We start from the raw sequence: 226,910 nt of genomic DNA, 5'->3' as shown, positions 1-226,910 counted from the left end.
GACAGCGGCTGCGTCGATCCGCAGGCACTGGAGGCCATGCTGGATGAGCGGGTGCGCCTGATCGCACTGACCTGGCTGCCCGCCAACGGCGGCCTGATCAATCCCGCCGCCGCCATCGGCAGCGTCGCGCGCCGCCACGGCATCCCGTATTTCGTGGATGCGGCACAGGCGGTCGGCCAGTTGCCCGTGGACGTCGCGCAGATCGGCTGCGATGTGTTGAGCGGGGCCGGACGCAAGGCGTTGCGCGGCCCGCGCGGCACAGGCCTGCTGTACGTGCGGCGCGACTTCCTGGACCAGCTCACGCCCGCCTTCGTCGACACCCATTCCGCCCCCCTGGGCGCCGACGGCGAGCCGGTGCTGCGCCAGGACGCCGCGCGCCTGGAATCGGCGGAAGCCTCGCTGGCGCTGCGCTGCGGCCTGGCCAACGCCTTGCAGGAAGCCCTGGACATCGGCCTGCCAGCCATCCGCGCGCGCATCGCCGCCACGGCCCAGGCCCTGCGGACCGAACTGGCGGCCATCCCCGGCATCACGGTGCTGGACCAGGGCCGCGAACGCTCGGGCCTGGTGTCCTTCAACTTCGCCGATCAGGACGCCGTATCCGTGCAACGCGCCATGGCGGCACAGGGCATCACCATCGGCAGCAACGGCGTGCCCTATACCCCGCTGGACATGCAGGCGCGTGGCCTGGCGCAGATCGCGCGGGCCTCGGTCAGCTATCTGACCAGCGACGCGGAAATCGACCGCCTGCTGGAAGGGCTGCGCGCCCTGGCCCGCTAGGGCTTGCCCGGCCCTGGGCCAAGTTCAAGCCGCCGCGCGCCGCGCGAAGGGCGTCCACTTGGTGAAGACCAGCAGGTTGCCCAGCATTACCAGCGCCAGGCCCAGCAGGGCCGGCGCCGTCCACTGATAGCCTTCGGCGAAAGTAGACACGCTCAAGGCCACCACCGGAAACAGCACCGTGCAGTAGGCGGCCCGCGCCGGACCCATGCGGCCCACCAACGTCAGATAGGCGGTAAAACCGATCACGGAGCCCGGGATGGCCAGATAGAGCAGGGCGCCGACGTAGGAAGCCGAGGTATCGAATTCGAACGGCAGGCCCGCCGCCAGACAACCCGCCAGCAGGATGGCTGCGCCATAAAGCATGCTGTAGGCGTTGCCGGTCAAGGGCCGGATGCCGGCGCGCTGTTGCAGCGACGACAGCATGTTGCCCGTCGAAAAGCAGAACGTACCCAGCAGTGCAAAGCCCAGGCCCAGCAGGGTTTCATGGCTGGCCTCCTGCCCCGCCAGTTCGGGCCAGAACAGCAGCACCAGGCCGGAAAAGCCCAGCGCGCCGGCCACCATCACGCGCGGCGCGACGCGGGTGCCGAACCACAGGCGGGCATTCAGCGCATTCCATAGCGTCGCCGCCGAAAACACCACCGACACCAGGCCGCTGGGAATCCACTGGGTTGCCGTGTAGAAGCACAGGAAGTTCAGGCAGAACAGGCACAGCCCCTGGCCCACGCACAGCCAGTGGCCGCGCCGGTCCATTTTCTGCAGCTTGCGGGTCAGCGCCAGGACCGCCAACAGAACCAGGCCCGCCAGCGCGAAGCGGTAGAAGATCGAGACGGGAATCGCCACCACGCCTAATTGCAGCTTGATGGCGATCCAGGTTGTGCCCCAGATGACGACTGTGAGGAAATACAGGAAGAGGTTCACGATGCGATGCTGAAACAGGGACGCGGTAAGGCGGTCCGCAAGACCGCCGGGGAATCCAGTTTGCGCCTCCCTGGCCCGCAAGAATTGCCGGTTCTTGCGGTTTTCTTCCCCGCGCGCACGCGCCGCGCGCGAGATCGCAGTAGCATTCCACTCATATGGCTACCGTCGCCTCGGCCCCGGCCGATTTCTCCGTCTTCCGCACCCTGGCGGGCTCCACCGCGACGTTGGGACGCGCCGCCGCGCTGGGCGAGGGCATCGCCATCTCGCAATGGTCACGCAGCGCCCACGAAACCATGGGCTACGACAGTCCGGGCCATCACACCCTGTCACTCTATCTGCGCGGCGGCGACAAGTCGTTCCGCCTGGGCCAGGACAGGCGACATGGCGGCGCCGGCAAGTTCTGCGTGCTGCCCTCGGAGCACTACTCGCGCTGGAGCATGAACGACAGCGTGCAATTCCTGCATCTGTACATCGCTCCGGAACGCCTGGCCCGCGAAGCCGTCATGCGGTTGGACTGCGAGCCCCGCACGCTGGAACTGCGCGACCGCACCTACATCCACGACGACTCGCTGATCGACGTCTGCCGGCAGTTGCTGGACACCGACTGGAACCAGCCCGCCGACCGGCTGGCGGCCAGCAGCGCGGCCGAAACAGTCCTGCACCATCTGCTGAACCAGGGCGTGGCGCGCAAGCCCGCGGCAACGCTGCGCGGCGGCCTCGCGCCCGCCGTGCGCCGGCGCATCATGGACTATGTTGACGCGCACCTGGCCGAGCCGCTGACGCTGGACGAACTCGCAGGCGTGGCGGCGCTATCCACCTACCACTTCGCCCGCATGTTCCACACCTCTTTCGGCGAGCCGCCGCATGCCTGGGTACGGGCGCGGAGGCTGGCGCATGCGCGCAAGCTGCTCGCAGCCGGCAAGGGCGACCTGGCCGGCATCGCCCAGGCCAGCGGCTTCGGCAACGCCAGCCACTTGGCGCGGGTCTTCCGCGACGCCGTCGGCGTCACGCCCGGACAGTACCGCAGCGCCCGCGCCAGGCACTGACGCGTGGGGCTGTGGCCCCGTTTCCTGTCCCGCCCGGTCTACAATGGTCCACCGCCCCCAGGGCCTGACCGTACCGCCGCCCGACGCGATGCCGTCTACGACCTCTCGCGATTCCATCCCCCCGGCTGAACCCCTCGGCGCCGGCCCCGTGCGCGCGCACTGGCTGGCGGAGCTGATACGTCTGCGCGAAGCGCATTGGGGGCCGCTGGAAGACGCAGCCGCAGTGCGCCGCGTACGCCAGCAGGACGCCGATCTGCCCGCGCGCATCCTGGCTCGCGCCGCGTTGCTGGCGCAGCGCGAGAATCTCATCCCCCTGATCGACACATGGCGCCGCAGCGCGCTCGCCATGTTGGCCGCGTTGTTCCTGCTGGCCGCCATTTCCGGCGCAGGCGCCGCGCTGGGCGCCCTGGGTGACGGCTCGCGGCCAGTCAACGTGCTGTGGGCGCTGGGCGCCTTGCTGGGCCTGCATGCGCTCACCTTCCTGCTGTGGCTGGGCAGCTTCCTGCTGCGGGCGTCCTCCGTCACGGGACTGGGGCGTCTCTGGCTCTGGGCCACGCGCAAGCTGGCCCGCGGCCCCGACAGCGCGCTGGTACCGCAGGCTTTTCTCAACCTGCTGGCCCGCGCGGGCGCCTTGCGCTGGCTCTTCGGCAGTGTCAGCCACCTGCTGTGGCTGACGGCCCTGTGCGCAGCGCTGGCGGTGCTGCTGGCCGTGCTTTCCACCGCCAGCTACCGCTTCATCTGGGCCACCACCTTGCTGGCGCCCGACACATTCGTCGGGCTGACACAGGCTTTGGGCTGGCTGCCGTCCCTGCTGGGCTTTCCGCTGCCGGACGCATCCATGATCCGCGCCAGCGACGGCGCCCAGGCCCTGCCCGCCGAGGCGCAGGCGCAGTGGTCGCTGTGGCTGATCGGCGTGCTGGTGGTCTACGGCATCCTGCCCCGTCTGTTGGCCGGCGCCCTGTGCGTGGCGGGATCGCTGCGCGCCTTGCGCCGCCTGCGCATCGATCCCTCGCTGCCCGGATTCTCCGCCTTGCGCGATCGCCTGGAGCCGCCCGCCCTGTCCACTGGCATAGACCGCCCGGTCGATCCCCTGCACGAACCGCGCGTCGGCGCGCCGCCGCTCGCGGGCCTGGGCGGCCAGCCGGTGCTGCTGGGGCTCGAACTGCCGCCGGACCTGGCCTGGCCACCCGCCGATATGCCCGCGGGCGTCCAGCAGGCCGGCAATCTGGATACCCGCGAAGAGCGCAACCGCGTGCTGGATGCGCTCGCCGGCCAGGCCGCCACGCGCATGCTGATCGCCTGCGATGCGCGCCAGACGCCGGACCGCGGAACGCTGTCGCTGATCGCCGAACTGGCCGCGCACGCGGAACAGACGCGTGTATGGCTGGTCACGCCGCGCGCGGACGCCGAGGCTCCCGCCACCCGCGCCCCGCTATGGCGCGAACGCCTGCTGGCGCTGGGCCTGCCCGCCGATGCCGTGCTGCAAGCGCCGCTGGCCCCGCTCGCCTGGCTGGAGTCCGGCCATGGCTGAAGACCTCATCAAGATTGCGCTGGTCGGCCATACCAACACCGGCAAGACCTCGTTGCTGCGCACGCTGACGCGCGACACCACCTTCGGTGAAGTCGCCGACAGCCCTGGCACCACGCGCCACGTCGAAGGCGCGCGCCTGCGGCTGGAAGGGCGGGCCGTGCTGGAATGGTTCGACACACCGGGCATGGAAGACAGCATCTCGCTGCTGGAGTACCTGGAAAAACTCGACAGCCCGCAAGAACGCCTGGACGGGCCGGCGCGCATCCGCCGCTTCCTCGACACGCCCGAGGCGCATGGCCGCTACGAGCAGGAGGCCCGCGTGCTGGCCAAGATGCTGGATTGCGACGCGGCGCTGTACGTCATCGACGCGCGCGATCCGGTGCTGGGCAAGCACCGCGACGAACTCGCCATCCTGGCCGCCTGCGGCCGGCCTCTGCTGCCTGTGCTGAACTTCGTCAACGCGCCCGCGCATCGCGCCGACGAATGGCGCGCCGCCATGGCCCGGTTGGGCCTGCACGCGGTCGTCGAGTTCGACACCGTCGCGCCGCCGCTGGATGGCGAACAACAGCTCTACGCCAAGCTCGGCGTGCTGCTGGACCGCCACGCCGCCGCGCTGGCCCGGCTGTCCGCCAATCTTGCCGAGCAGCGCCGCGCGCGCCGTGGCGCCGCCTACGAACTGCTGGCCGACCTGCTGGTCGACGTGGCGGCCTTGCACGTCTCCAGCGCCAGCGACGACGCGGCGCTCGCGGCCGCCTCGGGCGCGCTGCGCGACCAGGTGCGCCAGCGCGAGCAGACCTGCGTCAACGCATTGCTGGCGCTCTACAACTTCCGCGCGACGGACTTCACCGATGATGCGCTGCCCCTGCAGGGCGAGCGCTGGGGCATGGACCTGTTCCATCCCCTGGCCCTGAAGGACATGGGCGTGCAGGTGGGCATGGGCGCCGCCGCGGGCGCCATGGCCGGCGCGGCGGTGGACCTGTTCAGCGCCGGTTTGAGCCTGGGCACCGGCATGCTGATCGGCGCGGCCGCCGGCGGCCTGTGGCAAGGCGTGGAAAAGCTGGGCAAGCGCGTGGCGGGCAAGCTGCGCGGCTGGCGCGAAATCAGCGTCGACGACGCGGTGCTGCGTCTTTTGGCCCTGCGCCAGCGCCAACTGATCGAAGCGCTGGAGCGCCGCGGCCATGCCGCGCGCGAGCCATTGAGACTAGACCATCCGGACGACGATGCCTGGCGCAAAGGGCCCCTGCCCGAAGCGTTGAAAGAGGCCCGCAGCCGGCCCGAATGGTCGGCCCTGGGCGAGCACTACGAAGACAGCGACCGCCGCAAGCGCGTGGTGCGCGAATTGGCGAAAACCCTTGCCGACGCGCCCCCGCCCGGCGCCTGAGCGCAGAGCCGCCAGCCTTGCCGCACGCACCATTCCACGCCGCCGGCAAGCAAGTACTAACCCCAATCCAAACCGATTGACGCTTAAACGAATGCGTCGATAAGATTCGTCCTACATCGATGCGGGTCCGTCCCCGTCATGATAATCACAAGGGGTTGGGTCTATCGTGAAGTCGAAGTCCTACGCAGTGATTCCCGGCAGCGCCATCACCGGCGCACGCGCAGCTCGCGCTGCGTCCCGCCAGACCCCAATCCGTCTTTCGTCGTAAGCAGCAACGCCATGCCCCGGATCCCCATGGGGCCGGGGCCCTGTCACTTCTGTCGCGCTATCCGCGCACCACACGGAGCATGAGGGCTATGCGTACTTTTCCCCACCTGAAGCAAGCTGCGCTCGCCGCTGCCATCGCCGCATCGCTGGCTTTCAGCGCCGGCGCGGCCGCCAAGACCTTTCACTGGTCCTATCAAGGCGATGCGACGTCCATGGATCCGATGGCCCTGAACGAAACGTTCACGCTGGGCTTCCAGGGCAACATCTACGAAACGCTTGCCGGCTACGACGGCAACCTGAAACTGACTCCGCTGCTGGCGGAAAGCTGGGAGAACCCCGAACCCACGAAGTGGGTGTTCAAGCTGCGCAAGGGCGTGAAATTCCACGATGGTTCGCCGTTCACGGCGGACGACGTCATCTTCTCCTGGAAGCGCAGCCTGACCCCGGGCTCCGACATGAAGGGCTACGGCGCCAAGGCCTCCGACATCAAGAAGATTGACGACTACACCATCGAAGTCACCACGCCCACGCCCAACCCCATCCTGCCGCGCGAATGGGTGTTCCTGTACATCATGAGCAAGTCGTGGTCGGAAAAGAACAAGACCACCGAAGCCACCAACGTCAAGGGCGACAACCAGGGCAACTATGCCAACCTGAATGCCAACGGCACCGGCCCCTTCATGCTGGCCTCGCGCCAGCCCGACGTGAAGACCGTGCTCAAGCGATACGACGGCTACTGGAACAAGAACATCAAGACCAACGTCGACGAAGTCATCTTCCAGCCCATCACGCAGGAAGCGACGCGCGTGGCCGCGCTGATCTCCGGCGAAATGGACCTGGTGCAGCCTGTACCGGTGCAGGACTGGAAGCGCCTCGAAGACGCCAAGGGCGTCAAGCCGCTGACCGCGCCGGAAGCGCGCGCCATCTTCATCGGCATGGACCAGGACCGCGACGAACTGCTGTTCTCGGACGTGAAGGGCAAGAATCCCTTCAAGGATCCCAAGGTGCGCGAAGCCGTGGTGCTGGCCGTGGACACCAAGGCCATCAACGAGAAGATCATGCGCGGCGCTGCCAAGCCGCTGGGCTCGCTCATCGCCACCGCCATCAATGGCTATGACGATTCCTTCGGCGCGCCGTACAAGCCGGATCCCGAGCGCGCCAAGAAGCTGCTGGCCGAAGCCGGCTATCCCAAGGGCTTCACGGTCACCATGGACTGCCCGAACGACCGCTACGTCAACGACGAAAAGGTCTGCCAGGCCGTGGCCGGCATGCTGGCGCGCGTGGGCATCAAGATCAACCTGCTGGCGCAGACCAAGTCGAAGTACTTCGGCAAGATCCTGCTGCAGGCCGGCAACCAGACCAGCATGTACATGCTGGGCTGGACGCCCAGCTCCACCGACGCGCACAACACGCTGCTGAACCTGGCCTCGTGCCGCAATGCCAAGACGGCGGCGGGCCAGTTCAACCTGGGCGGGTACTGCAACAAGAAGGTCGACGAGCTCACCGACAAGATCGGCGTCGAAACCGACCAAGCCAAGCGCAACGCCATGATCAAGGAAGCCTTCGAGATCGTGCGCAACGACTATGGCTACCTGCCGCTGCACCAGCAGCCCATGTCCTGGGGCGTGAAGGACAACATCCAGGTCATCCAGCGCGCCGACGACGTGCTCGACCTGCGCGACGTCGTCCTGCCGTAAACCGGCGACGCGAGCCCCGGGCGGCACCTGCCGCCCGGGCGCGCCCGGCCCAGCCCCGGTTCCCGCTACCCGAGGGAAACGCGGCCCGGCGTCATCTGAATCCGAGGGCTCCCGATAATGCTTTCCTTTGTTGCGCAACGGCTTATCCAGTCGGTGCTGGTGATGTTGACGGTGGCGCTGATCGCGTTCTCCATGTTCCGCTATGTGGGCGATCCGATAGCCAGCATGGTGGGCCAGGACACCACCCCTGAACAACGCGCGGAACTGCGCAAACAGCTGGGCCTGGACGACCCCTTCGTGGTGCAGTACGCGCACTTCGTGGCCAACGCCGTGCGCGGCGACTTCGGCATATCGTACCGGCACCGCCGACCCGTCAGCGAACTGCTCGAAGAGCGCATGCCGGCCACGCTGGAACTGTCCTTCGTGTCTGCCGTGATGGCGCTGGCCCTGGGCATACCCATGGGCATCTATACCGCGCTCAAGCGCCACGGCGTGCTGTCCAAGGCCTTCATGGCGATCTCGCTGGCCGGCATCTCGCTGCCCACCTTCCTCATCGGCATTCTGCTCATCCTGTTCTTCGGCGTGCAGCTGCGATGGCTGCCCAGCTTCGGGCGCGGCGACGTGGTCAGCCTGGGATGGTGGACCACGGGCTTTCTGACCAAATCAGGCTGGCTGGCGCTGATCATGCCGGCCATCACGCTGGCGCTGTTCCAGATGACGCTGATCATGCGGCTGGTGCGCGCCGAAATGCTGGAAGTGCTGCGCGCCGACTTCATCAAATTCGCGCGCGCCCGCGGCCTGCCGGAACGGCTGATCAATTTCCGCCATGCGTTGAAGAACACCATGGTGCCAGTCATCACGATCACCGGGCTGCAACTGGGTTCCATCATCGCCTTCGCCATCATCACGGAAACCGTGTTCCAGTGGCCCGGCATGGGCCTGCTGTTCATCCAGGCCATCAGCATGGTGGACATCCCCGTCATGGCGGCCTATCTGGTGCTGATCGCCTTCATGTTCGTGCTCATCAACCTGGTCGTGGACCTGCTGTACTTCGCCGTGGACCCGCGTCTGCGCGTGCAGAGCAAGTAAAGGACTCATCATGATTGCTCGCATCGCTCCCTTCTTCGCCCGTGCGGCCGACAGCGACCTCTGGCACAGCTTCAAGCGTTCGCCCGGCGCCATCATCGCCGCGATCGTCACGCTGGCCATCCTGCTGGGCGCGCTGTTCGCGCCCGTCGTCGCGCCGCACAACCCCTTTGACCTGGCATCCTTGAGCATCATGGACGCCAACACGCCGCCGGCCTGGGAAGAGGGCGGCAGCCCAGACTTCCTGCTGGGCACCGACGACCAGGGCCGCGACATCCTGTCGGCGGTTCTGTATGGCTCGCGCGTGTCGCTGCTGGTGGGTTTCGCGTCCGTGCTGTTCTCGATGGTGCTGGGCGTGAGCCTGGGCCTCATCAGCGGCTATGCAGGCGGACGCGTGGACAGCTTCATCATGCGCATCGCCGACGTGCAGCTGTCGTTTCCAGCCATTCTGGTGGCGCTGCTGATCGACGGCGTGGCGCGCGGCCTGCTGCCGCGCGACATGCACGACCAGCTCGCGCTGTATGTGCTGATCTTCGCCATCGGCATCTCCGGCTGGGTGCAGTACGCCCGCACCGTGCGCGGCTCCACACTGGTGGAACGCAACAAGGAATACGTGCAGGCGGCCCGCCTCATCGGCATCGGACCCATCACCATCCTGCGCCGGCACATCCTTCCCAACGTAATGGGACCGGTACTGGTCATCGCCACCATCCACCTGGCCATCGCCATCATCACCGAAGCCACGCTCTCGTTCCTGGGCGTGGGCGTACCGCCCACGGCGCCGTCGCTGGGCACGTTGATACGTATCGGCAACAGCTACCTGTTCTCGGGCATGTGGTGGATCTCCATCTTCCCCGGCATCGCGCTGGTGGCGCTGGTGCTGTCGGTCAACCTGCTGGGCGACTGGCTGCGCGACGCGCTCAACCCCAAGCTGCGCTGAGGACGCCATGGCCCTGTTGAACATCGAAGATATCCGCATCGAATTTCCCAGCCGCCGCGGCACGCTGGTGGCCGTGGACGGCGTCTCGCTGTCCCTGGAAAAAGGCGAGATCCTGGGCGTGGTGGGCGAATCCGGCGCCGGCAAGTCCACCATCGGCAATGCCGTGATCGGCCTGCTGGAGGCGCCTGGCCGCCTGGCGGGCGGCGCCGTGCTGCTGAACGGCGAACGCATCGACACGCTGACTCCGGCGCAGCAGCGCAAAGTGCGCGGCCGCCGCATCGGCATGATCTTCCAGGATCCGCTGACCTCGCTGGATCCGCTGCAGACGGTGGAAAGCCAGCTGGTCGAAACCATGCAGGTGCACCTGAACCTGTCCCAGGCCGAGGCCCAGAAACGCGCCGTGCAGCTACTGACGCAGGTCGGCATCGACAAGCCGGAACTCCGCGTCAAACAATACCCGCACCAGTTCTCGGGCGGCATGCGGCAACGCGTGGTGATCGCGCTGGCGCTGTGCTGCGAGCCCGAAGTCATCATCGCCGACGAACCCACCACCGCGCTCGACGTGTCGATCCAGGCGCAGATCCTGGAACTGCTCAAGAAGCTGTGCCGCGAAGAGCAGGTGGGCATGATCATCATCACGCACGACATGGGCGTGATCGCGGACGTGACGGATCGCGTGGCGGTTCTTTACCACGGCAAGCTGGTCGAACAAGGCCCCACCTCCAAGATTCTGGGCGACCCCGACCACCCCTACACGCGCAGCCTGATCTCGGCCGTGCCGCGTCCCGACATCAAGCTGCGGCGCTTCCCGCTGGTGACCTACATCGAGGACGTGAAAAAGCCGGCGCAGCCGCTGGACCTGGCCACCCACTGGCTGGGCCAGCGCCGCGACTTCGGCGCGCGCACCGGCGGTCCGCTGGTGCAAGTCAACGACCTGAGCATGCGCTTCGTGTTGAAGAGCGCGCTGCTCAAGCGCAACCAGCGCACACTGGACGCCGTCAAACGCGTCAATTTCTCCATTGGCGAAGGCGAGGTCTTCGGCCTGGTGGGCGAGTCCGGTTCCGGCAAGTCCACCGTGGCGCGGCTGATCTCCGGCCTCTACACGCCGAGCGAAGGCTCGGTCAATTTCGGCGGCACGGACCTGACCGCGCTCAAGGGCGAGAAGCAGCTGAACCCGTTCCGGCGGCAGATTCAGATGATCTTCCAGGATCCGTTCTCCTCGCTCAATCCGCGCATGCGGGTGCTGGACATCGTGGCCGAGCCGATCCGCTTCCACAAGCTGGCGGCCAGCGAAGCAGAGACGCGCCGCATCGTGGCCGACCTGCTGGACGTGGTGGGCCTGGGCGATCGCGCCGCCGAACGCTTTCCGCACGAATTCTCGGGCGGCCAACGCCAGCGCATCTGCATCGCGCGGGCGCTGGCCACGCGCCCCCGCTTCCTTATCTGCGACGAACCGACCTCGGCGCTGGACGTGTCCATCCAGGCGCAGATCCTGAACCTGCTGAAAGACCTGCAAGAGGAACTCGGGCTGACCATGCTGTTCATCAGCCACGACCTGCCGGTGATCCGCCAGATGTGCGACCGCGTGGGCGTGATGCGCTATGGCGAACTGCTGGAAGTGGCCAACACCGAAGACCTCTTCGAACGTCCGCAGCATCCCTACAGCCAACACTTGCTTGGCCTCATGCCCCGCCTGCAATCCATGTCCCGCGAGGGCCTGGAAGTGGCGGAGTAACGCCAGGCGCAACCCGGAGCGAGACATGACGGCGACACGACAGACCCTGTTTACAGGCGGCCAGGTTTTCGACGGCAAGGGCAAACTGCTGCCCAACCACGGCGTGCTGGTCGAAGGCCGGCACGTGGTGCGCGTGGCGCCGGCCGGAGAGTTTTCCGGCTACGCCGGCGCGACCGTGCGCACGGACGGCATGACGCTGATGCCCAGCCTGGCCGACTGTCACGTCCATCTGGTCTACACCGGCGGCGCCGATCCCAACGCGCAACTGAGCAAGCAAGGCCCTGCGCAGATCACGTTGACGGCGCTGGAGAACGCACAGGCCAGCCTGCGCGGCGGCGTCACCGCGCTGCGCGATTGCGGCGGCAAGGACTACCTGGAATTCGGCGTGCGCGACGCCATCGCGCGCGGCGTGTTTCCCGGCCCCACGATCAGGGCCTCGGGCCGCATCATCTGCATGACGGGCGGCCACGGCAACCGCATCGGCCGCGTGGCCGACGGCTGCGAGGACGTGATCAAGGCCGTGCGCGAACAGGTCCACGCCGGCTGCGACCTGGTGAAGATCATGGCCACGGGCGGCGTCATGACGCCCGGCGTCAGCCCCATGGACGCGCACTACAGCTTCGACGAAATGAAGGCCGGCGTGCACGAAGCCAAGCGCTTTCGTAAAAGCACCGCCAGTCATGCGCAAGGCACGCTGGGCATCCTGAACGCAGTGCGCGCCGGCATCGATTCCATCGAGCACGGCATCTTCATGGACGACGAATGCCTGCGCGAGATGCTGGACGCCCAGACCTATCTGGTGCCCACCATCGCCGCGGTGCGCAACATCATCGCCAACGCCGACAACGGCATCCCCGCCTACGCGGTCGAGAAGGCGCGCGCGGTGGAGCAACGCCACCGCGAATCGTTCCAGATGTATTACAAGGCGGGCGGGCGCATTGCGCTGGGCACCGACGCCGGCACCCCGTTCAACCTGCACGGCGAGAACGCCATGGAATTGGCCTACATGGTCGAGTTCGGCATGACCCCCGTGGACGCGCTCATCGCCGGCACCTCGCGCGGACACGACCTGATGGGCATGGACCAGCACGGCGCCATCGCCGAGGGCAACGTGGCCGATCTGCTGCTGGTGCAGGGCGATCCCACCGAAGACATCATGAAGGCGGCCGACAAGCGCTTCCACGTTGCGGTACTGCGCAACGGCGAAGTGGCCGCCGGCGCCTTGCCCCTCTGAAACGCGACGGTTCCCAGCCCGCAATGAAAAAGGCCGCCGCGCCCTGGGCGCGGCGGCCTTTGTACAGCTCGAGTCGAGTGGTGCGCCAGCTTAGCGGGCGCCGCCCATCGCGCCGCTCATGACCATCATCAGGAACTGCTCCACCGGCATCTTCTTGCCGTTGAAATCGACCTGGCCGTCGGCGTAGTTCAGGTACGTCACGATGTTGTTGTTTTCGACCTTGGCCATGCCCATGGCGGTAGCCATGGTGCCAACCATTTCAGCCTGGCCCTTGGCGGTCTGCTGAGCCTGCTCGGCCGGCACGCCGCGCACCTGGGGCTCGATGGCCATCAGGTCGCTCAGGTTGCCCTTGGACAGCACCAGCTTGGCATTGAGCTTGCGGATCGTCTGCTTCAGCGTATCGGCGAACTCACCGTCCAGCGATGCCGGCTTGGCCATGTCCAGGTCCAGGTTGAAGGTCGACGTGCCGTTGGCGGTACGCACTTCCAGCGGCGACACTGCCAGCGTCGGGTTGCCAGCCAGCAGCAGCTCGACGTTGGTCTTGAGGACCTGCTTTTCTTCATCCGTGAACTGGGGCGACTGCTCTTCGCCCTTGCTCTGCATCATGCGGCGCGAAGCGGCTTCATAGACGTCGTTCAGCGCCTTGAACGCCTTCGAATCCAGCTTCTGCGCGTCCAGCACCAGCTTCAGGCCGGCCATGTCCTTTTCCTGCACGTTGATCATGCCGAAATCCATGGCCATCTTCACGCCCATGAGCGAGTTGGCTTCGGTCATGTCGACGGTAATCGCGGTGTCCTTGAGCTGGACCGGCGGCTTTTCCTTGGACGTGATGGTCCAGTTCTTGAGCGCGACCTTCTGGCTGCCCACGTACATGTCGTTCGAAGCCGGCGTCATGTCGCTGGTCAGGGTCAGGCCGGTCATGGCCATGCTGACGATGTCGCTTTCTTCGGACTCGCCCGCCAGCGTCAGGCTGTCGGCCTTCAGCGCGACCGTGCCGTGCTTGCTGCCGGTGGCGTAGGTCACGTCGCCCCTCATGCCCGAGAACTTCAGGCTGTTGGCGTCCTTGGCGAACTCGACGGGAGCCATGTCGAAGTTGCCGCTGATGTTCTTGGCGTAGCTGACGCTATAGGCGCCGGACAGGGGCACCGCGCCCTTGGCGGCGGCGAACCATTCCTTGACCAGGGGCGTCTCTTCCAGCTGGAAGCGGCTGGCCACCATGGCGGGCGCAAACGAGCCCGACTTCAGGTTGGACAGCGGGAAGGGGCCGTGGTCCAGGTGCTCGAGGAACACGAGTTCGTGGTCGACGGCCGGCTTGCCGTCGGCGGCCGGCTCGGTGAACTTGACGCGGTAGCGCTCGGTGGACGAAAACACGCCGCGGTCGAAGGAGACCAGCTCAACCACAGGGGTCACACCCCATTTTTCGCCGACCTTCTTCAGTTCAAGGTTGGCCTGCTCGATCGATTGCTTGACGAAAGCCTCGGCCTTCTGGCCCGTATACCAAGCCGTGCCGGTCCATACTGCGCCCAGCGCGACGACTACGCCCACAATTGCCGATTTTTTCATTGCGATCCTTTATTCTTCAAATGGATGAAAGCGGACGGATTATAGGGATTGCAGCCTAGGGAAAACACTTATTTCGTGCAAAGGCGCTGCAATGTGTTGCTTATTGATACAGAACCAGCCTTCCCGGGCGGTGCTGCAGCGCCACATCAGCTACAATCCTTCGGTGCGTTTTGCCAATCTGCGCACGTCCGCTAGGCCCTTCGCTGCCAAGCTTCGCCCGTCAGGGCGCTTCCCTTTTCTCCTTTATTCGTCCGCCTGGATTGGAGTCTCTCAACTTGAGCGACGGGCTGCCGCTGGAGTTGTTTTGACTACCTCTTCCCCTTTTGCCGACCTCGGGCTGGCTGATTCCCTGTTGCGCGCCATTGCCGAAACCGGCTACACCGCGCCCACTCCCATTCAGGCCCAGGCAATTCCCCAGGTCCTCAAGGGTGGCGACCTGCTCGCCGCCGCACAGACCGGCACCGGCAAGACCGCCGGCTTCACGCTGCCCATCCTGCACCTGCTGATGCAGAAAAAGCCCGAGCAGCGCAAGCCCGGCCGCCCGCGCTGCCTGATCCTGACCCCGACGCGTGAGTTGACCGCGCAGGTCGAGGAATCGGTGCAGACCTATGGCAAGTACACGCCGCTGTCCTCCATGGTGATGTTCGGCGGCGTCAACATCAACCCCCAGATCTCCGCGCTGAGAAAGCCGCTGGACATCCTGGTCGCCACCCCCGGCCGCCTGCTGGACCACTGCGGCCAGAAGACCGTGGACCTGTCCGGCGTCGAGATCCTGGTGCTGGACGAAGCCGACCGCATGCTGGACATGGGCTTCATCCGCGATATCCGCAAGGTCCTGGCGCTGCTGCCCAAGCAGCGCCAGAACCTGCTGTTCTCGGCCACCTTCTCCGACGAGATCCGCACCCTGGCGCGCGGCGTGCTGAACAACCCGGGCGAAGTCTCGGTCACCCCGCGCAACACCGCCACCGAACTGGTCACCCAGACGGTGCACATGGTGGAACAGCACCACAAGCGCGACCTCATCAGCCACATCATCCGCGAAAGCGGCTGGCACCAGGTGCTGGTGTTCACCCGCACCAAGCACGGCGCCAACCGCCTGGCCGAAAAGCTGGTCAAGGACGGCCTGACCGCCGCCGCCATCCACGGCAACAAGAGCCAGTCGGCCCGCACCCGCGCGCTGGCCGGCTTCAAGGACAGCACCGTGACGGTGCTGGTGGCGACCGACATCGCCGCCCGCGGCCTGGACATCGACCAACTGCCCCAGGTGGTGAACTTCGAACTGCCCAATGTGCCTGAAGACTACGTGCACCGCATCGGCCGTACCGGCCGCGCCGGCGCCACCGGCGCCGCGGTCTCGCTGGTCGACAACAGCGAAATCAAGCTGTTGAAGGACATCGAGCGCCTGATCAAGAAGACCATCGAGCGCAAGCCCGTGGAAGGCTGGACGCCGCCGGCCACGACCGCGGCGGCCTACGACCGCCAGGAGCGCGACGAAGACAACCGCAGCCCGCGCGGCGGCGGCGGCCGTAATGGCGGCCGCAGCGGCAATGGCAATGGCAATGGCAATGGCAATGGCGGCCGTTCGCGCCAGGGACAAGGCCAGGGCCAGCCCCGCGCCGCGACCGGCAACCGCGCCCCCGCGCCGGCCCGTGCCGGCGGCGAAGGCCGCGCCAGCCATGGCCCGCGCGACGGCAAGCCCGCCGACCGTCCGGCCCACGCCGGCCGCAACGAAGGCCGTCCGCAGCAGAACCATCGCCGTCCGGAGGGCTCCGGCCGCCCGGCAGGCAATGGCGGTTCCGGACGCCCCTCGGGCGCGCCGCGCGCCGCGTTGCTGAGCAAGTAATATCACCGCAACCGCTACCCACGGACCCGCGCCATGCCCTTATCTACCTGGTTGACGTTCTTCCTGGCCTCCTGGGCCATTTCGTTCTCGCCTGGCGCGGGCGCGATCTCGGCGATGTCCTCCGGCCTGAAGTACGGCTTTGCGCGCGGCTACTGGAACACGGCAGGCCTGATCATGGGCATCCTGTTCCAGTTCGTGGTGGTGGCCGTGGGGCTGGGCGCGGTGCTGGCCACCTCCGAGGTGGCCTTCAACGTGGTCAAGTATCTGGGCGTGGCCTACCTGATCTACCTGGGCGTGCGCCAGATCCGCACGGATGCGGCGCCCGTCACGGTGGATTCCGGCGATCCCAAGCGCGCCACGATCCGGGAACTGGTGCTGCGCGGCTTCCTGATCAACACCATGAACCCCAAGGGCACGGTGTTCCTGCTGGCCGTGGTGCCGCAGTTCGTGGATACCGCGCTGCCGCTGACGCAGCAGTATGCGGCGATCGCCGCCACGCTGGCGTTCACCGACCTGGTGGCCATGGGCGTGTACACGCTGCTGGCCGCGCGCGTGCTGCGCCTGCTGCGCAGCGCCAAGCATATCCGCTGGATGAACCGGACCTTCGGTTCGCTCTTCATCCTGGCCGGCGTGTTCCTGGCTTCGTTCCGCCGCCATTCCTGAACCCCATGCGCGGGGCATGCGCTGGCGACGGCGCATGCCCCGCGCGTTTTTCATGCCCGATACCGGACCGCGCCGGGCCCAAAAGCGGCGCCAAGTAAAATCCTTCCGATCATGAACATCCCTCACGAAGTAGCGCGGCGCCGTACGTTCGCCATCATTTCCCACCCCGACGCGGGCAAGACGACACTGACCGAAAAGCTGTTGCTGTTCGCAGGCGCGATCCAGATCGCCGGCAGCGTCAAGGCGCGCAAGGCTTCGCGCCATGCATCGTCCGACTGGATGGAAATCGAGAAGCAGCGCGGCATTTCCGTGGCGTCCTCGGTGATGCAGATGGAATACCGCGATTGCGTCATCAACCTGCTCGACACCCCGGGCCACGCGGACTTCTCCGAAGACACGTACCGGGTGCTGACGGCCGTGGACGCCGCACTCATGGTGATCGACGCCGCCAACGGCGTGGAGCCGCAAACCATCCGCCTCTTGCAGGTCTGCCGCGCGCGCAACACGCCCATCATTACGTTCATCAACAAGATGGACCGCGAAGTGCGCGAACCTTTGGAACTGCTGTCCGAAATCGAAGGCCACCTGGGCATGGACGCGGTGCCGTTCTCCTGGCCGGTCGGCATGGGCAAGGCCTTCGGCGGCGTATTCGACATCCGCCAGGACCGCATGCGCGTGTTCCGCCCCGGCCAGGAACGCCGATCGGACAAGGACGACTTCATCGAAGGCCTGAGCAATCCCGAAATCGCCCGGCGCTTTGGCTCGGCGTTCGAGCAGGCCAGCGGCGAGATCGAACTCATCAACGAAGCCGCGCCCGCCTTCGACCGCGAACAATTCCTGGCCGGCAAGCAGACGCCTGTGTTCTTCGGCTCCGCCATCAACAACTTCGGCGTGCAGGAAGTGCTGGACGCGCTGGTCGAACAGGCGCCTCCCCCGGGCCCGCGCGAGTCCATGCAGCGCCTGGTGCAGCCCGTGGAGCCCAAGTTCACCGGCGTGGTGTTCAAGGTGCAGGCCAACATGGATCCGGCCCACCGCGACCGCGTCGCGTTCGTGCGCGTAAGCTCCGGCCGCTTCGAACGCGGCATGCGCCTGAAGGTCGCGCGCACCAACAAGGAAATGCGCCCCAACAACGTGGTGTCCTTCCTGTCGCAGCGCCGCGAGCTGCTGGACGAGGCCTATGCCGGCGACGTGATCGGCATTCCCAACCACGGCGTGCTGCAGTTGGGCGACGTGCTGACCGAAGGAGAGACGCTGCAGTTCACCGGGCTGCCGTTCTTCGCCCCCGAGCTGTTCCAGGCCGTGGAAGTGAAGGATCCGCTGCGCACCAAGCAGTTGCGCACCGGTCTCACCCAATTGGGCGAGGAAGGGGCCATCCAGGTGTTCCGTCCCGAGGCTGCCGGCGGCTCGCTGCTGCTGGGCGCGGTCGGACAACTGCAGTTCGAAGTGGTCGCCCATCGCCTGAAGACCGAGTACGGCGTGGACGCGCGGATGCTGCCTTCCCGCTACACAATGGCACGTTGGATTACGTCTGAAAACCCCAAGGCGCTGCGCAAGTTCATGGATGCCAATGCCGCCCATATCGCCTATGATGTTGTGGATGCGGCGGCGTTTTTGATCGGTTCTCCCGCGCAATTGCGCGTGGCCGAGGAACTGTATCCCGATGTGAAATTCCATGCCATGCGCGAGCACGGCGGCAAGGTTTTCGGAGACAAAGCGTAGACCCGTTCGGGTTCCGCACGGCAGATGAGGGTAGCAATGTCTTGGCGTTTCTTATTCGCAACGCTCCTGATCGCGCTTGGCGCGTCGGCCTGGGGCGGTATTCAACTGGGTGATTGGCTGGTGGCGCATGCGCCGGTGGCCGCGCCCGCTCCTGGCCAGGATGCCGCGGCATCCCAGCAGCCCGTACTGGATGCCAACGGCCGTCCTTACGTGGCCCAGCCTCCGCAGCCGCGCATCGACGGTACCTTGGGCGTGCCCGACAAGCCCGCCGACCGCGAATGGCAGGTCAACACCGTTTCGCTGTTCGACAGCGTCAGCGACCCTGCGGTGAAGATCTCGCGCGAACGCATCAGCCCGGACCAGGCCCGCGAAATCGCGGCAGCTTCGCAAGTGCCGCTGCCTTCGGGCACTTCGGACGTCAGCACCCTGGATCTGCAGGCTCCCGGCACGTCCACCGCCATCAACGGCGGCCAGGTCCAGGCAGGCGGCTACGGCACTCCGCAGATGGTGCAGGCGCCCCCGCCGCCCCCGAACACCGCGCAGGCGCCCGGCGCCCTGGGCTGGCAGGACGCGCTCAAGCGCGAACTCGCGCATTGCGCCACGCAAGGCTTCTTCGAACGCCCCTCGTGTTCTTGGGCCGCGCGCAACAAGTACTGCGGACCCAACCGCGCCTGGGGCACCATGGCCGAGTGCCCGGCTCGCCCGAACTGAAATATCGGCGCGCGGCATGCGCCGCATGACACCGACAAAAAAATGGCGCCCCGCAGGGCGCCATTTTTATGACCGGAACATTACTCCGGCACGGACATCTGGCTTTGCAGATAATTCTGGATGCCGACCTTGTCGATCAGGTCGATCTGCGTTTCCAGGTAGTCGATGTGCTCTTCGGTGTCGTCCAGGATGTCCTGGAACAGATCGCGCGAGACATAGTCGCGCACCGATTCGCAATGCGCGATCGCTTCCTTCACGGTCGCCTGCGCGCCTTGCTCCAGCTTCAGGTCACAGGCCAGCAATTCCGGCACGTCTTCGCCGATCAGCAGCTTATGCAGGTCCTGCAGGTTGGGCAGGCCGTCCAGCATGAAGATGCGCGCGATCAGGCGATCCGCATGCTTCATTTCGCCGATGGACTCTTCGTACTCGTGCTTGCCCAGCTTGTCGAAGCCCCAATGGTTCAGCATGCGGGCATGCAGGAAATATTGGTTGATGGCCGTCAGTTCGTTGGTCAGTTGCTTGTTCAGAAACTGGATGACGGTTTTGTCGCCTTTCATGATGGACTCCTTGCAGTCAGGCGCGACGCAGATGCATCGCGACAAAGGAGCGCACGATGCCGCGCGTACGCAACCCCGGCAGACTACCACCTGGCGCGGGGCCGCGCCTAGCCTTGCGCTGCATTTGGTAAACCGCTTTAGGAGCGCTACAAGAAAGCGACACGCCAATGAGAATGAGTATGCGTGCGTGATGCCTTGCATGCCGGCATCAGCAACGATGCGGCCTGACGGCGCGCGATGCCGCCGAATCCGCCGCGCGATCCACGCGATCGCTGGCAACGATGCGTCCCTCGACCGCGTGAAACGCGCCGGCTCGTGGCCGGCGGCATTTCGTTGCGGATCGGCAACCCCGGCTGGGGCGGCGCGTTACTCGGCGCGCCGCGTGGCCAGCCAGATGCCCAACGCGATCGGGACGATGCCCAGCAGATCCAGCCACGATACGTGCTCGCCCAGCACCAGCCACCCGAACAGCAGGCCCAGCGGCGGCATCAGGAAGTGCAGCGCGCTTGCCGCAGTAGCGCTGGCGCGGCCGAGAATCATGAACCACAGGTAGTAGCCGCCCATCGACACCGCGACAATCATGTAGGCCATGCTCCAGAACAGGCTGGCCGTCATGCGCGCATCGCCGATGTTCTCGTGCATCAACGCGAAGGGCAGCAAGGCTACGGCGCCGGCCAGGGACTGTATGCCCGTGGACGTCCACAGGCCGGAGGACGGCTTCAAACGCTTGTAGAGCAGCGTGCCGGCCACCAGCGCCACCAGGCCGCCCGTCACCAACAGCGTGCCATGCAGGTCCTCCTGCATGCCCGACAAGCGTGAACGCAGCACCAGGGCCACGCCCGCCAATCCCAGGCACAGGCCCAGCAGTTTGCGCCATCCCAGCCGTTCGCCCAGCACCGGGCCGGCCAGCACGCCGATGAGCAGCGGGTTGGTGCTGATCAGCACCGCGGTAAACGCCGACGACACCGTCGTCATGCCCGACCAGCTCAGGCCGAGGTACAGCGCGTTGTTCAGCACCCCCAACAGGATCAGCGCGGCCAGATCGCGCGCGCTTGGCATCTTCCAGCGGCCGCTCGCCGCCGCCAGGCCCAGCATCAAGGCTCCCGCGATCACGAAACGGATGGTCAGCAAGGTCAGCGGCGGACAGTCCCGCACGGCGATCTTGGCCGCAGCGAACGCCGAGCTCCACAGAAAGCAAAAAGCTGCGATGGGCGCCCAGCTGATGCCCGGCGAGGCTTGAGCTGGAATGGCGGCGGCGGAAAGGGTCGAGGTGGCCTTCATGATGAGTCCGGAAGGTGGCGCTAAGCCGCAGTGGCGGCGGATGGACGAATTCTGCGCGGCCGCCCATCCATTGACAAACTCTTTATTCGGATCGAAAGTATTTAAAAAATGAATGCATGGAGCCGGCGATGCCTGACCTCGATCTTTTGCACAGCTTCGTGTCCGTCGTGGATGCCGGCGGCTTCACGGCGGCGGGCGAACGCGTACACCGCAGCCAATCCACGGTCAGCCAGCAGATCCGCAAGCTGGAGGAATCCCTGGAATGCGCGCTCTTCATCCGCGAAGGCCGCCAAGTCTTGCTGACCGAGGACGGCGAGCGTCTCCTGGGCTATGCCCGGCGGATGCTGGCCTTGTCGACCGAGGTCCGTGAAGCCGTCAGCGGGCGCAAGCGCGTGGACGTGATCCGGCTGGGCATCCCGGACGACTTCGCGGCTGACGCGCTGACCATTCTGGTGTCGGAATTTGCGCGGACCCGCCCAGGCGTGCGGCTATCGGTCCGCTGCGACCTGACTTCCGCGCTCACGCGCGCACTGGAGCGGGGCGACCTGGACGTGGCGCTGCTCAAACGCGAGCCCGGCGCGGGTGCCGCGTTGGCCGCCTGGCCCGAACACTTGCATTGGATCGGTGCACCCGGAATGGAACTCGCGTCCGCCGAGCCGGTGCCGCTGGTCGCGTTTCCGCAAGGCTGCATCTACCGCAATCGCGCCATCCATGCCCTGGAAGCTTCGGGCCGGCACTGGCGCATCGCCTACGAAAGCCCGAATCTGATGGGCCTGCAAGCGGCGTTGACAGGAGGGTTGGGCGTGGCGCTGCTGGAGCGGCGTTGCCTCTTGCCGGACCATCGAATCATCGACGCAGGGCTGCCGTCCGTGCCGTCGACCGAATTGGCGTTATGCCTGGCCGATACGCTGCGCGAACCTGCGCGCCAACTGGCGATGACTATCCGGGAATTTTGCGAGAAAGAAGCAACGCGGCCCGCTGCGTGACGGCAGCGAGCCGGAAAGAGACGACCGTCCTCAGGCGATGGCGACCAGGGGAATCGGAAAGCTGCTGTTGGCAGCAGGCGCGCCCGACTCGACCATAGCGGCCGGAGGATTGACCGGAACGGCTATGGAACGCACGTCGCATACGCTGGAACAGCGTCCGCCCGGCAGGTATTCGGTCGCGGTAGCCGCGCAGCAGCCGCAGCACGTGGCCACGCCCAGCTCGAATTGCAGGTCGGAAAGCGTCGTCGCGCCCGCGTCCACGCTGGCGCGGACTTGGCGTTCGGTGATGGCATTACATACGCAAATGTACATGAGAATAATTATCGAAAATTATTCCGCTACTGACAAGCCCCGCGTGCAAATAAATTTGCAACCAAAGTGTCACGCAAGTCTTTGAAATTAGGGACGAATTTTCATAACCCCGTCCCTCATTTCATGGCCCCGCTCAGCGGGCTGCCGCCTGCGCCTTGCGCAACGCCGCCGGGGCTATCCGCAGCGCTTCGCGGTACTTTGCCACCGTCCTTCGGGCGATGACTATCCCCTGATCGGCCAGCTTTTGCATGATCTGGCTGTCGGACAAAGGCTTGGCCCGGTTCTCTTCGGCCACCATCTGGCGGATGAAAGTCTGCACTGCCGTGGCCGAGGTGGCATCCCCGCCGTCCGTCGAAACCCCCGTGCCGAAGAAGCGCTTGAGTTCCAGCGTACCAAACGGAGTGAGCATGTACTTCTGTGTTGTGGCCCGTGAAATGGTGGATTCATGCAAACCGAGCTCGCCGGCGATGTCCTTCAGGATGAGCGGCCGCATGGCGGCCGGCCCCTGGCTGAAGAAGGCCGTCTGGTGCTGCACGATGGCCTGGGCCACCCGCAGGATGGTGTCGAAGCGCTGTTCCACGTTGCGGATCATCCAACGGGCCTGCTGCAGCTGCGATTGCAGGCCCGCATGCGCGGATTCCTTCTGGTTGCCCAGCATCTGGGCGTACAGCCCGTTGATCTGCAGCTTGGGCACGGCGGCGCTGTTGAGGGTGACCTGCCAGCCGCCGCGCGTCTTGCGTACGATGACGTCCGGCACCGCGTAATCGGCCGCGGGCACGGTCCAGGCACGCCCCGGGCGGGGCTCCAGGCGCAGGATCAGGGCATGGGCGGAGCGGAACGTGGCTTCGTCGCAGCCCACGGCCGCGCACAGGCGCGCGGCGTTGCCCGTCGCCAGCAAGGCCAGGTGCTGCGCGCAGATCTGGCGCGCGCAAGCCAGGACCGCGGCATTCGCGGCTTCAGGCAGTCGATCCAGATCCGGGTTGCGTAGCTGCAACAGCAGGCATTCCGCCATGTCGCGCGCGCCTATGCCGGGCGGATCGAAAGACTGCAAAAGCGACAAGGCCGCCTTCAGCTCGTCGATGTCCGGTTCCAGTTCGGGCGGCAACCAGTCCAGGATTTCCTCCAGCGGTGATCCCAGGTAGCCGTTTTCGTCCAGCTCGTCGATCAGAAGACCGGCGAGCGCGGCGTCGCGCGGCGCGGCGCGCGTCAACATCAGTTGGCCCAGCAGGTGCTCGCGCAGCGTATCCGGCCGAGCGGCCTCGGGCCGGCTGGAGTCTTCGTCGGGGTAGACCCCGCCCGAACCCGGCATTTCATCCACCGGCGATTCGCGTTCGGCGGCGGGCTCGTCATCCTGCACCGAGGACTCGCGGTCGGACTCGGCCGGCGCCTCGGCCAACGGCGCTTCGTCCTGCCGCTCCAAGAGCGGGTTCTCCGCCAGCACTTGCGAAATCTCGGCTTCGAGGTCGAGCGTGGACAGCTGCAACAATCGGATCGATTGCTGCAGTTGTGGCGTCAGCGTCAAATGCTGACCTGGTCGCAGTTCTAAAATTGGACGGGTCATAGGTACAATATTTTGCATGATGAATCTGACTTCGCCCGCAAGCGTCCGCCAGGACTGCCGCCTCATTGGCCAGACCCTGCTCAAACTGGCGCTTCCCCGACTCGTAATGCGTGCGATCGTCATCGCCGTCGCTGTGGTCATCTGGTATCTCGCCGCCAACTGGATACTGAATTTCGGCCGCACCGTGAACTACGAGTTCCTGCATTCCCTGGGGCAGCCGACCGTGGACATGGTGCAGAAGGTCAACCCCTACATCTGGTGGGTGGTGGCCGGCATCTGGACCCTGATCGTGTTCTTCACGCTGCGCGCCTGGCTGTCCGCCAGCCTGGCTTCCGGCAGCGCCACCCCGGTCGAAACCAGCGTGCTGGCCGACCTGGCGCCCAACCTGACCGAAGAAACGCTGGGCGTGCTGCGCTGGACCTGGGGCGATCGCCAGGAGCCCTTCACGGTGGGCGATCTGCGCCGCTCCCTGTCTGAAATCCGCCACAACCGCGCCGGCAAGATCGCCATGGTCGCGGAACAGGCCCGCATCCTGGAGCCGTCCGACCGCCAGCCGCGCGATCCGCGCGACGAGGTCCGCCGCGAAGCACGCAGCGAACGCTACGTGGAACCGCGCATCGGCCCGGCCCGGTAAGCCCGTCCGTCCTTTCTCCATTGCCATAGCAGGCCGCCGACAGGCGGCCTGTTTTTTTGCTTCAGCCGTACGCCTGGCCTGGCAACCCCATAGCGTGCCTCCCGCCCCCCGTCCAACCTCGTTTTGCCGAATATTCTTCAGCAAAATGCGTTGCCACCGGCATATATTTCGCCCCAACACAAAAGAGTGTTCAGTTGCGCATTCGGCAAAAATGTGTTTGACTAGCAACCTATGGCCGCTCACCGCACCCCCTTCGCGATTGCCACCGGACGCTACGACGCTCCGGTTGCCGGCCTGCGCGCTCGTTTCTCCTCCTACGCGCTATCGCTATACCTACCGATCGGTTGCCGGGCCTAGTGTCCCCGTGGTAGCTCGGCAACCACGCTTGCCACACGCGATTTCCCCCTTTTATCTCTGAATCCTGCCGGTCAATCACGGCAAATCCTGGCGCAAGACCGCAATCCGGTCGCGCAGCCGCCTAGGGAAGCATTCCCGGGATTCAAAAGAAACCGATCGAGGTGTAGTAATGATGCTTGCCAACCCCGCCACCAAATACGTCCCCTTCGCGCCCTTTACCCGCGACTTTTCCGAACGCACCTGGCCCAGCCGCCGCATCACCAAGGCGCCGATCTGGATGAGCACGGACCTGCGTGACGGCAACCAGGCCCTGATCGAGCCGATGAGCGTCGAGCGCAAGCTCCGCTTCTTCGAACAGCTGGTGAAGATCGGCTTCAAGGAAATCGAAGTGGGCTTCCCGTCCGCTTCGCAGACCGACTTCGATTTCGTGCGCAAGCTCATCGACGAAAAGCGCATTCCTGACGACGTCACCATCATCGTGCTGACCCAGTCGCGCGAAGACCTGATCAGCCGCACGGTGGAATCCGCCGCCGGCGCCAAGCAAGCCATCGTCCACCTGTACAACGCCTGCGCCCCGGCGTTCCGCAAGGTCGTGTTCAACATGAGCAAGGACGAAATCAAGAACATTGCCACCACCGGCACGCGCCTGGTGAAGCAGTACATGGCGCAGCACCCGGAAACGCAATGGCGCTACCAGTACTCGCCCGAAGTCTTCAGCACCACCGAACCCGAGTTCGCGCTGGAAGTCTCCAACGCCGTGGCCGACGTATGGCAGCCCACGCCCGAGTGCAAGATGGTGCTGAACCTGCCCGCCACCATCGAGGCCACCAGCCCCAATCTGTACGCCGACCAGATCGAATGGATGCACAAGAACCTGGCGCGCCGCGACAGCATCGTGCTCAGCGTGCACCCGCACAATGACCGCGGCACCGCCGTGGCCGCCGCCGAATTCGCCGTGATGGCCGGCGCCGACCGCATCGAAGGCTGCCTCTTCGGCAGCGGCGAGCGCACCGGCAACGTCGACCTCGTCACCCTGGCCTTGAACCTCTACACGCAGGGCGTGCATCCGGGCCTGGACTTCTCGGACATCGACGAAGTGCGCCGCTGCGCCGAGTACTGCAACCAGTTGCCCGTTCACCCGCGCCACCCGTACGCGGGCGACCTGGTCTTCACCGCGTTCTCGGGCTCGCACCAGGATGCCATCAAGAAGGGCTTTGCCCAGCAACAGGCCGACGCCGTCTGGGAAGTGCCTTACTTGCCGATCGACCCGGCCGACCTCGGCCGCAGCTACGACGCCGTCATCCGCGTGAACAGCCAGTCGGGCAAGGGCGGCGTGTCGTACCTGCTGGAACAGGAACACGGCCTGGTGTTGCCGCGCCGCCTGCAGATCGAATTCAGCCGCGCCATCCAGCGCGTCACCGACGAAACCGGCCGCGAAGTCACGGCCGACGACGTGCACACCATCTTCAACCGCGAATACCTCGAGCAGAAGTCGCCGTGGAAGCTGGTGCGCCACCGCATCGACGGCAATCCGTCGGCCGGCGAAGGCCAGCACTTCAGCATCGAAGCTGAATTGGAATACAACGGCGAACGCCGCATCGTGACGGGCAAGGGCGACGGCGCCATCTCGGCCTTCGTAGCCGCGCTGGACGTGCCCGTGCGCATCATGGACTACCACGAGCACGCCATCGGCACCGGCACCGACACGCGCGCCGCGTCCTATGTCGAACTGCGCGTCGGCGAATCCAGCACGGGCTTTGGCGTGGGCATCGACCGCGACATCGTGACGGCTTCCTTCCAGGCCGTGCTGAGCGCCGTCAACCGCCACATCAATGCCGGCGCCGTGACCGCAACCGAGCAAGAAACCGCCGAAACCGCGTGATCCGCAATCCGGCGTAAAAAAAGCCAGCCTTATCGGGCTGGCTTTTTCTTTGGACGCGCGCCGCGCTTATCCGCGTGGCCAGATGTCGGCCGCGCCGATATCTGGCGCGGTGGCCGCAAGGAGCCGCTGATGGACCCAAGCGGCGATTGCCAGCGTGCGGTGGTCGCTATAGCGCGCGCCGACCAGCTGCAACCCGACGGGCAAGCCTTGCGGGCCGGTGGCGAAGGGCAGGCTGAGGGAAGGATGGCCGAATACCGTCCACGCGCGCGAGAACTGCGGATCGCCCGTGCCCAGGTCCGCGAACGGCGCCTCGCCGCTGGCGCTGGGCGCAAGCAGCACGTCGTATTTGTCGAACCACGTGTCCACGCGCGCGCGCGACTCGGCGACGCGCATCAGGTTCTTCTGGTGTTCTTCAGCGGTGATGCGCGAGCCCGCTTCCAGGATGGCCTGGATCTTGGGACTGAGCTGCGCCGCATGCTCCAGGCGCTCGTAGGCCAGCGCCTGCGAAGCTTCAAACGCCATGATGTCCGCATGCAGCTGCACCAGAACGCAATGCTCGGGCGGCAGCGGCAATTCTTCGACCACGGCGCCGGCGCGCGACAGGATGGCCGCGGCCTGCGCGTAGGCTTCCTTGGTTTCGGGCAGCGCATGCCGCCATTGCAGGCTGCGGTACATGCCGATACGCGGCTTGCCGTCATAGGCCAGATCAAGCATGCGCGGATCGCGCATCAGGACGGAAGCAAACAATGCCACGTCCGGCACCGAACGCGCGAAACCGCCGATGGTGTCCAGGGACTCCGCCAGGCTTTTGACGCCCGCGCGGGAAATGCTGCCAAAGGTGGGTTTGAAGCCCACGATGCCGCAATAGGAAGCAGGGCGGATGATGGAAGCCGCGGTCTGCGTACCCAATGCGAAGGGCACCATGTCGTCGGCCACCGCCGCGGCCGAACCGCTGGACGAACCGCCGGGCGAGTAGGCTTCGTTGCGAGGATTGCGCGTGGGGCCTGCCAAATAGGTGGCGAATTCAGTCGTCACGGTCTTGCCGACGACGATCGCGCCCGCGCCCCGGCACAGCGCCACCGAGGCCGCGTCCAGGCCCGGATGGTGGCGTTCATAGATGGGCGAGCCATAGCGCGTGGGCAGGTCGACAGTGTCGAACAGGTCCTTCACGCCCATGGGCAGGCCATGCAGCACCCCGCGCAGCGCGCCGCGGTCCAATTCCTGCGCGCGATCCAGCGCGGCCTGCTTTTGCAGCGCGGTCCAGGCGTGGATGGTGCTTTCGCGTTGCTCGATGCGCGCAAAGCATGCGCGCACCAATTGCTCTGCGGTCAATTCGCGCCGTTGCAGCTTGCGCGCGGCTTCCAGCGCGCCAAGTCTGTTCAAGGCAGTAGACATGGTCCTTTCCTCTTTACCGGTACCGCGCGTGTCGCACGGCAGCTAAATACGCACCCGGTCCCCTTTGACCGAGGATCCGCCTTTATGCGCGGCATATTGCCGCGCAGTTCGGATGGACCGACTCCAGCCATTGTGCGCGCTGCGTCAATTGGGATAAACACCGAAAAAGCCGCTTTTTCCCGGGGAAATCGCATGCCGCGCCATGGCAATTTATTGTTGCGTCGGCATCAGCATAGCGCAAACCCGTGCAATACAAAGGTCATATTTGTCGAGTAATATGAAATCGTTTTCACGAATCTCGGCAGCACTCCCGCCATGGCCTCGCGCTCGTCGCCCCGCTTTTCCATCATTGAAGTGGCCCGCAAGGCCGGGGTCTCCCCGGCAACGGTTTCGCGCGCGTTCAACCAGCCCGAGATCGTTCATCCCGACACGCTCGCACATATCCGCAACGTCGCCAAGCGCGCGGGCTTCCGGCCCAATCGCGTGGGCCGCAGCCTGCGTTCAGGCAGCACGCGCACCATCGGCCTGATACTGCCCACGCTGTCCAATCCCGTGTTCGCCGAGTGCTTCGAAGGCGCGGAACGGCGCGCGCGGGAATCGGGCTACAGCGTCATGCTGACCGCCACAGGCTACGATCCTGCGGTGGAATCCGCCGCGGTCCAGGGCCTGATGGACCATCAGGTCGACGGCCTGATCCTGACGGTCGCCGACGCCGCCAAAAGCGCCACGCTGGATGACCTGGACCATGCCGGCATACCCTACGTGCTGGTCTACAACGAGTCCGGTGCCCATCCCTTCGCGTCGGTCGACAATCGCGCCGCCGCCAGCGACATGGTGGCCCACCTGGCCGCGCTGGGCCATCGCCGCATCGCGCTGGTCACGGGCCCGCTGACTGCATCGGACCGCGCCCGCCGCCGGCTGACGGGCGCGCGCGCCTGCGCCAAGCGCCTGGGCCTGGACGACATCCAGCACATCTCCATGAGTTCGCACACGGGCAGCGACCTGGATGCCCTGAAGGCTGCGCTGCGCGGCAAGCAGGCGCCCACCGCCTTGTTCTGTTCCAACGACCTGCTGGCCACGGCCGTCATCGCGGACCTGGTGGGCCTGGGGCTGTCCGTGCCCGCCGATATCTCGGTGTGCGGCTTCGACGGCATGCGCTTTGGCGCCTTGCTGACGCCGCCCCTGACCACCGTAGCCCAGCCCAGCGACGGCATTGGCGAGACGGCCTGCTCGAACCTGCTGGCGCAGATCCAGGGCCAACCGCCGCATTCGGACCGCCTGCCGCACTGCATCGTCGTAGGCGGCACCGCCGCGCCGGTGCGCCGCTGAGGTCTTTTCCTACAACACTATTCTTCGGTACATGCGTCATGCTCATCGCACAAATCACCGACCTGCACATGCGCACCCCGGGCGACAAGGCCTACGGCATCATCGATCCGGCGGCGTTCCTGGCGCCCGCGGTGCGCGCGCTCAATGCCCTGACCCCGCGCCCCGACTGCGTCCTTATCACGGGCGATCTGACTGACCTGGGCCGCCCGCACGAATACCAAGTTCTGCGCGACCACTTGCAGGCGCTGGAGATTCCGTATTTCCTGCTGCCCGGCAACCACGACGACCGCGCCCAGCTGCGCGCGGCCTTCCCCGACCACGGCTATCTGCAAGGCGAAAGCCCGTTCATCCAATACACCATCGAGACCTATCCGTTGCGCATGCTGGCGCTGGACACGGTGGTGCCCATGAAGAGCCATGGCGAACTCTGCCAGGACCGCCTGGACTGGCTGGCCGCGCGCCTGGCCGAACAGCCCGAGCGGCCCACGTTGGTTCTGATGCACCATCCGCCTTTCCTGACGGGCATCGAACATATGGACGCCATTGGCCTGCTGGCTGGCGCGCCCGAGCTCGAACGCATCGTGGCGCGCTTTCCCAACGTGGAGCGCGTGCTTTGCGGCCACCTGCACCGCACGATCTTCCAGCGCTTCGGCGGCACCATCGCGTCCACCTGTCCAGGCACCGCGCATCAGCTTGCGCTGGAACTGGGGCCGCGGCCGACGCTGCAATACATCATGGAACCGCCGGGTTATCAGTTGCATTGGTGGCAAGGCAAGAACCTGGTCACGCACCACGCGGTCATTGGGGAATACCCCGGCCCGTACCCCTTTGCCTGAGGCCCTAGACTACGAAAGTTTGTCCTGCCATACATCCGTCATGTTTGCGCTGCACAATGAAAAGGTTTTCATAACAGGCAACAATGCGGATCTAACTATTAGATCTTCGAGACAGCATGTCATCCATCGTTCTGGATAACCTCACCAAACAATATGGCAACGCCGCCGCGATCCATGGGGTGAGCTTCACGGTTCCCGCCGGCAGCTTCACGGTCCTGCTTGGCCCGTCCGGCTGCGGCAAATCCACCACCTTGCGCATGATTGCCGGGCTGGACACGCCGACCTCTGGCACCATCCACATCGGCGACCGCGACGTCACCCAGCTGCCGCCTGCCAAGCGCCGCATCTCGATGGTGTTCCAGTCGTACGCCCTGTTTCCGCACCTGTCGGTGCGCGAGAACATCCTGTTCGGTCTCAAGGTGCGCAAGGAGCCCGCGCGCGACTACGACCGCCGCCTGCAACGCGTGGCTGGCCTCTTGGGCCTGAACCATCTGCTGGACCGCAAGCCCTCGCAATTGTCGGGCGGCCAGCAGCAGCGCGTGGCGCTGGGCCGCGCCGTGATCTCCGAAGCGCCGGTGTGCCTGATGGACGAACCGCTGTCCAACCTGGACGCGCAGCTGCGCCATGAAATGCGCCGCGAGATCCGCGCCTTGCAGCAAGACCTGGGCATCACCATGGTCTACGTGACGCACGACCAGACCGAAGCCATGAGCATGGCCGATCAGGTAGTGCTGCTGCGCGGCGGCAAGATTGAACAGCACGACACGCCCGACGGCCTGTATGCGCGGCCCGCCACCGAATTCGCCGCGCGCTTCATCGGCACGCCGCCCATGAACCTGATCGGCCTGAGCTCCGCGCAGGGCGCCACCATCATCGCCGGCACGCAGGGCCGCGCCATCGCCGGCGCCCCCGCGGGCGCCGTGAAGCTGGGCGTGCGTCCCGAACACATCCGCATCGACGCCAACGGCGTTCCCGCCACCGTGGAAAGCGTGGAGTACTTCGGCGCGGACTCCATCGTGGTCTGCCGCGTGGGCGACACCAGCGGCGTGGCCGTGCGCGTGGGCGGTCACTTGCGCGCCGGCACGGGCGAAACACTGGGCCTGTCCTGGCAGGACGGCCAGCAGCACTTCTTTGCCGCCGATTCGGCGGTCATCAACTCCGCTGGCCGCTAGGGCCCGTACACAGGAAAGGAAACCAACATGCGTCGCATCGTACTGAAAACCCTGGCCGCCAGCCTGGCCGCCGCCTGCCTGTCGCTGCCTGCGCAGGCGCAGAACAAGCCCGTCGAGGTGGAGTTCTATTACCCCGTCGCGGTCGGCGGCCCGATCACCAAGATCGTCGACGACATGGTGGCGGATTTCCAGAAGGAGAATCCCGACATCAAGATCAAGCCGATCTACGCCGGCTCCTACCAGGACTCCATCGCCAAGGCGCTGACCGCGCTCAAGGGCGGCACGCCGCCGCAGCTGGCGGTGCTGCTGTCCACCGACATGTTCACGCTGATCGACGAGGACGCCATCGTCCCGATCGACAGCCTGGCCAAGAGCGACGCCGACAAGAAGTGGCTAGGCGGCTTCTATGACGCCTTCATGCAGAACAGCCGCACCGGCGGCCATACCTGGGGCGTGCCGTTCCAGCGTTCGACCATCGTCATGTACTACAACAAGGACCTGTTCAAGGCCGCGGGGCTGGATCCCGAGCGCGCGCCGGCGACCTGGGCCGAACTGGTCGAATACGGCAAGAAGCTGACCAAGCAGGACGCCTCCGGCAATACCACGCAGTGGGGCATCGAGATCCCCTCGGGCGGCGCCTTCGCCTACTGGCTGTTCCAGGCGCTGACCACGCCCAACGGCGCGATCCTGATGAACGAGGCCGGCAACGAGGTCTACCTGGACAAGCCCGCGGTGGTGGAAGCCGCGCAGTTCTGGCGCGACCTCTCGGCCAAGCACAAGATCATGCCGACCGGCACCATCGACTGGGGCACCACGCCCAAGGACTTCCTGGAAAAGAAGGCCGCCATGGTCTGGACCACGACAGGCAACCTGACCAACATCCGCAAGAACGCGGACTTCCCGTTCGGCGTGGCCATGATGCCGCAGCAAAAGCGCGGCGGCAGCCCGACCGGCGGCGGCAACTTCTATATCTTCAAGAGCGGCACGCCGGCGCAGCAGCAGGCCGCGCTGAAGTTCGCGCAATGGGTCACCACGCCCGAGCGCGCCGCCGACTGGAGCATCGCCACGGGCTACGTGGCCGTAACCCCGGCCGCCTGGCAGACCGAAAAGATGAAGAAGTACGCGCAGGAAGTGCCGGCCGCCGCGGTCGCGCGCGACCAGCTGGAAGTCAGCGTGGCGGAGTTCTCCACGCATGAAAACCAGCGCGTCACCAAGACCCTGAACGACGCCCTGCAGGCGGCCCTGACCGGTTCCAAGACGCCGCAACAGGCCCTGACCGACGCGCAACGCGAGGCCGACCGCATACTGCGTCCCTACAAGTAAAGCCGACAAGCACGATGAGCCGCTCTTTAAACGCGCTTTATGGCTGGCTGCTGTTGCTGCCAGCCATCGTGCTGCTCGCCGCCTTCATGCACTACCCGGCGGTGGCGACGCTATGGCACAGCTTTTTCTCCACCCCCAAGGGCGCGCGCCCCGCGCGCTTCGTGGGGCTGGACAATTACGCCGTCATGCTCGACGACCCGGTGTTCTGGCAGTCGCTGTGGAACAACCTGTGGTTCGCGCTGGGCACCATCCCCACGTCCATCGGCATCGCGCTGATCATGGCGCTATGGGTCAACCGCAACCTGAGCGGTCGCGGTTTCCTGCGCATGGCCTACTTCACGCCCACGGTGCTGCCCATGGTCGCGGTGGCCAACATCTGGCTGTTCTTCTACACGCCGCAGTACGGGCTGATCGCCCAGGTGATGCAGCTGTTCGGCTCGCCAGGCCCCAACTGGCTGGGCAACCGCGAGACCGCGCTGCCCGCGCTGATGCTGGTGACGGTCTGGAAGGAGTCCGGCTTCTTCATGATCTTCTACCTGGCCGCCCTGCAGACAGTATCGCCGTCGCTGCGCGAGGCCGCGATGCTGGAAGGCGCGTCGCGCTGGCAGTACTTCCGCCGCATCCTGTGGCCGCTGCTGATGCCCACCACCCTCTTCGTGCTGATCAATGCCCTGATCAACGCGTTCCGGCTGGTGGACCACGTGGTGGTCATGACGCGCGGTGGACCGGATAACGCCAGCACGCTGCTGCTGTACTACATCTACCAGGTGGGTTTCAGTTTCTGGGACACGGCTTACGCCGCCACGCTGACCGTCGTGTTGCTGGTGGTGCTGGCGCTGACTGCGCTGGTCAAGTTCCGCTGGCTGGACCGCAGGACGCACTATCAATGAAAGACAAGCTCGATACCCTGGGCGCCTGGGCGCTCGGCCTGCTGTGGATCCTGCCCCTGGCCTATGCCATGTGGGCGGCGTTCCATCCGCCCGCCTACGCAACCCGCTTCGACCTGTTCGCCCCGCTGACACTGGACAACTTCGTGCGCGCCTGGCACGCGGCGCCGTTCCCGCGTTACTTCCTCAACACCTTCCTGCTGGTCACCATGGTGCTGGCGGCGCAACTGGTGCTGTCGACGCTGGCCGGCTACGCCTTCGCGCGCTTCGAGTTCCGCGGCCGTGATTTCGTCTTCATGCTGGTGCTGCTGCAGCTGATGATCATGCCGGACGTGCTGCTGGTGGAAAACTACCGCTCCATGAGCCAGCTGGGCATCCGCGACACGGTGTTCGCCATCGGCCTGCCTTACTTTGCATCCGCCTTCGGCATCTTCCTGCTGCGCCAGACCTTCAAGACGGTGCCTCGGGAACTGGAAGAAGCCGCGCGCATGGAAGGCGCCAACGCGCTTCAGGTGCTTTGGAAGGTTTATGTGCCGCTGGCCAAGCCGATCTACGTGGCCTACGGGCTGGTATCGGTCAGCCACCACTGGAACAACTTCCTGTGGCCGCTGATCATCACCAACTCGGTCGAATCGCGGCCGCTAACGGTGGGTCTGCAGGTGTTCTCGTCCACCGACCAGGGCATCGACTGGTCGGTCATCACGGCCGCAACGCTGATGTCGGCGGCGCCGCTCCTGATCGCCTTCCTGCTGTTCCAACGGCAGTTCGTGCAATCTTTCATGCGGGCTGGCATCCGCTAGTCCCGCCTGCGGGACCGGCTCAAATGAAAACTGCCCCTACGGGGGCAGTTTTGCTTGGAGATGAGGCCGGGTCGCTCAGTAACCTACCGTCAGCCCCGGCAAATCCACCGTGATGCGCGGGCGTTCCAGCGCCAGCGCCAGGTGCTCCGCGAACTCGCGAGCCTCTTTTTCGTCGGTGGACAGGGTGTCGTAGCCCAGCGCGTCGGCCACGCCCAGCACCTTGTCCAGCAGCAGGACCTTGCCGCTGGGACGCAGCGGTTCGCAACCCAGCGTTTCCCAGGCGCTGTCGAACCAGTCGCGCGCATCGCTCTGGCGCTGCGGCGAGGGCTCGACGCTGGCCGAGAGGTCAAGCGAACGGCGGGAGTCGAAAACGATGGTGATGTCGCTGCGCATGTCAGGGTTCCTTGGGGTGGCGTCAGGCGAGTAGGGTAGGCAAAAAACGCCGGGCAGATTGTCCGCCCGGCGACATTGGGCTCGCCGGCTTACCAGCCGCGCGACACCTCCCAGGTGACTTCGGCGTTTGCCGCCAAGGACTGGCGCATCATGTCCAGCAGGGGAAAGGCGCGTTCCTTCAGGCCCACCATGCGGGCCATGGGCGAGGCCGGGGCCTTGTCCTCGTCTTCTTCCTCGGAGCCGTCATGGGCGCTCTGGTATTCGTCGATCGCGCGCTCGATGCCGCTGATGGCCGGCCCCAGCTGCTCGACGGTGAAAACGCCGCGCTCCGGGATCTTGTCCTTGAAGGACTTGCCGGCCGCCAGCAGCAGCGCGCCGGCATGGTCGGTCAGCATCAGAACCTCGGCCACGACCTTGGAATGAAAGGTGATCAGCATATTCCAGTCTCCCACATTGATTACTTACATACACTACCGCAACACCAGGGGGCTGCCAACTGGCCCGGGGCAGCAGGCCCGATGGACCGGCCCCATCCGTCCCCCCGGACCTGCCGCCGCCGCGTCCGCGCCCCTGGCGCAGGCCGGTCCGATGGCCAAATCAAGCTATGATTCAGGAGATTCCCGTGACAGCGGGACCTGACGCGGCCATGAATCCGGCGCGCGCGGTCCGCCCGGCTACGCCGCCCCTGTCCGCTCCGCCCGACAGGTCCGGCCTGTGCGGGCGCGTCCGTCACTAACTCAGAACTTCTCCAGACGCCCATGCTCCTCGAGCAACAAAAACAGCTTATCTCCCTGATCCAGGCCGCCGTCGCGCAAAGCCTGCCCGACGCCGTGGCAAATGTGCTGCTGGAGCGCCCCAAGGTCGCCGCCCACGGCGACGTCGCCACCAACGTGGCCATGCAGCTGGCCAAGCCGGCCCGCCGCAACCCGCGCGAACTGGCCCAGGCCATCGTCGACGCCCTGATGGCGCAACCCGGCGCCGCCAGCCTGATCGAGTCCGCTGAAATCGCCGGCCCCGGCTTCATCAACCTGCGCATCACCGCCGCCGCACGCCAGGCCGTCATCGCCGCCGTGGCCGAGCAGGGCGCCGCCTTCGGCCGCGCGCCGCGCAACGGCGAGAAGATCCTGGTCGAATTCGTGTCGGCCAACCCCACCGGCCCGCTGCACGTGGGCCATGCCCGCCAGGCCGCGCTGGGCGACGCCATCTGCCGCCTGTATGACGCCATCGGCTGGGACGTCACCCGCGAGTTCTATTACAACGACGCCGGCAACCAGATCCAGAACCTGGCCATCAGCGTGCAGGCCCGCGCCCGCGGCCTGACGACCGATTCCCCCGAGTGGCCCGCCGACGGCTACAAGGGCGACTACATCGCCGACATCGCGCGCGACTTCCAGGCCGGCGCGACCGTCCACTCCGATGGCGTGGACGTCACCGCCACGGGCAACGTCGACAACCTGGACGACATCCGCGTCTTCGCCGTGGCCTATCTGCGCCGCGAACAGGACCTGGACCTGCAGGCCTTCGGCCTGGCATTCGACAATTACTACCTGGAAAGCTCGCTCTACACCTCCGGCCGCGTCGAAGCGACCGTCAAGGCGCTGATCGCCGGCGGCCACACCTACGAGGAAGGCGGCGCACTTTGGCTGCGCACCACCGAACTGGGCACGGGTGACGACAAAGACCGCGTCATGCGCAAAAGCGAAGGCGGCTACACCTATTTCGTGCCGGACGTGGCCTACCACAAGGCCAAATGGGAGCGGGGCTTCCATCGCGCCGTAAACATCCAGGGCAGCGACCACCACGGCACCGTGGCGCGCGTGCGCGCCGGCCTGCAGGCGCTGGAAGAGGGCATTCCCAAGGAGTACCCGGCCTACGTGCTGCACAAGATGGTCAAGGTCATGCGCGGCGGCGAAGAGGTCAAGATCTCCAAGCGCGCCGGCAGCTACGTGACCATGCGCGACCTGATCGACTGGGTGGGCCGCGACGCGGTGCGCTACTTCCTGATCCAGCGCCGCGCCGACACGGAATTCGTGTTCGACGTGGACCTGGCACTGTCCAAGAGCGACGAGAACCCCGTTTATTACATCCAGTACGCGCACGCCCGCATCTGCTCGGTCATCAACAACGCCGCCATGCCGGCCGCCGACGTGGCCCAGGCCGACGCGGCGCTGCTGACCGCGCCGACCGAATTCGCGCTGATGCAGCGCCTGGCCGAATTCCCCAACGTGGTGGCGCTGGCGGCGCAGGAACTGTCGCCGCACCACATCGCCTTCTGGCTGCGCGACTGCGCCTCGGATTTCCACACCTGGTACAACGCCGAGCGCGTGCTGGTCGACGACACGGCCCTGAAGCTGGCCCGCCTGCGCCTAGCCTCGACCACGCGCCAGGTGCTGGCCAACGGGCTGGAGCTGATGGGCGTATCGGCGCCCGAGCGGATGTAACATCGGTTCATGGCAACCAAGCGCAAAACCACCCGCCGTTCCTCCGGCGAAAGCGGCAGCACCCTGTACGGCGCGCTGGCCGGCTTGCTCATCGGCCTGATCGTGGCCGCCGTCGTCGCCTTCTACGTCACCAAGGCGCCAGTGCCCTTCGTCGACCGGGCCAGCCGCCAGGGCGACAACGGCAAGCTGCCGGACCCGCGCCAGGCGCCGGACCCCAACGCCGGCCTGTACGGCCGCGACGGCGGCGCCGGCACCCCTTCCACCGGCCCGACCGCCACGGCGCCCGCGCCGCTGCCTGGGGCCGGCACGGGCCAGGCCAGCGGACCCGCCGCCTCCAAGGGCGATGACACCCCCGCCAAGCTGGACGACCTGGGCGCGCTGATCGCCACCCTGCCTACGTCCAAGGCGCCCGCCGCGGCTTCGGCCGCGCCGTCCGCCGCCCCCAGCCAGGCGCCCACGCCTATCTCCAAGGCCGCCCCCGCCGCTGCGCCCGCGCCGGCTCCCAAGCCGGCCGCCACCGCCTCCGCGGCCAACGGCACGTATTACCTGCAGGCTGGCGCCTTCCGGGGCGAGAACGACGCGGAGTCCCTCAAGGCCCGCATCATCCTGCTGGGCCTGCCGGTGGCGGTGCAAAAGGCCGAAGTGAACGGCAAGCCCATCAACCGGGTCAGGGTGGGGCCCTTTGCCCGCCTGGACGACATGAACCGGGCGCGCGGCCGCCTGGGCGAGAACAAGATCGAAACCGCGGTGGTGCGCCAGTAATGTGGGCCGCCGCGCACGCAAGCATTGAACTTATCCGGCCCCGGGCCTGTCTGTAACTTTTTACTCAGGAACCTCTCATCCATGCTGTCCCCCAAGATAATCCGCATCCTGGCCGCGGCCGCGCTGACCGCCACGGCATTCTTCAGCCCGGCAAGCCACGCGCAAGGTACGCAGCAGTCCATCGCCATCAATCCGCCGCTGCCGTCGGACACCCCGGGCAAGATCGAGGTCCTGGAATTCTTCGCCTACACCTGCCCGCACTGCGCCGCCATGGAGCCCATGGTTGAAGACTGGGCCAAGACCGCGCCGCCGGACGTGGTGCTCAAGCAGGTTCCGATCGCGTTCAACGCCGGCATGAAGCCGTTGCAGCAGCTCTATTACACGCTGCTCGCCCTGGACCGCCCGGATCTGCACCCCAAGGTCTTTGCCGCCATCCACGGCGAGCACAAGCGCCTGTTCGACAAGAAGGCGATGGGCGAATGGATCGCCACGCAGGGCGTGGACCGCGAGAAGTTCGACTCGGTCTTCGATTCGTTCAGCGTGCAGACGCAGGTGCAGCGCGCCACCCAGCTGGCCGACGCCTACCGCATCGACGGCACTCCGTCGTTCGCCGTCGGCGGCAAGTTCATGACCTCGCCGGTCATGGCGGGCAACAGCTACGAAGGCGCGCTGAAGGAAGTGACCCGCTTGATCCCGCTGGCGCGCAACTGATACTTTCCAGCCGGAATCCCGAACGCCCCGAGCCTGCCGGCCGGGGCGTTTTTCTTTGCGGTTCCCGCCCGAGCCCGCGCTACACTTTCCGCACAACAAATCGCCGCAACAGCGGCACACAATGGGTGGAAGACAAATGAAGCAGCGATTCCCGCGCAAACGCGCGATGCTGGGCCTGTGCCTGGCGCTGGCCGCCGGCCTGGCGCAAGCCAACGAAACCGACGGCGTGAAGATCGGCGTACTCACGGACATGGCGGGCGTCACCGCCGACGCCACCGGCCGCGGCTCGGTCGAAGCCGCCCGCCTGGCCATCGAGGAAATGGGCGGCACCCTGCTGGGCAAGCCGATTTCGCTGGTCTCGGGCGACCACCAGCACCGGCCCGACATCGGCAGCGGCATGGCGCGCAAGTGGTACGACACCGACGGCGTGGACGTGATCGTGGACGTGCCCAACTCGTCGGTCGCGCTGGCGGTGCAGGGCATCGCGCGCGACAAGAAGAAACTGGTGCTGTTCTCCAGTCCTGGCACCACCGCGCTGACCCAGGCGCAGTGCTCGCCCTACGGCGTGCAATGGACCTACACCACCTACGCGTTGTCGCGCGGCACCGCGACCGCCGTGGTCAACGAGGGCAACAAGCGCTGGTTCATCCTGGCGTCCGACTACGCCTTTGGCAAGCAGCTGGCGGCCGACACCGAGGCCGTGGTCAAGGCCAACGGCGGCGAGGTCGTCGGCACCGTCTACCACCCGCTGAACGCGTCGGACTTCGCATCCTTCCTGTTGCAGGCGCAGGCCTCCAAGGCGCAGATCATCGCCATCGCCAACGCGGGCGGCGACACCATCTCGGCCATCAAGCAGGCCGCGGAATTCGGCATCGGCGGCGCGCAGCAGCTGGCGGCCATGCTGCTGCTGATCACCGACGTGCACAGCCTGGGCCTGCAAGCCGCGCAGAAAACCTACCTGACCGTGCCGTCCTACTGGGACATGAACGACGGCACGCGCGCCTTCGCCAAGAAGTTCGAGGCCCGCGTGGGGCGTCCGCCCACCTTCCTGCAGGCAGGCGTCTACGGCTCGGTGCGCCATTACCTGCAAGCCGTGAAGGCGGCAGGCACGGTGGACGCCGATGCCGTCATGGCAAAGATGAAATCGCTGCCCATCGACGACCCGTTCAGCCTGAACGCGCGCATCCGCGAAGACGGCCTGGTGGTGCGCGACATGATGCTGGCACAGGTCAAGACGCCGGCGCAGTCCAAGGCGCCCTGGGACTACTACAACATCGTGCGCAACATTCCTGGCGCGGCGCTGGCCTGGCCCTTGTCGGAAAGCCAATGTCCTCTGGTCAAGCCATGACGCAAGCGCCGCCCGAGGCAGTGGCCCTGGCCGACTTCGGCAGCTTCTACGCGGGCGGGCGGCAGGTGCGTATCGACGGCCTGCCGCCGCGCGAGATCGCCTTCACGCAGAGCGCATCGCTGGCGTATGACCCCAACGGCCTGTATCACTTCGAGCAGGCCTACGTGCAGTACTTCATCCCGGCGCGCCTGGCGCATCCGCTGCCCATCGTGCTGCTGCATGGCGGCGGCATGACGGGCGCGATGTGGGAGCAGACGCCCGACGGCAGGCCCGGCTGGATGCAGCACTTTCTGCGGCAGGGACATGCGGTGTACGTCGTGGACAACGTCGAGCGTGGCCGCGCAGGCTGGGCCCCGTTCACGCAGGTCTGGCCCGAGCCGCCCATCATCCGCAATGCCGAGGAAAGCTGGACGCTGTTCCGCTTTGGCCGCGCCGAAGACTACGCGGCGCGACGCGCGTTCGAAGGGCAGCGCTTTCCGGTCGCCGCGTTCGACGAATTCATCCGCCACGCGGTACCGCGCTGGCTGGGCAATAACGATGCGGCCCTACGGGGATTCTGCGCGGTGCTCGACCGCGTCGGACCGTGCCTGGTGATGGCGCACAGCCACGGCGGCGAAGTCGCCTACCGCGCGTTGCATGCGCGGCCGGACCTGGTGCGCGGCGTCATCGGCATCGAACCCTCGGGCTACTCGTCCGAGGTGACGGCCCAAGCCGTGGCGGACAAGCCCTTTCTGTTCGTCTATGGCGACTACCTGGACGCGACGCCGCTATGGGAAAAGCTGTGCGCCACCGGCCAGGCCTATGCCGATGAGCTGGCGCGCCAAGGCGCCCGCGTACAAACCTGGCGCCTGGCCGACATGGGCATTGCCGGCAATTCGCACATGCCCATGATGGACGACAACAGCGACGACATCGCCGCGCGCATCGGCGCGTGGATACGTAGCGCGGCCGCCTGAGGCCGCCGCGCCTTGCGTCGTTCAGCCCTGGACGGCCGCGGCTTTTTCCAGCGCCTGGGTCAGGTCGGCAATGATGTCGTCCGGCGATTCCAGGCCGATATGCAGCCGCACCAGGGCGTTGTCGCCTTCGCCCCAGTAGCGGTGCTTGGCCAGGTCCTTGCCCGACACCAGCTGCACCAGGCTTTCGTAGCCGCCCCAGGAAAAGCCGATGCCGAAAAGCGTCAGTGAATCCACGAACACGCGCGCCGCCGCCGGCGACAGGCGCAGCTCGACGGACAGCATGCCATTGGAGCCAGTGCAATCGCGCTGCCACAGGGCGTGGCCGGGATCCTGCGGCCAGGCCGGGTGGAACAGGCGCACGGTCTCGGGACGGCTCTTGAAGAACTCGCACACCTGCAAGGCATGGCGCGCATGCTGGGCCATGCGGATGGGCATGGTGCGCACCCCGCGCAAGGCCAGCCAGGCGTCGTCAGCGCTGATCGAATAGCCCATGGCGTACTGCGTGCGGTTGAGCTTGCGGGCTATCTGTTCGTCATTGGTGACGACGGCGCCCAGCATCAGGTCCGAATGCCCGCCCACGTACTTGGTGCCGGCGATGACAGACACCTGCGCGCCCAGCGTCAGCGGACGGTAGATGTAGCCCGAACCCCAGGTGTTGTCGGTGGCCAGCACCAGCCCGTGGCTCTGCGCGAAAGCGGCCATGGCGCCCATGTCCAGCATCTCGAACAACAGCGAGCCCGGCGACTCCACGTACAGCAGCTTGGTGTTGGGACGCACCAGCGCTTCGAGATCCTCGCCAGCCGCGAAGTAGGTGATCTCGATGTTCATGCGCTTGAGCACCGCGTCGTCGAGTTCGCGCATCGGACCATAGACGCAGTCCGAGATCAGTGCGTGGTCGCCGGCCGAGCACAGGGCCATCATGACCATGGTCATCGCCGACAGGCCCGAGGACGCCAGGTAGCAATGCGTACCGCCTTCGAGCTGGGTGAAGACTTCTTCCAGCGCCGCATGCGTGTCCATGCCCATGCGCCCGTAGGTGGAGGCGCGGCCGCCTGCCGCCTTGTCGCGCTGGGCCTTTTCAAGCGCAGCGAGGTTCTCGAAGCGCACCGTGCTGGCCCGCATCGGCGGCAGGGGCACCGGCGCCGTGCCGGTTTCAGGGTTGAACGGGGCGGTGCCTGCGTGCTGCAGAAGCGTATCGATGTGTTTGGTGGGCATCTTCAGTGGACTGCTTGCGTATGGACAGGGGCGGAATAAAAGCGATCAGGATGAACCATATCAGGCCAGGCGCAGCCTGTCCCTATTCGCCGATCCAGGTAACGGTTTCGGATTGCGGGGCGCGGCTGGTGCGATAGCTGTTGGCGGGGTGCGCCGTGTCGGCATAACCGAAGGAAATGCCGCAGACCACGCGGCGGCCCGCGGCGATGCCGAGTTCCTCGCGCAGCACTTCCGGGTACATGGCCAGGGATGCCTGGGCGACGGTCGCCACGCCATTGGCCTGGGCCGCCAGCAGGAAATTGGCCACATAGCCGCCGCAATCCATCGCGCCGTATTCGCCCAGCGCCTCGTCGGTGGTGATGATGGCCACGTGCGGCGCGTCGAACAGCTGGAAATTGCGCATTTCCTGGCGGCGGTATGCCTCGCGGTCGCCGCGCGCCACGCCGACCGCGCCATACAGCTGGAAGCCTGATTCGCGCCGACGGGCCAGGTACTCGCCCTGATACTCGCGCGGAAACGGAAAATCCGGCGTAAAGCCAGACTGCTCCGCGCGGCGTTGCAGCGCGTCGCGCAGGCGTTCCGTACCCGCGCCTTCGGTGATCGTCACCTGCCAGGGCTGGCAGTTGCACCAGGACGCGGCGCGCTGCGCCAGATCCAGGATGCGCTCGATGGTGCCGCGCCCGACCGGTTCGGGCAGGAAGGCGCGGCAGCTGTGGCGCGCATGCAGCCACGCCTCGAGCGCGGCATCGGGGCGTGCGTCGGCGGCCTGCAAGGGCTGCGGGGAATGCGGCATGGCGGATGGTGGCATGGCGGCTGTCTCTCCTGATCGGGTCGCACACGCCCCGCCAGGGACGCATGCGGCATGCATGATGGGCACGTCTTTCCCTTTATGATGCCACTTCCGGCCTTCCGAAGCCGGTCGAACCGTTCCAGGCGACCCCCATGCTGCCCATCGACACCCTGATCGCATTCTTCGGCATTGCCGTCCTGCTGGCCCTGACTCCAGGGCCGGACAACCTGTTCGTGCTGATGCAATCCGCCATCTGGGGACGCAAGGCCGGCATGTTCGTGGTGCTGGGGCTGTGCACGGGGCTGCTGGGGCATACGGCCGCCGTGGCCGTTGGGCTGGCGGCCGTGTTCGCGGCCTCGCCCATGGCCTTCACCGTGCTGAAGCTTGCGGGCGCCGCCTACCTGGCCTATCTGGCATGGCAGATCCTGCGCGCGCCGGTCGAACCCGAGGACGGCAAGCGCCCCGAACCCATGAAGCCCGGTGCGCTGTATCGCCGCGGCATCGTGATGAACCTGACCAATCCCAAGGTCCTGCTGTTCTTCTTCGCCTTCCTGCCGCAGTTCACCTCACCGGCGCTGGGCCGCGTGGGCTTGCAGACCATGCAGCTGGGCGCGGTGTTCATGGTGTCCACGCTGCTGGTGTTCGGCGCCATCGCGTTCTTCTCGGGCGCGTTCGGGGAACTGCTGCAGCGTTCGGTGACGGCCAAGCGCTGGTTGAACCGGATCGCCGCGCTGGTGTTTGTCGGGTTGGCCGTGCGGCTGGCGACCGCCTCGCGTTGAAGAGGCGGCGAAAACCCTTCCCGACCCACCTGCGCTGCGCGCGCCCTGTGTATTTCCCATATGTACATGCGGAATTTGCAGTTTGCGGACCGGCGCCCACAGTCCAAGATTGCCGCACCGCCCCAACACAGGCCTAGGCATGGACGCCGATAGCCACCTCTTGCGGCGCAAGGAGAGTGGCCATGAAGCAAAACAAACATTTGTACTGGAAACCCGCTGCCCAAGCGCTGGCGGCGGTTGCCACACGGGTCGGATTGCTTGCCGCCGCGCTGGCTATCCTGCCCTTGTCCGCGCGCGCCCAGACCGACTATCCAACCAGGCCCTTGCATCTGATCGTGCCTTACCAGGTCGGCGGGCAGGTCGATACCATCGCACGCTCGGTTGCCGAAGGCCTGTGCAAGCGGCTCGGCCAGCCCGTGCTCGTGGAGAACAAGCCTGGCGCAAGCGGCATCATCGCGACCAATTACGTCGCCAAATCGGCCCCGGACGGCTACACCTTGCTGTTGACGCTGGCCTCCCCGATCACCGCCAACCTGGTGCTCTTCAAGAAGCTGCCCTACGATCCGCGCACCGAGTTGCGGCCGGTCTCCGATATCGCCAAGGGTACGGGAGTGATCGTGATCAACAGTGCGTTACCCGTCAGGAACATCGATGAGCTGATCGCGTATGCAAGAAAGGAACCAGGCGCGCTCCGAATGGGATCGTGGGGACCAGGCTCCACACCGCACCTCATTCAGCACTACATGAACAAGACCTACGGCATCAACATCCTGAACGTACCCTACAAGGGCGAGCTGCCGATCATGACGGCGTTGCTTGGCGGCCAGATCGACGTTGCCCTGGCCTCCGTGTTCACGCTCAAGCAGCCCCTTGCCACCGGCAAGATACGGGCCCTGGCCGTGCTCGGCAGCAAGCGAATCAGCAGCCTGCCGGACGTCCCAAGCATGGCCGAGTCGGGCTACCACGATGACGCTTACCGGGCCATTGCACCGACGACGCTGCTGGCCCCGGCCCAAACGCCCGCACACGTCGTCGAGCAGCTGAGTCGCGAGGTCAGCGCTACGGTGCAGAGCCCCGAGGTCCGCGACAGGCTGCTCGCGATGGACCTGGAACCGATCGGGAACCTGCCCGACGAAGCCCTGGCCGAGTACCAGACCTATCTTCCGATCATCCTCAAGCTGAACGCCGACACGGGCGTAACGCTGGACTGAGACGGCGCTCAGGCAGCCGAAAACCGCATGATGCCGTCCGCGCCCAGCGCGCGCTTGAGCTTGCCTTCGAAATACAGCGCATGCAGGTGCGCCAGCGCTTCGCCCATGGCGAAGGTCAGCTGGTGCAGGTCGAGCTTGCGCTTGAACAGCACCGGCACGATGTCGGTGGTCGATTGCGGCTGGACCGCACAGGCTTCCAGCACTTCCGCCAGGCGGTCGCGGTGGTGTTCGTGCTGTTGCGCGATGCGCTCGTGCAGACCCTTGAAAGGCCGGCCGTGCGAAGGCAGCACCAGCGTGTCTTCGGGTAGGTCGGCGTAGCCATCCAGCGAACGCAGATACAGCGGCAGGGGATTGGCGTCGGGCTCGTAGTCGAACACGCTGACGTTGGTGGAAATGCGCGGCAGCACCATGTCGCCGGAGATCAGCACGCGCAGGTCGGCGGAATACAGCGACGCGTGTTCAGGCGCGTGGCCATAGCCCACGATGACGCGCCAGTCGCGCCCGCCGATGCGCACCGCGTCGCCATGCAGGATGCGGGTGTAGCGCGCGGGCACGGCCGGCACCAGGTTGGGGTAGTAATTGGCGCGCTGGCGGATCTGCTCCTGCGCGTCGAGGTCAGTCAGGCCATGGCGCGCGAAGTGGTCCACCGCCGATTGGCCGCCCGGGCCGCCGCCGGCTTCGCCGCGGCGCGACGACCACAGCGAGGCCACCATGAAGTCCGTCATCGTCATCCACAGGGGCGCATTCCAGCGTTCGCACAACCAGTGCGCCAGGCCGATGTGGTCGGGATGCATGTGGGTGACGATCACGCGCAGCACCGGCAGGCCTTCGAGTTCGGTCTCGAATACTCGTTCCCACAGCGTCTTCACTTCATCGCGGGTAATGCCGCAGTCGACGATGGTCCAGCCGTCGCGGCCGTCGATGTTGTCGCGCAGCAGCCAGAGGTTGATATGATCCAGCGCGAACGGCAGAGGCATCCTGATCCACTTGACCCCATCCGCCACCACGTGCGAACGGCCGGCTTCGGGCTGGAAATCGGCCCAGGGGTACTGCAGTTTCTGTTCGTTCGGATTCATTGCCTCTCCTCCACGCTTGACGATTGGGTCAAGTCATCATAATTTACGTTTACGTAAACTGCCACACGCCGCATGTCCCCGTCAACCTGGACCATCTCTGAACTCTCGCGCGAGTTCGACGTCACGCCCCGCACGATCCGCTTCTATGAAGACCAGGGGATCGTCAGCCCGGCGCGCGAAGGACGCAACCGCATCTTCGGGCCGCGCGACCGCACGCGCCTGAAGCTGGCCCTGCGCGGCAAGCGCCTGGGCCTGCAATTGTCCGAGATCCTGACCTTGATCGACATGTACGACGGGCCGGGCGACACCGCGGTCCAGCTGCGCCAGTACCTGAGCGTGCTGGAACAGCACCGCTCCACGCTGGAACAGCAACGCCGCGACATCGAGGATACCCTGCGCGAGATCGCGCAGCAGGAACAGCAATGCCGCGAGCTGCTCGCGCAAAAGCCCTAGCGGGACGCGCATGGGCGCCCTGCAAACCCTCGCGCTGTTCATCCTGACGGCGCTGGCCGAGATCGTCGGCTGCTATCTGCCTTATCTTTGGCTGCGCAAAGGCCATTCCATCTGGCTGCTTGCGCCGGCGGCCGCCAGCCTGGCGCTGTTCGCCTGGCTGCTGACGCTGCACCCCACGGCTTCGGGCCGCGTCTACGCGGCATATGGCGGCGTCTATATCGGCATGGCGCTGCTGTGGCTGTGGGCCGTGGACGGCGTGCGGCCCAGCATGAGCGACTGGCTGGGCGTGGGGCTGTGCCTGGCCGGAATGATGGTGATCATGTTCGGGCCGCGCAGCGCGTAGGCTGCGGCAAGCCTCTCGAAGCGTCCGCGGTCTTGGGCCGGCTCAAAAAAAAAGCGCGCCTAACCCCCAGGGGTCGCGCGCTTTTTTGCCAGGCAGAGCTTATTCGGCCTTGATGTTGCCTTCCTTGATGACTCGCGCGTTGTTCGCGAATTCCGCCTGCACCTGCTTGGCGAAGGCCTCGCCCGTGGCGGTGCCCGGTTGCAGGTAGGACTTGGCCAGCAGTTCCTGGAATTCGGCGCTGGCCACCGCCTTGGCCAAGGCGGCCTGCAGCGGCTGCGCGACGGCCGGCGGCAGATTGGCCGGCGCGAACACGCCGAAGTTGGAGTAGTACTGCGCCTGCGGCATCTTCAGTTCCGCCATGGTGGGCACGTCCGGCCAGGCGGCCAGGCGCTCGGGCGCCATCACGGCCAGCGGCTTGAGCGCACCGCTGGCAACGTGCGGCAGCACCACGTCGCTATTGACCACCAGCAGCTCGACCACGCCGCCCAAACCGTCGGTCAGCGCCTGGCTGTTGCCGCGGTAAGGCACGTGCAGCATCTTGGTGCCGGTCTGCGCCGTGACGGCCGACATGCCGATGTGGGCCACGGTGCCCTGGCCCGGCGTGCCGTAGCGCACGCCGTCGGGATGCGACTTGGCGTAGTCGATCAAGCCGGCGAAGTCCTTCACCGGCAGCGCCTTGGTGGCGACGATGGCGACGGGCGCTACCGCCACGCTGGCCACGGGCGTCAGGTCCTTCATCGGGTCATAGTTGGTCTTGGCCAGATGCGGGAAGATCGTCAGCGGGCTGGTGGAGGCCAGCAGCAGCGTGGTGCCGTCCGGCTGTGCGCGTGCCACGAAGTCGGTGCCGACGGAGGCGCCCGCACCCGGCTTGTTCTCGACGATGACGGTTACGTTGCTTTCCTTGCGCAGGACGTCGCCCAGGCGGCGTCCGATCGCATCGGCGCTGCCGCCGGCGGTGTAGGGCACGACCAGCGTCACGGGCTTGGCCGGCCAGTTTTGCGCCATGGCGCCGCTGGCCATGATTGCCAAGGCCGCCCCCGCGGCCTTGATCAGCAATGTCTTCTTTTTCATATCGTCCTGGTAATGTTGCGTGGCACTGCGTCAGATAAAACGAAAGGCGTGAAGCACATCAGGCCAGATAGCGTTGCGCCAGGCGTACCCAGTACGACGCGCCAGCCGGAATCAGGGAGTCATTGAAGTCGTAGCTGGCGTTGTGCAGCATGCAGGGACCCAGGCCGTGGCCGGCCATGCGGTGCTCGCCGTCGCCGTTGCCCAGGAACACGTAGCAGCCGGGCTTTTCCTGCAGCAGGAAGGCGAAATCTTCCGAGGCCATGGCCGGCTCGATCACCATTGCCTTGTCCTCGCCCACGACCTCGCGCATGACTTCCATGCAGAACTCGGTTTCAGCCACGGTGTTCACCAGCGCCGGATAGCGGCGTTCGAAGAACACGTCGGCCTCGCAGCCGTGCGCGGCGGCGATGTTGCCGGCGATCTCGTTCATGCGGCGTTCAATCAGGTCGACCACCGCGGTGCTGTAAGCGCGTACCGAGCCACCCAGCCAGGCGCTGTTGGGAATGACGTTGATCACGCTGCCGCCGGCCTGCACCTGGGTGATCGACAGCACGGCGGCGTCCAGCGGACGCTTGCTGCGCGTGAGGATGGTCTGCAACGACTGGCCGATGGCGAACAGCGCCGGCACCGGATCGCTGCAGTCCTGCGGCGCGGCCGCATGGCCGCCCTTGCCGCGCACGGTGATCTTGAAACCGTTGGCGGCCGCCATCATCGGACCGGAACAAGCGCCGATGGATCCGGCGGGCAGCCCCGGCCAGTTGTGCAGGCCGAACACGGCTTCGCAGGGGAAGCGCTCGAACAGGCCGTCCTGGATCATGGCCCGGCCGCCCGCGCCGCCTTCCTCGGCCGGCTGGAAACACAGGTACACGGTGCCGTCGAAGCCGCCTTCGGCCTGCAGATGGCGCGCGGCGGCCAGCAGCATGGCGGTGTGGCCGTCATGGCCGCAGCCGTGCATCTTGCCGTCGTGGCGCGAGCGGTGCTCGAACTGGTTCTCTTCCTGCATGGGCAGCGCGTCCATGTCGGCGCGCAACATGATGGCGCGATCCGACGTGCCGCGCTTGATCACGCCGACCACGCCGGTCTTGGCGATGCCGGTGTGGGTCTCGATGCCCCAGCCGCGCAGCGTGTCCGCCACCACCTTAGCCGTGCGGTGCTCTTCGTAGCAAAGCTCCGGATGCATGTGGATGTCGCGCCGCAGCGCCACAATTTCGTCCAGGTTGGATAGTTCGAGCACGGCAGACTCCATCGCAATGATTCAGGATTCAAGGATCGGCTGGCATCTTACTCAGCGCAACTCCCTGGGCAGGGCTGAATTACCTAGGGATAACCCGACTCCAATTTACGTTTACGTAAACGTAATATTTGCGGTGCATCATTGCGCGGCGATGGCCGATCGGCGCATCATGAGCCACGCGCGGCAAGCTGGCGCCGGACACGGGCGCCCACAAAATAGTAAGTACCTACTATCACGGAGACAGCGATGAACCTTCCCGGCCTGAACTTCGACCTGAGCGAAGATCTGGACATGCTGCGCGACGCGGTGCGTAATTTCGCACTGGCCGAGATCGCGCCGCGCGCCGCAGAAGTCGACCGCAGCGACCAGTTCCCCATGGACCTCTGGCGCAAATTCGGCGAACTCGGCGTGCTGGGCATGACGGCCGACGAGGAATATGGCGGCGCCAACATGGGCTATCTGGCCCATATGGTCGTGATGGAGGAAATCTCCCGCGCCAGCGCCTCCATCGGCCTGTCCTACGGCGCGCACTCCAATCTGTGCGTGAACCAGATCAACCGCAACGGCACCGCCGCCCAGAAAGCCAGGTACCTGCCCAAGCTGATTTCTGGCGAACACGTGGGCGCCCTGGCCATGAGCGAGCCGGGCGCCGGTTCCGACGTGGTCAGCATGAAGCTGCGCGCCGACAAGAAGGGCGACCGCTACGTGCTGAACGGCACCAAGATGTGGATCACCAACGGCCCGGACGCCGACACCCTGGTGGTCTACGCCAAGACCGATCCCGAGGCGCACCAGCGCGGCATTACCGCCTTCCTGGTGGAAAAGGGCTTCAAGGGCTTTTCCGTGGCGCAAAAGCTGGACAAGCTGGGCATGCGCGGCAGCCATACCGGCGAACTGGTGTTCCAGGACTGCGAAATCCCGGAAGAGAACGTGCTGGGCCAGGTCAACGGCGGCGTCAAGGTGCTGATGAGCGGCCTGGACTATGAACGCGCGGTGCTGTCTGGCGGCCCGGTGGGCATCATGCAGGCCGTGATGGACGTGGTCGTCCCCTATATCCATGACCGCAAGCAGTTCGGCCAGGCCATCGGCGAATTCCAGCTGATCCAGGGCAAGGTCGCGGACCTGTACACCACGCTGCAGGCCAGCCGCGCCTTCTGCTACCAGGTCGGCAAGAACCTGGACCGCCTGGGCGCCGAGCACGTGCGCCAGGTGCGCAAGGACTGCGCCGCGCTGATCCTGTACACCGCCGAAAAAGCCACCTGGATGGCGGGCGAGGGCGTGCAGATCCTGGGCGGCAACGGCTACATCAACGAATACCCGGTGGGCCGCCTGTGGCGCGATGCCAAGCTGTACGAAATCGGGGCCGGCACCAGCGAAATCCGCCGCATGCTGATCGGCCGCGAACTGTTCAACGAAACCGCCTGAGCGACGCCGCCATGATCCGCATGTCCGACGTCCAGCACATCGAGCAGGCGCCCGCTCCGGGCCCCTCGCCGCTGGACGTCGCACGGCTGATCCTGGCGGGCTTCGACCGCCATTACGCGCTGTTCCGCTACAGCGCCCAGCGCGCCAAGGCGCTGTTCGAATCCGGCGACTGGCACGGCATCCAGCGCCTGTCGCGCGAGCGCATCGAGTACTACGACATGCGGGTGCGCGAATGCGCCACCCAACTGGAAGGCGTGCTGCGCGGCCGCCCCGAAGGCGCGGTGGGCGCCAACGGTAGCGCAGCACCCAACCTGAGCGACGAGCAGACCGCGTTCTGGCAGCAGATCAAACAGGAATTCGTGGGCCTGCTGGGCGACCACCGCCAGCCCGAATGCGCCGAGACGTTTTTCAACTCGGTGTCCTGCCGCATCCTGCACCGCGATTATTTCCACAACGCCTTCCTGTTCGTCCGCCCGGCCATCGCCACCGACTACCTGGACAGCAGCATCCCCTCGTACCGGGTGTATTACCCCACCACCGACGGGCTGGAAAAAAGCCTGATCCGCATGGTGGCGGACTTCGGGCTGGCGCTGCCCTTCGAAGACCTGCCCCGCGACACCCGGCTGCTGGCGCGCGCCGCGGTCAAGCAGTTGCGCGCGATACTGCCGCGCCACGTCGGCCGCCGCATCGCCAGCGACTGCCAGATCCACGCGCTGGGCTCGCTGTTCTTCCGCAACAAGGGCGCCTACATCGTCGGCCGCTTGATCAACCAGGGCACGGTGTATCCCTTTGCGGTGGCGCTGATGCGCAACCCGGCGGGCCAGGTCGTGCTGGACGCGCTGCTGCTGGGCGCCGACGACCTGAGCACGCTGTTCAGCTTCACTCGCGCCTATTTCCTGGTGGACATGGAAACGCCGGCCGCGGTGGTGAATTTCCTGTCCAGCCTGCTGCCACGCAAGCCCAAGGCCGAGCTCTACACCATGATCGGCCTGCAGAAGCAGGGCAAGACGCTGTTCTACCGCGACTTCCTGCACCACCTGGCCCATTCGCGCGACGCCTTCGACATCGCCCCCGGCATCAAGGGCATGGTGATGTGCGTGTTCACGCTGCCGTCCTATCCCTACGTGTTCAAGCTCATCAAGGACCGCATCGACAAGGACGGCATGGACCATGCCACCGTGCGCCGCAAGTACCAGATGGTGAAGCTGCACGATCGCGTCGGCCGCATGGCCGACACCTGGGAATACTCACAGGTGGCGCTGCCGCGCGCGCGCTTTGCACCCGCGCTGCTGGAAGAATTGCGCCGGCTGGTGCCCAGCCTGATAGAGGAAACCGGCGACACGGTGGTCATCCGCCATGTCTACATCGAACGGCGCATGACCCCGCTGAACATCTACCTGCGCCAGGCGTCGGATGCGCTGCTGGACCCGGCCGTGCGCGAATACGGGGACGCCATCCGCCAACTGGCGGCGGCCAATATTTTCCCCGGGGACATGCTTTACAAGAACTTCGGCGTCACGCGCCTGGGCCGGGTCGTTTTCTACGATTACGACGAAATCCAGCGCATGACAGAAATGAATTTCCGGCGCATTCCGCCCGCCCCCAACGAAGAGGCGGAGCTGGCGTCCGAACCCTGGTATGCCATCGGCCCGAATGATGTCTTTCCCGAAGAATTCGGACGCTTTCTGCTAGGCGACCCGCGCGTGCGCGGCGCCTTCATGCGTCACCATTCCGACCTGCTGGAACCGGAGTGGTGGCAGGCCTGCCGCGCCCATGTGGCGCAGGGCCGGATTGAAGAATTTTTCCCTTACGATACGGACAGACGCCTGCGTCCGGAACGCCCTACGGGCGAACCCGCGGCCTCGTAACCCCAGAGCTGTCCCGACCCTCACAGGAGCTAGCCATGTCAGATCCCATCGTCATCGTTTCCGTCGCCCGCACGCCCATGGGCGGCATGCTGGGCGCCTTGTCCGGCCTGGCCGCGCACGAGCTGGGCTCGATCGCCATCAAGGCCGCCGTCGAACGCGCCGGCATCAAGCCCGAGCAAGTCGAAGAAGTCATCATGGGCAACGTGCTGCAGGCCGGCCAGGGCCAGGCCCCGGCGCGCCAGGCAGCGCTGGGTGCCGGCCTGCCGCTGGGCGTGGCTTGCACCACCATCCACAAGGTCTGCGGTTCGGGCCTGAAGGCCGCCATGTTCGGCCATGATCTGCTGGCCGCGGGCAGCGCCAACATCGTCGTCGCCGGCGGCCAGGAAAGCATGAGCAACGCGCCCTACCTGCTGCTCAAGGGCCGCCAGGGCTACCGCTACGGCCACAACACCGTGTATGACCACATGGCGCTGGACGGCCTGGAAGACGCCTACGACAAGGGCAAGGCCATGGGCGTGTTCGCCGAGGACTGCGCCGCCAAGTATTCCTTCACCCGCGAACAGCAGGACGCGTTCTCGCTGGAATCGCTGCGCCGCGCCCGCGCCGCGTCGGAAGACGGCAGCTTCAAGTGGGAAATCGCCCCCGTGACCGTGGCCGGCCGCAAGGGCGACACCGTGATCGACACCGACGAAGCCCCCACCAAGGCCATGCCGGAAAAGATCCCCACGCTCAAGCCCGCCTTCAAGAAGGACGGCACCGTCACCGCCGCCAACTCCTCGTCGATCTCCGACGGCGCCGCCGCCATGGTGCTGATGCGTGCCTCCACCGCGGAAAAGCTGGGCGTCAAGCCCCTGGCCCGCATCGTCGCCCACAGCCAGCACTCGCAAGAGCCGAACTGGTTCACCACCGCCCCCGTGGGCGCGCTGAAGAACCTGTTCGCCAAGACCGGCTGGAAGGCCGAGGACGTGGACCTCTACGAAATCAACGAAGCCTTCGCGGTGGTCACCATGGCTGCCATGGCCGACTTCAAGCTGCCGCATGACAAGGTCAACGTCCACGGCGGCGCCACCGCCCTGGGCCACCCGATCGGCGCGTCCGGCGCCCGCCTGATGGCCACCCTGGTCGGCGCGCTGCGCAAGACCGGCGGCAAGCGCGGCGTAGCCACGCTGTGCATCGGCGGCGGCGAAGCCGTCGCCATGGCGATCGAGATGGTCTGACGCAACGCCGGGAGGCTTCGGCCTCCCGGCTTTCGATGGATTCCGCTGCGCCTTTCTTGCATGGCGTCGTAGCGCGACGGGTCGGTCGCGCGCCGTACAGGAAAGGCGCAACGAAATCCCTCTTCGGTGCCCCTAACCGACAAGAATGCCCGGCCCACCGGGCAGCGAGACAAACCGCTCCACGAGCGCCTTCAAATTTCCAACAAGCAGGACGGGTGGAACCCCATGCCCATCATCGAATCCCGCATCAATCCGCGGTCGCAGGACTACACCGACAATGCGCAGGCCATGCAGGCGCAGCTGGACGATCTGAATCAGCAATTGGCCCATACCGCGCTGGGCGGCAGCGAAGCCGCTCGCGCCAAGCACGTGGCGCGCGGCAAGCTGCTGCCGCGCGACCGCGTCGAGCACCTGATCGATCCGGGCACGCCGTTCCTGGAACTGTCGCCGATGGCGGCGCACGGCATGTACGGCGGTGAAGCCCCCGGCGCCGGCGTCATCACCGGCATCGGCCGCGTGGCCGGCACGGAATGCGTGATCGTCTGCAACGACGCCACGGTCAAGGGCGGCACCTACTACCCGATGACGGTCAAGAAGCATCTGCGCGCGCAGGAAATCGCCGCGCAGAACCATCTGCCCTGCGTCTACCTGGTGGATTCGGGCGGCGCCAACCTGCCGCAGCAGGACGAGGTCTTCCCCGACCGCGAACACTTCGGCCGCATCTTCTACAACCAGGCGCAGATGTCCGCGCAGGGCATTTCGCAGATCGCCGTGGTGATGGGCTCCTGCACCGCCGGCGGCGCCTACGTGCCCGCCATGAGCGACGAGTCCATCATCGTCAAGAATCAGGGCACCATCTTCCTGGGGGGCCCGCCGCTGGTGAAGGCCGCCACCGGCGAAGAAGTCAGCGCCGAAGACCTGGGCGGCGGCGACGTGCACACACGCCTGTCCGGCGTGGTCGACCACCTGGCCGCCAACGACATGCATGCGCTGCAACTGGCGCGCAACGCCGTCGCGCGCCTGAACCGCAAGAAGCCGCAGCCGCTGGCCACCATACCCGTGCGCGAGCCGCGTTACGACCCCAGCGAACTCAACGGCATCATTCCCGCCGACACGCGCAAGCCCTATGACGTGCGCGAGGTCATCGCGCGCATCGTGGACGGCTCCGAGTTCGACGAATTCAAGGCGCGCTTCGGCCCCACGCTGGTCACCGGCTTCGCCCACATCCACGGTATGCCCGTGGGCATCGTGGCCAACAACGGCATCCTGTTCTCGGAGTCCGCGCAGAAGGGCGCGCACTTCATCGAACTGTGCGCGCAGCGCAAGATCCCGCTGGTGTTCCTGCAGAACATCACCGGCTTCATGGTCGGCCGCAAGTACGAAAACGAAGGCATCGCCCGCCACGGCGCCAAGATGGTGACGGCGGTGGCCACCGCCAACGTGCCCAAGTTCACCGTGCTGATCGGCGGTTCGTTCGGCGCTGGCAACTACGGCATGTGCGGCCGCGCCTATTCGCCGCGCATGCTGTTCATGTGGCCCAACGCCCGCATCTCGGTCATGGGCGGCGAACAGGCCGCGAGCGTCTTGGCCACGGTCAAGCGCGACGGCATCGAGGCCCGCGGCGGTCAGTGGTCGGCCGATGAGGAAACCGCCTTCAAGGCGCCGATCCGCGAACAGTACGAACGCGAAGGCCATCCCTACTACGCCACCGCGCGGCTGTGGGACGACGGCATCATCGCCCCGGCCGACACGCGCCGCGTGCTGGGCCTGGCCTTGTCGGCGGCCTTGAACGCGCCCATCGAGGACACCAAGTTCGGCGTGTTCCGCATGTAGGACGGCATGGCCGCCCCCATTGCAGCCCAAGAATAATTTCAGCCTGGATGACATCCATGTTCGACACTTTGCTGATTGCCAACCGCGGTGAAATCGCCTGCCGCGTGGCCGCCACCGCCCGCCGCATGGGCATCCGCACCGTCGCGGTGTATTCCGACGCCGACGCCAACGCCCGCCACGTCGCCGCCTGCGACCAGGCCGTGTACATCGGCGGCTCGGAGCCGCGCGCCAGCTACCTGCGCGCCGACGCCATCCTGCAAGCCGCGCGCGATACCGGCGCGGGCGCCATCCACCCCGGCTACGGCTTCCTCTCCGAGAACGAAGCCTTTGCCGAAGCCGCCGAAAAAGCCGGCATCGCCTTTGTCGGCCCGCCGGCCTCCGCCATCGCCGCCATGGGCAGCAAGTCCGCCGCCAAGTCGTTGATGGAAAAGGCCGGCGTGCCGCTGGTGCCTGGCTACCACGGCGACAACCAGGACCCGCAATTCCTCAAGACCCAGGCCGACGCCATCGGCTACCCCGTGCTGATCAAGGCCAGCGCCGGCGGCGGCGGCAAGGGCATGCGCGTGGTCGAATCGTCGGGCGCGTTCCTCGACGCCCTGGCCTCCTGCCAGCGCGAGGCCGCCTCCAGCTTCGGCGACGACCGCGTGCTGATCGAACGCTATCTGCAGAAGCCGCGCCACATCGAAATCCAGGTGTTCGCCGACACGCATGGCAACTGCGTCTACCTGTTCGAGCGCGATTGCTCGGTTCAGCGCCGCCACCAGAAGGTGATCGAGGAAGCGCCCGCGCCCGGCATGACCGAAGAGCGCCGCCGCGCCATGGGCGAAGCCGCCGTGGCCGCCGCGCGCGCCGTGGGCTACGTGGGTGCGGGCACGGTGGAGTTCATCGCCGAACCCGACGGCCGGTTCTACTTCATGGAAATGAACACGCGCCTGCAGGTCGAGCACCCGGTCACCGAAATGATCACGGGCCACGACCTGGTCGAATGGCAACTGCGCGTGGCCGCCGGCCAGCCGCTGCCCGCGCGCCAGGAAGACCTGCGCATCCAGGGCCACGCCATCGAGGCCCGCATCTACGCCGAGAATCCGGAAAAGGGCTTCCTGCCATCCATCGGCACGCTGGCCTACCTGGGGCTGCCGGCGCACACCGCGTTCGCCAACGGCGACATCCGGGTCGACGGCGGCGTGCGCATGGGCGACACCATCACGCCGTTCTACGACCCCATGATCGCCAAGCTGATCGTGCACGGCGCCGACCGCGACCAGGCCCGCGCCCGCATGCTGCAGGCCCTGGCCCAGACGCAGGCCGTGGGCGTGCAGACCAACGTGGCCTTCCTGTCGCGCCTGATGCAGGACAGCGCCTTCGCCGCCGCGGCCCTGGACACCGGCCTGATCGAACGCCAGCGCGCCACGCTGCTGCCCGAACCCCAAGCCGCCAGTCCCGCCACGCTGGCGCTGGCCTGCGCCGCCGTGCTGGTGCGCCAGGGCCTGGCGCAGCCGGGCGCCGCCGGCGGCAAGCAGCCTGCTGATCCCTGGGACTCGCGCGATGGCTGGCGCCTGGGCGGCCGCTACCAGCGCCAGCTGCAATGGGTGGACAACGGCGAGACCCGCCACGTCACCGTCGCCCGCCAGGGTGGCGCCTGGACCCTGGACAGCGGCTCGGGCCCGCAAGCCTTCCTGTGGCGCGCCCACGCCAGCGCCAACCCCAATCTGGCCTATGGCCTGCGCATCACGCTGGACGGCCATGAAAGCGCCGGCACCGTCGTGCTGCACGCCGAAAAAGCCCACGTCTTCGGCGAAGGCGGCATGCACGTGCTGGACCTGTACGATCCCCTGGCGCATTCGCAGGACACCCAGGGCGAACACGGCGGCGGCCTTACGGCTCCCATGCCCGGCAAGATCATCTCGATCTCGGTCAAGGCTGGCGACACCGTGGAAAAGGGCCAGCCGCTGCTGGTGATGGAAGCCATGAAGATGGAGCACACCATTTCCGCGCCCGCCGACGGCAAGGTCTCGGAAGTGTTCTACGGCGTGGGCGATCAGGTGGCGGAAGGAGCCGAGCTGGTCGCCATCGGCGAGTAGCCAGGCGCGCAGTAACAAAATCGTCATCCTCCGCGCCGCCCGCGGGTGCATCATGGGCGCTCCTGCTTATCCACGGGAGTACCCATGATGAGTGCCAAGTCACCCGAATCGGCGGCGCCCCGCCTGTTTCCGACCCTGCGCTGCCGCGACGCAGATGCGATGATCCGCTGGCTGACCGGCGTGCTGGGGTTCACCGAGCACGCCGTCTACCGCGACGACGGCGCCGTGCAACATGCGGAATTGGCCTATGGCAGTTCCATGCTGATGCTGGGCCCGGACCGCGACGACGCCCACGGCAAGCTGGTGGGCGACCTGCAAGGACGCCGCACCGACGCGCTGTATCTGGCCGTGGACGATCCCGACGCCTTGCATACGCAGGTCCAGGCCTCGGGCGCCACCATCGAAACCCCACCGTACGACACGGCCTACGGCAGCCGCGAGTTCGCCTGCCGCGATCCGGAAGGCAATTTGTGGAGCTTTGGGACGTATTGGCCCAAGGCGTGACGGCGGGCCCGGCCGGGGACACATGAGCCGCTCTTAGTTTCCCGTCAGCGACTTGTCCCTAGAATGCGGGGTCCGGCGCCCGTCGCGCGCCCATCGCGCCATCCTCCATGCCTGCCCCCGACTCTCCCAGTCCGCTTCAACGCCCCGCCTTCCTGCATTACCTGTTCGCGCGCATCGGCGCGTCGCTGGCCTTTCAGATCGTTTCGGTCGCGGTGGGTTGGCAGATCTATGCGCTGAGCGGCAGCGCGCTGGACCTGGGGCTGATCGGCCTGGCGCAGTTCCTGCCCATGGCAGTCCTGACCCTGGTGGTGGGCCATGTGGCCGACCGCTATGACCGCCGCAAGATCGTGGCGGTGTGCATGGCGCTGGAAGCGCTGGCCACGCTGGTGCTGGCGATCGCGGCCCTGCATGGCGTGGGCGGCAAGACGCTGATCTACGCCACCATCATCATCATGAGTTCGGCCCGCGCCTTTGAAGCGCCGACCCTGGCCACGTTGATCCCAGCCGTGGTGCCGCGCGAATGGTTGCCGCGCGCGACCGCGCTGGCGTCCTCCGGCGGCCAGATCGCGCAGATCGCGGGTCCTGCGCTGGGCGGCGTCGGCTACGGGCTGGGGGCAGGGTGGATCTATTGCGTGGCGGCGGCCCTGTACCTGTCGGCCTTCGCGTCCATCGCCACGCTCGTCATCGAACGCGCGCCGCCGCGCAAGGAACCGACCACCTGGCGCACGCTGTTCGCCGGCATCACCTTCATCTTCCAGCGTCGCCTGCTGCTGGGCACCTTGTCGCTGGACCTGTTCGCCGTGCTGCTGGGCGGGGCCACGGCCTTGCTACCCATCTTCGCCAAGGACATCCTCAACGCCGGTCCCTGGGCGCTGGGCGCGCTGCGCGCCGCCCCCGCCTGCGGCGCCGCGCTGATGTCATTGACGCTGGCGCGCCTGAGCCTGGGCGAGCACGTGGGCCGGCTGCTGTTCGGCGCGTTGATCCTGTTCGGACTGGCTACCACGGTATTCGGCCTGTCGACCTCGATCCCGTTGTCGATCGGCGCGCTGGTGGTGCTGGGCGCGGCGGACGCGGTCAGCGTGGTGGTGCGTTCGTCCCTGGTGCAGCTGAATACGCCCGACCATATGCTGGGCCGCGTGAGCGCGGTGAACACGCTATTCATCGGCGCCTCGAACCAGCTGGGCGAATTCGAATCCGGCGTCATGGCCGCCGCGTTCGGCGCGGTGCCGGCGGTGGTGATCGGCGGGGTCGGCACCATCGCCGTGGCGGGGTTGTGGATGCGGTGGTTTCCGGAGCTGAGGAAGCTCAGGAGCTTGCACGCGCCCTGATGCGGTGCGCGCCGTGAACAGCGCGTCGAAACCCTCGGCAAGCTCCGCGTAGAGATCTCGCTGCTTCATATCATCCGCCTCCATCGAGTACGTTTCCCATGGCAAGGCGGTCATTCTGCCGGCGGCGCCCTGCACGGTCGTGCTTTCAAGCTTTTCAGAATTGCCCCGCCTATTCCTCGCCGCGTCGCTCCCCGGCAGCAGCGTTTGATAATCTTGATATAATAAGAATCATTATCATTTGATCAAGCCATGCCTACGCGCCCAGGTCACAGAACCCGGCGCCGGACATCGACAGGGGCATCATGGGGGAGCGGTTCTTCGGCGTGATCGCCGAGGCGTACAAGGCGTGGAACGCGGAGCTGGTCGGTTTCCTGAACCGCCAGCTCAAGCGTTCGCCCGAGGCCGCCCAGGACCTGGCGCAGGAGACCTTCGCCAAATGGCTGGCGGCGCATGACGGCGCCACGCCGCCGGAGAAGCCGCGCGCCTATCTGTACGAGATCGCCCGCAACCTGCTGCGCGACCATTGGCGCCGCGAGAGCGTGCGCGATGAACATGTGGTGGCCAGCCTGGACGACCAGGGTTTCGAGCCCACGGCAGTCGGCCTGGCCGCCCCCGCCGGCCTGCAGCCCGAGGCGCGCGCCGACGCCAGCCAGCGCCTGCGCCTGCTGCAGGCCGCCATCGACGAGATGCCGCCGCGCCAGCGCGAGGCCTTTCTGCTTTATCGGTATGATGAGCTGCGTTGCGAGGACATCGCCGACCACATGGGCATCAGCGTGCGAGCGGTCGAGAAGCACCTGCAACTGGCGCTGGCGCACTGCAAGCGCCGTGTCCACGGCGAAACGCCATGACCCGATCCCTACCTTTGTCCGCTGTCGAAGAGGCCGCGAGCGCATGGTTCATGCGCCGCCGGGAACGCGCGTCCGACGCCAGCGCCGAACAGTCCTTCCAGTCCTGGCTGCAAGCCTCGCCCGAACATCGGCGGGAGTACGAGCGGCTCGAGCTGGTGTGGGAGGACATGGCGGCGCTGCCGCGCCCGGACTCCGCCCGGGTGCACTCGCAGCCGGCCAACCACACGCAGAATCCGTCGCGCAGACGGCCGCAGTCCCCGCCCCGCGCGTGGTCAGCGCCGACGCGGCGCCCCGCCTTCCTGCGCTGGGGCGGTGCGTTGGCCGCGATGCTGCTGATCGCGGCCGCCGCCTACCAGTACGTGCCCATCAGCTACGAATCCGTGGCCAACGCGTCCACCCAGACCCGCAACCTGGACCTGCCCGACGGCACCCGGCTGCATGCCAACGTCGGCACCCGCGTGACCGTGCGCTACACGATGGCCGAACGCCATATCCGCGTCGAGGGCGGCGAGGTCTACATCGATGCCGCCCCCGACCGCCGGCCGCTGATCGTGGCCGCGGGCGACGCGGAACTGCGCGACATCGGCACCGAGTTCAACGTGCTGCTGCTGCCCGACGTGCTGCAGGTCGGTGTGCGCAGCGGCGAAGTCAGACTGAACGCCCAAGGCGCCAACGCCCCCGCCGCGCAGACGCTTCAGGCCGGCGACACGGTGCTGCTGTCGCGAGCCGACGCGCGCCTGTTGCGCCGCCAGCAGGTGCCCGCCAGCGAGATCGGCGCCTGGCAGGGCGGCGTGGCGGTGATGCACGACGCCACCTTGCAGCAGCTGGCCGGCTACCTGGCCCTGTACCGCGACACGCCGCTGCGCTTCGCCGACGAGCGCGCCCGGGGCTTGCGCCTGTCCGGCACGCTGGATCTGCGCCAGCCGGACGCCGTCCTGGACATGCTGCCCGGCCTGTTGCCGGTGACGGTAAGCCGGCGTCCGGACGGCACCGCGGTGATCGGCAGCCGCTGAAGACAAGAATTAAGAATTATTTTTAATTAGACAGGTTCGGGTTTTGGCGGCTGGCGCGTCTTCCCCAGTTGAAGATCCACTTCCAGACTGGGGAAAGTCCATGGCGCAACGCCATTTTCATCGTCGGCTGAGCGCCGGCCGTTACGCGCTGCTGTGCGCGCTGTCCATGAGCGCCGCGCTGGCGGTCCAGGCGCTGGCGCCATCCGCGGCCCATGCGCAAAGCGCCGTCGCGCAAAGCTTCGACCTGCCCGCCGGCAGCCTGGCCGACGCGCTGGTGGCGTTGGGCCGGCAGGCGCAGCTGCAGGTGCTGTTCAGCCCCGACGTGGTGGCCGGCCTGAGCGCCCCCGCCGTATCCGGCTCCATGACGCCGCAGGTCGCGTTGAACCGCCTGCTGGCGCGCAGCGGCCTGGTGGCCGTGCAGAGCGGCTCGGGCTTCGTGGTGCGGCGGCCGGCCGACGCATCCACCGGCGATGCCACCACCCTGGCGCCCGTGACGGTCACCGGCCGCGACCTCACCGTCACCGAAGGCACGGGGTCCTACACCGCCCCCGCCGTCACCATCGGCAAGAACGCGCAAAGCCTGCGCGAGATCCCGCAATCGGTCTCGGTGGTGACACGCCAGCTGCTGGACGACCAGAACCTGACCACGCTGGACGACGCCATGCGCACCGTCACCGGCATCACGGTGGAAGCGGGCAGCATCGGCGGCAACCATGGCAACTTCTACTCACGCGGCTATGCGCTGGACACGATCCAGGTCGACGGCGTGAACACGCCGGCCAGCACCGGCAACGACCTGTCCTCGGGCTTCGGACTGGCCATCTACGACCACATCGAAGTGCTGCGCGGACCTTCGGGCCTGTACCAGGGCGCGGGTGATCCCGGCGGTACCGTGAACCTGGTGCGCAAGCGCGCGCAGAAGGAATTCGCCTTCAGCGGCCAGGTCATGACGGGCTCCTGGGACCGCTATTACACCGAGGCCGACATCACCGGCCCCTTGGACAGCGATGGGCGCCTGCGCGGCCGCCTGGTGGCGTCCTATGACGACCGCAAATCCTTCGTCGACGGCGTGTACACCGAGAAGCCGCTGTTCTACGGCACCCTGAGCTTCGACCTGACGCCCGACACCGTCCTGACCGCCGGCGCCACCTACCAGCAATACAAGGGCCGCCCGTTCTTCGGCCTGCCCGGCTACACCGACGGCCGCTTGCTGGACGTGCGCCGTTCCACCAACCTGGACCCCAGCTGGAACCACATCACCGAGGAAGTCACCGAGTACTTCGCCGACGTGGACCACCGCCTGGCCAATGGCGGACGCATCAAGGTCAGCGGCATCTACCGCGAACAGGACGAGCCCAGCCGCGAGTTCGGCTGGTCCGACTGCGCAGTGGACCCGATCACCGGCGACACCTGCCTCGTCAGCTGGAAGTACCGCAGCAACTGGAAGACCTATGGCCTGGACGCCTTCGTCGCCACGCCCTTTGAAGCCTTCGGCCGCCAGCACGAGCTGACCGTGGGCGCCGACTACCGCAACGTCCACAAGAACTTCCGCTACGGCGGCGGCGACAACGCCGACACCAACCTTTACCACCCCAACAACAACATCCCCAAGCCGGACTACCAGTTCACCAACGGCAACGACAGCAAGACCGATCAGTACGGCCTGTATGCGCGCACCAATCTGCGCGTGACCGACGCGGCCACCATCATCGCTGGCGGCCGCTTCACCTGGTGGGAAAACCGCACGCAGAACCGCAACGCCTACTTCAACCAGTTCACCAACACCAGCGACAAGATCAACGGCAAGTTCACGCCCTATCTGGGCCTGGTGGTGGACCTGAACGAGCAGTTGTCGGCCTACGCCAGCTACACCAGCATCTTCACGCCGCAGACCGTCACCGACGTCAACGGCCAGCTGCTGGACCCGCGCACCGGCAAGCAGTTCGAGATCGGCCTGAAGGGCGAATTCCTGGACAAGCGCCTGAACGGCCACGCCGCGCTGTTCCGCATGGAAGACGAGAACCGCTCGATGACGGACCCGAATAATCCGCTGTTCTCCATGGCTGCGGGCAAGATGCGCAGCCAGGGCTTCGAGGCAGAAATCAGCGGCAGCCCGGCGCCCGGCTGGGACATCACCGCCGGCTATGCCTACACCACCACCAAGACCCTGAAGGGCACGGAAGAACAGAAGTCGCAGCAGTACGCCTTCATCACGCCGCGCCACACCTTCAACCTGTGGACCAAGTACACCTTCGCCACCGGCACGCTGGAAGGCCTGTCGCTGGGCGCGGGCGTGCGCAGCGTCAGCAGCATGTACCGCCTGAACGGCCCGGTGAAGTTCGAGCAGCGTCCGTACACCACCGTGTCCGCGCAAGCCGGCTACCGCTTCAACAAGCACCTGGAAGGCACGCTGACGGTGAACAACCTGTTCGACAAGGTCTATTACCAGCGCGTGTGGGCCGCCTACGGTTCGAACTACTACGGCGAGCCGCGCAGCGTGATGCTGAACCTGCGGGCGACGTACTGAGGGAAAACGCCGCGCGAAACCCATCCCCGTCCCGTAACGGGCGATGGGTTTCACGCATTGCAGGACAGTTCTGTCCGCCACGTCTTTCTTGCGCCACACCCATCCTACGATCCCCGAGCAAAACGCCGATTCCGTGGCAGACTAGCCAGGGGCGCTCCATGCATTGCAGTCCGACACAATTGGCAAATTGTTGTCCGACGCGGATTGCAACGGGCGATTAGGATGGCGCCGCACAGACAGAGACAGGCGATCACAAGGCTTTCCCGCCTGAGGCCGACAAGAAGATGTCCGACACATGAAAACCATTCAGAAAATCCCCCCCCCTGGCCGTTTGCTCCGCACCGCCATGGCCGGCCTGCTGGCGTCCACCCTGGCCGCGCTGTTCAGCCCCGCCGCAACCGCCGCTGAATCCGCCGGCGCCGCGGCGCTGCCGCCCACCGCCCAGGCCGCCGCCATTGCACCGCCCGATGTGCCCACGGTGATGTATTCCATCTACCAGATCGACGGCAAGGGCGCCGATTCCTACGAAGTCGCCAACGGCAGCATCGCCACCTTCTGGTTCGGCCATGCCTTCGAACTGGGCGGCACGCGCTACTACACCGGCTTCACCTGGGACACGCGCGAACGCTACGGCAAGCCGGGCGAAGACGAGGTCGGGCCCGGCACTCAGGTCAACTTGGCCGAAGCCACGTACACGTTGACCGGCGCCACGCCCGACCGTCCCTGGAAGTTCCGCGGCATGAAGCACTCGGTCGGCGAGTTCGGCGCCTACGAAAAACCGGAAGACGTCGACACCCGCCGCAAGCCGGTGGAGTACCGCACGCCCGCCGGCAAGCTGCTGCTGGCCGTGCCCACCGAAGGCTTCGACAACGGCATCAGCTTCAGCGGCTACGCGCTGCTGGTCTTCAATCCGGCGGGTCCGGACGAAGGCGCGGGCTGGACCTATGTAGGCAGCATCAATACCGGCGAAGACAATAGCGCGGCCTGCGCCGAAGGCGACGTCATGCCTTGCGTGGCCAGCTCGGGCGAACTGGTCTTCTCCGCGCATGGCGGCAGCGACATGCCGCGCGTGACCGTCAAGCGCAGCGGCACGGAAATCGCCGGCCCGGACAAGACCCGCCAACTGGGCGCGGGCGATGCCGTCGTCTACGCCTACGACACAGCCAGCAAGAAGTACGCGGAGAAGTAAGGCCGGCATTGCTGCCAGCCGGGCGCGCAAGCCGGCTTCCCAACGGCTGCGCTGCCCGCGCGGCTTGTGCTGCTATGTGAGATTCAATCCGCCATCGGACAGCAGGATCTCGCCGGTCAGATAATCCGACGCGGCCAGCATGGCGACCGCCTGCGCGATATCCTCCGGACTGGCCGCCCGGCGCATCGGCGCCTTGTCGCGCCACAAGGCTTGCGCCTGCGTCCAATCGGCCGTCATCGGCGTGTCCACCAGGCCCGGCGCAACCGCATTCACGCGGATATGCGGCGCCAGTGAAAGCGCGAGCAAGCGCGTCACATGGTTGAGCGCCGCCTTGGTCGCCGCATAGGGAATGGAAGCGCCTTTGGGCCGGATACCCGCGTGCGAACTCACGTTGATCACGCAAGCCGGCCGGCCATGCGCCGCCGCCGCTTGCAACGCGGCCTGCGCTTCGGCCACCAGGCGAAACGGCGCCACCACGTTGACCTCATGCAATGCATGCCAGATGTCCGGCGTGGCCGCGGCCAGGTCCGCATGGGGAATGACTTGGCTGATTCCAGCGTTGTTGACCAGCACGTCCAGCCGCCCCCATGCCGCGACGGCTTCCCGGACCAGCCGGACCCGGTCGGCATCGTTCGCCAGATCCGCCTGCACGTAGACAGCATCGCCCAGCTCGCGCGCCAAGGCATGGCCGGCTTCAGCCGAACGGCGTGAATGCACGACCACCGCATAACCGTCCCGCGACAGGCGGCGGGCAATGGCCTCGCCTATGCCGGAGGTAGAGCCCGTGACCAGCGCGACGGGACGCGTAGATTGCAAATGGGACATCGAGGAATCTCTTGCTCTGGAATGCGCCGCATGTGGCGATGGGTCTACAACTTAACACCGTGATGAAAATCGCAACCTGAGAGACAAGGCCTAGGCTGCCGCGCCGCCGTCCTCGCGCGACGCGTCCAGTTCTTCGGACACCCACTCGCAGAACGCGCGCGTCAGCGGATCGTCCTCGCTGTCCCGATGCACCAGCAACGCCCATTTCGGACCGCGCACGGTTTGCTCCGTCAACGCGGCCAACGAGCCGTCGCGGCGCGAGCGGTCGGCCAGCAAGCTGCTGACCAGCGCCATGCCCAGGCCCTCGCGCGCCGCATCCAGCAACAGGCCTGGGTCGGAAAAATTCATGCCCTGGCCGCGCTGGCCCACGTCGGCGCCGCCTTGCGTTTCCCAATGGCTCCAATCCATCTCGCGTTCGCCATGCAGCGTGGCGCGCGTCTCGGCCGCCAACAGGCGAGGGTGGCAGGCTGGATACATGCGGTCCTCGACCAGCACGCGGAACGCGCAATCGGCCTGTGGGCCCAGGTCGTCGCGCAGCGCGATGTCTATGGTCTGCTTGCCCATGTCCGGCGCGGCATCGCTGGTGTACAGCCACAGGTCCGCCTCGGGATGCAGGGTGCGGAAGGCTTCCAGCCTGGGCAGCAGCCAGTGCCGCGAAAACGCCGGACTGGTGTTCACGATCAGCTGATTCGGCTTGCGGTACTGGTCCAGCCTGCGGATGCCGGCTGCCAACTGCTGCAGCATGGCCTGCGTCGTGCCCAGCAGATCCCAGCCCGCATCCGTCAGCGACACGGCGCGCCCCTGGCGGAAAAACAGCGGCTGGCCCAGATAGTCCTCCAGGCTGCGCACCTGCTGGCTGATCGCCGACTGCGTCAGATGCAGCTCGTCAGCCGCTTTATGGAAGCTGCCCAGGCGGGCGGCCGCCTCGAAGCCGCGCAGCACGTTCAGGGGAGGCCATTGCTTGAGCATATCAATAAGCCCTGCTAATCAGAATTCCACTAAATATATCGCTAGTCCGCGCGGCCAGGCGGGAAATACACTGCAATTCAAGAGGTGCGCACCTTTGACTCAAACATAACCATTTTTTATCGATCTTCCAGAATCCCAGGAGCCCGACGTGCCCACCCGCCGCCAACTCATCCAACACACCGCCACGCTCATGGGCGTCCAGGCCGCCGCCTCGCTGGGCCTGGGTCTGCTCGCCCCCGGCGCACGGGCGGCGCCAGCGCCCCGGTGGCACATGCCCGACGAAGGCGCGCCCCAGGCCCGCGCCTTCATCGCCTTCGGCGCCCAGGACGCTATCTGGGAAGACTTCACCGCCGACGTCCAGGCCGCGCTCGGCCGCATCGCCCGCGCCATCGCCGCCCACCAGCCCGTCACCGTGTTCTGCCGCGCCCGCGAACGCAGCCTGGCCGAACGCCATTGCGGCGCCGACAACGTCAGCTTCGTCGAAACCCGCCTGGACGACATCTGGATGCGCGACATCGGCGCCAACTTCGTGCTCGACGGGCGGGGCGCGGCCACCGGCGTGGACTTCAACTTCAACGGCTGGGGCAACAAGCAGCGCCACACCGCCGACGCCAAGATCGCCGCTGAAGCCACCGAGGTCACCGACACCGAATACCTGCAAAGCGAACTGGTCGGCGAAGGCGGCGGCATCGAAGTCGACGGCCGCGGCACCGGCATCATGACCGAAAGCAGCTGGATCAATTCCAACCGCAACCCCGGCTGGAGCAAGGCCGAAGTCGAAGAGGAACTAAAGCGCTGCCTGGGCCTGCGCAAGATCATCTGGCTGCCCGGCATCAAGGGTAAGGACATCACCGATGCCCACGTCGACTTCTACGCCCGCTTCGCCCGGCCCGGCGTCGTCGTCGCCAACCTCGACATGGACCCCGAGTCCTACGACTACGCGCTGACCCGCAAGCACTTGGAGATCCTCCGGCGCGCAACGGATGCCGACGGCAAGCCGCTGGAAATCCACACCGTGAGCCCGCCGCTCAAGCCCCGGCGCAGCAAGTTCCTGCGCGACAACCCCGACTTCGCGGCGGGCTACATCAACTACTTCGTCATCAACGGCGCCGTCATCGCACCGGAATTCGGCGATATGGAAGCGGACGCGAAGGCGCGCGATCTGATGGCGCGTCTGTATCCGGGGCGCAAGGTGGTGCAGCTGGATATCGACGCCATCGCGTCAGGCGGCGGCGGAATTCATTGCGTGACGAATCAGTTGCCGATGGCGTAATGCCCGGGCTCGCGCGAGGGATCGCGCGGCGCCAGAACCTCCACCCGCTTTCCATGCGCAGTTATGCCATGGCCGCCGTGGTAGAGTCGTTCGTCCTTCCTGTCGCACCCCATCACCGCGCCAAGCGTCACATCATTGCGGGCCGCCCAGGCAGCAGGCCGACCCGCAAGGCGCGCATGGCAAACCCTTTGCGGAGCGGAGCATGAACACCCAGACCCTGGCCATCATTCCGGCGCGTACCGCCTTGCTGGTCATGCACTACCAGACCGACATCATGGAACTGTTCCCGTCGGTCGCCCCCGCCTTGCTCGGCAACACGCGGCAACTGTGCGACGCCGCGCGGCGCGCCGGCGTCAGCGTCTATTTCGCCAAGATCCATTTCAGCCCTGGCTATCCTGAAGTCAGCCCCTTGAACAAGAACGGGCAGGGCATCAAGCAACTGGGCCGCTTCGTCCACGACCGCATCTCGCCGGAACTCGACCGCCGCGAAGACGAGCCCATCATCATCGCCCACCGCGCCAGCGTGTTCTTTGGCACCGACCTGCAAGTGCGGCTTTCCGCGCAGAGCATAGACACGCTGATCATGGCCGGCGTCGCGTCCACCGGCGTGATGCTGTCATCGATTGCGCATGCCAGCGACGCGGACTACCGCCTGCTGACGGTCAAGGACTGCTGCTACGACCCGGACCCGATCGTGCATGAGCATTTGTTTGCGACGGCGTTTGAATCGCGCACCACCGTGCTGTCGCTGGACGATGCCTTGTCCTTGCTGGGCTAGCGGACTGCTGGAAGAATACCTGCCTCCATGACCCCGACGGGTTCCCCCTCGCTGCCCATCATGTCTTTCCAAACGATTCCTGCAGAACCTTACGCACCGCGCCGCATGGCGTTCATCGAACAATGGCGCGAAGACGGCCTGGCCATCAAGGCCTACGCGATACAACGCAATCCCGATCCAGCCGTTGCGCTGCTGTCCGCTGAAGTAGCCGCAGCCGCGCGCAAGACCGCAATGGCCGCGTTGCGAGACGCCGCCAGCGATCCGCGCGCCACGGGCTTGGGCTTCTGCATCGTGCACGTGGGCGAAGAAGCGGTCTGGCTGCTGGCTGACTGGTGGATATCCGGCGGCATCCTGTGCCAACAGATGTACTCCGCGCCGCTGGATCGGCCCGAACAGTTTCAACCCGTGCAGGGACCGTTCATTGCCTGCGTGTGGGAGCTGGAAGTGACCGCGCATGAGCGCGGCGCGTGGATGAGGCATGCGCTGCGAGAGACGCCGGATATCAACGCGTATTTGGCGGACGTGCTGCCTGCGGGCAGCTATTGAGACTGCCTCAAGCAGCGCGGCGCTTACTTCCTGAGATAGGACTTCTTTCCGCTATCGGTGTAGCAGAACGTTCCGCCCCGCGGCCCGGTGCAGTATTGGCCATCACGGCAGCTGCATGCGCCATTCGAGCCGGAAGCCGAGGGCTTGGAAACAAGTGGCTGTGCGCTGGAATCCGGACTTGAGCACACGCGCTTGGATGCGCTGATCGAACCGTCGCGGCACAAAAACTGTTCTCCGACGCAACGCTCCACGCCACCCTTCTTTCCTGAGCAGGGATAGTTCGCCGCATGGGCCGTCGCGGCAAACAGCAAGGCCGCCAACAACAGACCAAGACGCATCGTCATTTCCATTGCAAGTAGGCAAGAACAGCGGCGGGAGCGGACTGCGATCAGCCCGTGCAACGGCCTTCGGCCGCCAGGTTCACTTCGGACTTGGAGATCACCCGCTGACCTTCCTCTTCCGTTACCTGCTCCACGCCGGCGCCACCCACAAATACGCCCATTTTGATGAATTGGCGCACGAAGTAATTCTTGCCCGCTTCCATCATCACCATCAGGTCGTTCGGCGAAAACTCCGATTCGGTGGAGACTTTGTGCTGCTCGTTGCCGGCCACCTGCGTGTAGAAGAACACGCGGTCGGCGGTTTCACCCAGGCACTTGCCGTTGACGTACACGTCCTTCTTCAGCGCTTTGCCCACGAAGCTATCCCGGTAGACATACAGGCCGGACTTTCCTTCGTCCGGCGCCGGGAATGATTTGGCCTGCTTATTTTGTTCCGCTGGCGCCATCGGCACATTGGCGCATCCCGCGACCGTCATCACGCAAGCGGCAGCGGCCGCCAACTTCAACATCTTTTTATTCATGTGATTCATCTTCTTCAGCTTAGTTATCTGCCGCTTCCTGCCCTCCGCAGGGGAACGGGTAAATGTATCCAAGAGATTCTAATAATGTCACATGAATACCAAATAAGCTATCTGACAGTAGGAAATGCTGCTGTTCCGGGATTAGAAATGGCAGACTACGACTCCCCGGCGACATCGCAGCCAGACATCTCCTCGTCCATGAACAAAACCGAAGGCGCTACCTTCCTGATGGCGTATGACAAGGGCAACTCGCACTTCAGCGATCTGCACTTCCACGACTGCACTTTCAACAACGGCGCCCTTTCCATGGTCAAGACCCCACAGCGCATGTCGCGCGTGCAGAACGTGCGCGTTTCCAAATGCCGCGCGGTCAACTCGATGATCCAGCCCTGCATGTTTGAAGACGTGCTGATCGAGGACTTGTCCACCAACCCCATCCTGCTGGTGTGGGCCTCGTTCTTTCGCCGGGTCAAACTGGCGGGCAAGATCGGCAAGCTCAATCTAAACCTGACGCCCACCGCGTTCTGCAAGGACGAGCGCATCCTCGATCAGTTCGCAACCGCGCGCGCCGCCTTCTACGCCGAGACGGATTGGGCCTTGGATATCAGCGAAGCCAAGCTATTGGGCCTGCGCTGCGAAGGCGTGCCGCTGCACCTGATCCGGCGCGATCCGCAGACGCAGGTCATCGTGGACAAGCAGGGGAATTATCCGGGGCACGAGGCGCTGGGAGCGGATTTCGTCCAAGCGTTCCCGGGCATCGCCAGCACGCTGCATGGCTTTGATAGCTCGCCCATCCAGTCCATGCTGCTGACCGCCTCGCTGGCCGCGCCCAAGGCGCGACGGGAGGAGGAAAAGGGCGCGATCGCGGAACTCAGGACCTTGGGGTTCGTGGAAGAAAGTTCGGCGTAGTTCTGCGCGCAAGCTCGCCGGTCAGGGCACTACCGAAAATACGGCGCAAGCCAGAACCACGCCGCAAGACTTATCCCCAGCCATAGCGCCACGATCATCACCGCGCCCGCCGCACTACGCGGCTTCTTGCCCTGCGACTGCATCCAGGCGTCCGCCTGAACCCTGCATTCCTGCAGCACGTCGGCCGGCAACAGCTTGATGACCAGCCAGATCAGGCCGGGCAACAGCAGCACATCGTCGACGTAACCCAACACGGGGATGAAGTCGGGGATCAGGTCGATGGGGCTGAGCGCATAGGCCACAACGAATACACCGAGCGCCTTGGCGTACCAGGGCGTGCGGGCGTGCTTGCCGGCAAACCATAGCGTCAGGCCGTCGCGCTTGATGCGCTTGGCCCAGGCTTTCAGGCGGTCGCTGAGGTTCATGCGGAAAGCGGGTGCTCGCACCCAATAGCCGTGAATGGGCGTAGTCTGCCACACCTTTTCCGCTAATACGGCGCGCTGCTTCAGGGCTTGCGGTCGATGACAATCCGATCGCCATTCCGGCTGCACGTCAAGGTATCCCGATACGCCGCGCACAGCTTGTCCACCAGCGCGGACCAGCAGGCGCCGCTGACTGGCTGAGAAATCATCACGGTCTCGGATCCCCCTTTCAGCAGGATATCGGCGCTGGAGTTCCGGCGTAACCCTTCGGCGATGGAACCGAGTGTGCGAGGCGCCCCTGAGAATTCTTCCGCGTTGGCGGGGAACCTGTTGTTCAACTGCCAGTAAAGCCCTCCCACCAAGGCGATGGAGAGAAGTATCAAGAACACGCCGGCAGGCCCTTTCAAACCATATTTGTCGATGGTCGTTTCCACCTCATGCTTGGTGTTTGGCGTAGGGGAGGGTCTGGGTCGAAGCAACAAGTAGATCCCCAGCACGAACAAGATCAGGGCCACCACGACGGCAACAAGCAGCACGGCCCAATCCAATCCGGGAAGTTCTCGCATGCAGGTGAGATCCATGGCCGATCACCTCTTCGCATCAGAGAAGAAAAGCACCAGCAATTGCGACGCTTGCTTGTAGTCCATCAGCACATAGCCTCGCCCGATCTCAAACTGAAAGCCTTCCGTCCACGTCACCGAAAGCGGCGGCCTTTTTCCTTGGAATACTTCCGCTATGACGTTGCTGTATTTCCTGGAGAAAACAACGATCTCGTTGTCGATCTGTTTGACGGGCAACTCCGCGATGACGACGGCCTGTCGAAACAAGCTGCCTCGCGCCAGGACCGGCAGGGCGCTCTCGATAAAGCCGCTCTCGCTCAAGGCCGACGTGTCTCCCGACTGCGCAAACGCCAGATAGCGGGGGAAGATCTGCGCCGCGGATTGCAGTTGCGCTTGGTACGCGTCCTGTCCAAGGATGGAAGTAAGAACCGCCGGATTGGCCCCGATACCCGAGAAACCGTATTCGCACTTGCGTCCGCCGGCGTAACGCTGGACGGTGCAGGTCCCGTTGACGCTATAGGCCTCGTATTGCCCGGATGAGAAGCGGCATTCGCAGTATTTCGCTGGCGCCAGCGGCGTTGGAACCGGGGCGCTCTGCCCAGTGCCTTGTGCTTGAGCAGTGGCGCCCAGCGCCATGAACAAGGCCCCGGTGGCGGCCAAAGCGTGCTGGATGAATCGAGAGTGTGGCATGGGTACACCTCGCTTTATTCAACCACCTGAACGGGATAGTGAAGCTTGCCGCACATTTAATAACGATCCCGCGCGGTCTGAACGAGGATTAATCCATCAGGAGAGATCCAAAAGGGGCTCTGCCGGTGGAGCGGGTGACGCTGAAGTCTCCATCCCCTTTGGCTTTCCAGAACCCATCATGCCATAATTGATAACGATTCCCATTTATTCACAGCACAAGCCGTGGACTCAACGCGTGACACCTGCTTTTCCACCATCTACAAGAGCGACCATCCCTGGCTGGAGCGCCGCCTCCAGAACGGCCTGCGCAATCGCGAGGATGCCGAGGATGTCGCAGGCGAAACCTTCACCCAGTTGCTCTGCCTTCCTGCGCTGGAGCAATTGAATGAACCCCGCGCGATGCTCATCACCATCGCGCGGCGCATCACATGGCGGCTGTGGCGCCGGCGTGAACTCGAACAAGCGTGGCTGGAGATGCTGCGCCTGCAGCCCGAACCCCTGGAGCCCTCGGCCGAAGAGCGGGTACAGACCCTGCAGTCCTTGCAGGCGCTCGACACGGCGCTGGACGGTCTTTCTTCCAAGGCCAGGATGGCTTTTCTCTACAGCCAGCTCGACGGCATGACGCATGTGGAAATCGCCGCGCGGCTGAAGGTTTCTCCCACCATGGTCCGCAAATACATCGTCCAGGCCCTGCGCCGTTGCTGCGAGGTGTTTGGCGTATGACGCCCTTGGACATGCGCAGCCGCGAGGCGGCCATCGAATGGCAGGTCTGTCTGTCCAGCGGCCAGGCCAGCGATGCCGACCGCAAGGCCTTCGACCGGTGGCTGGCCGAAAGCCCGAGCCACGGCGCAGCCTGGCAGCGGCTGAACGCGGCGTTGGACGGCACGCTGCATCGCCTGCGGCCCGGACTGCTTGCCGACGGCAACCCGCTGCGGCGTTCGCTGGTCGGGCCGCAACTCGCGCAGCGCCGCAGGCTGGGCAAGCTCGTCCTGGCGGGCGGGACCGTGCTGCTCGGCGCCGGCGTCGCGGACCGCTATGTGCCGCTGCGGCATGTGACGGCAGGCTATGTGACCCGCACCGGTGAACGCCGGCGCGTGGCCTTGCCTGATGGCAACATAATGGAGCTGGACGCGCGCAGCGCCGCCACGCTGGACGGGCAGCATGGCGTACAGGTGTCTTCTGGTGCCGCCATCTTTGAGGTGGCGGCAGGCCAGGGGCTGCAAGTACGTCTGCCCCATGGCGAAGTCCGCCTCGCCCAAGGCCGCGCCATGGTGCGCTGCGCGTCCGAACGCAGCTTCTGTCTGGCCCTGAGCGGAGCCGCCGAGGTCTCCACACTTGCCGGTATCCGCCGGCACTTGGCGCCTGGCCAAAGCGTCTGGTTCGACGCGCAGCAGATCGATGCGGTGCAGGACAACCAGGAGTACGCCGCCGCCTGGAGCAACGGCGAGCTTGAAGTCCATGACGACCCCCTGCAGACCGTGATCGATGCCCTGGCCCGATATCGGCCAGGTTGGCTGCGAGCCTCACCCCAGGCGTCCCGCCTGCGCGTCACCGGCCTGTTCCCGCTGGACGACAGCGACCGCGCCCTGGCGGCGCTCACGCATACCCTGCCCATCCGGCTGCAACGGCTGGGCAGTTGGTACGTCATGATCGATCTCGCCTGAAAATTTTTTCTGCGCCAGGTGTTTTTTTGCCGGCGCCGATGCACATACATGGAACGCGTGCTCACGCATCCACGGAGTGTTCCATGCTTTCCCTCAGGTTTCCGGCTGCCTGCGTCATCGCAGCCGCCGCCAGCACCGCCCATGCCCAGGCGCTACGCCAGTATGATTTGCCCGCGGGCCAGCTGGATGTCGCGCTGACACAGATCGCGCGCATCGCGGGCGCGGTCATCTCGTTTCGCGCCGAACTGGTAGCAGGCAAATCCGCGCCGGCCATCTCCGGCCGGTTGACCGTCGACGAAGCCACCGCGCGCGCGCTGACCGGAAGCGGGCTGGAACTACGGCGCACACCGGACGGCAGCCTGACCGTGGCGCCATCAGGCACCACGACACTCTCGCCGGTAACCGTCGAGGCGGCCACGCTGGGCGTGACCGAGGGCACGCATTCATACACCACGCCGGTGATGGCCACGGCCACCAAGTTCGCGCTTTCGCCACGCGAAACGCCGCAATCGGTCAGCGTGGTGACCCGTCAGCAGATCGAGGACCGCGGCTTCCAGTCCCTGGACGATGTGGCCCGCGACACCACCGGCCTGACCACGCGCCAGATCGGCGGCGGCGAGCGCACGCAGTTCTTCTCACGCGGATTCGAGATCAGTTCGTTCCTGGCCGACGGCGTGCCGCTGGCCTACGACTACGACACCCAGGGCGTCGCAACGCTGGCCATGTACGATCACATCGAAGTGCTGCGCGGCGCGGCCGGCTTGATGACCGGCGCTGGCAATCCCTCGGGCACCATCAATCTGGTGCGCAAGCGCGCGACGGCGGTGCCGCAGTTTTCGGTGACCGCCAGCGCCGGCAGCTGGGACAACTATCGCGGCGAAGTCGACGGGTCGGGCGCCTTGAACGAAAGCGGCACCTTGCGCGCACGCGGCGTCGTGGCCTATCAGGACTCGGATACCTTCAAGAAAGCCTACGAGCATCAGCGCCAGCTCTATTACGGCACCATCGAAGCCGACCTCACGGCAAACACCACGCTCAGTATCGGCGGCTACTACAACCGCGAAGACAACCCCGGCGCGGATTGGAATGGCCTGCCGACCCGCCGCGATGGCAGCTTCTACGACTTCAATCGGTCGACCCGCCTGTCGCCGGATTGGGCCTATTGGAACAAGGAAAACACCAGCTTCTTCGCCGAACTCGATCATCGCTTCGACAACGGCTGGTCCGGCAAGCTTACCGCCCGCACGCTGCGCGCCAAGATGAACATGCTGGGCAGCTACCTCTATCCCCTGGAGAACTCGACGTTCTTCGGACAAGGCTTGGGCCAGTACAACTACGACAAGACCCAGTACAGCGTCGACGGCTACCTGAGCGGCCCGTTCACGCTGCTGGGGCGTACGCATGAACTGGTGCTGGGCGGCAGCTTCCTGAAGAACAAGGACGACGACGGTCCTGGCGGATGGCCGTTGGGCTATGACATGACGGTCGATCCCGAACACTGGGACTCCAGCGCCGTCGAAAAGCCCACGTTCGTCTACCCCTGGTCGCGCAAGGGATTCCAGCGCCAGATGAGCGGCTACGCCACCACGCGCCTGAGCCTCGCCGACCCGCTGACGCTGATGCTGGGCGCCAGGCTGGACTGGTATGAATACGACATGACGCTGAAGTCCGGCGACTACGTCAGCCCGCCCGCGGCCTACAAGGTCAACCACGAACTGACACCCTACGCGGGCCTGATCTACGACCTGGACCGCCACCATTCCGTCTACACCAGCTGGACCAGCGTGTTCCAGCCGCAAAACTACCAATCAGCCAGCGGCGCACCGCTGGATCCGGTCATCGGCACCAATCTGGAAGCGGGCATCAAGGGCGAGTATTTCGACGGCCGCCTCAACGCCAGCGCGGCGGTCTTCCAGATCCGCCAGCGCAACCGTCCAGTCGCCCTGACCACCTCCTCGTGCGGCCCAGGAGTGATCGAATGCTATGCGCCCTCCGGCAAGGTGGAAAGCCGAGGCGTCGAATTCGAAGTGGCAGGCGCAATCACGCCGGGCTGGCAGGTGTCGGCCGGCTATACCTACAACCAATCCAAGTATCTGGAGGATTCGGGCAACCTCCGGGCTGGCGCAGCGTATGACACGCAAACCCCGCGCCATCTGTTCAAGCTATCCACCATGTACACCCTGCCTGGCTCCTTGAATGCCTGGCGTGTGGGCGGGGCGATGCGCGTGCAAAGCGCGATCAGCTTGCCTGCCTACAACGTGCGCCAACCCGGCTACAGCATATGGGATGCCGTGGTGGCTTATCGGGCCAGCCCGAATCTGGATCTGCGGCTGAACGTCTACAACCTGTTCGACAAGTACTACTACCAAGCGATTGGCAGCAACCAGGACAACAACCACTTCGGCGCGCCGCGGTCGTTTTTGTTGACGGCGAAGTACACGTTTTAAGGTTGGGGCGTGGCTGGGAGAATCGTTCGTAGAAAGAATTTCGGACTACACTTTCCGGGGCAATTTCACAGCCTGACACCTTGCCTCGGACTCTCTGCCTGCCCGGCCTTGACCCACGGCATCCGGCTTGAAGAACACGACAACTGCGAGACGACACATGCGTGCTTTAAAAGCGGCTTTCCTGCTGGCGATACTGTACCTCGGCGTCGCTGTCTCGGCGCAGGCCGAACAAGGTTGCCCGGACGGCTTTATGCCCAACGCCGCCGGCACGCCGGGCCAGCAGTGCGTGCCGATCCCAGGCCTGTCGCGGCCACAAGGCGGCACCGGCGCGCAAACCGCGCCTGACCAACCGCGCTGGACCACCCGCTGGGGCGCAATCGCATACGACCCGCCCTCGGGCTCCGTCGGCATCGCCGCCGACAAGACCAGCAAGGTCAAGGCCGAACAGGCCGCGCTGGAGCATTGCGCGTCCAAGGGCGGCAAGGGTTGCAAGACCAACATCACCTACTACAACCAATGCGTGGCGGTGGTGTACGGCCCTTCCCCCAAAGGCGAGGGCGTCTTGATGAATTCCGCCAGCGCCGAGACCAAGGAACAGGCAGAAGCATTGGGCATGGAAACCTGCAATAAAGCCACGCAGACCTCCTGCAAGACCTTCTATACGGGCTGCAGCTACCCGGTGCGGTTTCAATAACGCGCGGGCTTCAACTACCGACCCATGACGTGACACGGGATGACCACGGGCCTGCGCAGCTGACGGCACTCGCGATACTGAAACACGCTGCACAGAGTAGACTGGCCGCCTGTCCATCTGTATCGAGTCCTACTCCATGCTAGTCAAAGCCCTACGTGTCGGCCTGGGTCAAATCATCGTGCTGGGCGACGCGCTCACGCGGCCCCGCCCGCAACAGCGCTCCGCGCAAGGCCAGGCCACGGTCAACACCGAAGCGGCCAAGCTGTCGCTCTACCAATTCCACGCCTGCCCGTTCTGCGTGAAGACGCGGCGCGCCATCCACAAGCTCAACGCGCCCATCGCGCTGCGCGACGCCAAGGGCGATCCCGAAGCGCGCGCGCAACTGCAGGCAGGCGGCGGCAAGGTGAAGGTGCCCTGCCTGCGCATCGACGACGCCGCGGGCACGCGCTGGATGTACGAGTCCAGCGACATCATCGCCTACCTCGAACAACGCTTCGCCAACGTAGCCTGACAAGGGTTCATGGGCATGATGCGCCTGGCTCGCCTGTTCCTCATCGCCTTGGCCACCGCGAGCACGCTGGCCGGCTGCGATGCCGCGCTGGAGCCCGCGCCGCCCGGGTCGAAACTCAACGCTGAAGCCATCGCCACGCGCGACACGCCTCCGGAGCATCAGTTCAAGGGCGTGCTGGCCGGGAAGCCCGTGCATCTGCTGATGCATAAATGCAAGGTGTACATGGTCGAGCCGGCCGAAGGTGAAAACCTGAAGTGGACGCTGGTGCTGGAAGGCGACCTGTATCCGCTGCCGACCAGCTGCATCCGTCAATCGCTGACCGAGAGCAAGGGCGTGGTGACCGCGTTCATCGGGCGGCAGGCGTTTGGGGCGGGCGGGTGTTGCACGGGGACGCCGGAGTATCGATCCAGGGATGGGGTGAATTGGAAGCCGCGCTGAGCGCAGCGATATCATGCCGCCAGCACCCTTTGCAGAAATCCCCGCATCAGCACAGCCACCTCATCCAGATGCGTCTCCAACAACCAATGGCCGCCACCCTCCAACAGGTGAAGCTCAGCATCCGGCAAATCCCGCAGATAGGCACGGGCGGAAGCTTCCGGCATGTAGTGATCCTGCGGCCCCCAGACAATCAGCGTAGCCGGCTGGTGATCCCTTAGATACCGCCGGTGCTCCGCAAACCACGCGCGGTTTTGCTTCAGGCCCGCAATCAAATCGATAGCGACCTCCTTGCGGCGCGGCGTCATCAGCGACCAATGCAGTTTCCATAGATCCGGCGAAATGCGGTCGACAACTTCCGGCCCGACATGGTTCAGGAATTCCTCCTGGAAGCTTGCTTCAGTAATGCTGTCGCCTATGGCGTGGCGCATCTCCGCGGGCGACAACGCCCAGGTGGCTTCGATGTCCGCATATTTGGGCCCCAAGGCATCCTCGTAGGGAACGTCGCCATTCTGGATGATCAGCGCCGTCACCCGATGAGGCGCACGGATCGCCAGCCGCGCCCCGATGGGCGAGCCGAAGTCGTGCAGGTAGAGCGCATAGCGGTCCAGGCCCAGCGCCAGGACAAAGCGATCCAGAAAGGCCGCATAGCCGTCGAAGCTGTAATCGAAGTCCTCGGGCGTGGCGCTGTAGCCGGCGCCGGGATAGTCGGGCGCGATCAGGCGCCAGCGATCGGCCAGGCGAGGCATCAGGTTGCGGAACTCGTAGGAAGAACAGGGGTAGCCGTGAGGTAGCAGGAGGGCAGGCGCATCGGAAGGGCCTGCGATGCGGTAGAAGGTGTCGATGTTGTCGACCGGGATGCGGCGGTGCTCGACAGTGGTGGTCATGTGAGGCTCCTTAGGTTGCGGACGGCGAGTGGGTGTAAATGGCCGCCACTCGTCAGCAATCACAGTGCCTGGGCATGGTTCGCCCCAGGGGAAATGCCCCGATGCAATCGCACCGGCGCCGCGCGTGACGCCGTAAGCGCCTCTGCCCACTTTTGGCTTTCCGGAATTTGGGAAAATCGTCGGGGAAGAAGACATCAGGCTACGATTTCGCAACATGCGGTTGGTCAGCCAACCTCCCGTTACGCCGTACCCCAAAGGAAAGCCGCAGATGGCAAATGACGACCGCAGCCTGATCATTCCCAGAAGAACGCCCGAATCAGCGACCATGACGGCCAACATCAAACGCGCGATGACGATCACCGCCGCCCTCAACCGTCTGACCTTCAACGACACTGCGGAAGTCCGCGCCTTGTTCAGCGAACTGATCGGCAAGACGGTCGATGAGAGCTTCCTGTTGATCCCACCGTTCTATACGACCGGAGGTCCCGACATCAGCGTCGGGCGCAACGTCTTCGTCAATCAGAACTGCACTTTCTATGACCTGGGCGGGCTGAGCATTGCCGATGATGTGATGATTGGGCCGAACGTCAGCCTCATTACGTCTGGCCATCCGATCGAACCTTCGCGGCGTCGCGACTTCGTCACTGCGAAGCCGATTGTGATCGAGAGGAATGTCTGGATCGCGGCGGGTGCGACCGTTATTGGTGGCGTGACTGTGGGCGAGAACTCGGTGGTCGCGGCGGGTTCGGTGGTCACCAAAGATGTGCCTGCGAATACGCTGGTGGGTGGGAATCCGGCCAGGGTGATTCGGTCGATTGCTGAGTAGGGCGCGCGCGCGAGCGCGAGCGCCGCGCCTCTGGTTGCTTAGTTTGGCTACTGGATCGACGACGGTGCGCCGTGCGTGACGTCGCCGAGACCTGCATCCACTTCGCAAAAGCGCGCCTGCGCCAGCATGGCATCGGTCAAGGTGCCCAGGTGATCGCACAGGCCTTCCACTCCACCCATCAACGCCACTACCGTCCAGGCGTCCAACGGCTGACCGCCGGTTGCGTCGGGTTCGGATGCACTGTTGCCGACCATGCGGGCGATGGCCTCGATGGCGTGGCGGGCTCGGTCTATGTGGTGGAGATGGGAGAGGGGGACTGGGCCGAGTTCGGGGTCGGATTCGACGGACCAGGGGTTTTGGGTGAGGGGGTGGGGTTGCATGACAGGCTCCAAAGACAAGTTAGGCCTGCTCCCCACTTCCAAATGGGGTGGGCGGGCACATGGCAAGGTTGGAAGACCGGCGTCTTTGGAAACCGGCGTGCGCGAACGCACCCTCGTCAAGGCCCGCCCATAGGGACGTGCAGAGACGTTCGGACGTGAAAATGCCGCCTGAGCGGCGGCTGTCCGCCAAAGACATTACCGGCTTCCAAACCGGGCTACCTGTGGTGCGGTAGTGGGGGGAGTATACGGGAAGGGGAAACGCGATTTGGGCTTGTGGGACAAGTTTGCTACAGGAAGGCGATACTCATAGCGAGGCAGAATGTCCGCTTTACGTCCCATAGCAGACATCCTAACGTTTTTCAATGAGCGGCCTAGGGAAGCGCTAGGCTGCAGTGGACGGGTTAACCCGAACCAAGTAGGACGATTTTTCCAAGTTCTTCACCGACTTTGTCCAAATGCTTATTAATCGCAAGGACAGAAAAGCCTTGCGCGCCTTCAAGCGCCAACTCGAATGCGTCCAGTTCTTCAAATGGAATGGCCAACGTCATAAAGTGCTTTACCTCGAAGCGATCATCCTGCTCCTTCACGCCCACGTTAGCGTGAACGAGATCACTGTCGCCATTATGAGCAACCAAGGTGTTTCTGATGTTGAGGATGCGCTTGTGCGCAACTAGCGCCTCACCGGCTGAGCTGAAGACTCTTTTCCCATCAAGCGTTACCCGACCGTTCCCAGCGCTCGAAAAGCACTTGCTGTACTGGAGAATGAACGCAGAAAACAGCGCCAGTTTGTGATACGCGTCTTGTAGATTGCCTTTGACTGATTTGCAAGCTTTGAGCTCGTCAAGGTAGTACCTCGCGCTAGCGAGTTGAAAAAGAACCCCGTGCCATTGCTTTAGCCGTGCGAATCGAGCGTCGTCTAGGCAATAGTCGTCATTTTTCAAGGCGGAGTAATGTGGATCGAGAATTTCTTCGTTCATGAAGTCCGATGGTTTTAGAATAAAAACGATCATATCGCGGCATTTGGCCGCAAGCTGACGATCATGACGTTCAACGACCGCTTCTGGCCGGCAAGCGACCGCTCGCCGGCCGGGATGCATCAAACCTCGGTTTGCTCTGCCATCTCAAGAGCATCGTCGACCTCGATGCCGAGATAGCGAACTGTGCTTTCCAGCTTCGTATGCCCGAGCAGCAACTGTACCGCCCGAAGATTCTTCGTCCGGCGGTAGATCAGCGAGGCTTTAGTACGGCGCATAGTGTGGGTGCCATAGGCGGTATCGTCGAGGCCAATCGATGCGCCCCAGCGATGCACAATCCGGGCGTACTGCCGCGTCGAAAGATGCGGCGACGTATGCAAACGGCTCGGAAACAGATAATGCGCCGCCTTTAGCCTCCGCGCCTCGATCCATGCTTCAACGCTCTCACGGGTTTGCTCCGTGATCTCGAATTGCACCGGACGCTGGGTTTTTTGTTGCATGACGGTGGCTCTCGCGGCCACGTGGCTTCCGTGACGGATGTCCTGCACCTGCAATCGCGTGAGATCGCACGCTTGAAGCTTGCTATCGATTGCGAGATTGAACATTGCGAGTTCCCGGCCGTTCGACGCCATCTGGAGTCTCGTTCGGATTGCCCAAATTTCTCCTAGCTTTAGAGGTGGCTTCTGCCCGGTGAGTTTGCCCTTGTTCCATGGCACACGACGGCCAACGGTGACATTCGCGGATTCCATGACAATCTCCTTTCGCGTAAAGGGAGATTCAGTGTGCTCCTACGGAGGGTCGCTATCGACGCGGAGCGGTCACGCTATGTCCGCTTAGAAATGTCTGCTAAGGGGCGTTTTCCTTCGTACCCCCTCCAGCACGTTACAAAGCGCTCCGGGATGCGGGATCTGACAGCCAAGTGGCGATCAAAATTCCGCTCAGCCAACCGCGACTGCAATCAGCGAAGCTCTTCAACGGACTTTCCTGTCAGATCGACCAGCCATTTCTAAGGTGAGCACCATCAGCGCATGCCTGCTGCAGCCCTAAGAAAATGTGATACAACTTCTAACATAATCTCTTACAGCCACTCGACGAGCGTTGTTGTGTCACGTGGATTTCATCCGGTACGCGGCAGCGAGGGCTTTTGGTGGTCTTAAGGGGGCTGCTCCAAAGAGAGAGTGATCTCTCACACTATCAATTCAACGCCTTTCGGCGCTCCAGCGGCAGTACCGGGGCCAGCTCCGGAAATACCAGTTGAGGTAGCAATCGATATGTCATCCCCGATCCGTCTAGCCTGTGTCGAGGTCTGCAACTTCCGACGCCTTGCATGCACCCGGCTTGATCTTGATGAAGGAACTACGATTCTGGTTGGTGCGAACAACAGCGGCAAGACGTCGCTGCTGACCGTGCTACGAAATTTTCTTGGAGACTCGCCCGGCTTTCGCCCGTATGACCTAAGCCTTTCCCAATGGGCTAAGTTACGTGAGCTAAGCAAGGTTTGGGAGGATCTCGGTGAAGATCCGACTACCGACACCAAGGACGCCGAAGAGTGGGAGGTTCAGTTACGAACCCTGCTGGACTGCATGCCATTCGCCGATTTGTGGTTCAACGCGGAAGAGGGAGCCTACAGCTATGTAGCGTCTTACATCACCACGTTGAAGTGGGAGGGCGGTCCTGTTGGCGTGCGAGTCCGAGTCGAGCCCGTTTCTAACACCGATGATTTGAGAAAGCTGGCGTGGGCCTACCGCGAGGCTCGACTCCCGGTAAAGGGCCTTCCGCAGGAGGGGCATGCTTGGCCGGTCGATATCATCGACTATTGGCTGAGAAACCCATCAGATTTGCGCCGCATCGCTTCGTATCGCCTTGACCCCCAAAAGGGACCACTGGCACCTACGGCAGCCGAGCTCCCGCAGACCCTACCGGGGAGCCCTTCTCCCGTAGACCTGAGTCACCTGCGGAAATTGGTTCGCGTCGACTTCGTCTCAGCCCAGCGCGGGCTCGGATCTGAGGAGGACGAAGCTCGGACTGAGTCACCAAGCTCGCGGCCGGGCATGTTCTCAAGTCAATTGCTCAAGTTCGCCCGGCAGCATCTGAATGTCTCCACCAGCGCTCCGGTACATGGTGAGGCTCTCGTGACCGCTATTGCGAACGCACAGGCCGACCTTGACGAATTGATTTACAAGGCACTCAAGCCGGCCATGGAGGATGTTGAGGTTCTGGGATACCCTGGTCTGCACGACCCCCAACAGTTCCACTTTCGAACTCGAATTCAGACCGCAGACCTTTTAGCTCATAGCACCGCAGTCCAATATCGAATCGATAAGACGGCTGTCAATGAGTCCTTGCCGGAACATTCCATTGGTCTGGGTTATCAAAATCTTCAGTCCTTGAGCTTTATGCTCGTGTCATTCAGAACTGCGCGTCTGAATCCCTCACAAGGAGCGCCAGCCGCCGTGCATCTTGTATTGGTCGAGGAGCCAGAAGCCCATCTGCACGTGCAGGTCCAAAGGAACTTCTCATCTAATGCGCTCGGCCTCATTCGGCCTAAGGAAGAAATCCATTCCAAACTGCGTAGCCAGTTGCTAATCAGCACACATTCCAGTCATCTGGCCCACGGTGACAGTTTTACCCGCCTTCGGTATGTGAAGAGGTTGGCGGGCAAATTGGAAGGCGCAAAACCAAGCACTGAAGTCGTGAATCTGGGGGATGCCTTCGGCAACGACGTAGAGACTCGTACCTTTGCCGAACGATATTTCCAAGTCCAGCACACCGATCTATTATTCGCAGATGCTGCCGTTTTCGTCGAGGGGACTGCTGAGCGAATGCTCATACCGCTCTTCATAGAACGAGACTTTCCGAAGCTCGCTAAGAAGTATGTGTCTTTCGTCGACATTGGAGGCAGTCACGCGCACCGGCTCAGGCCTCTCATCGAGCGCCTTGGCATCCCAACCGCGGTCATTACCGACCTGGATCCGGTCATTCCAACTAAGTCTGAAAGCGGGAAGATAGTGCGGTCCGCTGTGCATATCGCCGGGCAAGCTGACCTGGAGTGCGGCAATGACACGTTGACGTCGTGGCATCCAAAGCTGGTTAAATTCGAAGGGTACGGAAGGCCCGCGCCAGCAGAGCTTGAGTGGATATCTCCGGCCGGCGTGAAAGTTCGGTTCGCTTGGCAACTGCCGGTCGCTGCGGCCAGCGCACAATGGCCAAGCTCGTTCGAAGATGCGCTCGTATTGTCGAATATCGACTGGTTCAAGAAGCTTGACGAAGAGGTTGACGAAAAGGGCAATAAAAGAAGGCACCGTGGTGCACTGGGCAAGGTGATTGACCTCGTGCGGCACCATCCCGATCATGTGGAGCTTGTAGAGGTGCTGCACAAACTGATGCACGGTAGTTTCAGTAAAGGTGACTTCGCAGCCACGATTTTTGAGAGGCTCAATGCTGGCGCTGCGCTGGACTGCCCAGGGTACATCAAGGACGCCCTTGCCTGGCTAAGCACTGAGCTGAAAGTCAACGCTGGTGAAACTCCATGAATGTACAAGTCCAATCCGAAGGCAATGACCGCGATGCTCATGTCGTGGAGGAAATCTGCGGATATGTCACTGCCCCGCTACCACGAAGCTTCTTCCTCTTTGCTGGTGCGGGTTCAGGAAAAACGCGTACGCTCGTTGAGGTCCTTCGACGAATCACCGGCGTGATTAAACATGAAGCTGGTGGGGAATACTCCAAGCGTCTTCACAGCCGAGGCCAGGCCGTTCGGGTGATCACATACACAAAAAATGCAACCGACATCGTTACCGGTAGGTTGGGGAATAACGACTTAACAGTTGTATCGACAATCCACGCGTTTTGCTGGGAACTCATCCAAGGGTTTGATGCAGATATTCGAGAGGCACTGCTTGCACTCAAAGATGAGGAGCTGGAAGCCGCGAAGCAGGTGGCCTCAAACAAGAAGAATGGAGAGACTGATACAGACCGCAGGAAGTATGCCGAAATTGCGATTGAAGCCGATGAGATACGTGCCGTTGAGAGGTTTCTCTATCACCCTGACCGCAACACGTATGGCCCCGGAGCTCTAGCGCATGCGACCGTCCTCGCCGCTGCCGCTTGGCTTGTCAGCAGCAGGCCAACTCTCCAACGCATCCTGGAGGAGCGGTACCCCTTGGTGCTAATAGACGAGTCGCAGGACACCATGAAGGGCATCCTCGATGCCCTTTTGAACTTGGAGGCCGCGCGGCCGGGCGAGTTCACCCTTGGACTGCTTGGGGACCATCGTCAGCGCATTTATCCGGACGGCCATCGTGATTTGCCTGCACAAGTCCCAACGAACTGGGCGTTTCCTGCGCTGCAGATGAATCATCGAAGTCAGAGGCGGATTGTGGACCTAATCAACGCGATTTGGCTAGCCGACATCGCCGGTCGCACGCAGCCCAAATCGGGTTTTTCTCAACACCCGCGAGAAGAGAAGTCGGCTGGTACTGTTCGCATCTTCATTGGCGATGCCGCATTGGCTACCGCGGACAAGGTTGAGCGTGAACGTCAATGCGCAGCGGTTATGGCAAAGGCGACCGGGATCGATGCGTGGGCCGATGAGACGCGGAAGTTCAAGACATTGGCACTTGAACACAAGTTGGCAGCGAAACGCGGAAGCTTCTTTGATGCGTACTTCGCCATGGACCTCTTGGACGAAGACGCGGCTGCTCCAAAGAGTAACGGTGAACCGACGGGACCGGCCATGGTGCGGCCTTTGCTCGGATCAATCTTCGACCTCGCGACCTGCTTTGATCCGGCCGGTGATTTGGACGAGTTCGCGGCGATGGACGTGTTGCGAGCGGCGAAGGCGTTTGCACATCTTCCTGAGGATGTCGAAGAGCGGCGGATACAACTCGCAAAAATACACGAGGCTGTGACGGCCTTCGGTGCTGCGATCCAAAATCCTAGCGCCACCGTTCGAGAGGTTTTGACTCCTCTTTTGAGCGCGCGGATCTTTGATACAGACCCACGCCTTGTTGCGGCCTTTACCGATGACTCTCCGCCTCCAGCTCCGCCAAAAGTAGCTAGCAAGGAGGATAGGAATGACAGGTTGAAACGAGGCTGGAGTCATCTCTTTCAGACCCCTTGGCCGCAGATTGCACGCTACCGAGACTACTTGCACGGAGAAGCGGAACTCGCAACGCACCAAGTTGTGAAGGGCTCGGAGTTCCCACACGTGATGGTGGTTATGGACGACTATGAAGCGCGGGGCTTCCTTTTCTCATACGACAAAGTGTTCGGGGGTGAGCCGCTCTCCAAGACGGACAACGAGAACATCGCGGCGGGTAAAGAAACCACCGTCGACCGTACCTTGCGATTGTTGTACGTCACCTGCAGCAGAGCCGAGGAAAGCCTCGCACTGGTGTTATGGGCCGGAAATCGCACTGCCGCCGCCGAAGCAATCAAAGCGACGGGCTGGTTTCAAGAAGCAGAGATTTCCCTATTGGACTGACTAGGTGCCACATCTCGGCAAGACCGGCGATTCGCGATACATAGGTCGAGCGGCTGCTCTCTGTCTGCAGCTGTCACTTGGAGGTGCAGGGAGCGCCGACCGCTCCTGGCCGTAAGCGCCTACTGTAGCCACAGTATGCTTTGCGTGACACATGGATCTTCAAACGTCGAAAGTCCTCTTGGTCGCACGTGACGGTGGGTACTAAGCGTGTTGTCCACCTAGAGACTATCGGCGGGGCTGTTCGCGCCGTCATTACTATCGCAGACATCGTCATAGCCTAGGTATTCCCGAAGGAGCCCCCATGGAAGCCATCCTCGGCATTGTGGCACTCATAGGTCTTTACTTGCTCTGGCAGTTCCTCGTTGACATGTGGAACGAGTGGAGCGGCGCCTACGGCCGCTGGCGCCGCGGCGAGCCCCTCCGCTTAAGCGAGCTACTCGCAGTCAACCGGAAGACCGAATGCGAGAGGCTCGAGCGTCGCAAGGTCGAGCTCCGTCAGCAGCATGACCGAAACCCACATCTCATCCTTGATGCGGCGTTCTGCCGAGAGTTCGAAAGCCTGGGCATCGGAACTGACATCTATCGTGAGGTCATCGCGTCATCAGACCACCACTGCGCTGCCTGCAGTCGGAAGTTCTCCCTAAGCCGGCGCAAGCCTCTGCTACATGTCGACCACATACGGCCTCGGAAGCTATACCCATACCTTCTCTACGTGCGCTCCAATCTCCAAGTCCTCTGCCGGTCCTGTAATTCGCACAAGTCCGCGTACGACGGCGACGATTGGCGCGACGTCGTCGCTACTCGCCGTCGCGCCACGAACAGGAAACGCAGGGCTGCTCGCGACAGGTCGTGATGTGAATGCATAAGGATTGCACCTTGTGACCGAGAAGGCTCCGAACAGAGCCACAAGATTCTCAGAGTAGCGAGCATGACTGAACTAGCGGCCGTACGGCACTTGGCTGCCGACGGAGCAATAAACATTCGCAAAGCAGCTCTTCCAATGACCGGAAATGGCTGTGGATTCAACCGGTCGTTGCAACAGCTTGGTTAAATCGCTCGGCCGGCGTTTCGTAGCCCAGAGTCTTTCGCGGACGCTCGTTCAAGCATCTAGCAATAGCATCTAGTCTGTTCTGCGAGTAGTCGCTGAGGTCGAGGCCCTTTGGCAGATATTGCCTGAGGAGGCCATTGGTATTTTCGTTGGTTCCACGCTGCCAGGGACTCTGTGGATCACAAAAGAACACTTGTATATCTGTGGCTAGAGTGAACCGGCTATGCGCAGCCATTTCCTTTCCTCGGTCCCACGTCAGAGATTTGTATAGCTCATGAGGCAACCTCCGAGCATGCCTGATCAGCGCATTGACGACCGTTTCGGTGTCCTTCGCTGCCACCTTGATCAGCATGAGGTAGCGCGTCTGCCTTTCGACCAGCGTGGCGATCTGACTATTACAACTTCCGAAGAGCAGGTCGCCTTCCCAGTGGCCTGGTACGGCTCGATCCTCCGCTGAGGCCGGGCGCTCGCTTATCGAGATCGCATCCACGATCCGCCCGTGGTCATCCGTCTTTTGCGTATGGTGGCGAGATCGGCGCATGGCTCGGGTACGTCGCAAATGCGCTACGAGCTCCTTTTTCAAGGCTCCGCGCGCTTGGATAAAGAGTGTTCGATAAATGGTCTCGTGCGACACTTGGCAGGCCTCGTCCCCGCAGTAGGCGCGTTTCAGCCAACCGGCGATTGGCTCTGGCGACCATTGCAAAGCCAACTTCTCCGCCACTAACTGCGCCAAACGCCAATTGTCTGCCAGTTTGCAGGGCTTTGGGCGACGCGCCCTGTCCCACGTCGCCTGATCGGCCTGGCTGGCGCGGTATTCCGACTGCCCTCCATTGCGCTTGATCTCTCTGCTGATTGTTGAGGGCGCACGCCTGAGCCCTATGGCAATGGAGCGAATCGATTGACCGCGGACCAGGCCCCGAGAAATTTCTTCCCGCTCTGCCAAAGACAACGCTAGGCAAGATCGACAGCGCGGCGCGGGTTGAATACCGCCCGTCTCAGCAAGAATCCTCTGAATTGACGAATGATTTCGGTCAAATAGTTGAGCAATCTGCTGAAGCGAGTCACCCTTTCGCCAGTGCTCCCACATCACGAGCTTCTGACTTTCGGTGTAGTAGATTCGAGGTCTCTGCTTCATTTGCAACACCTCTTCTGCTTGCGCAGCCTCTAGTGTGTTGCAACGACCGGTTGAATGCACAGCCGAAAGCTGCCATTAGCGATCGCTGGCGTGTCTCGTAGGCTCCGGCCAAAAACTTACCGAATTCGCGGAGATCTCCTAGCGGGCGCCAATAAAGCAGACAGGCCGTTAATATTGATCTCAGGCCGCAATTTCGATTTTTCACATCGTGATCGAGAGGGATGTCTGAATCCCGGCGGGTTCGGTTGTCACCAAGGATGTGCCCGCGAACACGCTGGTGGGCGGAAATCCGGCCAGGGTGATTCGGTCGGTTGCTGAATAAGGCGGGCGCGTAAGCGCCGCACCCGCAGAAATCTAGCAGATCGATCCCCTCTAACACGGGTGGATATACGACTGCTCCTCCGGGATAACCAAACTACTGAAATCCCCTGAGGCATATTCGCGCTACTCCGCCACGAATTCCGTGATGTCCTGGATGGACACGACTTCCAGCTGCGCATACCGTTTCAACATTTCACCTCGCAGTCCCAATTGAATTGCGCGGCGTTCGACCACATCGCAGGTCGGATCATGATCAGGATCCCACTGCAGCCGAACCTCGGACTGCTCCACACGAGCGCGCCATTCTTGCTGGGTCGCATATCCCGAGGCGGCAAAGCTGTAGCGAAATTGTAGTCTGACACCATTATCTCGGCTATTTACCTCAAAGGAATTGCAGCTTGACACCTTTTTTATTTTTCCTACTCAGCGGATAATCTACCACTGGTCGCATACTCAAGTGAGCTCATCAATCGACCTAAACGCTGTAGCAAATCATCATAGGTAACAATCTTTACCACCCTATTAGAATTAATATTAAAAAGCGTCTCTTTCTGCTGCTCATCTAAGGTATTTGTGCGGCCAACAATTACGACCCCTTCGACAATGTAAGCCCCTTTAAGCCACACGGGCATGTTGGGTGCATTTTGTCGTACAGCACCTATCCAATCCTCTACCTGTTGCATTGCATGAACCACCGAGTATCGAAGGCGATTTTTTTTATTAAAAATTGATACATCATCCCTCTCAAGTTCGACTAGAACAATCCGCTTTTCGGATTGTTCATAACAGAATACTAAATCGGCTCGATAGGCCCCGATCGTAACCTCACTATATACCTTAGCATGGTGCCCATCCAGAATTATTGGATACCTCTTCATGAACGAATGAAGGTCTGCCTCACGCTTATGACGCTTCTTCAACAAGTAACCTAGACGTACATAGATCTTCGCGAGTTCATCATCCACACTTGGCTTTGCAGGCGCTAGTGACGCAAGCCTATGTCCAAGCTCTACCATCGGATCGTCACTTCGCGGGAATACACGACCTCCAGCTCGCGTAACCAAGATCGGAGGAATCAGTTCCGCCCCCCCTCGTTGAATCACTTGAACGTTACGCTCGTCGAAAGATCCCAATATCACTGCTGGAACCTTCTTAAATAATAGAGCTTTATATGTCAAATACGCCGAATAATCATCGTCTGTAATTAAACGGCCATCTTTCTCATACAAGAGTAACGCAGTCACCGCCTCGCCACTATCAATATGAAAATTTTGAAGCCGCTTCAATTCCGTCAAAGGGTAGGACAAGGCATGCTGGAAGTCACCTGGAATTATTAAATCTATCGGCACAATCGCACGAGTGCAAGGAACTTTTCCTGCATAGGCACGCGCACAAAGATCAACCAAATAGCGATTCTCCTTTGGCGGCGCCAACGTACTGACATCGGCATTCTGGATATCTTTTATTGGAAAATTTCTAAAGCGATAGCTATGAACACCGGCCATGCAGCGCAGCATGAATTCCAATAAAGGGATTTGACGAAAATTTTCCTTAGAAAAATGTAACCACTCACCAGAAACTAGCAACGACGCAAATGGCTCCGGACTATGACGTGCTGCTCGAAACTCGGCCCGATACACGTTTGATATCCCAAATTTCGGCGAGAACATGGTAACCACGTAAACTAAGCCGCCGCCTTTTAAGTCATCCTTTTCTATAAGAATTCCGTAAGAGAGATCATCCCAGAGTACCGAACAAAAGCTGAACCGCCGTAGCGGTTGTCTCTCCATCAGCTCAATCATATTCAGAGCCTCGCCGATGGCCGGAAGATCCTCCTCTTGCAGAACCAGATCCTCGCGAACCGAAAGTACCCCACCTAGAGTTTTTGCCAAAGTCGGGTTTTCGCGAAGAGTATCCATATACCCTCGCCTCACATCTGAAATATTTATTTCTTCATTTTTAGCCAACTGCTTTCGAATCAGGCCACCTATGCTATTCAGCATCGGCATTGCCGCATTGGGTGAAAATTTATTCATAGCGATATTTTCTTTTTGCAGACCCCGAAACCTCAGTATAAACCTACACGCTTGGCAGAACATAATTGGCGAAATCGCAGCCTGATACCTTTTATTCTCGTGCCGAAGCATCGCACCAATGGCGTCAACGACACATTTCACCAGAACTCGCCTGGCATCTTCTAGACGGATGATCACCATTCCAGGTAAGTTTGTTGCTCGGCAGGAAATACGGCTCCCTACAGACACAGAATCGAGTGCTTTGCACGGTGTCCAGGATGTAATCGGTGCCACCCGCTTCCAAATAATAATGTCAGACTACAACTTTGCCGCTATATGCAGAGAAATTTTAGTCTGACACCATTATTATTTGCCTAATTGAAAATGATGGCCAGCAGAGACCAATATCAGCGTTTAACTTGGCGCTGGTCGGTCCGGTTTTGGGACACCCATCGCATAGCATCCAAAAACGAACGGTTTAGGAAAGGACATAGCAACGAAGCATGGGTATCATCTGTCGTCGAACATCCGATGGAGCAGAGATATTTAATGAATTGGGAAAAACTTTTCGCTGCATCAGCAAAAAAATTGACTGCGGCGCTTGAGGAGGCCCGCGCCGCACTCCAGCATCGCGGCTTGAAAGGGAGCGTCAACGAACGGGCCTTAGCGGACTGGATCAAGCCCCTGCTTCCCGGGGCGGTGGATGTGTGTACCGGCGAGATTATCGACAGCGATGGTGGCCGTTCGAAACAAGTCGATGTATTGCTCTATGACGCAGCCACGACACCTCGCTTTCTTTCGCGCGGCGACATCAATGTACTGCCGGTGGAAGCCGTATATGCCGTCGTGGAGATCAAGACGTATCTCAACAAAGGCGAAATTGAGGCGGCCTTCGAAAACATGAAGGCGGTGAAGGCCCTGAAAAAGCGCGCCTATCACCAGGGCAGGGCGACAACCGCGAAATCTCTGTATGGCCATCATACCGACTATTGGCCCTTGCAGTTTTTCCTGTTTGCATACGAATCCGACAGCCTGAACACTGTCCTCGAACATGTTAAACGGCTCAATGATAGGCAGCCTATCGATCAACGAATCGACATGGTTTGCGTCGTGAACAAGGGGTTAATCGTGAATCTAGCACCCGATGGGCTAGAGCCAATCCCGATGCCCAATACTCAACTGATTGCCAAGGAAAGCTCAAAGGCGCTGCTCACCTTCTACGCGCTGCTTGCTCATCTCATGGGACAGGTAACCAGCGAGCCGATCGCAATGCACTATTATCTCGCTCATATCAGCCATTAGCCTTCTGGTCGGAGCTTGCACCAAGATCAACGAAATAATGGTGTCAGACTAAAATTTTCCGCCGGCTCGCTGAATGCTTGGCGTATCGGCGGAGCGATGCGCGCATAGCACTCGCTTGCCCGCATCCGACGTGCTCCGCCCCGGCTACAGCCGTTGGGACGCCGTGGTGGCGTATCGGACCATCCTCACCTCGGATAACAACCACTTCGGAATGCCGCAATCATCTCTGTTGACTGCGAAATACTCGGTTTGGCGTTGATGCGTGAGCGACGAAATCGTGGCAATCGATTTCCTCGGACGGACGCATTGGGAATCAGCTCAAAATCAGACCAAATCAGCTCATTTCTTGAGCTGATTACTGCTAAATTGAGCTGATTCAACATCTTCGGCTCTTACCATGACCGTCCGCGAAGACATTCTTCAGTTTCTGCGCGCCCAGCGGCGCGAGAACCTGCCCTGGGTGAGTTCCAGCGAACTGGCCTACCGAACCGGCGTCAGTTGGTCCACGGTGAAGCGTCAATTGGAAAACCTGCGCAAAGCCGGCGCGATACTGCGCGAGGGGCGGGGCCGGGCAACCCGTTACCGGATTGCGGACGAAACACCCGCATCGACGCTCCCAATGACCATTGCCACGCAGCTGGCGGAGCCGGCGTCCGAGGCCGTCGGGATGACCTGGTCTGAGCGTGGTCAAGCCCTGCTGGCCCGGCTTCGGCAGCCGTTGTCGGCGCGTGCACCTGTGGGATACGAACGCGCCTTCGTGGAAAGCTATGTGCCGAACCAGAACTCCCTGTTGCCGCCTTCGCTAGCTCAAGACTTGGCCGACGAGGGCCGTATGCCAGGTCAGTCGCCAGCCGGCACTTACGCGCGCCGGGTATTGGAACCGCTACTGCTCGACCTGTCCTGGTCCTCCTCTCGACTGGAAGGCAACCAGTATTCCTTGTTGGCCACGCAGGAACTCTTCAAGCACGGAATGGCCGGGGAAGATCTGGATGCAGTGATGCTGCTCAACCATAAGAGGGCCATCGAGTTCCTGGTCGATGCGGTGCCCGCACATGGCCTGACGTCCGCCGTGATCGGCAACCTTCACGCGATCCTGCTGGAGGAACTATTGGCCAATACCAACGGCCTGGGCTGCATCCGCCAGATCGTGGTCAACATCGGGGACACGACTTACGTGCCGCTCCAGGCGCCCTTGTTGCTGCAGGAAACGTTCGACCAGATTGTGGAGAAAGCGCGGCTAATCAAGAACCCAGTGGAAGCGGCATTCTTTCTGTGGGTGAACCTGGCCTATCTTCAGCCGTTCGAAGACGGCAACAAGCGCACCAGCCGTTTGTCGGCCAACATTCCGCTGATGCTTTACAACTGCGCGCCGCTGTCCTTCCTGGATGTCGAGGTGCATGACTACGTCTACGCCATGTTGGGAGTCTATGAATACGGCGACGTGACGCTGGCGACGGAGTTGTTCGCCTGGGCCTATCGGCGCTCGATCCGCAAGTACGCCGTGCATCTCAACGCTGCGGGCGTGCCGGATCCGGTGCGATTCCGATTTCGGGAAAAGCTGAACGAGGCGATTGGCCGGGTACTACGTGAGCAACAAACGGCCGATGCCGCAACGGCAGCGCTGGGCCTATCCGAAGACGATGTTCAGCTATTCCGCCCGATACTGGCGCAGGAACTGCGCATACTGGACGTGTACAACTGCGCTCGCTATCGCTTGTCGATGGACCTAGTTCAACAATGGGTCGAGGCTGGGCGGCCGCACTGAAGTGAACCAGCGGAACAAGAGCCGCAAACATTGCGGCTCTCTAGTCCCGACACCGATAGATGTGAATCAGGGCTTACACCCCAACCACTCAGGTATTGTCTTTCACCACAGTGCTTGGCCCATTTGTCTTCACAGACGCAATCCCGGCATCCCGAGCCGCGGCGCTCGAATACATTTCACTGCGTCCAATGGACTGCCCATTCGCCGCGCTCAATGAGAAATAGGGCGAACCGTTGGTGGCCGTCTTGCGCTGATAGCGTTCATCGATCGGCGAATTCTGCCGAACGGATGCAATGCCATCCTGAGCGCTAGCCTTGGTGGTGTACCGCTCACTCGTCAGAATGACTTCATGATTTCCGGCTTTCAGATTGAACATGTACTGATCGCCGCTGCGCTTCAACTCGTAGTAACCGCTCATGGAAACCTCCAATATCTGGCTAGTTCAACAATGGGTCGATACTGCGATGCACACACATGAATGCCGGTTGATGATAGTCCATGCCTTGCGTTCAGGACATGCCAAAGAAAAGGGCCGCTAATCGCGGCCCTTATCGTCACTGCTTAACGAATCGATTCGATTACGCCTTGCGCACCTGCGCAATCAACCCATCCAACTGCGCCAGCATCGTATCGATTTCCTCAGCCGTCACATTCAACGCCGGCATAAACCGCAGCAGATTCCCACGCGGAGCATTCAGCAGCAAGCCGTTGGGCGTCAGATTGCGCGCGGCTTCGACAATGGCGGGGCCGTCGTCGCGGTCCATGACCAGTGCACGCAGCAGACCCATCCCACGCTCGCCCTTCATGCCCCACTTAGCCGACAGAGCCAGCAGGCCTTCGGACAGCTGCTTGGCGCGAGCATTGACCGATTCCATGAACCCCGGCGCAGCCAGCGCATCAAACACAGCAACGCCAACAGCAGCCATTAGCGGATTGCCGTTGTAGGTACCACCCTGGTCACCATGCGAGAACACGCACACTTCCTGACGAGCCAACAGCGCAGCCAGCGGCACGCCGCCGCCAATGCCCTTGGCCAGCGTCATGATGTCCGGCACGACATCCGATTGCTGGTAAGCGAACATGGTGCCCGTACGCCCCATGCCCGTCTGCACTTCATCAACGATGAACAAGATCTTGTGCTCGTCGGCCAGCTTGCGCAGGCCTTGCATGAATTCCTTGGTGGCGGGGATGACGCCGGCTTCGCCTTGCACGGGTTCGAGCATGATGGCGACGGTCTGGTCGTCGATCAGCTTGCGCACGGATTCCAGGTCGTTGATTTCGGCCTTGGGGAAGCCTTCGACCTGCGGGGCGAACATCTTGTCCCAGCCCGGCTTGCCGGACGCGGACATGGTGGCCAGCGTGCGGCCGTGGAAGCCGTGGTTCATGGTGATGATCTTGTAGGCGCCGTTCTTGTTGACCTGGCCCCATTTGCGCGCCAGCTTGATGGCGCCTTCGTTGGCTTCGCCGCCGCTGTTGGCGAAGAAGACGCGGTCGAAGACCGAGGCGCCGGTCAGGCGCTCGGCCAGCTCGATGGAGGGCAGGTTGTAGAACGCCGGCGAGGGGTTCATCAGCAGCTTGGACTGGTCCAGCAGGGCTTTCTGCATTTCCGGCGCGCAGTGGCCCAGGGTGTTGACGGCCCAGCCCTGGACGAAGTCCAGGTATCGCTTGCCCGCGTGATCCTCCAGCCAGGATCCCTGGCCGCGCACGAACACGAGGTCCGGGCGGGAGGTGATCTCCATGAGGGCGTTGGTCTTGAACTGGCTGAATTCCATGGCGGTTCCTGCGGAATGAGAGAACAGGGATTAAAAGTGATTGGACGATGCCAATAGGCGAATTTAGCACCGACGGGGGGATGCTATTGTGACGTACCCCCAGCCGATCCGCCCCGGGCCGCCTCAAAAGGGCAGACAACGCGGGCGCTCTATTTTATGCAACAGGCGCGACCCCGCGCGCAGCCCTTTGTCGCTTTTTACTGACCAATCATGAAACGTATTCTTTCCAGTCTTGCCGCCGGCCTGGCGCTGGCGACGGCCGCGGCGACCGCGCATGCCGATTATCCCGAGCGCCCCATCCGCCTGATCGTGCCGTTCCCGCCCGGGCAGGCGACCGACATCTTTGCGCGCGCGCTGGCCGAAAAACTGGGCGCGGCCGTGAAGCAGCCCATCGTGGTGGAGAACCGCGCGGGCGCGGGCAGCAATATCGGGATGGAACAGGCGGCGCGCGCGACGCCGGACGGCTACACGCTGGTGATCGCGGGCTCTGCCGCGGCGGTGAACCAGACGCTGTACAAGACCATCAATTACAGCCTGACCAAGGACTTCGCGCCGGTGTCGGGGGTGTTCTCGGTGCCGCTCATGTTCCTGGCGACGCCGGCTTCGGGCATTACCTCGCTCAAGCAGTTGGTGACGCAGGCGCGCGCGAATCCGGGTGAGCTGGCCTATGCCAGCGCGGGCATCGGCGGCACGCAGCACTTGTCGGCCGAGATGTTCAAGGCGGCGGCGAACATCGACATCCGCCACATTCCGTACAAGGGCAGCGGCCCGGCGCAGGCGGATTTCCTGGGGCATCAGGTGCCGTTGATGGTGGACTCGGTGACTGCCGGCCTGCCGCACGTGCAGAGCAAGAAGGCGGTGGCGCTGGCAGTGACGACGGCCAAGCGGCTGCCGCAGTTGCCGGACGTGCCGACCGTGGCGGAATCGGGTTATCCGGGTTTCGAGGCCATCGGCTGGGCGGCGGTGCTGGCGCCGCGCGATACGCCCGCCGAGGTGACGGGCTATCTGAGCAAGCAGATCGGCCAGGTGCTGAATTCGCCGGACATGCAGAAGTTCTTCCGCGACCGCGGTGCAGAGCCGATGCCACTGACGCCTGACGCGACCGGCACTTTCATTGCCGGCGAAGTGAAGAAGTGGGGCGAGGCGGTGAAGCAGTCGGGCGCTCAGGTCGACTGACGGACGCGCAAGACGTCATGCCCCCAGCAAACCGCCCCGCATCGCCGGGGCGGTTTGCATGAGGGGCTGAGGTAAAGCTATGGCGGCTTAGGCCGGATCACCCGGCTGGCCCGGCCGTCCGGGCTCGCCAGGCTGCCTGGGCTTTTCTGCGGGCTGTCCGGGGTTGCCGGGCACTTCCGGCGGCATGCGGCCCGGATCAGTATCATCGGGGCCGGGCTGGCCCGGCACCTGGCCGGGAGCCTGCTTTTCGGGCGCATCGCCCGGCTCCTGTCCGGGACGCTGGGACGGATCGATGCCGGTCTGGTTGGCGGGATCGCCGGGCTTCTGGTTCGTGTTCATGGATGTCTCCTGAAGATTCACGTGTAGCGCTCACGCGCAGCGGCACGCGTATCGTGCAAGTCCACGATAGAAGCCAGGTTCGCGCTCGCCCAGATCACGCAGGACGACTTTATCTAGTACTTTCTTCTTATCTCTTGCTCAACCAGGAGCCGGAATGAAGAAGACTGCCACGGCGTTCACCACGGAGCGCCGCCATCTGCTGGAAATCATCGACGGCCTGATCGAAGGCATCATCCTGCTGGACCAGGACCGGCGCATCGTCTGGGCCAACGACACTGCGTTGGCCATGCATGGGGTGACGGATCTGGCCGCGCTGGGCGGCACCGCTGCCGGCTACCGCAAGGCGTTTTCGCTGCGCTACCGCAATCACCGCGCGCTGCGCGCGGCGCAGTATCCGCTGGACCGCGCGCTGGCGGGCGAGACCTACAAGGACGTGGTGGTGGAAGTGACCAGCCGCCGCGATCCGGACTTCAGCCGCATGCATCAGGTACGAAATCTGGAGCTGCGCGATGCGCAGGGCGCTGCCGAAGGCATGGTGCTGGTGCTGCTGGACGTGACCGAACGCTATAGCGCGGAAGAGCGTTTCGAACGCACCTTCAACGCCAACCCCGCGCCGGCCGTGATCTGCTCGCTGGCGGATCTGCGGCACATCAAGGTCAATGACGGTTTTCTGGCGATGACGGGCTACACGCGCGAACAGGTGCTGGGCAAGACGCTGCGCCAGCTGGACGTGCTGGGCGATACGCCGCAACGCGAGGATGCGCTGCACCGGCTGGCGGAAGGCACGACCATTCCGCAGACGGAAACCATCATCGCGGTGCAGGGCGGCGGCAGCAAGCTGGTGATCGTGGCGGGTCAGCCCATCGAAGTCACGGAGCAGCCCTGCATGCTGTTCACCTTCAACGACCTGGAGCCGCGCCGCAAGGCCGAGACGGCGCTGCGGGATAGCGAACAGCGATTTGCCACGGCGTTCCGGCTGGCGCCCGTGCCCATGACGCTGAGCACAACGGAAGGCAAGCTGCTGGAGGTCAACGATGCCTTCGTTGCGACCACCGGCTACGACGCCAGGACCTTGGCGCGCGACGAGGATGCGCTGGCGCAACTATGGACGGACCCGCAGGCCTATGACCGCGCCATGGCCTCGCTTGAGCAGGGCGCCAGCGTGCGCAGCCAGGAAATGGCGCTGCGCACGCGCGACGGCGCATTGCTGGACTGCCTAGTGTCGGCCGCGCCGGTGTCCATCCAGGACCAGCCCTGCGTGCTGGCCGCGATCCAGGACATCACCGAGCGCAAGCGCAACGAGGTCGAGCTGATGGAGGCGATCGAGACGGTGATGCAGGACACCTCGTGGTTCAGCCGCACCGTCATCGAGAAACTGGCGCAGATCCGCACGCCCCAGGGCGCGCCGCAGGGGCAAGGCGAACTGGCCGACCTGACGCCGCGCGAACGCGAGATCCTGGGCCTGATGTGCCAGGGCCACACGGACCCGGAGATTGCGGCCAGCCTGCATCTATCGCGCAACACGGTGCGCAATCATGTGGCGGCGCTGTACAGCAAGCTGGACGTGCACCGGCGCAGCGCCGCCATCATCTGGGCGCGGCAGCGCGGCATCGTGGGATATGAAAAGCCGGCGCGCAAGCAGGCACAGAAGCCGCCTGGCAAGCAGGCTCAAAAACGGGTCCACAAGATTCGGTAGAAAAGTACCAGTCGATCTGATGCGCGCGCTTCTTACGCGCGTGCCATGCGCTTCCTATAGTGGGTTCGTCCGCAGCCGGAGCCAGGCTTCGCAGGCCTCTCCAGCGCGGTTTCACGCAACCTGGAATTAGGAGCGACAACATGGATAACGACCGCATAAAGGGCGCAGCCAAGGAAGTCAAAGGCTCGATCAAGGAAACGGCAGGCAAGCTGACCGGCAACCGCGAGACCGAAGCCGAAGGGAAAGCGGAGAAAACCGTGGGCAAGGTGCAGCGCAACGTGGGCGAAGCCAAGGATCAGGCACGGGACTTGCTGAACAAGAAATAGCGCGGCTGCCTGTCGGCATGACCCGCTACGCCCATGAACGCCGAAAGGAGAAAAAAATGACGCATCGAATCTGGCTTGCGCTGCTGCTGGCAATCACCGCCATCACGGCCGGTTGCAACACGATGGAAGGCGCCGGCAAGGACATCGAACGTGGCGGGGAGAAGATCCAGCAGAAAGCCCAGTAAGTCCTGAACCGGTAGCCTGCCTGGACGGCTGGCGCGCTGAAGGCGCGCCGGCCTTTTTGCGCTTACGCGTTGCGTCCTATGGCGCTTTTGCGTCCAGGCGGCCCAGCAGGGCGTCGAAACGGCCTAGCCGCGCGTAGCGCGTCTGACCGCCCGCCACGACCTCGCCGCCTGGCAGGCCGATCCATTGTTGTATCCCGCTATCCAGGTCCAGCGCGCCATGGCGGATTCGAAGCAACTGGCCCGACGCCGGATGCCAGAGCTGGCCCAGGTCCATGCTTCGATGCGGCGCATGCCAGTGGCCCAGCAATAGCCAGCCGCCCTGCAGCGCTTGCAGCGTCATGCCGCCGGCAGGCAAATGCCCCACTTCGTGTTGATGAACGGCGCCGGCATCCAGGCCTGCATGGCAAAGCATGTCATCCTCCAGCCACGCAATGGCACTGTCGCCCAAGGCCACGGGATGCGAGATGTCGCCCGACAATGGCACGGCATAAGAGAGCGGCAAGGGATGCAGCCGCCCTTCGCGAAACTCCAGCAGTTGGCCGCGGCACAGCACGCAGGTACGGCCGTCGGGCGTAAGAATGACGGCGGACCTGTCACTGACGGGACGGCGTTGCGCGGGCGCCGTGTGCAGCAGCGTCGGCTCCGCGGCAGAGTCCCCTTCCTGGCGCCCGTAGGCGGGATAAAGAAAGACCATGCCACGGTCCACCAGCAGCAGATCATCGCCCGCAAACCCCAGGCTGAATTCCGGCGTCCGGCGTTGCACTTGCGCGGCGCGCGGCGGCAGGGGCATGCCGGGCCGGTTTGAAGAAGGCAGCTCGACCTGGCCGGAATGCAGCAGACGCGCATAAGGCGTGCTGGACAGTCCGTCCGGCCCCTGTTCGATCCAGGCATGTACCCCGCTGAGGCTTACGCAGGAAGCGAGCAGCCCGCGCCGCGCCGGAAACTTGCCAGCGATCGCGCGCAATGCCGGCCATGCACGCAGGTCGGTGAGCATCGAGCCTTCCCAGTCCTCCATTGCGGCGCAGGCCCATCCCGGAGCCACCGCTACGGCGTAGGGAATGTCCAGATAGTCCTCGGGGCCGCACAACGGACCCGAAGCCGGCTTGGGCAGGGCCGCCTGGGCGCCAGCCGCGGCCCCTTCCTGGCGATGTGCAACGGCCTCCCAACCCCGCGCCTGTATGTGCGTCTTGAGATTGTTTGCCTCGGCCTGCGGCACGATCAGCAGACGAATCGCGTCATCCTCTTCGCGCTGCTCGATGAGCGCCAGCCCCAACGCCTCCAGTTCCTGGCCCAGCGCCGGCAGGAAGTCGTCGGCCCGGTCGTCGCTCATGACGGACCGAAGCAGGTCCAGGCGCGCGGATGCAAGCGCCGGGTGGCGGGTCGAATAGATTTGCCTGAGCGTGTCCAGCACGTCGGACAGGGGAATCTTCCAATCGAAGGAGACCGGCTGCTGCATCGCGATTCAGCGCGAGAAACCGCGCGCGGAGATTTCCCAGATGTCCTGCACCACGCCATCCTTGAATACCACCAGGCCGTCGTGCAGGTTGAAGGTCGGGTCCACGTGCGCGGGCACCAGGCGCAGCACGCTGCCCAGCGCGGGCGCCGTGGCGCCGGGTTCGACGCGCACCACGCTGTGCTCGTCGTTGATGGCGGTGCAGGTCAGGCCGGATTCGCCATAGACGGCGGGCGGGCCGCATTCGGCGGAGGCCGATTTGAGGCCGGCGTCCAGCACCACGCGGTCAGGCGTGGGCGTGCTCATCACGGTGGACAGCAGGAACAGGCTGTTCTGGAAATTGAGCGGGCCACCCCATTCGTTGGCGCCGTAGTCGCCGTCCATGAAGGCATAGGAGCCGGCCTGCAGTTCTGTATAGACGCCGCTGGCGGCGTCGAACTCCGCGCTGCCGGTGCCGCCGCCGGTGATGGTGTCGCAGGCGATGCCGCTTTCGCGCAGCAGCTGCGCGTAGGACGCGGCGATGCGCGCGGCCTGGCGGGAGACGGTGGCGCGTTCTTCGCGGGTGCGGTAGTGCTGCACCGACCCGTGATAGGCCTGCAGGCCCGCGAAATTCAGGCCTGGCAGCGCGCGCGCCTGCTGCGCCAGCGCCAATACGGTGGCGTCGTCGGATACGCCGCAGCGGCCCTGGCCCACGTCCACTTCCACCAGCACGTCGATCTGGGCGCCGGCCTGCACCATGGCGGCGGACAGCTGCGCCAGGTTCTGGGCGTTGTCGACGCAGACGCTGATCTTGGCCGCGCGCGCCAGCTGGCCCAGCAACGCCATCTTGGCCGGGCCGACGACTTCGTTGCTGATGTGGACGTCGCGGATGCCGGCGGCCACGAAGGGCAGGGCTTCGCTGACCTTCTGGCAGCAGATGCCGCGCGCGCCCAATGCCACCTGCCGCAGCGCGATCTGCGGGCATTTGTGGGCCTTGGCGTGCGGCCGCAGGGCGACTTCGTGGCGGTCGGCCCAGGCCTGCATGGCGCGCAGGTTGGCTTCGAAGGCGGTCAGGTCCAGCGCCAGGCTGGGGGTATCGACGCGGGCGAGGGGATCGCCCGGCTGGGCGGCGGGGGGCAGCGCAATGCCGCGTATGACTTCCTGGGACATCTTGGAAACTCCGTTATCAGCACTGCTGGGATGTAAGCGCACACCATAACCAAAGCGGGACCGCCCATAACCTTGGGCGATGCGACCCCCTGGAAAACCATAGCCCTGTAATCATTGGCTACAGGGGACGGGCATGACAGAATTTCATCATAAAGAAAGCCCCCGAGGGGAGGCAGATTTTGCCGGGGGAATTCGCCCATCGGCAGAAATCACATTACTGATACCCGTCAGCAAGAATTCGGAGAAGCTCGCATGAAACTCAAGACCTGGATCACCGCCCTGACCATCGCGGCCGCCGCCGTCGGCGCCGCCGGCACCGCGCAAGCGCAACAATTCTTCCGCATCGGCACGGGTGGCACGGCCGGCACCTACTACCCCATCGGCGGCATCATCGCCAACGCGGTGTCCCAACCCGGCAAGCTGGTCGCCACGGCGGTCGCCTCCAACGGGTCGGTGGCCAACATCAATGGCATTCTGGGCGGTTCCTTCGAAGCGGGCTTCACGCAGTCCGACGTCGCTTTCTGGGCCTATAGCGGCACCGGCACCTTCGAAGGCAAGCCCAAGGCGCAAGACCTGCGCCTGATCGCCACGCTGTACCCGGAAAGCATCCACCTGGTGGCCCGCAAGGGCGCAGGCATCAAGAGCGTGGCCGACCTGAAGGGCAAGCGCGTGTCGATGGATGAGCCGGGTTCCGGCACCCTGGTGGACGTGCGTCTGATCCTGGGCGCCTACGGCATGACCGACAAGGACATCAAGGCCGAATACCTGAAGCCCAACCAAGCCGGCGACAAGCTCAAGGATGGCGGGCTGGATGCCTTCTTCTTCGTGGGCGGCGCCCCCGCAGGCGCCATCGCGGAACTGGCGTCCAGCGGCGCCGGCATCGAGATCGTGCCCTTGGTTGGCCCGGAGATCGACGCGCTGCGCGCCAAGCAGGAATTCTTCACGCCGGACACCATCGCCGCCAACACCTACCAGAACGTGGGTGAAGTGAAGACCATTTCGGTCAACGCCCAGATGGTCACCTCGGCCAAGCTGCCGGAGCAGGTGGTGTACGACGTCACCAAGGCGCTGTACAGCGACGCCACCCGCAAGACCCTGGACAACGGCCACGCCAAGGGCAAGCTCATCACCCGCGACAACGCGGTCAAGGGCGCCGGCATTCCGTTCCACCCGGGCGCTGAAAAGTTCTACAAGGAAATCGGGCTGCTGAAGTAGGCCCCACCGAGCGCCTTCGGCGCTTCCCCCAGGGGCGCCGCAGTGGACCGGCGGAGCCGGATCCACGCGGCCCCGATCGGTGGCGATGGGGTCATGCGGCTAGCGTGCCGCGCGACCGGGGAGCGAAGGGATAGAAGTGCATGTCCGCGGCGCAACGCGCCGCGCTTGAGTAGGGCCGCCACGAGCGGCCCTGCTTGCTGAATCACCCAGAGAATTACTGCGATGGAAATTGATCACGAAAAAACCCAGCAGCTGGCGGAGAAGTACGATTCGGAAATCCGCTTCCGGCCGCTGGACAAGACGGCGACCTGGATCGTCTCCGGCCTGCTGGTAACGCTCTCCATCTTCCACTACTACACGGCCGGCTTCGGCCTGCTGCGCGAAGCCACGCACCGCGGGGTGCATCTGGCTTTCGTGCTCAGCCTGATCTTCCTGGTGTTCGGCTTTTCCAAGTCGCACTACACGCGCGAGCCCAAGTCCACCTGGTACGCGCCCGGCGGCATTCCGCTGTACGACTGGATCATCGCGATCGCACTGGCCCTGTCGGTGCTGTACATCCCCTATATCTTCGAGGACCTGGCCTTCCGCGTGGGCAATCCGCTGCCCATAGACGTGTTCATGGGCTCGATCCTGCTGATCGGCCTGTTGGAAGCCACGCGGCGCGCCATGGGCTGGCCGCTGCCCATCATCGCGCTGGTGTTCATGGCCTACGCCATGTTCGGTCCGTATTTCCCCGGACTGCTGCAACACGCGGGCAACACCTGGCCCCAGATCGTCAACCACATGTACCTGACCAGCCAGGGCGTGTACGGCGTGGCGGTGGGCGTGGTGGCGACCTACGTGTTCCACTTCGTGCTGTTCGGCGTGCTGGCCACCCGTATCGGCCTGGGCCAGCTGTTCCTGGACGTCGCTTCCACCATCGCCGGCCGCTATGCCGGCGGGCCGGCCAAGGTGTCGGTGTTCGGCTCGGCCATGTTCGGCATGCTGTCGGGTTCCTCGGTCGCCAATGCGGTGACGGTGGGTTCGCTGACCATCCCGGCCATGATCCGCATCGGCTACCCGCGGCACTTCGCGGCCGGAGTGGAAGCCGCCAGCAGCACGGGCGGGCAGATCACGCCGCCCATCATGGGCGCGGCGGCCTTCCTGATGATCGAATTCCTGGGCATTCCGTACCAGCAGATCGCGATCGCGGGCATTTTCCCGGCCTTCCTGTATTTCTTCGGCATGTTCATGCAGGTGCACTTCGAGGCCAAGCGCGAAGGGCTGCGCGGGCTGACCGAAGCGGAAATGCCCAAGCTCAAGCAGTCGTTCAAGATGCGCTGGCCCACCCTGATCCCGCTGATCCTGCTGATCGGCGTGCTGGCCAGCGGCCGCACGCCTTACCTGGCGGCGTTCGCGGGCATTACCGGCTGCATCATTGTGGGCCTGCTGAATCCATTCCAGCGGCTGCGCCTGCGCGACCTGTACGAAGCCTTCGAGACCGGCGCCAAGTACGCGCTTGCAGTGGGCGCCGCGGCGGGTACCGTGGGTATCGTGATCGGCGTGGTCACGCTGACAGGCGTGGGCTTCAAGATCTCGTACATCGTCATCTCGGCGGCCCAGGCGATCGCCGGCGGCGCGGCAACGGTCATCCCCGATGCCATCGCCAATACCCAGACGCTCACGCTGATCGCGGCGCTCATCATGACCGGCCTGGTTTGCATCCTGATGGGCTGCGGCATCCCCACCACGGCGAACTACCTGATCATGGTGGCGGTGGCCGCCCCCACGCTGGTGCAGCTGGGCGTGCAGCCCATCGCGGCGCACTTCTTCGTGTTCTATTTCGGCATCCTGGCGGACATTACACCGCCCGTGGCGCTGGCGGCCTATGCGGCGGCGGGCATGGCGGGCAGCGATCCATTCAAGACCGGCAACACCGCCTTCAGGCTGGGCATCACCAAGCTCATCGTGCCCTTCGTGTTCGTGTTCTCGCCGTCGCTGCTGATCTCGGTGCAAGGCTTCACCTGGTATGACTTCTTCGTGACGCTGTTCGGCTGCATGGTCGGCCTGGTACTGCTGTCGGCGGCGTTCTCGCGTTACATGCTGGTGGGCATGAAGAGCTGGGAGCGCTGGCTGTGCACCATCGGCGCCTTGCTGACCATCCTGCCGGGCCTGACCAGCGGCCTGATCGGGCTGGCAATCTGCATCCCGGTGTTCATGCGCCAGATCGCTCAGCTCAAGCTGGAAAACGCGCCCAAAGCGGCCTGATCAGCCACCCGAAAACAAAAAGGGGCGGACCGATAAGGTCCGCCCCTATTTGCCTCGAATCATGAATATTGGCAGCATTTAGGGTAAAAATGTGCGCGTTTTGAGGCAAGGTGACTTCATACAACATTCCACCCTCCGGCCGGTTGCCCACCCCTATAAATCAGCGTAAAGTAAAATTCATGTTTGCTGGTCTGCCGATATGCGGGCCGACTGTGCAAACAGGCACAAAACTGCGCCATATGTTCGATATCCTGGTTTATCTGTACGAGAATTACTACACGCCGCAAGCCTGTCCTGCGGCGGACGTGCTCGCAAAGCGGCTTGCCGCCGCCGGTTTCGAGCACGAAGACATCGACGACGCCCTGGGCTGGCTGTACGGCCTGGCCGAAACCACCGAACGCTGCGTCGATCTCACCCAGGCCCCCGCCACCGGCACCCGGATCTACACCGACAACGAATACCAGCAGCTCGGTACCGAATCCATCGGCTTCATCGCCTTCCTGGAATCGGCTGGCGTGCTGCCCGCGCCGCTGCGCGAAATCGTCATCGACCGGGGCCTGGCGTCGCCGGAAACGCCCGTGCCGCTGTCCAAGATCAAGATCATCGCCCTCATGGTTCTCTGGAGCCAGGAGGCCGAGATCGACAACCTGGTCCTGGAAGAGCTGCTGGACGAAGACGGCACGCGCTTGCTGCATTGAACGGCATCCGCGTCGCTTGATGCCGTTACTCCTTACCCGCGCGCATGGCCGCGCGGGCGTCCCATCGTGAATTACGTCGGCCGCTTCGCCCCCAGTCCCAGCGGCCCGCTGCATGCGGGCTCGCTGGTTGCCGCGCTGGCCAGCTGGCTGGACGCGCGTGCCCATGGCGGGCGCTGGCTGCTGCGCATCGAAGACGTGGACACGCCGCGCACGGTGCCCGGCGCTGCCGAGGTCATCATGGGCCAATTGAGCGCGCTGGGCCTGGATTGGGACGGCGACATCATGTGGCAGTCGCGCCGCGGCGACGCCTATCAAGCCGCCTTCGACTCGCTGGCCGCGCGCGGCCTGATCTACGGCTGCGGCTGCACGCGACGCGAAATCGCCGATTCGGCGCTGCGCGGCCAGACCGCGCCCGGGGCCGACGGCGAACGGCCGTATCCCGGCACCTGCCGCCACGGCTTGCCACCAGGCCGCGAGGCCCGCGCCTGGCGCGTGGTCATGCCGGAAGGCGTGGAACATTTCGTTGACCGTTGGCTGGGGCCGCAGGAACAAAACGTGGCGCAAGCCGTGGGCGACATCGCCCTGCGGCGGGCCGACGGCCTGTGGGCCTACCAATTGGCGGTGGTGGTGGACGACGCCGCGCAAGGCGTGACCGATGTGGTGCGTGGCGCGGACCTGCTCAGTTCCACCGCGCGCCAGCGCGTGCTGGGCCGGCTGCTTGGGCTGCCGCCCGTGCGCTACCTGCACGTACCGCTGATCCTGGACGCTTCCAGCGGCCTGAAACTGTCCAAGCAGAACGGCGCCCCGCCCATCGACACCGGCGCGCCCCTGGCGGCGCTGATGGCCGCCTGGCGCGCCTTGGGCTTCGATCCTGTCGATGCCGCGGACCGCGGCCATTTCCTGCGGGAAGCCACCGCGCAATGGGCGCGGCGTTTCCCGCTGCCCGCCGCTACAGCGGCTTGAGGTCCTGGTCCAGCATCCGGACGAGCAGGGCCTCGCCGTTTTCCGCCACGCGCAGCTCGCCGTACTTGGCGACCTGATAGCGCTCGGCCTGGCCTTCCGGGAAGAAATAGGCGTTGGTCACGATGCGCACGCTGTTGTCGCGGATGCGGTAGCGCAGCGGCACTTCGGCATCGGTATGCGGGTGCGTGTCGGGCTGGATGCGTAGCGGCTGCCCGACGCCGCGCGCGTCGGTCTGCAGCATTACATAGCCGTCCGGCTCGTAACCCATGACGGAGTCCTCGGCTTCGGGACGCTCGCCGCCCAGCCGCAGGCGCGTGACTTCCCGGCTGGCCGCGAAGTTCAGCGCCATGTAGTCGCCCTGCATGAGCGAACGGGGATCCACCGGCGCCAGTTCCAGGATGACCACCTTGCCCGACGCCAGCAGTTTTTCACGCTGCCAGATGCCGCCGTTAGTGACCGCCAGCACCAGCACCAGGCCGCCCAGGATGGCCAGCGTGCGCCAGCGCAAGGGCGCCGATACCGGCGGCAGAGCCCCGCGCTGCTTGGGCGCAATGGTGCGCATCAGGCGCGGCACCAGCCAGACCAGGGCGCGCAGCACGAACAGCAGCAGCGCGGCGCCGCCCAGCCACAAGGCTTTTTGCAGCAGCGGCACGTCCAATTGGTAGTAATAGACGCCCAGATACGCCAACAAGCTGATCACGCCGAACACCACCACGCGCGACTGGTTTAAGCCGAAGCCCAGCAGCAGCCAGGCCAGCGCGAAGCCCACGCCGGGGCTGGGCAGCCAGAACAGCGCCAGGATCAGCAGGCCGATGGGCACGCCCCAGGTGACGCCCGCCGTCAGCATGTGGCGGCGCGGCCAGAGCACCGCGAAGGCCGCCGCCACGGGCAGCAGCGCGCCGGCCGCGACCAGCACGGCCGTATGCGGATTCAGCTGCCACATGGCGGGCAGCTGCTTGATGGAGATGCCGCTGGCCAGCCACACCATGCCTTGCACCGACAGCAGGAAGGCCCAGCCCAGCGGCTGCAGGGCATGGGCGCGCTTGCCGCCCAGGCGATGGCTGACGGTAAAGATGACGGCCGTGGCCCAGGCCCCGGTCACGGCAATGGGCAGCCACAGGAAAGTGGCGCGCAGGGCGTCGAACGCCATCCAGGCGTCCAGCAGGTCCTCTTGCCCCAGGTCGGGCGACAACACGCGCCAGATCAGGCCCGCGCCCGCCGCCGCGATCAGCAGGCCGCTGAGAAAACGCAGGATGACGTCGGGCCCCACCGCGTAGACCGTGGCCGCCATCAGCAGCACGAAGACGCAGGCGCTGGCGAACGAGGTCGAACTGGACAGCCCGAAGATGATCAGGATCTGCCCGGCGAAAGCCATGGCCGTGCCGCACTGGCGCCAGAACGGACCGGCGTCGCTGCGCAGCACCGCCACGCCGGCCGCGCACAGCACCAGCCCGGCCACCAGTGCGCCGCCTTCCGTGGTGATAAAGCCCGAGAAGGCAATGAACACCAGTAGCAGCAAGGTCGCCAACCAGGCGCTCAGGCCCAGCAGGCACTGCACGTACCAGGGCGGATCCGACTGAGGCGCCGGAGCGGCCGCCAGCTGCGCCACGGGCGCCCCGCTGTCCGCCGGGTCCACCGAGTTGCCGGCCGAGGCGGCGGCCGGCTCCGCGTCCGCGCTCGCCGCGACGGCCGCCTGCGGATCGCCCGCCAGGCGCCGCAGCCAGCGCGCGGCCCAGACGGCCTCGGCCATGAGCAGCGCCGCCAGCGGCAGCGCGGCCCAGACGCCGGGCTCCAGGCGCAGCAGCCATTCGCCCGCCACCCGCAGCGACACGCAAATGACACCGGCAGCCAACATGGCCAGGATGATCAGGTCGCGCCGGCCCTTCTGATAATAGAAGCCCAGGCCCAGGGTCACCGCGACCCAGGCGATGCCGTTATAGAGGCCCAGGCCGCGGCCCAGGAAGTCGCCAAGCATCTGGGTCAGCACCAGCACGCTGATCGCCAGGGCAGCCAGGACCCGCGGACCGACCAGGGTGCTGGCGCGCCAGCGGCGGGCAGCCAGCTCCCAGCCCAGCAGCAGCAGCAGGTTCAGGCCGGCCATCATCAGGCCGGGCACGCCCGGGCCGCCCAATATCAGCATCCAGGAAAACACCCGCTCGCCCAGCCACAAGGCCACGGCCACGTTCAGCACCAGCGCCCACAGCAGCCAGACGGCCTGGCTGCCGGCGGCCAGCGCCCAGGGCAGCAGCAGCAGCGCCCACCAGGCGAACAGTTCCCAGGTATCGGCGCCAGTCTGGTAAGTTTGGCCTAGTAATGCGAGCAGCGCTCCCAGGAGGATGCCAGCCAGGGCGAGCAGGGCGCCCGGTATGGTGCGCCGCACCCCTGGACTGGCCCGCAGGCGCAATCCGGTCCAGGCAGCGGCCAGCGCGCAAACCGCCAGAAGGCCCTGAACGCCGGCGAAGCGCTGCACTTTTGTCATGTCCTGCCAATTGGCGGCGACCCAGCAAACCGCGGCGCTGCCCAGCAGCAAAACACCTAGCCAGAGGGTGCTGCGCGCCAGAAATTGACGCCAGGCGTGTAGTTCGGATCCCGCTTGTCTTTCAGTGCCGACTTGCATCTGGCGAATCTCCGATCTTATTATCCGCGCTACTACGGCGGGACTGCCGCCACTGGATACACATGAATAAAACGCTGATTATTGCCGAGAAGCCCTCGGTAGCCCTCGATATATCACGCGCCTTGGGAGGCTTTGCGCGCGAGGGCGACTATTTTGAAAGCGAACGTTACGTACTCGCGTCGAGCATCGGCCACTTGCTCAGCTTGGTCGCGCCCAACGATCCGGTCAAGGGAAAGTGGAGCTTTACGCACCTGCCCGTGATTCCGCCCGAATTCGAACTGGGCCCCACCGACAAGAAATCGGCCGAACGGCTCAAGCTGCTGGTCCGCCTGGCCAAGCGCAAGGACGTCGATGCCATCATCAACGCCTGTGACGCCGGGCGCGAAGGCGAACTGATCTTCCGCTACATCATTCAGTACGCGGGCGTGAAGAAGCCGATCCAGCGCCTCTGGCTGCAGTCGATGACCCAGGCCGCCATCCGCGAAGCCTTCGCCAACCTGCGCGACGACGTCCAGCTCAAGCCGCTGGAAGCGGCCGCCCGCTCGCGCGCCGAAGCCGACTGGCTGGTGGGCATCAACGGCACCCGCGCCATGACCGCCTTCAACAGCAAGGACGGCGGCTTCTTCAAGACCCCGGTCGGCCGGGTGCAGACGCCCACGCTGGCCATCGTGGCCGAACGCGAGGAGCGTATCCGCCGCTTCGTGCCGCGCGACTACTGGGAGGTGCGCGCCACCTTCGTGGCGGCCGCCGGCCTGTACGAAGGCCGCTGGATCGACCCGGAATTCAAGAAAGACGACCGCGACCCCGAAAAGCGCGAATCGCGCCTGTGGTCGCAGGCCGCCGCCCAGAGCGTGGTGGCCGCCTGCCGCGAACAGCCCGGCAGCGTCACGGAAGAGTCCAAGCCGTCGACCCAGATGTCGCCGGCCCTGTATGACCTGACTTCGCTGCAGCGCGAGGCCAACGGCCGTTTCGGCTTTTCGGCCAAGACCACGCTGGCGCTGGCGCAGACCCTGTACGAACGCCACAAGGCGCTGACCTACCCGCGTACCGACTCGCGCTACCTGCCCGAGGACTACATCAACACCGTCAAGGAGACGATGCGCGCATTGGCGCAGGGCGGCTCCAACGCGGTGGGCGGCCTGGCCCGCCACGCCGGCACGGTGGTCAGCGAGAACTGGGTCAAGCCCAACCGCCGCATCTTCGACAACAAGAAGGTGTCGGATCACTTTGCCATCATCCCCACGCTGCAGATCCCGCACGACCTGAGCGAAGCCGAGGCCAAGCTGTACGACCTGGTGCTCAAGCGCTTCCTGGCGGTGTTCTTCCCCGCCGCGGAATACCGCGTCACCACCCGCATGACCGAAGTGCAGGGGCATCGCTTCCGCACCGACGGCAAGGTGCTGGTCAGCCCGGGATGGCTGGCCGTCTACGGCAAGGAAGCCCAAGGCGAAGACGCCAACCTGGTGCCCGTGGCGGACGGCGAGACCGTGCGCACCGAGGACGTGGAAGCCGTCGGCCTGACCACCAAACCGCCGGCGCGCTTTAACGAAGGCACGCTGCTGTCGGCCATGGAAGGCGCGGGCAAGCTGGTGGACGACGAGGAACTGCGCGAAGCGATGTCCGAGCGCGGCCTGGGCACGCCGGCCACGCGCGCCGCCATCATCGAAGGCCTGCTCAACGAAAGCTACCTGCGCCGCGAAGGCCGCGACCTGGTGCCCACCGCCAAGGCGCGCCAGCTGATGACGCTCTTGTCCGGCCTGGACGTGACCGAACTGACCTCGCCGGAACTCACCGGCGAATGGGAGCACAAGCTCAAGCAGATCGAGCAGGGCGGACTGGGCCGCGAGGCCTTCATGCGCGAGATCGCGCAGATGACGCAAGTCATCGTCAAGCGCGCCAAGGAATACGAGCGCGACACGGTGCCGGGCGACTACGCCACGCTGCAGACGCCGTGCCCCAAGTGCGGCGCCGTGGTGAAGGAAAACTATCGCCGCTTTGCCTGCACCGCCTGCGACTTTTCCATCGGCAAGCATCCGGGCGGCCGCACCTTCGAACTGCCCGAAGTGGAAGAGCTGCTGGCCAAGCGCGAAATCGGTCCGCTGCAAGGCTTCATCAGCAAGATGGGCCGACCGTTCGCCGCCATCCTGCGCATCAGCGACGAGTACAAGCTGGAATTCGACTTCGGCCAGAACGACGAGGACGACTCCGAGGCCGTGGACTTCTCCGGCCACACACCGGTGGGCTCCTGCCCCAAGTGCCAGTCGCGCGTGTTCGAGCACGGCATGAGCTACGTCTGCGAGAAATCCGTCGGCCCCGAAAAGAGCTGCGATTTCCGTTCGGGCAAGGTCATCCTGCAGCAGGAGATCTCGCGCGAGCAGATGGAAAAGCTGCTGACCAATGGCCGCACCGACCTGCTCGACGGCTTCGTCTCCAGCCGCACCAACCGCAAGTTCAAGGCCTTCCTCGTCCGCCAGCCGGACGGCAAGATCGGCTTCGAGTTCGAGCCGCGTCCTGAAAAGCCCGGCCGCGCACCGGCCAAGACGGCCGCCAAGACCGCGACCAAGACCGCCGCAAAGAAAGCGCCGGCCAAGAAGGCCGCGGTAAAGAAGACCGCCACCAAGACGGCCACGAAAACGGCCGCCAAGAAAGCGGTGAAGAAGGCTGCGCCGAAAAAAACCGCCGCGTAAAACGGGCGCGGCGCCTGGCGCCGCCGCCTCCCGACCATCGCGCACGACGCCCGGGCAACCGGGCGTTTTCCATTGTTGGACGCCAGTTGCTGGGGTATTGTCTACGCCAAACCGCTGCAACCAGACCTATTCCGAGGACGACATGAGCAACAGCCCCGACTTCACCACCCGCCGCCGCGTGCTGGCCGCCGCAGGCGCGTTGGCCAGCATCAGCCTGGTCAATGGCCGCGTCGCGTTCGCCCAGCCCAAGCTGGGCCGCGTCGTCTACGGCCAGGGCAGCATCGACCCGTTCTTTGCCGCGGGTTATGTGGCGCTGAAAAAGGGCTACTTCGGCGAAGGCGGGCTGGAAGTCGAATACCTGAATTCGCAAAGCGGCCCGCGCACCAACCAGCTGCTGGCCGCGGGCCAGATCGCGTTCGGCGCCACCGCCGCCACGGCCGCCCCCGCGCTCACCTTGGCCGGCAAGCCCGCCACGCTGGTGTTCGGCTTTGACCGCAAGCTCACCTACGCCAACGTCATCGTGCGCCGCGAGGACTTTGAAAGCGGCAAGATCAAATCGCTGAAGGACCTGGCCGGCAAGCGCGTGGGCGCGACCCAGCCGCAGTCCAGCACCTGGCTGATGGCGCTGTACCTGATGCAGAAGGCCGGCGTGGCCGACAAGGTTGACATCCGCCCGCTGGGCGACCTGGCCACCATGCTGGGCGCGCTCAAGACCGGCTCCGTGTCCGCCAGCATGGCCACCATGTCCATGATGGAACAGGCGCAACAGGAAGGCTGGGGCGTGCCCATCTTCGACGCCACCACCGAGAGTTCGTGGAACGAATTCATGGGCGGCGACGTGCCTGGCATCGCGGCCCTGACCCTGCAGGACACCATCCAGAAGCGCCCGGAAGTGGTGCAGGCCTTCGTGACCGCCCTGGTCCGCGCGCAGGACTTCATCAGCGCCAACAGCGCCGCCGCCGTCACTGACGCGATCTACGACGATTACCTGAACGCCTTTCCGCGCGCCGCCATCGAGAAGACGCTGGGCGTCTACAAGGAAACGGTGTTCCTGAAGGACAACATCATCACCCAGGACGCCTATGACCGCATGACGGCCATCATGGGCGACGGCCGCCAGTTCTCCAATGACGAGATCAAGACCGTGCCCTACGACCGTTGCGTGAACATGAGCTTCGTGCGCCGCGCCCGGGGCCTCTGATGATCACGCTGGACAAGGTGGGCAAGGCCTACCAGACGCGCCAGGCCACCACACACGCGGTGGGCGAGGTCAGCCTGACGATCCCGGAAGGCGAGTTCGTCTCCATCGTCGGGCCGTCCGGCTGCGGCAAGAGCACCTTGCTGAACATGATCGCGGGTTTCCTGCGCCCGACCACCGGCACGATCCACGTGGACGGGCGGATCGTGGACGGGCAGGTGCCGCCGGCCCTGGGCTACATCTTCCAGAAGGACACGCTGCTGCCCTGGTTCAGCGTGAGGAAGAACGTGGCGCTGGGCCTGAAGTTCCAGGGCGTGGCCGCCGACAAGATCGAGCGCCGCGTGGCGGAACTACTGGAAATGGGCCACCTGAGCCAGTTCGCCGACGCCTTTCCGCACCAGTTGTCGGGCGGCATGCGGCGGCGCGTGGCGCTCTTGATGAGCCTGGCGGTCGAACCGCGCATCCTGCTGCTGGACGAGCCCTTCGGCGCGCTGGACACGCACACCAAGACCCACCTGCATCGCGAATTGATCGAGATCTGGCGCAAGCTGGGCCAGACCATCGTCATGGTCACGCACGACCTCGACGAAGCTATCCTGCTGTCCGATCGCGTGGTGGTGCTGTCCGGCCCGCCCAGCCGCGTGCTGCTGGACGAGCGCATCGAGATCCCGCATCCGCGCGATGTCTTCACGCTGCGCGAAACACCACAGTTCGTGACCCATGTGCAAAGCCTCTGGAGTGTGCTGGGACAGCAGTTCCGCGCCGCCGCCTGAATCCCTACGCGTCATGACCACCACTTACTCCGCCGATTCCCTGCAGGACCAGCTGCGGCTGGACCGCCGCGCCAGCATCGCGCGCCGGCTGCGCATCACCCTGTGGCAGGTGCTGATACTTGCCGTCATCCTGGGCTCCTGGGAGATACTCACGCGCATCCCCTGGTTCGCCCAGAACACACTGTTCGATCCCTTCTTCATCAGCCAGCCCTCGCGCGTGGCCGTGCGCCTGTGGGAATGGCTGCAGCCCGGCCCGCGTTCGGTCTGGCCGCACCTGTGGCTGACCTTGCAGGCCACCATGGTGGGACTGCTGGTGGGCGTGGGCAGCGGCTTCGTGGTGGGCATGACGCTCAGCCGCAGCCGCTTCCTGGCCGACGTGTTCAATCCCTTCATCGTTGCCTTCAACTCGATGCCGCGCATCGCCTTCGTGCCGCTCATCACCATGTTCTTCGGCCTGGGCCTTGCGTCCAAGGTGGTGACGTCATGGTTCGTGGTGTTCTTCCTGGTGTTCTTCAACACCTACAAGGGCGGACGCGCAGTAGAACGCGAACTGGTGGATTTCTGCCGCACGCTGGGCGGCTCGCCGCGCCAGATCCTGTGGCGCGTGCGCATCCCGACCGCGGCCGCGTGGACCTTCGCGGCCTTGCCGAATGCCATCAGCTTTGCGCTGATCGGCGTGGTGCTGGCGGAGTTCGTCGGATCCACCACGGGCATGGGCTATCTGATGATCACCGCGCTGGCGACGCTGAACGCCACCGACATGTTCGCGGCGGTTACGCTGCTGTCCATCGTCGGCATCGCGCTGGTTTATTGTGTGACCTGGCTGGAACGCCGGCTGCTGCACTGGGCGCCGGAATTCCGAGAATAGATAAATCCCCCCCGCAGCGCTGCGCGCTTCCCCCCAGGGGGCGCCGCTGCGGGCCGGCGGAGCCGGATCCGCGCGGCCCTAATTGAGATAGAGCACTTTGGACGACTGACATGAACACGCTGCCGTATCTGCGCAACTTCGACCTGACGGGACAAGTCGCCCTGGTGACCGGCTCCGCCCGCGGGCTGGGCTTCTGTATCGCGCGCGCATTGGCCGGCTGCGGCGCGCGCGTACTGATCAACGGCCGCAACGCAGAAGCCGTCGCAGCCGCGGCGGCTGAATTGACCGCCGCCGGCCTGGATGCGCATGCGCTGCCTTTTGACATCAGCGACGACGCCGCCATGGAACGCGCTTTCCTGGACATAGACCGCGACCACCGCCGCCTGGACATCCTGGTGAACAACGTCGGCGCGCGCAACCGCAAGACGCTGCGCGACACCAGTCCCGCCGAGATCCGCGAACTCATCGACACCGACATGGTCGCCGGCATGCTGCTGGCCAAGTTTGCCGCCGAGCGCATGGTGCGCCAGGGCAGCGGCCGCCTAATCGCCATCACCTCGGTGGTGGGCGAGCTGGCGCGCTCGGGCGATGCGGTCTATCCCGCGGCCAAGCAGGGGTTGACGGGCATGGTGCGCGCGCTGGCGGCAGAGTTCGGCGGCCACGGCATCACCAGCAACGCCATCGCGCCCGGCACCTTCGCCACCGAGACCAATGCCGCCATGGTGGCGGACCCCGATGTGGGCCCGCGCATCGCCACGCGCAATCCCATGGGACGCTGGGGCGAACCGGAGGAAATCGCGGGCGCCGCCGTATTCCTGGCGTCGCCCGCGGCGTCATATGTCAACGGGCACGTGCTGGTGGTGGACGGCGGTTTGTCGATCCAGTTTTGAAGCAGGGCGCAGGGCTGCGCATGCCGCCCTGCGGCGATCAGGTCGTCTCGTCCTGATACCAGACGCCTTCGGCCAGCATCATCTTCTGATGCCCGTGCCCCGCAGGCATCATCGGGAAGCAGTTCTCCTGCGCCGCGACCGCCACGTCCAGGAAGTAGGGGCCGTCATGCGCCAGGCATTCGGCGAGCGCGGCATCCAGCTTTGCCGGATCGTCCACGCGGGCCGCGCCCCAGCCGAAGGCGCGGGCCAACGCCACGAAGTCGGGCAGCGAGGCGTTGTAGCTGTGGCTGTAGCGCCCGCCGTGGATCAGCTCCTGCCATTGCCGCACCATGCCCATGTAGCCGTTGTTGCACAACACGACCTTGACGGGCGTCTGGTGCTGCATGGCGGTGGACAGTTCCTGGATGTTCATCAGCACCGACGCGTCACCGCTGACGCAGACCACGGTCTTGTCCGGATGGGCGACCTGCGCGCCGATGGCGGCGGGCACGCCATAGCCCATGGTGCCGGCGCCGCCGGAGGTCAGCCAGCGGTTGGGCTTGTCGAAGCGCAGGTATTGCGCGGCCCACATCTGGTGCTGGCCCACGTCGGTGGAAACGATGGCATCGCGGTCGGACAGCGCGTCGTTCAGGCGCGCCATCAGATGCTGCGGCAGGATCGCGTCGGCCGCCGGGGTATAGCCCAGGCAGTCCTGGGCGCGCCAGGCGTCGATACGCTTGTACCAGGGCGCCAGCCGCGCCGCGTCCATGGGTTCCTCGCCGAGTTCGGCGCGCAGCGCGCGCACCAGCGGCAGGCAATCGCCCACCAGCGCCACGTCCACGCGCACCACCTTGTTGATGGACGCCGGATCGATATCGATGTGGATCTTGCGCGCATGCGGGCAGAACTCCGACAGCTTGCCTGTGATGCGGTCGTCGAAGCGGGCGCCGATGCAGACCACCAGGTCGGCGTTATGCATGGCCAGGTTGGCCTCGACCGTGCCGTGCATGCCCAGCATGCCGACGAACTGCGCGTCGGACGCGGGGAATGCGCCCAGGCCCATGAGGGTCAGGGTGCAGGGCGCGCCGGTGTGGCGCACCAGGTCGGTAAAGGCCTCGCAGGCCTCGGGGCCGGCGTTCACCAGCCCGCCGCCGCCGTAGAAGATGGGGCGCTTGGCCTGCGCGATCAAGGCGGCGGCGCGGCGCACGGCCGACTGCGGCAGCTTGGGCGCCAGCTTGCCCGCCTGGCGGCGTGCGCGCAGCGCGGCCAGCTTCTGTTGCGAGGGCACGGCATCATCGTCCGCGTCGCGAGGCACGGCCAGCTGCACGTCCTTGGGGAAGTCCAGCAGCACCGGGCCGGGGCGGCCCTGGCGGGTCAGCTCAAAAGCGCGGGCCGTCACCGCTGCCACGTCGTCCACCGAACGGACCTGCGTATTCCATTTGGTCACGGAGCGAGAGATGCCGATGGCGTCGCACTCCTGGAAGGCGTCCGTGCCGATGGCGGCCGTGGCAACCTGGCCGCTGATACAGAGCACCGGGATCGAATCGCACATGGCATCCAGCAGGCCGGACGTGGTGTTGGCCATGCCCGGACCGGAAGTGACGAAGACCACGCCGGTGCGGCCAGTGCTGCGGGCATAGCCTTCGGCAGCATGCACGGCGGCCTGTTCGTGGCGTACCAGCACGTGGCGCAGGCGCGGCTCGGCGTACAGGGCGTCGTACAGCGGCAGCACCGCGCCGCCGGGGTACCCGAAAATGGTATCCACGCCACACGCGATCAGCGTATCGAGCAGAATTTTCGCCCCGTTGTCAGCGGGGCGTTCAGTGGCGGCAAGTGCGGCGGCGGCGGTGGGGTGCAGGCGATCGTTCATGCTATCTATCTTATTCGTAGATCGGAAGAATATTTATCTTCTTTTCCACGGATAACCGCTGAACGGAGTAAATTTATCTTTGATTTTAAGGAATCAAAGAAAATGAACCTGGACAAATTTGATCTCGCCATACTCAAGGTGCTGCAGGACAACGCGCGCGCCAGCCTGAACGACATCGGCGCGGCGGTGGGCCTGTCGTCCACACCGTGCTGGAACCGCATCAAGCGCATGGAAAGCGCAGGCGTCATCCGCGGCTATACGGTGGACATCGATCCGGCCAGCCTGGGCTTCATGGACACAGTGATCGTCCACGTCACTTTGGAGAGCCACAGCGAGGAAACGCTGTATGAGTTCGGCCGGGCGCTGGCGCAGATACCCGAGGTCCTCGAAGCCTTCCTGGTCTCGGGCGACTACGACTATTACATCCGCATCGCCGTGCGCGACACCCGCGACTACGAACGGCTGCTGCGCGAACAGCTCTACCGCATCCCGGGCATCCGGCACAGCAAATCCTGCTTCGTGCTGCGCCGGTTGAAGGAAACCAAGCTGCCGTTGACGGGATTGGCGGAATAGGCTCCGCCCTAGCGCAGCACGAAATCCACCGGCACGGCGGGCTCGGGCAGAGGCCGCACGCCCAGGCCTTCCAGGAGGTCGATCTCGATCACCCGGGCCAGCGCCGACAGCGGCAGGTCGTTCTCGTCGGAGCCGAAGGGGTCTTCCAGTTCATCACCCACCGCGTCCAGGCCGAAGAAGGTGTAGGCCACGATGGTGACGGCCGCCGGCATCATGTATTCCAGCGTGCCCACCAGGCCGAAGGGCAGCAACAGGCAGAACAGCCAGGCCGTGCGATGCAGCAGCAGCGAATAGGCGAAGGGCGAGGGCGTGAACTTGATGCGCTCGCAAGCCGCCTGGATGGCGGCGCAGGCGGCCACGCGCTGGGTCAGGGCCTGGTACAGGATGTCGCTCAGCTCCCCGCGCCGCAGACAGGCCGCCAGGTCGCGGTTGATGGCCATGAGCAGGGCGTCGGGCACGTTGCGGCAGCCGTTGAGGGTCTCGGCCTCGTCCTGCTGCACCCAGGGGCGCGCGGCAGAAGCCATGTCTTCCTGACGCAGCCGCGCCGCCAGCGCGTAGCCGAAGCCGATGCAACGGCGCACGATGCGTTCCTGCACCGGGTTGGCGGTGCTGGCCGCCAGCAGCACCGCGCTTTCGCGCGCCAGGCTGCGCGCCTGCACGATCAGTTCGCCCCATTGCTTGCGCGCTTCCCACCAGCGGTCGTAGCAGACGTTGTTGCGAAAGCCCATGAACACGGACAGGGCCAGGCCGAACAGCGAGAACGGCACCGCCGACAGATGGGCGGGCGAGAACCATGCCTGGTGGTACATCCACACCACGAAGCAGGACAGCGCCGTGATGACGAGGATGCGGCTGAGGATCCGCGGGATGATGGACCCGCGCAAGACAAAGAACAAAGCCAGCGCGGAAGGACGCGGACGGACAATCATGGTGCTAACCGGAGGAACAAGGCGGCGCACACTATACGCCCATCAAGCTGTCAAAAACGCGCCGATATAATTCTGTTTCGTCTCACCGCCACTTCCATCGAGCAATGACCAACGAAGACACCCCGATCAAGCCCTGGTATGCCGTCCGCCGCTCCAAGCTGCACGGCAACGGCGTCTTCGCCGCGCGCAAGATTCCCGCGGGCACGCGCATCATTGAGTACGGCGGCGAGCGCATCAGCGCCAAGGAAGCCGACCGCCGTCATCCGACCAATCCGGACGATCCCTTCCACACTTTCTTCTTCGCGCTGAGCTCCGGCCGCGTGATCGACGGCGGCGACCAGGGCAACGATGCGCGCTGGATCAACCATTCCTGCCAGCCCAACTGCGAAGCCCAGGAAGGCAAGCACGGCAAGCGCGTCTACATCGTCGCGCTGCAGGACATTCCGCGCGGCACCGAGCTGTCGTATGACTACGGCCTGGTGCTGGACGGCCGCATCACCAAGAAACTGAAGGAAGGCTACCGCTGCCTCTGCGGCACGCCGCCGTGCCGCGGCACCATGCTGGCGCTGCCGGCCAAGAAGAAAAAGAAAGCCGACGAGCCCGAGGCCGTCGAAGCCGGCGCCTGAGCATCAGCGGGGTCCGACCCCGCCCCGCCGAAGACCCCAGGCGCAGCAAGCGTATTCCGGCCCCAGCCCCGGACAGGCGTACAATCCCCAAGGTCGTTAACACGACATGCAGTACGTCTTCAGGGCGGGGTGTAATTCCCCACCGGCGGTATGCCATGCAATATGGCGAGCCCGCGAGCGCCCGGCGTCCTTCACGGACACCGGGGTCAGCAGATCTGGTGAGATGCCAGGGCCGACGGTCATAGTCCGGATGAGAGAAGATGTGCCGGCACAACGGTAGCACCGGGCGCACCCGCGCCCGGACTGCCGTATTGCGTTCGGCTGTCGAGTAGCCCTGAAACGTTTTTCGCCCCTTTCAACTTGCGAGAGCGTTTCAAATGTCCAACGTTACCCTTACCCCGCAGTCCCCCATCCCCAGCCTGGCTTCGCAGCCTTTTGCCGCCCGCTTGCAGCGCGCCCTGCATCATCTGCGCCTGGGCCGTCCCGTCATTCTCATGGACGATTTCGACCGCGAGAACGAAGCCGACCTGATCGTGGCCGCCGACAAGCTGACCGTACCCGTGATGGCGCAGCTGATTCGCGACGGCAGCGGCATCGTCTGCCTGTGCCTGCCCGGCGAAACCCTGGACCGGCTTGAATTGCCCCCCATGGTCCAGCGCAACCAGAGCCGCTTTGCCACCGCCTTCACCGTTTCCATCGAAGCGCGCGAAGGAGTCAGCACCGGCGTGTCGGCCGTGGACCGCGTCACCACCATCCGCGCCGCCATTTCGCCGTCGGCGCAAAGCGATGACATCGTCAGCCCGGGCCATGTGTTCCCCCTGCGCGCCCAGCCGGGCGGCGTGCTGACCCGCCGCGGCCACACCGAAGGCTCGGTGGACCTGGCCGTGCTGGCCGGCCTGCGCCCGGCCGGCGTACTGTGCGAACTGATGAATGCCGACGGCACGATGATGCGCGGCGCCGCGCTTGAGCGCTATGCCGCGCAGCACGGACTGGTGGCGCTGACCATCGCGGAACTGGCCGACCATCTGCAACAGCTGAAGGACGGCCAGGCCGAGGCGATCGACGACGAAGTGCTGGAGATGGCCGCGACGGTCTGATCTTGAGCAGGCGGCGCCGGAACTGGCGGCCGCCTTTTTTACCTACGCGTCCTGAGCGCCATGGCGACGACCATCGCCGCCAGCGCGCACGCGCCGCCCATCGCATACACCGCGCCATAGCCTTGCTCGCCGGCCAGCCAGCCCGCCGCCGGACTGCTCAGTCCCAAAGCCACGTCCAGGAAGGCCACATACGCCCCCATGGCAGCGCCCCGGCTGGCCGCCGGCACGCGGCGCACGGCTTCCACGCCAAAAGCGGGGAATGCCAGCGAATAGCCCGCGCCCGTCAGCAGCGCGCCGGCATAGGCCCATGCCGGCGTGGTTCCGGTCCAGATCAGCCACTGCCCCGCCGCTTCAATCAGCACGCACACCAGCGCCACGCGCGCGCCGCCCAGCTTGTCCGGCAGGCCGGCAAAGAACACCCGCGCCAGGATGAAGCCCACGCCGAATGCAGTGAACATCCACGCTGCGCCATCCCAACCACGCTGCGAAAACAGCAGGCTGACGAACGCAGTGATCACGCCGAAGCCGACGCTGGCCAGCGCCAGGCCTGCGCCGGGCAGTAGCACCAGACCCAGCACTCTGTAGAAAGGCGTACGCACGCCGCCTGCCGCACGCACCCCGCGCAAAGGCAGCACCAGCGCCAGGGCCGCCAGGGGAATCAGCGCCGTGGCCCAGGCGATGCCCGCAAAGCCCGTGACGCCGTAGAGCCGCATGCCGGCGGGCGCGCCCAGCGCATAGGCGGCGTAGATCGCCACGCCGACCCAGGCCATCACGCGGCCCGCGTTCTGCGGCCCCACGCGGCCCACGCCCCAACTCAGGGCGCCGGTGACGATCAGGCTTTCGGCGCAGCCCATCAGCGCGCGTCCGGCCAAGAGCGCGGCCAGCGCCGCCTGCGGCCGCGCCGACAGGTCATCGGCCAGCAGATAGAACAGGCCCGCGATGGAGCCCAGCACAAAACCGCCCACCACCGCGCGCTTGGCGCCGCGGCGGTCGGCAAGCGAGCCCGCATAGGCGCGCGACAACAGGGCGGCGGCGAACTGCAGGCCGGCCACCACCCCGACCACCAGCGCGCCCAGCGCCAGCGTGCCGTCCACATACAGAGGCAGCACTGGCATGGGCAGGCCAATCATGAAGAACCCGACGAATACCGCCAGCGCGAGCGGCAGCACTTGCGCGAAGACAGAGCGCACGGGCCCCTGGGCCGCGGGCATGGCCCCGGCCGTCGATGAATGCGACATTGAATTTCCTTAAGTGAGAGATGCGCAAACCGGAACCAGTTTGAAAACCGCCGATGGCATAATCCCCGTGTGCGGGCGATGAACCGGATTGCCTGCTGGAAATTTTATGAGCCATTGCTCATATTCGATACTCGCCTTTCACAGTACCCATGACCGCCATCCCACAGCCCCGGAAATCGCCGCGCCAGCTCAGATCCCAGCACACCGTAGAGACGATTTTGCAAGCCACGGCTCGCGTTCTGGCCACCCACGGCTATGCGGGCACCAATACCAATCTGATCGCGGAAACGGCCGGCGTCAGCGTCGGCTCGCTGTATCAGTACTTCCCCAACAAGAACGCCCTGATCGCGGCGCTGCACAACCGCCACGACAACCAGATGCTGGACGTCATCGACTGGGTCCTGGACAGCAATCCCGCGGCCACGCTGCGCGAGCGCGTCGCGGCCATCGTCGAGGCGATGCTGCACGCCCACCTGCTGGAACCCGCGCTGCACCGCGTGCTGGAAAGGGAGTTTCCGCTGTTCGACCAGCCGCACGAACACAGCCGCGCGGACCAGGATATCCACAGGCGCATGCGCCACCTTCTGGAACTGCATCGCGCCGAAATCGCGCAGCAGGACCGGGATCTGGCGACCTATGTGGTGTTGCGCATCATGGAGTCACTGGTGCATGCCGCGGCGCTGGAACCGCCCGCGGGATTCTCGACGCAGCAGTTGGAACAGGCCGTGGTCAACGCGGTGATGGGATACCTGGGCGAACCCGCCGCGCGCCGCGCGCCGCCGAAGGCAGCGAAGGCAGCAAAGGCAGCGAAAACGGCGCGCAGCTAGCCGCGCCCTGGTTCGGGACGGTCAGCGTCCCGGTTCGCGGGCCATCTGCGCCAGGCAGTCGGCGGCGCTGCCCGTGACGATGCGGGCGCTGCACGCCAGCATCAGATTCACGTTCAGGCCGAAGTCTTCCACGGTGTAGCCCTCGGCATCGACCATGCGCGATGCGCCGTCGTCTGCCGCAGCCCCCACCGCCACCTGATCGATCAACGAGCCTGCCTGGCCGGTGTAAGCCCATACCGGCTTGCCGCAGGCGATGGCGTAGCCGACTTCAAATGCCGTGCCCGAATCGGGTTCGGCGCCGCGAAACGGATTGAGGTTCGCCATCACCATGTCCGCGCGCCGGATGAGCGCGACGTTCTCGCGATAGATCCATTGGGCCAGCGCCTGGCCGGACAAGCCCTGCGGCGCTTCATTGTCCAGCGGGAACAGGCCGTCGAAACCGTAGGTGGCGCACAGCGCCTTCAAGCGTTTGCCGTGCGCCGCCGCATCAGGCAGGAACACGTCGAAACCCGCCAGATATACGCTGCGCATCATGGTTACTCCGGATCGGAAACGTTGAAGGCTTCGCCGGTGGCGAAGAAGGAGCCGCCCGCCACGTAATGGACCGAACGGCGCTCGTCGTCGGGGAAATGCCAGCGATTGCCGGAAAACACTTCAGGCGCGGCCCACGCGGCCACGACTTCGCCGATGAAGAGGTCGTAGGCCTGCTGGTTGTGCGGTTCGGGCACGACGCGGCATTCCAGCCAGCCCAGGCAACCGCTGATGAGCGGCGCGCCGATCTTGCTGGCGGGGAAGGTCGTCAGGCCGCTGGCCTGGAATTTGTCTTCGTCGCGCCCGGAATCGGTGCCCACCCGCAGCGTGGCGCGGGCCTGCGCGCGCGACGGGATGCACAGCGCGAATTCGCCCGACGCCTCGATCAGGCCGCGCGTGTAGGTGTTCTTGTCCACCACCACCAGCATCTTGGGCGGACTGAAGTCCAGGGGCATGGCCCAGGCGGCCGCCATGACGTTGCGCGCATCGCCATGGGCGCTGGTCACCAGCACCGTGGGGCCGTGGTTCAGCAGCAGATAGGCGCGGGACAGGTCTACGGGTTCGATGCTGGACATGCGGCGCTTCCTAGAACATGCCGTTCTTGTTGGCGGGGTTCTCGGGGATTTCCTGGCTCACGTCCCAGTGTTCCACGATCTTGCCGTCTTCCACGCGGAAGATGTCCATTACGGCCTGACCCCGGTCTTCCGGCGAATCGCGCCACAGGTTGTGGATCAGCACCAGGTCGCCCTCGGCAATCACGCGCTTGATTTCAACGATGGACTGCGGATGCTGCTCGAAATAGGCGGGAAAGAAATCCACCAGCGGACCAACGCCATCCTGCATATAGGGGTTGTGCTGGACGTAGTTCGGGCTGACGTACAGGCGCACCGCCTCGTCGACGTCGCGGTCCTGGAACATCATGCGAAAGAACGCCACCACGAGGTCCTTGTTGGACTGGGGTGCGGCCGCGCTAGCCGGCGCGGCTGCCAGACAGGTGGCGGCAACCAGCAGGCATAGGGCCAACGATTTCAACTTCATACGCATACGGGGCAAACTCAGGTGTCGGAACGCCGGCTGGCGGTGCGCCAGTTTACAAACAAAAACATGGATTCCGGGCCTAGGCCCCCAATGGAAAAGGGCCTCTTGCCGAGGCCCTTCGTGATCCGCCGAGGGCCGGGGTCAGTAGCCGACGGTATAGCGGCGACGCGAATGCTTGGGCGTTTCGAGTTCATCGACCAGCGCAATGGCATAGTCTTCCATCGAGATCCAGCTCTTGCCTTCGTCATCGGCCAGCAGGGTGTCATCGCCCAAACGGAACTGGCCGGTGCGCTCGCCCGGCTCGAACAGCGCCGAAGGCGACAGGAAGGTCCAGTTCAGCACTTTTTCATGGCGCAGCGTGTCCAGGAACACCACGCCGGCGCGCGCCTCGGGCTTGTAGGCATCGGGGAATTCGGGGGTGTCGATCAGCATCTTGCCGGGGGCGACCAGCAGGCTGCCCGCGCCGCCGACCACCAGCAGGCGCGGCACGCCCGCGTCCTTCACGGCGCTCAGGAGCGGCTTGGCGTCCGACGATACGAAGCGCGACGCGCTGATCACGGCGTCGTGGCCCTTCAGCAACGAGGTCAGCGCTTCGGGATCGGTGGCGTCGCCCTGCTTGATGGTCAGGCCGAGCTGCGGATTCACGTCGGACAGGTTGCGGGCGATGCCCGTGACCTGGTGGCCGCGCTTGAGCAATTCGTCCGCCACGCGCGAACCCACGCGGCCGGTGATTCCGATCAATGCAACTTTCATGGTCTTGCTCCTTGGGTAGGGGAGCCAGGGCCGCCGCAACTTGCGGCGCAACACTCCGGCTCAGGCAAAGCCATACTATTCGTACAAATCCGATCAAAAAACCCGTGAAACCGGATGAGTTTTTTGCAATTTATGCACCAATACCTGGCAAACCCGCCCGGAACGAACCGAAGAGGCAGCCCTGCCGGCGTCTTCGCCGCCGTCAGGCCAGTGTGCTCCCGGCGGCCCCGCTTGAACAGGGGGCCGCCAGACAGGGCGGCGTTCAGGCCGCGGCGCGCTGCGCCTGGTAGACCTGCAGATGCGCGTAAGCCGTGCGCAGGTAGGTCGCGTCCACGCCCAGGGTGCGGGCGCGCCGCACCATGTCGCCGACGATGTGGTCGGCCTCCACCGGCAGTCCCTGGCTCAGGTCGCGGAACATCGACGCGGTGACGGGCTGGGTACGGTCGGTAATCAGCTTGCGCGCCGAGGCGTCAGCCTCCGGCCGCACGGCGTGGCCCGACGCGGCGGCAACGGCCTGCGATTCCTGCAGCAGCCCGCTCATGATGTCGATGCCGTCGTCGGTAGAGGCAATTTGCCCGACCGAGCCGCGCATCAGGCAGGTGGCTGCGGCCAGCGTGGTCAGGAACACGTATTTTTCCCAGATGTCCTGGTAGATGTCGGTGCTCAGGCGGCTGACGTATTCGCCGCCGGCCAGGGCCTGTTCCAGCGCGACGCAGCGTTCGCTGCGGGCGGGGCCGGCGCGCTCGCCGAAGACGATGTTGGCGTACTTGCCCAGATGCACCACTTCGCCCTCGGGGCCCAGGGTGGCGTTGATCTGGCACAGTCCGCCCAGCACACGATGCGGCTCGAATTCGCGGTCCAGCACGTCGTACTGCAGCACGCCGTTCATGATGGGCAGCACGGCGGTATCGGGCCCGACCGCGGGACGGATGGCCTCGATGGCGCTGGCCAGGTCATAGGCCTTGCAGCTCAGCACCACCACGTCGTAGCTGCCTTGCAAGGTCTGTTGCGTGACCAGCTGCGGCTGCAGCGTGGCATCGCCCAGCGGGCTCTTGATGCGCAGGCCCTGTTCGCGGATCCGCGCGGCGCGCGGCTCGCGCACCAGGAAGGTCACGTCCGCGCCCGCCTGGGCCGCCCGTCCGCCAAAGTAGCCGCCGGTGCCGCCGGCGCCCAAGAACAAAATCCGCATGCCTGTCTCTCCTTGTAGGCCGCCCGCCGTCTGCGCGGGCTCATGGCGGAATTATGCGCCTTGCGGGGGGAGCGGGTGTTCGTGCTCCTGCCAGGCTTGGTAACCGCCGCGCAAGGCCCAGGTCTTGGGGTAGCCCGCGGCGCGCAGCCGCGACGCCAGCAGCGCGGCCGACACCTCGTTGGGGCAGGCGCAGTACACGACGATGTCGGATTCCAGCGCCTGGGCATCCAGCCGGGGCAAGGGCGCTTTCAGGTCCACGGCGATGGCGCCGGGGATGCGCTGCTCTTCGCGCACCGCCTCGGGGCGCACGTCGAACACCAGCGCATTGCGGCCGTCCTGGCGCCACTGCATCAGCTCGTCCACCGACAGGCGCGGAATCACGCGCAGGCTGCGCAGCAGGATCCGGCGCCGCAGGAAGCGCGCCAGGATGTACAGCGCCAGCACCGCCGCCAGCACGCCCAGCCCCATCGCACCGTAGGTGCCGAGGATTTCCAACACGTCGTTCACGACGTTGTGGAACAGGCCGCCCAGCAGCAGGGCCGAACCCGACCAGATCAGGGAGCCCACGATGTCGTAGCCCAGGAAACGGCGGTAGGGCGTACCCGTCAGGCCCGCCATCACGGTGGACAACGCCCCCGCGCCAGGCAGGAACTTGCACACCAGCAGCGCGCGCACTCCGATGCGCAGGTACAGGCGCTGCGTCTGCCGGATGCAGGAGTCCTGCGACAGCGACATCTTGCAGATCACGCCCAACAGGCGCGAGCCGTAGCGCTGGCCGGCCACGTACCAAAGGCTGTCGGCCAGCAGGCAGGCGACCGTAGCCGCCATCCAGGGCACGAGCCACCCACCCGCGCCGGCCAGCGCGCCGGCGGCAATCAGCATGGGATAGGCGGGCACCGGCAGGCCGGCCTGCTCGACCAGCACGTTGGCGAACACCAGCCACCCGCCGTACTGTTCCAGCAGCAGTTGTATATCTTGCATGGGTCTTCCAGCTTGCCGCGCCACGCGCGCGGCTCATGCCTGGGATTTTAGGCGCGCGGGCCCTGGATCGGGGTGTGGGCAGCCGCAACGGCCCGTTCCATGCATCGAATTTCGTTCAGTCTGGGCTGGACGGTTCAAATCGCCGCGCATTCAGCCCATCTCGCTGGCAAGGAGTCGTGATGGACGAGCCAGCGGTTGATGCCCGGATCGATCCAATCCAGGACCTCCTGGATATCGCCATGGATATCCTTCACCGAAGGCTCTACCCACAGCAGCGGTTCATGGTGCATGACCCGGTTGCGCAAATCCCGAATGCGGTTCAGGGACGAACTGATCGGGCCACGTCGGCGCTTGGCTTTCGGACAGGTGGGAAAGGCCAGGAGGAGGCGCCCCCATAACGTGCGCCCATGTTGGGCATTGAACAGCCGCGTCCACGATCCAAAAGTCAATTCGGCAACGATCTTGTCAGTAGTGACGCGTTCCCGGCGTCGCTGGATCTTGATCCCCGCGTCTCCCACCGCCACGTGCAGCCACTCGAACTCAGGGGAGGGCAGACCATTCCACCAGTCGGCGCTTCCCATCGACCTGCTCAGGCTTCGATGGACGGCGTTGCGAAGAACGATCTCCATTGTCTGCAAGGCGGGCATCAGCGCCTGCGCCAACCGGACATTGTGATCGTAGGCAACGGCCGCCCGCAACGCGTCTCCGCCATAGCTGTTCAGATAGCGCCCCATTCGCGGGGCGGAGAACACCGTTTCCCGCAGTTTCCATTCCATTAGTCCTATTCTCCCCTTCCAAGCAGGGCGCTCCTGCACACATCGCCGAAAGCTTGGTTGAAAGTCATGTTCAAAAACGGTACAGTCAACGCGCTGCCCTAGAAAAGCCACTCCCAGATGTGAATGCTGGTGATGCAACTAGGTCCGAACGATGGCCCCACTTCGGTGGGGCCTCCCTATTTGTGCGACCGATACGTCAAGTCGGCCCGCACCGCCGCCACTCTCTCAGACTGGCGTGTACCTGCCCGCTCTGTTTCCTTCGCCAGTGTGCAAACAGAGTTCAAGGCCCAATAATGAAGCGTCGCCAGGATTCTTGCCCCCTGCCCAGATGAAATTTCAGACTCCCTGAACTTTGACCTGGTTACGCACTCTGTCCACCCCTTGGCAGACACGCACCGCTCTGGTGCCACCAATCCCCGCCAGGGTGCCTATAATCCTGCCCGGCCATCAGGTTTCCCCGACTTGTCGCGGGAATGCCCCATGGCATACAACTTGCTTCGCCAGGGCTGGCTGCGAACCCGACCATTCGGATGGGGCGCGTCGCCTGGCGCTCCCCATCCGATGACCGATCCCACGCCCTCGTCTCCGTACGCTAGTCCCGGCACGCCTGCCGGCGGCGGCCATATGGAACGGGGCCGCGGCCGCGCGCGCGCCAGCCGCGCGCGGGCCAGCGCCCATCGCCTCCAATACCCATCCCTTTCCCTCCCTTCGCAGGAGTCACCCGCATGAAAGCCTCTTCCACCCCGTCCGTCGCCGGCATCGCCCGCCGCGGCCTGCTCAAGCTGGCGGCGGCCGCCGCCGGCGCGCTGATGTTCTCGGGCGCCGCCCTGGCCCAGGCGCCCGCCAAGACCAAGGTCGCCGCCATCTACACGGTGCCGGTCGAACAGCAATGGGTGTCGCGCATCCACAAGGCGCTGGTCGCGGCCCGCGATCGCGGCGAGATCGAATACACGTTCTCGGAAAACGTCACCAACGCCGACTACGAGCGCGTGATGCGCCAGTACGCAGAACAAGGCAACAAGCTGGTGGTGGGCGAGGCCTTCGCCGTGGAAGCCGCCGCCCGCAAGGTGGCCAAGGACTATCCGCAGACCGCTTTCCTGATGGGCTCCTCGGGCAAGCCGCAGCAGCCCAACTTCTCGGTGTTCGACAACTACATCCAGGAACCCGCCTACCTGACCGGCATGATCGCCGGCGGCATGAGCAAGACGGGCAAGATCGGCCTGGTGGGCGGCTACCCCATTCCTGAAGTGAACCGCCTGATGCACGCCTTCATCGAAGGCGCCAAGGAAGTGAATCCACAGGCCGAGTTCACCGTGACCTTCATCGGTTCCTGGTTCGATCCCCCGAAGGCCAAGGAAGCCGCCTTCGCCATGATCGACAAGGGCGCGGACGTGCTCTACGCCGAGCGCTTCGGCGTGTCGGACGCGGCCAAGGAACGCGGCAAGCTGGCCATCGGCAACGTCATCGACACGCAGCAGCAGTATCCGGACACCGTGGTCGCCTCGGCGCTGTGGAGCATGGAACCCACCATCGAGGAAGCGCTCAAGCAGGTGCGCGCCGGCACGTTCAAGGCCGACGACTACGGCCAGTACTCGCTGATGAAGCACAAGGGTTCCTCGCTGGCGCCGCTGGGCACCTTCGAAAGCAAGATTCCCGCCGACCTGATGGCCAAGGTCCAGGCCAAGCAGAAGGCCATCCTGGACGGCAGCTTCAGCGTCAAGGTCAACGACAAAGAACCCAAGTCCTCGGCACGATGAACCACGCGCCTCTCGCCCTGCAACTGACGGGGATCACCAAACGCTTTGGCAGCCTCACGGCCAACGACGACATATCGCTCACGCTGCGCCAGGGCGAAGTGTTGGCCTTGCTGGGCGAGAACGGCGCCGGCAAATCGACCCTGGTGTCGATCCTGTTCGGCCATTACGTGGCCGACGCCGGCAACATCGAAGTCTTCGGCCAGGGCTTGCCGGCCGGCCGGCCCGACGCCGCGCTGGCGGCCGGGGTCGGCATGGTGCATCAGCACTTCACGCTGGCCGACAACCTGACCGTGCTGGACAACATCATGGTCGGCACGGAATCGCTGTGGAAGCTGGCGTCCGGCCGCGGCAAGGCGCGCCAGCGCCTGGTTGAACTCGGCCAACGCTTCGGCCTGGGCGTGGACCCGGACGCGCGCGTCGGCACGCTGTCGGTCGGCGAGAAGCAGCGAGTCGAGATCCTGAAGGCGCTGTACCGCGGCGCGCGCGTCCTGATCCTGGACGAGCCGACCGCGGTGCTCACGCCGCAGGAAGTGCAGGACCTCTTTGCCACCCTGCGCGGCTTCGTCGATGAAGGCCTGGCCGTGATCTTCATCTCGCACAAGCTCGACGAAGTCATGGCGGTGTCGGGCCGCGTGGCGGTGCTTCGCCAGGGCAAGCTGGTGGCCGAGCGCGAAACCGCCAGCACCAGCCCGGCCGAATTGGCCGAGCTGATGGTGGGCCGCAAGGTCGTCATGCCGCACGCCGAAGCCGTGGCCGCGGCCGAGCAGGCCGCGCCCGTAGTGACCTTGTCTCAAGTGACCGTGCGCGACGGTCGCGACGGGGCGACGCGCCTGGACAGCCTGGACCTGGTTGTCCACAAGCACGAAATCGTGGCGATCGCAGGCGTGGCCGGCAACGGCCAGCAGGCGCTGGTGTCGGTGCTGACCGGCCTGCGCCAGCCCACCGACGGCACCATCCGCCTGGGCCCCGAGCATGCGGCGGCGCCCACGACGCCGGCCGGCTGGACCGCAGCCCACGTCGGCCGCATCCCTGAAGACCGCCACGGCGAAGGCGTGATCGGCGACAGCCCCTTGTGGGAAAACGCCATTGTCGAAGACCTGAAGGACCCGCGCTTCGCGCGTTGGGGCCTGATCCGGGCGCGTGCCGGCAAAGCCTATGCCCAGGCCCTGGCCAAGCAGTTCGACGTGCGGGCCGCGTCGCTGGACGTACGCACCCGCAGCCTGTCCGGGGGCAACATGCAGAAGCTGATCCTGGGCCGCACGCTGGCGCGCGAACCGCGCTTCATCGTGGCCGACCAGCCCACCTGGGGCCTGGACATCGGCGCGGTCGCCTATGTGCGCGAGCAGTTGCTGGCAGCGCGCACCCGTGGCGCAGGCGTCCTGCTGGTATCCGAGGACCTGGAAGAGATCTTCGCGCTGGCCGACCGTATCGCCGTGCTGTGCGGCGGCAAGCTGATCGCCGTGAAGCCGGTGTCCGAATGGACGCCCGCCACGGTGGGCCTGGCCATGACGGGCACGCAGGGATGAAAACCCGCTGCGTCCCGCGCGTCTCCACTACCTATCGAGCATTACTCGCATGAAACTGATCCTGGAACGCCGCCCGGAGCCCAGCCGCCTGGCGCTGGCCCTGGCGCCCTTCGCGGCCATCGCCTTCACGCTGGCGGTCTGCACCCTGCTGGTGGCCTGGGCAGGCGCCCCCGTGGGCCGCACCTATGCCTTGCTGTTCGAAGGCGCGTTCGGCTCGCGCTTTGCGCTGTCCGAAACGCTGACCCGCGCCACTCCGCTGATGCTGACCGGCCTGGCCTGTGCAGTGGCATTCCGCGCGCGCTTCTACAACATCGGCGCCGAGGGCCAGCTATATCTGGGCGCACTGGCCGCGGTGGCGGTGGGCGGCCTGCATGACGGCACCGGCTTCGACCTGCCCGTGCCCGCGCTGTTTGCCGGCATGATGCTGGCGGCAGCCCTGGCCGGCGCCTTGCTGCTGCTGATCCCCGCCATTCTCAAGACCCGGCTGGGCGTGGATGAAGTGGTGACCACGCTGCTGGGCAACTTCATCGTGCTGCTGTTCGTGTCGATGATGCTGGACGGCCCCATGAAGGATCCCATGGCCATGGGCTGGCCGCAGTCCGTGGCGCTCAACGGCGACCTGGAGCTCGGCAAGCTGATCGAGCGCACCCGCGCCCATACCGGCCTCTTGTGGGCGGCCGGCCTGGCGCTGGGGCTGTGGCTGCTGAATCGCTATACCGTGTTCGGCTTCCAGATGCGCGCGGTCGGCGCCAACGCGCACGCCTCGCGCTTCCTGGGCTTGCCGGTGAACCGTGTGATGCTGGGCACCGCCATGCTGTCGGGCGCGCTGGCCGGCCTGGCCGGCGCGATCGAAGTAGCGGGCCGCACCGGCTACGTCACGCTCGACATGTCGCCGGGCTATGGCTACACCGGCGTGGTGGTCGCCATGCTGGCCGGCCTGCATCCGCTGGGCGTGATCCTGGCCAGCCTGTTCGTGGCCGGCATGCTGGTGGGCGCGGACAGCATGAGCCGCGCCATCGCGGTGCCGAACTACATCGCCGACGTCATCGTCGCCACTTCGTTGCTCGCCATGCTGGTCGCGACGCTATTTGCGCAGTACCGCCTGCGCCGCAACCGGGCCTGAGGAGCGCGCCATGGAATGGATGGATCTGATGAGCTCGTCGGCGTTCTGGGTGGCGGTGCTGCGCCTGGCGACGCCGCTGATACTGGGCACGCTCGGCGTGCTGCTGTGCGAGCGCGCGGGCGTGCTGAACCTGGGCATCGAAGGCATCATGGCCGCCGGCGCCTTCACCGGCTGGCTGGTGGTGTACCTGGGCGCGCCGCTCTACGTGGGCGTGCTTGCAGCCGCGTTTGCGGGCGCCGTGTTCGGCCTGCTGCACGCCGTGCTGACCGTGCCGCTGGGCCTGTCGCAGCACGTGTCCGGCCTGGGCGTGACGCTGCTGGCCACCAGCCTGAGCTACTTCGCGTACCGCGTCACGTTTCCCAGCGTGAACACGCCGCCCACGATCACGCCGTTTGCGGAAATGAAGTTCCTGGACGGCATTCCGCTCATCGGGCCGGTGCTGGCGGGGCAGACGCCCATGACCTTGCTGGCCCTGGCCGCGGTGCCGATACTGGCCTGGGTGCTGAACCGCACGCCCGTCGGCCTGGCGATCCGCATGGTGGGCGAAAACCCGGCCGCGGCCGAAGGGCAGGGCCTGTCGGTGACGCGCCTGCGCATGGGCGCCATCGTGGCAGGCTCCGCACTGATGGGCGTGGCCGGCAGCTTCCTGACGCTGGCGGCGTTCAACGCCTTCTTCTTCAACATGGTCAACGGCCGCGGCTGGGTTTGCGTGGCGCTGGTGGTGTTCGCGTCGTGGCGGCCCGGCAAGGCGCTGCTGGGCGCGCTGATCTTCGCCTTCTTCGACGCGCTGCAATTGCGCATGCAGCAAGGCGGCGCAGCGCTGCCCGGCCTGCCGGAGTTGCCGTACCAGGTCTATCTGATGCTGCCCTACGTCCTGTCCATCCTCGCCCTGGTGGTGATGGCGCGCCGCGCCGCCTACCCGCAAGCCCTGATGAAGCCCTACCGTAAAGGTGAGCGCTGAAGGTTGCGCGCAGTACCATGAACAACAGAAACCTTCCGCAAGGACTTCCATGCTCGATCTGATTCTTAGACACTGCACGCTGCCCGATGGCCGCCAGAACATCGACATTGGCATCGCCAATGGCCGTATCGTGGCGCTGGAACCGGCGCTGAAGGCCGAGGCCGCGCAGACCGTGGACGCGGCGGGCCAGCTGGTGGCGCCGCCTTTCGTCGACGCGCACTTCCATATGGACTCCACGCTGTCCTTCGGACTGCCGCGCGTGAATCAGTCCGGCACGCTGCTGGAAGGCATCGCGCTGTGGGGCGAGCTCAAGCCGCTGTTGACGCAGGAAGCGCTGGTCGAGCGCGCGCTGGCCTATTGCGACTGGGCCGTGGCGCGCGGCCTGCTGGCCATCCGCTCGCATGTGGACGTGTGCGATCCGCGCCTCCTGGCCACGGAAGCGTTGCTGCACGTGCGCGAGAAGGTCAAACCCTACCTGGACCTGCAACTGGTCGCCTTCCCGCAGGACGGCGTGTTGCGCGCCCCCGGCGCCCTGGACAACCTCAAGCGCGCGCTGGACATGGGCGTGGATGTGGTGGGCGGCATTCCGCACTTCGAACGCACCATGCAGGACGGCGCGGAATCGGTGCGCATCCTGTGCGAACTGGCGGCCGAACGCGGCCTGCGCGTGGACATGCACTGCGATGAAAGCGACGACCCGCTCTCGCGCCACATCGAGACGCTGGCGTACCACACGCAGCGCCTGGGCCTGCAAGGCCGCGTGACGGGTTCGCACCTGACGTCCATGCACTCCATGGACAACTACTACGTCTCCAAGCTGATTCCGCTGATGCGCGAAGCCGGCGTGTCCGCCATCGCCAACCCGCTGATCAACATCACGCTGCAAGGCCGCCACGACACCTATCCGAAGCGCCGCGGCATGACGCGCGTGCCCGAGCTGCTGGCCGCTGGCGTGCCCGTGGCTTTCGGCCATGACTGCGTGATGGACCCCTGGTACAGCCTGGGTTCGGGCGACATGCTGGAAGTGGCGCACATGGGCCTGCACGTGGCCCAGATGACGGGCCAGGACGCCATGCGCGCCTGTTTCGAAGCCGTCACCACCACGCCGGCCAGGATCCTGGGCCTGGACGAGACCGGCCTGGCCGTCGGCAAGCGCGCCGATCTGGTGCTGCTGCAGGCGCGCGACGCCGTCGAGGCGCTGCGCCTGCGCGCCACCCGCCTGATGGTGCTGCGCGCGGGGCAGGTAGTGGCGACCACGCCGCCCGCCACCGCCACCCTGAACCTGCCAGGCCGTCCGAGCCAGGTCAGCTTCCAGACGCCGGCCCGCTGAGCGCGTCGGGCGCGGCGCTCACACCGCCGCGCCTTACTTCAGCGGCATGCAGATACGCGTCTGCAATTGCGCCGGCGGCGTGGTGCGCGGGTCGTTCAGGTACTGCTCGAACATGGGAAAGTCCGCCGGCACCTCGCCGCTGGCCGGCAGCCATTGCGAGAACATCCAGTTGTAGGCCTTGTCCATCTCGTTATAGGGCCCGGTGTACGTCAGGATGGCGCAACGGCCTTCCGGAATCTCGAAGCGCTCCAGCTCGCCGCCCAGGTCGGCGTCCGGCGCCACCGACATGCCGGCCATGGACCGCAGCTGACTCGCAGGTACCTGCTCGGGGTCGTCGAAATACACGCCGTAGCCGATGGACTCCGGCTGCGCGATGCCGCGGCTGACGGCCAGCATGAAGGCGCGCGTGAACAGCGGGCCGATTTCCTGATAGCTGCCGCGATGCGACAGGACCGCCAGCGTCGCGCCCGGAAAGGTTTCGATCTTGATGGGATACATGCCTAGCTCCTGTGGGTCGAAGGGACGGGAGCGGACAGCCCGATAGCGCCCCGGCGATATGCCGAAGGTCGCGCCGAATGCCCGGTTGAACGCTGCGTCCGACTCATAGCCGGCGCGCTGCGCCACCTCGCGCAAGGAAGCCTCGGAATTCCCCAACGCCACCGCCGCGCGGTGCATGCGGATGCGCTGCACGGTGGCGTTCACCGTCTCTCCCATCATGGCGCGGTAGACGCGATGGAAGTGGTACGGCGACAGGCAGGCCAGCTCGGCCAGCCGGTACAGGTCCGGATCGGCGTCGGGGTGGCTCGCCAGCCAGCGCAGGACGGGTTCCAGGCGCTGGCCATAGTGGTTCAGGGTTGCAGGCTTCATGCGGTCTCCTTGGAGAGCAATGTAGCGGGCCGGCCTTTGCAGATTTTGCGCTTTTTGCCCGCCCCCGGGGCAGGAGGCCGTCAGCGTCCGATCTCCCGGTTCCAGCGCGCGTTGAACGCGGGCCGGGTCTCGTTGATCTGATCCCAGTTCGGTATCTTGGCGTTCGACATATAACCCTGGAATCGCTGCAGCGCGTCCGCGTGGCCCGCTGGCGCCAGCACATTGCGGTTGGACGGGAAATGCCCGCCCATCTCCAGCGCCTTCGCTTGCGCCTGCTCGGACAGCAGGTACAGCGCCAGCTTCTGCGACAGCTCCGGTTCGCTATTGCCGGCGACCACGCACTCGCCCACCATCAGGATCATCGAGCCCTCCCTGGGCTGCGCATATTCCACGTGCACGCCGCGCTTCTTCAGGCGGGTGATGGCCGTGGGTGTCCAGGGAAATAGCACCGCCTCGTCGGCCTGCACCATGTCGGCCAGGCGCGCCGAATCCGGCAGGTATGCACGCACGTTCGGGCCGACCACAGCCGGCCAGTGCGCGAAGCCCGGTCCATAGTTCTGATCGTCGCCGCCCAGGATGCGGTTGATCATCAGGAACGCGTGCAGACCGAAGGTGCTGCTCGAAGCCGACTGAACCACGACCTGGCCCCGGTACTTCGGATCGGCGAGGTCCATCCACGACGTCGGCGGCGCCCAGCCCCGCTCGGCGAACACCTTGGTGTTGTAGCCCAGGCCAGTCATGCCGATGTCGATGCCCGCGGCCATGCGGTCCTTCTTCAGGGCGGTGGGGTACAGCTCCTTCAGCACCGGATCTTCGTTGAGCTGCGTGCACAATCCCATGGAAATCGCGCGCGCCATGACGCCGTCGTCCAGGAACATGAGATGCAGCCGCGGCTTGCCCTTGTCGGCCTGGGCGCGCGCCAGCACCTCGGTCGACATGCCCGGCACCACCACGATCCTGACGTTGTGGGCGCGCTCGAAATCCGGAAATACGTACTGCGAGAACGCGCGCGCCATGTCGCCGCCGTTCATGCCCACGTACAGCGTGGTCTGCTGCGCCGCCGCCCCGGCCGACAACAGCACCGCCAGAGCCGCGCCCAGCAGCCGCCTGCCTGCGCCCAGGCGGCGCTGCCCATCTTGTTTATTACGCGTCATAGAGTCTCCTGCATGGGCTCATGCGACCTCGCCAACCGGCGCGTCAACGAAAAAAGCCTGGCACGCTACCGTATCCAGGCTTTTTCTCATGGGCCGCCGAACCGTTCAGTTCGGGTAGGTTCCGGGCAGCAGGATGCTGCGGTCGCCGGGCTCGATCGAGCGACGGCCGCACAGCGCCATCGTCGTATCCATTTCCTTGTACAGGATCTCCAGCACGCGGGTCACGCCGGCCTGGCCATAGGCCCCCAGGCCGTAAAGGAAGGCGCGGCCGATCATGGCGCCGCGCGCGCCCAGCGCCACGGCCTTCAGGATGTCCTGGCCGGAACGCACGCCGCCGTCCATCCACACTTCGATCTTCGAACCCACGGCGTCGGCGATCGAAGGCAGGGCGGCGATGGACGACATGGCGCCGTCAAGCTGGCGCCCGCCGTGGTTGCTGACGATGAGCGCGTCGGCGCCGCTATTGGCGGCCAGCTGCGCGTCCTCGACATCCAGGATGCCCTTGATGATGAGCTTGCCGCCCCAACGCTGCTTGATCCATTCGACGTCGTCCCAGCTCAGGCGCGGGTCGAATTGTTCGGCGGTCCATGCCGACAGGGAGGACAGGTCGCTCACGCCCTTGGCGTGGCCGACGATGTTGCCGAAGGTGCGGCGCTTGGTGCCCAGCATGCCCATGCACCAGCGCGGCTTGGTGGCCAGGTTGATGAGATTGCGCAGGGTGGGCTTGGGCGGAGTGGACAGGCCGTTCTTGATGTCCTTGTGGCGCTGGCCCAGGATCTGCAGGTCCAGCGTCAGCACCAGCGCCGAGCAGCCGGCGGCCTTGGCGCGGTCGATCAGGTTGGCGACGAACTCGCGGTCGCGCATCACGTAGAGCTGGAACCAGAAGGGTTTCTTGGTGGCCGCGGCCACGTCTTCCAGCGAACAGATGCTCATGGTGGACAGCGTGAAGGGCACGCCGAAGTCCGCCGCCGCCTTGGCCGCCAGGATTTCGCCGTCCGCATGCTGCATGCCGGTCAGGCCCGTGGGCGAGATCGCAAGCGGCATGGTCACGTCGTGGCCCACCATGGTGGTGCGCAGCGACCGGCCTTCCATGTTCACCGCCACGCGCTGGCGCAGCTTGATCTTCTGGAAATCGCTTTCGTTGGCACGGTAGGTGCCTTCGGTCCAGGCGCCGGAATCCGCGTAGTCGTAGAACATGCGCGGCACGCGCTTCTGCGCAATGGCGCGCAGATCTTCGATGCAGGTGATCGTAGAAAGGTTAGCGGTCATGGAGTGGTCTATGGAGTGTTGGGGCGCCAGCTGCGGCTAGTTATTCTTGGACGCCGGGCCGCCAGCTGCGGGCAGCTCCAGCGATTGCGCGGGCCTCCCAGGCCTCGCAACGCCGCCCAGTATACGCGCCGAGGCCGGCAAGCGTTGCTTGCCGGCCTCGTTCGCCCCCCTTATCGCAGGGACTCTTGCGGCCCCTGCGCCCCCCGTTATCGCGGCCAGACTTTGGACACGGCCCGGATCGTGGCCCAGGCCACCCAGCGTGGGCTGGTCAGCCGCGCGCCGGGCAGACGGCGCATCACGTCCACGGCCAGCCCGCCGCGCTTGTGCCACTGCTTCTTGCGGGTCTGGCTGTCGGTCCAGCGGCCCTCCAGCCACGGGAATTCGCGGCGGCCCGGCTTGTAGACCGGCGGCGTGTTGTAGATCAGGATGTAAGCCAGCCGCGGCGCCTGCGAGGTATTCGGCCCGGTGAAGTGCAGCGTGCGGGCGTCGTGCACCGTGATGCCGCCCGGGTCCAGGGGCTCCGGCACCGCCTGATCGCGCGGAAAATCGCCGCAGCATTCCAGCGGATGCAGGGTCTTGTCGCCGCCCGGCGAACGGTGCTCCAGCACATCCCATTTGTTGGAACCCGGAATGAACTGCATGCAGCCGTTTTCCGTGGTGGCCGGCTGCAGCGCCAGCCAGATGCTGAGTTCGTTGTAGATGAAGTCCGGCGAGCGGAAAGCCTCGTCCTGGTGCCACGGCGTTTCCGGTCCGTGCGGCCCCGGTTTGAGCAGAGCGTGCTCGCCATACAGGGCGGCCTCGGGGCCCAGCAGCTGGCGCGCCAGCTCCAGGGTGCGCTCGTGGTACTCGGTCTTCAAGAGGCCCGGGGCATAATGGCGTGGATCGTGCAGGCTGGGAAACTTGGCGGGTTTGGACGGGTCGTCACGGCTCACAAAGTCATACTGCGCACCCTCGTTGTAGCCGGTCTTGTTCGCGAACAGGTCGAGCAGCGTCCTGCGGATGTAACCCACCTCGTCCTGCGGGCACATGTCCTTCAGGGCCAGGTAACCCTGTTCCCTGTAGCGCGCTGTCTCAGCTTCCGACAACAAACTGGTCTCTTCCATAATGGCTTCTCCAAGCTCTGGTAACGGGTGTTCCCGCTGGCACGTTTTGACATGAGCTCTAACGTATCGCCAGGCGTCCCCCCGGCCTATAGATCATCCGCCGTAGTCACTAACGTCTACGTACATCGCCGAGCGCGGCGCCTCATCCAAGAGAGAATCGATGCAAGACCCTAAAGCCGATACCCATATCGAGACCGTGCACGTCACGATCACCGGCACCGTGCAGGGCGTGGGCTACCGCCACGCCACGGTCCGGCGCGCCCACATGCTGGGCGCCAAGGGCTGGGTGCAGAACCTGCCGAACGGCACGGTCGAAGCCATGGTGCAGGGCACCGCCGACCAGGTCGACCACATGCTGGAATGGCTGCGGCGCGGCCCCCCGGGCGCCAGCGTGCAGGAAATCACCACCCGCCGGGAGTACACCGATAAGCGTTACATCCGTTTCGAGCAGCTGTGAGGCCGTCGCCTCTGCTCGCCGTTATGGGCTAGTCTGGTCGGCCGATACGGACGCGAAAGGGAAAAAAGCGCCTGCCGGAAGGCTCAGCGCGTGCGCAGCCAGCGCCCGCCCAGCTGGTTGAAGAGCAGGCCGGCCAGCACGCAGGCCACGCCTACCCATTGCAGCGTCTCCAGGCGTTCGCCGAAGGCCACGGAAGCGGCCCATAGCCCCACCACGGGCACCAGCAACGAGAACGGTGCGATCTTGGCGGCGGCGTGGCGCGTGAGCAACTGCGTCCACAACGTGTAGGCCACCAAAGTGGCCAGCACCGCCAGGTACAACACCGACAGGATCTCTCCCCAGCCTATGTTCACGATCATGCCGACCACCGGCTGCCAGCCGTCGATCAGCACCGCCAGCAGCAGGAAAGGCAGCACCGGCGCGGCGCTGCTCCAGGCGATAAAGGCAAACGGGTCGTAGCCGGGCGACTTGCGGCTGGCCAGGCGCACGATTATGTTCGACACGGCCCACATGAACGCGCCGCCCAGCGTCAGCACGAAGCCCGCCATGGTCATCTGGCCCGGCCCTTCGCCGCGGCCGCCGGCGATGACCGCCAGCCCCAGCGCCGCCACGCCCAGCCCGATCCAGTGGTGGCGCTGCGCGCGCTCATGCAGGATGGGCGCGGCCAGCAGCAGCGTGAAGAAGGCCTGCGTCTGGATCACCAGCGAAGCCATGCCGGCCGGCATGCCGAACTTCAAGGCGGTGAACAGCAGTCCGAACTGGCCCAGGCCCTGGACCAATCCATACGCCGCGACCCAGCGCCACGGCAGCCTGGGCGCACGCACGAAGAGAATCAGGGGAAAGGCCGCCAGCGCGAATCTCAGGGCGCCCAGGAGCATGGGGGAGAGGCCCCGCATGCCGACTTTCATGGCGACGAAGTTGGTGCCCCAGATGACCACGACCGCCAGTGCGCAGAAATAGTCTTTTCGGGAAAGATGGGTCGTGGTCATGCGGCATTATCGCATCGCGACACCGCTGCTGAACGGAGCAGATCAGCCTGCGTTCAGCACCGTTTCGAAGGCCTGCACAGCCGCGTCGATGTCGGCGTCGCCGATGTGGCGGTGAGTCACGCAGCGCAGCCGCGTGCGGCCCCAGGGACGCACCAGCAAGCCCGCCGCCTGCAGGGCAGCCACCCACTCCGTGTTGCTCCTGCCCGTGTCGGCGGTTTCCACCTGCACGATGTTGGTCTGCGGTTCGGTGGCCGAAAGAGCCGGTCCCAGGCGGTTCACGCCCGCGCTCAGGCGGCGGGCGCGGACGTGGTCCTCCGCCAGCCGCCCGGTCATGGTCTGAACGCCTTCCAGGCCAGCCGCGGCCATGATGCCCGACTGGCGCTGCGTGCCGCCCAGCATGCGGCGCAGCACGCGCGCGCGGGCCATGACCGACTGGCTGCCGGCCAACACAGCGCCCACCGGCGCGCTCAGGCCCTTGGACAGGCACAGGGACACGGTATCGGCATGGCAGGCGATCTCGCCCGCCGCCACGCCCAGGGCCACGGCCGCGTTGTAAAGCCGCGCGCCATCCAGGTGCACCGGCACGCCTGCGGCACGCGCCAGGCCATGGACCGCCTGCATGTGATCAAGCGGCAGCACCGCGCCGGCCGCATTGTTGTGCGAGGTCTCCATCGTCACCAGCGCCGTCTTCAACCGGTGGCCGCCAGCCAGCAAAGCGTCCTCCAGGCGGTTCAGGTCCATGGCGCCATCAGAACCGGGCAGACCCAGGTAGAACGAGCCGGTGAACGTGGCCGCGCCGCGTTCGGACGTGTACATGTGGGCGGCCGACTCCAGCACCACCTGCTCATTACGCTGCGTCTGCGCCAGCACCGCCAGCAGGTTGGCCATGGTGCAGCTGGGCACGAACAGCCCGCCTTCTTTGCCCAACTGCGCGGCCACATACGCCTCGAGCTCGCGTACGGTAGGGTCGCCATCCAGGCCGTCATCGCCGATGGGTGCGGTGCGCATGCGTTCATACATGGCCGCGGTGGGATGGGTGACCGTGTCGCTGCGCAGGTCGACGGGTGCGCGGGCGGCGGCGGAGGAGGTCTGGGTCATGGCTGTCAGTGCTGCAGGATTTTGGAAAGAAACTGGCGCGTGCGCGGCGCACGCTCCTCTACATCGCCGAAGAACTGCTCCTTGTCGCAGTCTTCCACGATCTTGCCGCCGTCCATGAAGATCACACGGTCGGCGACGCGGCGGGCGAATCCCATTTCGTGGGTCACCACCATCATCGTCATGCCTTCGGCGGCCAGGTCGGTCATCACGTCCAGCACTTCGTTGACCATCTCCGGATCCAGCGCCGAAGTCGGCTCGTCGAACAGCATCACCACCGGGTCCATAGACAGCGCGCGCGCGATCGCCACGCGCTGCTGCTGGCCGCCCGACAGCTCGCCGGGGTGCTTGTCCTTGTGCGCCGACAGGCCCACGCGCTCCAGCAGGGCCAGCGCGCGCTGGCGGGCTTCGTCCTTGCCGCGCTTGAGCACCTTGAGCTGGCCCAGGCACAGGTTCTCCGTCACCGACAGGTGCGGGAACAGCTCGAAATGCTGGAACACCATGCCGGCCACCGCGCGCAGCTTGGGCAGGTTGGTACGCGGATCGCCCACCGAAATGCCGTTGACCTGGATCTCGCCCTTCTGGAAGGGCTCCAGCGCGTTCACGGTCTTGATCAGCGTGGACTTGCCCGAACCCGACGGCCCGCACACCACCACGACTTCGCCGCGGCCCACGGTGGTCGAGCAATCGTCCAGCACCTGGAAATCGCCATACCACTTGCTGACCTGCTTGATCGCTATCATCGGGGGCTTGGAAGAGAGTTGCATTGTTGAAACCTGTGGATAACTGGAAGCGCTGCGCTAGCGCAGCACCCGCGTGCGCTTTTCCAGCAACTTGACCAGGCGGGACGCCGTGAAGCAGATCACGAAATACACCACCGCCACGAATAGATAGAGCTCCACCAGACGGCCGTCGCGCTGACCGATCTTGGCCGCCGCGCCGAGGAAGTCGGTGAGAGACAGCACATACACCAGCGAGGTGTCCTGGAACAGGATGATGATGCGGGTCAACAGCGCGGGCAGCATGTTGCGGAACGCCTGCGGCAAAACCACGTAGCGCATGCCCTGCCAGTGGTTCAGCCCCAGCGCCATGCTGGCCGACACCTGGCCGCGCGCGATGGACTGGATGCCCGCGCGCATGATTTCGCAGAAGTACGCGGCCTCGAACAAGGTGAAGGTGATCACCGCCGAATTGAACGCCCCCACGCGCAGCGGTGTGGGCGACCCCACCACCCAGGCGGCGATGTAGGGCATCAGGAAGTAGAACCAGAAGATCACCAGCAGAAGCGGGATCGAGCGCATCACGTTCACGTAGATGCCCGCCGGCACCGACAGGATCTTGAAGCGCGACAGCCGCATCATGGCCAGCAGCGTGCCCAGCGCCAGGCCCATCACGCCCGCCAGCGCGGTCAGCGTCAGCGTGAAGGTCATGCCCGTCTTGAACAGATAGGGCAGCGCCGCCCAGATCACGTCGAAATCGAATTTGCCCATGGTGTCGTCCTAGGGCCTTTTCGCCGAACCGATCAGTCCGGGCACCGCAACATGGCGTTCGAGCAGGCGCATGCCCAGCACCACCACGCCGTTGATGATCAGGTAGATCACCGTGGCGGCGGAAAACGCCTCGAAGATGTGAAAGCTGAATTCCGCCATTGAGCGCGCCTGGCCGGTCAGCTCCAAGAGCCCTATCGTCAGCGCCACCGACGAATACTTGATGGTGCCCATGAACTCGGAGGTCAGGGGCGGCAGCACGATGCGGAAGGCTTCCGGCAGGATGATGTAGCGATACACCTGCGCCTCGGTCAGGCCCAGCGCCGTGCCCGCCTGGAACTGGCCGCGCGGCAGCGACTGTATGCCCGCGCGCAGCTGCTCGGCCACGCGCGCCGATCCATAGAACCCCAGGCACAGCACCGCGGGAACGAACTGGCCCCAGGGTTGCGGCATCTGCTTCATGGCCAGGCCCCAGGCATGCGGCAGCAATTCGGGCAACACGAAGTACCACAGGAACATCTGCACCAGCAGCGGGATGTTGCGAAACACCTCCACATAGGTCGCGCCCAGCGCATTCATCAGGCGGGAGCTGGCGGTGCGCATCACGCCCAGCACTGATCCCAGCAATAGCGAGAACACCCACGCCGTCAGGGCCAGCGCCAAGGTCCAGCCCACGCCGATGAAGATCGTCTCCAGAAAGGTATGCACGCCGTCCGGCGACATATCCAGGAAGACGCTCCAGCTCCAGTTGTAATTCATGCCCCGTCCCTTGATGGCGATGCCCGCCGCGCCTGGCGGCCGGCGTCCTTGCTAGCAAGCCGCGGGACGCCAGGCGTCCCGCGCACAGCCTGCTTACTCGTACGCCTTGGGATCGCCGGAATCGGTCGGATTGGCCAGCGCGCGCTTGAGCGCATCGCTCATCGGGTACTTCAGGTTGATCTGCTTGGGCGGGATCGGCGCATTGAAATACTTGTCGTAGATCGCGGCCACCTTGCCTGTCTTGATCAGGTCGCGCACGGCATCGTCCACCACCTTCTTGAAGGCCGGGTCATCCTTGGGTTCCATGATGCCGTAGGGCGCCATTTCCAGGCCCTTGGTGCCGATCACGAAGGCGTCGGGATTCTTCGACGAAGCCACCGCGCCATAAGCGATGCCGTCGTCGTTGGCCGAGCCCGCGGCGCGGCCGGATTCCACCATCAGGATGGTTTCGGCGGTGTCCTTGGTCGGCGCCATGGTGATACCCAGGTTGCCCTTGGCGTTCAGCTGCGAGATCAGCCGGAAGGTCTGGCCGCCGGCCTGCGCGGCGATGGATTTGCCGCGGAAGGACTCCAGGTTGTTGGGATCCACGCCGCCGTCCTTGCGCGCCACCAGCACCACCTGCGCCACGAAGGTCGTAGGCGCGAAAGACACCAGCTTATGGCGTTCGAGGTTATTGGTGGTGTTGCCGCATTCCAGGTCGATGGTGCCGTTGGCCAGCAACGGAATGCGCGTGGCGGAAGTCGTCGGGTTGTAGCGCACTTCCAGCTTGGGCAGCTTCAGGGCGGCCTTCACGTACTGGGCGACTTCCTGGCAGATCTCCACTGTGTAACCGATCGGCTTCTGGTTGCCGTCCAGATAGGCGAATGGGACCGAGGTCTCCGGATGGCCCAGCGTGATCACGCCGGTTTCCTTGATCTTGTCCAGGCGGCTGGGGCCTTCGGCGTGGGCGGTTGCGGCGCTGCCCAGGAAGGCCGCGGCGACGGAGATCGCAGCAAGTGCTTTCATCTGATTCCCTTGGCGCCGTTCGAGCGGCGCATGTTTATGTTCACGATCGACGGCGCCAGCCAGGCCGACAGCCGCCTCGTCCCGCGATGAGCCCCGCGGCTGGCGAAAAGTATCAACTAGCGGTATGGTTTTATCCAGTTCCAATCGAGTATTCCTCTATACGGATTTGACATGGCCATTCCACGGATGGGCTTGAGACACATCGAGGCGTTCCGCGCCGTGATGATGACCGGCTCCATGACCGCCGCCGCACGGCGCGTGCACACCTCGCAGCCGCACGTTAGCCGCTTAATTGCGCAATTGGAAGCCATTACCCAGTTCGCCTTGTTCGACCGCAATGGCAGCCGCCTGACCCCGACGCAGGACGGGTCGCGCTTCTTCCAGGAAGTGGAAAAGACCTTCATCGGCCTGGCCGGCCTGGAATCGGCGGCGGCCAGCATCCGCTCGTTCAGCGCCAGCCGCCTGAGCGTGGCCGCCATGCCGCGGCTGGCAGGCGGGCTGCTGGCGCGCATCGTCGCGGCCTTCAAGACGGAATACCCGGACGTGATGGTGTCCATCCATTCCGGCAACGCCAGCACGGTGCACAACTGGATCAGTTCGGGGTTCTGCGACACGGGCCTGGCCATGCTGTCGGGAGATTCTCCCGGCATCCAGGTCGAACCGGTATTGACCATGAGCTGCGTCGCGGTGGTACCCAAGGGCCATCGCCTGACCAAGCTGAAAAAGCTCAAGCCCGCGGACTTCGCCGGCGAGCCTTTCGTGGCCTTCACCAGCGGCACGCCGCTGCGTGAGAAAATCGACGCCGTGTTCAGGACAGCCAAGGTCGAACGCCAGACCGTCGCCGAGGCCGGCCTGGGTTCGTCGATCTGCGCCCTGGTCGGCGCAGGATTGGGCGTGGCGCTCATCAACCCGCTGGCCGCGCGCGAGGAATACGCCGCCCACAACGTCGAAATCCGCCCCTTCAGCCCCGCCGTGCCGGTGACGGTGGCGCTGCTGTACCCGCCGTACCATACGCGCACACGGCTGGTCAGCGTGTTTTCACGTTATGCGCACCAGCTCATGCAGGAAGAGATGGGGGATCTGAAGGCGCGGCCGGGGCGGTGACGCCGCGCGCTGGTGCCATCAGCGCTCTGCGGCCCCTTGCTCCAGATAGCGTTGGGCCTCGCCCGACTGCTTCAGCGCCTCCCACTGCGCCAGCGTCAGCTGAGGCATCTGGAAAGCCGCCTGCGGCCGGCAATACCAGCCGGGGTTGTGCAGCCGCGCCAGCAAGTCCATCGCGGGGCCATCCAGATAGAGATGCTCGCGGTCCGCCACCACGTCATCGCGCACGTGCATGGCCGCGACCTGCGCCACGATCAGGCTGCGGCGGTCGATGCGCATCAGTTCATGCACGCGGCACTCGAACGCCACAGGCGACTGCGCCACCCAGGGCACTTCGATGCGCCGCGACGGCGACAGCTCCAGGCCAGCCTCCCGGGACTCGTCCACGTCCGCCGGAAAATCCACCGCCGTCACGTTCATCCGGCCAGCCTGCGGGGCGGATACCAGACTCACGGTGAACTCGCCGCGTTCGGCGATGTTGCGCGCGGTGTCCTTGGGCGTGTCGCCGCGCACGCCGATGCCGACGCAGATCAGCGGCGGATCGCCCGACATCAGGTTAAAAAACGAGAACGGCGCCACGTTCGTCGTCCCTGCGGCGTCGCGCGACACGATCCAGGCGATGGGCCGCGGCACGATCACCGCGGTCAGCAGCTTGTAGCGCGCCGGGCCCGCCAGGTCATTCAGATCGATGAACATGGCTTATCCCCAGCCCCTCAGTCCCGGCCCTGCGACGGCGCAGCGCCTTGCGCGGCCTTCGCGTCGGCAAAGGCGCGGTCGCTGCGCTTGCAACGGCAGCGGCCGATCTGATGCAGCTCGATCAGGTTGCCCACCGGGTCGCGCAGGAACAGCTGCATGAGCTCGGGCGCGGCCACGTTGTCCAGCTTCCAATAGTCCACCGCAAGGCGCTGCAGTTCCGTCTCGGCCGCCGCGATATCGCGCACGGCCAGCGCCACGTGGTTTTCCACAGGATCACAGCCCGGGCCCTGGGAGTAGGGCGACGGGCCGTCGCTGCCCAGCAGGTGGATCTGGCAGTCGTTGCCCATGTCCAGGAAGTACCCGGCGATGCCCGGAATCTCCCAGCGGCCACGGTCCGTGTCCAGTCCCAGCACGTCTCCGTAGAACGCGCCCATGGCCGCGACCTTGTCCAGCGACATGCGCACGGCGTGATGATGCAGTTCCAGAACTTCCAGCGCCATTTGTCTCTCCTCGTTTCTCATACGGCCTGCGCCCACGCGCGGCCACGGCTCGAATGTTGGTCCCGGACGGGATGCCGGGGAATGCCGTCTGGCGCAATCCAGAAGTGCAGCAGACGCAACCCTGAAACGCCCGCCCGGTTTGCCCGCCGCGCTATGCTTGGTCACATGAAACCGCTAGACCTGAATCTGCTATTGACCCTGGACGTTCTGATCCAGGAAGGCAGCGTCGTCGGCGCGGCGCGCCGGCTGAACCTGAGCACTCCCGCCATGAGCCGCAGCCTGGCGCGCATCCGCGAAGCCGTCGGCGACCCCGTGCTGGTACGCTCCGGCCGCGGCCTCGCGCCCACGCCTCGGGCGCTGGCCCTGCACGCGCAGGTGCGCCATGTGATCGAACAGGCGCAGGCCGTCTTCACGGCCTTCGGCGAGGACGTCAATCTGGCGACCCTGACGCGCGTCTTTACCTTGCGCGCCAACGATGTGTTCGTGGGCGGCTACGGCGGCCGGCTGCGCGAGCACCTGCGCCGCTACGCGCCCCGCGCCGTGCTGCGCTTCGTCTCCGAAGGCAATCACGACGCCGACGCGCTCAGCGGCGATGCCGACCTCTATATCGGTTCTTCCCAGAAGTTCGGCGCCGACATCAAGGTGCAGACCCTGTTCACCACCGCCTTCTGCGGACTGGCGCGCAAGGAACACCCGATCTTCAAGGCGCCCATCACTCCGCAGCGCTTCTGCGCCTACGACCACGTCAGCGTCTCGCGCCGGGGACGTGCGCACGGACCAATAGACGACACCCTGGAAGAACTGGGACTGGCGCGCCACGTCACGCTGATCACGCCCACCTTCCACGCCGCGATCTTCGCGCTGGCCGATTCCGACCTGGTGCTGCCGTCCATGCCCCAGAACCTGATGCCCGGCGTCGAACGCCTGGGCCTGAAGCTGAGCGCCTTCGAGGTGCCGGTGCCCATGCGCCCGGTCACCGTGGTGCAGGCCTGGCCGCCGCGGCTGGACAGCGACCCCGCCCACCGCTGGCTAAGGCAGACGATCAAGCAGGTTTGCGGCACGCCGCCGGATGCGGCGGCCGCCGCCTAGCAGCCGCTCAGGCTCCGGGCGCTGGCGGGCTTCGATTCCCGCAAATCCAGCCACGCCACCAGCAACAACCCGCCGGCCAACCCCAGGTGTTCAAAGAACGAGTTGGCCGCCATGAAGCGTTCCTGCCCCACCGGCATCTCCCAGAATCTCAGCGCGATCCCGGTCGCCACCAGCGTGAAGGCGGCCAGTGCCAGCGCACCCAGCCATCGCAACCGGCCCGTCAGGATCATGAGCGAAGCGACCAGTTCCAGCGCAATCACCAGCACCGCGAACAAGGGCTCGGGCGACAGCCCGAAATGCGCCATTTCGCGCAGCGCCCCCGGAAAATCGAAGAGCTTCACCAGCCCGCCCTGCAGGTAGGCGGCGCATAGCCCCAGATAGGCCAGGAACCGCAGCGCCGAGGAGCCGAACAGCGGGCGGGCCAAGCCGGCCAGCCGACGTTCCCATTGGAAAACAGCGCTCATGGCCAACCTCCTCAGACAGCCCAGCAGGAGCAGCCCAGCGCGCCGAAGAAGCCCTGCAGATCGGAGCTGGGCGCATTGGATGCCCATGCGCGGGCATGGTCGTGTCCATGCAGGCCGCAAGAGCTGGCGCACGCGCAGGCCGCCATGTTGCGGTAGCCCAGCGAATTACGGCCGGCGCCGTCAGGATCGCCCCAGGCGCCATAGCCGCCGAACAGCCGGGTAGGCGACCAGTCGGGCATGGCGGGCGGCAGCGGGTTGTCGTCCAGCGGCGCGAACTCTCCCGCGCCGTAGACCACGCGCCCGCCCACCACGGTCAGGTCCGAGGTCAGGAAGGAGATCTCGTCCTCGGTGCAGCTGAAGTAGTCCTTGTCCGGCACGATGAAGTCGGCCAGCTGGCCGGGTTCGATGCGGCCGCGCTTGCCTTCCTCGTTGGAGAACCAGGCCACGTTCTCGGTCCACATGCGCAGCGCGGTCTCGCGGTCCAGGCAGTTGCGCGCAGGGTAGAGGCGGGTGCCGCCCACGGTCTTGCCGGTGACCATCCAGGACAAGGACACCCAGGGGTTGTAGGACGCGACGCGGGTCGCATCGGTGCCGGCCGAGACCTTCACGCCGCGCTGCAGGATCTTGGCGACAGGCGGCGTGGCTTCGGCGGCCTTTGCGCCATAGCGTTCGATGAAGTACTCGCCCTGGTAGGCCATGCGGTGCTGCACGGCAATGCCGCCGCCCAGCGCGGCAATGCGGTCGATCGATTTGTCGGAGATGGTTTCGGCGTGGTCGAAGAACCAGTTCAGCCCGGTCAGCGGCGTATCGCGATGCACTTTCTCGAACACGTCCAGCGCGCGCGAGATGGTCTCGTCGTAGGTGGCGTGCAAGCGCCATGGCCACTTGTTCTGCACCAGCACGCGCACGACCTCTTCCAGTTCGCCTTCCATCTCGGGCGGCATGTCCGGACGCTCGACGCGGAAGTCCTCGAAGTCGGCTGCCGAGAACACCAGCATTTCACCCGCGCCGTTGTGGCGGAAGTAGTCGCTGCCCTGCTTGTACTTCACGCTCGACGTCCAGTTAAGAAAGTCCTCCTTTTCCTGCTTGGGCTTTTGCGTGAAGAGGTTATAGGCCAAGCGCACCGTCATCTGGTTCTCGTCGGCCAGCTTCTGGATCACGGCGTAGTCGTCCGGATAGTTCTGGAAGCCGCCGCCCGCATCGATCACGCCGGTCACGCCCAACCGGTTCAGCTCGCGCATGAAGTGGCGCGTGGAGTTGACCTGGTAGTCGAAGGGAAGCTTGGGACCCTTGGCCAGCGTGGCGTACAGGATGGTCGCGTTGGGTTTGGCCAGCAGCAGCCCCGTGGGATTGCCCTGGCCATCGCGCATGATCTCGCCGCCCGGCGGATTGGGCGTGGTCTTGGTATAGCCCACCGCGCGCAGCGCAGCGCCGTTGAGCAGCGCGCGGTCATACAGGTGCAGGATGAACACCGGAGTGTCGGGCGCGATGGCGTTGATCTCTTCGATCGTGGGCAGGCGCTTCTCGGCGAACTGATGCTCGGTGAAGCCGCCCACCACGCGCACCCATTGCGGCGCGGGCGTGATCGCGACCTGGCGCTTCAACATGGCCATGGCGTCGGCCAGCGAGCGCACGCCGTCCCAGCGCAGCTCCATGTTGTAGTTCAGGCCGCCACGCACCACGTGGGTGTGATTGTCGAACAGGCCAGGCAAGGCCGCGCGGCGCTTCAGGTCGACGACCCGCGTGCCGGCGCCGGCCAGCGCCATGACTTCGGCATCGGAACCAACAGCCACGAAGCGGCCGTTCTTGATCGCGACGGCGCTGGCCTGTGGCTTGCTGCGGTCCAGCGTGGTGATGCGGCCATTGTGGAAAATGACGTCCGGCGTGGCGTTGGACATGTTGGGGTCTCCTTTGGAACTGGCGATGGCGGGGCGTCCCAACATACCGTTGAGCGCCAGGGCGGAAGCTACACCGATAAGGTCGCGGCGGGTAGGCATGCAATATCTCCTGGATGCGGGAACCGGCTCAGCCGTGTTCCTTGTCTTGGGCCTGATGGCGGCCGGGCAATTGCCCGAGCACGTGGCTGACGGCTTTTTCCTTGTCGCAGGCGGCGACAAAGGCGGTACCGTTCAGCAGTTGCCTGCCCACCGGAATGACCTGTTCACCGACCAATATGCCCAGCAGGCCGATCAGCGCCACCAGCGGCGGGGCGGGCGAGCGGACCTGCAAAAGGCTGTAGACCACGCCGACCAGCAGTCCGGCGCCCAGGGAAAGCAGATAGATCTTCATGTGCGTCCTCGCGTTGTGTAGGGGTTATGAGCACGCCGCTCATGCGTGCGTATCGGCCAGGAGCACTTCGGCGTCGTCCAGGGCCATAAGGCGCACATCGGTTTCGTCGCGGATGGCGGCGCCGTCGCCTGAGCCGATCTCCACCCCGTTGACTTGCAATCTGCCCTTGGAGGCGACCAGATAGCCGCGGCGGCGGCCGCGCGCGAAGCGGTAGGTGGCGGCTTCGCCTGCTTTGAGCGCCACCGCAAGCACACGCGCGTCGCTGCGGATGGGCAGCGCGTCTTCATCGCCGTCGATACCGCTGGCAAGCGTGATGAACTGGCCCTTGCAGGCTTCGCGGGTAAAGGACTTCCGGCCCCAGCTGGGCGGCGCGCCGCGGCGGTCGGGTTCGATCCAGATCTGGAACACATGCGCGGGACCACCTTCCATATTGAATTCGGCATGCGTCACGCCACTGCCTGCGCTCACGACCTGCACCTCGCCAGCGCTGGTGCGGCCGCGATTGCCCAGATCGTCTTCATGGGTGAGCGCGCCTTCCCGCACGCAGGTGATGATTTCCACGTCCGAGTGCAACAAGGGCGGAAACCCTGCGCCCGGTGCGATGGTTTCGTCGTTCCAAGCGCGCAGCGCGCCCCAGTTCATGCGTGCGGGGTCCTGGTAGGCCGCGAAGGAAAAGTGGTGCTTGGCATCGAGCCAGCCGCGGCGTTCGTGGCCCAGGCTCGCAAGCGGACGGCGCTCAATCATGGTGCGCCTCCGTCGCCGGGTTATCGCCGATCATGGCGGCATGCTTCATGTGGTTCATGGACGTGTTCCCGATGCTGCCCGTCAGCGCTTCAAGGCCAGGAAGTGATGCACTTCGGGCTTGTCCGGCCCCATGTGAAAGCGCAGCGCTTCCGCTTGCAGGTCGGCATCGGCATGCGACACCCGGTGATGCTGGCGCAGGTGTTCGGCCCAGGATTCGACGAAGAACCACTCGACCACCCGCTGCGGGTCATTGGTGTGCTCGACCACGCCCCAGGCATAGGCGCCGTCGCGCAGTCGCTCTTGCGACAGGCGTTGCATCGCATCCAGAAAGGCAGGGCGGTCTTCCTGGCGGATGCGGTACTCCACCTGCACCAGCACCGGACCGCGATCGTGGGCCACAGGTTCAGCAAGCAGCGGCTCCGGCCAGTGATTCGACGCCTGCAGATCCGCCTCGCCGACCGGCAGGCTGGCGCGGTGAAACAACAGCGCAACCGCGACCAGCCCCGCAGCGCTGACTGCCAGTGCATAGGGCACGCCGATCTCGCGCGCCACCAGGCCCCAGCCCAGGCTGCCAGCGGCCATCGCGCCGTTGAAGACCATCAGGTACACCGCCAGCCCGCGGCCGCGCACCCAATTGGGCAGCACGGCCTGGGCCACGCCATTGAACGTGGTGAGCGCGGTGATCCAGCCCATGCCCAGCACTACCAGCATCAGCACGGCCAGCCATTGCGGCGGCGCGAACACCAGCACGGCCATGACCGCCGCGCTGGCCACCGACGCCAGCAGCACCAGCCCGTCGGCATTCAGGCGGGCGCCCAGCCTGGGCAGCAACAGGGCGCCGATGATGGCTCCTGCGCCCACCGCGCCCAGCAACACGCCGTAAAAGCCCGAGGAGCCGCCCAGCATCTGCCGCGCCACCAGCGGCAGCAAGGCCCACACCGCGCTGGCGAACAGGAAGAAGACGGCGGCGCGCAGCAGCACGCGGTGCAGCTCCTTGCTGGCCCGTGTGTAGCGCAGGCCGGCGCGGAACGCGCCGAAGAAGTTCTCCGACAGCGCGCTATCGACGGCCGCGGGACGCTTCCACCACAGCAGTGCGGCAATGACGAACACGTAGCTCAGCACGTCCAGCCCGTAGGTGACCGCCGCGCCGAAGCTGGCGAGGATCAGGCCGCCCGCCGCCGGACCGATGGCGCGCGCGATATTGATACCCAGCGAGTTCAGCGCCACCGCGCCCTTGAGTTCTTCGCGCGGCACAAGTTCCGGGACGATGGATTGCCAGGTCGGCCCCATCAAGGCCGCGCCGATGCCGCCGACGAAGGTCAGGGCAATCAGGTAATCGACCGTCAGCGCGCCAAAATGCGACAGGAGCAGCAGCGTGCCGCTGACAGAGGCCAGCAGCAGCTGCACGAAGATCAGGAAGCGGCGCCGGTCCAGAATGTCGGACAGCACGCCGGCGGGAATTGCCAGCAGGAAGATGGGCAGGGTCGCAGCGGTCTGGATCAGCGCCACCGCGGCCGGGCTGGCCGACAGATCGGTCACCAGCCAGGAACTGGCCACGTCCCGCATGAAGCTGCCCACGTTGCCCAGCACGGTCGCGGCCCACAGCACGGCGAATACGGACTGGCGCAAGGGCGCGAAAGTGCCGCGCGCGGCGGGATTCTTCTGGTCTGGCATGGGACTCTCCTGGATCGCGCCAGGCGGCATTCGGACCCGCAAGTCCCGCCGCCCGCCGTGTTCAAAACGCCGTGTTCAAAGACAAGGCGCCGGACCAGCCAGACGCTGTCTGGACGATCCGGCTTGCGGCTTACTTGGCGGGGTTGGGGCCGATGCGTTCGCCGTGCTGCACGCGCTCTGCCAGCTTGTGCACGTGGGTGACGGCGTAGTCGATGCCCATGCCGTAGGCGCCGGAGTGTTCCTTGACGATGCCGGTGACGGCGTCATAGGTCTCCTTGCGGGCCCAGTCGCGCTGCCATTCCAGCATCACCTGCAACCAGGTCATCGGCACGGCGCCAGCCTGCACCATGCGGTCCATGGCGTACTTGTGCGCGTCCACCGAGGTGCCGCCCGAAGCATCGGCCACCATATAGATTTCGTACTCGCCTTCCAGCATGGCGCACAGCGCGAAGGTGGTGTTGCAGACTTCGGTCCACAGGCCGGCAACGATGACCTTCTTGCGGCCATTGGCGGCCAGCGCGTCACGCACGTTCTGGTCGTCCCAGGAATTCATGGAGGTGCGCTCCAGGATCTTGTGCTCCGGGAACACGGCCAGCAGTTCGGGGTAGGTATTGCCGGAGAAGCTGTCGGTTTCGACGGTGGTGATGGTGGTCGGAATGTTGAAGGCGCGTGCGGCCTTGGCCAGGCCCACCACGTTGTTCTTCAGGGTCTGGCGGTCGATGGATTGCACGCCGAAGGCCATCTGCGGCTGCTGGTCGATGAAGATGATCTGGCTGTTCTGCGGGGTCAGGACTTCGAGGTATTTGTTGGCGGACATGGCGGATCTCTCTTTAAGGAAAACTATCAAATAGGGCGGCAGCAAAGAATTCGGTGTAGCTGGCAAACCATCCCGGTCTGCCCCGTTGCGACGATGACGGGGTGCCGCTGGAAGGGCCCGTGCATCTCGTCTGTCGGTGTATGCATAGTAGGGAGAGGCCGCCTTCCTGAGAACCCGCAGCATGGAATTCCATCCTTTCCATTTTTTGCATGATGACCATGGCGTGACAGTCTCTGCTGCACTGCGTTCAACACCATTCTTGTCCATGCCATAGGCAGGGGCTATCATCGGCGCGGGCATTTCCCGAGAACACAAGATGAGCAAGCTGCCGGATTTAGAGGGTTGGGCGATCTTCGCCAAGGTCGCCGATACAGGGTCGTTCGCCAAGGCGGCGGCCGAGTTCGGCTTGGCGCAGGCCACGGTTTCCAAGACCATCAGCCGTCTGGAAGCGCGCATGAAGACCACGCTGTTTCATCGCACCTCCCGCAGCATGACCTTGACCGAATCCGGCTACGCGGCGCTGGAACGCGCAGCGCGCATATTGGAGGAAGGCGAGGCCGTCGAATCCGAGGTGACGGAAAAGTCGAGCAGCCTGCGCGGCAAGATCAGGCTGTCCGCGCCCATGTCCTTTGGGGTCACGCATCTGGCGCCGATGCTGCCGCCATTCATGCAGGCCAATCCCGACGTGGCCCTGGAAATCGAATTCAGCGACAAGCAGGCCGACCTGGTCTCGGAACGCTTCGACCTGGCGTTGCGCATCTCCAACCTGGTGGATTCGACGCTGCTGGCGCGGCGGCTCTGCTCGGTGCGCATCCTGCTGGTGGGCGCGCCCAGCTACTTCAAGCGCGCGGGACGGCCCAAGCATCCAAAGGACCTGGCGCAGCACACGGCGCTGCAATACATGTATGCGCGCAACGGCGCGAGCTGGCGCTTCCGCCATGAAAAGCACGGCGAGTTTTCGCAGTCGCTGCCGGTGCACCTGAACGTGAACAACGCCGAAGCCCTGACGCCGGCGCTGCAGGCGGGCATGGGTCTGGCCCTGCAGCCCGAGTTTCTGGCGTGGAAGGATTTGCAATCGGGCGCGCTGGAGACCGTGATGGACGACTGGCAGGTGGATCCCATCGCCCTGCACATCGTCACCCCGCCTGGCCGCCGCCGGCCGGCCCGGGTGCAGGCGTTCATTGAATATCTGGCCGAGCGCTTGACGGCCGAGCCTTGGGCCAATGATGTGCAGGTGTAGAAGGATTGCGTTTTCCGGGCCGCGCCGGACTGGCGCATGAAAAAGGGGCTGCGCAAGGCAGCCCCTTTTCTATGGCGTCCAGGATCTCTGCCGAGATCCGACGCGATCAGGCGTCGATATTCCCCGCCGACAACGCATGCGTCTCGATGAAGTTGCGGCGCGGTTCGACGTCGTCGCCCATCAGCGTGGTGAAGACCTCGTCGGCCGCGATGGCGTCCTCGATCTGCACGCGCAACAAACGGCGCACCTTCGGGTCCATGGTGGTTTCCCACAGCTGTTCCGGGTTCATTTCGCCCAGACCCTTGTAGCGTTGCTTGGAGATGCTGCGGTCGGCTTCGCTGCGCAGCCACTGCATGGCCTCGCGGAAATCGGACACGGTCTGTTCCTTGCGCTTGTCGCCTTCGCCGCGGGCGGCCAGCGAACGCGCGCCGACCTTGCCGGAGAAGCTCTTGGCGGCCTTGGACAGGACCGCGTAGTCCGAACCGTTGACGAAGTCCGCATCGATGATGCTCACGCGCACGTTGCCGTGGTGCATGCGCTGCACCGACAGACGATGGCGCTCGGTGGATTCGTCGAACTCCGGCACGACTTCCACGCCGTTGCCGCTGACCGGGTCGCGCATGGCGTCGGCCAGGCGGCGCGCGGAATCGGCGGTGGACTCGGCCGATTCCAGGTTGATCTCCACGCCTTCGGCCATGGCCGACAGCGCGCCCACGTCGAATACGCGCGACAGGCGCGCGATCACGGCGTCGGCCGCGACGTACTGGCGGGCCAGGTCGTTGAGTTCGTCGCCGCGGATGATGTTGCCGCCCGAGATGATCTCGGCATCCTTCAGCGCCAGTTGCAGCATGAACTGCGCTTCTTCCTGGTCGTCTTTCAGATAGCGTTCTTCGCGGCCGACCTTGACCTTGTACAGCGGCGGCTGGGCGATATACACGTAGCCGCGCTGCACCAGTTCAGGCATCTGGCGGTACAGCAGCGTCAGCAGCAGGGTGCGGATGTGCGCGCCGTCCACGTCCGCGTCGGTCATGATGATGAGGCGGTGGTAGCGCAGCTTGTCGACGTTGAAGTCAGGACCGATGCTGGTGCCCAGCGCGGTGATCAGCGTGGCGATCTGCTCGCTGGCGATCAGGCGGTCGAAACGCGCCTTCTCGACGTTCAGCACCTTGCCGCGCAACGGCAGGATGGCCTGGAACTTGCGGTCGCGGCCTTGCTTGGCCGAGCCGCCTGCGGAGTCACCCTCGACGATGTACAGCTCGCACAGCGCGGGGTCCTTTTCCTGGCAGTCGGCCAGCTTGCCGGGCAGGCCTGCGCCTTCCAGCACGCTCTTGCGGCGCGTCATTTCGCGCGCCTTGCGCGCGGCTTCGCGGGCGCGGGCGGCTTCGACGATCTTGGCGCACAGCGCCTTGGCGTCGTTCGGGTGTTCCAGCAGCCAGGTTTCCAGCGTGCGCGCCACGGCTTCTTCAACCGCCGGACGCACTTCGCTGGAGACCAGCTTGTCCTTGGTCTGGCTGCTGAACTTGGGCTCGGGCACCTTCACCGACAGCACGCAGGCCAGGCCTTCGCGCATGTCGTCGCCGGACGTCTCGACCTTGGCCTTCTTGGCCAGTTCGTTGTCGGTGATGTACTTGTTGATGATGCGGGTCATCGCCGCGCGCAGGCCGGTCAGGTGCGAGCCGCCGTCGCGCTGCGGAATGTTGTTGGTGAAGCACAGCACGCTTTCGCTGTAGCTGTCGTTCCACTGCATCGCCACTTCGACGCCGACCGGCACGCCGCCCGCCGAGGACTCGGTGGTGACCGAGAACACGTTCGGGTGCAGCACGGTCTTGCTGCGATTGATGTATTCGACGAAGCCCTTCACGCCGCCGGAGAAGGCGAAGTTCTCTTCCTTGCCCTGGCGCTGGTCGATCAGGCGGATCTTCACGCCATTGTTCAGGAACGACAGTTCGCGCAGGCGCTTCGAGAGGATCTCGTAGTGGTACTCGATGTTGTTGAAGATGATCGGGTCGGCCAAAAAGCGCACTTCGGTGCCGCGCTTGTCGGTCGTGCCGGTCACGGCCAGGGGCGCGACGCGCTCGCCCTGGCGGAACTCCATCTGGTGCACTTCGCCGTTGCGGCGGATGGTCAGTCGCAGCCATTCGGACAGCGCGTTCACGCAAGACACGCCCACGCCGTGCAGGCCGCCGGACACCTTGTAGGAGTTCTGGTCGAACTTGCCGCCAGCGTGCAGTTCGGTCATGACGATTTCGGCCGCGCTGCGGTGGAATTCGTCATCCTTGTGGATGTCGGTGGGGATGCCGCGGCCGTTGTCGGTGACCGAGATCGAGTTGTCGGTGTGGATCGTGACGACGATGTCGTCGCAGTAGCCGGCCAGGGCTTCGTCGATGGCGTTGTCGACGACTTCGAACACCATGTGGTGCAAGCCGGTGCCGTCGGATGTGTCGCCGATGTACATGCCGGGGCGCTTGCGCACGGCCTCCAGCCCCTTGAGCATCTTGATCGAGTCAGCGCCGTAGCCGCTGTTCTCGGGAGTGGTGTTCTGCTGATCTGACATGTCTGTATCGATAACGCTTTAAAGAACGGCCTGGCGGCCGGACCGCCCACGGGCCCTCGGGCCCGCAAGCGGCACAAACCCACGATGGGTGCGGATCAAATCCGCATGGGCATGACGACGTACTTGAACTGGTCGTCTTCGGGCAGGGTGATGAGCGCCGACGCGTTGGCATCGGGCATGACCGACCACTGGATGTTGTCCACCTTGACGTTGGACAGCACGTCGAGCAGGTAGCCGACGTTGAAGCCCACATCGAGGGCTTCATGGCCGTAGTCGATGTCGATTTCTTCCTGCGCCTCTTCCTGCTCGGCGTTGGAGGACGAGATCTTCATCTGGTTCTGCGCCAGTTGCAGGCGCACGCCCTTGAACTTGTCGGTGGTCAGGATGGCGGCGCGCTGCAGGCTGCCCTGGAGGGCTTCGCGGCCGACCAGGAAATGGCGCGTGTAGTTCGTCGGGATCACGCGCGTGAAGTCCGGGAACTTGCCTTCCACCAGCTTGGAGACGAGCTCCACGTCGCCGAAGCGGAAGCGGATCTGGCCCGGCGCCACGTCGATCGAAACCGGCTCGTCGGAGTCTTCCAGCAGGCGCTGCATTTCCAGCACGGTCTTGCGCGGCACGATCACTTCGTGGCGTTCGCTGATGCCGTCGGCTTCCGTCGAGCAGTGCGCCAGGCGGTGGCCATCGGTGGCGACCGCACGCACGCGGCCCGGTTCAAACACCAGCAGCATGCCGTTCAGGTAGTAGCGGATGTCCTGTTGCGCCATGGCGAAGTGCACCATGTTGAACAGGTGGCGCAGCGTGCGCTGCGGCATGGTCAGCGACACGTCCCACTGCTCGGGCTGAGCCACGGTGGGGAATTCGCTGGCGGCCAGCGTCTGCAGGGCGAAGCGGCTCTTGGCCGATTGCACCGACAGCTTGTTGCTGGCCAGCGCCAGGCGCACGTCGCCGGTGTCCGGCAGGGCCTTCAGGATATCCAGCAGCTTGCGCGCCGCGACCGTGGTGGATTCGTTGTCTTGACCCACGCCGAAGTCGGCATGGGTGGTGATCTGTACTTCCAGGTCGGTCGCAATGAAGGCAACCTTGTTGCCTTCCTTGCGCATCAGGATGTTCGCCAGGATGGGCAGGGTATGGCGTCTTTCGACGATGCCCGCCACAGTCGACAGCGGTTTCAGCAATGCATCGCGTGTGGTTTGTACGAGTTGCATGTTCATCCTTTTAGAGTTTGTTCCAACACGTGCAGGGTATGGTTGAGCTCCGCTTGCTTGGCGCGGGCGTCGGAAATCTTGCGTACGGCATGCAGCACGGTGGTGTGATCACGGCCACCGAACAGATCGCCGATTTCCGGCAGGCTTTTCTGGGTCAGCTCCTTCGCCAGGTACATCGCGACCTGGCGCGGCAAAGCGATATTGGCGGGCCGGCGTTTCGAGTACATGTCGGCCACTTTGATCTTGTAGAAATCCGCCACCGTCTTCTGGATGTTCTCCACGGTGATCTGGCCGTTGGACACGGACAGCAGGTCCTTCAGGGCTTCCTTGCAGACATCCACCGTCAGCACGTCGCGGCCGTGGAAGCGCGCATAGGCCAGCACCTTGCGCAGCGCGCCTTCCAGTTCGCGCACGTTGCTGCGCAGATGCTTGGCGATGAAGAACGCCACTTCCTCGGGCATGGGCACGCCTTCGGATTCCGCCTTGCGCAACAGGATCGCCACGCGCATTTCCAGTTCCGGCGGCTCGATGGCCACCGTCAGGCCGGAGTCGAAGCGCGAGATCAGGCGGCTGTCGATGCCCGACAGTTCCTTCGGATAGGTATCGCTGGTGATGATGATCTGCTTGCGCTGAGCCACCATCGCTTCGAACGCGTAGAAGAATTCTTCCTGCGTGCGGTTCTTGCCGGAGAAGAACTGGATATCGTCGATCAGCAGCAGGTCGAGCGAATGGTAATAACGCTTGAAGTCGTCGAACGCCTTGCGCTGGTAGGCCTTCACCACGTCCGACACGTATTGGTCGGCATGCACATAGCGCACGCGCACACCGGTCCCCGCCGCCACCATCGCATTGCCGATGGCGTGGATCAGGTGGGTTTTGCCCAGGCCCACGCCGCCGTACAGGAACAGCGGGTTGTAGGACGTGCCAGGGTTCTCGGCGACCTGCAACGCAGCGGCGCGCGCGAGCTGGTTCGCCTTACCCGTCACGAAGTTCTCGAACGTCAGATCGGTGTTCAGGCGCGAACGCTCGTACACGATGCTTGCCGCGTCCGCGTTCACCGCTTGCGCGGCCTGCGCGGCCGCCGTGGTCGCCGGGGCTGCGGGTGCAGGCGTTACCGGGGCCATCGGTGGCGGCGCGCCGCCTGAAGGGGAAGCAGCGGACGGATACGCGGGCGCCGCGGGTGCGGCGCGTACGGGCGCGACCGGCATGCGCGGCGTGGCGCCTTGCGTCGGCAACTCGAACAGCACCTGCACCGGACGCTCGAACCACTCCGCGGCCAACGCTTCGATCTGGTGGGAAAAGTTCTTCCGTACCCAATCCAGTTTGAACCGGTTGGGAGCGGCAACGCGCAGCACCGCCTGCGTTTCGTCGTACGCAAGCGGGACCAGCGGTCGTATCCACGCGCTGATTTGTTGGGGGGGGAGTTCCTGCTCAAGACGACTGACGCAGGTCTGCCAGAATTCTTTCATGTCGCTCTTATTCAAACCTCGATTCTACCTTGCCTGGGCTGGGGTTATCCACAGGGTAGGGCATAAGCGTCCGTGCGGCGCAGTCTTAACTGTTTGACAAGACAGGGAAAACTTGCTGAAATGGTGGGCTTTTCCGAATTCTGTCTGTCAGAAGGTTCCACAGAGAGCTTAGCCGCGCTTTGTTGGCAGTGGTGTCTAACGATGCCTACCGCCCACGCAACTGCCTGGTTTTGCTTCTAATAGGTCGCCCGGGGTTTCCCGGTCAGAGCCCCGTCTACGAGCTGTTTTTTTGCACCTGTTGCAAAAATGCTCATTAGATACCCGCTTCCTGAATGCGCGACCAGGAACCCTTCCGGGCAGGTCCCTTCTGACTTTTGTTCTTTTTGTGGATCGTCCATGAAACGTACCTACCAACCTTCCGTTACCCGTCGCAAGCGCACCCATGGTTTCCGCGTGCGCATGAAAACCCGCGCTGGCCGCGCCATCCTGAATGCCCGCCGCGCCAAGGGCCGCAAGCGTCTGGCCGTCTAAGTCGTGTTTTTCCGGCTTGTCCGGAAAAACCTGACGCCTGATTTTGCAGTCCATGCCGCGCTCCACGCTTCCGCCGGAGGCGCGGCTGCATCGCCCCTCCGAGTTCGCCGCCGCCCTCAAAGGCCGGCGTCTTGCCCGAGGGGCGTTCTTCATTGTGAGCGCGGCTCCCAATGATCTGCCTCCCGGCCAGGACGCCTGTGCGCGTCTGGGCCTGGTGATCGCCAAGCGGTTCGCCGCCCACGCCAGTACGCGCAACGCCATCAAGCGGGTCATCCGCGAGGCGTTCCGCCATCGGCGCCTGGGACTGCCGGCCAAAGATTACGTCGTGCGCCTGCATAGCAAGGTTGCGCCCGCCACGCTTACCGCGCTGAAACGCGCGGCAAGAGCCGAAGTGGACGCTCACTTTGAGCGGATAGCGCGATGATCAAGGCTTTACTCATTGCCCCGATCCGGTTCTACAGGTTTTTCCTGAGCCCCTGGATCGGCAGGCAGTGCCGCTTTACCCCGACCTGCTCGGCGTATGCGATCGAAGCGATCGAGCGCCACGGCGCCTGGCGCGGCTTCTGGCTGGCAGTCCGGCGCATCGGCCGCTGCCACCCTTGGTCGCCGGGCGGATTGGACCCGGTTCCGCCCTCCAAGGGAACCAATGGCCCCTCGTGCTGTTCCCACAGCCACCGCACCGAGCATGATTGACGCTAAACTGGCGGGCTTTGCTGGCCCGTATTCACCTCAGTAGGCACCATGGATATCCGACGAACCGTCCTCTGGATGATTTTTTCCTTCTCGCTGTTGCTCCTATGGAACAACTGGCAGATCCATAACGGCAAGCCGTCGCTGTTCGGCCCCACGCCTGCCGCCACCACGAGCGAGCCGCAGGCCTCTGCCAACAACGCAACGCCTTCGGTGCCCAGCACGCCCGCCCCCGCGGCTGCCGCTGCGTCCGCCGTGCCCGGCGCCGCCGCGCCTGCTGCCGCGCGCTCGGAAGAAGTCGTCATCACGACCGACGTGCTGCGCCTGACGTTCGACACCATGGGCGCCCAGCTGGTGCGCGCCGAACTGCTGAAGTACCCGGCCACCGGCCAGCCCGACAAGCCCACGGTGCTGCTGGACCGCGCCGCTGGCCTGAACTACGTGGTGCAGACCGGCGTGGTCGGCGCCCCCAACGGCCAAAGCTTCCCCACGCACCAGACGCCTTTCCGCGTCGTGTCCTCGGAACGCCAGCTGACCGGCGACAACCTGGTGGTCGCCTTCGAGGGCGAATCCGGCGGCGTGAAGGTCACCAAGACGTTCACCCTGCACCGCGGCCGCTATGACATCGACGTGCGCCACGACCTGGCCAACGTCAGCGCCGGCCCCGTGTCGCCCGCCCTGTACCTGCAGCTCGAACGCGACGGCAACGACCCCGCCGACACGTCCAGCTTCTATCACACCTTCACCGGTTTCGCCGTCTACTCGGAACAGGACAAGTTCCAGAAGATCACCTTCAGCGACATCGAAAAGAAGAAGGCCAGCTACATCAAGCAATCGGACAACGGCTGGATCGCCGTGGTCCAGCACTACTTCGCCACCGCCTGGGTGCCCCCGCAGGGCAAGCCGCGCACCAACGAACTGCTGGAAGTGCAGAAGAACCTGTACGCCGCCCGCAGCATCGAGGCCGTGGGCGAGATCGCCCCTGGCGCCGCCACGCGCGTCGATTCGCACCTGTGGGTCGGTCCGCAAGACCAGAAGGCCATGGCCGCCCTGGCCCCCGGCCTGGAACTGGTGGTCGACTATGGCTGGCTGACCATCATCGCCAAGCCGCTGTTCAAGCTGATGACCTGGCTGCATTCCATCCTGGGCAACTGGGGCTGGACGATCGTGGCGCTGACCGTGCTGATCAAGGCCGTGTTCTACCCCCTGGCCGCCGCCAGCTACCGCTCCATGGCCCGCATGAAGCAGGTGGCTCCGCGCCTGCAGGCCCTGAAGGAAAAGTACGGCGACGACAAGCAGAAACTCAACGCGGCCATGATGGAGATGTACCGCACCGAGAAGATCAACCCGCTGGGCGGCTGCCTGCCCATGCTGGTGCAGATCCCGGTGTTCATCTCGCTGTACTGGGTACTGCTGGCCAGCGTGGAAATGCGCGGCGCGCCGTGGATCCTGTGGGTGCACGACCTGTCGATCCGCGACCCGTACTTCATTCTGCCCGCCATCATGATGGCCACCATGTTCCTGCAGATCAAACTGAACCCGACGCCCCCGGACCCCGTCCAAGCCAAGGTCATGATGATCATGCCGCTGGTGTTCGGCGGGATGATGTTCTTCTTCCCGGCCGGCCTGGTGCTCTACTGGTGCGTCAACAACACCCTGTCGATCGCCCAGCAGTGGTCCATCACCCGCGCCATGCAGCGCAAGACGGAAGCCGCAGCCAACCGCTGATATCTGCTCCCGCGCAAGAAACCGGTCCCATGCGGACCGGTTTTTTTCGCCTGACGGCCGCCACCGATGCCGATTCCTGATTTTCTTGATAGTTATTCTTTATCAAGTTTTATAGATCAATCAACTTCACACGGTAAGGCAAGACCCCTATGATGTGTCGGAGATAGCCCCAGGCCGGCAATGCCGGGCTATCCCAGACACGGCGCGGGCCCCTCTGCGGCCCCCGCATTCCAGGCATTTCATAGGGAGTGTGCTATGACCGACAAGAAGACGCATCTGACCACCGCCGCTGGCGCGCCGGTGGCCGACAACAACAACACGCTGACTGCCGGCCCGCGCGGCCCGGCGCTGTTGGAAGACTTCTGGCTCATTGAAAAGCTCGCCCACTTCGACCGCGAACGCATCCCCGAACGCGTGGTGCACGCCAAGGGTTCGGGCGCCTATGGCACCCTCACTGTCACCCACGACATCTCGCGCTACACCCGCGCCAACCTCTTTTCCCAGGTCGGCAAGCAGACCCCGCTGTTCCTGCGTTTCTCGACCGTGGCCGGCGAGCGCGGCGCGGCTGACGCCGAACGCGACGTGCGCGGTTTCGCCATCAAGTTCTACACCGAGGAAGGCAACTGGGACCTGGTCGGCAACAACACGCCGGTCTTCTTCATCCGTGATCCGCTGAAATTCCCGGACTTCATCCACACCCAGAAGCGCGACCCCAAGACCAACCTGCGCAGCGCCACCGCCGCCTGGGACTTCTGGTCGCTCAATCCCGAATCGCTGCATCAGGTCACCACCCTGATGAGCGATCGCGGCATTCCCGCCAACCTGCGCCAGCAGCACGGCTTCGGTTCGCACACGTTCAGTTTCATCAACAAGGACGGCGAGCGCTTCTATGTGAAATTCCACTTCAAGTCGCAGCAAGGCATCGCCTGTCTGAGCGACGAGGAAGCGGCGCAAGTGGTCGCCCATGACCGCGAAAGCTCGCAGCGCGACCTGTTCGAGAACATCGAAAAGGGCAACTTCCCGAAGTGGACGCTGAAGGTGCAGATCATGCCCGAGGCCGACGCCGCGACTTACCATATCAACCCCTTCGACCTGACCAAGGTCTGGCCGCACGGCGACTATCCGCTGATCGAAGTCGGCGTGCTGGAGCTGAACAAGAACCCCGAGAACTACTTTGCCGAGGTCGAGCAGGCCGCCTTCACCCCGGCCAACGTGGTCCCCGGTATCGGATTCTCGCCGGACAAGATGCTGCAAGGCCGGCTGTTCTCCTACGGCGACACGCACCGCTATCGCCTGGGCATCAACCACCACCAGATCCCGGTGAACGCGCCGCGCTGCCCGTTTCACAGCTTCCACCGCGACGGCGCCGGCCGTGTCGACGGCAACGTCGGGGCGACGCTGAACTACGAGCCCAACAGCGCGGGCGAGTGGAAGGAAACCCCGTCGGCAGGCGAGCCGCCTCTGGCGCTGGACGGCCAGGCGGCAGCGCGCTGGAATCACCGCGTGGACGATGACTACTACTCGCAGCCGGGCGCCTTGTTCCGCCTGATGACGCCTGCACAGCAGGAGCTGCTGTTCGGCAACATCGGCCGCCACATGGCCGGCGTCCCGGAAGAAATCCAGCGCCGCCAGCTGGAACACTTCCGCAAAGCCGATCCCGCCTACGCCGCAGGCGTGGCCAAGGCGCTGGGACTGAAGCTGTAATCCGCGACGCGCCCCATGCGCAAGGCGGCCCCGAGGGGCCACCTTTTTTTGGCTGCTGCGCGGCTCTGCGCCGAGACAATCAGCGCTGCATGCCCCAGCGCCTGACCGTGAAACGCTCCACGGTGTCGAACACCAGGTTTTCCACAAGCAGGCCGATGATCACCACCGCCGCCAACCCCGCGAACACGCGGTCTGTGTATAACTCGTTGCGGTTCTGGAAGATGTACCAGCCCAGGCCGCCCTTGCCGCTGGACGCGCCGAACACCAGTTCCGCAGCGATCAATGTGCGCCACGCAAAGGCCCAGCCTATCCTCAGCCCGGCCAGGATGGCGGGCAGGGCGGCAGGCACCAGAATCTGCAACACGTAGCGCAGACCGCTCAATCCATAGTTGCGGCCCGCCATGCGCAAGGTATCCGATACCCCCAGAAAACCCGCGTACATGTTCAGCGCCAGCGCCCACAACACCGAATGGATCAGAACGAACACCAGGCTGCCTTCGCCCAGGCCGAACCACAGCAGCGCCAGCGGCAGCAGCGCAATCGCCGGCAGGGGATTGAACATGGCCGTCAAGGTGGACAGCAGATCGCGACCGAAACGCGTCGACACCGCCAGCGTGGTCAGCACAAAGGCCAGCAGCACGCCCGCCGCATATCCCTGCGCCAGCACGCGCAACGATTGCCCGGCGCGTGCCGGCAGTTCGCCGCCTGCGATGCCCTGCACGAAGGCGACCGCCGTCTGCGATGCGCTGGGCAGCAGCAGATCATTGTCGGTGTAGCGCGCCGCCAGCTCCCAGATGCCGGCCAATAGCGCCAGGATCGCCAGCTTGCGCAGGCTGGCGTGCTGCCACAGGCGTTCATGCCAGGGCAGGGGCGCTTCGCCCGCTTGCGCGGGCAAGGGCGGCAGCTCGTACTCCACTTCGGGACGGATGGGCACGGCGCCTGCGTATGCGTTGTTCATGCGGAAGTCCTTCAGGCCGCGGCCCGTTCAGCGGCAAGTTCAGCGGACTTTTCCGCAGGCGCCACATCGAACAGCAGATCATGGACGCGCCTGGCCGCAGACTGGAACGCAGCCGAGCCCTGGCTATGCAGCCCGTAGGCATGGGCGTTCAGTTCCGCGCGCACGCGGCCCGGATGCGGCGACAGCAGCAGCACGCGGCTGCCCAGCACCAATGCCTCTTCGATGGAATGGGTGACGAACAGCAGCGTGAAACGCACGTCTTCCCACAGCGCCAGCAATTCTTCCTGCATGCGCCGCCGCGTCAACGCGTCCAGTGCCGCGAAGGGCTCGTCCATCAAAAGCACACGCGGCTGCATCGCCAGGGCGCGCGCAATGGCCACGCGCTGCTTCATGCCGCCGGACAACGTATGCGGATAGGCATCGGCGAACGCGGACAACCCCACCTTGTCCAGGTAGTGCATGGCGCGCTCGTCGGCCTCGCGCCGGTTGAGCTTGCGTGAAGCCACCAGCGGAAACGCCACGTTCTGCCGCAACGTCTTCCATGGCGGCAGCTGGTCGAATTCCTGGAACACCACGATGCGGTCCGGCCCCGGGCCGCGCACGGCATTGCCATCGATGGCAATGCGGCCTTCGGTCGGTTCGATGAAGCCCGCAATTGCCTTAAGCAGCGTGGATTTGCCGCAACCGGACGCGCCCAGCAGGATGAAACGCTCTGCTTCGTGCACGTCGAAACTGACCTGATGCGTGGCGCGCACGCGCCTTTCGCGCGTCTTGTATTCGATCGACACCTTATCCACAGCCAGCAAAGGCGTGGCCTTTTCGGTGTTATCCACAGGGGAGGCAGCGCTCAATCCCATCTCAACTGCCTTGGGCCGTGACGGGGTCGTCAAAGAAATAATCGCGCCAACTGGCCGGCGCATTCTTGATCGCGCCCACCTTGTGCATGAACTCGGCCAGCGCATAGGTATTCTGCGGTTCCAGCTTGAACTGCACGTCGGGGTTCTTGATCACTTTGATCAGGAAATCGCGGTCCAGCTTTGCGCCGGTAACGCGCAGATAAGTATCCGCGGCCTTTTCCGGGTTGGCGCCGGCGAACTGCGCCGCTTCCTTCAGCGCGGCCTGGAATGCCTTGTAGGTCTTGGGATTTTCCTTGCGGAATTTCTCGGTCGCAAACAACACCGTGGACGAACTGGGCCCGCCCAGCACGTCATAGGAATTGAGCACGATGCGCGCCTTGGGATTCTCGGCCAGCTCCTGCTCCTGGAAGGGCGGGTTGCCGAAATGCCCCGTGATTTCCGTGCCGCCCGCGATGATGGCGGCGGCCGCGTCCGGATGCGGCAGGGCGACGGAAATCTTGTCCAGCTTGTTGAACTGCGCGTCGCCCCACAGTTTGGCCGACGCCAGCTGCAACACGCGAGACTGCACCGACACGCCCACCGCCGGCACCGCGATGCGGTCCTTGTCGGTGAAGTCCGCAATCGTCTTCACGTTGGGATTGTTGCTGACCAGGTAATAGGGAAAATTGCCCAGCGAAGCCACGCCCTTCACGTTCTGCTTGCCGCGCGTGCGGTCCCAGATCGTCAACAGCGGCCCCACGCCTGCCCCCGCGATATCCACAGCCCCGGACAACAGCGCATCGTTCACGGCCGAACCGCCCGACAGCTTGGCCCACTCGACCGAGATATCCACACCATCGGCCTTGCCGTGCTTTTCGATCAGTTGCTGATCGCGCGCCACGTTCAACAGCAGATACACGATGCCGTACTGCTCGGCGATGCGGATGCGGCCCTCCGCCATGGCCGGCGTCGGCGAAGCCAGCGCCAGCACGGCAAGTATCAACGCCAGGCCCGCGCCGGTGGCGGCCTGGACCAAACGATCACGTACAGCGGAGGAAAAACCCATGGCGGACCCTGTGGATAAATGGTTTTGCGCGAAATTATGGGGAGCGCGACGTCAGAACGGCACGTCGCCTTCGATCGTCGTGCGGTACAGCTTGCGGCGCACGTGATCCGGCGTACCGCCGGCCAGATGGATCAACGAGCGGTTGTCCCAGAACACCAGATCATGCGGCTGCCATTGGTGGCGGTAGATGTGTTCGGGCCGGATGCTGTGGGCAAACAGTTCGTCCAGGATCTGGCGGCTCTCGTCTTCGGGCAGGCCCTCGATGCGGGTGGTGAAGCCTTCGCTCACGAACAGCGCGCGGCGGCCCGTCTCCGGATGCGTGCGCACGACCGGATGCACCACTTCCTGCACCTGCGCGACCTGTTGCGCGCTGAGATTGGGACGCCACGAGCCTTCCTTCTGCAGCTGGCCGTACTTGGCCAGGTAGGAATGCACGGCACGCTTGCCTTCGATGGCGTCTCGCAATGCGGCGGGCAGAGTGTCGTACGCCACGTGCATGTCGGCGAATAGCGTGTCGCCGCCTTGCGTGGGCAGCTCCTGCGCGTGCAGCAGCGACCCCAGGCTGGGCAATTCCTTGTACGAGATATCCGAATGCCAATACTTGCCGGCATCACCCAGCCCTAGCGGCTTGCCGTCTTCAACGATGTTGGAAACGATGAGGATCTCGGGATGCCCGGCCAGATGGAACTGATGCAGCACGTGGATCATCAGACGGCCAAAGCGGCGGCTGAAATCGATGTGCTGCTGCGGCGTGATGCGCTGATCGCGGAACACCAGCAGGTGATGGTCCAGATGGGCGCGATGCACCTGCGCGAAATCGGCCGGGGTCAGCTCGCGCGACAGGTCGATACCGATGATTTCCGCGCCGGTCACGGCTGCCAGCGGGCGGATCGAAAAGGCTTGCGCAGCGGGTTCGGCATACACCTCGGACCGGCGCAGCGCGTTGCTCTGGGACATGGATCGCTCCTTGCGCGAATGCCGGCCAGGCCGGCTCAGGAACGGTCCATTATGAAAACGCGCAACCCCTACGCAAACGAATTATTCGGCCTTTGTTCAAGCCTGTGCGTCATATAAGGGACGGCTAGGGTCGCATTCAACCCTGTGGATAAGTCTTGGGATAAGCCTGGTGGCAAGCCAGGGAAAAGCGGTGGATTGTCGGGGGATATCCCGGTGGATAGGCGGTGAATAGCAGGTGGACAGCCTGTGTACAACCTTGCCCGGCCATGAAAAAAGGCGCGGTCCGTAGGGAGCCCGCGCCTTTTAAATCAAAGACTTGCGTGGATCAGGACTTCGGCAGAAAAGCCTGAACCAGTTTTACCCAATATGTTGCGCCCACCGGCAGCAAGGCGTCGTTGAAGTCGTAATTCGGGTTGTGCAGCTGGCACGGACCCATGCCGTGATAGGTCTCCATGCGATGGTCGCCGTCGCCGTTGCCGAGGAACAGGTAGGTCCCAGGCACCGCTTCCAGGAAGAAGGAAAAGTCCTCCGCCCCCATGAAGGGCGGCATCTCGCGCTGCACGTTTTCAGCGCCGAACGCGTCTTCGGCGACTTGGGCGGCAAAGGCGGTTTCCTTTTCCCAATTCACCAGCGGGGGATATGCGCGCACGAAATCCAGTTCGCCCGTCCCGCCGTAGACCTGCGGCAAGGTGGTCGCGATGCGGCGCATGTCCGCCTCGATCTTGTCCAGGGTCTCCACCGAATAGGTGCGCACGGTGCCGCGCAGCACGGCTTCGCCGGGAATCACGTTGTAGGCGTCGCCCGCGTGGATCTGCGTGATCGAAAGCACGGCCTGCTCCAGCGGATTCTTGCTGCGCGAGATCACCGTCTGCAGGGCATGCACCATGTCGGCCGCGACAATGATGGGGTCCACCGATGCATGCGGCTGCGCCGCGTGGCCGCCCACGCCCTTGATGACGATGTCCCAGCGGTTGCTGGAGGCCATGGTCGGGCCCGCCCGAAAACCGAACTGGTTGACCGGCATGCCGGGCATGTTGTGAATGCCGAACACCGCATCGCAAGGGAATTTGTCGAACAGGCCGTCCTGCATCATGGCGCGCGCGCCGGCGTTGCCGCCTTCCTCGGCCGGCTGGAAGATGAACACCACCGTGCCATCGAAATCGCGGTGTGTGGACAAGTATTGCGCCGCCCCCAGCAGCATGGTCGTGTGTCCGTCGTGGCCGCAGCCGTGCATGCGTCCGCTGATGGTGGACTTGTGCGCAAAGCGGTTGTGCTCGGGCATGGGCAGCGCGTCCATGTCGGCGCGCAAACCTATGGTTTTCTTGCCGTTGCCGCCGCGCAAAATACCCACCACGCCGGTTTTCCCCAGCCCCGTGTGGACTTCCAGGCCCCAGCCGCGCAAACGCTCCGCGACCAGCGCGGACGTGCGCGTTTCCTGGAAAGCAAGTTCCGGATGGGCGTGGATATCCCGTCGCAGCGCGGTGAGGTCGCCGTGGGCGCGTTCGATTTCGTCTATGGTTTTCATGGCTGTGGATAAGGCGTAAGAGTTGAATTCACGTATCGTTCAGATGGCAGGCGCTGAACTGACCCGGGGCGACTTCACGCAGCAACGGCCGTTCTGCCTTGCAGCGCGGCATCGCATGCGGGCAACGCGGGTGGAAGGCGCAGCCCGTCGGCGGGTCCAGCGGCGACGGCAGTTCGCCCTTGATGGGCTGGTAGGTGCGCCGCCCCGGCTGCAGCGTCGGCAGTTCCTTCAGCAAGGCCTGCGTGTACGGATGGTTGGCCCGCTGAAAGACCGTGTCGGTAGGCGCCAGCTCCACCACGCGGCCCAGATACATGATGGCCACGCGGTCCGAGATGTGGCTGACCACGCTGAGGTTGTGGCTGATGAAAAGATAGGTCAGGTCCAGGTCCACACGCAACCGTTCGAAGAGATTAAGCACCTGGGCCTGGATCGACACGTCCAGCGCGGCGACCGCCTCGTCGCAAACTATGACCGAAGGCTTGAGCGCGAGCGCCCGCGCAATTCCTACGCGCTGCCTCTGGCCGCCAGAGAATTGATGGGGATAACGCTGTGCAAAAGCCGGATCCAGCCCCACCTGGCGCATCAGCCCGGCGACGTACTCGGCTTTGTCGCGCGCGCGGACCAGGCCGTGCGCCACGGGCGCCTCGCCGATGATCTCGCGCACGCGCATACGCGGGTTCAGCGAGGCATAGGGATCCTGGAAGATCATCTGCACGCCTAGCTCATAGGCACGCCGTTCCGGGCCCGCCATGGCCTTCACGGCGCGGCCCTTGTAGCTGACTTCGCCCGCCGTCGGCGGCAGGATGCCTGACACGATACGGCCCAGCGTGGATTTTCCACAGCCGGATTCGCCCACGATGCCTATCACTTCGCCCGGCCGCACATCCAGGTCCACACCCGCCACTGCATGCACGACCTGCGTCTTCAAACCGGCGCCCAGCAGGTTGGCGATTCGGCCGGCCAGGTCCACGGGCTGCACGAAGCGCAGCTCGACCTTGCGCAACGACAGGATAGGGACCGCGGGATCTCGTTCTGCGGCGTTCATTTGGTATCTGGTCCTCCGGCATGCCAGCAACGCACCCATTGCGCCGGGCGCACCTCCACGGGCTGCGGTTCGACCAGACAGGCGTCGGTGGCGCGCGGGCAGCGCCCACGGAACGCACAGCCTTGCGGCAGGTTGAGCAGCGACGGCGTCATGCCGGGAATCGGAACCAGCGGCCTGCCACGGGATTCGGGCGTGGGTATGGAAGCGATCAGGCCATGCGTGTAGGGATGCATGGGATGGCTGATGACCGCCTGCGTGGTGCCGGTTTCGACTACGCGCCCCGCATACATGACCGACACGCGGTCCGCCAGGCCCGCGACCACGGCAAGGTCGTGCGTGATCCAGATCAGCGCGGTGCCGGTTTCGCGGCACAGCTTCTGCACTTCGAACAGGATCTGTCCTTGTATGGTCACATCCAGCGCCGTGGTGGGCTCGTCGGCGATGATCAGGCGCGGCGAATTCAAGAGCGCAATCGCGATCGCCACGCGCTGCCGCATGCCGCCTGATAATTGGTGCGGATAGGTGCGCAGACGCTCCTCGGGCGAAGGGATGCCCACCATGGCGAGCGTCTGCAAGGCGCGCTGGCGGGCTTGCTCGCGCGATACCTTGCTGTGCGCCTGCACCGCCTCGATCATCTGCGTATCGACGCGCAGTACCGGGTTCAGGGTCATCATGGGATCCTGGAAGATCATGGCAATCTCCTGGCCCCTGAGCTCGCGCCAGCGCGCGGGTGTCGCGTTGCGCAAGTCCTCGCCGTTCAAGCGCAAGGTGCCGTCGACGATGCGGCCCGGCTCATCCAGCAGTCCCATCAGCGAAAAGCCGGTGATGCTCTTGCCCGACCCCGATTCGCCCACCAGTCCCAGGATCTCGCCTTCGGCCAGCGTCAGGTCCACACCGTCCACCGCCTTCACCACGCCATTGCGGGTGTAGAAGTGCGTCTTCAGGCCATGCACCTCGAGTATGGGCGTCGCCGGGGACTTTTCCACAGGTGTCTGCATTGCGCCCGCCCTCAATTCGCGTGGCGCGGGTTGAGCACATCGCGCAGGTGGTCGCCCACCAGATTGATGGCGATGATGGCCAGCGCCAGCGCAATGCCGGGGAAGAACGAAATCCAGTACTGACCGGACAGCAGATATTCGAAGCCGTTGTAGATCAGCATGCCCAGCGACGGCTCCGTCACCGGCACGCCCACGCCCAGAAACGACAGCGTGGCCTCCAGCGCAATCGCATGCGCCAGGTCGATGGTGGCGATCACGATCAGCGGCGGCATACAGTTGGGCAGCACGTGACGGAACAGCACGCGCCCCCACGACAGCGACATGCAGCGCGCCGCTTCCACGTATTCCTTGCCGCGCTCGACCAGCGCCGCGCCGCGCGCGGCGCGCGCGAAATACGCCCACTGCACCACGATCAGCGCGATGATCACCTTATCCACACCCTTGCCCAGAATCGCCAGCAACATCAGCGCAACCAGGATGGCGGGGAACGACAACTGGATATCCACAACCCGCATCAGCAAGGCGTCGATGCGGCCGCCGAAATAGGCTGCGATCAGGCCCACCGTGGCGCCGATGCCGAAGGCCGCCAGCACCGACACGCTGGCCACCAACAGGCTGGTGCGCATGCCGTAAAGGATGGCCGAGAACAGGTCGCGCGCCAGGCCATCTGTGCCCAACCAATAACGCATGCTGCCGTCGCCGCTTTCGCTGCCCGGCTTGAGCTTGGAGTCCATGATGTCCAGCGTCGCCAGGTCGTAGGGATTCTGCGGCGCGATCCAGGGCGCAAGCAGCGCGGCGCCCACGATCACGACCAGCATGATCAAACCCAGCGTGGCCAGCTTGCTGGCGAAGAAGTCCGACAGGAAGCGGCGCCAGGGCGTCTGCTCCTTGGCCTGAACCGGGGGCGCGGCGGCGGTGGCGGGTGTGTTCATCGGCGGCTATCCAAGCGTACGCGGGGGTCCAGCACCGTGTAGATGATGTCCACCACCAGATTCAGCATGACCAGGAAGAACACGATCAAGAGCAGATACGCCACCACCACCGGACGGTCCAGGTTGATGATGGAATCGATCAGCAGCTTGCCCATGCCCGGCCAGGAAAACACGGTTTCCGTCACGACGGCGAAGGCCATCACCTGGCCGAACTCCAGGCCCGCCACCGTCACCACGGGAATCAGGATGTTCTTGAGCAGATGCACGCCCAGTACGCGCTTTTCAGACAGGCCCTTGGCGCGCGCGAACTTGATGTAGTCCATGGGCAGGGCTTCGCGCGTGGCGGCACGCGTCACGCGGATGATCATTGCGCATTTGGCGAAGGCGATCGTGGCCGCAGGCAGCGCCAGGCTCAGCCAGCCGTCGAAAGTCAGCACGCTCAACTGCAGCGATCCGATGCTGACGGTCTGGCCGCGCCCACCCGCCGGCACCCAGCCGAGTATCACGGCGAACACCATGATGAGCATCAGGCCAACCCAGAAGTTAGGCAGCGAGAAACCGAGCACCGAGCCCGTCATGATCGCGCGCGAGCCCACTGCCTTGGGCTTGAGGCCGGCCAGGATGCCCAACGGCACGCCGATCAGCACCGACAGCAGCATGGCCACACAGGCCAGTTCCACCGTGGCCGGCATGCGCTCCAGGATCAGCCTCATGGCCGGTTCGCCCGTCAGGAAGCTGTTGCCGAAATCACCGCGCACCGCCTGGCCCATGAAGATCAGGTACTGCCGCCACAGCGGCAGATCCAGGCCCAGCGATGCGCGCACCGCCGCGCGTTGCGCTTCGGTCGCTTCCGGGCTGGCCAGCATCGAGACCGGGTCGCCCACCATGTAGATGCCGGCAAAGACCAGCGCCGACATGACCAGCATGACGACGATGGTCTGCAGCAGCCTTCTTACGATTGTTGCAAGCACTAGCGCCTTACTTCTTCAGCGTTGCAAACTGCGCGAGCGTGACCTGGTCTGGGCGGCCCTGATAGCGGATGTCGCTCTTCATCGCCCATACCGACAACTCGAAGTGCACAGGCAGCATGGCGTAGTCATCCATGGCGATGTTGCTGGCCTTGGACAACAGATCCGCTCGCTTGGCGTCGTCCATGGTCGACGAAGCTTCCTTCACCAGCGCGTCCATCTTGGGATTGGAGTAGCGGCTGCGGTTGGTGGTGCCCAAACCTGCTTCGGGATTGCGCGTCACCAGCAGCGAGGTCAGCGCGTTGGACATTTCGCCGCTGGTCACGGACCAGCCCGCCAGATAGGCCGAGAACGCATAGCTGTCGCGGTTCTTGAAGAACACCGGGGGCGCCATCGCATCCACGCTGGTCTTCACACCGATGCGAGTCCACATCGACGCGATCGCCTGCGCCACCTTCGAATCGTTGACATAGCGACCCGACGGCGAGCCCAGCGTGATGGAAAAGCCGTTGGGATAACCAGCTTCCTTCAACAAGGACTTGGCCTTTTCCACGTCGGCCTTGGGAGCCTTCGAATGCTCCTTGCTGGAACCGAACATGGGGTAGGGCAACAGATTTCCCGCGGGCAACGCCACCCCGCCCATCACGCGCTCGACCAGCGCATCGCGGTTGATGGCGAGCGACAGCGCTTCGCGCACGCGCTTGTCCTTCATGGGGTTCTTTTCGGTGCCTTGCACGCCCGGCGAGGGTTCAGCGAACTGGTCCAGCGCCACGTAGACGACACGCACCGACGGCGTTTCCTCTACATAGAGTTTCTTGTCGCCCTTGAGCTTGGGCAGGTCATCGGTTGGGGGATCCTCGATCATGTCGACGTCGCCGGCAAGCAGCGCGGCCACGCGCGCGGCCGCGTTGCTGATGGGACGGTAGACCACGCGATCCCATTCGGGCTTCTTGCCCCAATAGTTGTCGTTGCGCGCCAGCACGAATTCGGCGCCGCGCTTCCAGGACACGAACTTGTAGGGACCGGTGCCTATCAGGCCGTCGCCGCTATTGAGTTCCGTCGTCGTCTTGCCCTCGGCCGCGGGGCCCGACGCCGCTTTCTTGGACATGATGGGCAACTGCGCCAGGTTGACCAGCAGGTTCGGCGCCACGTCCTTGGTGGTGATGCGCACGGTGCTGGGATCGACCGCTTCGGTCTTCTCGACCGAACCCAGATACAGCGTGAACGGCGAGGGACTGTTGGGCACCTTGGGGACGCGCGCATACGTAAAGACCACGTCTTCCGCGGTGAACGGCGTGCCGTCGGAGAACTTCACGTTAGGGCGCAGCTTGAAAGTCCACACCTTGCCGTCCACGGTCCAGGACTCGGCCAGCGCGGGCTGCGGCTTGAGCTGCGCATCGGTGGCAACCAGGGTATCGAATATGGTCTGGGAAATCTGCGTATTGGGCGTGAGCGCGTGATACTGCGGATCCATCGACGAAGGTTCGGTCTTCAAGGCGATCACCAGATCGCGGGCCATAGCCGAACTGAAGGTGCCGAAGGCCAATATCACCGCGGCTGAGCCGCAGGCCAAGACACGCGAAAACCGAGATGCCATTGTGATCTCCCTGGATTGTTTCGGGTTTTGAACCTCCGGGCCACATTAACCAGCAAACAAGGGACGGCGCAACAGTTATATTCCCTTATTGTTCTCGCCTTGCCTTGCCCGAAATATGTCCGCCTACGCCCCCATCGCCGCCATCGCAACCGCCCCCGGAAGAGGCGGTATCGGCGTCGTCCGCGTCTCCGGCACGGACCTGTCCGAACTCGTGCGGCGCCTGTTCCAGCGCGAACTCACGCCGCGACATGCGCACTACCTGCCGTTCAAATCCGGCACGGGCGAATTGCTGGACGAAGGCATCGCCATCTATTTCCGCGCGCCGCATTCCTATACCGGCGAAGACGTGCTGGAACTGCAAGGGCATGGCGGCCCCGCCGTGCTGCGCCGCGTGCTGGAAAGCTGTCTGGCCGCCGGCCGCGATCTTGGCATCCGGCTGGCCGAGCCGGGCGAATTCACGCGCCGCGCCTTCCTCAACGACCGCATGGACCTGGCTCAGGCCGAAGCCGTAGCCGATTTGATCGAGGCCTCGTCGGTAGCGGCCGCGCGCGGCGCCATGGCGTCGCTCTCGGGCGATTTTTCCGCGCGCGTGAACGACCTGTCGGACCGCATCATCCATTTGCGCATGCTGGTCGAAGCGACGCTGGATTTCCCCGAAGAGGAAATCGACTTCCTCGAGAAGTATCAAGCCCGCCCGACCCTGGAAGCGCTGACCGCGGACCTCGCCAAACTGATCGCGCAAGCGCGCCAGGGCGTGATTCTGCGCGAAGGCCTGCACGTGGTGCTAGCCGGCCAGCCCAACGTCGGCAAGTCCAGCCTGCTCAATGCGCTGGCCGGCGACGACATCGCCATCGTCACCCCGATCGCGGGCACCACCCGCGACAAGGTAGTGCAGGAGATCCACATCGACGGCGTGCCGCTGCATATCGTCGACACCGCCGGCCTCAGGGAAACCGAGGACACGGTGGAAAGCATAGGCATTGCGCGCACCTGGCAGGAAATCGAGCGCGCCGACGTCATCCTGCATCTGCAGGATGCCACCCAGCCCGGCGACGAGCTGGACGCCCAGATCACCGCGCGCCTGCCGCCGCGCACGCCTGTGCTGAAGGTCTTCAACAAGGTGGATCTGTTGTCCACGCCTTTTGCCGCCGGTCCTCAGGAACTTGGAATCTCGGCCAAGCGCGGTGCGGGCCTGGACGAACTGCGTGCAGAGTTGCTGCGCATCGCAGGCTGGAATCCCGGCGGCGAATCCCCGTGGCTCGCGCGCGAGCGACACCTGCACGCCTTGCAAGATGCGGCGGAACATCTGGAGTTGGCCGGCGCGCATGCGGAACAGGACGACCGCGTACTGGACTTGTTTGCGGAAGAACTGCGGCTGGCACATGACAGCCTGTCCAGCATCACGGGCAAGTTCACCAGCGACGATCTGCTGGGCGAGATCTTCTCGAGCTTCTGTATCGGGAAATAAGCCTGCGCGGCGGCATGTTGCAGCGCTGCAGCTCAGGGCTTGCGCGCCGCTTCCACCAGGCATTCCGACAAGCGGTCGAAATGCGACAACGCCGCCTGGCTGAGTTCGACCTGCTTGCGGCGCGCGTCCTCGGTATCGACTAGCAGCACCCAGCCTTTCTCGCGCATCGATTTCAAGCGCGCGTGCAAGGTCGCGGGTGACCCTATGCTATCCACCGCCATCACATCGCGCACGGACAAGCGGCGTTGTTCCTGCGACGCGCGCGCGATCAGCGTGAGTATGCGTTCTTCCAGGGGATCCAGCGACGGCAGCGCGGGCAGGCCGCGCAGCGCATCGGTCAGGCGCAGAAAACGCATGTAGATGTCAGCGGGTCTCTTTTTTTCTTTCATGGATAATGGACGCAGCGACTGACAAGCGGCGGAATTCGAGGTATGGGGAACATTCTAGATCAGGGTAAGTGGGCTCTGGTGACGATGGCGCTGTTCCTGGGCAGTCTGGCGGTCAATGAATGGGTGTTCACCAATCTTGAGTTTGTGCGGGGCATCAATTGGATCTATCTGCCGGCGGGCGTGCGCCTGATATGCACCTTGCTGTTTGGCCTGCCTGCGGCGCTCGGGCTGCTGGCCGGATCGTGGATCGCCTGCTTCTGCTACTACTTTCCTGACGACATGCTCCGCTCCGTGGCGGGGGGCATCATGGCCGCTGCCGCTCCCTACCTGGCCTATCGCTGGGCCCGTTCGGCACTGCGATTGCAGCCCGACCTGGCCAACCTTACGGCCTGGCGTCTGCTGATCTGCGCCGTAGTCTATGCGGTAGTGAATACGACCATTCACCATCTCTGGTTCTTTCTCCAGGGAGAGAGAGCCGCGCTCGCCGACGGCTTCATCGCGATGCTGACCGGGGACATTACGGGATCCTTGTTCGTGTTATATACGCTCAAGGTAATCAGCGCCTTGGGACGCGCGGTCCTGCGCCGGCGCGCTGCCTGACTGCCTGAAGGAACCTGCCTGGGGCTTAGCCCGTCACTGCGGCCGGGTCATCTTCGGACTCGCTGTCTTCCTGTATCGGCGCAAGCGCCGAGGCTGCTTCGGCCTTGCCCAATGCCCGTTCGGCACGCTCAGCCAGCAGGCGCATTTCCCGCGCTCTTTTTCCATGCAGCACCCGGCCGAATGTATTGAGGTTGAGCGCCATGGTTCTCAACTCCGACAACTCACTCTCCGACAAGGCGATGCCGCTATCCCTGTGCTGCTCGACCCGGTCCAGCACGCCTGAACAAGCCTCGAAGAACTTTGCATAGTCGTTCCACAGGTTGTCGGACACGCTGTTCCCCGGGAAAGACGTATTAGGTGCCATCGACACTCCTTTGCGGAATCACTCTGCGACTTTCTGCGGTGATCGCACATCATCTTCGGGGTATACAAGCGAACTATTAGTTATAAATTTTATAACTAATTATAAAAATAATCCTGCGACGGTCCGGACGTCCTATATTTCCGGGAAATCCGCCCACGCCGGGCAGCGCTTCATCCGGACCTCGCATGCACCCTGACATACGCCTCGCCAGCCTCGACGATCTGCCTGACATCGAACGAATCGTCGCGCAAGCCTATGGCCACTATGTTGCGCGCATCGGCGCGACGCCCGGACCGATGCTTGATGATTACCGTGCCCGCGTCACGCAGGGCGTGGTCCATGTGCTGCGTGTGCGCGATACCGTGCAAGCTGTGCTGGTCCTGATTCCGGAAGCCGATTGCCTGCTGCTGGACAACATCGCGGTGGATCCGCAAGCGCAGGGAAAGGGCTATGGCCGCGACCTGATGCAGTTCGCGGAAACCGCGGCGCGCCAGGCCGGCTATGCCAGCATCCGGTTGTACACGCAGGAGAAAATGACCGAGAACATCGCGATCTACACGCGATACGGTTATGTGGAAACCCATCGCGCCGAGGAAATCGGTCTGAAGCGAGTTTTCATGAAAAAGCCCCTTATTTAAGGGGTTATTTTCCTTATTTCACTAATACGAGTATTTACTCGTATTAGTGAAATACCGTCATTCATCACGTTCCTTGACAACGACGCGCTGCGCGCGCCGATTGCTGGCCAACGATTTCGCATAGACCGAATCCGGCCTTATCCGATGCGCAATCACGTAGCCTGTGATGCAGGCCAGCATGAGCGGCAGCATGACTTCGTAGCTGAGTGTCATCTCGAAAATCATCAGGATGGACATCAATGGCGCATAGGTGGTGGCGGCCAGCAACGCCCCCATGCCCACCACCGCATAGCTCGATACCGCCGACAGATCCCCAGCGGGGAACAGAGCCTGCAGGCCGGTCCCGTACAAGGCGCCCAGCGCCGCCCCCACGAATAACGTCGGCGTGAAAACGCCGCCTACCGCGCCCGATCCCACGCTGGCGGCGGTGGCCAGCGTTTTCAACAGCAGAATGGCGGCCACCGCCTGCCAGGCCCACTGCGTATGCAACATGCTGTTGACCACGCTGTAGCCATTGCCCCAGACCTCGGGATTCACGACTGACAAGGCGCCGACAATCAGGCCGCCCAAGGCCATGCGCACCCACAACGGCGCGGGTACGCGGCCGAACGCGGCGCGTGCAGTGTCCAGGAAGCGCAGGAATTGCGGCGCCGCCAGGCCGGCGATCACTCCCAATCCCAGATAGTTGATGACTTCCCACCCGGACACGAAAGTGAAGGGCGGCATATGAAAAACCGCGTCGTAATGCAGGATCTGGCGCGTCACAATGTTCGCAACGACCGACGATACGACCAGCGGCACCAGCGTGGCTGAAGCTATCGCGCCATAAACGATCTCGGAAATGAACAGGGCTCCGGCGATGGGCGCGTTGTAGGCGGAAGTAATCCCCGCCGTGGCGCCACAGGCGACCAGCAGACGCAGATGCCTGGGAGGCAGCACCAGATAGCGGCCGGTCAGGGATGACAACATCGCTGCCAACTGCACCATGGGACCTTCCCGGCCAATCGAGGCGCCGGAGCCGATGGAAAAAATCGATGACAGGCTGCGCGCGACGGTCTGGCGAAAGCCGATGACCCCGCGGCCGATGGAAATCGCCTCCATGTAGTCCGCCGCGCCGCGCTTGGGCAACCACCTGGCCGCCATTTGCAGGACCGCGCCCGCGATGGCGCCGCCTATGGCCGGCATCAGGAAGCGTTGCCAGGGACTCAGCCCGCGCGCCAAAGACACCATGCCGTGGGGAGTGTCCTCGCCGCCCAGCACGATTTGTGTCCAGGCCAGCATTTCGCGAAAGACCACGGTGGCCAGCGCCCCCAAGAGGCCCATCAGCGCCGCCGCGCAAAGCGTGGCCGGCAAATTGTCCGCCAACAAACGGCTTCTCAGCCAGATTGCCCAACCTGATTTCTTGATTCTGATTTCTGTCGCCATGGCGGAATTCTACGGCGGAACCTGCTCACTTTTTGTTCAGTTCCCAGTCAAGAATGGCTGCGCGCCTCCCCTCGAATGCCCCTTTCCGCGAACGCCCTGGAGGGCCTCTAAACGCCCCTGGGAGGGCAAAAAAGCAGGGTGGCAACCGGACGTTTTTCGGGGTAAAAGGGCCGTTTTTGGAACCCGTCCGGCAGAAACGCCCTGTGGATAACTCCTAAGTAGACGCCTTGTGCACATTTTGTGGAGGCAAGTTGAACAAGCAGGGGTTTCGGACAGGGTCCAAAATCTTGTCCAACTTCAGCTTTTTTCCCACACAGAGTTCTTGCACAGCCAAAAACGGTCGCAAGCTGATGAAAAAAAATAGGTTTTCAAGGTTAAGGTAGTTATCCACAGGCCTTATTAATCATTAGTCTTTATATAAAGAGAAATAAAGGAAAAGCCAAACATGCTCTCCCATTCCGCCCAGCCATCCCCCCCCGGACTCCGTCCATGCGCATCCTTCTGATAGAAGACGAAGCCGAACTTGCACGCTGGCTTTCAAGAAGCCTGGCCAGGCACGCTGGTTTCGTCGTTGAATGGGCTGATGACGGGCTGGTAGCCGAAAGAAGGCTGGCGATGGAAGAATTCGATGCCGTCATCCTCGATCTGGGACTGCCGGGCATGGATGGCCATGCTTTGCTCGCGAAGATTCGCGCGCGGGACGACCGTACGCCGGTGCTGGTCTTGACCGCGCGCGATTCGCTGGCCGAAAAAATCGGGACGCTCCACCAGGGAGCGGACGATTTCCTGCCGAAACCGTTTGTTGTGGAAGAGTTGGAAGCGCGGCTGATCGCGCTCATCCGTCGCAGCCGCGGGAGAGAGCACCCGCGGCTCACGCTGGGAAACCTGGCCTTCGAAACTTCCGCTCAAAAATTCACGGTCAACGGACAGCCCTTGCAGTTATCCCCACGTGAACACTCGGTTCTGCGGGTACTGATCCAAAAAAGCGGCGAACCCATCAACAAGCAGCAGATCCTGGATCGCATCCTGACGGACGATGCAGACATCAACCTGGAGGCCATCGAGGTCCTGGTGCACCGTTTGCGCAAAAAATTGGCGGATACCGGTGTGCAGATCGTGACCATGCGAGGCATGGGCTACTGCCTGGAGAACCTTGTTGACAACTAGAAGTGCGGAAAAAAAGGGGTTTTTCGCGGCAAAAAAACGTAATCGCACGCTGAAAAGCCAGCTCCTCTGGTGGCTGATCCCCACCCTGGTCTTCGTGATGATGGGCGCCTTGTGGCTGTCGAACCACCAGCTGCGCAACCAGGTCGACATTGCCTACGACCGTTCGCTCTCTGGAGCGCTGCGCGCGATCGACCACAACATATCCACAGCCAGCGGTGGATTAGCCATGGAGCAGCCATACCTGATGCTGGAATTTTTCGAGCTGACGGCCAATGGCAGCGTGTTCTACCGGGTTGCCACGGAGGACGGACTGGCCGAAATCGGCAGTCCTGGCCTGCCGATGCCTGCCGAGCCGCTGGTTTCGGGGGAACCGCGGTTTTTCTATGCCGACTACCAGGGCACGCCCGTGCGCGTTGCGGCGCTGGCGCGCCCCATGGATCCTCCGCTATACGCCAACAAAGGGGGACGGGTTATCGTGCAGGTGGCCGAAGGCCTGGATACCCGGCAGGCCTTCCTGCACCAAGTGCTGGTACGCTCGGTGGAACGGGACCTGGCCGTGATCCTGATAAGCGTCCTGGTGATCGTCCTGGGCGTTTTCATGGCCCTGCGTCCCCTGGCCAGGCTGCGTCAGGAGGTGGAAGGGCGTTCTGCGGACGATTTAAGCCCCGTGAGCGCGTCGGACATGCCAGGGGAGGTCCTACCCCTAGTCGCGGCCGTAAACCTCCACATGGCCCGTTTTGCGGCTCAGGCGAGGGTCCAGAGCCAGTTCCTGGACGACGCCTCGCACCAGTTGCGCACCCCTTTGTCGGTTTTGCGGACCCAGACGGCCTATGCCTTGCGTGAAACAGACCCCCAGGAGGTCCGTACAGCCCTTCTGGCGATGCAAGAGGGGTTGGACAGGGCGGTACGCACCACCAACCAAATGCTCGCGCTGGCGCGCGCTAAAGACGCCTCGCTGGCCGAGGGCGGTTTCAGCCCCGAGCCAGTGGATCTGGTGGAGCTGGCTGATGGGGTCATCCGCAGCCTGCTGCCGACCGCCCGAGCCCGCCAGCTCGACATAGGCCTGGAAGCCGAGATCCGCCCGGTGGTGGTCCAGGGGGCGGACTGGCTGCTGAGGGAGGCGGTCAGCAACCTGGTGGACAACGCCATCCGTTACACCTCGTCTGCGGGAGAAGTCACGGTAAGGGTCCAGATCGACACTGGCCAGGCCAGGCTGGTGGTCGAGGACAGCGGCCCGGGTATGTCGGCGGAGGACATTGCCCGCGCCTGCATCCGCTTTCGCCGGGGCGCCGCCGGCAAGAACAAGCCCGGGGCCGGTTTGGGGCTTGCCATTGTCGGGACGATTGCCGAAATCCTGGGGGCGCGGCTGGTCCTGGAGAATCGGGTGCCCTTGCCGGGCCTGAGAGCGGCATTGGTGTTTACCCTGGAACGCCCGGAAGATGCTGCGCCGCACCAGAAAAACGGCGGAATTTGAAAGCTTTTGGAAAGCTTCGTTTTTGTACGGTTGCGTCCACTGGGGCCGTTATTGCGGAAAGAACCGTCTGAGCAGAGCTTCCAGCCATACCTAGACCTATAAATCTCGGAGACGCAAAAAATGCAGACTAGTCTGAAACTGCGCCTGGCCGCCGTCGCGGCGCTGGGCACGATTACCTTGTCCCTGGGCGCCGCCCACGCGGCCGACGAGCCGCGCCGCCCGGAATGCATCGCGCCCGCCCAGCCTGGCGGCGGTTTCGACCTGACCTGCCGCCTGGCCACCGAAGGCTTGAAGCAAAGCGGCGCGCTCAAAAGCGCCATGCGCATCGTCTACATGCCTGGCGGCATCGGCGCAGTGGCCTACAACAACATCGTGGCCCAGCACCCGAACGAACCGGGCACCATCGTGGCGTTCTCGGGCGGTTCGCTCTTGAACCTGGCCCAGGGCAAGTTCGGCAAGTACAACGTCAACGACGTGCGCTGGCTGGCTGCCATCGGCACCGACTACGGCGTGGCCGTGGTTCGCAACGATTCCCCGTACACCGACCTGAAGAGCCTGATGGACGCCTTCAAGCAGGATCCGACCAAGATCGTGCTGGGCGCCGGCGGCACCGTGGGTAGCCAGGACTGGATGAAGGCCGCGCTGACCGCCAAGGCGGCTGGCGTGGATTTCAAGAAGATGCGCTTCGTGGCGTTTGAAGGCGGCGGCGAAGCCGTCACGGCCCTGCGCGGCGGCCATATCCAGGCCTACATGGGCGATGCGGCAGAAGCCTTCACCATGCTCGAAGGCGGCGCACCCATCCGTGTGCTGGCCGTGTTCAACGATCAGCGCCTGCCGGGCAAGCTGGGCACCGTACCTACCGCCAAGGAGCAGGGCTATGACATCGTCTGGCCGATCATCCGCGGCTTCTACGTCGGCCCGAAGGTGTCGGACAGCGACTACCAGTTTTGGGTCGACGCCTTCAACAAGACCGCGGCCTCGCCCGAGTTCGACAAGCTGCGCCAGCAGCAGGGCCTGTTCCCCTTCAACAAGACGGGTCCCGAGCTGGACGCCTACGTGAAGAACCAGGTCAAGGTCTACGGCGAACTGGCCGATTCGTTCGGCCTGGTCAAGAAGTAAGCCGCAAGGCTCCCCCTTATCGCGTTTTTCAGGATTCCCCGCCGCCGGCATTGCCGCGGCGGCAGGGGAGCGCTGCGCCGCGCGATGCGACTACAACGGAAAAGTGATCATGAACGATCGAATATTGGGCGTGGCGGCGCTAGCGCTGGCCGCCTTCATGACCGCGGCGGGTTGGGGAATCGAAGCCCCGTTCGCCTATGAGCCTGTGGGCCCGCGCGCCTTTCCCTTGCTGCTGGCCTTGATCATTGGCCTGTGCGGCCTGTGGCTGGTCTACAAGGGCGGTCATCAGGTGGAGGCCAATCCGCCCGGCGCCAATGCGCGCATCGCGCTGATGATGGCGTTTGTGGTGGCCTATGCCTTCCTGTTCCAGTGGCTGGGTTTCGTGATTGCGACAACCCTGATGACGATATTCGTCGGCCGCCTGTTCGGGGGCGGTTGGGTCAAGTGCGCCATCGGCGGCGCCATCATGAGCATTCTGTTTTTCTTGCTGTTCGACAAGGTGCTGGACGTGGTCCTGCCCACCGGTTTGTTGGAGACCCTGATATGAGCGGCATTCTTGATCACTTGGCGATAGGCTTTGGCGTCGCCTTTACGCTGACCAACCTGCTGGTGGCCATGATCGGTTCGTTCATCGGGACCATGGTGGGCGTGTTGCCCGGCCTGGGACCGGTCAACGGCGTGGCGATGCTGATTCCGATCGCGTTCGCGATGAACCTGCCGCCCGAGACCGCGCTGATCCTGCTGGCTGCCGTGTACGTGGGCGCCGAATACGGCGGCCGCATCACCGCCATTCTGCTGAACGTGCCGGGCGAGGCCAGCGCCATCATGACGACGCTGGACGGTTATCCGCTGGCGCGGCAGGGCATGGCCAGCGTGGCGCTGTCGCTCTCCGCCTGGTCCGCGTTCTTCGGCGCCATCGTGTCGGTGGTGGGCATCATCCTGCTCGCGCCGTTGCTGGCCAAGTGGGCGTTGGCCTTCGGCCCCGCCGAGTATTTCGTGCTGATGATTTTCGCGTTCTGCTGCCTGACCAGCTTGCTGGGCAAGCAGCCCGTCAAAGGCGTGCTGGCAGCGATGATCGGCCTGTCGATTTCGGTGGTGGGCGTGGACGCGAACTCCGGCGTGTATCGCTACACCTTCGAATCGGTGCATCTGGCCGATGGCATCGAGTTCGTGGTGGTGGTGATTGCGCTGTTCGCGGTCAGCGAGATGCTGGAAATGCTGGAAAAGGTGATGTCCGGTCATAGCGTCGAGGTCAAGCCCAGCGGCCGCAAACTTTTCAACTTGAAGGAAATGGCGCTCACCTGGTGGAGCGTGGTGCGCAGCTCGCTGGTGGGTTTTGGCGTGGGCGTGTTGCCTGGCGCCGGCGCCAGCGTGGCCGCGGCCGTGGCGTACTCGCAGGAAAAGCGCATCATCGAAGCCAAGGATCCGGACGCAAAGTTTGGCAAGGGCGACATGCGCGGCCTGGTCGCGCCGGAAGCCGCCGCCACGGCGTCGGCCATCGGCTCGTTCGTGCCCATGCTGACGCTGGGCGTGCCCGGTTCGGGTACCACTGCCGTGATGATGGGCGCGCTGACGCTCTACAACATCACACCGGGTCCGGTGCTGTTCGACTCCAAGCCCGAACTGGTGTGGGGCTTGATCGCCTCACTGTTCGTGGCCAACGTGCTGCTGTTCGTCATGAACGTGCCGCTGGTGCGCTTCTTCGCCAAGGTGCTGTCGGTGCCGGGATGGCTGATGGTGCCGGGCATCCTGTGCATCAGCTACATCGGCGTCTACGCCATCAACGCGGGCACTTTCGATCTGCTGCTGGTGGCGGGCATAGGCGCGCTGGGCTACTTCCTGCGCAAGTTCGGCGTGCCGATGGCGCCGCTGGTGCTGGGCGTGGTGTTGGGCAACATGATGGAGCAGAACCTGCGCCGCGCGTTGTCGATCACTGATGGTGACGTCGGCGTGCTGTTCGCCAGCCCGGTGTCGATCTCGATGTGGGTGGGGGCGGCTGCGGTCGTAATCGTGCCGCAGATCATGCGCCGCATGCGCAAAGCGAAAAAGCTTGCCGCTGGTCCGGCCTGATTCCACGGCAGCGCGGCTGTTGTAAAGGGCAGCAGCCCCGCTGCAGACTCAGGGCCGGGAATTGCAAAGGGCGCCTTTTTTATGGGCGCCCTTTTTTTGTTTGTGAATTCGCTTTGGATGGTCTCTATTTTTATTGCGAGCTTTTATTCATGTTTTTCAATAAAAGCGCTTGTATAGGGAGACAAAGGAAAAGTGAAGTCACTATGCGGCAATCAGTAGAGGGCGTCAGACCTGCGCCAGGCGCTCCAAGGCCGCATCGAGTGTCGCGTCTTTTTTTGCGAAGCAGAAGCGCACGATGCGATGGTTGGATTCCGCCGCGTCGGGCTGGCGATAGAACGCCGATACCGGTATCACCGTGACGCCATGATTCACTGTCAGGTCACGTGCGAAGTCGGCCTCGTTCTGCTTGGAAATCTGGCTGTAGTCCGCCAGCAGGAAAAATGTGCCCGGGCTGGGCAGGGGGCGGAAGCGGGTCTTGGCCAGCCCCTGCGCGAGGCGGTCGCGCTTGGCCTGATAGAACGCCGGCAGATCGAGGTAAGGCTTGGGATCGCGCATGAATTCGGCCAACGCGAACTGCATGGGCGAGGGCACGGTGAACACCATGAACTGATGCACCTTGCGCAGTTCAGCGCTGAGCTGGCGCGGTGCGCAGCAGTAGCCGATCTTCCAGCCGGTGGTGTGATAAGTCTTGCCGAAGGACGAGATCACGAAGGCATGCTGTGCCAGCAACGGGCGACGCGCCACGCTGGCATGTGGCTTGCCATCGAACACGATATGTTCATAGACCTCGTCGGACACCAGCAGCACGCCAGTGTCGCGCACGATCGCCTCCAGCGCGTCCAGGTCGCTGTCATCCAACACGGCGCCGGTGGGGTTGTGCGGAAAGTTCAGCATCAAGAGACGGGTCTTGGACGTGATGGCATCGCGCACACGCTGCCAGTCAATGCGGTAGTAGGGATCGGCTTCTGTGGGCGCGCGCAGCGGCACCGGCACGGCGGTGCCGCCTGCCAGGCGGATCGCCGGCAGGTAGGAGTCGTAGCAAGGTTCGATGACGACGACTTCGTCGCCGCTGCCAACGGCGGCCAGCACGGTTGCCATCAGCGCTTCGGTTGCGCCGCTGGTGACGGTGATCTCGGTTTCTGGATCGTAGGCATGGCCATAGAGTTCGCGTGTCTTGGCGGCGATGGCTTCGCGCAAGGGGGCCACGCCCGGCATGTAGGGATACTGGTTGTGGCCGTCGGCCATGGCCTTGGATACGAGGGCGCACAAGGCGGGATCGGGATCGAAGTCGGGAAAGCCCTGGCCCAGGTTGATGGCTTTGTGTTCGATGGCCAGGCGGCTCATCACGGTAAAGATGGTGGTGCCAACGTCGGGAAGTTTGGATCGGATCATGGTGGACGCGAGAGTGAACGTTGCTAGCAGAGAGAGTTTTCGTAAGTATCCCACTAACTCATAATTCGGTTTTCACATGAGCTTAAGGCGCGGCGGTATCGTGGGTCAGAACATGTTGTGGAGGGTGTTGGGCGGTTTGGCGCTTGCATTGGCGGGCGCGTTGTTGGCGGTGTGGGCGCACATCCCGTTGCCGTGGATGCTGGGCGCGTTGCTGGTGACCGCGGCGACACGCATTGCGGGCTTGGGCACCGCGTGCCCCAGGCCGGCGCGCAATGCTGGCCAGTGGGTGATCGGTACTTCGTTGGGGCTTTACTTCACGCCGCAGGTGATAGGTCACATTGGCAGCAATGCGGGACCCATCATCGTCGGCATGTTGTTCGCATTGGGCCTGGCTTTCATGGGCACGGCGATCCTGCGCCGCTACACCGATGTGGATTTCAAGACGGCCTGGTTTTCTTCCGCCATCGGCGGAGCCAGCGAAATGGCGAACCTGGCAGAGCGTCATGGGGCGCGCATAGACCGGGTGGCCACGGCGCATAGCGTGCGTGTGCTGATGGTGGTGGTTGCCGTGCCCTTCATCTTCCAGTGGTGGGGCGTGGCGGGACTGGATCCCACGGTTCCTGGACCCAAGGTGGTCCATGCTTGGGGGCTGGCGGCGCTGGTCGCGCTGACCTGCGTCGGCGGCGCCGCCTTCATGAAGCTGCGGTTGCCGAATCCCTGGGTGCTGGGCCCGATGTCGGTCGCCATGATCCTTACGGCCAACGGCATCGAGCTGTCGGCCCTGCCGGACTACGTTCCGAAGATAGGCCAATTGCTGATCGGCTGGTCGCTGGGCGACCGCTATCGGCCGGATTTCTTTCGGGCCGCGCCGCGTTTTATTGCCGCTGTGGCGAGCTTCACGGTGGCCGCATTGGCGCTGGCGTTCGGTCTGGGCGCCTTGCTGTCGCTATGGTCCGCCGCGCCCATACCCACCTTGATTCTTGGCACTACGCCGGGTGGCATTGCAGAGATGGCAATCACCGCCAAAGTGCTGCAGCTAGGGGTCCCAGTGGTCACCGCCTTCCATGTCACACGCATGGTTTTTGTGGTGATAGTGACTGGCCCGATCTACGCATTTATGGCGCGTCGGCAGGGCCTCAAGCCCTAGCGGAACGAGACCCAGTATTAAAAATACGACATTGGGGTAAACAACTATATGAGTCTGTAATGTGTGCTGAGTATGCTGATTACGCAGTTGATTCAAGCAGCGCGCGGACTCGTTCTGCAGCTAGGCGGCAAGCGGGAACGCAGCAGCAACGCAGGTACTTCTACCGGTCGTTCAGTTCTCACGGCGTCCTTGATTCATTGCATTTCGAGTTAATTACAGGACGCTAGAAAAAATGGCTCAGAAGGGCAAAGTTAAGTGGTTCAACGCTGACAAGGGTTACGGTTTCATCACGCCGGACGTTGGTGGTACCGATGTTTTCGCACACTTTTCCGCCATCCAGGGCCGCGGCTATCGCAGCCTGAACGAAGGCCAGGAAGTCGAATTCGAAGTCAAGGATGGTCCGAAAGGACCTCAAGCGGCCGAAATTCGCCCGCTCTAAATCGGGAAATCCCAATTTCCCGTCCGCCAGGCTCGGCCTGGCTACAACGCCCCAAGACCGGAAGGTCTGGGGCGTTGTTTCATTTGGGCTGCCGACGCCTGATCAGCTTGTTCTGCGTGAATAGTTAGTATTCACTAACATATTCTCCGGCCGTGGATAAGTTTGTGGATAATTATTTTTGGGCATGAGCATTTTGATGCTCAGCAATGAAGCAATTGCTTATCCGTAGCCAGGTTTTGCACAGTTATCCCGTCCTTCTTGGAACGGCATCGGGGGCCAGCTAGGCTGCTTGGGTTTATTCGGCTTTGCTGTGATGTTCGCGTTTCTATATGGCCTTTCCCTAGGGAATACAGGCATTTAACGCAATATTGAGCAGATCTCAGCCGGAATAAGGGCGACGCGGCCGTAATGTCCTGAGGCCGATCTGGCCCGTTTTTGCTCGCACGGCGGCCGGTTGTTCACAAAGATATCCCCATCCCGGTTATGCACAGAATTACACCCTTTGGCGCCCTGAGATGGCTCAAACGCCTGTGGATAGAAATGGGGATAGGGTCCGGAAGTAGGGGGCCTGAGTGAAGATATCCGAAGTGGTGCACGCGACTTTGGACCACGTGGACGGAACCGGATCGTGGACGCCGCGGTCAATCATAGGTGAGCCCGAATCGCGCTCGGCGAGTTTTCCACAGGGTTTCACATGAAAGGCTGGATCTCACCCATAAGGATGATGGCGCGGGTTGCGGCAGACGGGCAAGATAATTGTCTGGTCAATGAATCCGTGCGACCTGACCAACGGTGTCCGCGTAGTGGCGGACCGCAGGATTCAATGTGTGGATAGGTCTGTGAATAATCCGTCTCCACGATTTTTGCGGCGTTAAGACCAGGATGCGACGGCAGAGTTCCTCGCTATATTCAGAGGCGAGGATTGTTATGGTGGGTTTTCGAGAATTCATTGTGGCAGTGACGACGATCTTATCCACATAGTTTTCCACGGTTTTTTGCGTCGTTATCAAGTTGGTTTGAAAGCCGAGTTTCCTCAGTTTGGTAAGCATCCAAAATAGAAATAATCGATTGCTGCCATAGGGAAGACAGTTGGGCATTTGTGCTTTTTCACGCTTCTTGGCACTTTGCGAAGTCGGTCACACTGCGCCGTTTTATGGCACCCCAGGCATTGGCCTTCAATGACTTATCCCCAGAGTTGTTCCACGTGAAACCGCGAATGTCGGTAGCTATCGGATCTGCTAGTTGTTGATAACACTGTGCAGGACTTAATAGCTCTGCTGCGAGAGTTCTTTGTCCGTCTGATTTCCCGCTTCTGAGTTATTCCAAATTTCTGCGGCATAGACTCGCCTTGAGCGGCAGGTATCGCCTCGGCGTGAGGTGCGGGCTTGGACAAGAGGAACTTTCCAAATTGGCGGGTTTGGACATTTCAGGTCCTAGCCAGTTTGGCGCAGGGCGGATAAGAAGAAATCTCATGTTGGTTGCGCTGCGTTAGGACTGACGAGATAGTTCGAGTTCCGTACTTGGGGATTTGGCTCTCCACTACTACAGCTGTTTCGCCGCACTTATCAACACTCAAGTTTCACGTGAAACGCAAAAAAGAATGCTCTGTTTCGGGTAAGGGGTAGGGTAGGGGTTGGAAAATCGCCTTTTTTTGGATGAACCTTCATGGGATTGAAATCAGAAGGTTTCATGAGACGAGATGACTTGGTACGGCTCTTGAGCGGCGAGGCTCAAGCGGATGCCGGTATTCCTACCTCTGCCGGCCTTTGGAGCGCTGCGTTCGTGTTTCACGTGGAACATTCTTGGGTGTGAAACAGGCCTCTTTTTCTTTTGCTCGCCCGCTGCATAGTCAACGTTTCACGTGAAACATTGATCATCTGCTGCGTATAGGCAACGATGTTTCACGTGAAACATCGATAGTGCGGATGGTCAAAATTGACATCCTGGCGTCCTCAAATGGCGCAAAGGCTCATGACGATATGACATGCGACGCTTGGTCGTGGTTGGACTGTAGTTGGAGTATGCAATCGTGATTGGTATTGAGCGCGGCCACTTTACCAGCCGAACGAGCTCTCCATGCCGCGGTAGGGGGGGATGTTTCACGTGGAACATCCGGGGATTCAGCATATGGGCGAGAGGACGAATCACTCTAGGCAGGGAATAGGGTGTTCATATACGCGGGCGACACCACGGAGATCCGACATGTTTCACGTGGAACATACCTCACTCACCCGTACTCGCATATGGCGAATTGAGGGCAACGGGCGGGTAAGCGCAAGGCAAATGGGGGCTTTGAGGAACGGTAATGCAGCAGTAAGGACGTGACTTGGCCAGATAGGTACGACGTTTCACGTGAAACATGGTGCGGCAAAGCAGTGGCACTTGCCGACATATTCATGCCTTAGAAGTCTGTGAAGCTGTTTTTTCCCGACGGCGCTTTCGGCTTTATCAGGTTCTTGCTGCGCCGAAGCATGTTTCACGTGAAACATGCAATCCCTGCCTCTATAATGAGCACCGAACGCTCTCTCTTACCTCCCCCCATCATGGACTATCCCCGCGAATTCGATGTCATCGTCGTCGGTGGCGGCCACGCCGGCACCGAAGCTGCGCTGGCTGCTGCCCGCACCGGCGCCCAGACGCTGCTGCTGACGCACAACATCGAAACCCTAGGTCAAATGTCTTGCAATCCCTCCATTGGCGGGATCGGCAAGGGCCACCTTGTCAAAGAAGTCGACGCCCTGGGCGGCGCGATGGCCTTGGCGACGGATGAGTCGGGGATTCAATTCCGCATCCTTAATGGATCGAAGGGACCAGCAGTCCGCGCTACGCGCGCCCAGGCTGACCGCGTCCTCTATCGCAAGGCCATCCGTGGCCGCTTGGAAAACCAGCCAAACCTCTGGCTCTTCCAACAAGCGGTCGAGGATCTGATGGTGGAGGGCGACCGTGTGGTCGGCGCCGTTACCCAGATCGGTTTGAAGTTTCGCGCCAAGTCCGTGGTGTTGACCGCAGGCACGTTCCTGAACGGCCTGATTCACGTGGGCCTGCAGAACTATTCGGGCGGCCGTGCCGGCGACCCTCCTGCGATCTCCCTGGGGCAACGCCTGAAGGAACTGGCCTTGCCGCAAGGACGTTTGAAGACCGGCACGCCGCCGCGCATCGACGGCCGCTCGATCAACTACAGCATCCTGGAAGAGCAGCCTGGCGATCTGGATCCGATTCCCGTGTTTTCCTACATGGGCAATGTCGCCATGCACCCGCGCCAGCTGCCTTGCTGGATCACGCATACCAACGCCCGTACCCATGACATCATCCGCGGCGGCCTGGACCGCTCGCCGATGTACAGCGGCGTGATCGAGGGGGTGGGGCCGCGTTACTGCCCGTCCATCGAAGACAAGATCCATCGCTTTGCCGACAAAGAGTCGCACCAGGTCTTCCTGGAACCGGAAGGGCTGGATACCCACGAGGTTTATCCGAACGGCGTGTCGACGAGTTTGCCGTTCGATGTGCAGCTGGCGTTGATCCATTCCCTGCCCGGCCTGGAAAACGCGCACATCTTGCGCCCCGGCTACGCTATCGAGTACGACTACTTCGATCCACGTGGATTGAAGAGCACCCTGGAAACCAAGGCGATCACGGGCCTGTACTTTGCCGGACAGATCAACGGCACCACCGGCTACGAAGAAGCGGCCGCCCAAGGGCTACTGGCTGGCGTCAACGCCGCGCTGTTCTCGCTGGAGCGCGAGCAATGGACTCCGCGCCGCGACGAGGCTTATCTGGGCGTGTTGGTGGACGACCTGGTCACGCGTGGCGTGACTGAGCCGTACCGCATGTTTACGTCCCGGGCCGAATACCGGCTTAGCCTGCGCGAAGACAATGCCGACCTGCGTCTGACCGAAATCGGCCGCCGCCTGGGAATCGTGGATGACGCCCGCTGGGATGCCTTCAATCGCAAGCGCGACGCGGTGTCCGCGGAAGTCGAACGTTTGAAATCCTCCTGGGTGAATCCGCGTATACTGCCCGCCGAAGTTGCGGAACCGCTGCTGGGCAAGGCAATTGAACGTGAGTACTCACTTTCAGATCTGCTGAAACGACCCAATGTTTCCTATGAAGCCTTGATGGCTGCCCGCAATGCCGACGGCTCGCTCCTGGCCGGCCCCGGGGTGATGGAAGACGAAGTACTGGCCGAGCAGGTCGAGATCCAGGTGAAGTACGCCGGCTACATCGACCGCCAGCAGGTTGAAGTCCAGAAGCAGATTGCGCACGAACAGCAGGCCATACCTGCCGATGTCGACTACGACGCGGTGACCAGCCTGTCGTTTGAAGTGCGCCAGAAGCTCAAGGCGCATCGCCCGGAAACCATCGGCCAGGCCGCGCGCATTTCCGGCGTCACTCCCGCTGCAATCTCATTGCTGCTAATCCATCTGAAGCGCCTGCATTACGGCTCGCGCAAGCAAGCGGCATGAGCGCGCACGCCGATACGGCCGGCGCGGACATGGCCGGCCGCCTGTCTCGCGCCTGCGAGCAACTGGGGCTGGAGGCCGATGCCGCCACGATGGCCAAGCTGCTGAACTATCTGTCGCAGATGCAGCGCTGGAACCGGACCTATAACCTCACCGCCATCCGCGATCCGCAGCAGATGCTGATCCAGCACCTGTTCGACAGCCTGGCCGCCGTGGGGCCGTTCAGCGAGGCGCTGGGCGCTTCTGGTACGCCGGCCAAGGTCTACGACGTCGGATCGGGCGGCGGCCTGCCAGGCGTCGTTCTGGCGATCATGCGGCCCCACTGGTCGGTGACCTGCGTGGACGCAGTTGAAAAGAAGACGGCCTTCGTGCGGCAGATGAGTGGCGTGCTGGCCTTGCCCAATCTGCAGGCCAGCCACGCGCGCATTGAAACGCTGACTCCGGCCGAGTGCAACATCGTGACGTCGCGCGCCTTCGCTTCCTTGGACGATTTTGCGCAACTCGCAGGTCGCCATGTACGCAACGATGGTACCCTCGTCGCCATGAAGGGCAAGGTCCCCGAGGACGAAATACAGGCGCTGCATGCGCGCGGAGAATGGCAAGTCGATCACATCCAGCAGTTGCGCGTGCCTGAATTGCAGGCCGAACGCTGCCTGATCTGGATGCGCCGTAGTCAAGGAACCCTATGAAGAACATACCCCCCAGCACCTCCGCCCGCGTTTTCTGCATTGCCAACCAGAAGGGCGGTGTGGGCAAGACGACGACCGCCATCAATCTGGCGGCGGGCCTTGCCACGCACAACCAACGTGTGCTGCTGGTGGACCTGGACCCGCAAGGCAATGCCACGATGGGCAGCGGCATCGACAAGAACTCGCTCGAGTCGAACCTGTACCAGGTGCTGATCGGTGAATCCAACATCGAGCAGGCTCGCGTGAAGTCCGAGTCTGGCGGCTACGACGTGCTGCCCGCCAACCGCGAACTGTCCGGCGCCGAGATCGACCTGGTGCAGATGGAACAACGCGAGCGCCAATTGAAGGCCGCGATCGACACGGTCGCCACGCAGTACGACTTCGTGCTGATCGATTGCCCGCCCACGCTGTCGCTGCTGACCTTGAACGGCCTGGCCGCCGCCCATGGCGTCATCATTCCGATGCAGTGCGAGTACTTCGCGCTGGAAGGCCTGTCCGACCTGGTCAATACCATCAAGCGCGTGCACCGGAACATCAACGACGATCTGCGCGTCATCGGATTGTTGCGCGTCATGTTCGATCCGCGCATGACCCTGCAGCAGCAGGTCTCCGCGCAACTAGAGGCGCATTTCGGCGACAAGGTTTTCAAGACCGTGGTGCCGCGCAACGTGCGTCTGGCCGAAGCCCCCAGCTACGGCATGCCTGGCGTGGTGTACGACCGCGGCTCGCGCGGTGCGCAGGCCTACATCTCGTTTGGCGCTGAAATGATTGAGCGCGTGAAGAAGGATCTGAAGTAGGCCACAACCATGTCCGCCGTCCCGCTCTTTTCCCAGACCGAAATGCCAGTCCCCGGTACGCCGCGCATCGATGCGCGCGACAGCCTGCGCACGCGTCTGGAAGAGGCAGCGTTGAACGCGACCGCGGTCGGCGCGCAGGTGCTTTTCGATGGCTGGCTGGTGCGGTTCGCGCCCTCGTCGGCCAAGCGCGCACGCAGTATCAATGTGCTGGGGTTATCCACACGTCCGTTGGACGAGCGGCTGGCGTATTGTTCATCGTTGTATGCGCGCCATGGCTTGCCCATGGTGCTGCGCATTACCTCCATCGGTCCCGATTTTTCCCTCGACGCCGAACTGGAGTCCCGCGGTTATACCTTTACCGACGAGACCCGAGTCATGTGCATGCCGCTCGCTCCCAGGCCCAGCGTCCGGGGCGATCTGCTTTTCAATATTGTCGATACCGGGCGCTTCGCGGCGGCGGTCGGGGCAATGCGCAACTCGGAATCCGCACACATCGCCGAACATCGGACGCGCTTGCAAGGACTGGCTGTGGATATCTCGCCGGTGCTGGCAACGGACACGGCGGGGCAGTGCGTTGCCGCGGGCCTGGCTGTCCGCGACGGTGACTTGCTGGGCCTGTTCGATATCGTCACGGACCCGGGGCAGCGGCGCAAAGGCTACGCAGCCGCCCTGATTGAACACTTGTTGGCAACAGGCGCCACCGGCGGCGCCACGACAGCCTATTTGCAGGTTGAGCCGGAGAATACCGCCGCGCGCGCCTTGTATGGCCGCTACGGTTTCAAAGACTGTTACGCGTATTGGTACCGCCTGCCCGCCGAGCAGACGGACGCCTGAGCCAGGCTCGGGATACAAAAACAGAAGGAAAGAGGATTTAATTATGGCCACCAAGAAACCCAAGGGATTGGGCCGCGGACTGGACGCCTTGCTCGGCGCCGACGCGCCAGCCATCGAGAACATCGGCAAGGCTACTGCCGCCGCCAAGCCCGAGGGTCCGCCGTCCACCTTGCCCGTCTCGAAGATGCGCGCCGGCAAGTATCAGCCGCGCACGCGCATGGACGAGGGCGCTTTGGGCGAACTGGCCGAATCGATCCGCACACAAGGCATCATGCAACCCATTCTTGTGCGCGCACTGGGCGAAGCCGCGCCCGGCCACTATGAGATCATCGCCGGTGAACGGCGCTTCCGCGCTGCGCAAATTGCGGGCCTGAAGGAAGTGCCGGTGCTGGTGCGTGAAGTGGCCGACGAGAACGCGGCCGTCATGGCGTTGATTGAAAACATCCAGCGCGAAGACCTGAATCCGCTGGAAGAAGCGCAGGGCGTGCGCCGGCTGCTGGATGAATTCGGCCTGACGCATGAGCAGGCCGCGCAAGCAATCGGCCGTTCGCGTTCGGCCACCAGCAACCTGTTGCGCCTCTTGAACCTGGCGGCGGCCGTGCAGACCATGCTGCTGGCGGGCGACGTGGACATGGGCCATGCCCGCGCGCTGCTCGCCGTTGATGCGGCCACGCAGATCCAGCTGGCCAATCAAATCATCGCGCGCCGCCTGTCGGTGCGTGAAGCCGAAAAGCTGGTCGCCAAGACCGCCAAGGAAACCGAGTCGTCCGCCGCGCCCAAGAAGAAGGCCAACGGCGTGTCGCGCGACCTGACCCGCCTGGAAGAGGCGCTGTCCGACCATCTGGGTACGCGCGTCGCGCTGAAAGTGGGCGCCAAGGAAAAGGGCCAGATCGTCATCGACTTCCATGGCTGGGAACACCTGAATTCCCTGCTCGAGCGCCAGGGCCTGTCCGGAGTAGTGGATGCCTGAGCGCGCGCTGCCTGTCATCGCGGTACTGGCGACGGGCGGCACGATCGCCGGCGCACAGGCTGACGCGACCTCCGCCGGCTACAAGGCAGGCTCGTTTTCCGTCGATGACTTGCTGGCCGCCGTGCCGCAACTGGCGAACATCGCCGAGATCCGCGCCGAGCAGGTCGCCAACGTCGGCAGCCAGAACATGACGCACGCCGTGTGGCGCGCGCTGGCGGAGCGCGTGGATGCGCTGAGCCGCGACGCCTCGGTGGCGGGCATCGTCATCACGCATGGCACGGATACGCTGGAAGAAACGGCGTACTTCCTGAGCCTGGTGATACGCCACGACAAGCCCGTAGTGATGGTGGGCGCCATGCGTCCGGCCACCGCGCTGGGCGCCGAAGGCCCGGCCAATCTGTACAACGCGGTGGCGCTGGCGCGCCATCCCGAGGCGCGTGGCCGCGGGCCGCTTGTCGTCATGAACGAAGATGTGCACTACGCCCGCGAGATCCAGAAGATCGCCAGCGCCGGCCTCTGCGCGTTCGCGTCGCCCAATCGCGGCCGCGCCGGAGTCATGCACGGCGGTGTTCCATGCTTCTATTCGCGCAACACCACGACGCATACCACCGAAAGCGAGTTTTCACTCGCATTGTTGGAAAAGGCCCGCTGGCCCCGCGTGGACGTTGTCTATGCCCATGCCAACCTGCAGGGCGATCTGATCGATTTTCTGGCCGATGCCGCCGACGGCATCGTGCTGGCCGGCGTCGGCGACGGCAACGCTACGGATCTGGCCCTTGAAAGCCTGAGCCGCGCCGCGGCCAACGGCGTGGCTGTCGTGCGGTCCAGCCGCACGGGCAGCGGCTTCGTGGCGCGCGACGTCGAACTCGATGACGCCCGTCTGGGGTTTGTTGCCGCGCGCGACCTGAACCCCCAGAAAGCCCGCATCCTGCTGATGCTGGGCCTATCCGTCACGCGCGATCCGGCTGCCCTGCAGGATCTGTTCGACCGCTATTGATGCGCGGCGGCTGGGCCGCCGCATCGCCTTGCTGAGCCAGCCCCAGGCTGGTCTTGAGCATGTCGTAGACCTGTCGTGTCAGCGGATTTATCAGGTCCGGCCTTATCCACAGGAAGTACGTCACGTCGGGCAAGGGCGGCAATCCTTCCTTTTCACCCAACACGCGCATTTCCGGCCCCAGCAGCTCCACGCTGCGCGCAGTGACGCCCAAGCCGGCGCGCAGCGCGGCCTTTATCCCCACCAGCGTCGGCGCCACATAGTTGGTGTGCCAGCGCACGCGCGCCTGTTCCAGGGCCGTGAGCGCCAGCCGGCGGAAGATGCTGGGTTCGTCGGCCAGCACCAGCGGCACTGGCGCATGCATGTCGTGCACGTAGTCGGCCGAAGCCAGCCACACTGTGGGCGAAGTGCGCAGCGCCACGCCCTCGAAGTCCTGGTCGAAGCGCGTGGATATCGTCAGGTCGAGCTCCCCGGCGCGCAGAGCGTCCATCAGGAAGGGACTGCGGTCGGTGCGAATTTCCAGTTTCACGCGCGGCGCCGAGCGCGCGATGTGCGTCAGCAGCGTGGGCAGGATCGAGTCCGCCACGTCCAGCGGCGCGCCCAGCTTCAGGTCGCCTTCCAAGGCCCGTCCTGCAGGGCGCGCAGCGCCTCATCGTTGATGGCCAGCATGTGGCGGGCATATTCCACCAGACGCCGCCCATGCGACGAAAGCACCTTGTTGCGGCCCTGCTTCTCGAACAAGGGCTGGCCGATAAGGGATTCCAGCCGCTGCATCTGTTGCGTCACGGCGGACTGTGTCTTGTGCAGGCGGTTGGCGGCTTCCGAAAAGGTGTCGTGCCGGGCGATGGCCGTCAGCGTGCGGAGCAGGTCCAGATCCAGGTTGCGCATGGGTGTGTAGAAAGTATTAGCGACGCTAATGGAATCTTAAGGCAATTTAAATTGTTCCACGCCAGCAGGGGGGATACATTCAATGGCATAACTCATGAAAATAGGGAAAACGTAAAGTGAGCAACGCACATCCTCACCAAGCCGGCATCGCTAACGCCATTGGAAATATTAAAAAAACTGTAGGAAATAAGGGGCTGAACCGAGACAGTCTCCAGGCCGTACTGGACGAGTTGATCGGCTTGGCCGGCCACACCGACTGGTGGGCAGCCGACCGCTATCCCGCGCCGGAAGACGGCGAACGCCAGGCCCGCTACCTGATCGCCGAGGATGCCGACAAGAGCTACGCGCTTTATCTGAACGTCATGCGTCCCGGCAAGCAGATCGTTCCACACAACCACACGACCTGGGCCTGTATCGCGGCCGTGGAAGGCGTGGAATACAACTACGTCTATGACCGCAGCGACGACGGCTCCGTGCCCGGCGTGGGCCGGCTCGAAAAGACCGGCACCGTGGTGGTTGGCCCCGGCACCGGCATCGCGCTGATGCCGGACGATATCCACGCCGTGGAAATCCAGGGTGACAGCGTCATCCGCCATCTGCACATGTACGGTCGCGCACTGGAAACGCTGACCGAACGCCTGGCGTTCGATCTGCAAGCCGGCACCTGCAAAGTCATGCCGATCGGCGTGCAGACGCGCCGCTGATCATGGACAAGCCCTATCGGTCCGCCACGCGCCTCCTGCGCGCCGGCCGCCCTCATCGCGGCTGGGTCAATACGCCCGTCACGCGCGCCAGCACCTACGTCTTCGAAAGCGTGCAGGCCTGGCGCGACACGCGCAGCCGCCGCGACCAGGAACGCCTGCCGTCCTACGGCGCGCGCGGCACCGATAGCACGCACGCGCTCGAAGACGCGTTGGTCGAGCTGGAAGAAGGCTATCGCGCCAAGCTGTATCCCACCGGCCAGGCCGCCATCGCCACCGTGCTGCTGGCTTACTTGCGCGCCGGGGACCACGTACTGATCACGGATGCGGTGTACGAGCCCGTGCGCCGCTTCTGCGCGGAACATCTGGCGCGGCTGAGCATCGCGTATACGTACTACCAGCCTGACGGCACGGGCATCGAAGCGCTCATCCGTCCTCAAACCCGCATGATCTACGCGGAGTCGCCGGGCTCGCTGACTTATGAGATGCCAGATCTGCCGGCGTTGGCCGCTTTGGCCCGCGTGCATGATTGCTGGCTGGCTGTGGATAACACCTGGGCCTCCGGATTGCTGCATCAACCCCTGACATTGGGCGCCGACATTTCGATCCTGGCGGCCACCAAGTATCTGGGCGGACATGCCGATGTGATGATGGGCGCGGTGATCTCCAATGCACGGGCCTGGAATGCGCTGGAGCGCGCCACCGTGGATCTGGGGCAGACCGTTGGCGCCGATGACGCCTATCTGGTGTTGCGCGGCATGCGCACGCTGCCTTTGCGCATGGCGCAGCACGCCCGCAGCGCCTTGCGTGTGGCGGACTTTCTGTTGAGCCGTCCGGAAGTGGCGCGTGTCCTGTGTCCGGCCTTGCCCGGCGATCCTTCCCACGCGTTGTGGCAGCGCGATTGCACCGGCGCGAATGGCCTCCTGACGGTGGAGTTCGCCGGCGCGGTCGGCGTCGACGCCGTCGAGCGACTTATCAACAGCCTGCAGCTATTCGGCATCGGCGCATCGTGGGGCGGTTTCGAAAGCCTCGTGATACCGGTGAATCTTGCCGCGGCGCGGTCTTTGCCGGATCCCGAGCCGCGCGGCGCCATGCTGCGCCTGCATGTGGGCCTGGAGGACCCCGACGACCTCATCGCCGACCTGAAACAAGCGCTATCCCGACTTTCTCCGTCTTCGCTGAACACCGTGATGCACCCCACTCAAGACCCGTCCGCCATCGACATCGATCCGCACACGCTCAAGCAATGGCTGCATGATGGCGCTGAAATCGCGCTGCTGGACGTGCGCGAGCATGGCCAGTATGGCGAGGGCCATCTGTTCTACGCCGCGCCCGTGCCCTACAGCCGGCTGGAAGTGGATATCGTGCGCCTGGCGCCGCGGCGCGATGTGCGCATCGCGCTCTACGACGACGGCGGCGCCGATGACACGGCGGCGCGCGCCGCGCAGGCCTTGACAGCGCTTGGGTACTGCAATGTCCATCGCCTGAGCGGCGGCATCGCGCAATGGCAGCGCGACGGCTATGCCGTCTTCGCGGGCGTGAACGTGCCCAGCAAAACCTTCGGCGAACTGGCCGAAGAAGTTTTCCACACCCCGCGTATCGGCGCGCGCGACCTGGCCGAACGCCAGCGCCGCGGCGACGACCTGATCGTGCTGGACGGCAGGCCTTATGCGGAATACCAGAAGATGAGCATCCCGGGCGGCATCTGCTGCCCCAACGGGGAACTGGCGCTGCGCGCCCACACGCTGGCGAGCAATCCGCAGACCACCATTGTGGTGAACTGCGCCGGCCGCACACGCAGCATCATCGGGGCGCAGACGCTGATCAACCTGGGCGTGCCCAATCCTGTCTACGCGCTGGAGAACGGCACGCAAGGCTGGTACCTCGAGGATCTGCAGCTTGAACACGGCGCGCGCCGCCGCTACGACGATGGCGTTGCACCACAAGACCTGCCCGCGCTGGCACAGCGTTCCGCGCGACTGGCCGAAAGCCATGGCGTGCCTACGGTGAGTGCGCAAGCGGTGCAAGCATGGTTGCGCGACAAGAATCGCAGCACCTTCCTGTGCGATGTGCGCAGCGCCGAAGAGCACGCCCAAGGTTCGCTGCCCGGTGCGCAGCACACGCCTGGCGGCCAGTTGATCCAGGCCACCGACCAGTACCTGGCCGTGCGCGGCGCGCGCATCGTCGTGTTCGATGCCGAAGGCGTGCGCGCGCCGGTGGTCGCCAGCTGGCTGCGGCAGATGGGCTGGGACGCCAGCGTGCTGCGAGAAGGCGTGCAGGCGCATTTGGACAACCCTGTGGAAAAGGCGCTGGCGCCGCAATTGCCCTTGCTGGATGATGCGCAGCTTGCAGCCGCGCGCGCGCAGGGCGCGCAGCTGATCGATCTTCGTCCCAGCATGCGCTATCGCGCCAGCCATATTGCAGGCGCGCGCTGGTCCATTCGCCCGCGTCTCGCCAGCCTGCCCCTGGACGCCACGCGTCCGGTAGTGTTGCTGGCCGAGGATGCGGCCCTGGCCGCCTGGGCCGCGCAGGACTTGCGGGCGCTGGGAGTGAACGACATCCATGCCAACACCGGAGATCCCTCCGGCTGGGCCGCGCAGGGCATCGCACTGGCGTCCACGCCGGCCGAGCCCGCCGACGCCGACTGCATCGACTACCTGTTTTTTGTGCATGACCGCCACGACGGCAACAAGGCCGCCGCGCGCCAGTACCTGGCCTGGGAGACCAATCTGGTCAAGCAGATCGACGAACGCGAACTGGCGGGCTACCGCTTTCCGGCCCGCTGACACCGGAGCCGCCGCGCTCGCCTGATCCGGCCTCGCGGCACAGCAGACGCATCAATCCGAAAAGTACGCCCCGGCCTGCACGGCCGGGGTGCGGACGGTTCATGCCGAACCGGAATGCAAAGGACGGCCGAGTATCCGGCCGCCAATCACAAGGGGAACTCAGATGAAGCACCATGCATCGCACATACGCAAGGCCGCTGCCGCGGCGCTGGCCGGTTTGTTGTGGGGGACTGTCGTCCACGCCGAGGCGCCCGCGCCTCTACCCGACTATCCCAAGCAGGCCATCACGGTCGTGTCGCCGTTTCCTCCGGGGGGCGGTAATGACGGCGTCGCACGCCTGATCGCGCAGGAACTGGGCGCCATCACGGGCCAGAGTGTGGTGGTGGAAAACCGCTCGGGCGCGGGCGGCAACGTCGGCACGGCGCAGGTGGCGCGTGCCAAGCCCGATGGCTATACCCTGGTGATGTCGCAGACCAGCGTCATGGCCGTCAATCCGCGCCTGTACAAGAACGTGGGCTTTGATCCCGTCAAGGACTTCACGCCCATCTCGCAGATCACTTCCGCGCCGCTGGTGCTGGTGGCGCGCAGCGAGGGCCCGTACCGCACGCTGAACGACTATCTGGACGCCGCGCGCAAGCAGCCCGGCGTGGTCACCTATGCGACGCCCGGCAACGGCACCATGAGCCATCTGATGGGCGCGCTGCTGTCGCAGAAGGCCGATGTGAAACTGGTGCATGTGCCGTATCGCGGTGCAGCGCCCGCCATCACCGATCTCATGGGAGGCACGGTGGACATGTTGATAACTTCACCGGCCTCGGCCGAACCCATGGTCGCCGCCGGCAAGCTGCGCATCCTGGCGCTCAGCCACGAGAACAGCATCGGCATCTTCAAGGGGGCGCCCACACTCAAGCAGGCAGGCATGGAGGGCATTACCGCCGATGACTGGTACGGACTGTTCGCGCCCGCCGGCACCCCGCCCGAGCGCATCGCCTACCTGGCGCAAGCAGTGGGGCAGGCGATGAAATCGCCCGCCGTGATCGCCAAGATCAACAGCGGCGGCAGCTGGGCGGTGGGCAGCCAGCCCGCCGCATTCAAGACGCGGCTGCAGGAAGACACCGTGTACTGGGCCGACATGGTGAAAACTGCGGGCGTGTCGCTGGACTGACGCGTGGCCGACGCTTGCGCTACACCGCCAGGATTTTGCCGACGGCGGATTTCAAGGCGGCGTAGGCGGGCGACTTCTGCGCGCTGGTGTTGGTGACCAGATGGTCGATGCGGTCCGCGCTGCAGTACGACACGCGGCTGCACAGGCCGATCTTGCTGAAGTCGGCCAGCAGCACCAGCTGCTTGGCGCTTGCCGCCATGGCGCGCGCGACTTCGGCTTCGCGCAGGTCATAATTGGTGGCGCCGAATTCGGCGTCCACGCCTACCGGAGACAGCAGCGCCAAGTCCGCGCGATACCGGTGGATCTCGGCGATTGTGATGTCGCCGGCCGTGGCGCATACCGGGCCGCCCACGGAGCCGCCCAGCATGATGAGTTGGTTCGCGCCGTTGCCGGCCGCGCCCACCTTCAAGGCGACGTCGAACGAGTTGGTGATGACGGTCAGGCCCGACAGCTTGGCCAGTTCGTCGGCCAGCACGCTGGTGGTGCTGCCGGCGTCCAGGAACAGGGTCTGTCCGCTGGATACCAGCCCCGCGGCCGCGCGCGCGATGGCGCGCTTGTATTTGACGCGCGTATGCACGCGTTCCGCGATGGGCGGTTCGCTGTGTACCGGCACGGCGCCGCCGTGCACCCGGCGTAATTCGCCCATGGCCTCCAGTTCCAGCAGGTCACGCCTGACTGTTTCCCTCGACACCCCTAGTTCGCCGACGATACGGTCGGTCGATACCTGCTGCAATGAAGACAGCAGGGCGCGGATTCTCTGATACCGCTCTTCTTGCCACATGTCCGATGTTTCCTAATCTATGTCCGGCGCCGCGCGGCTGCGGCGATCAGCGCGCGCAATGCCAGCAGGGAGCCCCCCACGACCAGCATGATAAGGGTTGAATAGGCGGCAGCCTGCGAGACGAACCCCGCTTCGTCCAGGCGCAGGACGGAAACGGGCGCCACGCTCACGGATGGCGTGACCAGGAAGATCACCGCTGACAGCGTCACCATGGACCGCATGAACAGGAAGAAGAACACGCCGAGCACGGTCGGGCCGATCAGCGGCAGCACCGCGTCGCGCAGCACCCGCAGCGTGCCGCCGCCCAGGCAGCTGACCGCCTCCTCCAGCGCCTGCGGCACGGCGCGCATGCCGGTCATCATCGTCAGGAAACCCTGCGTGTGGTAGTGGTAGAAGTTGCACAAGGCAATCAGCGCGGCGCTGCCATACAGCGCATACAGCGGCGTGCCGGGGGCGTTGAAGGCGAAGATGTACGACAAGCCCAGCACCAGGCCAGGAACTCCCACCGGCAGCACCGAGACCAGGTAGACCAGCTTGGCCCACGCGCGCGGAATGCGGCACACCCCGAAGCTCAGGAAGAACAGCAGCAGTACGCCGCCGCCTGCCGCCGCCAGGGAAAGGTACAAGGACGTCCAGAGCGGCGTGTAGCCGCCGCTGACCGTGATGTCGTAATGCTTCAGCGTCCATTCCATGCGATAGGGCCATAGCCGCATGAAGCTGGCGAAGATCACCGTGGCCACGGTCAGGATGATGGTGCCGCTGGCCAGCAGCACGCCGGCGGTGAACGCCGCATCGCGTCCGCGAGCCGGCTGCGGCGTGACCCGCAATCCGCTGGGCGAGGCCGAGCCGAACTGGCGCTGCGAGGCGACGCGTTCGATCTGCACCGAAATCAGCGAGGGCAGCAACAGCAGGATGCCGACCACCGAGCCCATGCCGAAGTTCATCTGTCCGGATACCTGGCTGTAGATCTCCGTGGCCAGCACCCGGTAGTTGCCGCCGATCACGGCGGCGTTGCCGAAGTCGGTAATGGTGATGACGAACACCACGAAGGCCGCGCTCAAGAGGCCGAACTTGCAGTTGGGCAGGGTGATGTCGAAGAACTGGCGCGAGCCGGACGCGCCCATGACTTCGGCCGCGTCGTAGTAGCGCGCGTCCATGTTGCGCAGGGCCGCCTGCAGGATCAGCACGGCCTGAGGCAGGGCGTAGAACACGTTGGAGATCAACAGGCCCCAGAAGCCGTAAATATCGATTTCCCAGCCTGTCCAGCGGTGTACCAGCCCGTTGCGCCCCAGCAGGAAGATGAGCCCCAGACCCTGCACCAGCGAAGGCGCCAGCAGCGGCAGCACCAGCGCCAGCCGCACGGCGGCCTTGCCGCGCATGCAGCTGCGATCCAGGCCATAGGCGATGGCAAAGCCCAGCCCGACGCTCACCACCGTGGTGGCGGTGCTCATGACCAGGCTGTTGAGCGTGGCAGTGAGCACGCCGCGCGTGGCGAAGACCTCGGCATAGTTGCCCAGGCCGACCGAGCCGTCTTTCTCGACCAGGCTGCGCCACGCCACGGTCGCCAGCGGATAGAGGAAGAACAGCGCCAGGCCGGCAAGTGGGATGCCGACGCAGCTCCACAGCAACACGCGGTCGGCGGACCAGGGGGCGCGGCCGGTTGGCGCCGCGATGGCCGGGCTGGCGTGGGCGGCGCTCAAGCGGCGGCTCCGGTTTGCGTGGCGCGATCCGTCATACGCTGACCCAGGCGCACTGGCCCGGCTCCATGTCCAGCCGTACGGGGGCGCCGCGCGACAGGCCGGCGGCGCCATGTTGCTCCACCAGCAGTTCGCGTCCCTGCCAGGCGATGCGCAGGCGGGTGAGGTTGCCCATGAACGTCATGTCCTGCACGCGGCCAGGCCCGCGATCGTCCGCGGCGATGCGCAGGTTCTCGGGCCGCAGGCAGGCCTCGTAGCGCTCGCTGGCGCCCTCGGGCCGCGTCGCCATCAGCTGGGGCATGGCCTCGCGTACCCAGTCGGTGGGCAGCAGATTGCTCAGGCCCACGAAGTTCGCCACGAAACGGGTGCGCGGGCGCAGGTACAGATCTGACGGCGAGCCTACCTGTTCGATGCGGCCGTCGTTCATGCACACGATCTTGTCGGCCAGCGTCAGCGCTTCCTCCTGATCGTGCGTCACCATTACCGTGGGGATCTTCAGGCGCCGCTGCACGTCGTGGATTTCGGCGCGCATGTCGGTGCGTACGCGCGCGTCCAGCGCGGACAGCGGTTCGTCCAGCAGGATCAGCGCCGGATCCACCGCCAGCGCGCGCGCCAGCGCAACGCGCTGCTGCTGGCCGCCGGACAGCTGGTGCGGATAGCGTTCGGCATGCTCGGGCAGCTTGATCAGCGCCAGCAGTTCCTTCACGCGCGCGCCGATGCGTTCGCGCGATTCGCCGCGGATGCGCAGGCCGTAACCCACGTTCTGCGCCACCGTCATGTTGGGGAACAGAGAATACGACTGGAACACGATGCCGAAGCCGCGCTTGCGCGCCGGCAGCGCGCTCAGGTCGCGCCCGCCCAGCGTGATGGTGCCGCGGTCAAAGGGCAGCAGGCCCGCCACGATGCGCAGCAAGGTGGTCTTGCCGCAGCCGCTGGGGCCGAGCAGGCAGACGAATTCATGTTCGCCCACGGACAGGTCGATGTCTTGCAGCGCTACCGACGCATCGAACGTCTTGCGGATTCCGCGCAATTCCAGATACATGGCGTCTCCAGGACAGGCGGCAGCCGGCTGTGCGCCGGCCGCGGCACCGTCAACGCTTGATGGTTTCCTGCCAGGTCTTGATGGTGGCGTCCCGTTCAGCGGCGGACTTGGGGAAGTCCACGGGGTACAGCACGGCGGTCAGGTCCTTGGGCAGGCCGGCGGCTTCGGCGGCCTTGTTGGGCGTGGCGCCGGGGATGGTCACCAGTTCCTTGTACTTGCTGTACAGGCCGCCCGCCTGCGCCGATAGCGTCCAATCGAGGAAACGTTTGGCGTCGGTGGGATTCTTGGCCGTTTTCATCAGGCCCGAGGCTTCCAGCTCGTAACCCACCCATTTGGACGGAATCACCATCTTGATGGGGAATCCTTCCTCTATGGATTGCATGGCGGGAAAGGCGAAGGACACGCCGATGGCGTACTCGCCGGCGCGCGCCATCTTGCAGGGGCGCGAGCCCGACGGCGTGTACTGCGCCACGTTCTTGTCCAGGTCCTTGAGCAGCGCCCAGCCTTTCTCCTTGCCCATGCCCTGCAGCAGCGCGACGATCTGCAGATAGCCGGTGCCCGAGGCCGCGGGGCTGGGGATAACTATTTCGCCCTTGTAGACGGGCTTGGTCAGGTCTTCCCAGGAGGTCGGCATGGGCAGGTTCTTGGACTTGAGCCTGTCCGTGTTCACACAGAATGCGGCCACGTAGCCAGTGGCTGCGAACCACTTCTGGTCGGCGCCCTTGTACTGCGCGGGCAGGGCGTCCATGCCTTTGGCCGCGTACGGCTCCAGCAGGTTCTGCAGGCGCGGATCCAGCATGTTGCTGACGGCGAACCCCCAGATCACGTCCTGCTGCGGGTTGGAAGCCTCGGCGATCAGGCGCGCGCCCAGATCGCCGGTGGACAGCCGCAGCACGTTGACCTTCACGTCCGGCATGGCGGCGTTGGCGGCTTTCAGGTAGGCCGCGATTTCGTCTTCTTCGAGGGCGGTGTAGACGGTGATGGCGCCGGCGTGAGCCTGCGTCCAACCTAGGGAAATTACTGCAACCACAAGGCTAAGCTTCTTCATACATTGCATGATGGGACTCCGGTTGGAATACACGGCAACGGTGGCGAGCTACGTAGTTGGACAGCCTTCTGCAACAAATCCGGCAAGTTGCAGTTTTATGTATGTTTGCAAATTTGTGGCAACGTGTCTAGACTGGAAAAACCAGTATTCAAGGGTTTTTTTGGCGTAGGCGCATCCTCCCGCGCCACGCCTGGAGCTCATCGATGCAAACTTCACCGCCGTTATCCGCGCAGCAGCTGGCCGCGTACTCCTCGTTCGCCCAAACGCTGGCGGACCGCGTGCGTCCCTTGTCGCGCAAGTGGTTCCGGCATCCGCTGGACGTGGACACCAAGGCGGACGAAAGCCCGGTCACGCAGGCTGACCGCGAAGTCGAGGCTGCCCTGCGCGAGGCCATCGCCCAGCACTATCCCGAGCACGGCATTTTTGGTGAGGAGTTCGGCGCTTCGCATGCCGAAGCCGAATTCGTGTGGTCGCTGGATCCCATCGACGGCACGCGCGCCTTCATTTCCGGCAACCCGCTGTGGGGCACGCTGCTGGCGCTGCTGCATCGGGGCAAGCCCGTGCTCGGGGTGATCGACATACCCATGCTGGATGAGCGCTGGGTCGGTGCGGCAGGCGCGGCCGCGCAGTTGAATGGCGCCGCCTGTCGCGCCAGCGCTTGCGCCGAACTGCGCCAGGCCATTCTGTACGCCACCTCGCCCGACATCTTTGCCGGCGCGGAACTGGCCGCCTTCGAGGCGCTGACGCAGGCCGCGCGCATGCGCCGCTACGGCGGCGATTGCTACAGCTACGGCCTCCTGGCCAGCGGACACGTCGACCTGGTGGTCGAGTCCGGCCTGCAGCCGTATGACTATCTGGCGCTGATGCCCGTGATCGAAGGGGCGGGCGGCGTCATTACCGATTGGTCGGGGCAGCCGCTCAGTCTCGAATCGCAGGGCCGCGTCGTCGCGGCCGCCACGCCGCAGCTGCATCGCCAGGCGATGCGGGTGCTGGGGGCGGCCATGACCTGAACGCCGCGCCGCCCGCCCGCAGTCCAACGCAACGCTTCAGTCACAAGGTGAAAGAGCATGCATGCACTAGGGGTAGCAACGGTGGAAGACGCGGAGCGGCTGGTGCAAGCCAGCCAGCTCTCGCACATCAAGGTAGGCTTGTCCGACGTCGATGGCGTCATGCTGGGCAAATACCTGCGGCGCGACAAGTTCCTGGGCGCGCTGCGCTCGGGGCTGGCGTTTTGCGACGTGGTGTTCGGCTGGGATCTGGACGACCAGCTGTACGACAACACCAAGTACACGGGTTGGCACACGGCCTATCCCGATGCCAAGCTCAGGATCATCCCCCAAAGCGGCCGCAGGCTGCCGCTGGAGCAGGGACCGGGCGGCGAAGACATGCTGCTGTTCCTGGCGGAATTCGAAGGCGACGCGGGCGCCATCTGTCCGCGGCGCCTGTTGCACCGGACGCTGGACCGGGCCGCCGGCATGGGCTATGACGTCTATGCGGCGCTGGAGTACGAGTTCTTCATGTTCCGCGAAACGCCGCATTCCGTGCGCGCCAAGAACTACCGCAACATGGAGAACTGGACGCCGGGAAATTTCGGCTACTCGGTGCTGCGCAGCACGGTCGAGGGCGACTTCTACCGCAAGCTGCTGGACATGTGCGAACGCATGGACATGCCCATCGAAGGCCTGCACACCGAAACGGGGCCCGGCGTGCTGGAAGCGGCACTGGCGGTGGACCTGGCCGCGGCCGCGGGCGACAAGGCCTTTCTCTTCAAGACCTTCACCAAGGCGCTGGCGCAGCAGAACGGGCTGATGGCGACCTTCATGGCGAAATGGTCGCATGATCATCCCGGCCAGAGCGGCCACATCCATCTGTCGCTGCGCGATCACAAGACCAACCGCTCCGCCTTCTACGACGAATCCCGGCCGCATGGCATGAGCGCGACGCAAGCCTCCTTCATGGCCGGCGTACAGCGCTATCTGCCGGAATTCATGGCCCTGTATGCGCAGACCATCAACAGCTATTCGCGCCTGGTGCCCGGGTACTGGGCGCCGCTGGATGCCACCTGGGGCATGGAAAACCGTACCACCGCGCTGCGGCTGATTCCAGGCAGCGACAAATCGCAGCGCGTCGAGGTGCGCATCGGATCAGCCGACGCCAATCCTTACCTGGCCTTGTCCGCCGCCCTGGCTTCGGGCCTGTATGGCATCGAACAGGGCCTGGAACCCGAGCCGATGGTGCAGGGCAATGCCTACACGCAGCAGTTTCCAGCGCATCTGCGCCTGCCCACCACGCTGTGGGAATCCGCGCAGCGGCTGCGCGAATCCGAGGCCGCGCGGCATCTGTTCGGCGATGCCTTCGTCGAACACTACGCCGCCACGCGCGAATGGGAAGAACGGCAGTTCCGCCGCCACGTGACCGATTGGGAACTGGCGCGCTACTTCGAAATCATCTGAATCCAAACCACATCGCTTGCGCAGGGCAGACATGACCCAGGAACTCATTACCATCAGTCCCATCGACGGGCGCGAGGTCGTGCGCCGACCCTATGCCAGCGAGGCGCAGATCGCGCAGGCACTCGCTGACGCCCAAGCCGCGCAGGGCGCGTGGCAGGCGCTGGGCGTGCAGGAGCGGGGGCGCATCGTGTCCGCGGCCGTCGACCGCTTCGTTGCCGCCAAGGAAGAGATCGCGCGCGCCATCACCATCCAGATGGGACGGCCATTGCGCTACACGCCGGGCGAAGTGGCAGGCTTCGAGGCGCGCGCCCGTCACATGATCGCCATCGCGGGCGAGGCGCTGGCGCCCATCCAGGTACCGGAGCAAACCGGTTTCACACGCTTCATCAGCCGCGAGCCGATAGGTGTCGCGTTGACCATCGCGCCGTGGAACTACCCCTTATTGACGGCCGTGAACAGCATCGTGCCCGCTCTGATGGCGGGCAATACGGTCATCCTCAAGCATTCCGACCAGACGCCCTTGTGCGCGGAATTTATCGAACGCGCGTTCCGCGAGGTCGGGGCGCCCAAAGGCGTATTCCAGTATCTGCATGCCAACCACGACATCGTGCACCGGCTGCTCCGCGCGCCGGAGATCGGCTACGTGTCGTTCACCGGGTCCGTGCGCGGAGGGCATGCGGTCGAGGAAAGCGCGGCGGGGCGCTTTATCGGCATGGGCCTGGAGCTAGGCGGCAATGATCCGGCCTATGTGCGGGCCGACGCCAAGATCGAACACGCGGTCGAAACCCTGGTGGACGGCGCGTACTTCAATTCGGGCCAGTCCTGCTGCGGCATCCAGCGCATCTACGTGGCGCGCACCAGGTACGATGAATTCGTCGATCGCGCCGTTGAGTTGACGCGCGGCTATGTCCTGGGGAATCCGCTGCACGCCGACACTACCTTGGGTCCGGTCGTGCGCGTCAAGGCCGCCGCCGAGATCCGGGCCATCATCGACGAAGCGGTTTCGGCGGGCGCCAGGAATATGATTGATAGCTCGCATTTCAAGGAAGCGAGCATAGGCTCGCCTTATGTCGCGCCGGCGTTGCTCACGCAGGTCGATCACCGCATGCGCATCATGAGCGATGAATGCTTCGGGCCGGCCGTCGGAATCATGGCGGTAGACAGCGACGAGGAAGCCATCGGTCTGATGAACGACAGTCCCTATGGCCTGACGGCGGCGGCCTTCACGCAGGACGAGGAAGCGGCCTTGCATATCGGTCGCCAGGTCCGCACGGGAACCTTTTTCATGAACCGCTGCGACTACCTGGATCCCGCGCTGGCCTGGACCGGCGTCAAGAATTCCGGCCGCGGCGTGTCCCTGTCGGTTGTTGGCTACGAACAGCTCACGCAAGCCAAATCCTTCCATCTGCGCAGCGTCTGACACGGCGCCATCAGGAAACCAACCATGACCTTGCCCAGCGTTAATTGGAACTATCCCACGGCCATCAAGGCCGGCCCTGGCCGCATCAAGGAATTGCCGGCGCTGTGCCGCGGGCTGGGCATGGCGCGGCCATTGCTTGTGACGGATCCCGGGCTGGCCGCCTTGCCCATGGTCGCGGGCGCCGTGCAGGGCTGCCGTGACGCCGGCCTGGAGTGCGGCCTGTTCCACGAAATCAAAGGCAACCCCACGGGCCGCAACGTCGACGACGGCGTGCGTGCTTACAAGCAGGGCGGCCACGACGGCGTGATCGCATTCGGCGGAGGTTCTGCGCTGGACGCGGCCAAAGCCATTGCGTTGATGGCGGGCCAGACGCGGCCGCTATGGGATTTCGAGGACATCGGCGACAACTACTTGCGCGTCGACGTGGCCGGCATGGCGCCGGTGGTGGCGGTGCCGACCACTGCGGGCACCGGTTCCGAAGTCGGGCGCGCCTCCGTCATCACCGACGAGGCCGCTGAAGTAAAGCGCATCATCTTCCATGCGCGCATGCTGCCCTCGGTCGTGATCCTGGACCCCGAACTGACGGTAGGCCTGCCGCCAAAGATCACAGCGGCGACGGGCATGGACGCGTTGTCGCACAATCTGGAGGCCTACTGTTCGCCGTTCTTCCATCCCATGGCGGCGGGCATCGCGATCGAAGGCATGCGCCTGGTGAAGGAGTACCTGCCGCAGGCGGTCGCCCATGGCGATGACCTGCAGGCGCGCCTGCAGATGCTGGTGGCGTCCAGCATGGGCGCGACTGCATTCCAGCGCGGGCTGGGCGCCATGCATGCGCTGGCGCACCCGCTGGGCGCGCTGTACGACGCGCATCACGGCATGCTCAACGCCATCCTCATGCCGTATGTGCTGAAAGCCAACGAACACGCGGTGGCGCCGCGGCTGCAGGCCTTGGCGCGCTATCTGGATCTGCCGGATTCCGGCCCTGGCGCGGTGCTGGACTGGGTGTTGCGCCTGCGCGAGACCGTGGGCATTCCGCATACCCTGGCCGAAATCGGCATCGACGAGGCTCAGGCCGAGCGAATAGGGCGCATGGCGGCCGAGGATCCTTCGGCCGGCACCAACCCCGTCAACTACACGCCCGAGCAGTATTCCGATCTTTTCCGTGCAGCAATTCGCGGAAACCTGTAAGCTTCGCCCCCTCTGCGCGGAAACGCTGCGGTGGTTGAAGAAGAATTTTGAATATTTCGTCCGAAGCGTTTGACAGCGGATTTGAAAGTGTTCATAATCTCGAATTCTCCTCTGGAGGAGTGCCCGAGTGGTTAAAGGGGGCAGACTGTAAATCTGTTGGCCTTGCGCCTACGTTGGTTCGAATCCAACCTCCTCCACCAGAGACCCATTCCTAAATCCAGGCGCGGTTTGCCTGGATTTACAATGTGAAGCTCAGAAAGCTGAGCAGCCTTCGCAAAGAAGGTTGTAAGGTTTTCCAGGGCTTCGGATTGAAAAGGTTTGGGAAAGAGAAGGTGAAAGGGTATGCCGCGGGTGTAGCTCAATGGTAGAGCAGAAGCCTTCCAAGCTTACGACGAGGGTTCGATTCCCTTCACCCGCTCCAAGATTTATTTGCCCATGTGGCTCAGTGGTAGAGCACTCCCTTGGTAAGGGAGAGGTCGCGCGTTCGATCCGCGCCATGGGCACCACTAATTCCTCTTTTCTTCAGTCAGAAGCGCAATCCAGGTCAGGAGTCAGCCATGGCAAAAGGCAAGTTTGAACGTACCAAGCCGCACGTGAACGTGGGTACGATTGGTCACGTTGACCACGGCAAAACGACGTTGACGGCGGCCATCACGACCGTTCTGTCGAACAAGTTCGGCGGCGAAGCCAAGGGCTACGACCAGATCGATGCGACTCCTGAAGAAAAGGCTCGCGGCATCACGATCAACACGGCTCACGTCGAGTACGAAACGGAAGCGCGTCACTACGCGCACGTTGACTGCCCGGGCCACGCTGACTATGTGAAGAACATGATCACGGGCGCCGCCCAGATGGACGGCGCGATCCTGGTCGTGTCGGCCGCTGACGGCCCGATGCCGCAAACCCGCGAACACATCCTGCTGTCGCGCCAGGTTGGCGTGCCGTACATCATCGTCTTCCTGAACAAGGCTGACATGGTTGACGACGCCGAGCTGCTCGAGCTGGTGGAAATGGAAGTCCGCGAACTGCTGTCGAAGTACGACTTCCCGGGCGACGACACCCCGATCGTGAAGGGTTCGGCCAAGCTGGCGCTGGAAGGCGACAAGGGCGAACTGGGCGAACAGGCCATCATGGCTCTGGCCGCTGCGCTGGATTCGTACATCCCGACGCCCGAGCGCGCCGTGGACGGCACGTTCCTGATGCCGGTTGAAGACGTGTTCTCGATCTCGGGTCGCGGCACCGTGGTGACCGGCCGTATCGAACGCGGCGTGATCAAGGTCGGCGAAGAACTCGAAATCGTCGGTATCGTTCCGACGGTCAAGACGACCTGCACGGGCGTGGAAATGTTCCGCAAGCTGCTGGACCAAGGTCAAGCCGGCGACAACGTGGGCATCCTGCTGCGCGGCACCAAGCGTGAAGACGTCCAGCGCGGCCAAGTTCTGGCCAAGCCGGGCTCGATCACCCCGCACACCGACTTCACCTCCGAGGTGTACATCCTGTCCAAGGAAGAAGGCGGCCGTCACACCCCGTTCTTCCAAGGCTATCGTCCCCAGTTCTACTTCCGCACGACGGACGTGACGGGCACGATCGAACTGCCGGCCGACAAGGAAATGGTTCTGCCGGGCGACAACGTGGCCATGACGGTCAAGCTGCTGGCCCCCATCGCCATGGAAGAAGGCCTGCGTTTCGCCATCCGTGAAGGCGGTCGTACCGTCGGCGCCGGCGTCGTCGCCAAGATCCTGAAGTAAGCAATACCCGGATGGGTAGAGTGGACTCTAAAGTCCCTCTATCCATCTTTGCTGTAAAAGTAGTATGATGTATGGTTCCGCAAGTTGTTGCATGTAGGCGGAAGCAGCTGTGTAGTGCAAGTGTAGTGTTTTAGGGGCATAGCTCAATTGGCAGAGCGTCGGTCTCCAAAACCGAAGGTTGTAGGTTCGATTCCTACTGCCCCTGCCACCGCCAGGATAAACCCGCGGGAGATCATCGCGAGTTACGCATTCACGGCGGCTCGCGTCGCAATATGTCTAATACCAGCGTAGAAACCGTAACCAGTACCGCCGACCGGGTGAAGCTCGGGCTGGCGGTTCTTGTCGTTATTGCTGGCATCGTCGGGTTCTCCGTGCTCAGCGCGCAACCGATGCCTGCACGTATCGGCGTATTCGTCGGCGGCCTAGTGATCGCAGCCGTGATCGCCTGGTTCAGCGAACCCGGCCGCCGCACCCTGAGCTTCGCCAGCGAGTCCTACAACGAAGTCAAGCGTGTCTCGTGGCCCACGCGCAAGGAAACGACCCAGATGACGGGTATCGTTTTCGCGTTTGTGGCGGTCATGGGCCTTTTCATGTGGGTGCTCGACAAGGGCATCGAATGGATTCTTTACGGCCTGTTGCTGGGCTGGAAATAAGGACGGCGAATGAGTAAGCGTTGGTATGTCGTCCATGTGTACTCCGGCATGGAAAAAAGCGTACACAAGGCCCTGAACGAGCGCATCGAGCGCGCGGGCCTGCAAACGTCTTTTGGCCGCATTCTTGTGCCCTCCGAGGAAGTCGTCGAGGTCAAGGGTGGTCAGAAGTCGATCACCGAGCGCCGCATTTTCCCCGGTTATGTCCTGGTTGAAATGGACCTGACCGACGAAACGTGGCACCTGGTCAAGAACACCAACCGCGTCACCGGGTTTTTGGGTGGCTCGGGCAACCGTCCGACCCCGATTTCCGAAAAGGAAGTCGAGAAGATCCTCTCCCAGATGGAAGAGGGCGTCGAGAAACCCCGCCCCAAGATCCTGTTCGAAGTGGGCGAGATGGTTCGGGTCAAGGAAGGTCCGTTTGCAGACTTCAACGGCAACGTCGAAGAAGTCAATTACGAAAAGAGCAAGGTGCGCGTGTCTGTCACCATTTTTGGTCGCGCCACGCCTGTCGAACTCGATTTCAGTCAGGTCGAAAAGACCTAATTTCAACCCCCGGGGAGCTCCCAGGCCTGAACGCCCAGGAGCGATATAACCCGCAAGGAGCAAAGCATGGCGAAGAAGATCGTCGGCTTTATCAAGCTGCAAGTGCCGGCTGGTAAGGCTAACCCCTCCCCCCCGATTGGCCCGGCCCTGGGTCAGCGTGGCCTGAACATCATGGAATTCTGCAAGGCGTTCAACGCCAAGACCCAAGGCATGGAGCCTGGTCTGCCGATTCCGGTGGTGATCACCGCCTTCGCCGACAAGAGCTTCACCTTCATCATGAAGACCCCGCCCGCGACGGTCCTCATCAAGAAGGCCGCCGGCGTGCAAAAGGGTTCGTCCAAGCCGCATACCGACAAGGTCGGCACGCTGACCCGCGCTCAAGCTGAAGAGATCGCCAAGGCCAAGGGCCCCGATCTGACCGCCGCTGATCTGGACGCCGCCGTGCGTACGATCGCTGGCAGCGCCCGCAGCATGGGCATCACGGTTGAGGGGATCTAATCATGGCAAAACTGTCCAAGCGCGCCGCCGCCATTGCGCAGAAGATCGACCGCACCAAGCTGTACCCGGTCGCTGAAGCCCTGACCCTGGTCAAGGAAACCGCCGTCGCCAAGTTCAATGAATCCATTGACGTGGCCGTGCAGCTCGGCATCGACCCGAAGAAGTCGGACCAACTGGTTCGCGGCTCGGTCGTTCTGCCCGCCGGCACCGGCAAGTCGGTCCGCGTGGCCGTGTTCGCCCAAGGCGACAAGGCTGAAGCCGCCAAGGCCGCTGGCGCCGACATCGTCGGTCTGGACGACCTGGCTGACCAGATCAAGGCCGGTCAAATGGACTTCGACGTGGTCATCGCCTCGCCCGACACGATGCGTGTCGTGGGTGCCCTGGGTCAGATCCTGGGCCCCCGTGGCCTGATGCCGAACCCGAAGGTCGGCACCGTGACCCCGGACGTCGCTACCGCTGTCAAGAACGCCAAGGCCGGTCAGGTTCAGTACCGCACCGACAAGGCTGGCATCATCCACGCAACGATCGGCCGCGCGTCGTTCGGCGTGGAACAGCTGCAAACCAACCTGGCCGCTCTGGTCGACGCCCTGCAAAAGGCTCGTCCCGCAGCTGCCAAGGGCATTTACCTGCGCAAGCTGGCCGTTTCGTCCACGATGGGCGGCGGTGCGCGCGTGGAAATTGCCTCGCTGTCGGCCAACTAAGCCGATAGCTGTAAACGTACTTTGGGCTGCATCCGGATTCCTCCAGATGTTGCTGTCAAAGACCGCTGGAGCAGGGTGGTTCAAGCAGTACCGGACCCCTCCGCTTAATACCGAAGCCCGTAAGGTTCGGATCCAGCGTAGACGGCGTCCCCAGGAAGATTTCTTTACACGAAGAACTCGACCAGGCGCCGCATTCGGTTGACGCGCAAGGCTCAGGCCCCAGGCGTCTTTTGATGGAGTGTTCAAACCGTGAGTCTCAATCGTCAAGAGAAAGCGGTGGTGATCGAGGAAGTCTCGGCGGAAGTCGCCAAGGCCCAATCGATTGTTATCGCTGAGTACCGTGGTCTGGACGTCGCCTCTGTCACCGTACTGCGCAAAACTGCGCGTGAATCGGGCGTGTATCTGCGTGTTCTGAAGAACTCGCTGGCCCGTCGTGCTGTTGCCGGCACGGCTTTCGAGCCGTTGGCTGAGCAACTGACCGGTCCGCTGATCTATGGCATCAGCGCTGATCCGGTCGCGGCGGCCAAGGTCCTCGCAGGTTTCGCGAAAAGCAACGACAAGCTGGTCATCAAGGCGGGCTCGCTGCCCAACAGCCTGTTGAACCAAGAAGGCGTGAAGGCCCTGGCCACCATGCCCTCGCGCGAAGAGTTGCTGTCGAAGCTGCTGGGCACCATGCAAGCCCCCATCGCGCAATTCGTGCGTACGCTCAACGAAGTTCCGACCAAGTTCGCCCGTGGCCTCGCCGCCGTGCGCGACCAGAAGGCAGCGGCTTAATCGCCCTGCTGTCCGGAATTCGCTGAACGACCGAGCGACACCCAAACCCTGGCATTACCAAAATATTTGGAGTTCTGAAAAATGGCACTTAACAAAGCTGAAATCCTTGACGCCATCGCTGGCATGACCGTGCTCGAGCTGTCCGAGCTGATCAAGGAAATGGAAGAGAAGTTCGGCGTGTCGGCTGCTGCCGCCGCTGTCGCTGTCGCTGCTCCCGCTGCTGGTGGCGCTGCCGCCGCCGCTGAAGAGCAAACCGAGTTCACCGTCGTCCTGACCGACGCCGGCGCCAACAAGGTTAGCGTCATCAAGGCCGTGCGCGAGCTGACCGGTCTGGGTCTGAAGGAAGCCAAGGACCTGGTCGACGGCGCTCCGAAGCCCGTCAAGGAAGCTGTGGCCAAGGCTGACGCCGAAGCCGCCAAGAAGAAGCTGGAAGAAGCTGGCGCCAAGGTCGAAGTCAAGTAAGACCTGCGTCAATTTGCCCGGGGACAGCGCAGTTTGCAGTCCCCGGGCTTTTGCGTTTCCAGGAAACCCCTACTGGGGGTATGCCCTTTACAGGGGGGTTTCCTGGAGTCGTATCACCTGGGGCCGTGGTTGACGGCCCATGCAACCTCGAGTCGGAGTGCTCATGCCTTACTCGTACACCGAAAAAAAGCGCATCCGCAAAAGCTTCGCCAAGCGTGAAGACGTTCAAAACGTTCCTTTCCTGTTGGCGACACAGCTTCAATCCTACCTAACTTTCCTGCAGGCGGATACCGCCCCGTCCGATCGCGTAGCCGACGGTTTGCAGGCGGCGTTCTCGTCGATTTTCCCGATCGTTAGTCACAACGGTATGGCGCGCTTGGAGTTCGTGAGCTATGTGCTCGGCGAACCGGTGTTCGATGTCAAGGAATGTCAGCAACGTGGCCTGACCTATGCCTCGCCCCTGCGAGCCAAGGTCCGCCTGGTGCTGCTTGACCGCGAAGTCAGCAAGCCCACCGTGAAGGAAGTGAAGGAACAGGAAGTCTACATGGGCGAAATTCCGCTCATGACGGGCACGGGTTCCTTCGTCATCAATGGCACCGAGCGTGTCATCGTTTCGCAGCTGCACCGCTCGCCTGGCGTGTTCTTCGAGCACGACCGCGGCAAGACCCACAGCTCCGGCAAGCTCTTGTTCTCGGCCCGCGTGATTCCTTACCGCGGCTCGTGGCTGGACTTCGAATTCGATCCGAAGGACGTCCTGTTCTTCCGCGTCGACCGTCGCCGCAAGATGCCCGTCACGATCCTGTGCAAGGCCATCGGCATGACGCCGGAATCGATCCTGGCCAACTTCTTCGACTTCGACAACTTCGAATTGAAGAGCGAAGGCGCGATGATGGAATTCGTTCCTGAGCGTTGGAAGGGCGAAATGGCCCGTTTCGACATCAGCGACCGTAGCGGCAAGGTCATCGTCGAAAAAGACAAGCGCATCAACGCCAAGCATCTGCGCGACCTGGCTGCCGGCGGCATCCAGCGCATCTCCGTGCCGGAAGACTTCCTGTATGGCCGCGTGCTGGCCAAGAACATCGTCGACCCGGACACCGGTGAAGTCATCGCCAACGCCAACGACGAAATCACGGAAAGCGTGCTGGGCGCCCTGCGCGCCGCCAACGTGCACGACATCCAGGCCCTCTACACGAACGACCTGGACCGCGGCCCGTACATCTCGCAAACGCTGCGCACCGATGAAACCGCCGACCAGATGGCCGCGCGCGTTGCCATCTACCGCATGATGCGTCCTGGCGAACCGCCCACCGAAGAAGCGGTGGAAGCGCTGTTCCAGCGTCTGTTCTACAGCGAAGAAACCTACGATCTGTCGCGCGTCGGCCGCATGAAGGTCAACAGCCGTCTGGGCCGTGGTGAAGACATCACCGGTCCGATGACGCTGACCAACGAAGACATCCTTGAAACCATCAAGGTGCTGGTCGAGTTGCGTAACGGCCGTGGCCAGATCGACGACATCGATCACCTGGGCAACCGTCGCGTGCGTTGCGTCGGCGAACTGGCCGAGAACCAGTTCCGCGCCGGCCTGGTGCGCGTCGAGCGCGCCGTCAAGGAACGTCTGGGCCAGGCCGAGACGGAAAACCTGATGCCGCACGACCTGATCAACTCCAAGCCGATCTCGGCTGCCATCAAGGAGTTCTTCGGTTCGAGCCAGCTGTCGCAGTTCATGGACCAGACCAACCCCCTGTCGGAAATCACGCACAAGCGCCGCGTTTCCGCACTGGGCCCGGGCGGTCTGACCCGCGAGCGCGCCGGCTTCGAAGTCCGCGACGTGCACCCGACCCACTACGGCCGCGTCTGCCCGATCGAAACGCCGGAAGGCCCGAACATCGGCCTGATCAACTCCATGGCGCTGTACGCTCGCCTGAACGAGTACGGCTTCCTGGAAACGCCTTACCGCAAGATCATCGACGGCAAGGTCAGCGAGCAGATCGACTACCTGTCGGCCATCGAAGAAAGCCACTACGTCATCGCGCAGGCCAACGCCGCGCTGGACGAGGAAGGCCGCTTCGTGGACGACCTGGTGGCTTGCCGCGAAGCCGGCGAAACCATGCTGACCGCCCCGGCCAACGTGCACTACATGGACGTTGCCCCGTCGCAGATCGTGTCGGTCGCCGCCTCGCTGATTCCGTTCCTGGAGCACGACGACGCGAACCGCGCGCTGATGGGCGCCAACATGCAACGTCAGGCCGTGCCTTGCCTGCGTCCGGAAAAGCCGGTCGTGGGTACGGGCATCGAGCGCACCGTGGCCGTTGACTCGGGTACGACCGTGCAAGCCCTGCGTGGCGGCCTGGTCGACCACGTCGATGCCGAGCGTGTCGTGATCCGCGTGAACGATGAAGAAAACGTCGCTGGCGAAGTCGGCGTCGACATCTACAACCTGATCAAGTACACCCGTTCCAACCAGAACACGAACATCAACCAGCGTCCCATCGTCAAGCGTGGCGACAAGGTCGCCAAGGGCGACGTGCTGGCTGACGGCGCATCGACCGACCTGGGCGAACTCGCCCTGGGTCAGAACATGCTGATCGCGTTCATGCCCTGGAACGGCTACAACTTCGAAGACTCGATCCTGATCTCCGAAAAGGTTGTTGCCGATGACCGCTACACCTCGGTCCACATCGAGGAACTGACGGTCGTCGCCCGCGACACCAAGCTGGGTCCGGAAGAAATCACGCGCGACATCAGCAACCTGGCCGAGACGCAACTGAACCGTCTGGACGATTCGGGCATCACGTACATCGGCGCCGAAGTCAGCGCCGACGACGTGCTGGTCGGCAAGGTCACGCCCAAGGGCGAAACCCAGCTGACGCCGGAAGAAAAGCTGCTGCGCGCCATCTTCGGTGAAAAGGCGTCCGACGTTAAGGACACCTCGCTGCGCGTGCCCTCGGGCATGACCGGCACCGTGATCGACGTGCAAGTGTTCACGCGCGAAGGCATCGTGCGCGACAAGCGCGCCCAGTCCATCATCGACGATGAACTGCGCCGCTATCGCCAGGACCTGAACGACCAGCTGCGCATCGTTGAAAACGACCAGTTCGACCGTATCGAAAAGATGCTGGTCAACAAGACCGTCAACGGCGGCCCGCGCAAGCTGGCCAAGGGCGCCACGATCACCAAGGCATACCTGGCTGATCTGGACCGCTGGCAGTGGTTCGACATCCGCCTGGCCGACGAGCCGCACGCCGTCGTGCTGGAGCAGGCCAAGGAATCGCTGGAGCAGAAGCGCCACCAGTTCGACCTGGCCTTCGAAGAAAAGCGCAAGAAGCTGACGCAAGGCGACGAGCTGCCCCCGGGCGTGCTGAAGATGATCAAGGTCTACCTGGCCGTGAAGCGTCGTCTGCAGCCTGGCGACAAGATGGCAGGCCGTCACGGCAACAAGGGCGTGGTCTCGCGCATCACCCCGGTGGAAGACATGCCGCACATGGCTGACGGCACGCCGGCCGACATCGTTCTGAACCCGCTGGGCGTGCCCTCGCGGATGAACGTGGGTCAGGTGCTGGAAGTGCACTTGGGCTGGGCTGCCAAGGGCGTGGGCCACCGCATCGCCGACATGCTGCGCGACGAGCGTACTGCGCAGGTCAAGAACGTCCGCGCCTACCTGGACAAGGTCTACAACACGACCGGCACCGGTGCGCGCATCGACGAGCTGACCGACGAAGAAGTCATGGAAATGGCCCAGAACCTCAAGAACGGCGTGCCGTTCGCGACGCCCGTCTTCGACGGCGCGACCGAAGAGGAAATCACCACGATGCTGGAACTGGCCTATCCGGACGAAGTCGCCAAGCGCATGGCGCTGACGCCCTCGCGCACGCAGGCGTGGCTGTACGACGGCCGCACCGGCGAGCAGTTCGAGCGTCCGGTCACGGTCGGCTACATGCACTACCTGAAGCTGCACCACTTGGTCGACGACAAGATGCACGCGCGTTCGACCGGCCCGTACTCGCTGGTTACCCAGCAGCCTCTGGGCGGCAAGGCGCAGTTCGGCGGTCAGCGTTTCGGGGAAATGGAAGTGTGGGCGCTGGAAGCATACGGCGCCGCCTACACCCTGCAGGAAATGCTGACGGTGAAGTCCGACGACATCACCGGCCGTACCAAGGTATACGAAAACATCGTCAAGGGCGATCACGTCATCGACGCCGGCATGCCGGAATCGTTCAACGTGCTGGTCAAGGAAATCCGCTCGTTGGCCCTGGACATGGATTTGGAGCGTAACTAATGAAAGCGCTACTCGACCTCTTTAAGCAAGTCTCGCAAGACGAGCAGTTCGATGCCATCAAGATCGGCATCGCCTCGCCCGAGAAGATCCGTTCGTGGTCCTACGGCGAAGTTCGCAAGCCCGAGACCATCAACTACCGTACGTTCAAGCCCGAGCGCGACGGCCTGTTCTGCTCCAAGATCTTTGGCCCGATCAAAGACTACGAGTGCTTGTGCGGCAAGTACAAGCGCCTGAAGCATCGCGGCGTGATCTGCGAAAAGTGCGGCGTGGAAGTCACCGTCGCCAAGGTTCGCCGTGAACGCATGGGCCACATCGAGCTGGCCAGCCCCGTCGCGCACATCTGGTTCCTGAAGAGCCTGCCGTCGCGTCTGGGCATGGTGCTCGACATGACCCTGCGCGACATCGAACGCGTTCTGTACTTCGAAGCCTGGTGCGTGATCGAACCCGGCATGACGCCGCTCAAGCGCGGCCAGATCATGTCGGATGACGATTTCCTCGCCAAGACCGAAGAGTACGGCGACGACTTCCGTGCCCTGATGGGCGCGGAAGCCGTGCGCGAACTGCTGCGCACCATCGACATCGACCGCGAAGTGGAAACGCTGCGCGGCGAACTGAAGGCCACCAGCTCGGAAGCCAAGATCAAGAAGATCTCCAAGCGCCTGAAGGTGCTGGAAGGCTTCCAGAAGTCCGGCATCAAGGCCGAGTGGATGGTCATGGAAGTGCTGCCCGTGCTGCCGCCGGACCTGCGTCCGCTGGTGCCGCTGGACGGCGGCCGCTTCGCGACCTCCGACCTGAACGACCTGTACCGCCGCGTCATCAACCGCAACAACCGCTTGAAGCGCCTGCTGGAGCTGAAGGCTCCGGAAATCATCCTGCGCAACGAAAAGCGGATGCTGCAGGAAGCCGTCGACTCGCTGCTGGACAACGGTCGCCGCGGCAAGGCCATGACCGGCGCCAACAAGCGCCAGCTCAAGTCCCTGGCCGACATGATCAAGGGCAAGAGCGGTCGTTTCCGTCAGAACCTGCTGGGCAAGCGCGTCGACTACTCGGGCCGTTCGGTCATCGTGGTGGGTCCGCAGCTCAAGCTGCATCAGTGCGGCCTGCCCAAGCTGATGGCCCTGGAACTGTTCAAGCCGTTCATCTTCAATCGTCTGGAGATGATGGGCCTGGCCACGACCATCAAGGCTGCCAAGAAGCTGGTGGAAAGCCAGGAACCGGTGGTCTGGGACATCCTGGAAGAAGTCATCCGCGAACACCCGGTCATGCTGAACCGTGCGCCCACGCTGCACCGTTTGGGCATCCAGGCGTTCGAGCCGGTCCTGATCGAAGGCAAGGCGATCCAGCTGCACCCGCTGGTTTGCGCGGCGTTCAACGCCGACTTCGACGGTGACCAGATGGCCGTTCACGTGCCGCTGTCGCTGGAAGCCCAGCTGGAAGCGCGCACGCTGATGCTGGCCTCCAACAACGTGCTGTTCCCGGCCAACGGCGAACCGTCGATCGTGCCGTCCCAGGACATCGTGCTGGGTCTGTACTACACGACGCGCGAGCGCATCAACGGCCGCGGCGAAGGCATCTTCTTCACCGACGTCGCTGAAGTGCAGCGCGCCTACGACAACGGCGAAGTCGAACTGCAGTCGCGCATCACCGTGCGTCTGAAGGAACACGAGCGCGACGAGAACGGCGAATGGCAGCCGGTGATCCGCCGTCACGAGACGACGGTCGGCCGCGCGCTGCTGTCCGAAATCCTGCCCAAGGGCCTGCCCTTCACGGTGCTGAACAAGGCGCTGAAGAAGAAGGAAATCTCGCGCCTGATCAACCAGTCGTTCCGCCGCTGCGGCCTGCGCGACACCGTGATCTTCGCTGACAAGCTGATGCAGTCGGGCTTCCGCCTGGCCACGCGCGGCGGTATCTCCATCGCCATGGGCGACATGCTGATCCCGACCGCCAAGGAAGGCATCCTGGCCGAAGCC

Annotated in this window: 203 protein-coding genes, 4 tRNA genes, 3 pseudogenes and 1 riboswitch (2 of these 211 only partly in view); of the genes and pseudogenes, 127 read left to right on the top strand and 83 right to left on the bottom strand. The window is 64.4% G+C overall.

Features of this window, described 5'->3' with window-relative positions:
* On the top strand, window positions 1-777 hold the 3' portion of the coding sequence (locus DXK93_RS08755; protein WP_119449853.1) for an aminotransferase class V-fold PLP-dependent enzyme. 420 nt of this gene lie to the left of the window's left edge; only the last 777 of its 1,197 coding nucleotides appear in the window; its start codon lies beyond the left edge, outside the window; the stop codon is at window positions 775-777.
* Window positions 778-801: 24 nt separating this feature from the next.
* Here DXK93_RS08755 and DXK93_RS08750 read toward each other — a convergent pair whose 3' ends face one another.
* A complete protein-coding gene (locus DXK93_RS08750; protein WP_119449852.1) occupies window positions 802-1,695 on the bottom strand; it encodes a DMT family transporter in 894 nt (297 codons plus the stop codon).
* Between the two features lie 155 nt (window positions 1,696-1,850).
* On the opposite strand from DXK93_RS08750, the gene DXK93_RS08745 reads away from it, so the two are divergent.
* The 8 genes from DXK93_RS08745 (at window position 1,851) to DXK93_RS08710 (ending at window position 12,612) form a co-directional block, all read left to right on the top strand.
* Window positions 1,851-2,741, top strand: a complete 891-nt coding sequence (locus DXK93_RS08745; RefSeq protein WP_119449851.1) for a helix-turn-helix domain-containing protein — start codon at window positions 1,851-1,853, stop codon at window positions 2,739-2,741.
* Between the two features lie 88 nt (window positions 2,742-2,829).
* Window positions 2,830-4,272, top strand: coding sequence for a DUF2868 domain-containing protein (locus DXK93_RS08740; protein ID WP_119449930.1), 1,443 nt, complete (start codon window positions 2,830-2,832; stop codon window positions 4,270-4,272).
* Complete coding sequence (locus DXK93_RS08735; protein WP_119449850.1) at window positions 4,265-5,653, top strand: GTPase/DUF3482 domain-containing protein; 1,389 nt, start codon at window positions 4,265-4,267, stop codon at window positions 5,651-5,653. The genes DXK93_RS08740 and DXK93_RS08735 overlap by 8 nt, the downstream gene beginning before the upstream one ends.
* Window positions 5,654-6,009: 356 nt before the next feature.
* Entirely contained in the window at window positions 6,010-7,617 is a 1,608-nt protein-coding gene (locus tag DXK93_RS08730) for an ABC transporter substrate-binding protein (RefSeq protein ID WP_054455552.1), read from the top strand.
* 117 nt (window positions 7,618-7,734) lie between these two features.
* Window positions 7,735-8,706 carry an ABC transporter permease gene (locus DXK93_RS08725; protein WP_054455554.1) on the top strand — a complete coding sequence of 324 codons (972 nt, stop codon included), beginning with the start codon at window positions 7,735-7,737 and terminating at the stop codon, window positions 8,704-8,706.
* Between the two features lie 10 nt (window positions 8,707-8,716).
* Window positions 8,717-9,643 (top strand): ABC transporter permease, encoded by a 927-nt coding sequence (locus tag DXK93_RS08720; protein WP_054455556.1) that lies wholly within the window; start codon window positions 8,717-8,719, stop codon window positions 9,641-9,643.
* A 7-nt stretch (window positions 9,644-9,650) separates the two neighbouring features.
* Window positions 9,651-11,378: an ABC transporter ATP-binding protein gene (locus DXK93_RS08715; protein WP_054455558.1), complete on the top strand. Its 1,728-nt coding sequence runs from the start codon at window positions 9,651-9,653 to the stop codon at window positions 11,376-11,378.
* 25 nt (window positions 11,379-11,403) lie between these two features.
* Window positions 11,404-12,612: an amidohydrolase family protein gene (locus DXK93_RS08710; RefSeq protein WP_054455560.1), complete on the top strand. Its 1,209-nt coding sequence runs from the start codon at window positions 11,404-11,406 to the stop codon at window positions 12,610-12,612.
* 90 nt (window positions 12,613-12,702) lie between these two features.
* Here the strand turns inward: DXK93_RS08710 and DXK93_RS08705 are convergent, their stop codons facing one another.
* The gene (locus tag DXK93_RS08705) at window positions 12,703-14,175 is read right to left on the bottom strand and encodes a YdgA family protein (protein ID WP_119449849.1); all 1,473 of its coding nucleotides are present in this window, start codon (window positions 14,173-14,175) and stop codon (window positions 12,703-12,705) included.
* Between the two features lie 304 nt (window positions 14,176-14,479).
* Between DXK93_RS08705 and DXK93_RS08700 the strand changes: the two genes are divergently transcribed.
* From DXK93_RS08700 to DXK93_RS08685, 4 genes are all read left to right on the top strand, one after another.
* Window positions 14,480-16,018 carry a DEAD/DEAH box helicase gene (locus DXK93_RS08700; protein ID WP_199728282.1) on the top strand — a complete coding sequence of 513 codons (1,539 nt, stop codon included), beginning with the start codon at window positions 14,480-14,482 and terminating at the stop codon, window positions 16,016-16,018.
* A gap of 33 nt (window positions 16,019-16,051) precedes the next feature.
* The gene (locus DXK93_RS08695) at window positions 16,052-16,681 is read left to right on the top strand and encodes a LysE family translocator (RefSeq protein ID WP_054455566.1); all 630 of its coding nucleotides are present in this window, start codon (window positions 16,052-16,054) and stop codon (window positions 16,679-16,681) included.
* Window positions 16,682-16,792: 111 nt separating this feature from the next.
* Entirely contained in the window at window positions 16,793-18,400 is a 1,608-nt protein-coding gene (locus tag DXK93_RS08690; RefSeq protein WP_054455568.1) for a peptide chain release factor 3, read from the top strand.
* A gap of 24 nt (window positions 18,401-18,424) precedes the next feature.
* Window positions 18,425-19,111, top strand: coding sequence for a hypothetical protein (locus DXK93_RS08685; protein WP_175164340.1), 687 nt, complete (start codon window positions 18,425-18,427; stop codon window positions 19,109-19,111).
* Window positions 19,112-19,191: 80 nt separating this feature from the next.
* Here DXK93_RS08685 and bfr read toward each other — a convergent pair whose 3' ends face one another.
* Both bfr and DXK93_RS08675 read right to left on the bottom strand, forming a co-directional pair.
* Window positions 19,192-19,668: a bacterioferritin gene (gene bfr / locus DXK93_RS08680; protein WP_013390908.1), complete on the bottom strand. Its 477-nt coding sequence runs from the start codon at window positions 19,666-19,668 to the stop codon at window positions 19,192-19,194.
* A gap of 366 nt (window positions 19,669-20,034) precedes the next feature.
* Window positions 20,035-20,949, bottom strand: coding sequence for a DMT family transporter (locus tag DXK93_RS08675; protein ID WP_054455572.1), 915 nt, complete (start codon window positions 20,947-20,949; stop codon window positions 20,035-20,037).
* 128 nt (window positions 20,950-21,077) lie between these two features.
* Here DXK93_RS08675 and DXK93_RS08670 point away from each other — a divergent pair, with 128 nt between their 5' ends.
* A complete protein-coding gene (locus tag DXK93_RS08670) occupies window positions 21,078-21,935 on the top strand; it encodes a LysR substrate-binding domain-containing protein (RefSeq protein ID WP_054455574.1) in 858 nt (285 codons plus the stop codon).
* A gap of 30 nt (window positions 21,936-21,965) precedes the next feature.
* On the opposite strand, the gene DXK93_RS08665 is transcribed toward DXK93_RS08670, so the two are convergent.
* Complete coding sequence (locus DXK93_RS08665) at window positions 21,966-22,247, bottom strand: bacterioferritin-associated ferredoxin (RefSeq protein ID WP_119449847.1); 282 nt, start codon at window positions 22,245-22,247, stop codon at window positions 21,966-21,968.
* A 133-nt stretch (window positions 22,248-22,380) separates the two neighbouring features.
* On the bottom strand, window positions 22,381-23,826 hold the full coding sequence (rpoN, locus tag DXK93_RS08660; RefSeq protein ID WP_119449846.1) for an RNA polymerase factor sigma-54: 1,446 nt from the start codon (window positions 23,824-23,826) through the stop codon (window positions 22,381-22,383).
* On the opposite strand from rpoN, the gene DXK93_RS08655 reads away from it, so the two are divergent.
* Entirely contained in the window at window positions 23,825-24,442 is a 618-nt protein-coding gene (locus DXK93_RS08655; RefSeq protein ID WP_119449845.1) for a hypothetical protein, read from the top strand. The two genes, rpoN and DXK93_RS08655, sit on opposite strands and share 2 nt — an antisense overlap.
* 526 nt (window positions 24,443-24,968) lie before the next feature.
* Entirely contained in the window at window positions 24,969-26,681 is a 1,713-nt protein-coding gene (gene leuA / locus DXK93_RS08650; RefSeq protein WP_054455581.1) for a 2-isopropylmalate synthase, read from the top strand.
* Between the two features lie 66 nt (window positions 26,682-26,747).
* Here the strand turns inward: leuA and DXK93_RS08645 are convergent, their stop codons facing one another.
* Window positions 26,748-28,076, bottom strand: coding sequence for an amidase (locus DXK93_RS08645; protein WP_054455583.1), 1,329 nt, complete (start codon window positions 28,074-28,076; stop codon window positions 26,748-26,750).
* A gap of 315 nt (window positions 28,077-28,391) precedes the next feature.
* On the opposite strand from DXK93_RS08645, the gene DXK93_RS08640 reads away from it, so the two are divergent.
* The 6 genes from DXK93_RS08640 (at window position 28,392) to DXK93_RS08615 (ending at window position 34,423) form a co-directional block, all read left to right on the top strand.
* Window positions 28,392-29,405 (top strand): LacI family DNA-binding transcriptional regulator, encoded by a 1,014-nt coding sequence (locus tag DXK93_RS08640; RefSeq protein ID WP_088143668.1) that lies wholly within the window; start codon window positions 28,392-28,394, stop codon window positions 29,403-29,405.
* A 38-nt stretch (window positions 29,406-29,443) separates the two neighbouring features.
* On the top strand, window positions 29,444-30,241 hold the full coding sequence (locus DXK93_RS08635; protein WP_054455587.1) for a phosphodiesterase: 798 nt from the start codon (window positions 29,444-29,446) through the stop codon (window positions 30,239-30,241).
* A 116-nt stretch (window positions 30,242-30,357) separates the two neighbouring features.
* Window positions 30,358-31,413 carry an ABC transporter ATP-binding protein gene (locus DXK93_RS08630; RefSeq protein ID WP_054455589.1) on the top strand — a complete coding sequence of 352 codons (1,056 nt, stop codon included), beginning with the start codon at window positions 30,358-30,360 and terminating at the stop codon, window positions 31,411-31,413.
* A 27-nt stretch (window positions 31,414-31,440) separates the two neighbouring features.
* On the top strand, window positions 31,441-32,736 hold the full coding sequence (locus DXK93_RS08625) for an ABC transporter substrate-binding protein (protein WP_054455591.1): 1,296 nt from the start codon (window positions 31,441-31,443) through the stop codon (window positions 32,734-32,736).
* Window positions 32,737-32,750: 14 nt separating this feature from the next.
* Window positions 32,751-33,626: a carbohydrate ABC transporter permease gene (locus DXK93_RS08620; RefSeq protein ID WP_119449844.1), complete on the top strand. Its 876-nt coding sequence runs from the start codon at window positions 32,751-32,753 to the stop codon at window positions 33,624-33,626.
* Window positions 33,623-34,423 carry a carbohydrate ABC transporter permease gene (locus tag DXK93_RS08615; RefSeq protein WP_042795754.1) on the top strand — a complete coding sequence of 267 codons (801 nt, stop codon included), beginning with the start codon at window positions 33,623-33,625 and terminating at the stop codon, window positions 34,421-34,423. Before DXK93_RS08620 ends, DXK93_RS08615 begins: the two co-directional genes overlap by 4 nt.
* 75 nt (window positions 34,424-34,498) lie before the next feature.
* Here the strand turns inward: DXK93_RS08615 and DXK93_RS08610 are convergent, their stop codons facing one another.
* Together DXK93_RS08610 and DXK93_RS08605 are read right to left on the bottom strand one after the other, a co-directional pair.
* Window positions 34,499-34,816, bottom strand: coding sequence for a hypothetical protein (locus DXK93_RS08610; protein WP_054455595.1), 318 nt, complete (start codon window positions 34,814-34,816; stop codon window positions 34,499-34,501).
* An 89-nt stretch (window positions 34,817-34,905) separates the two neighbouring features.
* Window positions 34,906-35,253 (bottom strand): DUF1840 domain-containing protein, encoded by a 348-nt coding sequence (locus DXK93_RS08605; RefSeq protein WP_054455597.1) that lies wholly within the window; start codon window positions 35,251-35,253, stop codon window positions 34,906-34,908.
* Window positions 35,254-35,574: 321 nt separating this feature from the next.
* Here DXK93_RS08605 and argS point away from each other — a divergent pair, with 321 nt between their 5' ends.
* The 5 genes from argS to DXK93_RS08580 all read left to right on the top strand — a co-directional run bounded on the left by argS (window position 35,575) and on the right by DXK93_RS08580 (window position 41,034).
* Entirely contained in the window at window positions 35,575-37,257 is a 1,683-nt protein-coding gene (gene argS, locus DXK93_RS08600; RefSeq protein WP_119449843.1) for an arginine--tRNA ligase, read from the top strand.
* A gap of 9 nt (window positions 37,258-37,266) precedes the next feature.
* Window positions 37,267-38,019, top strand: a complete 753-nt coding sequence (locus tag DXK93_RS08595; RefSeq protein WP_054455601.1) for an SPOR domain-containing protein — start codon at window positions 37,267-37,269, stop codon at window positions 38,017-38,019.
* An 81-nt stretch (window positions 38,020-38,100) separates the two neighbouring features.
* Entirely contained in the window at window positions 38,101-38,730 is a 630-nt protein-coding gene (locus DXK93_RS08590) for a thiol:disulfide interchange protein DsbA/DsbL (RefSeq protein WP_054455603.1), read from the top strand.
* Window positions 38,731-38,866: 136 nt separating this feature from the next.
* Window positions 38,867-40,078 carry an ABC transporter substrate-binding protein gene (locus DXK93_RS08585; protein WP_119449842.1) on the top strand — a complete coding sequence of 404 codons (1,212 nt, stop codon included), beginning with the start codon at window positions 38,867-38,869 and terminating at the stop codon, window positions 40,076-40,078.
* On the top strand, window positions 40,057-41,034 hold the full coding sequence (locus tag DXK93_RS08580) for an alpha/beta fold hydrolase (RefSeq protein ID WP_192352915.1): 978 nt from the start codon (window positions 40,057-40,059) through the stop codon (window positions 41,032-41,034). Before DXK93_RS08585 ends, DXK93_RS08580 begins: the two co-directional genes overlap by 22 nt.
* A gap of 21 nt (window positions 41,035-41,055) precedes the next feature.
* Here the strand turns inward: DXK93_RS08580 and metC (DXK93_RS08575) are convergent, their stop codons facing one another.
* Together metC (DXK93_RS08575) and DXK93_RS08570 are read right to left on the bottom strand one after the other, a co-directional pair.
* Window positions 41,056-42,249, bottom strand: a complete 1,194-nt coding sequence (gene metC / locus DXK93_RS08575; RefSeq protein ID WP_054455607.1) for a cystathionine beta-lyase — start codon at window positions 42,247-42,249, stop codon at window positions 41,056-41,058.
* A gap of 82 nt (window positions 42,250-42,331) precedes the next feature.
* A complete protein-coding gene (locus DXK93_RS08570; protein ID WP_119449839.1) occupies window positions 42,332-43,057 on the bottom strand; it encodes a nitroreductase in 726 nt (241 codons plus the stop codon).
* A gap of 134 nt (window positions 43,058-43,191) precedes the next feature.
* Between DXK93_RS08570 and DXK93_RS08565 the strand changes: the two genes are divergently transcribed.
* The gene (locus DXK93_RS08565) at window positions 43,192-43,818 is read left to right on the top strand and encodes a LysE family translocator (RefSeq protein ID WP_054455611.1); all 627 of its coding nucleotides are present in this window, start codon (window positions 43,192-43,194) and stop codon (window positions 43,816-43,818) included.
* Window positions 43,819-44,000: 182 nt separating this feature from the next.
* The gene (locus DXK93_RS08560) at window positions 44,001-45,029 is read left to right on the top strand and encodes a tripartite tricarboxylate transporter substrate binding protein (RefSeq protein WP_119449838.1); all 1,029 of its coding nucleotides are present in this window, start codon (window positions 44,001-44,003) and stop codon (window positions 45,027-45,029) included.
* Between the two features lie 8 nt (window positions 45,030-45,037).
* Here the strand turns inward: DXK93_RS08560 and DXK93_RS08555 are convergent, their stop codons facing one another.
* Window positions 45,038-46,105: an MBL fold metallo-hydrolase gene (locus DXK93_RS08555; RefSeq protein WP_119449837.1), complete on the bottom strand. Its 1,068-nt coding sequence runs from the start codon at window positions 46,103-46,105 to the stop codon at window positions 45,038-45,040.
* A gap of 72 nt (window positions 46,106-46,177) precedes the next feature.
* Here DXK93_RS08555 and DXK93_RS08550 point away from each other — a divergent pair, with 72 nt between their 5' ends.
* Together DXK93_RS08550 and DXK93_RS08545 are read left to right on the top strand one after the other, a co-directional pair.
* A complete protein-coding gene (locus DXK93_RS08550; protein WP_054455614.1) occupies window positions 46,178-46,558 on the top strand; it encodes a MerR family DNA-binding transcriptional regulator in 381 nt (126 codons plus the stop codon).
* A 10-nt stretch (window positions 46,559-46,568) separates the two neighbouring features.
* Entirely contained in the window at window positions 46,569-46,901 is a 333-nt protein-coding gene (locus tag DXK93_RS08545; protein WP_054455615.1) for a YnfA family protein, read from the top strand.
* 99 nt (window positions 46,902-47,000) lie between these two features.
* On the opposite strand, the gene DXK93_RS08540 is transcribed toward DXK93_RS08545, so the two are convergent.
* Window positions 47,001-47,972 carry a tripartite tricarboxylate transporter substrate binding protein gene (locus DXK93_RS08540; protein WP_119449836.1) on the bottom strand — a complete coding sequence of 324 codons (972 nt, stop codon included), beginning with the start codon at window positions 47,970-47,972 and terminating at the stop codon, window positions 47,001-47,003.
* A 58-nt stretch (window positions 47,973-48,030) separates the two neighbouring features.
* Window positions 48,031-49,206, bottom strand: coding sequence for a M20 aminoacylase family protein (locus DXK93_RS08535; RefSeq protein WP_119449929.1), 1,176 nt, complete (start codon window positions 49,204-49,206; stop codon window positions 48,031-48,033).
* 246 nt (window positions 49,207-49,452) lie between these two features.
* Between DXK93_RS08535 and DXK93_RS08530 the strand changes: the two genes are divergently transcribed.
* From DXK93_RS08530 to DXK93_RS08480, 11 genes are all read left to right on the top strand, one after another.
* A complete protein-coding gene (locus tag DXK93_RS08530) occupies window positions 49,453-50,631 on the top strand; it encodes an isovaleryl-CoA dehydrogenase (protein ID WP_119449835.1) in 1,179 nt (392 codons plus the stop codon).
* Window positions 50,632-50,642: 11 nt separating this feature from the next.
* On the top strand, window positions 50,643-52,499 hold the full coding sequence (aceK, locus tag DXK93_RS08525; protein ID WP_119449834.1) for a bifunctional isocitrate dehydrogenase kinase/phosphatase: 1,857 nt from the start codon (window positions 50,643-50,645) through the stop codon (window positions 52,497-52,499).
* Window positions 52,500-52,534: 35 nt separating this feature from the next.
* Complete coding sequence (locus DXK93_RS08520) at window positions 52,535-53,716, top strand: acetyl-CoA C-acetyltransferase (protein ID WP_054455626.1); 1,182 nt, start codon at window positions 52,535-52,537, stop codon at window positions 53,714-53,716.
* Between the two features lie 225 nt (window positions 53,717-53,941).
* Window positions 53,942-55,549, top strand: coding sequence for a carboxyl transferase domain-containing protein (locus tag DXK93_RS08515; RefSeq protein WP_054455628.1), 1,608 nt, complete (start codon window positions 53,942-53,944; stop codon window positions 55,547-55,549).
* A 56-nt stretch (window positions 55,550-55,605) separates the two neighbouring features.
* Window positions 55,606-57,630 carry an acetyl/propionyl/methylcrotonyl-CoA carboxylase subunit alpha gene (locus tag DXK93_RS08510; protein ID WP_119449833.1) on the top strand — a complete coding sequence of 675 codons (2,025 nt, stop codon included), beginning with the start codon at window positions 55,606-55,608 and terminating at the stop codon, window positions 57,628-57,630.
* An 84-nt stretch (window positions 57,631-57,714) separates the two neighbouring features.
* Entirely contained in the window at window positions 57,715-58,134 is a 420-nt protein-coding gene (locus DXK93_RS08505) for a VOC family protein (protein WP_225589257.1), read from the top strand.
* A gap of 107 nt (window positions 58,135-58,241) precedes the next feature.
* Window positions 58,242-59,462, top strand: coding sequence for an MFS transporter (locus tag DXK93_RS08500; RefSeq protein ID WP_175181651.1), 1,221 nt, complete (start codon window positions 58,242-58,244; stop codon window positions 59,460-59,462).
* 302 nt (window positions 59,463-59,764) lie between these two features.
* Complete coding sequence (locus DXK93_RS08495; protein ID WP_054455634.1) at window positions 59,765-60,310, top strand: RNA polymerase sigma factor; 546 nt, start codon at window positions 59,765-59,767, stop codon at window positions 60,308-60,310.
* Window positions 60,307-61,323 (top strand): FecR domain-containing protein, encoded by a 1,017-nt coding sequence (locus tag DXK93_RS08490; RefSeq protein ID WP_119449831.1) that lies wholly within the window; start codon window positions 60,307-60,309, stop codon window positions 61,321-61,323. The genes DXK93_RS08495 and DXK93_RS08490 overlap by 4 nt, the downstream gene beginning before the upstream one ends.
* Window positions 61,324-61,423: 100 nt before the next feature.
* Window positions 61,424-63,850 (top strand): TonB-dependent siderophore receptor, encoded by a 2,427-nt coding sequence (locus DXK93_RS08485; protein WP_119449830.1) that lies wholly within the window; start codon window positions 61,424-61,426, stop codon window positions 63,848-63,850.
* A 346-nt stretch (window positions 63,851-64,196) separates the two neighbouring features.
* Window positions 64,197-65,039 carry a hypothetical protein gene (locus DXK93_RS08480; protein WP_233564520.1) on the top strand — a complete coding sequence of 281 codons (843 nt, stop codon included), beginning with the start codon at window positions 64,197-64,199 and terminating at the stop codon, window positions 65,037-65,039.
* A 72-nt stretch (window positions 65,040-65,111) separates the two neighbouring features.
* Here DXK93_RS08480 and DXK93_RS08475 read toward each other — a convergent pair whose 3' ends face one another.
* Together DXK93_RS08475 and DXK93_RS08470 are read right to left on the bottom strand one after the other, a co-directional pair.
* Entirely contained in the window at window positions 65,112-65,864 is a 753-nt protein-coding gene (locus tag DXK93_RS08475) for an SDR family NAD(P)-dependent oxidoreductase (protein ID WP_119449829.1), read from the bottom strand.
* Window positions 65,865-65,954: 90 nt separating this feature from the next.
* Window positions 65,955-66,833: a LysR substrate-binding domain-containing protein gene (locus DXK93_RS08470; RefSeq protein ID WP_119449828.1), complete on the bottom strand. Its 879-nt coding sequence runs from the start codon at window positions 66,831-66,833 to the stop codon at window positions 65,955-65,957.
* A gap of 148 nt (window positions 66,834-66,981) precedes the next feature.
* Between DXK93_RS08470 and DXK93_RS08465 the strand changes: the two genes are divergently transcribed.
* From DXK93_RS08465 to DXK93_RS08455, 3 genes are all read left to right on the top strand, one after another.
* Entirely contained in the window at window positions 66,982-68,106 is a 1,125-nt protein-coding gene (locus DXK93_RS08465; RefSeq protein ID WP_119449827.1) for an agmatine/peptidylarginine deiminase, read from the top strand.
* A gap of 202 nt (window positions 68,107-68,308) precedes the next feature.
* On the top strand, window positions 68,309-68,884 hold the full coding sequence (locus DXK93_RS08460; protein ID WP_119449826.1) for an isochorismatase family cysteine hydrolase: 576 nt from the start codon (window positions 68,309-68,311) through the stop codon (window positions 68,882-68,884).
* Window positions 68,885-68,944: 60 nt separating this feature from the next.
* Window positions 68,945-69,430: a hypothetical protein gene (locus DXK93_RS08455; protein WP_225591280.1), complete on the top strand. Its 486-nt coding sequence runs from the start codon at window positions 68,945-68,947 to the stop codon at window positions 69,428-69,430.
* Between the two features lie 388 nt (window positions 69,431-69,818).
* Here the strand turns inward: DXK93_RS08455 and DXK93_RS08445 are convergent, their stop codons facing one another.
* Window positions 69,819-70,364 carry a DUF2846 domain-containing protein gene (locus DXK93_RS08445; protein ID WP_225590423.1) on the bottom strand — a complete coding sequence of 182 codons (546 nt, stop codon included), beginning with the start codon at window positions 70,362-70,364 and terminating at the stop codon, window positions 69,819-69,821.
* Between the two features lie 126 nt (window positions 70,365-70,490).
* Between DXK93_RS08445 and DXK93_RS08440 the strand changes: the two genes are divergently transcribed.
* The gene (locus tag DXK93_RS08440; protein WP_119449927.1) at window positions 70,491-71,201 is read left to right on the top strand and encodes a hypothetical protein; all 711 of its coding nucleotides are present in this window, start codon (window positions 70,491-70,493) and stop codon (window positions 71,199-71,201) included.
* A 29-nt stretch (window positions 71,202-71,230) separates the two neighbouring features.
* Here DXK93_RS08440 and DXK93_RS08435 read toward each other — a convergent pair whose 3' ends face one another.
* The 3 genes from DXK93_RS08435 to DXK93_RS08425 form a co-directional block, all read right to left on the bottom strand.
* Window positions 71,231-71,626 carry a YkvA family protein gene (locus DXK93_RS08435; RefSeq protein ID WP_119449823.1) on the bottom strand — a complete coding sequence of 132 codons (396 nt, stop codon included), beginning with the start codon at window positions 71,624-71,626 and terminating at the stop codon, window positions 71,231-71,233.
* 80 nt (window positions 71,627-71,706) lie between these two features.
* A complete protein-coding gene (locus DXK93_RS08430) occupies window positions 71,707-72,204 on the bottom strand; it encodes a hypothetical protein (RefSeq protein ID WP_119449822.1) in 498 nt (165 codons plus the stop codon).
* Between the two features lie 6 nt (window positions 72,205-72,210).
* On the bottom strand, window positions 72,211-72,873 hold the full coding sequence (locus DXK93_RS08425; RefSeq protein WP_119449821.1) for a hypothetical protein: 663 nt from the start codon (window positions 72,871-72,873) through the stop codon (window positions 72,211-72,213).
* A gap of 222 nt (window positions 72,874-73,095) precedes the next feature.
* Between DXK93_RS08425 and DXK93_RS08420 the strand changes: the two genes are divergently transcribed.
* The 6 genes from DXK93_RS08420 (at window position 73,096) to DXK93_RS08395 (ending at window position 78,627) form a co-directional block, all read left to right on the top strand.
* Window positions 73,096-73,596, top strand: coding sequence for a sigma-70 family RNA polymerase sigma factor (locus DXK93_RS08420; RefSeq protein WP_054455669.1), 501 nt, complete (start codon window positions 73,096-73,098; stop codon window positions 73,594-73,596).
* A complete protein-coding gene (locus tag DXK93_RS08415; RefSeq protein WP_119449820.1) occupies window positions 73,593-74,537 on the top strand; it encodes a DUF4880 domain-containing protein in 945 nt (314 codons plus the stop codon). The genes DXK93_RS08420 and DXK93_RS08415 overlap by 4 nt, the downstream gene beginning before the upstream one ends.
* 83 nt (window positions 74,538-74,620) lie before the next feature.
* Window positions 74,621-76,984: a TonB-dependent receptor gene (locus tag DXK93_RS08410; RefSeq protein WP_119449819.1), complete on the top strand. Its 2,364-nt coding sequence runs from the start codon at window positions 74,621-74,623 to the stop codon at window positions 76,982-76,984.
* Between the two features lie 157 nt (window positions 76,985-77,141).
* Entirely contained in the window at window positions 77,142-77,678 is a 537-nt protein-coding gene (locus DXK93_RS08405; protein ID WP_119449818.1) for a DUF4189 domain-containing protein, read from the top strand.
* A 136-nt stretch (window positions 77,679-77,814) separates the two neighbouring features.
* A complete protein-coding gene (locus DXK93_RS08400; RefSeq protein WP_013390852.1) occupies window positions 77,815-78,189 on the top strand; it encodes a glutaredoxin in 375 nt (124 codons plus the stop codon).
* Between the two features lie 15 nt (window positions 78,190-78,204).
* Window positions 78,205-78,627 carry a hypothetical protein gene (locus DXK93_RS08395; protein WP_119449926.1) on the top strand — a complete coding sequence of 141 codons (423 nt, stop codon included), beginning with the start codon at window positions 78,205-78,207 and terminating at the stop codon, window positions 78,625-78,627.
* Between the two features lie 11 nt (window positions 78,628-78,638).
* On the opposite strand, the gene DXK93_RS08390 is transcribed toward DXK93_RS08395, so the two are convergent.
* Window positions 78,639-79,511: an alpha/beta fold hydrolase gene (locus tag DXK93_RS08390; RefSeq protein ID WP_119449817.1), complete on the bottom strand. Its 873-nt coding sequence runs from the start codon at window positions 79,509-79,511 to the stop codon at window positions 78,639-78,641.
* Between the two features lie 268 nt (window positions 79,512-79,779).
* Here DXK93_RS08390 and DXK93_RS08385 point away from each other — a divergent pair, with 268 nt between their 5' ends.
* Entirely contained in the window at window positions 79,780-80,337 is a 558-nt protein-coding gene (locus DXK93_RS08385; RefSeq protein WP_119449816.1) for a sugar O-acetyltransferase, read from the top strand.
* A 47-nt stretch (window positions 80,338-80,384) separates the two neighbouring features.
* Here DXK93_RS08385 and DXK93_RS32290 read toward each other — a convergent pair whose 3' ends face one another.
* From DXK93_RS32290 to DXK93_RS08370, 3 genes are all read right to left on the bottom strand, one after another.
* Window positions 80,385-80,591 carry a hypothetical protein gene (locus tag DXK93_RS32290; RefSeq protein ID WP_233564519.1) on the bottom strand — a complete coding sequence of 69 codons (207 nt, stop codon included), beginning with the start codon at window positions 80,589-80,591 and terminating at the stop codon, window positions 80,385-80,387.
* 527 nt (window positions 80,592-81,118) lie between these two features.
* Window positions 81,119-81,817, bottom strand: coding sequence for a hypothetical protein (locus DXK93_RS08375; RefSeq protein WP_147400228.1), 699 nt, complete (start codon window positions 81,815-81,817; stop codon window positions 81,119-81,121).
* Window positions 81,814-82,440: a tyrosine-type recombinase/integrase gene (locus tag DXK93_RS08370; protein ID WP_119449813.1), complete on the bottom strand. Its 627-nt coding sequence runs from the start codon at window positions 82,438-82,440 to the stop codon at window positions 81,814-81,816. Before DXK93_RS08370 ends, DXK93_RS08375 begins: the two co-directional genes overlap by 4 nt.
* 522 nt (window positions 82,441-82,962) lie before the next feature.
* Between DXK93_RS08370 and DXK93_RS08365 the strand changes: the two genes are divergently transcribed.
* From DXK93_RS08365 to DXK93_RS08355, 3 genes are all read left to right on the top strand, one after another.
* On the top strand, window positions 82,963-85,224 hold the full coding sequence (locus DXK93_RS08365; protein ID WP_119449812.1) for an AAA family ATPase: 2,262 nt from the start codon (window positions 82,963-82,965) through the stop codon (window positions 85,222-85,224).
* Window positions 85,221-87,176 carry a UvrD-helicase domain-containing protein gene (locus DXK93_RS08360; protein WP_119449811.1) on the top strand — a complete coding sequence of 652 codons (1,956 nt, stop codon included), beginning with the start codon at window positions 85,221-85,223 and terminating at the stop codon, window positions 87,174-87,176. Before DXK93_RS08365 ends, DXK93_RS08360 begins: the two co-directional genes overlap by 4 nt.
* Before the next feature lie 301 nt (window positions 87,177-87,477).
* Entirely contained in the window at window positions 87,478-88,029 is a 552-nt protein-coding gene (locus tag DXK93_RS08355; protein ID WP_119449810.1) for an HNH endonuclease, read from the top strand.
* Window positions 88,030-88,198: 169 nt separating this feature from the next.
* Here DXK93_RS08355 and DXK93_RS08350 read toward each other — a convergent pair whose 3' ends face one another.
* On the bottom strand, window positions 88,199-89,359 hold the full coding sequence (locus DXK93_RS08350; protein WP_119449809.1) for an IS30 family transposase: 1,161 nt from the start codon (window positions 89,357-89,359) through the stop codon (window positions 88,199-88,201).
* A gap of 229 nt (window positions 89,360-89,588) precedes the next feature.
* Here DXK93_RS08350 and DXK93_RS32285 point away from each other — a divergent pair.
* Window positions 89,589-89,681 (top strand): annotated as a pseudogene (locus DXK93_RS32285) (sugar O-acetyltransferase); the annotation flags it as partial.
* 122 nt (window positions 89,682-89,803) lie between these two features.
* Here the strand turns inward: DXK93_RS32285 and DXK93_RS32605 are convergent.
* Window positions 89,804-90,085, bottom strand: a complete 282-nt coding sequence (locus DXK93_RS32605) for a DUF4291 family protein (RefSeq protein ID WP_158598549.1) — start codon at window positions 90,083-90,085, stop codon at window positions 89,804-89,806.
* A gap of 14 nt (window positions 90,086-90,099) precedes the next feature.
* Window positions 90,100-91,896, bottom strand: a complete 1,797-nt coding sequence (locus DXK93_RS08335; protein ID WP_119449807.1) for a Shedu anti-phage system protein SduA domain-containing protein — start codon at window positions 91,894-91,896, stop codon at window positions 90,100-90,102.
* A gap of 348 nt (window positions 91,897-92,244) precedes the next feature.
* Between DXK93_RS08335 and DXK93_RS08330 the strand changes: the two genes are divergently transcribed.
* Both DXK93_RS08330 and DXK93_RS08325 read left to right on the top strand, forming a co-directional pair.
* Window positions 92,245-92,997, top strand: coding sequence for a DUF6602 domain-containing protein (locus DXK93_RS08330; protein ID WP_147400227.1), 753 nt, complete (start codon window positions 92,245-92,247; stop codon window positions 92,995-92,997).
* A gap of 397 nt (window positions 92,998-93,394) precedes the next feature.
* Window positions 93,395-94,762 (top strand): Fic family protein, encoded by a 1,368-nt coding sequence (locus DXK93_RS08325; protein WP_119449805.1) that lies wholly within the window; start codon window positions 93,395-93,397, stop codon window positions 94,760-94,762.
* 88 nt (window positions 94,763-94,850) lie between these two features.
* Here the strand turns inward: DXK93_RS08325 and DXK93_RS08320 are convergent, their stop codons facing one another.
* Window positions 94,851-95,180 (bottom strand): YegP family protein, encoded by a 330-nt coding sequence (locus DXK93_RS08320; protein WP_088143618.1) that lies wholly within the window; start codon window positions 95,178-95,180, stop codon window positions 94,851-94,853.
* A gap of 160 nt (window positions 95,181-95,340) precedes the next feature.
* The gene (locus tag DXK93_RS08315) at window positions 95,341-96,534 is read right to left on the bottom strand and encodes an acetylornithine transaminase (RefSeq protein ID WP_119449804.1); all 1,194 of its coding nucleotides are present in this window, start codon (window positions 96,532-96,534) and stop codon (window positions 95,341-95,343) included.
* A 210-nt stretch (window positions 96,535-96,744) separates the two neighbouring features.
* On the opposite strand from DXK93_RS08315, the gene DXK93_RS08310 reads away from it, so the two are divergent.
* Window positions 96,745-97,710, top strand: coding sequence for a tripartite tricarboxylate transporter substrate binding protein (locus DXK93_RS08310; RefSeq protein WP_119449803.1), 966 nt, complete (start codon window positions 96,745-96,747; stop codon window positions 97,708-97,710).
* An 87-nt stretch (window positions 97,711-97,797) separates the two neighbouring features.
* Here the strand turns inward: DXK93_RS08310 and DXK93_RS08305 are convergent, their stop codons facing one another.
* Entirely contained in the window at window positions 97,798-98,049 is a 252-nt protein-coding gene (locus DXK93_RS08305; RefSeq protein ID WP_054455691.1) for a hypothetical protein, read from the bottom strand.
* A gap of 154 nt (window positions 98,050-98,203) precedes the next feature.
* Here DXK93_RS08305 and DXK93_RS08300 point away from each other — a divergent pair, with 154 nt between their 5' ends.
* The 3 genes from DXK93_RS08300 (at window position 98,204) to DXK93_RS08290 (ending at window position 100,256) form a co-directional block, all read left to right on the top strand.
* The gene (locus DXK93_RS08300) at window positions 98,204-99,745 is read left to right on the top strand and encodes a helix-turn-helix transcriptional regulator (protein ID WP_119449802.1); all 1,542 of its coding nucleotides are present in this window, start codon (window positions 98,204-98,206) and stop codon (window positions 99,743-99,745) included.
* A 140-nt stretch (window positions 99,746-99,885) separates the two neighbouring features.
* The gene (locus DXK93_RS08295) at window positions 99,886-100,071 is read left to right on the top strand and encodes a CsbD family protein (protein ID WP_013390838.1); all 186 of its coding nucleotides are present in this window, start codon (window positions 99,886-99,888) and stop codon (window positions 100,069-100,071) included.
* A gap of 56 nt (window positions 100,072-100,127) precedes the next feature.
* The gene (locus tag DXK93_RS08290; RefSeq protein ID WP_013390837.1) at window positions 100,128-100,256 is read left to right on the top strand and encodes an entericidin A/B family lipoprotein; all 129 of its coding nucleotides are present in this window, start codon (window positions 100,128-100,130) and stop codon (window positions 100,254-100,256) included.
* A gap of 76 nt (window positions 100,257-100,332) precedes the next feature.
* Here the strand turns inward: DXK93_RS08290 and DXK93_RS08285 are convergent, their stop codons facing one another.
* Both DXK93_RS08285 and DXK93_RS08280 read right to left on the bottom strand, forming a co-directional pair.
* Window positions 100,333-101,712 carry a hypothetical protein gene (locus DXK93_RS08285; protein WP_119449801.1) on the bottom strand — a complete coding sequence of 460 codons (1,380 nt, stop codon included), beginning with the start codon at window positions 101,710-101,712 and terminating at the stop codon, window positions 100,333-100,335.
* A gap of 6 nt (window positions 101,713-101,718) precedes the next feature.
* Window positions 101,719-102,858 carry a DSD1 family PLP-dependent enzyme gene (locus DXK93_RS08280; protein WP_054455697.1) on the bottom strand — a complete coding sequence of 380 codons (1,140 nt, stop codon included), beginning with the start codon at window positions 102,856-102,858 and terminating at the stop codon, window positions 101,719-101,721.
* Window positions 102,859-103,110: 252 nt separating this feature from the next.
* On the opposite strand from DXK93_RS08280, the gene DXK93_RS08275 reads away from it, so the two are divergent.
* The 4 genes from DXK93_RS08275 to gluQRS all read left to right on the top strand — a co-directional run bounded on the left by DXK93_RS08275 (window position 103,111) and on the right by gluQRS (window position 107,981).
* Window positions 103,111-104,073, top strand: coding sequence for a TAXI family TRAP transporter solute-binding subunit (locus DXK93_RS08275; RefSeq protein WP_054455699.1), 963 nt, complete (start codon window positions 103,111-103,113; stop codon window positions 104,071-104,073).
* A 222-nt stretch (window positions 104,074-104,295) separates the two neighbouring features.
* On the top strand, window positions 104,296-106,320 hold the full coding sequence (locus DXK93_RS08270) for a TRAP transporter permease (RefSeq protein WP_054455701.1): 2,025 nt from the start codon (window positions 104,296-104,298) through the stop codon (window positions 106,318-106,320).
* A 239-nt stretch (window positions 106,321-106,559) separates the two neighbouring features.
* Window positions 106,560-107,018: a DUF494 family protein gene (locus DXK93_RS08265; RefSeq protein ID WP_119449800.1), complete on the top strand. Its 459-nt coding sequence runs from the start codon at window positions 106,560-106,562 to the stop codon at window positions 107,016-107,018.
* A gap of 66 nt (window positions 107,019-107,084) precedes the next feature.
* A complete protein-coding gene (gene gluQRS / locus DXK93_RS08260; protein ID WP_119449799.1) occupies window positions 107,085-107,981 on the top strand; it encodes a tRNA glutamyl-Q(34) synthetase GluQRS in 897 nt (298 codons plus the stop codon).
* On the opposite strand, the gene DXK93_RS08255 is transcribed toward gluQRS, so the two are convergent.
* Window positions 107,968-110,598 (bottom strand): GDYXXLXY domain-containing protein, encoded by a 2,631-nt coding sequence (locus tag DXK93_RS08255; RefSeq protein WP_119449798.1) that lies wholly within the window; start codon window positions 110,596-110,598, stop codon window positions 107,968-107,970. The genes gluQRS and DXK93_RS08255 overlap by 14 nt on opposite strands.
* A gap of 62 nt (window positions 110,599-110,660) precedes the next feature.
* On the opposite strand from DXK93_RS08255, the gene DXK93_RS08250 reads away from it, so the two are divergent.
* From DXK93_RS08250 to DXK93_RS08230, 5 genes are all read left to right on the top strand, one after another.
* Window positions 110,661-113,285, top strand: a complete 2,625-nt coding sequence (locus DXK93_RS08250) for a DNA topoisomerase III (protein WP_119449797.1) — start codon at window positions 110,661-110,663, stop codon at window positions 113,283-113,285.
* Window positions 113,286-113,427: 142 nt separating this feature from the next.
* Window positions 113,428-114,486, top strand: coding sequence for an ABC transporter substrate-binding protein (locus DXK93_RS08245; RefSeq protein WP_119449796.1), 1,059 nt, complete (start codon window positions 113,428-113,430; stop codon window positions 114,484-114,486).
* A complete protein-coding gene (locus tag DXK93_RS08240; RefSeq protein ID WP_054455711.1) occupies window positions 114,486-115,256 on the top strand; it encodes an ABC transporter ATP-binding protein in 771 nt (256 codons plus the stop codon). The genes DXK93_RS08245 and DXK93_RS08240 overlap by 1 nt, the downstream gene beginning before the upstream one ends.
* A 13-nt stretch (window positions 115,257-115,269) precedes the next feature.
* Window positions 115,270-116,124: an ABC transporter permease gene (locus DXK93_RS08235; RefSeq protein WP_054455713.1), complete on the top strand. Its 855-nt coding sequence runs from the start codon at window positions 115,270-115,272 to the stop codon at window positions 116,122-116,124.
* 110 nt (window positions 116,125-116,234) lie between these two features.
* Complete coding sequence (locus DXK93_RS08230; protein WP_119449795.1) at window positions 116,235-117,014, top strand: SDR family oxidoreductase; 780 nt, start codon at window positions 116,235-116,237, stop codon at window positions 117,012-117,014.
* 37 nt (window positions 117,015-117,051) lie between these two features.
* On the opposite strand, the gene ilvB is transcribed toward DXK93_RS08230, so the two are convergent.
* Window positions 117,052-118,872, bottom strand: coding sequence for a biosynthetic-type acetolactate synthase large subunit (gene ilvB, locus DXK93_RS08225; RefSeq protein ID WP_119449794.1), 1,821 nt, complete (start codon window positions 118,870-118,872; stop codon window positions 117,052-117,054).
* A gap of 93 nt (window positions 118,873-118,965) precedes the next feature.
* Between ilvB and DXK93_RS08220 the strand changes: the two genes are divergently transcribed.
* Complete coding sequence (locus tag DXK93_RS08220) at window positions 118,966-119,436, top strand: Lrp/AsnC family transcriptional regulator (protein WP_013390823.1); 471 nt, start codon at window positions 118,966-118,968, stop codon at window positions 119,434-119,436.
* Between the two features lie 8 nt (window positions 119,437-119,444).
* Here DXK93_RS08220 and DXK93_RS08215 read toward each other — a convergent pair whose 3' ends face one another.
* Complete coding sequence (locus DXK93_RS08215; protein WP_054455719.1) at window positions 119,445-120,365, bottom strand: bestrophin family protein; 921 nt, start codon at window positions 120,363-120,365, stop codon at window positions 119,445-119,447.
* Between the two features lie 104 nt (window positions 120,366-120,469).
* Between DXK93_RS08215 and DXK93_RS08210 the strand changes: the two genes are divergently transcribed.
* Window positions 120,470-120,991, top strand: a complete 522-nt coding sequence (locus DXK93_RS08210) for an SET domain-containing protein (protein WP_054455721.1) — start codon at window positions 120,470-120,472, stop codon at window positions 120,989-120,991.
* 111 nt (window positions 120,992-121,102) lie between these two features.
* Window positions 121,103-121,257, top strand: a riboswitch (FMN riboswitch).
* A 111-nt stretch (window positions 121,258-121,368) separates the two neighbouring features.
* The gene (gene ribB / locus DXK93_RS08205) at window positions 121,369-122,088 is read left to right on the top strand and encodes a 3,4-dihydroxy-2-butanone-4-phosphate synthase (protein WP_013390820.1); all 720 of its coding nucleotides are present in this window, start codon (window positions 121,369-121,371) and stop codon (window positions 122,086-122,088) included.
* 38 nt (window positions 122,089-122,126) lie between these two features.
* Here the strand turns inward: ribB and DXK93_RS08200 are convergent, their stop codons facing one another.
* Window positions 122,127-123,326 (bottom strand): arabinose transporter, encoded by a 1,200-nt coding sequence (locus tag DXK93_RS08200; protein WP_119449793.1) that lies wholly within the window; start codon window positions 123,324-123,326, stop codon window positions 122,127-122,129.
* Between the two features lie 149 nt (window positions 123,327-123,475).
* Between DXK93_RS08200 and DXK93_RS08195 the strand changes: the two genes are divergently transcribed.
* Window positions 123,476-124,153, top strand: a complete 678-nt coding sequence (locus tag DXK93_RS08195; protein WP_119449792.1) for a TetR/AcrR family transcriptional regulator — start codon at window positions 123,476-123,478, stop codon at window positions 124,151-124,153.
* Between the two features lie 21 nt (window positions 124,154-124,174).
* Here the strand turns inward: DXK93_RS08195 and DXK93_RS08190 are convergent, their stop codons facing one another.
* The 7 genes from DXK93_RS08190 to DXK93_RS08160 all read right to left on the bottom strand — a co-directional run bounded on the left by DXK93_RS08190 (window position 124,175) and on the right by DXK93_RS08160 (window position 129,421).
* Window positions 124,175-124,684 (bottom strand): nucleoside 2-deoxyribosyltransferase, encoded by a 510-nt coding sequence (locus tag DXK93_RS08190; RefSeq protein WP_119449924.1) that lies wholly within the window; start codon window positions 124,682-124,684, stop codon window positions 124,175-124,177.
* A gap of 5 nt (window positions 124,685-124,689) precedes the next feature.
* A complete protein-coding gene (locus tag DXK93_RS08185; RefSeq protein ID WP_054455727.1) occupies window positions 124,690-125,259 on the bottom strand; it encodes a flavin reductase family protein in 570 nt (189 codons plus the stop codon).
* Window positions 125,260-125,269: 10 nt separating this feature from the next.
* Entirely contained in the window at window positions 125,270-125,728 is a 459-nt protein-coding gene (locus DXK93_RS08180) for a nuclear transport factor 2 family protein (RefSeq protein WP_082401097.1), read from the bottom strand.
* Between the two features lie 135 nt (window positions 125,729-125,863).
* Complete coding sequence (locus DXK93_RS08175) at window positions 125,864-126,475, bottom strand: NAD(P)-dependent oxidoreductase (protein WP_054455731.1); 612 nt, start codon at window positions 126,473-126,475, stop codon at window positions 125,864-125,866.
* A 262-nt stretch (window positions 126,476-126,737) separates the two neighbouring features.
* The gene (gene panE, locus DXK93_RS08170) at window positions 126,738-127,664 is read right to left on the bottom strand and encodes a 2-dehydropantoate 2-reductase (RefSeq protein WP_054455733.1); all 927 of its coding nucleotides are present in this window, start codon (window positions 127,662-127,664) and stop codon (window positions 126,738-126,740) included.
* Between the two features lie 51 nt (window positions 127,665-127,715).
* Window positions 127,716-128,645 (bottom strand): DedA family protein/thiosulfate sulfurtransferase GlpE, encoded by a 930-nt coding sequence (locus tag DXK93_RS08165; RefSeq protein WP_054455735.1) that lies wholly within the window; start codon window positions 128,643-128,645, stop codon window positions 127,716-127,718.
* A 134-nt stretch (window positions 128,646-128,779) separates the two neighbouring features.
* Window positions 128,780-129,421, bottom strand: a complete 642-nt coding sequence (locus DXK93_RS08160; RefSeq protein WP_119449791.1) for a hypothetical protein — start codon at window positions 129,419-129,421, stop codon at window positions 128,780-128,782.
* Window positions 129,422-130,146: 725 nt separating this feature from the next.
* On the opposite strand from DXK93_RS08160, the gene DXK93_RS08155 reads away from it, so the two are divergent.
* From DXK93_RS08155 to DXK93_RS08135, 5 genes are read left to right on the top strand one after another with little or no spacing between them, the layout of a single operon-like run.
* Window positions 130,147-131,178, top strand: coding sequence for a BMP family protein (locus tag DXK93_RS08155; protein ID WP_119449790.1), 1,032 nt, complete (start codon window positions 130,147-130,149; stop codon window positions 131,176-131,178).
* Window positions 131,175-132,704, top strand: a complete 1,530-nt coding sequence (locus tag DXK93_RS08150) for an ABC transporter ATP-binding protein (protein WP_119449789.1) — start codon at window positions 131,175-131,177, stop codon at window positions 132,702-132,704. Before DXK93_RS08155 ends, DXK93_RS08150 begins: the two co-directional genes overlap by 4 nt.
* Window positions 132,705-132,753: 49 nt before the next feature.
* Window positions 132,754-133,827, top strand: coding sequence for an ABC transporter permease (locus DXK93_RS08145; RefSeq protein ID WP_054455738.1), 1,074 nt, complete (start codon window positions 132,754-132,756; stop codon window positions 133,825-133,827).
* Between the two features lie 10 nt (window positions 133,828-133,837).
* Window positions 133,838-134,788: an ABC transporter permease gene (locus DXK93_RS08140; RefSeq protein WP_054455740.1), complete on the top strand. Its 951-nt coding sequence runs from the start codon at window positions 133,838-133,840 to the stop codon at window positions 134,786-134,788.
* Window positions 134,789-134,837: 49 nt separating this feature from the next.
* Window positions 134,838-136,118 (top strand): amidohydrolase family protein, encoded by a 1,281-nt coding sequence (locus tag DXK93_RS08135; RefSeq protein ID WP_054455742.1) that lies wholly within the window; start codon window positions 134,838-134,840, stop codon window positions 136,116-136,118.
* Between the two features lie 33 nt (window positions 136,119-136,151).
* On the opposite strand, the gene DXK93_RS08130 is transcribed toward DXK93_RS08135, so the two are convergent.
* From DXK93_RS08130 to DXK93_RS08115, 4 genes are all read right to left on the bottom strand, one after another.
* On the bottom strand, window positions 136,152-136,985 hold the full coding sequence (locus DXK93_RS08130; RefSeq protein WP_119449788.1) for a GyrI-like domain-containing protein: 834 nt from the start codon (window positions 136,983-136,985) through the stop codon (window positions 136,152-136,154).
* An 80-nt stretch (window positions 136,986-137,065) separates the two neighbouring features.
* Window positions 137,066-138,139: an extracellular solute-binding protein gene (locus tag DXK93_RS08125; protein ID WP_119449787.1), complete on the bottom strand. Its 1,074-nt coding sequence runs from the start codon at window positions 138,137-138,139 to the stop codon at window positions 137,066-137,068.
* Window positions 138,140-138,244: 105 nt separating this feature from the next.
* Complete coding sequence (locus DXK93_RS08120) at window positions 138,245-139,408, bottom strand: alpha-hydroxy acid oxidase (protein WP_054455749.1); 1,164 nt, start codon at window positions 139,406-139,408, stop codon at window positions 138,245-138,247.
* A 206-nt stretch (window positions 139,409-139,614) separates the two neighbouring features.
* A complete protein-coding gene (locus DXK93_RS08115; RefSeq protein ID WP_054455751.1) occupies window positions 139,615-140,511 on the bottom strand; it encodes a phytanoyl-CoA dioxygenase family protein in 897 nt (298 codons plus the stop codon).
* A 160-nt stretch (window positions 140,512-140,671) separates the two neighbouring features.
* On the opposite strand from DXK93_RS08115, the gene DXK93_RS08110 reads away from it, so the two are divergent.
* On the top strand, window positions 140,672-140,968 hold the full coding sequence (locus tag DXK93_RS08110; protein WP_054455753.1) for an acylphosphatase: 297 nt from the start codon (window positions 140,672-140,674) through the stop codon (window positions 140,966-140,968).
* Window positions 140,969-141,051: 83 nt separating this feature from the next.
* Here the strand turns inward: DXK93_RS08110 and DXK93_RS08105 are convergent, their stop codons facing one another.
* The 6 genes from DXK93_RS08105 to DXK93_RS08080 form a co-directional block, all read right to left on the bottom strand.
* Window positions 141,052-141,957, bottom strand: coding sequence for an EamA family transporter (locus DXK93_RS08105; RefSeq protein WP_054455755.1), 906 nt, complete (start codon window positions 141,955-141,957; stop codon window positions 141,052-141,054).
* 42 nt (window positions 141,958-141,999) lie between these two features.
* Complete coding sequence (locus tag DXK93_RS08100) at window positions 142,000-143,055, bottom strand: low specificity L-threonine aldolase (RefSeq protein ID WP_054455757.1); 1,056 nt, start codon at window positions 143,053-143,055, stop codon at window positions 142,000-142,002.
* A 5-nt stretch (window positions 143,056-143,060) separates the two neighbouring features.
* On the bottom strand, window positions 143,061-143,795 hold the full coding sequence (locus DXK93_RS08095; protein WP_041652034.1) for an amino acid ABC transporter ATP-binding protein: 735 nt from the start codon (window positions 143,793-143,795) through the stop codon (window positions 143,061-143,063).
* Between the two features lie 57 nt (window positions 143,796-143,852).
* Window positions 143,853-144,542 (bottom strand): amino acid ABC transporter permease, encoded by a 690-nt coding sequence (locus tag DXK93_RS08090; RefSeq protein WP_054455759.1) that lies wholly within the window; start codon window positions 144,540-144,542, stop codon window positions 143,853-143,855.
* Window positions 144,543-144,551: 9 nt separating this feature from the next.
* Window positions 144,552-145,298 (bottom strand): amino acid ABC transporter permease, encoded by a 747-nt coding sequence (locus DXK93_RS08085; protein ID WP_054455762.1) that lies wholly within the window; start codon window positions 145,296-145,298, stop codon window positions 144,552-144,554.
* 93 nt (window positions 145,299-145,391) lie between these two features.
* Window positions 145,392-146,303 (bottom strand): amino acid ABC transporter substrate-binding protein, encoded by a 912-nt coding sequence (locus tag DXK93_RS08080; RefSeq protein ID WP_054455764.1) that lies wholly within the window; start codon window positions 146,301-146,303, stop codon window positions 145,392-145,394.
* Between the two features lie 171 nt (window positions 146,304-146,474).
* On the opposite strand from DXK93_RS08080, the gene DXK93_RS08075 reads away from it, so the two are divergent.
* A complete protein-coding gene (locus tag DXK93_RS08075; protein WP_082401101.1) occupies window positions 146,475-147,407 on the top strand; it encodes a LysR substrate-binding domain-containing protein in 933 nt (310 codons plus the stop codon).
* Window positions 147,408-147,425: 18 nt separating this feature from the next.
* Here the strand turns inward: DXK93_RS08075 and DXK93_RS08070 are convergent, their stop codons facing one another.
* Window positions 147,426-148,100, bottom strand: a complete 675-nt coding sequence (locus tag DXK93_RS08070) for a flavin reductase family protein (protein WP_119449786.1) — start codon at window positions 148,098-148,100, stop codon at window positions 147,426-147,428.
* 17 nt (window positions 148,101-148,117) lie between these two features.
* Window positions 148,118-148,600, bottom strand: coding sequence for a VOC family protein (locus DXK93_RS08065; RefSeq protein WP_054455770.1), 483 nt, complete (start codon window positions 148,598-148,600; stop codon window positions 148,118-148,120).
* A gap of 165 nt (window positions 148,601-148,765) precedes the next feature.
* On the opposite strand from DXK93_RS08065, the gene DXK93_RS08060 reads away from it, so the two are divergent.
* Window positions 148,766-149,689, top strand: a complete 924-nt coding sequence (locus DXK93_RS08060; RefSeq protein WP_054455772.1) for a LysR family transcriptional regulator — start codon at window positions 148,766-148,768, stop codon at window positions 149,687-149,689.
* Here the strand turns inward: DXK93_RS08060 and DXK93_RS08055 are convergent.
* The 6 genes from DXK93_RS08055 to DXK93_RS08030 all read right to left on the bottom strand — a co-directional run bounded on the left by DXK93_RS08055 (window position 149,686) and on the right by DXK93_RS08030 (window position 155,677).
* Window positions 149,686-150,153 carry a DoxX family protein gene (locus DXK93_RS08055; protein WP_119449785.1) on the bottom strand — a complete coding sequence of 156 codons (468 nt, stop codon included), beginning with the start codon at window positions 150,151-150,153 and terminating at the stop codon, window positions 149,686-149,688. The genes DXK93_RS08060 and DXK93_RS08055 overlap by 4 nt on opposite strands.
* 11 nt (window positions 150,154-150,164) lie before the next feature.
* Entirely contained in the window at window positions 150,165-152,051 is a 1,887-nt protein-coding gene (locus tag DXK93_RS08050; RefSeq protein WP_054455776.1) for an amidohydrolase, read from the bottom strand.
* A gap of 127 nt (window positions 152,052-152,178) precedes the next feature.
* Window positions 152,179-152,442, bottom strand: a complete 264-nt coding sequence (locus DXK93_RS08045; protein WP_054455778.1) for a XapX domain-containing protein — start codon at window positions 152,440-152,442, stop codon at window positions 152,179-152,181.
* A gap of 39 nt (window positions 152,443-152,481) precedes the next feature.
* Window positions 152,482-153,186 (bottom strand): pirin family protein, encoded by a 705-nt coding sequence (locus DXK93_RS08040; protein ID WP_119449783.1) that lies wholly within the window; start codon window positions 153,184-153,186, stop codon window positions 152,482-152,484.
* An 81-nt stretch (window positions 153,187-153,267) separates the two neighbouring features.
* Complete coding sequence (locus DXK93_RS08035) at window positions 153,268-154,860, bottom strand: MFS transporter (RefSeq protein WP_054455782.1); 1,593 nt, start codon at window positions 154,858-154,860, stop codon at window positions 153,268-153,270.
* Between the two features lie 130 nt (window positions 154,861-154,990).
* A complete protein-coding gene (locus tag DXK93_RS08030; RefSeq protein WP_088143563.1) occupies window positions 154,991-155,677 on the bottom strand; it encodes a hydrolase in 687 nt (228 codons plus the stop codon).
* A gap of 316 nt (window positions 155,678-155,993) precedes the next feature.
* Between DXK93_RS08030 and DXK93_RS08025 the strand changes: the two genes are divergently transcribed.
* A complete protein-coding gene (locus DXK93_RS08025) occupies window positions 155,994-156,917 on the top strand; it encodes a LysR family transcriptional regulator (protein ID WP_119449782.1) in 924 nt (307 codons plus the stop codon).
* Window positions 156,918-157,023: 106 nt separating this feature from the next.
* Here DXK93_RS08025 and gyrB read toward each other — a convergent pair whose 3' ends face one another.
* The 3 genes from gyrB to dnaA form a co-directional block, all read right to left on the bottom strand.
* Complete coding sequence (gyrB, locus tag DXK93_RS08020; RefSeq protein ID WP_054455788.1) at window positions 157,024-159,471, bottom strand: DNA topoisomerase (ATP-hydrolyzing) subunit B; 2,448 nt, start codon at window positions 159,469-159,471, stop codon at window positions 157,024-157,026.
* 95 nt (window positions 159,472-159,566) lie between these two features.
* Window positions 159,567-160,676, bottom strand: coding sequence for a DNA polymerase III subunit beta (dnaN, locus tag DXK93_RS08015; RefSeq protein ID WP_054455945.1), 1,110 nt, complete (start codon window positions 160,674-160,676; stop codon window positions 159,567-159,569).
* Between the two features lie 2 nt (window positions 160,677-160,678).
* Window positions 160,679-162,145 (bottom strand): chromosomal replication initiator protein DnaA, encoded by a 1,467-nt coding sequence (gene dnaA / locus DXK93_RS08010; protein ID WP_054455790.1) that lies wholly within the window; start codon window positions 162,143-162,145, stop codon window positions 160,679-160,681.
* A 396-nt stretch (window positions 162,146-162,541) separates the two neighbouring features.
* On the opposite strand from dnaA, the gene rpmH reads away from it, so the two are divergent.
* The 5 genes from rpmH to DXK93_RS07985 all read left to right on the top strand — a co-directional run bounded on the left by rpmH (window position 162,542) and on the right by DXK93_RS07985 (window position 166,798).
* The gene (gene rpmH / locus DXK93_RS08005; protein WP_003816025.1) at window positions 162,542-162,676 is read left to right on the top strand and encodes a 50S ribosomal protein L34; all 135 of its coding nucleotides are present in this window, start codon (window positions 162,542-162,544) and stop codon (window positions 162,674-162,676) included.
* A gap of 52 nt (window positions 162,677-162,728) precedes the next feature.
* Window positions 162,729-163,100, top strand: a complete 372-nt coding sequence (locus tag DXK93_RS08000) for a ribonuclease P protein component (RefSeq protein ID WP_013397083.1) — start codon at window positions 162,729-162,731, stop codon at window positions 163,098-163,100.
* Window positions 163,097-163,369 (top strand): membrane protein insertion efficiency factor YidD, encoded by a 273-nt coding sequence (yidD, locus tag DXK93_RS07995; protein ID WP_059376344.1) that lies wholly within the window; start codon window positions 163,097-163,099, stop codon window positions 163,367-163,369. Before DXK93_RS08000 ends, yidD begins: the two co-directional genes overlap by 4 nt.
* Before the next feature lie 48 nt (window positions 163,370-163,417).
* The gene (gene yidC / locus DXK93_RS07990; RefSeq protein ID WP_119449781.1) at window positions 163,418-165,094 is read left to right on the top strand and encodes a membrane protein insertase YidC; all 1,677 of its coding nucleotides are present in this window, start codon (window positions 163,418-163,420) and stop codon (window positions 165,092-165,094) included.
* Between the two features lie 255 nt (window positions 165,095-165,349).
* The gene (locus tag DXK93_RS07985) at window positions 165,350-166,798 is read left to right on the top strand and encodes a catalase (protein ID WP_119449780.1); all 1,449 of its coding nucleotides are present in this window, start codon (window positions 165,350-165,352) and stop codon (window positions 166,796-166,798) included.
* A 79-nt stretch (window positions 166,799-166,877) separates the two neighbouring features.
* Here the strand turns inward: DXK93_RS07985 and DXK93_RS07980 are convergent, their stop codons facing one another.
* From DXK93_RS07980 to DXK93_RS07935, 10 genes are all read right to left on the bottom strand, one after another.
* On the bottom strand, window positions 166,878-167,756 hold the full coding sequence (locus tag DXK93_RS07980; RefSeq protein WP_119449779.1) for an ABC transporter permease: 879 nt from the start codon (window positions 167,754-167,756) through the stop codon (window positions 166,878-166,880).
* Window positions 167,757-167,767: 11 nt separating this feature from the next.
* Window positions 167,768-168,613, bottom strand: coding sequence for an ABC transporter ATP-binding protein (locus DXK93_RS07975; RefSeq protein ID WP_054455795.1), 846 nt, complete (start codon window positions 168,611-168,613; stop codon window positions 167,768-167,770).
* Between the two features lies 1 nt (window position 168,614).
* Window positions 168,615-169,658, bottom strand: a complete 1,044-nt coding sequence (locus tag DXK93_RS07970; protein ID WP_119449778.1) for an ABC transporter substrate-binding protein — start codon at window positions 169,656-169,658, stop codon at window positions 168,615-168,617.
* Between the two features lie 51 nt (window positions 169,659-169,709).
* Entirely contained in the window at window positions 169,710-170,615 is a 906-nt protein-coding gene (locus tag DXK93_RS07965) for a TauD/TfdA family dioxygenase (RefSeq protein WP_119449777.1), read from the bottom strand.
* Window positions 170,616-170,940: 325 nt separating this feature from the next.
* Complete coding sequence (locus tag DXK93_RS07960) at window positions 170,941-172,140, bottom strand: M20 aminoacylase family protein (protein WP_054455809.1); 1,200 nt, start codon at window positions 172,138-172,140, stop codon at window positions 170,941-170,943.
* 28 nt (window positions 172,141-172,168) lie between these two features.
* Window positions 172,169-173,185 (bottom strand): ABC transporter ATP-binding protein, encoded by a 1,017-nt coding sequence (locus DXK93_RS07955; RefSeq protein ID WP_119449776.1) that lies wholly within the window; start codon window positions 173,183-173,185, stop codon window positions 172,169-172,171.
* On the bottom strand, window positions 173,182-174,183 hold the full coding sequence (locus DXK93_RS07950) for an ABC transporter ATP-binding protein (RefSeq protein ID WP_119449775.1): 1,002 nt from the start codon (window positions 174,181-174,183) through the stop codon (window positions 173,182-173,184). The genes DXK93_RS07955 and DXK93_RS07950 overlap by 4 nt, the downstream gene beginning before the upstream one ends.
* An 11-nt stretch (window positions 174,184-174,194) precedes the next feature.
* Window positions 174,195-175,115, bottom strand: coding sequence for an ABC transporter permease (locus tag DXK93_RS07945; protein ID WP_054455815.1), 921 nt, complete (start codon window positions 175,113-175,115; stop codon window positions 174,195-174,197).
* The gene (locus tag DXK93_RS07940) at window positions 175,112-176,086 is read right to left on the bottom strand and encodes an ABC transporter permease (RefSeq protein WP_042795861.1); all 975 of its coding nucleotides are present in this window, start codon (window positions 176,084-176,086) and stop codon (window positions 175,112-175,114) included. Before DXK93_RS07940 ends, DXK93_RS07945 begins: the two co-directional genes overlap by 4 nt.
* A gap of 7 nt (window positions 176,087-176,093) precedes the next feature.
* Window positions 176,094-177,680 (bottom strand): ABC transporter substrate-binding protein, encoded by a 1,587-nt coding sequence (locus DXK93_RS07935; protein WP_119449774.1) that lies wholly within the window; start codon window positions 177,678-177,680, stop codon window positions 176,094-176,096.
* Between the two features lie 115 nt (window positions 177,681-177,795).
* On the opposite strand from DXK93_RS07935, the gene mnmE reads away from it, so the two are divergent.
* Window positions 177,796-179,148, top strand: coding sequence for a tRNA uridine-5-carboxymethylaminomethyl(34) synthesis GTPase MnmE (gene mnmE / locus DXK93_RS07930; protein WP_119449773.1), 1,353 nt, complete (start codon window positions 177,796-177,798; stop codon window positions 179,146-179,148).
* 32 nt (window positions 179,149-179,180) lie between these two features.
* Here the strand turns inward: mnmE and DXK93_RS07925 are convergent, their stop codons facing one another.
* Window positions 179,181-179,537 (bottom strand): transcriptional regulator, encoded by a 357-nt coding sequence (locus DXK93_RS07925; protein WP_054455821.1) that lies wholly within the window; start codon window positions 179,535-179,537, stop codon window positions 179,181-179,183.
* Between the two features lie 42 nt (window positions 179,538-179,579).
* Here DXK93_RS07925 and DXK93_RS07920 point away from each other — a divergent pair, with 42 nt between their 5' ends.
* A complete protein-coding gene (locus DXK93_RS07920) occupies window positions 179,580-180,137 on the top strand; it encodes a hypothetical protein (RefSeq protein WP_054455823.1) in 558 nt (185 codons plus the stop codon).
* A 25-nt stretch (window positions 180,138-180,162) separates the two neighbouring features.
* Here DXK93_RS07920 and DXK93_RS07915 read toward each other — a convergent pair whose 3' ends face one another.
* Window positions 180,163-180,468 (bottom strand): hypothetical protein, encoded by a 306-nt coding sequence (locus DXK93_RS07915; protein ID WP_125470748.1) that lies wholly within the window; start codon window positions 180,466-180,468, stop codon window positions 180,163-180,165.
* Window positions 180,469-180,686: 218 nt separating this feature from the next.
* Here DXK93_RS07915 and DXK93_RS07910 point away from each other — a divergent pair, with 218 nt between their 5' ends.
* On the top strand, window positions 180,687-181,139 hold the full coding sequence (locus DXK93_RS07910) for a GNAT family N-acetyltransferase (RefSeq protein WP_054455825.1): 453 nt from the start codon (window positions 180,687-180,689) through the stop codon (window positions 181,137-181,139).
* Window positions 181,140-181,196: 57 nt separating this feature from the next.
* On the opposite strand, the gene DXK93_RS07905 is transcribed toward DXK93_RS07910, so the two are convergent.
* A complete protein-coding gene (locus DXK93_RS07905) occupies window positions 181,197-182,564 on the bottom strand; it encodes a ClcB-like voltage-gated chloride channel protein (RefSeq protein WP_119449771.1) in 1,368 nt (455 codons plus the stop codon).
* Between the two features lie 489 nt (window positions 182,565-183,053).
* Here DXK93_RS07905 and DXK93_RS07900 point away from each other — a divergent pair, with 489 nt between their 5' ends.
* The 5 genes from DXK93_RS07900 to DXK93_RS07880 all read left to right on the top strand — a co-directional run bounded on the left by DXK93_RS07900 (window position 183,054) and on the right by DXK93_RS07880 (window position 188,394).
* Window positions 183,054-183,731, top strand: a complete 678-nt coding sequence (locus DXK93_RS07900) for a response regulator (protein ID WP_054455828.1) — start codon at window positions 183,054-183,056, stop codon at window positions 183,729-183,731.
* Complete coding sequence (locus DXK93_RS07895; protein ID WP_119449770.1) at window positions 183,721-185,205, top strand: sensor histidine kinase; 1,485 nt, start codon at window positions 183,721-183,723, stop codon at window positions 185,203-185,205. Before DXK93_RS07900 ends, DXK93_RS07895 begins: the two co-directional genes overlap by 11 nt.
* Before the next feature lie 120 nt (window positions 185,206-185,325).
* Entirely contained in the window at window positions 185,326-186,324 is a 999-nt protein-coding gene (locus DXK93_RS07890) for a tripartite tricarboxylate transporter substrate binding protein (protein ID WP_054455831.1), read from the top strand.
* Window positions 186,325-186,433: 109 nt separating this feature from the next.
* On the top strand, window positions 186,434-186,871 hold the full coding sequence (locus DXK93_RS07885) for a tripartite tricarboxylate transporter TctB family protein (protein ID WP_119449769.1): 438 nt from the start codon (window positions 186,434-186,436) through the stop codon (window positions 186,869-186,871).
* A complete protein-coding gene (locus DXK93_RS07880) occupies window positions 186,868-188,394 on the top strand; it encodes a tripartite tricarboxylate transporter permease (RefSeq protein ID WP_119449768.1) in 1,527 nt (508 codons plus the stop codon). Before DXK93_RS07885 ends, DXK93_RS07880 begins: the two co-directional genes overlap by 4 nt.
* Window positions 188,395-188,619: 225 nt before the next feature.
* Here DXK93_RS07880 and DXK93_RS07875 read toward each other — a convergent pair whose 3' ends face one another.
* Window positions 188,620-189,786, bottom strand: coding sequence for a pyridoxal phosphate-dependent aminotransferase (locus tag DXK93_RS07875; protein ID WP_119449767.1), 1,167 nt, complete (start codon window positions 189,784-189,786; stop codon window positions 188,620-188,622).
* A 112-nt stretch (window positions 189,787-189,898) separates the two neighbouring features.
* Here DXK93_RS07875 and DXK93_RS07870 point away from each other — a divergent pair, with 112 nt between their 5' ends.
* The 8 genes from DXK93_RS07870 (at window position 189,899) to DXK93_RS07835 (ending at window position 200,119) form a co-directional block, all read left to right on the top strand.
* Complete coding sequence (locus DXK93_RS07870; RefSeq protein WP_225591277.1) at window positions 189,899-190,933, top strand: AbrB family transcriptional regulator; 1,035 nt, start codon at window positions 189,899-189,901, stop codon at window positions 190,931-190,933.
* Window positions 190,934-191,165: 232 nt separating this feature from the next.
* Complete coding sequence (locus DXK93_RS07865; RefSeq protein WP_006216596.1) at window positions 191,166-191,372, top strand: cold-shock protein; 207 nt, start codon at window positions 191,166-191,168, stop codon at window positions 191,370-191,372.
* A 2,543-nt stretch (window positions 191,373-193,915) separates the two neighbouring features.
* Window positions 193,916-195,835 (top strand): tRNA uridine-5-carboxymethylaminomethyl(34) synthesis enzyme MnmG, encoded by a 1,920-nt coding sequence (mnmG, locus tag DXK93_RS07860; RefSeq protein WP_054455843.1) that lies wholly within the window; start codon window positions 193,916-193,918, stop codon window positions 195,833-195,835.
* Window positions 195,832-196,521: a 16S rRNA (guanine(527)-N(7))-methyltransferase RsmG gene (gene rsmG / locus DXK93_RS07855; protein WP_119449765.1), complete on the top strand. Its 690-nt coding sequence runs from the start codon at window positions 195,832-195,834 to the stop codon at window positions 196,519-196,521. Before mnmG ends, rsmG begins: the two co-directional genes overlap by 4 nt.
* Window positions 196,518-197,318 carry a ParA family protein gene (locus DXK93_RS07850; protein ID WP_054455845.1) on the top strand — a complete coding sequence of 267 codons (801 nt, stop codon included), beginning with the start codon at window positions 196,518-196,520 and terminating at the stop codon, window positions 197,316-197,318. Before rsmG ends, DXK93_RS07850 begins: the two co-directional genes overlap by 4 nt.
* A 9-nt stretch (window positions 197,319-197,327) precedes the next feature.
* A complete protein-coding gene (locus DXK93_RS07845; RefSeq protein WP_119449764.1) occupies window positions 197,328-198,152 on the top strand; it encodes an N-acetyltransferase in 825 nt (274 codons plus the stop codon).
* Window positions 198,153-198,195: 43 nt separating this feature from the next.
* Window positions 198,196-199,122, top strand: coding sequence for a ParB/RepB/Spo0J family partition protein (locus DXK93_RS07840; RefSeq protein WP_119449763.1), 927 nt, complete (start codon window positions 198,196-198,198; stop codon window positions 199,120-199,122).
* A complete protein-coding gene (locus DXK93_RS07835; protein WP_119449762.1) occupies window positions 199,115-200,119 on the top strand; it encodes an asparaginase in 1,005 nt (334 codons plus the stop codon). Before DXK93_RS07840 ends, DXK93_RS07835 begins: the two co-directional genes overlap by 8 nt.
* Here DXK93_RS07835 and DXK93_RS07830 read toward each other — a convergent pair.
* A pseudogene (locus DXK93_RS07830) lies at window positions 200,073-201,004 on the bottom strand (LysR substrate-binding domain-containing protein). The gene DXK93_RS07835 and the pseudogene DXK93_RS07830 sit on opposite strands and share 47 nt — an antisense overlap.
* Before the next feature lie 116 nt (window positions 201,005-201,120).
* On the opposite strand from DXK93_RS07830, the gene DXK93_RS07825 reads away from it, so the two are divergent.
* The 4 genes and pseudogenes from DXK93_RS07825 (at window position 201,121) to DXK93_RS07810 (ending at window position 205,656) form a co-directional block, all read left to right on the top strand.
* On the top strand, window positions 201,121-201,708 hold the full coding sequence (locus DXK93_RS07825) for a cysteine dioxygenase family protein (protein ID WP_119449761.1): 588 nt from the start codon (window positions 201,121-201,123) through the stop codon (window positions 201,706-201,708).
* A gap of 2 nt (window positions 201,709-201,710) precedes the next feature.
* Window positions 201,711-202,856: pseudogene (gene metC, locus DXK93_RS07820) on the top strand (cystathionine beta-lyase); the annotation flags it as partial.
* A gap of 39 nt (window positions 202,857-202,895) precedes the next feature.
* Window positions 202,896-204,491 carry a rhodanese-like domain-containing protein gene (locus tag DXK93_RS07815; RefSeq protein WP_119449923.1) on the top strand — a complete coding sequence of 532 codons (1,596 nt, stop codon included), beginning with the start codon at window positions 202,896-202,898 and terminating at the stop codon, window positions 204,489-204,491.
* A 163-nt stretch (window positions 204,492-204,654) separates the two neighbouring features.
* A complete protein-coding gene (locus tag DXK93_RS07810; protein ID WP_119449760.1) occupies window positions 204,655-205,656 on the top strand; it encodes a tripartite tricarboxylate transporter substrate binding protein in 1,002 nt (333 codons plus the stop codon).
* Between the two features lie 19 nt (window positions 205,657-205,675).
* Here DXK93_RS07810 and DXK93_RS07805 read toward each other — a convergent pair whose 3' ends face one another.
* The 4 genes from DXK93_RS07805 to DXK93_RS07790 are packed head-to-tail and all read right to left on the bottom strand — an operon-like array spanning window position 205,676 to window position 210,233.
* Window positions 205,676-206,437 carry a DeoR/GlpR family DNA-binding transcription regulator gene (locus tag DXK93_RS07805; protein ID WP_054455856.1) on the bottom strand — a complete coding sequence of 254 codons (762 nt, stop codon included), beginning with the start codon at window positions 206,435-206,437 and terminating at the stop codon, window positions 205,676-205,678.
* Between the two features lie 17 nt (window positions 206,438-206,454).
* Window positions 206,455-208,137, bottom strand: a complete 1,683-nt coding sequence (locus tag DXK93_RS07800) for an ABC transporter permease subunit (RefSeq protein ID WP_119449759.1) — start codon at window positions 208,135-208,137, stop codon at window positions 206,455-206,457.
* 31 nt (window positions 208,138-208,168) lie between these two features.
* Window positions 208,169-209,176, bottom strand: coding sequence for an ABC transporter ATP-binding protein (locus DXK93_RS07795; RefSeq protein ID WP_119449758.1), 1,008 nt, complete (start codon window positions 209,174-209,176; stop codon window positions 208,169-208,171).
* Window positions 209,177-209,225: 49 nt separating this feature from the next.
* On the bottom strand, window positions 209,226-210,233 hold the full coding sequence (locus tag DXK93_RS07790) for an ABC transporter substrate-binding protein (RefSeq protein WP_119449757.1): 1,008 nt from the start codon (window positions 210,231-210,233) through the stop codon (window positions 209,226-209,228).
* A 194-nt stretch (window positions 210,234-210,427) separates the two neighbouring features.
* Here DXK93_RS07790 and hisN point away from each other — a divergent pair, with 194 nt between their 5' ends.
* The 17 genes from hisN to rpoC all read left to right on the top strand — a co-directional run.
* Window positions 210,428-211,234: a histidinol-phosphatase gene (gene hisN, locus DXK93_RS07785; protein ID WP_119449756.1), complete on the top strand. Its 807-nt coding sequence runs from the start codon at window positions 210,428-210,430 to the stop codon at window positions 211,232-211,234.
* 57 nt (window positions 211,235-211,291) lie between these two features.
* Entirely contained in the window at window positions 211,292-212,677 is a 1,386-nt protein-coding gene (locus DXK93_RS07780) for a glutamine synthetase family protein (protein ID WP_054455860.1), read from the top strand.
* A gap of 31 nt (window positions 212,678-212,708) precedes the next feature.
* Window positions 212,709-214,097 carry an aldehyde dehydrogenase family protein gene (locus tag DXK93_RS07775; protein ID WP_119449755.1) on the top strand — a complete coding sequence of 463 codons (1,389 nt, stop codon included), beginning with the start codon at window positions 212,709-212,711 and terminating at the stop codon, window positions 214,095-214,097.
* 24 nt (window positions 214,098-214,121) lie between these two features.
* Entirely contained in the window at window positions 214,122-215,285 is a 1,164-nt protein-coding gene (locus tag DXK93_RS07770; RefSeq protein WP_119449754.1) for an iron-containing alcohol dehydrogenase, read from the top strand.
* Between the two features lie 113 nt (window positions 215,286-215,398).
* Window positions 215,399-215,485 (top strand) — tRNA-Tyr (locus DXK93_RS07765).
* 147 nt (window positions 215,486-215,632) lie between these two features.
* Window positions 215,633-215,706 (top strand) — tRNA-Gly (locus tag DXK93_RS07760).
* Between the two features lie 10 nt (window positions 215,707-215,716).
* Window positions 215,717-215,791 (top strand) — tRNA-Thr (locus DXK93_RS07755).
* A gap of 51 nt (window positions 215,792-215,842) precedes the next feature.
* On the top strand, window positions 215,843-217,033 hold the full coding sequence (gene tuf / locus DXK93_RS07750; protein ID WP_119449751.1) for an elongation factor Tu: 1,191 nt from the start codon (window positions 215,843-215,845) through the stop codon (window positions 217,031-217,033).
* 132 nt (window positions 217,034-217,165) lie between these two features.
* A tRNA-Trp gene (locus tag DXK93_RS07745) sits at window positions 217,166-217,241 on the top strand.
* 64 nt (window positions 217,242-217,305) lie between these two features.
* Complete coding sequence (secE, locus tag DXK93_RS07740; RefSeq protein WP_054459362.1) at window positions 217,306-217,686, top strand: preprotein translocase subunit SecE; 381 nt, start codon at window positions 217,306-217,308, stop codon at window positions 217,684-217,686.
* A gap of 9 nt (window positions 217,687-217,695) precedes the next feature.
* Window positions 217,696-218,229, top strand: coding sequence for a transcription termination/antitermination protein NusG (nusG, locus tag DXK93_RS07735; RefSeq protein WP_006389586.1), 534 nt, complete (start codon window positions 217,696-217,698; stop codon window positions 218,227-218,229).
* A 66-nt stretch (window positions 218,230-218,295) separates the two neighbouring features.
* The gene (rplK, locus tag DXK93_RS07730; RefSeq protein WP_006389587.1) at window positions 218,296-218,727 is read left to right on the top strand and encodes a 50S ribosomal protein L11; all 432 of its coding nucleotides are present in this window, start codon (window positions 218,296-218,298) and stop codon (window positions 218,725-218,727) included.
* A 2-nt stretch (window positions 218,728-218,729) separates the two neighbouring features.
* Window positions 218,730-219,428: a 50S ribosomal protein L1 gene (gene rplA / locus DXK93_RS07725; RefSeq protein ID WP_054459364.1), complete on the top strand. Its 699-nt coding sequence runs from the start codon at window positions 218,730-218,732 to the stop codon at window positions 219,426-219,428.
* A gap of 249 nt (window positions 219,429-219,677) precedes the next feature.
* Window positions 219,678-220,202 carry a 50S ribosomal protein L10 gene (rplJ, locus tag DXK93_RS07720; RefSeq protein WP_054459366.1) on the top strand — a complete coding sequence of 175 codons (525 nt, stop codon included), beginning with the start codon at window positions 219,678-219,680 and terminating at the stop codon, window positions 220,200-220,202.
* Window positions 220,203-220,283: 81 nt separating this feature from the next.
* Window positions 220,284-220,664, top strand: coding sequence for a 50S ribosomal protein L7/L12 (gene rplL / locus DXK93_RS07715; RefSeq protein WP_042795892.1), 381 nt, complete (start codon window positions 220,284-220,286; stop codon window positions 220,662-220,664).
* Window positions 220,665-220,827: 163 nt separating this feature from the next.
* Complete coding sequence (gene rpoB, locus DXK93_RS07710) at window positions 220,828-224,940, top strand: DNA-directed RNA polymerase subunit beta (RefSeq protein WP_054459368.1); 4,113 nt, start codon at window positions 220,828-220,830, stop codon at window positions 224,938-224,940.
* Window positions 224,940-226,910, top strand: partial view of a DNA-directed RNA polymerase subunit beta' gene (gene rpoC, locus DXK93_RS07705; protein ID WP_054459370.1) — the 5' portion only. 2,274 nt of this gene lie beyond the right edge of the window; the window shows 1,971 of its 4,245 coding nt (coding positions 1-1,971); it begins with the start codon at window positions 224,940-224,942; the stop codon falls past the right edge of the window. Before rpoB ends, rpoC begins: the two co-directional genes overlap by 1 nt.

This window comes from Achromobacter sp. K91 (assembly GCF_003576205.1).
Taxonomy (GTDB): Bacteria; Pseudomonadota; Gammaproteobacteria; order Burkholderiales; family Burkholderiaceae_B; genus Achromobacter; species Achromobacter aegrifaciens.
This window is presented reverse-complemented; position numbering and strand designations above follow the sequence as displayed.

Excerpts from the sequence above, each read along its gene's own strand:
- rplL (WP_042795892.1), top strand. The coding sequence starts at position 220,284 with ATGGCACTTAACAAAGCTGAAATCCTTGACGCCATCGCTGGCATGACC.
- DXK93_RS08515 (WP_054455628.1), top strand. The coding sequence starts at position 53,942 with ATGCCCATCATCGAATCCCGCATCAATCCGCGGTCGCAGGACTACACC.
- DXK93_RS08540 (WP_119449836.1), bottom strand. The coding sequence starts at position 47,972 with ATGAAAAAGAAGACATTGCTGATCAAGGCCGCGGGGGCGGCCTTGGCA.
- DXK93_RS08230 (WP_119449795.1), top strand. The coding sequence starts at position 116,235 with ATGAACACGCTGCCGTATCTGCGCAACTTCGACCTGACGGGACAAGTC.
- DXK93_RS08210 (WP_054455721.1), top strand. The coding sequence starts at position 120,470 with ATGACCAACGAAGACACCCCGATCAAGCCCTGGTATGCCGTCCGCCGC.
- dnaA (WP_054455790.1), bottom strand. The coding sequence starts at position 162,145 with ATGAAAGAATTCTGGCAGACCTGCGTCAGTCGTCTTGAGCAGGAACTC.
- DXK93_RS08040 (WP_119449783.1), bottom strand. The coding sequence starts at position 153,186 with ATGATTGAGCGCCGTCCGCTTGCGAGCCTGGGCCACGAACGCCGCGGC.
- DXK93_RS08595 (WP_054455601.1), top strand. The coding sequence starts at position 37,267 with ATGGCAACCAAGCGCAAAACCACCCGCCGTTCCTCCGGCGAAAGCGGC.
- DXK93_RS07885 (WP_119449769.1), top strand. The coding sequence starts at position 186,434 with ATGAACGATCGAATATTGGGCGTGGCGGCGCTAGCGCTGGCCGCCTTC.
- DXK93_RS08270 (WP_054455701.1), top strand. The coding sequence starts at position 104,296 with ATGGAAATTGATCACGAAAAAACCCAGCAGCTGGCGGAGAAGTACGAT.
- ribB (WP_013390820.1), top strand. The coding sequence starts at position 121,369 with ATGTCCAACGTTACCCTTACCCCGCAGTCCCCCATCCCCAGCCTGGCT.
- DXK93_RS08685 (WP_175164340.1), top strand. The coding sequence starts at position 18,425 with ATGAGGGTAGCAATGTCTTGGCGTTTCTTATTCGCAACGCTCCTGATC.
- DXK93_RS08075 (WP_082401101.1), top strand. The coding sequence starts at position 146,475 with ATGGCCATTCCACGGATGGGCTTGAGACACATCGAGGCGTTCCGCGCC.
- DXK93_RS07795 (WP_119449758.1), bottom strand. The coding sequence starts at position 209,176 with ATGTATCTGGAATTGCGCGGAATCCGCAAGACGTTCGATGCGTCGGTA.
- yidD (WP_059376344.1), top strand. The coding sequence starts at position 163,097 with ATGATCAAGGCTTTACTCATTGCCCCGATCCGGTTCTACAGGTTTTTC.
- rsmG (WP_119449765.1), top strand. The coding sequence starts at position 195,832 with ATGAGCGCGCACGCCGATACGGCCGGCGCGGACATGGCCGGCCGCCTG.
- DXK93_RS08645 (WP_054455583.1), bottom strand. The coding sequence starts at position 28,076 with ATGTCTACTGCCTTGAACAGACTTGGCGCGCTGGAAGCCGCGCGCAAG.
- DXK93_RS07950 (WP_119449775.1), bottom strand. The coding sequence starts at position 174,183 with ATGCAGACACCTGTGGAAAAGTCCCCGGCGACGCCCATACTCGAGGTG.
- DXK93_RS07780 (WP_054455860.1), top strand. The coding sequence starts at position 211,292 with ATGCATGCACTAGGGGTAGCAACGGTGGAAGACGCGGAGCGGCTGGTG.
- DXK93_RS08050 (WP_054455776.1), bottom strand. The coding sequence starts at position 152,051 with ATGTCCAACGCCACGCCGGACGTCATTTTCCACAATGGCCGCATCACC.
- DXK93_RS08585 (WP_119449842.1), top strand. The coding sequence starts at position 38,867 with ATGAAGCAGCGATTCCCGCGCAAACGCGCGATGCTGGGCCTGTGCCTG.
- DXK93_RS08145 (WP_054455738.1), top strand. The coding sequence starts at position 132,754 with ATGAAACTGATCCTGGAACGCCGCCCGGAGCCCAGCCGCCTGGCGCTG.
- DXK93_RS08350 (WP_119449809.1), bottom strand. The coding sequence starts at position 89,359 with ATGAAGCAGAGACCTCGAATCTACTACACCGAAAGTCAGAAGCTCGTG.
- DXK93_RS07870 (WP_225591277.1), top strand. The coding sequence starts at position 189,899 with ATGTTGTGGAGGGTGTTGGGCGGTTTGGCGCTTGCATTGGCGGGCGCG.
- DXK93_RS08150 (WP_119449789.1), top strand. The coding sequence starts at position 131,175 with ATGAACCACGCGCCTCTCGCCCTGCAACTGACGGGGATCACCAAACGC.
- DXK93_RS08425 (WP_119449821.1), bottom strand. The coding sequence starts at position 72,873 with ATGCCACACTCTCGATTCATCCAGCACGCTTTGGCCGCCACCGGGGCC.
- leuA (WP_054455581.1), top strand. The coding sequence starts at position 24,969 with ATGATGCTTGCCAACCCCGCCACCAAATACGTCCCCTTCGCGCCCTTT.
- DXK93_RS07835 (WP_119449762.1), top strand. The coding sequence starts at position 199,115 with ATGCCTGAGCGCGCGCTGCCTGTCATCGCGGTACTGGCGACGGGCGGC.
- DXK93_RS07810 (WP_119449760.1), top strand. The coding sequence starts at position 204,655 with ATGAAGCACCATGCATCGCACATACGCAAGGCCGCTGCCGCGGCGCTG.
- DXK93_RS07865 (WP_006216596.1), top strand. The coding sequence starts at position 191,166 with ATGGCTCAGAAGGGCAAAGTTAAGTGGTTCAACGCTGACAAGGGTTAC.
- DXK93_RS08325 (WP_119449805.1), top strand. The coding sequence starts at position 93,395 with ATGACCGTCCGCGAAGACATTCTTCAGTTTCTGCGCGCCCAGCGGCGC.
- DXK93_RS08215 (WP_054455719.1), bottom strand. The coding sequence starts at position 120,365 with ATGATTGTCCGTCCGCGTCCTTCCGCGCTGGCTTTGTTCTTTGTCTTG.
- DXK93_RS07770 (WP_119449754.1), top strand. The coding sequence starts at position 214,122 with ATGACCTTGCCCAGCGTTAATTGGAACTATCCCACGGCCATCAAGGCC.
- DXK93_RS08300 (WP_119449802.1), top strand. The coding sequence starts at position 98,204 with ATGAAGAAGACTGCCACGGCGTTCACCACGGAGCGCCGCCATCTGCTG.
- DXK93_RS08385 (WP_119449816.1), top strand. The coding sequence starts at position 79,780 with ATGGCAAATGACGACCGCAGCCTGATCATTCCCAGAAGAACGCCCGAA.
- DXK93_RS08395 (WP_119449926.1), top strand. The coding sequence starts at position 78,205 with ATGATGCGCCTGGCTCGCCTGTTCCTCATCGCCTTGGCCACCGCGAGC.
- DXK93_RS08410 (WP_119449819.1), top strand. The coding sequence starts at position 74,621 with ATGCTTTCCCTCAGGTTTCCGGCTGCCTGCGTCATCGCAGCCGCCGCC.
- DXK93_RS08355 (WP_119449810.1), top strand. The coding sequence starts at position 87,478 with ATGGAAGCCATCCTCGGCATTGTGGCACTCATAGGTCTTTACTTGCTC.
- nusG (WP_006389586.1), top strand. The coding sequence starts at position 217,696 with ATGAGTAAGCGTTGGTATGTCGTCCATGTGTACTCCGGCATGGAAAAA.
- DXK93_RS08185 (WP_054455727.1), bottom strand. The coding sequence starts at position 125,259 with ATGTCCAGCATCGAACCCGTAGACCTGTCCCGCGCCTATCTGCTGCTG.
- DXK93_RS08545 (WP_054455615.1), top strand. The coding sequence starts at position 46,569 with ATGGGCGCCCTGCAAACCCTCGCGCTGTTCATCCTGACGGCGCTGGCC.
- DXK93_RS08740 (WP_119449930.1), top strand. The coding sequence starts at position 2,830 with ATGCCGTCTACGACCTCTCGCGATTCCATCCCCCCGGCTGAACCCCTC.
- DXK93_RS08725 (WP_054455554.1), top strand. The coding sequence starts at position 7,735 with ATGCTTTCCTTTGTTGCGCAACGGCTTATCCAGTCGGTGCTGGTGATG.
- DXK93_RS08220 (WP_013390823.1), top strand. The coding sequence starts at position 118,966 with ATGAACCTGGACAAATTTGATCTCGCCATACTCAAGGTGCTGCAGGAC.
- DXK93_RS08030 (WP_088143563.1), bottom strand. The coding sequence starts at position 155,677 with ATGTCCGCCAACAAATACCTCGAAGTCCTGACCCCGCAGAACAGCCAG.
- DXK93_RS08290 (WP_013390837.1), top strand. The coding sequence starts at position 100,128 with ATGACGCATCGAATCTGGCTTGCGCTGCTGCTGGCAATCACCGCCATC.
- DXK93_RS08440 (WP_119449927.1), top strand. The coding sequence starts at position 70,491 with ATGAACAAAACCGAAGGCGCTACCTTCCTGATGGCGTATGACAAGGGC.
- rplK (WP_006389587.1), top strand. The coding sequence starts at position 218,296 with ATGGCGAAGAAGATCGTCGGCTTTATCAAGCTGCAAGTGCCGGCTGGT.
- DXK93_RS08480 (WP_233564520.1), top strand. The coding sequence starts at position 64,197 with ATGGCCGGCCTGCTGGCGTCCACCCTGGCCGCGCTGTTCAGCCCCGCC.
- DXK93_RS08125 (WP_119449787.1), bottom strand. The coding sequence starts at position 138,139 with ATGACGCGTAATAAACAAGATGGGCAGCGCCGCCTGGGCGCAGGCAGG.
- DXK93_RS08470 (WP_119449828.1), bottom strand. The coding sequence starts at position 66,833 with ATGCTCAAGCAATGGCCTCCCCTGAACGTGCTGCGCGGCTTCGAGGCG.
- DXK93_RS08265 (WP_119449800.1), top strand. The coding sequence starts at position 106,560 with ATGTTCGATATCCTGGTTTATCTGTACGAGAATTACTACACGCCGCAA.
- DXK93_RS08305 (WP_054455691.1), bottom strand. The coding sequence starts at position 98,049 with ATGAACACGAACCAGAAGCCCGGCGATCCCGCCAACCAGACCGGCATC.
- secE (WP_054459362.1), top strand. The coding sequence starts at position 217,306 with ATGTCTAATACCAGCGTAGAAACCGTAACCAGTACCGCCGACCGGGTG.
- DXK93_RS08475 (WP_119449829.1), bottom strand. The coding sequence starts at position 65,864 with ATGTCCCATTTGCAATCTACGCGTCCCGTCGCGCTGGTCACGGGCTCT.
- DXK93_RS08165 (WP_054455735.1), bottom strand. The coding sequence starts at position 128,645 with ATGCAAGATATACAACTGCTGCTGGAACAGTACGGCGGGTGGCTGGTG.
- DXK93_RS08280 (WP_054455697.1), bottom strand. The coding sequence starts at position 102,858 with ATGTCCCAGGAAGTCATACGCGGCATTGCGCTGCCCCCCGCCGCCCAG.
- DXK93_RS08135 (WP_054455742.1), top strand. The coding sequence starts at position 134,838 with ATGCTCGATCTGATTCTTAGACACTGCACGCTGCCCGATGGCCGCCAG.
- DXK93_RS08250 (WP_119449797.1), top strand. The coding sequence starts at position 110,661 with ATGAATAAAACGCTGATTATTGCCGAGAAGCCCTCGGTAGCCCTCGAT.
- DXK93_RS07935 (WP_119449774.1), bottom strand. The coding sequence starts at position 177,680 with ATGGCATCTCGGTTTTCGCGTGTCTTGGCCTGCGGCTCAGCCGCGGTG.
- DXK93_RS08555 (WP_119449837.1), bottom strand. The coding sequence starts at position 46,105 with ATGAATCCGAACGAACAGAAACTGCAGTACCCCTGGGCCGATTTCCAG.
- DXK93_RS07815 (WP_119449923.1), top strand. The coding sequence starts at position 202,896 with ATGCACCCCACTCAAGACCCGTCCGCCATCGACATCGATCCGCACACG.
- argS (WP_119449843.1), top strand. The coding sequence starts at position 35,575 with ATGCTCCTCGAGCAACAAAAACAGCTTATCTCCCTGATCCAGGCCGCC.
- DXK93_RS07945 (WP_054455815.1), bottom strand. The coding sequence starts at position 175,115 with ATGAACACACCCGCCACCGCCGCCGCGCCCCCGGTTCAGGCCAAGGAG.
- DXK93_RS08110 (WP_054455753.1), top strand. The coding sequence starts at position 140,672 with ATGCAAGACCCTAAAGCCGATACCCATATCGAGACCGTGCACGTCACG.
- DXK93_RS08315 (WP_119449804.1), bottom strand. The coding sequence starts at position 96,534 with ATGGAATTCAGCCAGTTCAAGACCAACGCCCTCATGGAGATCACCTCC.
- DXK93_RS08090 (WP_054455759.1), bottom strand. The coding sequence starts at position 144,542 with ATGGGCAAATTCGATTTCGACGTGATCTGGGCGGCGCTGCCCTATCTG.
- DXK93_RS08490 (WP_119449831.1), top strand. The coding sequence starts at position 60,307 with ATGACCCGATCCCTACCTTTGTCCGCTGTCGAAGAGGCCGCGAGCGCA.
- DXK93_RS07970 (WP_119449778.1), bottom strand. The coding sequence starts at position 169,658 with ATGGGTTTTTCCTCCGCTGTACGTGATCGTTTGGTCCAGGCCGCCACC.
- tuf (WP_119449751.1), top strand. The coding sequence starts at position 215,843 with ATGGCAAAAGGCAAGTTTGAACGTACCAAGCCGCACGTGAACGTGGGT.
- DXK93_RS08670 (WP_054455574.1), top strand. The coding sequence starts at position 21,078 with ATGCCTGACCTCGATCTTTTGCACAGCTTCGTGTCCGTCGTGGATGCC.
- DXK93_RS08275 (WP_054455699.1), top strand. The coding sequence starts at position 103,111 with ATGAAACTCAAGACCTGGATCACCGCCCTGACCATCGCGGCCGCCGCC.
- DXK93_RS08580 (WP_192352915.1), top strand. The coding sequence starts at position 40,057 with ATGTCCTCTGGTCAAGCCATGACGCAAGCGCCGCCCGAGGCAGTGGCC.
- DXK93_RS08730 (WP_054455552.1), top strand. The coding sequence starts at position 6,010 with ATGCGTACTTTTCCCCACCTGAAGCAAGCTGCGCTCGCCGCTGCCATC.
- DXK93_RS08200 (WP_119449793.1), bottom strand. The coding sequence starts at position 123,326 with ATGTCGCATTCATCGACGGCCGGGGCCATGCCCGCGGCCCAGGGGCCC.
- DXK93_RS07875 (WP_119449767.1), bottom strand. The coding sequence starts at position 189,786 with ATGATCCGATCCAAACTTCCCGACGTTGGCACCACCATCTTTACCGTG.
- DXK93_RS08605 (WP_054455597.1), bottom strand. The coding sequence starts at position 35,253 with ATGCTGATCACCTTTCATTCCAAGGTCGTGGCCGAGGTTCTGATGCTG.
- DXK93_RS08735 (WP_119449850.1), top strand. The coding sequence starts at position 4,265 with ATGGCTGAAGACCTCATCAAGATTGCGCTGGTCGGCCATACCAACACC.
- DXK93_RS08195 (WP_119449792.1), top strand. The coding sequence starts at position 123,476 with ATGACCGCCATCCCACAGCCCCGGAAATCGCCGCGCCAGCTCAGATCC.
- DXK93_RS08285 (WP_119449801.1), bottom strand. The coding sequence starts at position 101,712 with ATGCAGCAGCCGGTCTCCTTCGATTGGAAGATTCCCCTGTCCGACGTG.
- DXK93_RS08035 (WP_054455782.1), bottom strand. The coding sequence starts at position 154,860 with ATGCCAGACCAGAAGAATCCCGCCGCGCGCGGCACTTTCGCGCCCTTG.
- DXK93_RS08435 (WP_119449823.1), bottom strand. The coding sequence starts at position 71,626 with ATGAACCTCAGCGACCGCCTGAAAGCCTGGGCCAAGCGCATCAAGCGC.
- DXK93_RS08130 (WP_119449788.1), bottom strand. The coding sequence starts at position 136,985 with ATGAAGCCTGCAACCCTGAACCACTATGGCCAGCGCCTGGAACCCGTC.
- yidC (WP_119449781.1), top strand. The coding sequence starts at position 163,418 with ATGGATATCCGACGAACCGTCCTCTGGATGATTTTTTCCTTCTCGCTG.
- DXK93_RS07880 (WP_119449768.1), top strand. The coding sequence starts at position 186,868 with ATGAGCGGCATTCTTGATCACTTGGCGATAGGCTTTGGCGTCGCCTTT.
- DXK93_RS08055 (WP_119449785.1), bottom strand. The coding sequence starts at position 150,153 with ATGAGCGCTGTTTTCCAATGGGAACGTCGGCTGGCCGGCTTGGCCCGC.
- DXK93_RS08295 (WP_013390838.1), top strand. The coding sequence starts at position 99,886 with ATGGATAACGACCGCATAAAGGGCGCAGCCAAGGAAGTCAAAGGCTCG.
- DXK93_RS08430 (WP_119449822.1), bottom strand. The coding sequence starts at position 72,204 with ATGGATCTCACCTGCATGCGAGAACTTCCCGGATTGGATTGGGCCGTG.
- DXK93_RS08105 (WP_054455755.1), bottom strand. The coding sequence starts at position 141,957 with ATGACCACGACCCATCTTTCCCGAAAAGACTATTTCTGCGCACTGGCG.
- DXK93_RS07910 (WP_054455825.1), top strand. The coding sequence starts at position 180,687 with ATGCACCCTGACATACGCCTCGCCAGCCTCGACGATCTGCCTGACATC.
- DXK93_RS08640 (WP_088143668.1), top strand. The coding sequence starts at position 28,392 with ATGGCCTCGCGCTCGTCGCCCCGCTTTTCCATCATTGAAGTGGCCCGC.
- DXK93_RS08100 (WP_054455757.1), bottom strand. The coding sequence starts at position 143,055 with ATGACCCAGACCTCCTCCGCCGCCGCCCGCGCACCCGTCGACCTGCGC.
- rpoB (WP_054459368.1), top strand. The coding sequence starts at position 220,828 with ATGCCTTACTCGTACACCGAAAAAAAGCGCATCCGCAAAAGCTTCGCC.
- DXK93_RS08405 (WP_119449818.1), top strand. The coding sequence starts at position 77,142 with ATGCGTGCTTTAAAAGCGGCTTTCCTGCTGGCGATACTGTACCTCGGC.
- DXK93_RS08485 (WP_119449830.1), top strand. The coding sequence starts at position 61,424 with ATGGCGCAACGCCATTTTCATCGTCGGCTGAGCGCCGGCCGTTACGCG.
- DXK93_RS07920 (WP_054455823.1), top strand. The coding sequence starts at position 179,580 with ATGGGGAACATTCTAGATCAGGGTAAGTGGGCTCTGGTGACGATGGCG.
- DXK93_RS08610 (WP_054455595.1), bottom strand. The coding sequence starts at position 34,816 with ATGCGCAGCGACATCACCATCGTTTTCGACTCCCGCCGTTCGCTTGAC.
- mnmG (WP_054455843.1), top strand. The coding sequence starts at position 193,916 with ATGGACTATCCCCGCGAATTCGATGTCATCGTCGTCGGTGGCGGCCAC.
- DXK93_RS07890 (WP_054455831.1), top strand. The coding sequence starts at position 185,326 with ATGCAGACTAGTCTGAAACTGCGCCTGGCCGCCGTCGCGGCGCTGGGC.
- DXK93_RS07840 (WP_119449763.1), top strand. The coding sequence starts at position 198,196 with ATGGCCACCAAGAAACCCAAGGGATTGGGCCGCGGACTGGACGCCTTG.
- DXK93_RS08155 (WP_119449790.1), top strand. The coding sequence starts at position 130,147 with ATGAAAGCCTCTTCCACCCCGTCCGTCGCCGGCATCGCCCGCCGCGGC.
- DXK93_RS08025 (WP_119449782.1), top strand. The coding sequence starts at position 155,994 with ATGAGCAAGCTGCCGGATTTAGAGGGTTGGGCGATCTTCGCCAAGGTC.
- DXK93_RS08505 (WP_225589257.1), top strand. The coding sequence starts at position 57,715 with ATGATGAGTGCCAAGTCACCCGAATCGGCGGCGCCCCGCCTGTTTCCG.
- DXK93_RS08620 (WP_119449844.1), top strand. The coding sequence starts at position 32,751 with ATGAGCCGCTCTTTAAACGCGCTTTATGGCTGGCTGCTGTTGCTGCCA.
- DXK93_RS08245 (WP_119449796.1), top strand. The coding sequence starts at position 113,428 with ATGAGCAACAGCCCCGACTTCACCACCCGCCGCCGCGTGCTGGCCGCC.
- DXK93_RS07775 (WP_119449755.1), top strand. The coding sequence starts at position 212,709 with ATGACCCAGGAACTCATTACCATCAGTCCCATCGACGGGCGCGAGGTC.
- DXK93_RS08320 (WP_088143618.1), bottom strand. The coding sequence starts at position 95,180 with ATGAGCGGTTACTACGAGTTGAAGCGCAGCGGCGATCAGTACATGTTC.
- DXK93_RS07850 (WP_054455845.1), top strand. The coding sequence starts at position 196,518 with ATGAAGAACATACCCCCCAGCACCTCCGCCCGCGTTTTCTGCATTGCC.
- DXK93_RS07805 (WP_054455856.1), bottom strand. The coding sequence starts at position 206,437 with ATGTGGCAAGAAGAGCGGTATCAGAGAATCCGCGCCCTGCTGTCTTCA.
- DXK93_RS08550 (WP_054455614.1), top strand. The coding sequence starts at position 46,178 with ATGTCCCCGTCAACCTGGACCATCTCTGAACTCTCGCGCGAGTTCGAC.
- hisN (WP_119449756.1), top strand. The coding sequence starts at position 210,428 with ATGCAAACTTCACCGCCGTTATCCGCGCAGCAGCTGGCCGCGTACTCC.
- DXK93_RS07960 (WP_054455809.1), bottom strand. The coding sequence starts at position 172,140 with ATGAAAACCATAGACGAAATCGAACGCGCCCACGGCGACCTCACCGCG.
- DXK93_RS08175 (WP_054455731.1), bottom strand. The coding sequence starts at position 126,475 with ATGAAAGTTGCATTGATCGGAATCACCGGCCGCGTGGGTTCGCGCGTG.
- DXK93_RS08045 (WP_054455778.1), bottom strand. The coding sequence starts at position 152,442 with ATGAAGATCTATCTGCTTTCCCTGGGCGCCGGACTGCTGGTCGGCGTG.
- DXK93_RS07975 (WP_054455795.1), bottom strand. The coding sequence starts at position 168,613 with ATGGGATTGAGCGCTGCCTCCCCTGTGGATAACACCGAAAAGGCCACG.
- DXK93_RS08695 (WP_054455566.1), top strand. The coding sequence starts at position 16,052 with ATGCCCTTATCTACCTGGTTGACGTTCTTCCTGGCCTCCTGGGCCATT.
- DXK93_RS08500 (WP_175181651.1), top strand. The coding sequence starts at position 58,242 with ATGCCTGCCCCCGACTCTCCCAGTCCGCTTCAACGCCCCGCCTTCCTG.
- DXK93_RS07965 (WP_119449777.1), bottom strand. The coding sequence starts at position 170,615 with ATGTCCCAGAGCAACGCGCTGCGCCGGTCCGAGGTGTATGCCGAACCC.
- DXK93_RS08590 (WP_054455603.1), top strand. The coding sequence starts at position 38,101 with ATGCTGTCCCCCAAGATAATCCGCATCCTGGCCGCGGCCGCGCTGACC.
- DXK93_RS08390 (WP_119449817.1), bottom strand. The coding sequence starts at position 79,511 with ATGACCACCACTGTCGAGCACCGCCGCATCCCGGTCGACAACATCGAC.
- rpoN (WP_119449846.1), bottom strand. The coding sequence starts at position 23,826 with ATGCAAAATATTGTACCTATGACCCGTCCAATTTTAGAACTGCGACCA.
- DXK93_RS08095 (WP_041652034.1), bottom strand. The coding sequence starts at position 143,795 with ATGATAGCGATCAAGCAGGTCAGCAAGTGGTATGGCGATTTCCAGGTG.
- DXK93_RS08635 (WP_054455587.1), top strand. The coding sequence starts at position 29,444 with ATGCTCATCGCACAAATCACCGACCTGCACATGCGCACCCCGGGCGAC.
- DXK93_RS08080 (WP_054455764.1), bottom strand. The coding sequence starts at position 146,303 with ATGAAAGCACTTGCTGCGATCTCCGTCGCCGCGGCCTTCCTGGGCAGC.
- DXK93_RS08715 (WP_054455558.1), top strand. The coding sequence starts at position 9,651 with ATGGCCCTGTTGAACATCGAAGATATCCGCATCGAATTTCCCAGCCGC.
- DXK93_RS08140 (WP_054455740.1), top strand. The coding sequence starts at position 133,838 with ATGGAATGGATGGATCTGATGAGCTCGTCGGCGTTCTGGGTGGCGGTG.
- DXK93_RS08705 (WP_119449849.1), bottom strand. The coding sequence starts at position 14,175 with ATGAAAAAATCGGCAATTGTGGGCGTAGTCGTCGCGCTGGGCGCAGTA.
- DXK93_RS07845 (WP_119449764.1), top strand. The coding sequence starts at position 197,328 with ATGTCCGCCGTCCCGCTCTTTTCCCAGACCGAAATGCCAGTCCCCGGT.
- DXK93_RS08085 (WP_054455762.1), bottom strand. The coding sequence starts at position 145,298 with ATGAATTACAACTGGAGCTGGAGCGTCTTCCTGGATATGTCGCCGGAC.
- DXK93_RS08310 (WP_119449803.1), top strand. The coding sequence starts at position 96,745 with ATGAAACGTATTCTTTCCAGTCTTGCCGCCGGCCTGGCGCTGGCGACG.
- DXK93_RS08665 (WP_119449847.1), bottom strand. The coding sequence starts at position 22,247 with ATGTACATTTGCGTATGTAATGCCATCACCGAACGCCAAGTCCGCGCC.
- DXK93_RS08120 (WP_054455749.1), bottom strand. The coding sequence starts at position 139,408 with ATGACCGCTAACCTTTCTACGATCACCTGCATCGAAGATCTGCGCGCC.
- DXK93_RS08400 (WP_013390852.1), top strand. The coding sequence starts at position 77,815 with ATGCTAGTCAAAGCCCTACGTGTCGGCCTGGGTCAAATCATCGTGCTG.
- DXK93_RS08565 (WP_054455611.1), top strand. The coding sequence starts at position 43,192 with ATGCTGCCCATCGACACCCTGATCGCATTCTTCGGCATTGCCGTCCTG.
- DXK93_RS08690 (WP_054455568.1), top strand. The coding sequence starts at position 16,793 with ATGAACATCCCTCACGAAGTAGCGCGGCGCCGTACGTTCGCCATCATT.
- DXK93_RS08160 (WP_119449791.1), bottom strand. The coding sequence starts at position 129,421 with ATGGAATGGAAACTGCGGGAAACGGTGTTCTCCGCCCCGCGAATGGGG.
- DXK93_RS08510 (WP_119449833.1), top strand. The coding sequence starts at position 55,606 with ATGTTCGACACTTTGCTGATTGCCAACCGCGGTGAAATCGCCTGCCGC.
- DXK93_RS08370 (WP_119449813.1), bottom strand. The coding sequence starts at position 82,440 with ATGGAATCCGCGAATGTCACCGTTGGCCGTCGTGTGCCATGGAACAAG.
- DXK93_RS07985 (WP_119449780.1), top strand. The coding sequence starts at position 165,350 with ATGACCGACAAGAAGACGCATCTGACCACCGCCGCTGGCGCGCCGGTG.
- DXK93_RS08190 (WP_119449924.1), bottom strand. The coding sequence starts at position 124,684 with ATGCGCAGCGTATATCTGGCGGGTTTCGACGTGTTCCTGCCTGATGCG.
- DXK93_RS08115 (WP_054455751.1), bottom strand. The coding sequence starts at position 140,511 with ATGGAAGAGACCAGTTTGTTGTCGGAAGCTGAGACAGCGCGCTACAGG.
- gyrB (WP_054455788.1), bottom strand. The coding sequence starts at position 159,471 with ATGTCAGATCAGCAGAACACCACTCCCGAGAACAGCGGCTACGGCGCT.
- DXK93_RS08530 (WP_119449835.1), top strand. The coding sequence starts at position 49,453 with ATGAACCTTCCCGGCCTGAACTTCGACCTGAGCGAAGATCTGGACATG.
- DXK93_RS07955 (WP_119449776.1), bottom strand. The coding sequence starts at position 173,185 with ATGAACGCCGCAGAACGAGATCCCGCGGTCCCTATCCTGTCGTTGCGC.
- rplA (WP_054459364.1), top strand. The coding sequence starts at position 218,730 with ATGGCAAAACTGTCCAAGCGCGCCGCCGCCATTGCGCAGAAGATCGAC.
- DXK93_RS08675 (WP_054455572.1), bottom strand. The coding sequence starts at position 20,949 with ATGAAGGCCACCTCGACCCTTTCCGCCGCCGCCATTCCAGCTCAAGCC.
- DXK93_RS08710 (WP_054455560.1), top strand. The coding sequence starts at position 11,404 with ATGACGGCGACACGACAGACCCTGTTTACAGGCGGCCAGGTTTTCGAC.
- DXK93_RS08060 (WP_054455772.1), top strand. The coding sequence starts at position 148,766 with ATGAAACCGCTAGACCTGAATCTGCTATTGACCCTGGACGTTCTGATC.
- mnmE (WP_119449773.1), top strand. The coding sequence starts at position 177,796 with ATGTCCGCCTACGCCCCCATCGCCGCCATCGCAACCGCCCCCGGAAGA.
- DXK93_RS08655 (WP_119449845.1), top strand. The coding sequence starts at position 23,825 with ATGATGAATCTGACTTCGCCCGCAAGCGTCCGCCAGGACTGCCGCCTC.
- DXK93_RS08360 (WP_119449811.1), top strand. The coding sequence starts at position 85,221 with ATGAATGTACAAGTCCAATCCGAAGGCAATGACCGCGATGCTCATGTC.
- DXK93_RS08415 (WP_119449820.1), top strand. The coding sequence starts at position 73,593 with ATGACGCCCTTGGACATGCGCAGCCGCGAGGCGGCCATCGAATGGCAG.
- DXK93_RS08570 (WP_119449839.1), bottom strand. The coding sequence starts at position 43,057 with ATGCCACCATCCGCCATGCCGCATTCCCCGCAGCCCTTGCAGGCCGCC.
- dnaN (WP_054455945.1), bottom strand. The coding sequence starts at position 160,676 with ATGCAACTCGTACAAACCACACGCGATGCATTGCTGAAACCGCTGTCG.
- DXK93_RS08330 (WP_147400227.1), top strand. The coding sequence starts at position 92,245 with ATGAATTGGGAAAAACTTTTCGCTGCATCAGCAAAAAAATTGACTGCG.
- rpmH (WP_003816025.1), top strand. The coding sequence starts at position 162,542 with ATGAAACGTACCTACCAACCTTCCGTTACCCGTCGCAAGCGCACCCAT.
- DXK93_RS07900 (WP_054455828.1), top strand. The coding sequence starts at position 183,054 with ATGCGCATCCTTCTGATAGAAGACGAAGCCGAACTTGCACGCTGGCTT.
- DXK93_RS08000 (WP_013397083.1), top strand. The coding sequence starts at position 162,729 with ATGCCGCGCTCCACGCTTCCGCCGGAGGCGCGGCTGCATCGCCCCTCC.
- DXK93_RS08630 (WP_054455589.1), top strand. The coding sequence starts at position 30,358 with ATGTCATCCATCGTTCTGGATAACCTCACCAAACAATATGGCAACGCC.
- DXK93_RS08460 (WP_119449826.1), top strand. The coding sequence starts at position 68,309 with ATGAACACCCAGACCCTGGCCATCATTCCGGCGCGTACCGCCTTGCTG.
- DXK93_RS08560 (WP_119449838.1), top strand. The coding sequence starts at position 44,001 with ATGAAGCAAAACAAACATTTGTACTGGAAACCCGCTGCCCAAGCGCTG.
- DXK93_RS08335 (WP_119449807.1), bottom strand. The coding sequence starts at position 91,896 with ATGGTGATCATCCGTCTAGAAGATGCCAGGCGAGTTCTGGTGAAATGT.
- DXK93_RS07905 (WP_119449771.1), bottom strand. The coding sequence starts at position 182,564 with ATGGCGACAGAAATCAGAATCAAGAAATCAGGTTGGGCAATCTGGCTG.
- DXK93_RS08495 (WP_054455634.1), top strand. The coding sequence starts at position 59,765 with ATGGGGGAGCGGTTCTTCGGCGTGATCGCCGAGGCGTACAAGGCGTGG.
- metC (WP_054455607.1), bottom strand. The coding sequence starts at position 42,249 with ATGCCCACCAAACACATCGATACGCTTCTGCAGCACGCAGGCACCGCC.
- DXK93_RS08455 (WP_225591280.1), top strand. The coding sequence starts at position 68,945 with ATGTCTTTCCAAACGATTCCTGCAGAACCTTACGCACCGCGCCGCATG.
- DXK93_RS32290 (WP_233564519.1), bottom strand. The coding sequence starts at position 80,591 with ATGGTCGGCAACAGTGCATCCGAACCCGACGCAACCGGCGGTCAGCCG.
- DXK93_RS08065 (WP_054455770.1), bottom strand. The coding sequence starts at position 148,600 with ATGGCGCTGGAAGTTCTGGAACTGCATCATCACGCCGTGCGCATGTCG.
- DXK93_RS07790 (WP_119449757.1), bottom strand. The coding sequence starts at position 210,233 with ATGCAATGTATGAAGAAGCTTAGCCTTGTGGTTGCAGTAATTTCCCTA.
- DXK93_RS08365 (WP_119449812.1), top strand. The coding sequence starts at position 82,963 with ATGTCATCCCCGATCCGTCTAGCCTGTGTCGAGGTCTGCAACTTCCGA.
- DXK93_RS07980 (WP_119449779.1), bottom strand. The coding sequence starts at position 167,756 with ATGAACAACGCATACGCAGGCGCCGTGCCCATCCGTCCCGAAGTGGAG.
- DXK93_RS08070 (WP_119449786.1), bottom strand. The coding sequence starts at position 148,100 with ATGTTCATCGATCTGAATGACCTGGCGGGCCCGGCGCGCTACAAGCTG.
- DXK93_RS08235 (WP_054455713.1), top strand. The coding sequence starts at position 115,270 with ATGACCACCACTTACTCCGCCGATTCCCTGCAGGACCAGCTGCGGCTG.
- DXK93_RS08255 (WP_119449798.1), bottom strand. The coding sequence starts at position 110,598 with ATGCAAGTCGGCACTGAAAGACAAGCGGGATCCGAACTACACGCCTGG.
- aceK (WP_119449834.1), top strand. The coding sequence starts at position 50,643 with ATGATCCGCATGTCCGACGTCCAGCACATCGAGCAGGCGCCCGCTCCG.
- DXK93_RS08745 (WP_119449851.1), top strand. The coding sequence starts at position 1,851 with ATGGCTACCGTCGCCTCGGCCCCGGCCGATTTCTCCGTCTTCCGCACC.
- DXK93_RS08720 (WP_054455556.1), top strand. The coding sequence starts at position 8,717 with ATGATTGCTCGCATCGCTCCCTTCTTCGCCCGTGCGGCCGACAGCGAC.
- DXK93_RS08240 (WP_054455711.1), top strand. The coding sequence starts at position 114,486 with ATGATCACGCTGGACAAGGTGGGCAAGGCCTACCAGACGCGCCAGGCC.
- DXK93_RS08625 (WP_054455591.1), top strand. The coding sequence starts at position 31,441 with ATGCGTCGCATCGTACTGAAAACCCTGGCCGCCAGCCTGGCCGCCGCC.
- DXK93_RS08520 (WP_054455626.1), top strand. The coding sequence starts at position 52,535 with ATGTCAGATCCCATCGTCATCGTTTCCGTCGCCCGCACGCCCATGGGC.
- DXK93_RS08615 (WP_042795754.1), top strand. The coding sequence starts at position 33,623 with ATGAAAGACAAGCTCGATACCCTGGGCGCCTGGGCGCTCGGCCTGCTG.
- DXK93_RS07925 (WP_054455821.1), bottom strand. The coding sequence starts at position 179,537 with ATGAAAGAAAAAAAGAGACCCGCTGACATCTACATGCGTTTTCTGCGC.
- DXK93_RS08180 (WP_082401097.1), bottom strand. The coding sequence starts at position 125,728 with ATGCGTATGAAGTTGAAATCGTTGGCCCTATGCCTGCTGGTTGCCGCC.
- bfr (WP_013390908.1), bottom strand. The coding sequence starts at position 19,668 with ATGAAAGGCGACAAAACCGTCATCCAGTTTCTGAACAAGCAACTGACC.
- panE (WP_054455733.1), bottom strand. The coding sequence starts at position 127,664 with ATGCGGATTTTGTTCTTGGGCGCCGGCGGCACCGGCGGCTACTTTGGC.